Consider the following 230,686-nt stretch of genomic DNA (forward strand, 5'->3'; position numbering starts at 1 on the left):
AATTCTAACGATACCAGATCAGGCACGACTCTGGTACCCTGATCTGATTAGATTATAATATAATTCCGAGTAAATTAGTATAGTTAATTTAATTTTTTAATGAAACTTTACATTTTGTTTTAATTTATTAGGTTAAATTAACTAAAAACAGATCGATGACAAGCTCAATAAAAACTTGAAATAAGCGATTAGATCCTTGTCTTAAAAAATCATTTCATCTCATCTAGATTCTTTATCTTCTTTAACTATACTAGAATTTTCGTATATATTCAGTAACATCTGTTACATTTAATACAACGAATTATATTCCCTTCTTAATTGATACATTATTGATTCAACTAACAATATAAGGTACTATAGTATTGTACAAATAAGTAGACATCATATTGGGAGTGAATTTTTATGCTAAAATTAAACGAAAAATACATGTACGGTGTCGAAGAAATGGATACTGAGCATGCAGAATTAATCTCAAGAGCTGAAAGATTAATGGAGGCTTACCAAAAAGGGGAAGCTGACTCTGAAATTATCAAATTGCTTGAATACCTTGCCGCTTATGTCGTCATTCATTTTAGAAACGAAGAAAAGCTACTTGCTAGCTATGACTATCCTTTGATTGATGCACATAGAACACTTCATCGAGAGTTTAAAAATGATGTTATCGCACTGCAAAATGCGATTCATGCGGAAGGTATGACCCTCCAATCGCGATTAAAGCTAACACACTTAACTACAGAATGGATCGATCATCATATTGGAACAGAGGATAAGATTATTGCGGAATTTATCAAATCAAAGCGTGTTTAATATCTAAGCGTATATCAGATATATAATTATCATTATGTTTACTAGTATTGTTTATCCAAATAATAAAGCCAGAGATTTCTAGTCTCTGGCTTTTACTACGATGTAATGTAAGTGTTTCGTTTGCTCTTATCTCAATCTATAGTAACCATAATCATCATTAACATAATAAGCAATTACTTTACCACTATCATCTATAGCGGTCATGATATAACCACATTGATTTTTTTCAGAATTTAAATAAAGAATTAAATACGTTTCAAATCCGTCACCATAAGCGACATAGATCTCACTAATATCTCTATCATTTACAGCCGATCCTTCAGAAGATTCAAGTAAAAAATTGATAGAAGGAAAATCTTCAACAAATGTGTGAATGCTATAAGCTTCTACTTCTAAACCCCAATATTCACCTTCATAGTTAAATATTCCTGTTGACTCAATTACAGGAAAATCAACTTCATCGAGAGGTACAGCAGTGTAATCGTATCTTTGTAATCTAGAGAAATCTTGATTATAAACATATAGTTGATTCACATCTAAATAATACTGATAGTCTAGCATAATATCGTCAACGTAGGTCTGGAGTTCTTCTGTGAAAGTATTATATAGCGCTTCTGAAACGGTAAATCTGTCTTTATCAAGTCCGACTGAATGACCGAGTATTTCTGATCCTGATAATGAAGCAGCTTCAGGTAACGAGAAATAAGTATAGGGTTGTGTTACGTACAATGCATACTCGTAAGCTGTAATTGTTTTTTCTGAAAATCCCAGTTCTCTGATTCTTTGGTTGCCTTCTGCATTATCTGAATACAAGGCTATTGCAATCATCTGAAATACTTCACCGCGAGTAATAGATTCAACTTCATGCATTTCTCTGTTAATGCCAATTCCCATAGTATTATTTAAGTACCAATATGCGCTTTCATAGCTCATTTCGCCACCGAAATTACCAAACCCAAGACTATTTGCAATAAATGCAGCTGCTTGATTGTTTGTAATTTCTTGATTCATACCAAACTTACCATTACCTATTCCAGAAGTAATGCCTTTTGCCTTTGCGAACTCAACCTCCTTAAATGCCCAATGAGTTGTTGGAACATCTGAAAAGCTTGGTTGTGTTGGTGGAATAAAGTTTTTATAACTCTCTTGATCAGGATAAATCTTGTTGATAATTGCGACTAGTTCTTGTCTGGTTAATGTTTTTTCTTCTTCTAGTCCTTTGTTTGTCCCTGTAATAATACCAAGGTCTTTGAGTAGGTTGCCATATGTACTGTATTCTTTAAATGTAATATCTTGTGAGAAGCTTAGATTTGATACACTCAGAATTAACAACAGTAATAATATCAGTTTTCTTTTCATTTTTCCTCCTAATTTTTTATGTTTATTAAAATAAAATTATAATATCATTATACTTTTATTTTAATAATTTTATTTTATCATCTTTAAGAGAAAAAGTATTCAATAATTTACTAATATTTGTAAAAAAAAGCGCATAAGCGCTTAAACAATTACAGGTTTAAAGACTAAACCACCTGATGCGATTTTCTTTTACAAAACCCAAACCTTCAAACAAGGTAATTGAGGCTAAATTGTCCTCTTCAATATGGCAGTATATTGGTAGGTCATTTTCTTTGAGCTGTTGTATGATACTGACTACAATTGCACTTGCTAATCCTTGTCCACGATACTCTGGTAAGACGTAAACAAAACCAATTGCACCATCATCATGAGTAAGTCCCCATCCTATTAGCTCTCCATCTTTTTCTATGCCTATACCAACACCTAAGTGAATTCTCATCTTAACATAGTCAATATCTGTGTAATCACTGTATTCATGAAGTTTTTGAATTGCATATGCATCAGTTGGAATGAGATTTCTTAGTAAAGTACCCGTTTGAAAGGACTGATTCTGATTGGATAGACCTTTCTTCTTTTTTGAGTTTTCTTTAGAAAGAACATAGCGGTCACAAATAAGCTCACGTTCTCTCTGATGGTTAGGGTCAATTATTTCAACCATCCAATCCTCAACTAACGCAAAATTGCGATAATCTTTTGGAAGGCGTTCTACTAATGTGGAAAGATTTACTTTAGTTACGTTTTCAAAGTACGTCCAAGCGCGATCGCTTTTACCCACGTATACTTTAGCATTTCCTTCTCGATCTTCATACAGAGGCGGATGTTGTTTTTTAAAGTAATTAAGGTTATTCATTATACTCTTCCTTCAAAATAGATCTAACGACAAGATCACAAATGCCCAAGTTACTTGCACCACCTTGCCTTAAAATACCCTCATAAATCATGCCACATTTAGTCATTACAGCTCCTGAAGCTGGGTTTCTAACATCGTGTTTTGCGGCAATTCTATTAATCCCAACCGTTTCAAATAAATACTTGATAACTGCGTTTAATGATTCCGTCATATAGCCTTTTCCCCAAAACGCTTCACCAATGCAGTATCCTATTTCAACTGAGTTTGAACTCTCATGTATATGAACGACTGAGATGCTGCCAATGACTTCACCTAAGTCTTTAGGAACGATTGCCCATTGATAGAATTTAGGATCTGCATACTCATTGAGCCACATTTCAAGAACCTTCTGACTGGTTTCGACATCTTTGTGGGTCGGCCAAGTTAGATGCTGTGTTACCTGATCATCATTTGCCCAATTGTGATACATTGGTTCTGCGTCTCCATTTTCAAAGCGTCTTAAAATAAGTTTTTTTGATTCTAAATATTGCGTCCCTTTATGGTTCATAGCTACCTCCAATTTTATGCTTGTCCTTCTCTTTTTTGAGCAAATCTGACTCTTAGACCTTCACTTATGAGCTTGATACTTACCGTTGTCGTCATAACGATCATAATCGGATAAAACCATATCCAATAATACTCTTTAAATGTATTCACCCCTGTTAAATTGGGAATGAGATTTCCCCAAGTTGGAATTAAACCCATAGGAAAACTAACACCAATAAAAAGCAAAATGACTTCTACAATAATGACTTGAGATAAAAATTGTACTGCTGCAACTACAATTTGACTCATTAAATTCGGGAGAAGATGTTTAAAAATGATTCTAACTTTTCCTGTGCCCGACATTTCTGCAGCACGCATATATTCTTCACTATTAATTCGCATGGTTTCTGCCTTAATCACCTTATATAGTACAGGCGAACTAAACAAGCCATATGAGAATATGATGATTAAAATTTTTATAGTATGATCAACCTCAAAATGGGCTATAAAGATACTCATAATAAGTAAAATAGGAATCAAAGGAACTGCATACATAAACGTCGTCATACCTGAAATAATGGACTTTGTTTTATTGCCAAAATAGCCTTCTAAAATCCCAAATAATACACCAAAAAACACATATGGTAATGTGCCTACTATAGCAAGGAATAATGACATTCTACCACCTTGCCATATCCCTGTAAACAGATCAAATCCTTGCTCGGTTGTTCCAAAGAGATGCTCACTTGACGGTGGTCTAAATCTCGCATTACCATCTAAGGTTCCCCATGTATAACTTGATATTTCCGGAAATACGATTGTGCCAAATACTATGATGCCTAGTAGAACCAGACCAATCACTAATAGAGGATTCTTTTTCATTACAGCACCTCCTGATTGAGTCTAGCATCTGCCTTTTTAAGTAAGAAATCTGAAAAAAAGTTACTCACTAAAACAACTAATGCATATATTAGCAAAATCGCCATAACCATATCTCTTTCGCCCTTATTTATGCTATCGATCAAAAGAAGCCCCATTCCAGGCCAACTAAATACTTTTTCAACTAAAATGTTACTAATGACCAGCGTTGGCAAAAGCATCATCGTGATAGAGATCATTGGTAGTATTGCATTTCTAAATGTATGTTTAAAAAATACCGTTAATGGCTTTAATCCTTTTGACTTAGCAGTTCTTACATAATCCTGATGCAAAACATCAAGCATTGATGTTCTAATAAATGGGACCAGCGTACCTACCCAAACTAGAGCTATTGCAATAACGGGTAAAACCAAGTGCTTCATCACATCTACTATTTGAACCCATATATTGGGATACCCCTTTGCAATATAAAGGATATCTCCCATGCCACTTACTGGAAGTATGCCAGGAAAATGTCTTACAAAGGTTAAGACAAAAAGTAATCCAAAATAAAAACTTGGAACAGATGTAAAAATCATAGTAAGTATCAATATTAATGTATCTGTCTTTTTCCTAACTTTTACCGCTGCCAATACACCAAGTGGCACTGAAATACCAAGTGCTATGAAAAAAGCAACCCCATTTAGCAGTACGGTTCTCCCCATAAACTTAAATAAATAGTCGTTAACTGGTCGTGGTACGACTTTATAATCATAGTAGTCGCCAAAATCACCTTTTAAAACATTTGTTGCCCATTTTATGTATTTAGTATGTATTGGATCATAATATCCCATTTCTGTTAGCATCTCAGTAACTTCAGCCTGAGATCTGTTCTGATTTACCGCTTGCTTTTCAGCCTTAGGTAAGCCAACTTCTAAAAATGTAAATGCAATCGCTGTAATTACAAATAAAATCAAAACTGCAGATAAGCTTTTCGCCAATATTTTCCTCATAAAGTCCTCCTTTTAATTATAGTAACATAGGCAGTTCCGAAATTGTCTGAATTTTCTGTAACGAATGCCTTAAAAAAGAATTAAAAAGTGTGATTCTAGAAAAGCTTCAAGAATCACACTTTGTTTTATGACTATTTACTATTCGCCATACTTAGGCTGGTGGTAAATCATATCGTACACATTCCCCGTGAGATCAATATCATTTACAACTGAACGAACTTCTTTGCTCCCTCTTCTAGCGATCACTTCAATGAAATAAGGTTCCTTTAATCGATTGTCGTCTACGTCCATAGTCTCACCTGCCAGTGGTAGAATGTAAGTCGCTTCCCACACTGAGAATTGTTCATTACCACTTATCTTAGAAAAAGCCAATGGAAACTCTGGTTCATAGCCTATTTCGTCTCGATAATAATAGGTTTGTCCATACTTGTTGGTATAGGCCATCGCTTCAAGCTCAGGTGATAAGCGAAGCATTACACTATCCGGATTTCCAGATATTTCTGCAGTAATCTTAATCTTCTCATAGGAGAGAAAGCGATGCGGCATGTAGCTCAACCGCTTACCAAAAAGATCAATCTGTCCCCGCCAATGTTGCCAATAACCAGTTACTTCAACACTACTTATATTTAGTGCTAACACTTCTCTAGTCAAAAGATCTTTTCCAGTTTTTCCAGAGGCAGTACTTGCTGTAAACTCAAAGCTATAGTCACCCTCTGGTAAGGCATTTGGAACTGTGAACTGCAATTTCCATGAAATTTCACCTGTTACATGATCGACTTTGTCCTGTTGCATGTTCAGCGTTCTTTCATAAGGGGTCCCTTTAAAAAGAGTGACTGAAACCGTTTCAGCATATTTATTAGTAACTGCTGTTGCAGAGCTGTCGAGCCCTGTAATCATAGGTTCTAAAGATCCTTTTATGGTGATGGGGGTCACTATGTGAAATGGCAGTCTAATGGTTGAAAATAGTGCTGAGTTTGAGGTGTCTACTGCTTTTAGTTCGATGTAATACAAGCCATCTGGTAGTGTTTTAGCAAGTGTATCATTCACAATTTGCCAATTGTATAAATTGTATTGTTTGGAATTTAATGGGTTTTCGCTGTTTAAATTTAACGCTATTGGCTTTACAGGATTGCCAAATGCGTCAGCTAAAGTGATTGATAGATTATGTGGTTTATGATAGTTCGTCTCGATATCGTAAATGGTGATGCCTTCAGAAGCCGGAATGGCATGAATTGAAAACTTATCGTCCTGTGGCTTTAGTTTTGCCCAGATTTGAATCGGCGGCGCATCTGCTAAAACAAAGGTTTTCACCTTCTCATCCGACCAAGCACCTTCGATATCCTTTACGATGTACTTCAGCTCATAGATACCTGAGGTTAACCGCTCTGGGATCGCATAGTGCCAAACATTATCCCCATTCGTCTTACGATACATAATCTTTCGATCTCTAATTCCCTTGTCTGGATCTGAAAACTCGTGGTCAAGATCGTAGCTGAGATCCACCCAGTTGGTTAAGTATTGATTTGTATTTTGATCGTATGTCCATGAGAGTTCGAAGTCTGCAATGGGTTTTCTGTGGACGTAGATTTCCAGTTGTGCAATATTTGAGTTTTTTTGAAATCCTGTATAGTTAGGAATTGTATCTCTTATTTTTCTATAAACGGTATACTTTCCCGTTTTATTGAAACTTGTTTTTATGGTCTGAGCTTTGAATCCACTATCAGAAAAAGAGGTTAAAGCATTTGATTCTAAGCCCATTGAATTATCATAATAATTTGTATCTTGAACATACTGAATGCCAATATTTGTTAAAGTATCCCGCTCTTCGTCAAAGTCCATAAAATAGGTTTGGAACGTCTCACCTACAAGCAGCAATTTCTTATTGTCCAAAGCTGAATCATTTCCAATAATGTCATTCACTTGAGTCATGATATCTGATAACGGCTGATTGGCATCAACAAAAGCATAATGTGAAATCGTATTTTTCAATGATGGATTGCCCACTAGTATCACTTTTCCAGAGGCTTTTTTTAACATTGCATCTAGATCAGTTTTGTTATTTATTTTGTCTTTTGCAAAGTAAACGATGTACTTTTCAGAATCAAGGCTTAATGTAGGATCAAATGTCTGTTTAACTGACTTCGATATATTTCCTTGGTAATCACCATAGTAATCTGCCTGCCATACATAATTACTCACCCATTCATAGCTTGTTGTTGTTTGGTTTTCATAACCAATAATCCCGTAACAGTCTCCACGAATAATACAATCGAAATCTGTTGCACCTCCATATATTGGCACAGATACCGTAGTTGTAACAGTCGTGTAGTAACCATTGTCATAATAACTGCCATTATCTCTAACATTTACACGATCAAGGACTCCCGAATACCCTCCAGAAGAATAGGTCCACTTTAATGGTGGATAGGCACCACCTGTGTTTTGAGTTGGCGCTACAAATTTTGTATCAACGTAGGTATAAAGATCCCAAAGGAGAACATTTGCAGAAACACCTTTAGACTGTCCTAACGCATTAATCCAATCAACTCTTTTATTAGAAATTTCATTGTTAAGCTCACGTGTAATGCCTTGATCTGATAATACCATTACATCAATTTTAGGAATATTCACATCAATATTTGTTTCAATAGCTGTTACTGGAGCTACGTTATCAACATAAAAATAACGTTCTGCGGTTGCTTTTCTTTTGTCTGTTGTAGTAATAAATTCTGATATAGTTTCTTGTCCAAAACTTTCCTCGATGTCAAAGACGATTTTATATTTGCCTAGCTTAGTTGGTGTATAACCATCGTAACTATCCCAAAGTCCTTGCTTAACAATTTGTTCTGGAATGCCGTCACCATTTGAATCATAATAAATTGAGAATTTGTTCATGCTAATCGAATCGTCATCATATGAAGATCCATCATAATTAAAATCTAAAGTTTCTCCACGAATCATCACTCCTAACCATATGTTTGCCATAATTGCAGGCTCATAGTCTTTATCAATGCGATAATCCTGAGTATATTCTTCAGAAACAAAATATCCTGATGGAATGTCTGATCTCTCAATTAAATTAGGTGGTACAATTGTTTGAGATTTTATATTGATTAATAGCTCTGACTCATCCTTAACAAGAAATACCATTTGATTTGAATTCTTTGTTTGAAATTTTAAGCTTCCTGCGCTATCGCTTGTGGCATCAAAGCTAATGTTAGAGATACTCGCATGGCTCAGTAGATACGAGGAATTCACTGAAGTAAAGTCAGTATTAACTGTGATTTTTCGATTTTCTTTGAAAGTACCTACCGTTTTAAACTGAGCTTTAGGTTTTGTAGTATAAACTACAATGTAACTACTATAAAAAACATCCGTACCCTCTCCATCAGTATATATTACTGAATAAGTGTAAATTTTATCTTCTCCTACGAGTGGGAAAAGATGCTGACCAGCAATGAAATTTTCTGATTCTTCGGGTGATAGCTCTTGACTCTCCAGGATCACTTTTCGAGTTGCATCATCAGGAAGTTCAGTTGCATCCACAATTTTAAAAGTCTCAGTGTCTAGCATGTATCTAGGTGCAGAAATATCTAACTCTACTTTTTTTACAAAAGGCGTCTCAGGGAAAGTTTCTTGTGCACCATCTTCATTTAAGTCCTCAAGGTCTGGTGCACGTTCACTGTTTGTTGTTCCAATCGATTGTGTAAGGGTTTTCTCATTGAAAAAAGTTACTGTCACTTCTCCTGTAAAAGCGACGGTCACTTCCTTGTTTGGGTCAGAAGACAGCTGATTTTTGTAACTGTCATAAGGGATAGAAACTTTAAAAGTATTCGTACCTTTATTTCCATTTCGAGGGATGTTATCTACTGTTACTGTTTTTCCGGTTAAACTATCTGTGAGCTTCAGCGTCCATTTCTTTATATCATCCTTATTGTAAAAAACCGTTCTGGCAACTTCTACAGGCATACCCGCATAAGTTGTATAAGGCGACCAAAGTTCAGCATCTCTATAAATGCCCGTTAATTTAACTTCGTATTCTAAACCAGCTTTAGTCGTTGGATCAAAAGAATCTCCGATTTTAGTTGCTGCAATAAAAGGTTTTAATTCAAGCGGGGTTTTAGGCTGCGTGATTTTACTCAAGGAAAACGTTTGATAATACACGATATCAGATTGATGATACATTAGAACTTCACCAGGGAAACGAGTTGTAGGCGCCGTTGTAACGTGAGCATAATTATAAGCATCTTTGTTTGCATTGGTTGAACTTACAATATCAAAAGGCAAGGTGTCTTGTATCCACGCTCTCGTAGCTATCGCATACTGATCGGTCTTTTTAGCTGTATCATAATAGTCACTCGCTTTTTCTATTCTTGTAGATTTATAATACGGACTCGTTTTTTCCCAAATTTGATAGATCCATTTTTTTGTCTCTGGCTTTCTGCCTGAATCTGAGTCAGCTGGAAAATCAAGGTTGACGTACTTATTACCCGCTGCATCATACCCGTGATAGCGATATTCACCTTGAAGAGATCCTGAACGATAATATCCTTGTTTTTTATTTCCAACCGTTAAATCGCCACTATAGTTCTTCAGCGTAGCATTCTTAAAATCATTTCCTGGTACATTTTGATAATCACCATAAACCACGATTTGTTGGTCTTGCCATAATTCAATATTGAAAAACCAACCGTTCTTATTTTTATACTCAACATCACTAGGAACGCCATAGTAATTTTTATACTCAGTCCAAGTCATGTTATACATAGGTGAAGAAGTATAGTAATCACCAAAGTTGTTATAGTTCGATGAATCATAATCCATAGCGCTAACTGTTCCCCCATTAAAAAAGGGAGCAATTAACGTCATGACCAAATACAGACCAATAATTCGTTTAATATTTCGCTTCACAAAATCTTCTCCTTACTGATACTTAACTGAATAATTAATATAAATTTTGGTTGATGTATTGTTAATTGATACATTCCGTCCTGCTATTCCAAATTTGATCAAGTCTTGTTCATTAGTAATCATCGCATTGTTTATCCTGCTAATAACTGTAGCCGAGTCGCTTCCAAATGAGAATTGAATCATTTTTTCAATAAAATCACTATATATTTCATAGTTTTCTTTTTGAAGTACAATTGAATATGAATATTCGCCGTACATATAAGCTTCTGCTCCCAAAATAATTTCTGTTTTTACTGGAAATTGAACTACTTGATCTCCATATAAAACATAATCACTAAAAATTGATAAATACTGATCTTTATTCTTATATCCATAAATTGAAAAACCATTATCACCTTGATTGAAAATATAGAAAGGATTATCCCCCTCGTTTACTGTAAGTTGATTCATATACTTACCTAGTTCATACATTTCAGTAACATTTATGCCTTTATAAACTGGCATATAGAAATCTTCTTTAACAAGCTTGAATTCACCGCTCTTATAGATATTTGTTTCTGCAAATACACGTTCTCCGTTAGGATTAATCCAATACCATACATCTAGTGATGTCTTGTACTCTTTATAAGGTTTATCTCTCAACTCAGTATTAATAATCTTACTAATAAAGGTTGTAGCTTCTGCACGAGTAGAAAAGTTGGATCCTCTGAAAGTCTTATCTGAATACCCAGTCGTTATTCCCATCTTGTACGCATCTAATACACTTTGAGCACAGTAACCACATATATCCTTATAATCTTTTATTTCATTTGAGACGTATTGGTCATACTCATTTGTTGGTCTCTCTTCATTGAGATAAATCGTATTCATTGTAATAACCGCCATACTTTGACGCGTAATCTTTGCATTATAATCTGTAAATTGATTCGGCTCAATAATGTGTAGCTCAAGAGCCTTATCAATATATGGTTTCGCCCAATCGCCATTCACAGGCTCTAACCAAAACCCTTGAGTTTTCACAGCCATGGCGATATATTCATTTACCTTGACATTGTTATTGGGTCTAAAAGTCCCGTCAGGATAGCCATTAACGATATTGCTTGATTGCAAAGAGTTGATGAATTTATACGCCCAATCACTATTGTTAACATCCTTAAATGATTTGCTTAAATCTTCTGCATAACCAAACGATGATAAGGTCAATAAAACCGTCAGCAAAAATCCTAACCAACCTGTAATTTTAATGCTTTTCTTCATATCATTGATGACACGCTTAAGTAACTTTGGATCTTCATATGTAGATTTATAAAGTTCAGTCTGCTCTTTGACGAGTGATTCTTGACTATTGCATGAATAAATAGTGTTTCTTTCCTCAATATTCTCTTTGATAAATTCCCGCATTTTGTTCCCCCATTATTTTAATAATTTTAACATTTTATGTAAGTACTCGTTATTTTAGTATAACTGATTAAACTGTATATGAAAAGTAATAAATGTAATAATTTTACATTTATTTGGAAAATGAGTCCCATTTTTTCTTTATCTAAGTATGAAAATCGAACTATAATTTATACATTTGTCAACCATCAGTTGATTTTGTCCACCAAAGTTAAGTTAGAATCCATTGTATTCCACATTAAAAAGCATATAATGAGGGTATAAAAAAGGAAAACCGAGGAGGCTTTCATGAAAGAAATCAACCTTGCACGTATATTGACTCAAAAAAGGAAGGAAAAAGGACTTACACAGGACGATCTTGCTAGTTATGTTGGCGTTTCAAAGGCATCCGTCTCCAAATGGGAAACGGGCCAGAGCTTTCCAGATATCCTACTCCTACCCATATTGGCGACTTACTTTAACATTAGCATCGATGAGCTCATTGGCTATTCGCCTCAACTAGACCATAATAGCATTGAGAGACTCTATACAGAATTTACGGTGAAATTCATCACTGAACCCTTTGATAAAGTTATCTCTGATATAGAACAATCGATCCGAAAATACTACGCTTGTATGCCACTGATTCATAAAATGTCGCTACTTTTAATGAACCACTTTATGCTTGCGCCATCACCCGATCAACAAATGGCCATTCTCACGAAAATCGATGAACTTTGTGAAAGAATAAAAGTGGAATCCGATGACCTAAAGCTGGTCAACAGTGCGAACTCACTTCAAGCCGCTGTTTACCTTATACAGCAGGAGCCTCTAAAGGTCATCGAAAATCTAGAAGGCATCTTAAGTCCAACTTCTAGCGATGAGCCAATACTTGCAAGCGCCTACCAGTTACTGGGTAAGACAGATAAGGCAATTCAAGTCTTACAGGCAGGTCAATACAACTATCTGATGCAGCTCATCGGCATTTTACCGTCTTATGCTTTGGTATGCATCCATGACCCAGCGCGGTTTGATGAAGTCGTAAAAAGATCGCTAAGCCTGATGGCGGACTTTGGAATTGAAGACCTCAATGCTGGTATCGCTGTTCAGACACATCTTGCCTTTGCACAGGGCTATATGCAGATGGGCAACAAAGAGCATGCGCTTGACCAACTTGAGAAATACACTGAGCTCTGCACGCATAAGCTCTTCCCTATCAGGATTAAAGGTGATGCTTACTTTGATCAAATAGAGGAATGGTTTAAAGAAATTGAGGTCAGAACACAAGCACCTCGCTCAGAAAAAGTGATTGGGATGAGTATGATTCAAGGGCTTGAAGCAAATCCATTCTTCACAGCAATAAGTGAAGAGCCAAGGTTTAAAAGCTATCTTGAACAGCTTAAAAACTTTTATAAGACATTATAGACGCTTACCTTATTCAGTGATTTAAACATGTGGAACACATGAGCATACAAAGAGTATAATCAGCAAAACTTATAACATAAAGAGCATACAACGTGTATCGCATAAACCATTTAACACTAAAAACATTTGCATAATCTCTATTCATAAATCTTAACGCATATAATAATTCAATTTGGAGGAACCTTATGAACGAAATCAGTCAATTAAAAGAGTATTTACCATTTTTAATCCCTGTAATTATCCTTGAGCTAGCCCTTGCGATTACAGCTCTTGTACACGTCTTAAAGCATCCGAATTATAAATTCGGTAATAAAATCCTATGGATCATCGTCGTCCTTTTCATCCAAATCATCGGTCCTGTGGTGTACTTTCTATTTGGTAGAGGTGATGAATAATGCTCGCCCTCGAAATTCAACAGCTTCATAAATCATTTGGTAGCAATAAGGTCATAGACGGATTAAACCTTGTCGTTCCTGAAAACAGCATTTATGGGCTTCTTGGACAGAACGGCGCTGGAAAAACCACGACCATGAAGATGACCTTGGGTCTGCTTAAAATCGACCAAGGAACGATAAAAGTATTTGGCGAAAACGTTCATTATGGTCAGACGCCAACCAACCAGCACATCGGGTTTTTACCTGATGTCCCAGAGTTTTATGGCTATATGAAGCCACAGGAGTATCTAGAGCTGTGTGGCAGGATCACTGGCATTCCTGAACCTCTATTAAAGCCAAGGATTCAAGAGCTTCTTACTTTAGTTGGACTTGAAAATGCGAAAAAGAGAATTGGGGGCTATTCTAGAGGTATGAAGCAACGCCTTGGCATCGCTCAAGCGATGATCAACGAACCTAAGTTGCTCATCTGCGATGAACCAACTTCTGCACTCGATCCCATCGGGAGAAAGGAAATCCTAGATATCCTTCTCAAACTGAAAGGCAAGACAACGGTTATTTTTTCCACCCATATTTTATCTGATGTAGAACGCATCTGTGATCACATTGGTGTTTTAAGTGGCGGTAAGCTCGCACTAGAAGGCAACCTATCTGAAATCAAGGAAAATGGCCGAACCGATATTATCGAAATTGAGTTTGCCTCTAAGGAGCAACTCAGTCAATTCCGTGAACTCGATGCGACGAAGGCTTACTTTTCATCCGATAACACTTCAAAGCTTTCTGTAGAAGGTAGTAGTCTTTATATTGAGACTGAATCCGTGAAAAGCACACAGCTTCATGTACTGAAGATTCTCGCTGAAGCTGAGCTCGTACCCAACCGGATAGAGCTTTTGGAACCGACGCTTGAGAATCTCTTCATGGAGGTGGTGAAATGAGACCTTATATCGCATTTGTAAAAAAGGAGTGGTTAGAAGCACTTCGCACCTATAAGGTGTTCATCTTTGCAGTCGTCTTCGCACTTTTGGGAATTATGAATCCCATCACTGCTAAGGTGACCCCACAGCTACTTGAGACTTTTATGCCTGAAGGGATGCAAATCACTTTACCCGAACCCACCGCTATGGATTCTTGGGCTCAGTTTTATAAAAACGTCGGTCAGATGGGGCTCATCGTACTCGTCATCCTATTCAGTACGTTGATTTCACATGAAATTACCAAAGGAACCCTCATAAATATCCTTACTAAGGGGCTAAAGAGAAGTACTGTCATCTATGGTAAACTCACACTTTCTATCCTGCTTTGGACGGCAAGCTTTGTACTTTGCTTTGGTTTAACAGACATCTATACGCGCTATTTCTGGGATGTGAGCATTTTACATCACGCCTATTTTGCAGGGGTTTGTCTATGGCTGTTTGGCGTCTTTTTAATCAGTGTGACACTTCTTGGTGGTATCTTGTTTAGCAACAGCTACGGCAGCCTCTTGACGACTTTACTCGTCTTTATCGTCTTGATGATCTTGGGAATTTTTGAGCCAATCGCAAAGTTTAATCCCACATGGCTTGCAACACAAAACATGAGTCTGGTTCAAGGCAGTTTGTCACCAGATCGACTCATTCCTGCAGTCGTTAGTACCATTATTGTCATCGTGCTCTTAAATGTCGTTTCGGTCATTACCTTTAATCGAAAAGCGATTTAACATAACAAACAATAATTCAAACTCATCTTAAGACTAAAAAAATCCTATAAAGAATTCGTCGACAGCTAACTGTTTTAACGGGATCTTTATAGGATTTACTTTTTTAAATTTACTTTTTTAAACTTACTTTTTTAAACTTACTTTTTTAAATTTACTTTTTTAAATTTACTTTTTAGATTTACTTTTTTAGATTTTCTTATGTTGCCATTTGCCTTTTCCAAACCAGATCGCCATAATCGCCGCCTCTGCTGCAACTGAGATGCCAATTGCGAGCCAGACACCGTCAGATCCAAGAGGGATTAAGGTTGTGAGTAAGATGGCAAGTGGAATTTTTACTGCCCAGTTGCCCACAAGTGATGCCAGCATTGGCGGGAAGGTATCCCCTGCGCCTGAAAACGCCGATCCAAATACCGTGTTGATGATCGCGAAAAGGACACCTGTATAGGTGATTCTAAGGTAATTGACACCAATTCGGATGACTTCAGGATCATCGACGAAAAATCGCATGAAGCTGTGTGGAAAGATATAAAAAGGTATCGAGAACACAATCATATTAATTGTTGCCAGCAGAACCCCTTGTTTAACCAGACGTTTTGCCTTTGGAATATCTGATTGTCCTAGACTTTGCCCTACCATAACCGAAAGTGCTGTGCCTAGACCTGCAAGAAAGATAAATACAAAGTTAAAAAATCGTCCGCCGACACCAAAGGCCGCACCTGCTGCCACCCCTTGTGCTAGCACCAATCGATACATAATCAAACCAGTAAATGGACGTGTAATCATTTGCATCACAGCAAATCCACCAATTTTCACGATGCGGATGACCATGCTGATCTCGAGCTTAAGATGTGAAAATAAAACCTCTAGTCTCCCCTCAAATACATTCTTAAAAGTGAGTCGCGTCATGAGCAAGAAAGCTACAACTTCTGAAAGAACAGTTGCGGTCGCAGCGCCACCAATGCCCTGATGGAAAACGTTAATAAAAATATAGTCTAAAATGATGTTACAGATGTTCGCCGTAATAAAAATCTTTACTGGATTTTTTGTGTCTCCTGTTGCCTGTACGATGGACCTAGAAGTGGCATTGTAAAAGAAAAACGGCAATCCCAGTAATCCGATTCCGACGTAGGTTCTGGCCATGTCGAGCACTGAAGCGTCTGCATCGCCAAAGATCCAGAGGAGGCCATCTAAACCTAAAAAACTACCCACTGTGACGACCGCACCGATGAGGATCGACAGAATCAGCCCCGTTGACGCAATGGTCTGAATCATTCCCTTGTCCTCGGCCCCTGAGTATCTGGCCACCAATGCGACCACACCTGCTGCAACGACGGTTGGTAAAACTTGTATAACACCTAAAAGCGATGTCCCAGTTCCTGCTGCAGCTGCCTCTGTACTGCCCAGCCTTGCTATAAACCACATATCCGTTATCACTAATACTGTATGTAACGCTTGTCCTAACATAACCGGCCATGCCAGTTTCCAAATTAACGCTATGGTTTTAGCGTCTAGTCCTATCCCTTTTATTATCTTATGATGTTTGTCTGTAGACGCCATAGTTCCCCCAATATTGATGTTAAAAATCCAAAAAAGTCAGCTTGTATAATATTCGATACAAAACTGACTTTTCCTTTTATTATATTTAGTGTTACGAAACTTTAATTATTTATCTGTTATAGCGCATCGATTAACGAAGCCATGATAAAATCATTTCTCGATAGCCCATGAATTTTATGTGTCATCAAATAGACAACCACACGACCCCATCCCAACTCGATATCAGGATGATGCCCCTGCTCCTCTGCGATGGCACCAACTTTATCGACAAATTCCAGTGCCGATTTAAAATCTTTAAATTTATAATGCTTCTCAAGTTTCGCTTCTTCTATTACTTCCCAGCCATCTGATAGCTCGGATTTCAGTGCTTTAAGTTCTTCCCCTACGATCGGTGGCGTTCCCAGAGAACAGGGGATACATCTTTCTTGACTTAATCCAGACATAACGACCTCCTTTGTGTTACTTATACCCCTTTTTTCAGGAAAGCATTGGCATAAATTTCTGAAGATCGCGTCATCTCTTTAGCAAAGTCTGACATGTATTTTCGATTGCAAAATGCTGTAATCGTGCTATCGAAGTCATAATCAGGCTTGCCCGACTGTTTAAGGTGCATCTCTCTAAGCTCTGTCTCAGTTAATCTTCTATAGTGATTCTCATGTACAATGTATTCCGCTTCAAAGCGATTTGGCTTTTGTCTGTTCTTCTGACCTTCAGTCGGATAGCCAATTACCAGCATAGCGATAGGGACGACAAATTCATCGAGCTTAAGAAGCGCACGATGGGTTTCGACATTTTCAAGTATATCCCCGATATAGCATGAACCCAGGCCAAACGACTCTGCTGCAACCACTATATTTTGAGCTGCAATCACAGCATCCTGTATCGCTAGGAAAAGATCCCCCATTCCTGGATCTCTGGCTTCTACCCCTGCTGCATGATAAGCGTCCAGCCACCTTCTCGTATCCGCTAAAAAGATAAGAACGATCGGCGCTTTAGCGATAAAGGGTTGATGATCACAGGTTTCAGCCAATTGATCCTTTAACCCCTGATCCGTTACGTCTATGATACTATAAAGCATCTGATTGCCTGCAGTCGGTGCCTGAAAGCCCGCATTTAAGAGCGCTTGTTTAATCTCAGTGGGAACTTGTTTTTCTTCAAATTGTCTGGTTGATTTTCTAGATACTAAAGATTCATAAATGGTATTCATATACGCCTCCTGCTAATGATTATTGATTATTCGTCGAATAAAGTATGTAAAGAATCCTCTTCTCTCACAGTATAGCATACAATCAAATTTTATTTCTGACCGCTCGGACAGTTTGTTTGTTGACGTGCGCTTTCATTTATGCTAGATTATAATTATCAGGTCAAAGAAGGTGGATTATGAAGCAAGACTTAAGAGTCGTTAAAGGAACTGAAACCAAACACAAGCTTTTAGAAGCTGGACTTCAAATACTGGCATTAGAAGGGTTTGCTGGACTCAGTGCAAAGAAGGTTTCAGATGCAGCTGGCGTCAGTAAAAGTAATTTTTTTCATCACTTTACAAGTGCTGAAGAAATGACACAACAGCTATTTGATTACATGATGACCATCGCTTTTCCAGCAGCAAATACAATGATTACTTTCAAGAGTGTTAAAGAATTCCTATCGGTACTTGGTGATCTCACGCTAAACATCAACGAACGTGAACGAACTGCCTATATGGCACTTTACCACTATTACAACCTCGCACTTGTTAATCCGGAATACCAAGTGAAAATTGAGGCAGTCAAGCTTGAAATGGCCGCATTTATTAAACAGATGATTCTCCAGATTGAGCCAAATGCCACAAAACTTGCACAGAAACTTGATGAAGCGATTGAGCTATTCGTGATCCAATTTGACACCATAGGCATGCACTTTATGCTTGAGAAGGATTTAGAAAAATACAAACGCTTATGGGCATTACAAAGTCAAATGATGCTCGACTATCTTTACAGTTAAACTAAACAACCAACACTTATCATAAATCGCTCGGTTTGATCCAGCGATTTTATTCACCTCATTTAATTGACCGACCGAACAGTTATATAAAATTATCAGGAGGCATTTATGCAAAATAATATTACCATCCCAAAGTTTTTTCATGAATTATTTGGAACCGAGCAAACCGTCATCGAACTTCTACTCGTTCTTATCTTTACAGTAGGTTCTATCTTTACCGTTGGTTTTCTAACGCATTCAGAATGGTCATCGCTGTCACTTATAAGACAAATCGTATTATGGTTTTTATATCTGGATATCTCTGGTGGTATCGTCGCCAATTTAACCCACGGGACAAACTCACATTATGCCAAGTCTTCAAAAGCCAGATGGGTGTTTATCGCCATTCACATTCAGCCACTTCTACTTCTCATCGCTTACCCAGAGCGATGGACAGCTGCAATTACCATATGGGCATTTACCATACTCTCTGCGAGCCTCGTCAACCTACTCAGAAAATACGACTTCCAAAGAACCCTCGCAGGATTTTTGGTTGGTGTTTTATCGATACTACTTTTCACCTATTCACCCTTTATCACTTTGCCCAATATCTTAAAGATCATCTACAGCTTTTATGGCTTCAAGGTCATCTATAGCTTTGCTGTCGATCACGAAAGGATCTACAAATGATTGTATCAACTGCTACATTAACTGATTACGAGCGCATCCTTGCCGTTGGGCTCCTGACCTCAGCTTTTGAAAACGATCCTTGGCTACTTATGCTATCCAGTGGTCAGCGTGATAAAATAAGCGCATTCTTTGACTTCGTCATACAAAACGGAAATCATACAGGTCAACTTTTCTTAAAAATATATTTAGAGGAAGTGCCACATGTGATGGTGGGTTTTGCGGTAGTTGAACCACCGAAAAAAGATCAGAAAAAAAGTACATGGCACTATTTGATTTTCATCCTTCGCTATTTTATGACACTTGATTTCAAATCCTTTAAAAGGCTCAACGCCTACATGAGGCAGACCACAAAACACCGCCCAAGGGTGCCACATCATTATCTCGTCTGTGTAGGCATAGCGCCAGAGCATCAAGGTAAGCATCTAGGAAAAGAGGTACTCGACTATCTGCACACCCTAAGCGCAAATCATCCCCTTTCCACCGGCGTTGGACTGGATACAGAAAACGATAAAAACATCGGTTATTATGAGAAAAACGGCTATCGCTTTACAGCGACTGAGTCTCTCGAAGCACTTAGCATCTACACATTTTTCAGGGAAAATCATTAAAACTAAAAAAAGAGGCGAATCATTCGCCTCTTTCTCATTAATAACTAAATAATAAACTTAGAAATCTCTCGATCTAGCTCACCTGCAATTTGACTTAACTCTTGTGCCGCCTTTGCAACCTCTTCAACTGCATAAGTTTGTTGTTCCATAGATGCGGTTACTTCTTCCGAAGCCGCTGCGGTTTCTTCTGATACAGCCGAGATATTTTCGATGCTGCTGACGATTCTTTCCTTATCGGTATTGACTTCTTTTACAGCACCACCGATGGATTCGATGTTGCTAGAAATCGTTTGATAAGCGGTCTTAATCGTCGCAAATGCACCGATTACCTTTTGTACCGCTTCATTTTGCTTATCTGAAATCGCCTTTAGTGTCGCCATACTGTCTACTGATTTTGTACTGTCTTGTTGGATATCTCCGACAATCTTACGAACATTTTCAGTCGCTTTTGCAGATTGCTCCGCCAGCTTACGGATTTCTTCAGCAACAACTGCAAAGCCTCTACCATGCTCTCCAGCACGAGCAGCCTCTATTGAAGCATTAAGTGCGAGAAGATTGGTCTGAACTGAGATATCTGAGATACTATCAAGGATAGAACCGATTTCTTGCGTTCTAAGATTGAGTTCGTTGATAATCATTTCAATTTCATAATTTGCCTTTTGAGATTCATCGTTGCGTTTGCCTAGCTCCTGTACAGATTCTATACCTTCATTATATGCCACACCAGTGGTTTCAGCTGAGTTCACCATATCTTGAGTGTACTGATTCAGGTGACCAAACTTATCTGAAAGCGCTTGAGCGATCACTGAGCTTTGCTCTGCATCAGATGCCTGATCTTGAGCACCTTTTGCGATGTCCTCTACGGTTTTAGCGACCTCAGTAGCAGATGCACTTACTTCTTCACTTGTCGCAGCAAGATTTTGTGACGAATTGGTCAAGTGATTTGACACATTTTGGATGTTACCAACTAATTTTGCTAAATCCTCTAAGGTTTCATCAAAATACTGACTGAGTAATCCAGTTTCATCCTTTGAGTTGATATTAGAATGTTCACTTAAATCACCCGTTCTCGCTTTTTGCATAGAGGCAACTAGCTTGCGAATGCGTTCGTTAAAGGCACGTGTTAGTAAGAAAATAATTCCAACTGCAACTGCTATAGCAACCAAAGATTCAATTGCATTTACTATAATGATGGATATGATACTTCTATTAATTTCATCATAATAGAAAGTAGAAACAACTGACCAATTGACAGATCTCATTCTAGTTATTGAAGCGTACTTTTTCTTTGTCGTTCCATTTTCTTCAAATTTATATTCAACTGAATTCACATCTGTCGTTTTTAGTGCATCTACAATTTGAGTGGTCGTCAGCTCTGTACCTATTTTCTCTGGATTCACATGTGCCATGATAACATTGTTACCATCGACGATGATTGGATACCCTCTTTCGCCTATCTTAATGGATTCCGTTTGTCTATTGAGTGTTTCAAGTGAAATATCTGCTGCCAATACGCCGACAAATTTTCCTGCATTATCGTATACTGGTTCACAAGCCGTTACAACCATCTTACCTACAGTATCATCGAAATAAGGATCTGTCCAAAGGAACTCTCCTTTATCTTTTGCGGCTATGTACCAATCTCTCGTTCTTGGATCATAGTCACCTAAGTCGTCGTCTGGCTTCATAACCATTCGTTTATCCTCAGTTCCTAAGTAGATAAATAGTATGTCTGGATTCGCTTTTATAACTGTATCTAAAATTCCTAGTAATTTTGATTCAGCTGTGGCATCTGACATGATTTTTTTTGAAAATTCTTGTTGAGATATGGAACGAATTAACGTCTCATAACCCTTTAAATAGTTCTCAACCGATGTACTAATTTGTTGACCCAAATAATCAACTGAGTTTTTCTTATCCATTGTGAAAACTGATCCTACAACAATTGTAGTCCCCAAGCCTACTGCGATCTGAGTTAACACAATGATACCTACGAAGATGAGGATAAAGGTCTTCCTTATACTCCTTTTAACTTTGATTTTCTCCATAATAACCTCCCACATGGTTTCCGATAAACTATTCCCCAAACAATGCTTATCAGCGTAATATTATATTATCACAACTAATGATAGTAAGTATACTTGCTTTGTTGAAAGATGATGCTATAGACCTAATAATACCAACTGGATTTTAGCGTCTTATAATCCTCTTTAAAATAAGTAAATAGTTCCTGTGGTGGTTGATTGTTGTCAAAGTAATCATCATACCTCAAGCTAACCAGTTCAGATAATACAGGCCTTGATGTATCTTCTAAGTACAAGTGAAGTGGATAATTTACTCCTTTTGGCAACGATGTTACTTTTCCATAGTAAAGTTTTTCAATCATCAAAGTCAGTACAGCCTGATGGATAAATATCTTGTAAAGCATTGATTCAGTGATGATCGCAATAATTTCTGGAAGGCGTAGCATGTTTTCCAGTGCCATAAAGGTCTCCTGAAAGAGTGCTTTCGGCGCATTGATCCATAACATCCCAGCATTGTAGTAAGGATAGATAAGCTCTTTCGATATGATGGTCTTTGTTGGTGATTGCGTATTTAGAGAATCTAGAGGCAAACCAAGATGCTTTGATAGCAAGCACCAGAAATCAGAGCGCTCCTCTCCATATCGATCGCCTATGTTGCGTTTGTCCACTGGATTTATGGCGAGCTCAGGTAAGTTCTCACTTATACTTATATGAAGTGGGTTGATAAAGCAACTGTCCACATCCATCCAAAGATAAGCTGCTTCGCAAATCTTTTCAAAGCTTGCAGCAGCCTCAATTTTATCTATGAAAGGGACTTTACAGTCCGTTAAAACGCTGTCGTAAACCATCACATCAACCTGATTCGCCTGAAAAAAGGCATTAATTTCATCTGGTATAGCTGATGCAACCTCATTTGAAACCATCATAGTGGGTTGATATTCTCTTAATACCTCTGACTGTAATTGGTTTGATTCAAATGTTTTAATTAAAAATACTGCTTGTGGCAATTGCTGAATATGCCCTAGAAAAAAGCCCAAACGATTCATGATATCCCCTTTTAAAAGCAAAACACACCTCTACATGTATGTATGTGAGATGTGCGCCCTTGTTTATTTTAGTTTGTCGATAATCAGATAACTGATGCTAGCTGTTAACGTCGATAAAGTGGTTCCCCACACGAGATCAATGACGGTAATGATTACAGGCCATGACTTGATCGTCGCTAAGTTGGTAAGATCATAGGTTGCATAGCTGATTAAACCAAATAATGCACCCGATAGCACGACATTTCCCAAAGACGTCGCTGGTGTAATGGCAAAATACAAAATACCGATGATAAAAAGAATGTAAAATAAGATCGCCGCTGTCCAATTTACCTTCTCAGCCATTATATAGCCAAGATGCTTCGCATAGAGATTCTTTGCGATGAGTCCAAGCCAAGCTAAATCAATTACGAAGAAAACAATAAAGGTAATCACAAAATTTCTCAAATGAATCAACATATTGCCTCCTAATAAAGGTTCCTATAACATAAGAATACCCCAAAGAAGGCAGTTTAATTAAAAAATAATCAGATGCAATATGCCACGAATGATGATACCGACTACAGCAGCCAATATTGCGGACTTTGCAACCTTCGCGACTCTTGGCCCTGTCGCCACGAGTACGGCTAATCCAACAGGGTCAAGCGGATTTAAGGTGAAGCCTGCTACACGATTGAGTTCTTGAGCGGTCATAAGGCCTTGCTTCATAAGATCTAGAATAATCGCCATCATGGCAGTACCACCTGCGATAAACTTCGTCACAATAGGAAGTACAGCGACGCTAGGTATCCCAATAGCGGTGAGAACAGGCGATAAAATCGTCTCTAAAATACCAATAATACCCGCAGTTTTTAAAACATTGACTAAAAATACAGCTATGATTAAAGGTGGGATGGATTTTAGAACGATGGCAAGTCCCGATTCGCCACCTTCAAATAAAAGTGCGATGATACTCTTCTTTTTATGTGTTGCTTCAATTGCATCGAGTTTTTTTTCAGAATCGTCCTTATTTAAATGGGGCGTTTCAATGTTGTTTTTATTACTATGATTTGCTTCTTTTCCCTTTAAAAGTTTATATGCGATTAAGCTGGCAATTAATCCGCCTACTAATGAGGTTGCAATACCCACAGGAAGATTTAACCCCACTGATGTCAGAGGAAAAACAGCATTTGCTTGTGCCATAACTAAAATTGCAGCTAAGGTCGCTGCCAAAGAAGCATCACTTATGGTATCATCTTGATCGATGATTTTAAGCGTAGCCACAGGTGCCGCAAAACTGATAAAAAGAATTTGGAGGATTGCAAAAACACCTAAACCTGGTAGACCAAATAGGAGCATCAATGGCGCTACCCCTTTTGCAATCCAGCTCAATATATTTTTTTTGTCTAGCACGTTCATGATCGCCATCATTATAACCATTATCGGTAAAATGGTATAAAGAGAAAGCTCAACTCCGACCTTTCCCGACTCTAGCATCATTTGAATCACTTTTTCCATAATCAAACCTTTCTTTAATCGAGCATAATTTCAAAATATTAGTTTGATTATAAACTAATTTTGTGCAAGATGCTAGATGAAAAAAGCCCACTTGAAAGTGGACTTTTTTAGACTGTCGAATATGATTGAACTTGATTGAACTTTAAAAATTGGATGGCTACTATTCAATCATGATCATTTTAGATGTTTCTAGTTTGTTACGCTTTGGAATTTCAATCTTCAACACACCATCTTCAAGCTTTGCCTTGATGCCTTCTGCATCTGCATCTTTTAAGAAGATATTGCGCGACATAGAGCTGATACGTCTTTCTCTGTGGATGTAGTTTTTATTGGTTTCTTCTTTATTTTCTTCTTTATTAACCGAGATATTAAGTTTTCCGTCATCTAAAGATAAACTTATTTCCTCTTTTTGAACACCTGGTATTTCTGCTTCCACTAGATATGCCTGCTCGCTATCTTGGACGTCAATTTTAAAAGTATCTGCGACGAGGCTTCTTCTCATTGGCCAAGTGTCTGAAAAAAAGTCATCAATCATATTCTGAAAATCATCAAAACCAACACCCATTAAATCGTTACGTCTTTTGTTGAATGGTATTAATCCTGCCATGCTTAACAACTCCTTTCATAAAAAATAGATGTGAATTTATGTTTTGTTAGCACTCTATATTGACGAGTGCTAATCTTAATTTATATATACACCTTTTTGTTTTTACTGTCAATGCACTTCAAAATTTTTTTACAATTTTAAAAAACCGTTAAAAAAACTCAGTGACAGATGCCTGTGCATCATCACTGAGTTTTTTTGTCATTACATTTAACTATTTAGGAATTTTAATCGTTTTACCGTCTTTCTTCCATTGTTTAAACTCTGCCGCAGCAGTAAAGATAACGTCTGTTGAAGAGTTAAGTGCTGTTTCACATGAATCTTGTAAAACACCTACGATAAAGCCTACACCAACTACTTGCATTGCAATATCGTTTGAAATCCCAAATAAACTACATGCTAATGGGATTAGTAAAAGCGAACCACCTGCTACACCAGAAGCACCACAAGCGCTTACTGCAGCAAGTACACTTAAAATAAGTGCAGTAGCTATATCTACTTCGATGCCAAGTGTATGAACTGCAGCGAGCGAAAGTACTGAAATGGTAATTGCCGCTCCTGCCATATTGATCGTTGCACCCAGTGGAATCGAAACTGAATAATTGTCTTTATCAAGTCCAAGTTCTTCACAAAGCTCCATGTTCACTGGAATATTTGCTGCAGAGCTTCGTGTAAAGAATGCAGTTAAGCCAGAAACTCTGATACTCTTGAGGACTAGCGGATAAGGATTTTGCTTAATTTGTGTATACACGATGATCGGATTCACCACAAATGCAACAAATAACATACATCCAACTAATACGACAAGCAATTGACCATAGCTCATTAATGATTCAATACCACTTGTTGCAATTGAGTCAAACACAAGACCCATAATGCCAAGTGGTGCAAAGTTGATGATAAATCTAACGACGTTAGAAAGTGCATCTGCAACATTACTAATCATCAGTTTGGTTGTATCTGCAGCACTTCTAAGCATAAAGCCAAGTAAAGCTGCCCAAGCAAGTATACCGATGTAATTTGCATTAAATAACGCTTTTACGGGATTATCGACTACATTTAATAGAAGTGTTTTTAATACATCAACCACGCCTCCTGGAGGAGAAATACTATCAACGCCTGCTGCCATGGTTAAGCTTACTGGGAAGGCAAAGCTTGCAACAACCCCTATTAAGCTTGCTAAAAACGTACCAAGAAGGTATAACTTAATGATCGAGCCCATGTTCGTTTGATGTCCTGCTTTATGCTGCGCAATGGCACTCATAACTAGGAAAAATACCAACATTGGTGCTACGGCTTTAAGTGCCCCTACAAATAAAGAACCGAAAATCACGACAAAAGCTGCCTGTTTTGGAATCGCCACAGCGAGAAGTATACCGATGACCAAGCCAACGATAATACGCTTCACTATGCTAAGCGCATTCCATTTCTTAAAGATTTCTTTCACTACCTACCTCCACTTTTTCTCTCTATTTAGTGTTTAAAGTTTAACATTACAACCATTTTAACATAGGAAGTCATAAAAGCAAGGTAATTTGTTACGAAATATTAATATAGTTTATTTTATATATAAAAAGATTTTTATGTGTTCGCGACTCGCATACGCACTGCGTTATAAAGCTGATCTAACGCTTTTTCTAGTGTTGCTTTTGGACAAGTAATATTCATTCTTTGAAAGTTCTCACCACCGATGCCAAACATCGTCCCTGAATTTAACCAAAGACCTGCTTCATCGGTTATGAAGCTGTTAAGCTCTGCAGGTGTTAACCCAAGCGCACTAAAATCGAGCCATAATAGATAAGTACCCTGTGGTTTGATTAGCTTTACCTCAGGTAATTTTTCGTCTAAAAAGTCTTCAATTAAGCGGATATTTTCTACGAGATATGCCTTTAAGGCTTTAAGCCAAGGTTCTCCGTGCTCGTATGCAGCTTGACAAGCTACAAACCCCATTACATTGGGAATGCCAAGTCCCATGCGAACCAGTTCTTTTTTAAAGTCTTCTCGAATTTGCTCATTGGCAATAAATATATTGGACTGCTGAAGGCCCGCGAGGTTAAAGGTTTTGGATGGCGCTGTACAAGTGATGGTTCTGTTTAAATACTCCGGCTTTAAGTCAGAAAAAACAACGTGTTTATTTCCAAAATCCTCATACACAAAGTCTGCATGAATTTCATCAGCTACTACGATGACATCGTGCTTCACACACAAATCGCCCAGCTTCGTTAAATCCTCTTTTGACCATACCCTTCCTATTGGGTTATGTGGGTTACATAGAATAAACATTTTAACTTGATTCTCTACGATTTTGCTTTCAAAATCTTCAAAATCTATTTGGTATGTGTCGTTTGTAAAGAGCAGCTGATTGACCACAAGATTTCTTTGATTGGTAAGGATGGATTCTGCAAATGGATGATAGACCGGCTGTTGTATGATGATGCTATCGCCGACTTCAGTCAGCGTACGGATGGCAACACAGATCGCGTTAACGATACTTGGTGTCATAACGAGCCATTCCTTTTGAGGCGACCATTGATGATGTTTGATCATCCAATTTTGAACTGCATTAAAGTAATTCTCAGAAATAGCATCTGTATAGCCAAAGATACCGTGCTCTGAACGCTCTTTCATCGCATCTATGACTTCCTTTGGTGCTTTAAAGTCCATATCTGCAACCCAAAGTGGGATTAAATTTGATGGTTTCCCCATGTTTGCAGCAGCATCATATTTAATCGAATTTGTATTGTAACGGTTGATGACCTCATCAAAGTCAAAACTGCTCATCTTAGCCATAAGTCCTCCTAAATTAATCTATAGAATTTCAACGCCTGATCTTACGAAAACGACGCACTAACCTATTTCCAATTTCTATAAATCTATAGTATCATAGATAAAAGAAGTCATACAAATATTCTTTAATATAAAGGAGTCCTCCATGTTTATAAAGCAAACCCTAGAAGAAAAGGAACGTTCTATTCGAACGGATTATCCTGAAAAGTGCCGCCTTACAGGCAAAAATGCAGCGGTGATTAAAAAGATTCAAGCTGTTGTTGGCAATACCAAATCCAATCCTGAAAAGCTTGTTGGCGTGGAAGGCATTTGGGCATGTAGTCAACTGATTAAATACGATGTAAAGGTGAAAGCATTACTACTCGATCTCGATAACATCACAACCAATGATGCCTATCAAATTATGATTTCTCTTTGTGAAATGGCTGAAGAAATCCACATCGTATCAACGACGACATTTAAGAAAATTGCTGAGGTTGGTACCTCTGCAGGTATCTTTGCGCTGGCAAAATTTCCACAAACGTTCTTACACAATCTTAGCCCGAAAAAGCATGAAGTGATCGTCGTATTGGATGGTCTAGAAATCCCAGGTAACATCGGAACGATCATTAGGTCTAGCGATGGCACAGACACAAATGCCATCTTCATTTGTAACCGAAAAACGCGTGTTACACATCCAAAAATCCTTAGAAGTAGCCAAGGCTCATGCTTTAAAGTACCTATAGTAGAAGATGAAACTGCAAACATCATCGAATGGCTTACTAAAAACAATTATAAAATCATCTTAACCGATACGGACGCAGATAAGTTCTACTACGAACAAAATTACAATGGCAGAATCGCCATCGTTATGGGCAGTGAACGCTATGGTATCTCGAGGGATTGGTACGATGCAAACCTTAAGACTGATCTTGTGAAAATACCGATGTATGGTGATTGTGATTCACTTAATGTGGGAATAGCAGCAACTCTGATGTTATATGAAGCTGCTATCTACAGAAGTGGTGCGAGACGCTAATTTGGGGTATTATATATATTTATACAATCCAATTATAGGTGGTGATTCATATAGACCCTAATTCTGTCTTTCAAAATGTTTTTGACAAAGCACCTTCATTAACCGCCATTCTTTCGCCAGATGGTGAAATCTATGCCGTTAACCAGTCTTTTATTGCGCTTAGTGGCTAGACCGTGAAGTCATTATCAACCATGCTTACTGGGATTTACCTTGTTGGATTCATTCAGATGAAATGCAAAATAGAATATTATTCGCTATAGAAGAGGCAGCGATCACCTTTCAAACCGTGCGGTTTGAGGCACAATATAAAGATTATAATGGTAAAATTAACGATTTAGATTTGAAAATTAAACCTGTCTTTGATTCAAACGAACAGGTTGAATACTACATTGCTTTTGGCTACAACGTCACCGAACTCGTTAAGGTGAGAAGAGCACTCTCTAATCAACAGCGTCATCTTACTGCCTTGTTTAATCACTCAAAGGAAGGCTATTTGTTTAACATTTTGCCCGAGGGGCTTAAATTAGATGCATTTGTAGATAAAAAGGCACTCCTTAACGATAGTATCCGATATCTTAAGATCGTCGAGATTAACTCTGCACTAGAGAACATATTAGGCATTTCAAGTTTTGATAAGGTAAAAGATAGCCGCTTTTACGAGTTATTGAAAATTCCTGGTGCATTGTATCGAAAATGCGTGTCTGAAATTATCGAAAAAGGTGAATATAACTTTGAACACCATATTGAAAATGCTGTAGGTGAATTTAAAATTCTTGAAATTACACTCTCTACTATCGTGAATGAAAACACCTATTACGGATTTTTTGCTGTCATCCGCGACTTGACGATCCAAAAAATATACGAGGCCGAGCTAGAGTACTTTGCTAACAATGATCCCCTAACCGGCCTTAGAAATAGACGCTATTATTTTTCTTTTTTAGATAAAGTATTTTCAGATCCAAATCACTCTGGTTTTATTTGTATGTTCGATTTAGATCACTTTAAAAACATCAATGACTCGTATTGTCACGATATGGGCGATGAAGTTCTAAAGAAATTCTCAGAACTAGCAAGGTCTCACTTTAAGTCCTATGCAGATATTTGCAGATATGGCGGCGAAGAATTTCTAATCTATTTATCCTTAGTTGATTCGGAGTCAGTTTATCAACTCCTTGACGATTTTAGACGAAAGGCATCCGAAATTGAATTTAAACCTGAAAACCACTCATCATTTTCCATAACGGTTAGCGTCGGAATTGCATCCTGTACATTAGAGACACCCTTAAACGTCGTAATTTCAAGAGCTGACAAAGCCTTGTACCAATCAAAAAATAACGGTCGAAATCGTGTTACGATTTGTGAAGATCAATAAAAACTAAAAACTGGTTTTAATCGCTTCTGTCGACAGTTGATTGTTCCACATTTCATCTTCACAAATATAAACTGTTCGGTAACTACTACCGTCAGTTTTTACATACTCAATCAAATAAACCTGACCAAACTCCACCTTTGCAGGATAGTTGTCGTAAGGTAGCACCTCTCCCGTTTTACTATGGCCTTTAAAAATCTCGTAGGCATCCTCTAACCGCCAAAACTCCCGGTAAGAAAAATCCTTAAATCCTGTCAAATCTTGCTTCCCAAAATAACCTGCATCATAGATCTGACCTTCAACCTCTTTTTGATCGATTCTGATAGGTTGAATGGCTTTCGCCAACCAGCTTAAATCCTCTGAAACGATCTGACTGCTGTACAGTGACATGAGTTGTTTCCCCATACAATCGATTTGACCATTGTAGCTCATTGCATCCAGTCCAGTATGAGCCGCACCATAAATGCCCATAATATCTTCATTATTAACCACTGAAAGCTCTCTTAAGAAGTTCTCCACCATTTTATTTTCTCTATAATTATCGTCATTTTTCTCATAATAACACTGACCTTGTTCCATCACTTCTAAAGCAATTTTATAGGATTCACTCTCAGCCAATCCCTGTTCCTCAAGATAGCTTAAATACCGCTTTCCAATCGTTTGATATTGATGCCCGACGTCAGTGCCGTGAAAGATGGTTTCAGGAAGTTCATCTTTAATTCTCTTATAGAAATTAATATAATCCATGTTATGCGCTGCAGTTCCTCTAAAATCATCATAGATCGTCATTATGATTTCATCATCTTCTGCTTTCATCCAAAGATTAAAGTACTCCGCCGTATAATAAGGCATTTCGATAAATAAATGACGCATCCCTTGATTCTTGTAAAATCCTTTCCAAATCTCAAACTCATGATCTAAGATGCGCTGAACACTATGTTCTTCACCATACAAATATATATGACCTGAGTAATTGGGCATTATGAGCGCCCACTCAGAATCGGTCGGTTCACAAATATCATTGACATTCGTCGTTTCTTCTGAATATGTATCCGTACCACTATATCCTTCTGCACTCTGATTTTCACATCCCGTTGCCAGTGCGACGATGCACCAGATTAGGACAAAAAACAGGATTGAAAGTACTTTAGAATTTTTGCTAATCCAACGTTTCATCTTTACCTCTCTATCTCTCTTGCAATCTAATTCTTGTTAGTAAAACGTCATTAAATAGACTTGTGTTGTTAATATACTGTCACCCTTAAATCACTATAGCATCCTTTTATTGGAATTCTCTTAAAAAAAAATTAAAAAGCGGCTTTTGCCGCTTTTTCGTTTGAGTTATGGGTTAATTCTATTTGGTATCTGGATACCGCTCCTTTAAAAATCGAATGGTCTCTAAAATCAATTCTTTCAGTATGACTTGATCGATGTCTGCGAGCTTGTTCACATAGATACAGCCAACTCCCTTTTTGAACTTACCAAACTGCTCTAAGAGGGCATCGTTTTTTGGGGTCTCCATATACACATACAGTGAAATGGCTGCTTTCCTAGGTGAAAATCCCACAAGTGGCCAATCCCCTTCTTGCTTACTCCGATCTGATTTATAGTGATAGCTTCCAAATCCAATGATGGATGGGCCCCACATCTTTGGTGTATATCCCGTCACCTCTTGGAAAAAAGTAAGCAGTTCAAAGGCGTCTTTCTTTTTCTGTTCTGTCGCTGCAAAGGCTTCGATAAAAGCGTTTACATCTGCATCCGTTTGTTTGGTTTTCAGTTCTGCCATCATTTCACCTCTCAATCAAAGGATAACATGAGTATAATACTCAAATAAATCATTGCTCAAATAAATCATTGCTCATATTAATAATAACTTTTTACCTAATCACAGCTAATCGTCTAAGCATAATACTGCGCCTGAGCATTCCAAAGTGCCGCATATACGCTTTCGTTCTTAAGCAGAAGCTCGTGTGCGCCACGCTCTTTAATCGTGCCGTTTTCAAACACCAAGATGTCTTGGCAAAAGCGACAGCTGCTCATACGGTGAGAAATATAGACGCTGGTTTTATCTGCCACCATTTCGTCAAAGCGTTCGTAGATTTCAGCTTCACTGAGTGGATCCAGTGCTGCAGTTGGCTCATCGAGGATGACAAATGGCGCATCCTTGTACAAGGCTCTTGCGATGGAAATTTTTTGACCTTGTCCACCACTGAGATCGATGGCATCTTCTGTGCCATTTTCTATAACCGTTTCTATCCCTTTATCCAGTGTGGATACAAAGGAGAGAACACCTGCTTTTTCAAGACACGCTGTCACCTTTTCAGCATCATAGTCTTTTCGAACGGCTATGTTCTCTGCTATCGAAGCAGAAAAGAGATAGAAGTCTTGAAAGACCACACTAAACAGTGACAGGTACTCTTCGTAGTTGTACTTACGAATATCGATACCGTTAAGGGTAATATACCCTTCCGTTGGGTCATATAATCTTACTAAAAGCTTGATAAAGGTTGTTTTACCTGCACCATTTCGTCCGACAACCGCCAATTTATTTTTGAGCGTAATCTTCGCATTTACGTGATGAAGCGTATCTTTATCGCTTCCGGGATATCTAAAACTCACATCGTGAAACTCGATTTCATAGATGTTATCCGTTCTCTTTTCTATCGGGAGTGTGCCTGTATAACGTTTGTTAACACGTTCGAGATAGTCGGCTAGTGGTAGAAGGTTCTTGGTCAAACGATTGACCTCACTCTCAGACCAAACGAGCTTTGAACTGGCTTGATGAAACTGTAGGAATGCACCTGCATATTGCGTTAAAGCACCGATACTGATGGCACCTGTAACGACCTTCACCAGTACAAAAAGATAGGTTACGATAGAAAACAGTCCACTTTCTAACCCTTCTGATAAAATCCGTTTGCCACTGCTGATCCCCATAGACTCATAAAGTGGCATCGCCTCTTTGATGAACTTGTCCATATTTTTATCGATTAATTCCTGCATGCCATTGACGCGAATGGTTTTACCGCTCTCTGTATCGTAAAGGACCTCGCCGATCCAATAACCGATTTGATTTTCTACAATATAGTGCTTTTCAGCTATCGCATCGTCTATCGCCTTAATTTTTATGGATTGATGCTTTGACATTTGAAGTCCTAAAAGCCAAGCGGTGATTAAGTTTATCCCTGTAACAATAGGGTTTGCCATGATCGCAAGAATGCCTGTCGATGTGTTTGGTACACTCAAACAAAATATAACGGAGAAAACAACTGCAGTAACTGCGCTTAATAAATACTTAAGCAGATCTTTGTAGGTGGTGACCAAATGTCCCAAACCACCGTTAAACTTTGCTGCTTCTTCTGCATTTCTAAGTGCTTTTAATGCTTCTGAGTCACTGATGACATCGTACTCAAGCTCCATTCCCTTCTTTCTTATGAGAATTTCAAGGTTGTTTTGAAGGCCTCTTTGACTTTGTTTGGTTTTATAGAGAATGATTGCATCTAAGCCTCCGATGATCAGGAGTGTAACGATCATAATGCCCGCATAATAGCCTGCGCGGTTATAGTCAATGGTTAGGAGTCGATCGATGATTTGCGCAGTGAAAACCAAAGCGACATAGGGGAGTGCGGTGGTTAAGACCGCATCGATCAAATTAAGTGGTATCAAATCCCGGTCGATTTGCTTAACGACTTTAAGGAGTCTAAAGCCTGCTTTATGTGTGTTTTTAAAGGACTGCCAACGATTCATATGCACTCACCTCCCTATTGGATTCGAATTCTTCTTTATAGTATTGCGCTTGTATGTTAAACATTTGTGCGTAGTCACCTGAGAGTGAAATTAAGTCCTCATGAGTCCCTATTTCTGTAAGCTGTCCTGACTTCATAAAGCAGACGCGATCACAGAAACGCGTACTGCTGAGGCGATGTGAAATAAACAAACTGGTTTTGTCCAACGAAAAGGTGCTGTAGGTTTCGTACATTTCACTTTCTGCGATGGGGTCAAGTGCTGCAGTCGGCTCATCAAGTATCAATATCGGTGCGTCTTGATAAAGTGCTCTTGCAAGCATCAGCTTTTGCGTTTCACCACCAGAAAGAAGCACGCCATTTTCTGAAAGGTGGTGTGTCATATCGGCATCTATGCCACTGGAAAGTGAAGCAATTTTTTCCCATAAACCTGCTTTTTTTAGGCTTTCGACGACCTTCTCGCGATCGGGCTCCAATGAACAGGAAACGTTTTGTGCCACGGTTGCCGCATAGATTTTTAGATCTTGGAACACCACCGAAAAAGCCTTGTAGTACTGTTCACGACTGATTTGTGTCATGTCGATGCCATCAATGGTAATCCTGCCCCTCGTCGGTGCGTAAAGCCCTGAAATCAGTTTAACAAGTGTGGTTTTTCCTGCGCCATTTGCGCCGACCAATGCGACCTTTTCACCAGGGCGTATGGTTAGGTTGATGTCTGTCAGGACATCTTGTTCGGCACCATCATAACGGAAAGAGACGTTTTCAAGCTTAATCTCGTGTTGTCCCTTTTCAAGTGATAGTTGTGTGATGCTGTTTTCAGGCTCATTGCCGTATGCTAGGAAGTCACGATACTGAGAAACGGTATACGCATTGGCTGCGATTTGTTGTACCGCTACGAAAAGCTGCTGCATCCATGCGCTATAGCCTGCGACAACCCCTACCATCAAGAGCAGTTCACTGATACCGATTTGTCCGAGTGTCATTTGACGTATGAGAATAAAGTACACCGCACCGTCTCGAAGGGCATTGATGAGTAGGATGATGAGGTTCGTGCTGGTTTCCAATCTGAAGTATTTGCGGTACACATCTGCATAGGCTTTTGCAACGGCATTCAGCTTTTCACACAACCAGTCCTTCATCTGATAAAGGATAATATCGCCACGTGCATCGACGGTCATGGTCTCGTGAAAACTCTTTTTTCTGCGCATATATAAGCTGAGCATGTTTTTGTACATCTTATTCCAGTAGTTGCCTTGTATAAGACTTAGTGCACTAAAGACGATTGCAGTGACGAACATGAAGACGAAAAGCCATGGGCTGATTTTGATAACGATTAAAGAGTAAAGTAAAAAACCTAAGACGTTGAGCACGACTTTGGGGAAAGCTGAGAGAAACGCTTCGATCCCATGTTCATTGCCGTGAAAGACGCATTCGTCTGCTGCCCTTACCTTTTCTTGACCTTCTTTGCGCTCAAGGGCTTCGAAGTTCATGTCTAAAATATGACGACGCTTAGGCGCTGCCGTGGTGATTCTTCCTAAAAAGTAGTCCATCTGCTGAACGTTACCGATATATGCGGTTGCCACTGAAAGTCCCTTTAGTATGAGCACATAGCCAATGATAAAAATAAAGATCGTCTCTAGCGCTCGGTCACTTTGAAGCTGCGCCACTGCAAAGCTTGGAAATGCCATAGCGATAAATGGCGATGCCACGCCAAAGAGGATTGCGAGTAGGTCGTGAAGGTGGTATTTTTTACCCACACCCTCATGGTAAAGATGGATGGCAAATAAATAATTACTCAAAACCGAGTAGGTTTGAGGATTTGATTGCTTATTGCGATTGTGTTCATGCTTTTGTTTTGATGATTTTGAATCGGCTGCCATAGCTCACAGTTCCTTTCGATATGATTTCTGTTTTGAAGATAAAATATTATAATTGCGAAGTCTTACTTTTATGAAGTGAGTATAGCAAAAAAAGTGGTTCACCAACCACTTCTTACACGAATTGTCGAAATACTGCACGAAATGCAGATCGCTGTTAAATAATGACATTTAATAGCCATTATTTGTTTGGAATCATAATCTCTGTGGCAAAGACCCCTGGCTCTTGGTTAAGCGAAATATAGCCGTTCCACTTGTTCACCACTGCGGCGACGCGCTTAATCCCGAGACCATGGTTGCCTCTTTTAGTAGAGATAAAATGCTTTTGCTCGAAGTCCATTTCCTCTAAGGCTGCATTTTGAATCGATAGATAAAGCTGTTCTTTTTGCATCGCCAAATAGATTCTAACGAAGCGCTCTGACTTAGCCACTTTATCACAGCTTTCTATGGCATTGTCCAGTAGGTTGCCCAATATGGTACAAAGATCTACATCGCTGATGAACAGATCATCCGGTAAAAAAGCATCACAGGTAATTTGAATGTGCTTTTGCTCAGCCAATGTCAGCTTGCTGTTGATGATCGCATCTGCCATAACGTTGCCTGACTTCACATAGGTATCGACCTTTCTTAAGGCATCTTCTATCCCATCGAGATAGCCACGCGCGGTCTCCACTTGATTTTGATCCAGAGTCGCCTTAAGCACCTGTATGTGGTTGTGATAGTCATGTCGCCATCCCCTCATATTGAGATAGATGGCCTGAATCTCATGGTACTGTTGGCTGAGCATCTGTTCTCTCAGCTCCTTTGTGGTATGTAGAAAACCCTTCTCATAGCCGCGAAGTGTGGTTTCAAGCAGTGCAAAAACTAAAGTCGCTATGGCAATTAGAACAAAAGGCGACGATACGAGTATCCTTAGATCGGCATAGATCAACAGTGCGTATACCAGCGTTACTGCACCAGCATTCCACACTCTAAGGTAGTTTCTTTTATAGCTCAGCCCTAAGAAAAGGAGCTCAAGCATAAGGATAACGGCTACGGTCTCTGTGAGCCACCCCCCTGACTGTAAGGTTAAATTCATAAGTAAAAGCCAACCCCCATAGATGAATGGGCTAAGCCAGTTCTCCCCAAAAACTGTTTCTGAATAATAATATAAAAAGACCTCAGTGACGAAGAGGATGGCGAGTGTGCCCCAAATCGGCCAAGGCGTTAGTTGGCTTAGGAAGAAAAGCGTCATGTTAACCAGTATGAATACGACGTTTTTAGAGGTGCCCTTGACGAGCCTTCCGCCTGCGAATATCCCATAGAGGTAGAGGAGCAGTAGTGTGAAATGGACGATCATAGATTTCTTCCCCTTCGATAATAGTCTAGATAACACTGGTTGACCTGAGCCCATTTGCCTCTGGCAATAGGAATCTCGTGGCCACCATCCATTAAAACAGTGGTCTTTGTGATTTTTGAGATCCGTTCAATGTTCACGAGATAGGAACGATGCGGCATGCAAAATCCACTGGCTGACAGCTCTGACTCAAACTGATTGATGCCCTTATTGATGGTGATTTGAGTCTTTAGGGTTACCACCTCTGTGTCGTGTTTGTGACTTTCTAGGTAGATGACATCGGATAAATACACCTTTTCAAAGGCGTCTTTGCCTTCTAACAGCAGGACGGCTTTGCTTTTTTCACTCATGGCGCGCACGCAATCCAGTGCAGTAAAGAGCTTTGATTCACTTGCAGGCTTTAATAGGTACGTCACCGCACCGACATCGTAGCCCTCAAAGACAAAATGCTCGTATCCCGTTATAAACAAGATGGGAATATGGGCATCGTTAAGCCGGATGGCTTTTGCAAGCGCCATACCATTCATGGCACCCATCTCAATATCGAGGATTAAACCATCGGCATCCGACCAATTTTCTATGTCAAAGAGCATGGCTTCTGCACTTGGATAGGTCATAAGCTTCAGTGGCTCTTTTCTAGCCTCGCTCCAAGCGGTGACCGTCCTTTCAGCCCATTCTCTTGCTGTTTTTTCGTCATCACATATGATTAGTTTCAAGGATTACCTCTCTTAATAGCTTGATAAAATCATTCGTTTGGCTCGGACACAAAGCAAAAGACCGACTCTGTCGATCGTGATGCGTCGTATGCAAAGCCCATTACAAGGATGTCTTTTAAATCCTCTGGTGATGCTGCCTTCATCACTGCAGCCTGTCTCAAAAACTGCCCTCTCGCCATCTTTGAGAACGTTGCTACGTTGACGAGCTTGCCCTCACGTCTTTCTTTAAACTCTATTTTGATGACTTGTTTGTGTGGCTTCTGTTTGCTTTTACTATGTGAATTTCCCTCATTGAGCATTTCTAAATCCAGCAGCTGACTGTACTCCTCAGACGCTAGATCGATGATCCATTTGCAAGGATGTTTCACCATCGCTGCGGTTACTCTCTTTTTCCAGTACTGTGATAGTGACTGTTCTTCCAGAGTGATGGGATTATCAAGGTCTAAGCGATAGGGTCTAATCTGCTGCTTTGGCGTAACAAGACCATAGAGTGCTGAGCCAATGATGAGATGTGACGCTAGATATGACTTTTCACTTTCATCGAGCGTTGCATAGCTTAAATTTTTAAACACAAGCCCTTCAAACAGATCAATGGCTGCACCTGTCTCCTTAACTCTAAGTAGTTCATAAGCCGTTTGCGCCACCTTATCACTGACCTTATAAAAAGCTTTTAGTTCATCGACGCTAAGCTTTGAAAGCTGGGTCCTTAGAGTAGCTGCAGGCTGTTTTGCCAGTATAAACGGCCCCTCAGCCTCAGCCGTCATCTGTATTAATTTCATAGTTTTACTCGGACTGATATAAAATAGCATGTTGTTCCTTTCTAGTGCTTTAGGCTTGTTTCCAGCCCGTTTTGTTTATCTTTATTTTAAGAATAAATTAGCGACGCTTCTCACCACATTGACCATCACATTCTTTGATTTCAAATCCACTGCCTCCACCATACAGAGCTCATGACAGCACAAACAATCGATACAGATGCTATAATCGATTTTCTTCGTCGCTCTATCGATGGCACTTACAGGACAGCTGTCCACGCATGAGTTGCAGTTCACGCATTTTTTCGTGTTCACCACAGGGACAACCTTAAAAAAGTCAATGACCCCTTTTACGCCAGAATTGTCCTTAGTGACGTTAGTCACATAGCTTTTAGGCAGTTCGTAGTTGCGAAGCACCTCATAATCACCGACAACTTCGATCTCCTGAGGCTCCCAACGACCGATGCCCCTTTTGATGCTGGCTTTTAAGATGTCCACGCGTTCAGGCTTAATCCCCATCATCTCGATGGCGATGCGATCCAGCGCCAGCGGATCTTCAGAAATTAGCACCTTACCCGCTGGATAAGGCTTACCCGCCGTCGGCCCTTCTCCCTGCATAGAGACGATCCCATCCATGATGTGCAGCGGCATGTTGTGAATGGATTTATGAATATCCGCTAATACCTCTCCAAAAACCTCTGGATTCGGTGCATCGCGGTGATACTTCGCCTTTCTAAGACCTGGAATCGCGCCAAATAGGTTCTTTACCGCACCGGTGTAGATGCCCATAGAGTGCGTCTTCATCTTTGGCAGATTGATCACCACATCCATTTCCTCGATGGCCTTCGTGATAAAAAGCTCCTCAGTATAATTTTCATCTGACTGCTTCGACACGGGTCCAACCTCATCGAAATTGATTAAGGTGAACCCTTCCTCTTCAGCGATGCGCTCAATCCCCGCTACTGTAAAGCTCTTCTTCGTCGGTGCCATACCAGCGATTGCACCCCCTGAGCTATCCCCCACGTACACCTCTGCCCCAAGTTCCTTCACCAGCTGACCCACCGCTCTGACGAACTCAGGATGCGTCGTCGCAGCACGATCTGCCTTCTTTGGACCGATGAGGTTAATTTTAAGGAGTACCTTCGACCCTTCCTTTATATAATTGGAAAGACCGCCCAAAGGGTTTAACCCTTCTAAAATCGCCAATTTCACACGGTCGTTTTCATAATCCGAACAATTTTTTACGATTACCTTACTCATCTCGTTACCCCCAATTATCTCGAAACCTTTTTCAATATATAACTCGCCAGTTTTACAATGACCACACCACCAAAAATCAGCATGGCTAAATTCAGCATCAACCATTTAATGCCAGTAAAGATCGGCGCAAGATAAAGTGCAATCCCTAGTGGGCTCGGATACGTCGCCATGGCAGTTGAAACGGCGATGTTCTCTAGAAAGTCAAAAATCACTGCGATAAAAGGCAGAAAAATCAACCCTTTTCGCCACCCACCTTTTAAAACGATGCTCAACCCCGAAGTCAGCCAAATTCCATAGACGATGGGCCATAGGATGTCGAAGCGCACCTTAGCGATGATATACTCTTTTCTAGCCAGCTCACTGTAGTTAGAGATGAGCGCTTTTAAATCAGAAGCCGAATAGATGAACTGCGTATCCGGTGACGCTAAGCCACCTGTTGAAAGATCACTTCTCGTCGCTTCTCTCGGTAAAAAGACCAAAAGAAAGAGGATAAAGAGTGCTGTTAAGGCTAAAAATACCCATTTGCTATTCAGTCGATCGATCAGAAGGTATATCTGGCTTTTTCTTTGCTTTTCTACAGGCATCTTATTCACCTCCCATAAGCTCATGATCCATAAACTCTGCAGAAGGAATGCCCAGTGCCCTTATTAACCTCGCCCAGTAGTTAACCTGTGCGGCGGTCGTTACGATGACGATGATTTCACGTTCATCAAAGGTGGCTTTCACCTCTGACATAAAAGCATCGCTTATGACGACTGGTGTCTGCGTGATCATGCGCGTGTATCGGATGGCGAGCTTTTCCCTCTCAGAAAAAGTTGGAATCAAATCTAGGTCAAGGGTGCCTTGAAGGCCTTGAAGCTCTTCAGCAGAAATCGAGTTGTGTTCATAGCCATTGCCGTTCATATCGATGCAAAATGGACAAGCTGACAGCAGAGATACCTGTATCCGAATCAGCTGTAAGGTCCTTGTGTCTAGCTCGCCCTTGCCTTTTCCATGTGCCACTAAGCCTTCCATTACGCCGGAGCTGATGGCCGCTTTAGGGTACCAAGCCAATAATCTAGGCGGCAATAAGTCTTTTCCCGTGACCCGCCTTGCGAAAAACAAGCCAATACGGATATAAAACGGTATTTTAGAAGGTGGATCGATATACGCTTTCATAGGACACCTCGCAATCTGATTTAATTATATCACCATTCATTTAAAATCGTCTTAGAACTATAACCCATTTAAATCTTTATACTCAAGTATAGCCGCTAGAAAAGCTTTGCCATATCTATCATACTTCTTCTCACCAATCCCCTTTATGTCGAGAAATGCTTCCTTAGTGGTTGGCAGTTCACTTGCGAGATCGGTAAGTACAGAGTTGGCAAACACGACAAACAAAGGCACATTTTTTGACTGTGCGATGTCCGATCTTACTTTCGCTAAAGCGTCATATAGCTCAGGGTGTTTCGCAGCCGTATTGGCACGCTTTTTAGCCTTTTTATGTGTCTTAACCTCTAGACGTGTTTGTTTCATCACAATTTTTTCTTCACCTTTTAACACCGCTCTTGAAAGAGGACTAAGTCTCAATATAGGATACTCATCTGAAGTCATCATTATATAACCCTTTGAGATTAAGAACATGATTTGCTCTTTAACGATTTCAGTAGAGACCTCTTTCATGAGACCATAGGTAGAAAGTCTGTCGAAACCAAGCTCTCTAACCCTTTGCGATTTTGCACCTCTTAGGACGTCTACCACTAGGTTAATCCCAAAGCGTTGGTCCATGCGATAGATACACGACAGTATTTTTTGTGCATCCTCTGTACAATCGATCTCCTCTGATTCATCAAGACAATTGCTACAGCTACTACACGCTTTAATTCCTTCACGTTCGCCAAAATAGCTCTGAATTTCACCTCTTAAACAATTGTTTGTATTACAGTAATCGATCAGACTTTGTAGGTTCTCCATCTGTATGGTAAAACGCTCTCGATCGGTACTATTTTGTGTGATGAGCATCTTCTGCTTAACGATATCCGACGAATCGTACATCAGAATACAGTCGCTTTCAAGGCCATCACGCCCTGCACGACCCGCCTCTTGATAATACGCTTCCATGTTTTTCGGCATATTGTAATGGATGACAAATCTGACATCTGGTTTATCGATGCCCATACCAAATGCATTTGTGGCAACAATTATACGTTTTTTATCGAGCATAAAGGCATCTTGAACGCTATTTCGCTGTTCAGCCGGCATGCCACCGTGGTAAAAGCCTGCGTTTATCCCATCTTTTTTCAGTGCCTTCGCCACCTGCTCTACCGTCTTTCGAGTTGCACAGTAGATAATTCCCGTATAATCAGAGGGTACCTCTTTTAGCCAATCTAGCAAGTAGGCGTATTTCTTAGGTGGCTTCACCACGCGATAGATGAGGTTTTCACGATCCACACCAGAGATGTATTGACCTGGCTGACGGAGTCTTAACAAGTCGATGATGTCTCTTTTTACTGCGTGTGTGGCTGTTGCAGTAAAAGCTGTGATGACAGGTCTTTTCTTAAGATAAGTGACCCACTCAGAAATCACCTTATAGCTCGGTCTAAAATCGTGTCCCCATTGACTGATACAATGCGCCTCGTCCACGGCGATCAGGCTAATGTCCAGCCCCTTTGATAGTTCGAAAAACTGACCGGTCATCAGTCCCTCTGGCGCGACATAGATCAGTTTATAGGCACCATGTCTGATCGCCATCAGCCTTTGATTCAGCTCTGGAAGAGACAACGTACTGTTAATAAAAGTCGCTGAAATCCCATTTTGATCCAAGGATTCAACCTGATCCTTCATTAGAGCGATCAGCGGTGAGATGACGATGGTGATGCCCTCTAGCATCAATGCTGGAATTTGATAACAGATGGATTTGCCACCACCTGTGGGCATAATTACAACTGTATCTTTATATTCTAAAATCGACTGAATGATCGCTTCTTGTTGATCTCGAAAGGATTCATAGCCGTAGTATTTTTTTAAGAGCTCATGTTTTGTCATTTTTTCTCCATTTCTATTACTCTAAAGCTGACTTGATTTATAATCGTTAGTGTAAATCTATTATGACATTTATATTTCTATCTTATCCTAAATAACTGGAATATTCACTATTACTTTCAACTAAAGGTGCAGCATAACAATTTATTTCACCATATTATGGATATTTTGTCTTTGAATCAATATTATGTTATGATTAGCAGCAGCGATATGGGTATAGATAGGGATAGAAAATACTTAAGCTAGGAGGCAGACATGCAATATACAACCATCGATAAATTTGGAGCAAAACTGTCGAGAGTGGCATTTGGTGGCGTTATCGTTTCTGATGAAACGCAAGAGGATGCCAATAATTATGTGGCTGAAGCCATCGATGCTGGCGTCAACTACTTCGACGTAGCACCGACTTATTCAAATGCTGAAGAACGTCTTGGACCTGCACTGTTAGGCAAAAGAAAGGATGTTTTTCTCGCTTGTAAAACTGAAGACAGAACCAGAGCGGGGTCTCAAGCCCTACTTGAAAAATCACTAAAGCTATTAAAGACCGATTATTTTGATCTCTATCAATTACATGCTGTCTATAGCTTATCTGACGTTGAGCGCACCTTTGGTCCAAACGGCTCCTTTGAAACGTATTTAAAGGCAAAGGAAAAAGGCTACATCAAGCACATTGGATTTTCAGCACACTCCACTGAGGCCGCTCTCGCACTCATGTCTTACTATGATTTTGATAGCATTCTATTTCCATTTAATTTTGTATCCCTACTAAAAAACGATTACGGCAGCTATGTGCTTGAAAAAGCGAAAGAGAAGAATATGGCCATTCTAGGAATCAAGTCCATGGCTCAGACAGAAAAACAGCCTTCAGACGCTGTGAAGCATCCAAAGGCTTGGTATCATCCTATAGAAGACTATAATCTTGCAAATCTAGCGATGAGATACACTCTTTCTCGTGGTGTAAACATCGTTGTCCCACCAGGAGACATTGACCACTTTAGATGGGCTGTAAAAATCATCGATCAGCTGGATCAACCCCTTACCGAAGATGAGCTTACCCTTTTAAAAAATGTGGCTAAAGAAAATGTGCCTCTTTTCCCACTTAAGGCAAGATAAATCAACTCTTTGTTAAGCTTTCAAGGGCAATTCTATATTCAAAAAGATTGCCTGTCATAATGCCATTGACTATTGAAGGATCTGAATTCATTATTGCATTCGCTTCTTCCCAATCCTTCGCCTGTAATATGACGATGCCAAATCCATCCTCATATTCTCTATTGGTACGTCCGACAATTAGAGCGACCCCTTTTTCTGTTAGATCCTTTAAATGGTTAAAGTGGTCGCTCACTATTTGACGATCCGCCTCTGACCAAGCTTCATCTGAATTCAATCTTTGAACTAACTTTAATTGATATAAATATTGATTCATCCTATTCTCCCTCACCTATTCGCTTAAAATTGCCTCTATTTGATTCATCACTTGATTGAAAACTGGCTTATCATTTACATTGGATAACAGAACAAACCCCACATCTAACTTGGGATAAAATAGATTGATGCTTCTGACGCCATTACCGCCACCTGCATGGTACTGTTTATGAACTGTTCGCCCCGATTCAACTGCTTCCTCCAAAAAGATACCATAGCCAGAAAAAACACCCTCAGCTATCTTAAACTGCTTATCAAACATTTTGTAGACACAAGCGTCACTTATAATTTTACCATTTCTAAGCCCAATAGTGAACTACTCACCACTAAAACGCACTACGTTTTGAAGTGGGAGCTTCTTAGTCAATGCACCTAACGGTGCAAGTTTACCTAAGCTATTCCCGTCGTTCCGACGGTTCTGTAATTCAGTATATTTATAGATGCATTAATATCTCTATCGTGCTCTGTACCGCAGGATGGACAATTCCATTTTCTAATAGCGAGGTTTTTAACTTCGCTATTTTTATGTCCGCAAATATGACAAAGCTGGCTGGATGCATAGAACGTATCAATTTTGATGAGTTCTCGTCCATACCAGTTTGCTTTGTAAGATAGCATTTCGACAAACATCGACCATGATGCATCTGAAATGTGCTTCGCTAACTTGTGATTTTTGACCATATTTCTAACTTTTAGACTTTCCACTTTGATAACTTGGTTTTCGTTTACCAATTGTGTAGAGACTTTGTGTAAGAAATCTTTTCGAATGTTAGCAATTTTTTCATGTAGAAGCGCTATTTGTTTTTTGTTTTTATAGTAATTATTGGAACCTTTTTCTTTTCGAGCTAACGACTTTTGCAAGAATGCCAACCTTTGTTCATGTTTTATTAAGGCTTTTGGAGATAAAATCTCATCACCATTTGAAGTGACTGCGAACGTTTTAAGTCCAAGGTCTATGCCAATAGAGTTCATTCCCTTAGTCAATGGTTCGATGTTTGTCTCAACTAATATGGATGCGTAATATTTTCCACTGCTGGAGCGCTCAATAACGACCGATTTAATTACGGCATCATTTGGCGGTTGTCTATGAAGCTTTATTCTTATGGGCGTTTTCAGTTTAGGTATTTTGAGAAATATTGAATCAATTAGTCCAACGGTACCATTTTGATTGTTAGTTTTGAATTTTTGATTATAGGTTTTCTTCTTGAATTTTGGAAAACCTTGGTCATTATTACCTTTTTTGATTTCTCTAAAGAAATTTTTATAAGCTGACTCCAGGTTGAGTTGAGCGTTGGCTAATGCCAAGGAATCAACCTCTTTAAGAAATGGGAACTGAGCTTTATACTTAGCGGGAGTGCTATTTAACGTTTCGCCATTTATTTTGTAATGCTCAATCTTATCATGAAGCATCGCATTATAAATAAAACGAACACAGCCAAAGGTTTTCGCAAAGTAGATTTTTTGTTCTTCAGTTGGATAGATTCGATAGCGAAAAGCCTTCTGTTTTAACATGTACACTCCTTTCTAAGAACGTTTGTTCTTTATTTACATTATACGATATTTTTACTTTTCATACTACTTCTAAAACAAAAAAAGAAGCAATTCATCCCACCACCTACGCTTCGCTTAGAGATGGGGGAATTCTTGCTATGTTTTGTTAAATCGATTGATATCTTCTATGCTGGTGTATAGACCACCACCTGCACCCGCAATTCGCATATCGATGAACGCCGCATTTTTAAGAACCCCATCGCTGACATCGTATGGGCTAGCTCTATGCTTAACGATCTTTTGGTAGTGATCAAATCCAGAAGCCTTCATACCAAGTGGTTCAAATAAATTGGCTTGAAGATAATCTTCATAGCTCAATCCTGTCAGAAGCTCAATTATATAGCCGAGAAGTAGGAACCCCGAGACCGAATAGGCAAACTGTGTACCCGGTTTAAACTGTAGTGGTTGATCCTTAAAAATATGGATTAATGCTTTTAATACATGATTTGCTCTAAGCACCTCATAAAAATCATAATCCAGCTCACTTGGCATCCAGAGCAAAAAAAAGAGCGTTTCATACGCATTGAAACGCTACTTAAATACTGCCTCTGTTTGACTCCAAAATAAAGAATACTGATACGTATAAACTGGCTCATAGTCTTCATAACTCAGTTCAAAGATTTGAAGGATGTCATTACTAAAAAAGAATGCCGCATTCCTTTCGAAATCACCTTCAATGATGCTCTTTCTTTCAAACTCTCCAGTACTTAAATCAAACCATTCTATCCCATAAACGGTTTCCCCTTGATAGGAAGTACTGCCGATATAGAGAATCTCATTTCTAAGATCATTTCTTTGAAGCAAATGTAATTCCACATGATCTGCTACAAATGTGTGCTGCAGTTTTACCTTAAAGGTGTTTGCGTCACAAATCAAAGCCATCGTCCGATCTAGTCCACCTACATGAGGCACATCTAAGAACTTAAAAATCACCATCGCCTCATCCGAATCGACATCAGTAAATGCACCATACTGAATAGAATCAAGTACAATTAATTGACTCAACTCTTTATCCTTCATCATTTCAAGATAATCGTCTTGACTTCTATCCACTTGACTCAAAAGATTCGCCTCCAAATCGCTCAAATCATTCGTATTAGGCGTACATGCCGTTAAAACTAAACCAAGTAGAATCACACCCAAACCAAGCTTTATGTATTTCATCATCTTCGGCTCCCTTCTAAATAAACGATCACAACTTCAAACTAATATTTCGCCTCTCACAGCACAATTCATCCTCAATATCTATTCTACTCGAAAACCCAACAACTCTCCATTTAGAACTCAAAAATAAGGGTATGGATACATATGATAGATAAATTTTTATCAGTTGTCTATTCAATAAAGTGGATTTATGGAAAGGGGTTGAGTTAGGATGAAAAAAGCATTATTGGTGCTTGTAATTATTATCATTCTAGTTGTTGGCGGTATATATGTGTTTATCAGTACAGGGAAAACGGTAGATGTTACTTGGACTGAAGCCGACTATGAAACTGCTTATGAAAAGTCACAGATCACTGTAGAAAGCATTGAAGAGTTAAACCTTGTGACATTGGCAAAAGGCGATTTTACAACATCAGGGACCAATGCCATCGAGGCGGCTTTTTCAAACGAAGAGATGAGTGCGCTCATTGATACAGCAAATGCTAATGGTGGTCCAATCACCGACTTTAAAGTTTCATTTAATGGCAATAATCAAGGGGAGATGAGTTTCAATTTAACCGATGCTTTTATTGATTTTATTAAAGAACAAAATATGGTTGAGCTAGAAAGCCAACGTCTGCTTGCTAGCATTTCACCCTTTATATTAGCTTCAACGAGCTCTAGTATGTCAGATACGGTTATAAAAATCATCACAAATGTCGCTGCAAATAAGCCCGTATACGCTAAGGGAACATTGATTCGCACGAGCTCAAATTCAATCAGTATCGATATCACTTCCCTTCAAGTCGGACAGCTTCAAATGAGCGATAGCGTTATCAATAAAGTCGAGACTGAGGTCGTACGATTTGTGAACGGACTCATTACAAGCTCAAACGGATTTTCAATTGAAGAACTTCGTGTGGAAGATGGTGCGCTATATTATAAAGGTACACTCCCAGCTGAAATACAGGGTACAAAGCTAAATCAATAAGCGATAGAAATGTTGAAATTTCAGCATTTTAGCAAGGTTACTTTTTCTAAAAAATGAAACAAATTATTTTTTTCAAATAAGTGTTGACATAATTTCAAACCACTGATAATATAGTTTGCATAAGAACTGTTTTAATGCGAACTAATTTTGAACGAGGTAAATATGCAAAAAGAAAATCCATATGCGTTTCAAATCCTTCAGCAAATCCGAGAGCTCTACGGGCAAATCAACTTAAGCTTCTCACATAATGACCAGCCAGTATCTGAAGCCTCAAAGGGCATCGTCAGTCATTTGACACCTCAGCAGCTATTGGTTGTGAAGCTTATTGGACACGAAGGTCAAACGACCATCTCGTCATTATGTCAGCAAATGTCGCTTTCAAAAGGAACGGTTTCTGGCATCGTCAGTCGAATGGTCGCAATGGATATTTTAGAAAAGCATCACGACACTGAAGATCGAAGAACCATTTGGATTCGTTTTAGCCCATCAGGGAAAGAACTGGCCAAACACTTTCGATCACATATGTCAGATGTTTTAGATGCACTCGTTCAAGACTTTACAGTAGAGGAACAAGCAACACTATCAAATGATTTAAATCGATTGATCCAATCGATTAAACAGAAGAAGGAGTAATTTTATGGAACCAAAATTAATTTTAGCAATCGTTATGATCACATCAGCACTTGTATTTTACACTTGGGGCGTTTGGGCAGAGCATAGAAAAGGCCGCCTTGAGCCAAAACACCTCATTCTCTTCCTTATCGGACTTTTCTTTGATACGTCAGGTACACTTACCATGAGCTTTATCGCTAAGGGCAGCGACACCGTTATCACTGGCATCAACTGGCACGCAGTTACAGGTGGGTTAGCAATTGGTCTCATGCTCGTACATGCACTTTGGGCAGCCCTCGTACTCAAGAAAAAAGACGAAAAATCACAAGCATCCTTCCACAAGTTTAGTCTTATGGTTTGGTTAATCTGGTTAATCCCATATGTAAGTGGAGCATTTGTCGCAATGCGATAATCAAAAATAAAATTAAGCTGAAGTCTCAATAATCTTGGACTTCAGCTTTTTTTCAACTGAATTACTTATCCTCTATCTCAGAAGGATCAACGGCTCTATATACCGTTTTACCATTTTCCAAATTTGCCAAATACACCTGAGGTGTATCCTGATCCGTCGCCACTACAAACGAAAACTCAACGTTTGTCCCAACGCCCCATTCGCCCTTATTATTGGCACATACTAAAGAAATCGCACCCGCTACGCCTTTTTTACGCTTCAGTTTCTCTGAAAACGCTTGCACCGCTTGATCCGCAGCCTCTTGTGGCGTCAAGCCCTCTGACATCAGCCTTACCACTTCATACGACAGACAGCCCTTCATGATGTCCTCACCCAGACCCGTCGCAGTCGCACCACCGATTTCACTGTCTACATAAAGCCCAGAACCCGAAAGCGCAGAATCCCCTATACGCCCAGGCTTCTTCATAAAAAGACCACTGGTTGAAGTCGCCGCCACCATGGCGTTGGCACTATCTAAAACCACCATCCCCACCGTATCATGACCATCATATGGACTAAGATTCTTATCATTCACTTCCTTGAGTCGCGCTTTCCAAGTATCTCTCGCCGCTTCAGTTAACATGTTTTTTCTTTCAAACCCATTCATATGCGCATAGGCATCCGCCCCCGCACCAACTAGAAAGATATTAAAACGATCCTCACTTAGCTTTTTAGCGACAGAGACTGGATTGGCATAATCCTTAAGTCCAGCAACTGCACCTATGCCCAATGTATCACCGTTCATATAAGCCGCATCCAGCTCCACCTCACCCACATAATTCGGCAGACCACCATAGCCCACAGAACCATAACGCGGATTATCCTCCACACATCTGATCGCCTTCTCTATCGCCTCAGATGCACTACCATTCTCCTTCAGCAGCTCCGCGCCTTTGCTCACACCCTCAAGTGCCATTCGCCATGTCGCTATAATCGTCCAACTCATAGGCTTTTCTCCATTCTATTGATATATATTTTAAGTAATTGATTTTATGGGAACACGTGCTTTCGCTTTTCAGTTACAGTATACACCGCAGCTACTCCAAGCTTTCCACTATAAAATCGATAAAATAAAGCTTCAAATAATCCTTATACACAAGTAATCCTACATTGCCCTCAAACATAAGCGAAAACTGAGTTGCATTTACTGAAAACTGCTTCGTAGTCTTGTCTTCAAATTCAAAGTCTACCACAAAATAAGTTGCGACTTGAGTCACCCCGCTTCTCGTATTAAAACTCTGACCGCGAATGTCCTTTGCGATCACCTTAGCGCTTACCACAGTCGGATCCATAGAATTAATCTTGTAAGCATTGTAACCAACCGCACATATCCCAGCTAACATAATACTTGATAAAAATGACATGCTGACTCCAAATTTAAAATTACTCTCGTTCATTCTTATGTAAAATTCGTTCAAATTATAATAAACATCACCGGCATCGACATCGTATAAGTCGTATTTTTGCCCTGGATAGATAATAAAGATAAAAGTCATCATGGCTATTATTAAGATTGGAATAAAAGCGATAAAAACCGTCAGCCAAAACCGTTTGTGGTTGATCATCTTACACCTCACTCTGTCAATTGCATAAATAATTATAACCCTTTATGTATCTATATTAGCAACGTTGACGCATTGATTCAATCCTTTATAAAAATCTTCGGACATCGAGTCCTCAGATTTTACCACAAGCAAGATTTTGGCTAAATAAAAATGTTGTTTTATAAATTAAACCACCGAATGTCACAGTCTCCTGACAGTCAGTGGTTTTGGTTTAAAGTGATTCACTAGAATCTAACTCAATATAATATCATCTAATAGTAGCTTACCTGATTCACAGCTTATGGTCAGCTGGTGATACGCACCTCTAACGGTTGGGTTAAACTTAAAAGTATATGCCCCTGCTTGATCTATGACGTATCGCTCAGTATGATCCTCAACTGTCAAAAGCATCATATTTGTGGTTTTTTCATCATTCATATTAGGCAACTCTCTGCTATTTTCACACTTAAGAGTAACCTTAATTTCGACAAGTTCTGTATCCGCACAAAAACCATACGATACAGTTTCACCTTGATGTAAGACGACAAGTAAATTTTCCTCTATCGGCTGATCGGCTCCATTGTTCCTTTTATAGTCCACCTCTCCTACTTTGCCATTTTCAAAGATGATGTCAATCGGTTCAGTTCGCCTCAAATCAGCGCCAGCGCCTCGTACCCTTCCCTCTATAACCTGATAATCGTCGTAAGCTTCTGCTGGAATCACAACTGGTGCCTTTCTAATAAGGGCATTGATTACACTTTTAACTTCTCTTGGCTGTGAAATTTTTAATAGAAAATCATCGAAGATTGCTTGCGCTTCTATAGTTTCTAAAGTTTCTAAAGTTTCTAAAGTTTCTAAAGCGTCTAACGGATTACCTGCAATCTCTCCACTACCTTTTAAAAACGCGTCATTTTGCTCTGCCCACAGCTCGATCTTGCCCCAGCTATCGGGACGTTCAAAGGTGATCGGTGAATTGATACAATCCATCTTTTTATAGCTCCAAAATGACCAGCTGATTTCATTTCTTTCAAGCAATGGAAACATGGTTGCATACCACTCCAGATTATTTTCACCACTCTCACCCATAAACAAAGGAATGTTTAAGCGTTGGCTCGCCTGAATATAAGCTGTAATGCTCTCTAGATCAGGATTGCTCCAGTACTTATGAAATTCAAGTGCGATGCCATCCGTTACATCTGCTGCAGTCAGTTGATCAAAAACCGAAAAATCCGTCGCCCAGTGAAGGCCTTCTAGGATAATGAGATGCCTCGTGTCTATGGCTCTGATTTTTTGAATCAACTTCTCATATAGCGGCATTAGCATGTGATTGTACTGACTAAACCAGTTCGGTAAAGGCTCATTGAGCAAATCGTAACCCCCTATGGCAGGTTCATCTTTGTAGCGCTCTGCAAGCATTCCCCATAACTCAATGAGTGCATCTTCATATTCTTTGTTTATAAATAAGCTTGGTAGATCCTCTAAACAGTCATCGATGTTCGCACCGGTTTGTCCACCTGGCGCTCCATGCATATCTAATACCACATAAATCTCATATTGTTTGCACCATGAAATCATTTCATCTATAAGTGCGATTGTTTCTGAATTGAAAACCATTTGACCATTTTCGAAAGAATAGAGATGCCTTGCATTAATCGGTAATCTAACCGAATTAAATCCATTCTCTGCAATTAACTCGATATCCGCTTTGGTGATATAAGTCTTATAGTAGCGCTCCCAAAACTGCTTTGAATAATTGGTACCACATAACGCTTCGATCATCCTTTCCATACGTCTAGGACGGTCGCATTTATCATAAAGTCCCCACATGTAGCCTTCAGGCAATAGCCAACCACCGAGTCCAAATCCTCTCAATAAAATTGGCGATTGATCTTTATAAAATTTACCATTCTTTGCTTCTAAAAATGTCATAGGTTGTTGTCCTTTCATCAATAGTGTTTTCTTAGGTGTATTTTCTTTGTCTTTTTTTCTTTAAATTGTTTAATGAAACTCAAGCTTATCAAATGATTATATTAGAATTAGTATTATTATTTTGAGTTCATTATAGCATACATTTTTACTCAGTACCTTATTCGCTTCTTTAAAGGTCAAACTATTGACTTAAACTTAAATTCGGTCTATATTTCAATTAACAGTGATCTCACCATCACTGAAATTCAAAAGGAGGTGAGCAATTGAACAACCAAACATTAAAGAAGGAGGCAATTGCCCGTGAGCTACAAAAATGCAGCGGAGATTTTGCCAACTCACCTACTCGAGGAACTACAAAAGTATGCTGATGGGGCTGTGATTTATGTCCCAAAATCCTCCTGTAGAACAGGTTGGGGAAATCAGTCTGGTCTAAGAAAAGAGCTCGATGCCCGCAATCAAGCGATTATCAAAGCGTTTTATTCTAAACGCCAAATCGCAGAACTGGCTAAGGAACATCACCTTAGCGAAGCGGCCATAAAAAAAATCGTCTACGCTTCTCAAAAATAATGCCGTAACTGTCATCTTTTTGAGTAGAAAAAACGATTTAAAAAAGTCTTTCTCTAGACCCGTAACGTCTCACATGAGACAATGTACTTGACCGGTTAATACTTCAAAGAAAGGAGTGTGATTTTGTTGAACGATAAGAGGTGGTTTAGACGTTAACGCGTCTAAAACGTGACAAAGGGTGCTTTTGCACATCTGTTAAGATGGGCAATTGCACCCTTTTATTTTAACGCTCGATGCCATAATATAAGCAGCGATGCGTCACGCCTCTATAGCTAATTTCTTCTTCTTTACCCAGCATCTTCATGCCACACTTTTGCATCACCTTAAAGCTCGCCTCATTTTCTTCAAAAGCACCTGCAACTACCTTGCGATGCCCCTGTCGAAACAGCTCTTCTATGACTGATCTTAGCATCTCTGATGCGTAGCCATTGCTCTTATGAATAGGGTGAATCACATACCCTAGCTCGATATGATCCTCAGACCTCTCAACCTCATTTACAAAGCCTATCAGCTGATCCTTTAGATAGATCCCGCGTTCAAATTTTGTTTCAGAATGTGAGTTCAACTTCAGCCTTTCAAACATATTGATGACCTGTTCCTCCGAAGAAAAATCAGGAATCATAAAGGTCTCTTTGATTTCTTCGTTTGTTAGAAGCTCTACCATTGCCATCCGGTCTTCTGCTCCATAAGGTTTAATTTCAAGGCGATTTGTTTTAATAGATTGAATGGTGTTGGTCATATGACTGCCTCATTTCGAATAAAAATTTTCGTTACCCTTTACCTACATCCTCATATCTCATATAATGAGGTAAGGTATTTTAAGTTCTTACTTAAACCATATCACATTTCACGTTTCGATCCACCATTAAAAATTATTAAATAGGAGAATCCATTGATTAAACTCTGGGGAAAAATAGTTAAAAAGAACAACATCATACTAAATCATGTTATCGAACTCAACATAGACAAGTTAACCGATGCAAAGCCCTTACTAAAAGGCATAGAAACCCTATGCAACCATTTCGATATCTCAAACCCGATCTGGATGAACAAAAATACAGACGAAATCGATCGCATCAACAAAACCCGCTTTAAAGCACAGCACTTTATTGAAGAGATTGAATTTGATTATTTTGAGATTGAGCTGATTCATGAGAAAATTTAATTAACAAATTAAAAAGCTGCCCGTATCATTTATATTGGGCTGCTTTACTTTTCTTTTTTTAAAAGTTATTCTACTTTCGTTTCACACTAAAGGATTTAAACGCCACGCCACTATCAAATCCAAAGAATATCTTGATAATCCACGAGAAGATGATAATTACAACGATTGGAATTACACATGAGGTGACGATCAGCACTGCGATGAAATCCATGAAGGAGGACAGTGATTCTTCGCCTTTTTTAATCATGCCATTGATGCTATCGCCTACACCAGAGGTTAAATCAGAAAGATAATCTCCAATTTTGTTAAACCAGTTTTTATCCTCTGCATTTAACTCTTCCTTCTTATCTTCGATATAAGTGTTATTATCTTCTACCGTCTCTATCACCTGATTCACTGAGCTTTCATATGACTCATAGATCTTCTCACTTACACCGATGCTCGCAGGTATGGCAAGATATAAAACTACGCCAAATATGGCGAGCTTAATGGCCATACTGCGGAAAATTTCTTGATGACTGTAAATGAAAATAATCCCGAGAACACAGGCAAAGGGAATTATATAAGTGAACACCACATGACCGATCACCGTAATCAGCATCTTTTCAAGTAAGATTGCCCCTAATATAAAAATAAAATAAGTGGACAGCTGTGCGATCTCGTTTGCAATCGGCATCGCCGTATCACCAGGTATTAGCGTCAACGCTGTAGAAGCCGCCGCGGCTGATAGCGAAGCCTTTAGCACCGTATCCTTTTTCTGATCCAAAGATTCTATCGTTGCCGCATTAAACTCAGGTGATCCCGCAAGCTTCGCAATCAAAAATACAGATGCTAATGCGATGATGACTAATATCAGTGTAAAGACGATCGGTTTTGAGTATTTACTATTTCTGAACATTTCCATGTATGCCCCCTTTTTTGAATGTTGCACATAGTCGATTTCATTCACACATTATAAAATTGCTATTTCTATTAATTGAAGTGTATCTCATTTCTAAGGGGAAATCATTTTTTTTTGAAATACAGTTCAAAAACTTTAATTTCTATTTTTTATTGGTAAGTCTGCATTAAGTGCAAACCACTCCGGATTTTCTGTGTGTATCGGAATAATTTCACATGGATGAGTTTTTTTAATAATTCTCTTAATCGTATTGACATCAGCATGTCCACTGGTATGCAATGTAATAACCTCTAATTCAAGCTTTTCACACTCTTGCAAGAAGTATTTCACCTGCTCATTCTCCTTATAACCACTCCAGAAAGAGTACACTAATAATCCATTTTTAAAAGACATTTCTTTTGATAGAGCCTTTAAGTAGCCAAGCATTGAAGTTCTGACACACATAACAAAAGATAACTTTGAAATACGTTTTATTCCAACACGATTTTTGTATTTCAGTAAATCTTTGTACCGATTGGGGCTTAAAATAAATGGATAAACATCCTTAAAGGTAGGATTTGGAATATTACCACCTATAGCTGAAGTTATTTCAGCCATATATAATTCTTGCAAGAGCACTCTACCACTGCGTTTTGTTGAACGATAAACTGTGACAATTCTATCTATGTTTGTAGTCGACTGTAATACAAAAATTGGACCTTTTATTTCTCTAAATTTTTTGGTTGCAAATTCTTCCAGCTCTTTTTCTGTTACAGCTATATATTCACCACGAGTAAGTGTCGTGCCCTCACAAATCAGTTTATCTACTTTATTAGGGAGTTGTTCTAAAAATCTATTGAATGATTTTCTACCATTTGAACGAAAATCGCCAGTGTATAATACACTTTCACCCTCTCCCTCACACAATAGCATATAACTATCGAAGGCAGAATGATCACAGAGATACGGAGTTACCGAAATATCACCAATTTTTATTTGCTTTTTATTTTCAATAAAGCCTTTAGGCGAAATAGTTTTAACATGCTTATATTCATCAGAAGCTTTAACGATTTTATAGCTTGCCTCGCCGATAAATAATGGTATTTTATTGTCCATATAATATGCCAACCCCATATGATCACTATGATAATGCGAAATAAATACTGCATCAAAACCATTGCCATCATATAGACCATTGACATTTGGTAGTTCATTATTTTTTTTATAATCTAATTCAATCCCTATATCTAATAATATTTTGGTCGTCTTGGTAGATATCTCAATAATATTACCACCAATTTGATTCTGCCCACGAATAATATTAGTTTTCATAACTATTCAACCCTAATATTTGCTGAAGCAAGATATGCCTGAAACATGCTATTAAGTAGATTAATTAATTTCATAATATCTTCATCACGTAGAATCGGTTCAATTTTTACTATTATCTCATCGGACTTTGAACTTGCAGCTGCAAAACCTTTATACTGAAAATTAATAAACCCTGAAAACATTTCACCAAGCTTTGAATATGAACGCTTTAATTCATCTTCACTTTTCATAACCCCTTCAAAAAAAGTTCCTTTATTCAAGTGAAAAGTAATATCAAAGGGCTCAGTCTGAAAGTTTTCTTTTTTAATAATCGGCAATCGTACAAACCAACCTATATTCTTTGTAGTAGGGTTTGCTCTATAGAAATCTCGAATATCTGTCCTCATTGAAAAACCATATTTATGAGTCTTAACATCGTCTAGACTTTTAATAATCAAGGTTGAATTAGATTTTTCCCAATCTGAGAGTGCAGCGATTATTTTCTCCTCAAATGTCAACTTATCTTTGTGAGGAATTAAATTTCTGATTGCAATCAAAAAGACCATAACCGCAACCATTGTTCCCGCAATATCCTTTATTCCACCCAAAATAGATTCATTGGAAAAGCCATTTTCCCTAATTTCCAAAATTGCTGCAAATATCGCAATTATGCCAAAAATGCCACCTAAAGTAGTCTCTACACCAAACGTTTTGTTTTTCATCTCAATACTCCTCCAAAAACTGAACTATTGGCAACATGTTTTCAGCATATAATCCGCTCCCCATCAAGCTTGATTTTGAAATTTTTATATCTGCTTTGGTTGGAAGATTTGGGTGCTCCGTCATTGCCCTTAACAGTTCTCGCTTCATGACCATGCTGGTAGGTTTATGATTTACATAGATCATTATAAATTCTGGCTTCGCCCTTCTGTTTATAGAAATATCTCTGTTCATTTTCCCCATCAATCCTAGACAAACCTTTTGGTTATATTGGCTTTCAACCTCATCATATAATATTGAAAGCTTGCTGCTATCAATGAATTTTTCGATATCATCAAAATGCTTTGTTATGCCTGCAGAACCAGTCATTGCACCATCACCGTATTTCACCTCAAACAGCACTAATTGAGGTGCTTTAACATTCTTCCTAGCTGCCGAAGTGGACAACCACTTTATTCCTGTCATATCAAATCTGCTTTTATTTCCCGAACTTGCATATTCTACATCACATATGAAATAATCAGTATCTTCTGAAATTGATGAACGATTGTTCTCGCGAAGTACTATTTGTTGGTACTCTCTCTCAGTCTTCGGTTTTTTTGCAAACCAATTATCCATTTCTCGTTTTATTAAAGGCATACTTTCAATATAATCTTCTATAAATACCAACCGAGACATGTCAATTGTTTTCCACAAACCACCGTTATCAATACAATACTTAGCATCAAAATCGAATTTATAATTGTCTTTCATTTCTGAAACCTTTAAAAGACTTCCACCTCGGTAGTAAATATTGATGTAATTTTCCCTTATTTCTAAACAAAGTGTATCATCAGATTTTACCGCTTCAAGAAAATGAGACAATCTTCCTTTTATTAAATCATTCATAAAGGTATTACTTAATGCTCTCATATTTTATTCTCCTTTATCTTGATTACATATTTACTCTGACAAATCTATAACACTCCTCCCATTGTAATTATCAGAAATGAGGTTATCTACCAAAAGTCCACAACACTTTGTCAATTTTTCTTGGCGTCCAAAAATCAGTTTTATTAATGAGATTTAATTTATCTGCCTTTTTTTTCATGATATCGATTAAAATAACGCCATCTTTGATACTCAAACTTTCAGGTTTCATTTTGAAAATTTCTGATGATTCATTAAAATTTTCAATACTACATAAGGCTTTAACTACAAATTGATCAACTGTGGCAAACTTACTTGGATATAGCAATGCTAACAACCCAGAAGCACCAGCAACTCCAAGACCATTGATTTGTTTGGCAATGCTTAGTCCATATAATATATCATTTCGATCAAAAGTGAATAACTTAGACTGAATCTCAGCGAGCTCGGACATTCTACTCTCACTTTTGTATTTTACTAAATGCATACGAGTAGTTGCCAATCTATTAGGAGCTGTGTATTTCCAAACAAAATACTCATTAGTTAAAAAATCATAAAATGCTTCGGTATTCAACTTAGCTATTTGATGCCAATTCAATTCTTCCATTTTTTCTTCTAGCTCGCGATTGGCACGTTTTACATAACTCCAGTAGTTATCAAGAGCACAATCCCATAGCGATTGATCTCCAGAATACCATAGATTAGACAACTCATAATTAGTATCTTGACACAATGAACTCGTACCATCTTTTTTTATACTTTGTTCTCGAATCTTGATATTTTTACATTTCTTCTTTTCATTTTGAGCGTTGACAAAATCTGTTAGCTTCATTCATGTCACCTCCTAAATTATCAATAACTTTACTCCTCTTCTTATTCATTTGCTTGTAACTGTAAATTTCTCCTATGTTTTTACTCAGAAAAAAAGATGCAAAACGAATAACACACTAATAAATTCGTTCTACATCTTAAATTCAATTAATACTGAATATGGACATTATTAAATTAAACTGCTTCTATATCTCAAAGTGATATTACCCATTTTTTAAAATTCTATTCAGTTTATGATTTTACCCAATCTCCACAAATCGATTGGAGACCCGCATTAACCTAACAGGCATCTTCTCTCTCAACTTATACACAATGCTAATCGGCGCACTGCCTTGATGGTTGGTGTAATCCGCAAGCCCAAGACAAGTGTAGACCTCCGTCTTTCCGTTTTCATCACTTCGCTCCTCGCGGACAAATAACATGACCTTAGAGCCATTTGATCTCTGAGTGATGTACCTTTGACCCGTTGGACTCTCTAACGTCGTACGACTTTGCGACTGCCAGTGGAATAGCTCAGAGTCAATTCAAATACACGTTCAGAGCATGAAGGTGTACATTCCACCATTCAGTACTCACCAAAATTTGCATCCTTTAAAACTGCGCTATAGGTCTTGCAGTTCTGCTTTAGGATCCACTCTCGATGTACTAAAAACAAGAGCCTGCTCTGAGAAATTTCCCTATTTAACCGAATATAGTCGAACGTAGTGACCATGGTCTTTCCAGTTCCGGTTGCCGCCACTACCAGTTTGCGATAAAAACTGTGCACCGAACGCAAGATCTCAAGCTGTTCTAAAATCTCCTGATGATACGCAAAGGGCTCATGATCAGAATAGAGCCTCTGATAATTGTCAGGCTGTTTTTCTAAACTCAGTACTTCTATCAGATTTTCGCGATCTGCTTCAGAATCCTCATGTTAAGCCTCAAACGCAGGCATGTGCCAGTACGTCTCAAACGTGATCATAAATTTTGCAATGATCTCAGGCGACGTGTAATTAGATACCTTTATGTTCCACATAGTACCTTCACTGAGTGCCGCCTTAGTAAGATTTGAAGAGCCGATGTAAGCCGTACTATATCCCGTACTAATCTGGAAATATTAAACCTTTACATGTAGCCGTGTTCGCTTAGGATCATAAGATATGCGTACCTCTGTATTTGGAAGCTTGGAAAGCCCCTCTATGGTTTTCGCAACTGTTTCACCCATATGCAAAATTTTCTAACCATTCTTGTACTATAAAATACTTTGAATATTGACCAATTCACTATCAAGTTCATTCAGTATCTCAGGATAATCCCCATAACTATAAATGACTAGATGACTTTTAGCTCGAGTCATCGATACATAAAGGAGTCTGCGATTAATATCTTTTTCATCTTCGTCCTCAATCTCTCGCCATTTTTCAATAGCCATATCTGCAATAATAACATAATCAAACTCTAAACCTTTTGCAGAATGAAAGGTAGTAAGCTTTACACCAGGTTTGTGAGTGTTTCCTTCATTCTGTTTTATGAACTCATATAATATTCCATGATTATTTAATTGGTATTTCAAGCGATGCAAGCTCCTCCATTCCTTCGAGAGAAGACCTATAGTAATATTCTTATTTTCACTCCATACCTTTATTTGCTTACTTATAGCTAAGTCTTGAGTTTGTTGATTTGAACATTGATACCATCTAGGTACTGGTCCTTCCACTACAGGTAGTAAAGTAGTGGTAAATTCTTCATCCTTAGATATTGAATCATTAATTTGTAAACAGCTTGCCAACTGCACGATTTGCTTTGTTGATCTAAATGTTTCATCAAGGATCTTTGTTCGTCCGCCTAGAATATTCAGCCCTACGTCCTTCCAAGTAAAGGATGTTTTATAAATCTTTTGCCCTTTATCAGCTGCAACTATATAGCGTTCTCTTGTCAAACCCCTAAGAACTTTTAATTGCATCATCTGAAGATCTTGAGCTTCATCTATGAAAATAGTGTCAAAACGCATAGATTCTGGAACTAAACTCAAACAATTAAACAAATCAGGCGCACAGTCATTAAAATCTTTTTGACGTCCCAAAAGCTTTTTATACTCTTCAAGAACATCATAAACCCTATTACGATCATCTTTCGAAACACGTATTAAAGTCCCTCTGCCAGTACGATTAATTTTTAAATACTCTTCACGATTCAAGATTCCCATGCCTTTAATCCATGAAATCTCATCAATGACAAAATTTATTTTTTCTTCATCTGCAAAAAGACGATGTTTGTTTTTTTCATCAATGTTCGCTATTGCTTGCTTTAAAACATCCGTTGATTTATTGTTTATATTATATTTGCCAATTTTAGGAATCCTGTTCAAAACTTTTATTGCAAGACTATGAAATGTTAATACTTCAAGATTATTCAGATTAAATTCTTCTACTTGCTGTTCGGCAGATTTTTTGAGAGTATTATTGAATGTAATAATGGCCAATCTTTTCATAGGCTCTTCCATAGCCATTTTAACCGCTTTTCGAATAAGGACTACAGTCTTTCCACTTCCTGCAATCCCACGTATAAGCAACTCATCACCAGCAGACTCGACTATCTCAAGCTGTTTTGGGGTTAACTTGAACTCCTTCATTTATAAACCTCCATGTGCGATATGAAATTATTCAAAATTTTCTACTATGATTATAGAGAGAATTGTACAAAAATAATTTAAAACAAAGTTATTATTTAGAAATCAAGACCATCATCTTTATCCCAATCAATATTACTGTATGTCTCCAGCGATTGTTTTGATTCAATCAAATCTTTTGTCGCCTCAACTTTTAATTGCTCTAATATAGTTTCCGAAACTATCTTTTTTAACCAATTTTTAGCTAGAATTTCGAAGATGTTTGTCATTACACTCCCTCCTTCTTACAATACTCGTCGCAACGATCCATATACGGACAAAACACACAACTGGTTTTACCCGACCTATGAAAGCGTCCAGCTTTTAACAGCTCGGGAATCGATGCTTCAGCCTCAATTATGGCATCATCTGAGTAATAGTGATTGATATCCTCACTCTTTGATCCAGGAAAGATGAATCTTTGTCTAGATAATGGAATACTAATGTTTTTATAAGAAGACACCTTATCTCTTGTTAGATGCAACTTCAAACTTTTATATCCCATAGCTCGCATAGTAGTCTCATTCCATTGAGGAAAGAACCGATATGCTTCTAAAAAAGTTTGGTCTTCACTTAGTCCACAATGATACTTAATTACCCGTAGCAAGTGAGTGAACATGAAATTCTTTAGTATAAAATCATTATTGAAAGTTGAATATTTACTCAAAATGTATGAATACATAAATCGCCTTGGACAATAAGCATACTCAGCCAAATAATCTTCAAAAACAGGAAGAATCGACATATCTTTTTCTTCCAATATTTCAGAGTTACCTTTGATAAAAGTATTTTCATTTAAGTTAATAATTACTTCTTGAAAAAGTCCTTTCGCTATCTCAGTATAAAAGCTTCTTTTAAGTCCTTCTTTATCATAAAAGTTTTCTATCCATGAAAATTCAGTATCCGAACTTGTGAACTCTAAAGCAATATAGAGCAGATACCTTGAGACTTTCTTCACAGTCTGGTTACGACTGTTGAATAATGATACTGGAGAAATTCGTTTCCCAAGTACAGCCAACGTTTGTTTTCTATACGGCCAGGGTAATTCAAATTCTCCAAAAGGGAGACCAAATTCATCCATTCCAGTAATGTGAATTTGCTCAATATCAAGCCTCATTACAGCACCATCTATTTCAATAAATGGATTTATTAATCTCTCTGGTTCACTTTCCAATGGTTCACTTTCCAATGATCCACTAAGATAATACGAGAGCGCTGAACCTATGTCTTTATATAGAAAAGCATACTTCCCATCAATTTTCTCTAAAGCATCACATACTTCCTTAACAACTTTACGTTCAAGTTCATCATGAAAATTCTTGCGAGTTTCGCTCATCTGAAGGATAATTCTTGTGAGTTTTCCAAAGTGTTCTTTAAAATTTGATCTTTTTCCTTCAGAAAAAAGAATCTTTGACAAGGTGATAACCATACTAAAAAAATCTTTTAATTTCTTTAACTCTACTTCAGATAATTCTGAAATTGAGAATCTGCTGAATGGACTCTTAAAGCTTTGATAGACTCTATCTTCATTCATTTCAGATATATCAAAATAGCGTTCTATATTTGCGACAATATCTAATAAGTTATCGAATCTATTCTCCCATTGTATTGGATCAGAACATCCAATGAAATGGCTTTCAATTTGTTTCATTCTAAACAGAAAATCTCGAGCGTTCTCACCAGTCTCTTGATTAAATATCCATCCAGATGAATACAGCCGATATAGTTGGTCAAAATTAACAGAAATCTTATCGTCTTCTCCATACAAACTGTGTAAAGTGGCTATGAACTGCCCGACTGGATACTTGAGAAAATTACGTAATCCCCCTTTATGATCAGGATAATTATTCTCAAGAATATTGTTTAAAATGTCTGCATTTGTACCAAACACCATAAAACCTTGATTTCGAACATAATCTTGATTTTCATAATGATAATTCTTTGATAGAACATCGTATTGAAAATGGCTCAATGATCTATATTTCTTAAGCGGTACATTTCTTTTAGGTTTAATTCTACCTCCTCTTACGAAAGCATTAAGAAAAACATGACCATTACCCATTTCTTGATATCCTGATAAATCTTCAATCTCCCATGTATCAGGCCAACCATTGGAAGAACATATGGATTCACGTATGAACTCAAATGTTTCAGGGTAACGATTGTCATAAAGATTGAAGAAAACAATCTTACATCCTGATTTTTTCAACATTTGGAGCACTACTTGCTGTTGCGGAGTAATGTAATAGAATCCATCTAGAAAAATTTCTCTCTGAATCAATGTATTTGGATTACATTCAAGTACTTTCGCTAATGTTTCCCTAAAATACATTATTTTGTCTGAGTATTTCAATATGTCTCGTTCGATTGATTTATATGATTGACATTTACTTATATTGTACTTCCAAAACATTGTAACAATTGCTTCAGATTTATCAAGTGGCATACCATCCATATCTTCCGGATGTACTCCAATGAACCTCAAGTTTACTGCAGTGTCAATAATTTCTTTCGCATTCTTTCTAACGAAAGCTTTTTCTTCTGATTCCATCGATGATGTTTCTAATGCTTCCATAGATTCCAATAACAATTGAAGTCTCACAGCACTAGAAAATACCACTGGGAACAACGAATTCATTACCATCTGGTTATTAAAAACATCTTTTAAACCGAAGGATTTATATCTTGATTGAATCCCATTTGTCATACTTTTTGTAGCACAGATATGGATACCATCTACTATTCTTTTAAAATCTTGTCTTGAATCCCAATTATTAGGATTAACATATGTTAGTACACTCACATTCATAGCTGTTCTCCTCTAGCAATTTGTATCATTTCAGCCCATGTATTCAGTTGAATTTTTTTCGGGAGGAAATATACAATCTTTCTTTCAGCTCTTGTTAGCATAACGTATAGAATTCTGGCTTCTTCTTTCCTTCGTTCCTCAAGTTCAATCCAATTAGCCGAATCATAATTTTCACTCTTGTGGTTGAAGCCATCAGACCATTCCAAACTATAATAGCCATTCTCATCTTCAACTAATATAAAGTCCTTCCATGTTGGATTTTTATAATCAAATTGCTCATCAGTGAATGGAATAATCACTTGTCCATATTCTAAACCTTTTGATTTATGAACAGTTGAAATATAAACAGTTTCTTCATCACTAAATGGATGTGGTCCATCTTCTTGTTCGTTAGTAGAAATATTAGTCTGAAGCCATTCAAGAATAGTCACTATGTTTGTCGTCTCGGTACTAAAAGTTGTTTGAATCAATTTTAGTAAATAGTCAAAAGCAACAGCATACTCCTCAGTATTTAATGCTGCCGAAACATCATCCACACCTTCAAAAGTGTATTTAGTATACACGTTGCTTAAAAGTCCTTCAGACGATACAATTCTTTGAAGAACGCTAAGAAATGGCTCATACTTAATTTTCTCTATATATTCTAAAAATCGATTTCCATGCATACTGTCCAGTATCCTTAAAAGTTTATCACGTTGGCCCTGCGCTTTTATCAAATCAATCAATTGTATCGGTACACCAAAATATGGAGACTGATACATGTTGAAACGCGAAACAGGATCATCTAAATATAATAGTCCCTCTAAAAGACTACGGAAATCAAGTACCGGCTTAGATGTGAAAAAAGAACCTGTTAAGCTAGTCTCTGTTCGAATCCCATTTGATTCCAAAATGCTACGAACAATTTTCGCTTTATTGTTACTTCTAGTTAGTAATGCAATAGTCTCTCTTTTTCCTTTATCATTAATTCTACGATTAGCTATTGCCTCTTGAACAACTTCTAAAATCATCTTCTCATGTTGTTCCTTAGTATTATAAACTTTTGCAATTAATATATTTGTAAACGACTCATCTCTTACTCCACGAACCCAATCTTTTTCTTCATAGTTGATAAGACCTACTCTGTTCAGATTTGAGAACCAACAATTCAGTTTGTCAAGCAGAAGTGTTATGGATCGATAATTGCTTCTGAGTTCGTAACTTACTTTTTCTTGTTCTGTCCATTTATGCATTAAGTCAAACCCAGTATAGTCTGCTCCGCGAAAGCGATAGATTGACTGCTTGATATCTCCTACAAAAAACGCTTTGAAATTCATACGATTCAAAACATCTGCAAAGAATCTAATTTGTGAACGATCTGTGTCTTGAAATTCATCAACAAAAAGAAACTTTGCTCCGTGCGTTACCCCGTTCTCAGTACCGTTGATATCAATTAATCCGACTATTCTGATTAAATCACTCACTTCAACTTCACTTTTGTTTAGTTTCTCAGCTCTAAGTTTGACATCTAATCTAGGTAAAGTATATTTCATGATTTGAGCCAGTATTGGTGCATCAATACTATCTGAAATCATCATAGAACTTACACTATTGTAGGGTAAGCCAACCTTTTCGATAGTTTCATAGGCTTCAAGAAGAAGTCTAATCAATTGGTAATGATCATATGGCAATTCTTCCAAAAATCTAGTAGGATTGTCATTAAAAAAACTATCAATTAACTCCTCCAAAGTCACATTTTTAAGATGTTTCTTACTTGAAATTTTAAAGTTTCTCGACAAGCCAAGTGTACTTGCTTGAGTTCTTAAAATTCCTCGCAGAAACGAATGAATAGTACTAATCTTTAAGTCGTTCACTCGTTCTAGAAGCATGATGTATAGAGTAGACTGTGTCCTTTGAAACATATCCAAAGCCTTCTCACGAATTCTACGTTTTAAATCATCTGCAGAAGCATTTGTGAATGTAACAAATGTAATATCTGACAATTCGACATCATGTACAGTCATAAGATAAATAAGCCTTTCAACCATAAGATATGTCTTACCAGTTCCAGCACTTGCAGTAACAAATACGTGTTTATCAACTGGAGCATGTGTTGCTAAATACTGTTCTTTATTAAACTTGTTGAAGGGTAAAACAAGCTCATTGAAATGCTCCTCATTACCGACATTCCCATTAATAATTTCTATTTTGTGTGCTAATTGAGATTCTGAAATATGAATCTCAATATTTTCTAGATATGAATCTCTACCATCTCCCCTTTTAAGCGCTTGAACAGCTTGTTGCGAATCCGTTAATACAAATACTTTTGCTCCGTCTTTTGCCATATTAATAAGATTCGCACAATGACTAACTGTGAGTTCGGAGGATGTAGCCATAAAAAGCATCGAATAGATTCCCATTCGAGAAGGTTTATTAATCATTACTCCTGAAAAGGACATCATGTTAAACATATTCTCCCATGAGTCATCATCAATGGAATCATTTACGTTGTTTAATTTTGAAGCTTTGATTTTTTTTATCCATGTTCCCGAAATCAAATCATCCTTGAAGATTATTGATTTTGGAATATTGGGGGTGTTTAAGAATTTTTGCTCCCATTCTTTCCGTTCGATAAATGGAAGTGCTAAACAGATTCGTTTTTGAAACTCCTTATTACATACATCATTAAGTAGATTACCAATTGAGTCAATCTGCATTTCCATTTGTTTAAACGGCATTATCTTTTCTTCGTAAAATCCACTACAGTACCATGTGTATCCAATAATCTTCTCAATATTCTCAATCAAGAGTCCTTTCGATTCCACTACAATCAATCCAAGATTCCTATCAATGATTAGAAAATCCAATTCTCTACGATATCCACTCTTACCAAGATATACAGGATAATTTTCTAAGACAATTGATTTTTCTCTCTTGAAGTAAGGCACTAAATATTTAGCAACTGCTTCTTCACCCTTATTTTTATACATACAAGACACTCCTATAAAGATTTTCCTTTTATCTATTTAAATTGGCTAATACTCATCGATTTGCGTAAATGTCACGTAATAAAACATAGTTATTGCCTTCTTCGATTGATATCATTTTTGAAATTGACTTGATAAATATCAAATTATTCGTAACTCTATATGCAACTACAATTATTGAACAAATGCGATTGGTTATGCATTTAGTTATATGTTTATAAAATTATTTCATTAATCTCTCAAGATTCTTCTTTAACTCACACTCCAATATCAAAATAATAGACCAACCATCGTTTTCCAATCCACTTAATATCTTCAAATCACGTTTAGCATTCCTGCTATCTTTTCTTTCCAGAATTCCACATTTGAATGAGGCAACTTATTGTGTTTGCAAATCTCATGTCCATTCCCAAAACAACTGTTAACAAAAATCGCAATCTTGTATTTCTTGGTGAAAGAATAATCGTACCCTTTATAGACTTCAAGTTTTTTGATACCGTTTTCCTTTAGCTAATAACCACTTCCCGACTGGAACTTCTATATTAGTATCTTTGCCTCTAATGTGAGACATGATTTCACTACGATTTTCCTTTGTGACTCTATTAGGCATAATCTATCTAAAGAGTGTTAATTACTCATCAAGTTGCGAAAGGATATACGAATTATTTAACCAAAAACACTGCTTTGTCATTGCTCTACCATCTGGCAATGGATAAGTATCCAAAGCATTTTTAGCATGTGGCCTGACATGCGCCACCATACTTTCTTCACTCTTTGGCAAATTGTTATTGATTCTTCCTTTGACTTCAGTCAACTCTACACCGGCACATACGACTTGTTTTGTACGCTCCCAAACAAGGCGGACTTCTTCCAAATCATATGCTGACATATTCCAAAACTGAAGTTTACTTAAAAATAACTGCTCGTTCTCAGATTCTTTAAATACAACAAAAAGAAATTTGGTCTGTGTTAAATACTCGTATAAATCACTTTCCTCCCATTCTTGTTTCACAATATCCAAAAATTTAAATGTGGGAAATGACATGCTCTCGACGATATGACCATCTTTTCTTACTCTAATTGTTTTGGGAACAATATTGGCCTTTTGAAACTCTGATGTTTTTGATATTCGTCCTTTCAGCCCGAAAATTTTTGACAGAATTATTTCATTCAGGTTTTTAGGTTGATTTTTTACCCCTAGTTCGCTACATAGAGAATCAACATCTTTTCCTAGATATGGTTTAATCGTTTCCAGTATCCATTGTTCAAAAGTCAACTCTTCGAGTTGGTTTGGATACTTAAATATAGACTCAGATCTTTTATTGCCATATATATACTCGCGCAAAACATAAGTCATATACGATGATTTCAATGCGTATGCCCTTTGCATAGCCAGAGTCTCAGAAAATGGCTGTGGCCTCAAGCTCTTTGCATTTGCACCTTTCGTACAAGCACCTAAATAAAGTGTATCTGACTCAGAAATTTCATGTGCCTTGCCATTTCTAATCTTAGAGATAATTTTCTCCCAATCGTCTTTAATGATGATTAAATCTTCCAATGGGTAACTGAATAATGCCACCTCATCTATCTCAAACTCATTCTTCAATTTGCTTTCTACATGCTCATAGAGCATCAGTAAAATTGAGCTACATTTTTTCATAAAACTGCTAGTTTCAAATGTTTCCTTATATTCTGACATGTAATCGATTATATTACATACCAATCTTTCTTTCGCGCTTATCCCATTTCTTGTACGTATAAAAGGGGTTACTTTTAGCTCGACACCAAGCTCTTCAAAGTCTGCAGCCGAGTTGCTGTTTGGCTTGTAACCAAAGTAGCCTTCTTCCATAACTGTACCAATAGCCCCTTTTCCCGTTGCTAAACGATTAGAAACATCATACATTCCGATGGGATTTCCTATTGCTTTTCTTGCGTATTCCAATAACTCTTTTTTACTTTTGAATTTTAGATTTTCCATAAATACCCCTTTAAAATTTGAATTTAGGTATTGATCTTTTATGATTATTTTGTTATAATATTATAGAACGTTTGTTCTAAAGGAGATTATATGAATAAAACAGTTTGTGAATTGTTTGCTGGTGTTGGTGGATTTAGAGTCGGATTGGAAAACGCAGGCGAATGGAATACTGTGTTTGCCAATCAATGGGAGCCTAAGTTCAAAACACAATTTGCTTATAATTGCTATACAAAAAATTTTGGTGAAAATCATAATTGTTCAAACGAAGACATCGGAAAGGTTTCACCAAATGTAATACCAGATTTCAATCTGCTTGTTGGTGGATTTCCATGCCAAGACTACTCTGTCGCCACTACTGGTGCGAAAGGTATTCAAGGTAAAAAAGGGGTACTATGGTGGGAGATTTACAAAATCTTGGAAGCGAAAACACCACCTTTTGTTTTACTTGAGAACGTAGATCGTCTATTAAAATCACCAGCATCTCAAAGAGGTCGTGATTTTGGTATTATACTTGGTTGTCTCCACAACTTAGGATATGCTGCTGAATGGCGTGTAATTAATGCGGCCGATTATGGTAATGCTCAACGACGACGAAGAGTTTTCATATTTGCTTACCATATGAACACAGCCCATTTTAATCGAATGCAAAACGTCGAAAATCTCACTGATCTTATTACAAGAGAAGGTCTTTTCGCAACTCAATTCCCTGTACTGATTCCAGCTCATCAACCAGAAGAGAATATTATTCATATGATGGAAGCTGATAATACGGTAGATATTCAAGACTTATCCGATAATTTTCATCATCAATTTGAAAATAGCGGCGTTATGATTAATGCGCAGATTTTGACATTGCGACTAACTCCAAATTACAATTTGCCACCTATCACTTTAAGGAATGTTCTAGAGAATGAAGTGGATGAAGCTTTTTACTTGTCAGATACCCAATATGCAAAAGCACTCATCGAAAAAGGTGCAAAATCTAAAGAAAGAGTTAAATCTGACGGTTTTGTATATCACTTTTCTGAAGGTGCTATTCCATTTCCAGAACCTCTTGATAGCCCTTCAAGAACAATGTTAACTGCTGAAGGGAAAGTCAGTCGAACATCACATATCATACTAGATCCAAATACCAATCGATATCGTTTCATAACACCGGTTGAATGTGAACGGTTAAATGGTTTTGAAGATAATTGGACAAATACCGGAATGACAAATAGTCAAAGATATTTTTGTATGGGAAACGCATTGGTTGTTCCTGTAATTACTCAAATTGCTAGAGAGCTAAATCGAATTTTTGAAAACGAACCTAATTAGGTTCGTTTTCTAATTTATTCACATAACCAATTTTTCTATTACCATGATTTTTATGTTTAATTTCAAAGGTATCTGGGGCATCGAGTCCAATAATTATTAAAGGTGTCGTTAGTATTGTCGTAAGTGCTTTTGAGTAACTAATAAAATTTTCGTACGTTCCTATTGCCCCATCAAATCCACCATATTTTTTCATCTTCTCTGTTGCACAAATTATAACACCAATTTTGGTTTGAATATCTTTTTCAATATGGTTTAATTCGGATGCTAAAACTGGTTTTATTAGATTCCATGCTATTGATCCACCATGATTAAAGGCAACTTCAATTGAAAAATCTTTCTTTGCAAAATCTAATCTCCAATTATCGTTTTTCTTTTGTCGATACTCATTATCTTTAAATATATAACTTTGTGGCTTCCAACCACATGATGTGAATTTTTCGTCAAAAATTTTATTTATTGACTTTGAAATGCTTTTACTACCCCCATTATACATCTCAAAATGGTTAATAATTTCTTCATCACTTGTGCCACTGATTATATTTACTATTTCTAAATATAAATCATGTAAACTTTCATTGCTATTAACAATTTCAAAACCATATCTATGTGAATATACTACGAAGTTCATCATTTTCCTCTTTTCAATAATAATATATGTTCAAAAAAAACCAATAACCCTCACTCATTCATTTGAATGAAGGTCATTGGTCCTTATTAATTTGTATATGTATTGCTCCCATTGCAAATATGTGGTGCTGAGTTCATCACATATCGCCATACATGTGTGCCCCATAACTTCCCCTCTATTTCCATAGTGCTCTCTATGAACTGTTTTCCATTTTTGACAAAATTACCAGTTCTCTTTTGAACATTATAACATAGAGGGTGACATAAGTGTATCAAATTGAGCTTTATTGTTACAGAATTTAACAACAATTCCACAACTGCTATCGAATTTCATTTTGCATCAACAACTGTTTGTTTACTTGTGAATTACTATTTGAATCTATGAAGTCAACTTTTATTATTATCTTTGATTGCTTTCAAAATAAACCCACCCATAATTGCAATCGGAATAGAAACAGCAAGTGATATTGGTTCTACGAACTCCCCAATAACGCCTCCAATTAAAGTACAAATCACTGCTAATACTAACATAACTTTCCTCCTTCTTGATTGATATTTCACACAGTATTCTTATATCCATAGTAGACTTATTTGCGAGGGCTGCGTGTTACGAGAAATAGACTATTATTCATTTCAAAGAAATTTTCAGACACATATCAAAAGTCCTGTAGGCTTTGTTTGAGAAAATTACATAATTCAATATATAAAGCAACAAAAAAGACCCATAACCCTCACTCATTCATTTGAATGAAGGTCAATGGTCTTTATAAACTTGTATATGTATCGCTCCCATAGCAAATATGCGGTTCTGAGTTCATCACATATCGCCATACATATGTGCCCCATAACTTCCCCTCTATTTCCAAAGTGCTCTCTATGAACTGATTTCCATTTTTGTAAAATTTATCAGTTCACTTTCGAACATTATATCATAGCGGGTGACATATGCGGTAGGCAATTGAATCAAATATTAACAATACTACGAATCATTATCCTCTGGTCTTCTAAACTATTGCCTACAAAAAATAAAAGTTATTTTAAAGTTATGACCACAAATCCTATTTAAAGAATCAAACAATTAACTTAAAAGTTTTGAAAATCCAATAAGAATAATTACCACTGCATGTATGGTTGTACCCGCTAAAAGTGGTGGAATTGTATTCCGAATTTTGAAAAGGGAATAGGTATAATAAGAAATACCAGTTACCACAATAGTAGTATAAACATCATAGACGGTTACATTGAACTTATTCACAATCAAATAAACAATCAGTAGTGATGAAACTGACAGTAAAACTGATCCTGTGATTCGACTATACGGATTAGCTTTAACAAGTATTTTATGAAAGAACAATGTTGGTAAGCCATACATAGCTAATACGTTGCCTACACTTTTAATGATAATTTTAACAAGTAACAATAGACATGAACCGATAATAATGTAAAACGGTTGATCCAGCAATCCAGCATCCATACGAAAATCAATTCTTATCAAACTCGTATTATCTAAAGTTGGTAAGGTCAGTATGAAAGAAAATAGTATAGCTAGTAACATATACAACCTAACATCCATTACGAGCATCTTCTTATGGCAATCGTTTAACCATCTCATAGTCTTCCCTCCTCATAAAAGCATTTTCCATCTGATCAATTGTTTCATTTGAAAATTCTAGATTTTCTATCTCAAAATTAAGCTCGTCCACGTTTCTTTTTAGTGAAATGTACTGAAGCCCATAGATGATCCAATAATCACAACAAAGGAAGATTACAAATAAACCGATAACAGATAATGGACTTGTAAAGATACCAAAGTAGATAATGCACCATAAGTAATATACCGTGAAAACTAGCACGGAGTTAATCCCGACCCTAAGGTGATATCTAGGTGCTTCATCACTGGCAAGTGGTGCACACAAAGGGATAATAAACCCTGTCCAGCAAGCGACAGCAAACTGTACGAGATAGATGCCAAGTTCAGAAAGTGGTAACTTATTTGATAGTATCGGGATGAGGACACCTTTATCCAGTGAGTTCAAGATGATGATGATATGTAGTAAAAATACGCTGATCATGATGCCATTTAGCGAATGCTTAAGCTTATAGTTTTTTAATAGCTGTGGTTTTAACTGCACTTGCTCAGTAGTTCCTTTATTATGTCTTTGCTGATTCATAATTAATCCCCCTCCTTTCAAATTCCAAGATGCCTTTTAATCTTTTCCACATATCGTCTAGAGACGTATGTTTTGTCGCCATTTTTAAACTTAAGTGTGATGGTTCCTGTCAGGCTCAGATCAAGGCTTTTGACCTTTTGAAAGTTGACGATCTCTGAGTTAGAAATGCGTACGAAGTATTTACTTGGTGGATTGTTCTCAATCTCGTAAAGTCGGTTTTTAAGTATGTATGAGCCGTCATCACACAGTGCGATGATCCGACCTCCCTCTGTCCTTATGCTTAATACGGTGTGTGTCTCTAACATAAACACTTCACCCTCGTTATACCCCAGCAGCCTAGACTCTTTCTGTGTGTTCAATAGGTCTAAAAGTGCCTGTATCTCTGCCGTCATTTGGTCGGTATGTACGGTTAGGCAAGGCGACTTGTATTGTTCATCTATGATGATTTTGATTTCCAATGTTTTCTCCTATTGGCTTGTCATAGGTTTATTGTAGTGAAATTGTTTTGTTAACACAATAGTTGTGAAGCAGATGGTCGATATGGGCACCTAATTGGTGGATTATTGTAACACACTTTTATGGTCTCATTACAAAAGCCACGAGACTAAACTCATGGCTTTCAACTATTATACTCTATTTCCATTTTCAAAAAAAATAATTTGTGGTGATCTATATCTAGTAGAACGCGCATGAAAGACTATAAAGATGCCAAACTTATACTTCAAACTACCATTTGGATCAATATATGCTTTTAACTTTTCATAATCATGCTCATAATTTTGTCTATTGGTTGATTTTTTCACTTCTATCGCGATCAAATTCTTCGCATTAGTCCCTCTTCTATGAACAATTATATCCGGATAGACTTGATGTGAGTTTGTAGAGAGGTTATCTGTATAAATTACTTTCTTTAGTCTGTCCTCCACATTTTCGCAATTCTTATTATACTCACAATCAACATCATATGTTTTTCCAAAAGTTTGATCTAGATACATCGCTAGTTTATGAGAAATAGAACGCTCATTTACATCATTTACAAGTAAATAGTTATCATTGACACGAACATGTTCAATCGCAATATCTAGTCTTCTTCTCACTTGAGATAAATTCAATTCTACCTCCAATTTATTTAATTAGTCAGACCATTTAATTCTTTATAAAGTTCCTTTGCATATGAATCCGTCATACCAGATACAAAATCAGTCACCATAAGCAATCTCAAGTATAACTTCTCACTATCATTTAAATCCTTAGAGGTTTCTTTGTATACACGTTTGTGGCTTTCCGATATCAAACTAACTACTTTTTTGTGAGAATGTGATAATCTTTTTTCCTTTTCTTCGCCGGTATAATAGATGACAGCAGGCACAAAGGTATCAAGTAAGTTTGTAATGATTTTCTCTGCAGCAATTTCAAGCTTTAAGATACTAGGATGGCAGAAGATATATTTAATAGATACCATTTTAAGTGCTTCAATGAAAGATTCTGCATAAGTATTCTCAAATAAATCCGTTTCAAACTCACCGGATAATATACGCTCATAATTCTTTCCAAAAGAGAAACTTGCAGCATATATAAGTAATCCCTGAACACGTACCAACCAATTCTGAACGAGACTTAGCTCAGAAGTATTTGAATCATTCGATTTAGCTTTACTTTCCAGATCATCTAAAGCTTCTTTTAAATACTTAGTTGAGTGCTCATAGTTTTCTATACTCTGCGTATCAACAACGGTCTTTAAAGTTTCTTGTAAGGTTATAATTATTTTATCTATCGAGACAATTCCCTTTTTCACACCATCTTCAAGATCAGCTGTCAAATAAGCGATGTCGTCTGCCGCCTCTAATAACAAGGTTAAAGGATGTCGTTTATCTCCTGTCATCGTACTTGACACAACACTTTGGAATGTATTTTTATCTGCATAGAAATAGCCCATTTTTTTTGACTTTTTGGGTCCTTTCTCCTGTATCTCCATTGAATTCACGGGATATTTTATCAGTGTACTAAGAAGTGCTTTGGTTAAGTTCATACCGTTTAGATCTACCATGATATGTAGTTTCGATATGATTCTAAGACCTTGGGCATTCCCTTCAAAATTGAAAAGATCATTTAACATTTGGGGCTCTAAAATCTCTGATATCGGTCTATCATTATAGTTCATCTGTTGGATATTATCACTAAACCACTTCCTAATTATAGTTTCTCCAAAATGTCCAAATGGTGGATTGCCAATATCATGTAACAGACCTGCACACTGTAATATGTCGGTTATCGTCGTTTCAAAATTTTCAGGTAGATTTCTATTTTGATTGTATTTCAGTAAATTTCTTGCTACTGATTGTCCAAGGGATTTTGCTATAGAAGACACTTCCATTGAATGGGTCAATCGCGTTCTAATAAAATCACTTTTCTCAAGTGGAAAAACCTGTGTTTTGTCTTGTAAACGTCTGAGTGCTGCACTTGCAATAATACGATGATAATCTTTTTGATATTCGCTTCTTAAATCATTATTTGATTGACTGGTACTTTTACGTATACGTTCCTCACTTAGTAAATACTGCCACTCCATGTCATCCTCCTAATTGTCAAAAAGTATTAAAAATACTCATAAGTAAAGTAGTTTGTTAAGATCTTCCCCAAATTTATTGGCTTTAGCGTAACTTATAAGCTCCGTTTTAATCGTATCATCAATTTTATCCTTATGATCGTTCCAATATTTATATGCAACAAAGCTTTTGCCTGGTTGATCACCAATATATTTACTTAAATAGATTAATTCTTGGGCAATATATTGATAATAAACCGTTGAAATTTTTTCATTGCCAAATGCATTAAAAATCATAAAAATTATCTCTAGTTCTTTTTTATACGCAATGAAATTACCATCAATTCTTTGATCATCATGTAGCTCTTTAAATAATCTACTGAAGTAATCTATCATATCATTTATCAAGAAGGGTGACTTCCAGTCAAAAGATTTAAAAAAACATTCTATCTCCGATGAACTTGATAAATGCTCATAAATCAAGTCATCATTCGCTAATTGAGATTTGAGAAGTAGTATCTCTTTATGTTTCTCATCCTCAACTTTTTTAAATGCAATCATAAAATGATTTAGTTCTTCGAAAAAAGATTCTATACTATTAATCTCAATAATAATTACGCCATTATCGTCTTTATAGACTTCCTTTGGATCACCTTCAACATAAAGTAATTGAATGACTTCGTTTGGGCAAAAAGTCTCATTTTTCACATCAAAAACTTTATTCGACCAATCTATAGCTGAAAGAACATTTATATCACCTAGTCCATATCCCACAAATAAAGTTGTCGATTCTTTCAATAATATCGGCAATTTAATTTGTCGATACTCTGTTGGTCTAAAAAGCTCAATATAGTCTTGTTGTGTCAAAATAATAGAACTTGGATTATGCCTAATTCCATGTAAGTGATAAATTGGGATTAAATTCTTCACTCGTATAATAAGTTCATCAGAAGATAACGAGATGCTCTCCCCTGCAAATATCGCTTCGAGAACGGTATCGTAATTCGTCGTAATTATCCATTGAAAATCTAGATCTGATAGCAATTCTTTATATTTCTTAAGTACCTTTCTCTCTGGCATGAAATTAAGCAAATCCGCTACAGCTTGCTTAATCTGATAGACTGCATCGGAAAGTTGTAAATTATTCATATCTGCATATTCACGACTCATTTCAGAAGCAACCTCAGGAAGTGAAATGTTTTTCTCTAAAATTTTCTTTACGTCCATTTTTTTAATCTTCGATTGCGCGTCATTTATTTCTGTTATCATTTCACAATTTAACTTATCCGAGATCGCTAAAAGCAGCTCATCCCATTTATAAGTTTTAAAGCTTGTACTGTCCTTCATTACTGATTTCGTAAAACCAGCGCCTACAAATAAGCCTAGATTGCCATAGGACGATGACTGTACAATTTTAGTTAAAACCTCTGCCCTTGGTATTTTTATGTTCATTTAAGCACCTCATAACTTGTAGAAATTCAATTACAATTTAATTCACTTTTTCCATATTTGGGAATCTTATTTATTATATCATAATTTCATATCGATTGTTAATTGATAAGTGTCATATTATAATAATTACTCATCTTTAAAAATGCTCTGATTATTACCAGAGCATTTTTTACACAAGAATATATTCTATATTTGTAAATGACAAATTATTTTTGGATTACTTATGATAATCCACCGTCAATCCCTTTGCAATAAGGGCTTCTAGCATACCTCGGTCGATGATTTTCTTATCCAGCTCTTCATAGGCTCTGAGCTCCTCGAGGTGTGGCAACTGCATGATCGGTGCGATGTTGGAGATCTTGTTATATGAGATGTTCAGGTAGACCAGTGATGACAATGTCTCAAAAACGGAGATGTCTTCGACTTGGTTTTGATGGAGCGTCAAATCGGTGAGATGGACTTTGTCCTTTAGTGGTGTGACGTCCTTGACTGCGTTGGTGCTGAGGTCAAGGTTTTCTAGGCTCTCCCAGTCCTTTAGAAAATCTATGGATGTGATGCCATTACGGATAAAGGTCGCACTGGTTACTTCGGTCAGCTTGGATAAAAAACCGAAATCGGATACATTTGTTTCTGTAAAGTTGATTCGACTCAGCATCTCAGTGTTAAACTCAGCTGACGCTTCATCTACAGTGGAATAGCTGATGGTCATGTAGGTGATGTTTTGAAGGTCCTTGATAGGATCTAGTGACTTTAGCTCGCCATATCGATATGAAAAATCACCTAGGTAGATGGCGTATTCTAGTCCATCGATTTCACGGACTGGATACTCCTTGTAGTCGATGTTAATCGAGTAGACCATTTCCATATCTAGCGCTGTGATGTCACCCTCAGGTTTGTCGATGGCGAGGCGAATCAGCTTTTCAAGCTCTGGATCTTTAATGGTGATCACTTCGTCAGGTGAAGCCGCCATCGCAGTGGATGCTTCCATGGTTTCTGCCATCGGTTCATTTATGGCCTTTGCTTCTGTGGTCATCGTGTCCAGACTTTCGTCGTTTGATGTACCTGATGAGCAGGCGGTGATGGTCAGTAGAATTAGAGTCAGTAGTAGGCTCCACAATAATCGTTTGTAACGCATTTGAATACCCCCTTTTCTAATATAAGGTTACATACCCTTTTGAAATAGAGGTATTCATCAAGTCGGTTTTAAGCACTATGTGTCAATCTTCTTGTCCCTCTAAAAGACAGGGCTACAGACTTATATTTTCCATATTGGTTTCGGATTATGAGTGTGGTAAGATAAAAATGTTCGCAACTATAATTTAATACTAGGAGGATTTATGAAGTTAAAGGTTGGGGGAATACTTGTCCTTGTCTTGTTACTTAGCTTTAGTTTGGTCTCATTTGCTGACGTAAGCACATCAACAGACTATGATACATATGAAGCGGAAGCTTTAAAGGACTTAGGATTATTTAAAGGAACCGATAAAGGTTTCGAGCTTGAAAGAGAACCAAAGCGAGTTGAAGCTGCGGCGATGCTCGTAAAGCTCCTCGGTAAAGAAGAATTAGCTAACAAAATGAAATACGAACACCCTTTTACTGATGTTCCAGCATGGGCAGATGCCATCGTTGGTTATCTCTACCACGAAGGTTTAACAAATGGTGTTAGCGATACACTGTTCGGATCAAACAAGCTGATGACTGCAAGAGATTATACCGTATTTATCTTAAAAGCATTGGGCTATGGTTCTGATGACTTTGATTACAAGGAAACACTTCGTTTCGCACAGTCACTGGGTATTTTTACGATTCAAGAAAGTGTTCTGTATCAAGGCAGTTCATTCAAAAGAGCAGATATGGTTCATATATCGTATAATGCATTATCAACTTCTTTAAAAGATCAAGATCGCTTTCTCATTTACCGTTTATATTTAGATGGCGTCGTAAGTCAAAGTGCGATTACCGCATCGACATTTACTCCATCTTATGTAAAAATCTTTCCATATCAGGATGAGCCTGAGTGGTCGTTCAATGATCACTTTATGAATCTAGAAGCGACACCATCTGAGTATTACTTTAACAATATGGTAACTTTAGGCGAGCCAGAAACATCAGGTGTTGCGCCTTGTAGTGAGCTCTATATAGAGTTAAACGATCGCTATCGTATCTGGGATGATCAGATTTTAGTAGCTACAGTTTCATTGATGAAAGATAATGACATCGTTTATGTTGATAATGTCATTTCAGACCGCTATACACCGAAGGAAGACGGTATCTTATCTAGCCTGTATTTTAATATCCCTATACCAGAGGTTGATTATGATTACCTATATGTTTATGTTACTCCAATGATTGCATTAGACTTTGATTTTTCAATCGATGTAACACACTTTAATTCAACTGACGTAGAAGCCATCAAGAAGGCTTTAAAAGAAAGTCATGCCTTTTCAATCGTTTATGCTGATAAGGCAAGTGAATTGAAAGAGTCTGAGTATTATGATATGGGTATCATAATGATAATGACGGTAGAAGGATACTGGTCGCAGGTTATGAGCAACACTGATTACACGGACTCTTTTATTTTTACTGAGTCTTATAAACCTTCGTTCCAATTGAAATTCGTCAATAGTGAAGAAATCTCTTATACAACGACAAATTACTTTAGTTTAGATTTGCCTTATCCAGACAATGCTATCTACGATTATTACTTTGGTTTGTATGATGATGATGGTAACTTGTACAGAATCTTAATTATTGATAAGTAGTACTTCACCAAAAGCAAAATTAAAACGCCTAGAATTCTCTAGGCGTTTTTTATATGAAAATCAATATCTATTTCTTCAAACTATCCCGAATCACCAGCTGTGTCCCTATGGAGATGCGGCAGGCCACATCGCGCTCGTTCGCAATGCGATCCAATATGGTTTTTATCGCCAGTACCCCCATCTGCTCTGAGTGAATCTTCAGTGTCGAGAGTGCGGGTGTGGTGAACTTCGCCTGCGGAATATCGTTAAAGCTGATCAGCGATACCTCGTTGGGTACGTGGACGCCAAGCTCATAAAAGGCTCTTAACACACCTACTGCCATGGAGTCGTTGGCTACGACAAAGCACTCAGGTAGGTTGCCTTTGACAAAGTTTGCTTTAACGGTTTCATAGGCGGAATCCGATGAAAACTCACCGATCCAGATCCACCCTTCGTTCAAAAGTCCTCTCTTCGTCATCTCACTGATGAAGGTCAGCTCTCTTTGGTCCTGATGGTTGGTCTGTTGGTCAGGAAAATCCCTTGCACCGATGTAGCCGATGGTCTTAATCTCTTTTTCGATTAAAAATCTTATGATCTTTTTCATGCCGAGGTCGAGGTTCACTGTAACCGCATCAAAACGCTCATCGTCTGGATCACTGTCCACGAAAACGATGTGTTCATAAGTCTTCGCGATCTGATTGACCATCTCCTTTGTAAATGTACCCACTGCGATAACGCCGCTGAATTCAGATGAAGATGGGAATTCCTGTGTCAGTTCGTTATGATACATTCTTTGAATGGCTATGCCGCGTTTTTTACACTCCTCATCAATCCCATAACGAATCGCCAAGTAGTAAGGGTCTTCAATTTCGATCTGACTGGTAAAGGCGCACACCACCAAAAGCTTAAGGTCGGATTGAGCCGTACTCAGTCGGTTCGAATATTTTTGTATGAGCGGTATGTACTCGAGCTCTTCTGCTGCTTCATATATCTTAACGCGCGTCTCTTCACGAACGCTGATGTTTTTATCTCCGTTGAGAACTCTCGAAACAGTCGCCGGAGAGACGCCTGCCTTTTGAGCGATTTCTTTTATCGTAACCATAGTTCACCTTTAATTTTAGTAAATTTTTTATCATTATATCATAAGTTTGTTCTATTGTAAGAACATTTAGGCTTTTTATTAGAAAAAGACGCTACAGAACTTGGGGAGATCGGTCAACGTCTTTTTCTATCTATCTTTAAGGAGTGTCTGCTGTAATTATGACTGCATATACTGACGCCGTCCAAGCGAAGCCAGTATCTACAAGCCCCTCGCCTGTCAGCGGGTCGAAGTTTTCTGCGAAACCACCGGTTAAAACTGCCTTGATAAATTTATCTGTAATGCGTTTTGCCCAATCTGATTCGCCCGACTGCATCAGTGCATCTATGAAAAGGTACGTCGTCGGTGCCCAAATCGGTCCACGCCAGTAGCCATTGTATCTATAAAATTCACTATCGGTACGCTCTGTCGCAAAGCCATACTCGGTTTCAAAGGTCACTAGATCTGCCTTTAGCTTCTCTGCAATCGCTATCGGTAGATGCTTTGCTATCAGAAGTGGTATTATTCTTTGAAGCGTTCCCGCTCTTACGATGCGTTTTTTCTCAGGTAGCTTGATGGCTATGAACTGCTCACCATCCCAGAGTTGCTCCGTTAACGGCTTGATCAGTGCATCAAACTTTTCTTGAAACGCAGCTCTCTTTTCTGAGTCAGGTGTATGTGCGATTAAAAAGTCCAGCTGTAAGAGTAAAAACGTCGTCAAATCCGGTGTGATCACGGGCACGCCTTCACTGAAGAAGGTACCGTTGTCCCATCCCGAATCGTTCCCATGTGTATAAAACGGTAGTCCAATGTCGCTCATGCGATGTGCAAACCAGTAGTTCACCTGCTTTTCAGCCATCGCAAGGATGCGCGATAACCGATGTGCTTCTTTGAAGTAGGCATCCTTTTTCATGAGCCAGTCATAGCACCACCCCAGTAGCGGTGGCTTGTTACAGCTATACGACGCATATCGATCGTTGACGTAATCGGGAAATGCGCCTTCCTCCGACTGAAGCGACTCAAAAATCACCAGCTGCTCATACGCCAACTGAGGCGATGCACTTGCAAGCCCCATAGCGCTGAAAAAGTTATCCCAGCTCCAGATGTTCGTCATCCAATTTTTCGTCATATAAAGCGCTTCATACTTTAGGAGTCCCATCGGCTTGACGCGGTTTTGCCACAGTATATGCGCCGCTTCCCTTGTTTTCTCTGCAAGGACGTCATCGCTTTTCACAAACTTAGTCTCCCAAGCTTCAAACTGTTCACCGATTCTTTTTTCGCAGGTCTCAAAGGAATCCTTCTGTGTCGCCACCTGAGTCGCACTGACGGTATAGGTGCTGAATCGCCATTCGCTGTTGTCGCCTAGTTCTATGCAGATGTTCTTATTGCCGATACCCGTCCATTCAGAGGTGATAACACCATTGCCACTTAAGCTCTGAATGCCGAATTTCACTTCTTTGAAGTAGCTTGCAAACTCCCAAGTCTTCGGAGAGAGCTCCGCCAATGTGTCATAACGATGTGTAACGGGAATCAGTCTGACTTTAGACGCTGAGTCAAAGGTACGAATTCTAAAGGTATCCTCGTTTTCAAAGGTAATCTGGGCAAGGACTTCGCTTTCCTTTTCAACCGTTAGAAGGCTTGGCGTCGCTGCGAACTTTAGTGCGTCTATAGAGAGTTGTGAGTCATCTATCTCCTTATAAAACTCAAATCGAAAGATCAAACCAGGATCGAGATCGCCACCTCTCACATCTCTGATAAAGAGGGCACGCCCTTCTTCGTATTTCATGAGGGAAAAAACAGTGAAGGCACCTCGTGTGCTAAATGGGATTTTGATTAAATCGATCGCTTTCATAGATGCCTCCTTTATTTTTACTTCTGAACCACACGCCATGTATAGCCAAAATCAAAGTCTACAGGCTTGAGCTTGTGCTCTGGTGAAGGTTCAGGACCACAGCTGTTACTCCCTAGTCCGTTGACTTTATAGTCGAGGTGGAGGTAATAGCCATCTGATTTTAATAGGTTCATGTGTGTTGCCTTTTCAAGCATTTCATCGCTGTAAATTCTCAGACCAAAGTTACTTGGTTGATCAAAGCTGATCTCAAGTGTCAGCTCATCGTAGCTGAGTTCAAGTGCAATAACCTTTCCTCTGTTTCCATTTTCCTGTGGGAATGGATAATTGGTAAATAGGTCATCTACCGTCGCTTCGTGTCTGCCCATCCATGCAGAGAACTGACTGTCAGGATAGTTTTCATAAGGACCTAGGCCTTCATAAGTGACTTTTGTAGGTGCACTTGAAAGCTGTGTCATCGTTCCAATCTTAGGCAGTGACGCTTGATAAAAACGTTTTGCGTCCTTAAACTGTCCCTTGAAATTAAAAGCTAAGGTGCCATCGGTCTTAACCGTGATTTGAGATTGTAAGCGATAATACCAAACCTGATTGGGTGCACCAAAGATCGCATCGGTTTGAACGACCACTTCACCATTATCAGAATCCTGATACCAGGTAAAGCCCTCTGGGTATACCTTCGCAAGGTTCAGTGCATACTTATCTTGCCATTCCTTTTTCACATACATGTCGTTATCGATTGGCGCTCGCCAAAAGTTCATCTCAGGTCCATCATTGATAAATGATTTACCATGCGCTTCATAGGCGACAAGCTTGCCATCTACTTTATCAAACCTTGCCTTTACCGACTGATCTGCTGTTATTACCTCTAGCGTATCATGTGTTTCTGTAACTCGCAATCCATCGTTGGCGTCAGTTGTATCAAAGATAGGATTATTTTCACTCTCTGAAACCAAAACCTGCTGTCTCAAGACTTCTCTACCCGATAGGGTATCATTCGCGATTAATAGGCCACCCCTGATTTTAGATGCGATAATGTGATGATCAGATGTTACAAATGAAACGGTCACGCCATCAGGTGCATCTAAAACATACCAGTCTGATTCAATCTCACATTTATCAGTTACACCGCCTTGCAATGCCTCTGAGCATTCTGATTTTATACAGTTTGTGCCAGCATATTTTAACGTAATCGCTTCTCTTGGATTTAAACCCTTTATTCTAAATGAAACGCTGCCACGAGCAGTCTCCCAGACAAACTCAAGGTTATCCAAGTTCAAATGATCGTAGTCGTTAGATAGTGTAAGTTCGCTACGCGCTTCATCGAATTCGAGCCAAACTGGCGCATAGATTTGCTTGACTTCACCCAGTGCAGGGGAAGGTTGACGATTGGGGAACAAAAGTCCGTCACAGTTGAAATTACTGTTGTGCGGTGCATCGCCATAATCGCCACCATACTTGTAAAACACTTTTCCTTCTGCGTCATAGCATCGGATGCCATGATCGATCCACTCCCATATAAATCCGCCATGCAATCTCGGGTACTTGCGCATCAGCTTTTGATACTCAAGTAAGCCGCCTGGGCCATTGCCCATCGCATGAGCGTATTCACAAAGTAGGTGTGGTTTCGTGCCATCTATGGATTTACCAATTTCCTCTAATCTCTCTAATCTCGTATACATGGTGCTATACACATCTGAAACCTCTACGTCTCGATCGCCCTCGTAGTGTAACAGTCTCGTGTCATCCAGTCGTTTGATCGCTTCAGCCATTGCCACAAAGTTACGGCCAAACTCGGATTCATTTCCCAGTGACCACATTATAATCGATGGTCGGTTGATGTCTCTAAACACCAGTCGCTCAGCGCGATCCACGTAGGCTTCCGTCCACGTGGCGTCATCCGTAATCCAGTCGTATCTGCCTGCGAGCTCAAACCCATGACACTCTAAATCGGCTTCACTGATGACGTATAGGCCAATCTCATCGCAAAGCGCATAGAATTCCGGTGCATTGGGATAATGTGCCGTTCTCACCGCATTGAAGTTGTTTTGCTTCATCAGCTCAAGATCGTAGCGCATGTCCTCAAACGACACCGTTCTTCCCGTATCACAGTTAAAGTCATGACGATTCACGCCTTTAAATCTGATGGGTTTCCCATTGACCAAAAGCTGTGTGCCCTTCACTTTAATCGCTCTGATGCCCACGCGATCAACTACTGAATGTATTACCGCACCATCCTTCACTAAGGATAGGGTTAAACCATATAGATAGGGGGTTTCTGCTGTCCAAAGCGATGGTGCATTCACATAGATATCGGTCTGGTGTCTGTTCTGACTGCCCAAGCGTCTGTTTCGATTTAACACCTCACTTGCCTCTACTATGGTACGACCTTCATCGTCCACCAGCTTCACCACAAGTGCATAGTCACTGGTTTTCATCAAATCACTAGCAAACTCAGCGGTTATCGATAGCTTTGCAGCATTCAATTGATCCTCTAAAACAGAATGAGTGGATTTATCAGCTCCAGTTCCAGCTTCGTTTCCAGCTTCATCTTCCGCTTCAAGGGTGGTCACTACTTTAAAGTGCTCGATTCTTACCTTTGGTAAAACCAGCCACTCAACGCTTCTAAAAATCCCGCTGAGCCACCACATGTCTTGATCCTCTAAGAAAGTACCCACACTCCACTTGCTAACCACCACCCTGATGCGGTTCTCACCCACAAAGAGATGTTCCCCGATCTCAAACTCAGAGGTATAGCGCGATCCAGTACTGCCACCGACCTCAACACCGTTGATAAAAACGGTAAACTGACTGTCTACCCCATGAAAACGCACGCGATGATCAAACTCTGGCTTCAAATCACTTGCCAGCACTGTAAAACCACGCTCATAAACGCCAGTTGGATTTTTCGCCGGTACATAGGGGGGTAAAAGTGGAAACTGATAGTAAAGATCCGTGTAGTGCATCTGATCGTAGCCATGTAGCTGCCAACAAGATGGCACGGGGATTTCATCCCATGCCTCTATGGTTTCGGGAATACGCGCAGGGGCATCGAAATATCTAAATTGCCACACGCCATCAAGTGAGTTTACACGCTCATAGTCGCTGTTAAAATAAGCCCTTGACGGCACTCTGTTCTGCATTAATCTTAATGACTCCATTGACATACTCCTTACTTAATTCCTGTACTTGAAATACCTTCAATAATCTGTTTCTGTGCGAAGAAGAAGCCGATGAGCGGCGGAATACAGATGATTGATGTAATCGCCATGATTGCCGACATGTTCACGTCACCGACGCCTTTAAACTGTGCAAGTCCCAGTGTCAACGTGTACTTGGATTGATCGTTTAGGAAGATCAATGGCCCTAAGTAGTCGTTCCATACCGAGAGGGTATTAAAGACTGCGATGAGTACCAGCGTTGGCTTAACCAGTGGCATGTATATTTTGTAGTAAATCTGAAAATGATTGGCCCCATCCAGTAGCGCTGCTTCCTCTAGTTCTCTCGGTATGTTCAGCAGGAACTGTCTCAGGAGAAAGATATAAAAGGGCGATCCGAACCACGCGGGCACAATCAAGGGTTTCAAGGTGTTGATCCAGCCGAACATGTTAAACTCCATGTACATAGGAATCATGGTAACGTCCCAAGGGATCATCATCGTCGCAAGTAGGATAATGAAGAGCACGTCTCTCCCCTTAAAGCTAAACCTTGCAAACCCATAAGCCACCAGTGAGCACGAGATCAACTGACCGATGGTGGTGCCGATGACCACTAACGACGAGTTAAAGAAGTACTGCGTAAACGGCTGTGATAGCCATGAGTCAATGAAGTTTTTAAAGCTAAACGACGACGGAATCCAAACCGGTGGATACGCATGTAGCTCCGCTTCTGTCTTAAATGCAGAGGTCACCGTCCAAAAGAATGGAAATAAAAACAATACGGTAAATAAAATCAAAAGTGCATAGACAGGTAATTTGCGTAAAAATGATTCTTTCATATTTGTCTCTCCTTACTTCTTCACTTCTGATTCGTAATAAACCCACATGGAAGATGATTTTAAAACGAGTAAAGATAATGTCAGTATGATTAAGAACATGATCCAAGCGTTGGCAGAGGCATAGCCCATCTCAAAGTGCTTGAAGGCGTTGTTATACACATACATCGCGTAAAAATATGTTGAATTCGACGGTCCGCCCTTCGTCATAAGGAGTGCGAGGGTCAATTGTTGGAATGCCGAAATTATGGTCATGATCAGGTTAAATAAAAGTGCAGGTGTAATCAGTGGTAGCGTAATCTTAAAGAATCTGTGAATTGAGCCAGCGCCATCGATCATCGATGCTTCGTAATAGTCTTTAGGTATTTCCCTAAGAGCACCTAAAAAGATGAGCACCATCGTCCCTTGTCCCCAGAGGCTTGCGATAACCATGGCCACCAGTGACCATTTGGGGTCGCCCAGCCAGTTAGGACCTGCGATACCGATGAGTGAAAGCAAATAGTTGATAACGCCGTATTTAAAGTCAAAGATCCAAATCCAGATCATGGAAAGTGCCACGCCTGAGATAACGGAAGGTAGGTAAAAGACGGTTTTGAAAAACCCTTGACCTTTGATTTTTTGATTCAATAAAAGTGCCAAACCTAGGGCGATGCCCATGTATAAAGGTACGAATAAGACCGCGAATTTGAAGGTTACCATCAAGCTGTGAGTGAACATCTTGTCTTTGGTAAACATTCTGATATAGTTGCCAAAGCCGACAAAGCTTGGCTGTCCAACGATGGGCCAGTCGAAGAAGCTGATTGCCAGTGAAAACAGTAATGGTCCCAATGTGAAGATCATAAACCCTATGATCCAAGGCATTATAAACAGATAGGGCACAATTTCTCTTTTGATTTTGATTTTTGCGCTTGGTTTTGCCATTGTTCTCTCCCTTATATCAAGGTAGCTGCGTTGCCACAGCTACCTCGCCACCTAATTATTCAAAAAATTGTGCTGATTCTGATACCGCTTCGTCTAAAACTGCTTTAACGTCTAAAGGCTCTCCATTGACTGAATCTACAAACACTTTTTCAATCGCATAGAGCATTTTTTCTGAAATTTTGCTGTACTCAGAGTTGAGTAGGAACGCAGGTGTGTGTGCATCTGCTGTTTCTAACATGTCGTAGAAAGGCTTGTAAAATGGATCTGATGTATAATTGAGTTCTTCTGAAACGCTCTTAAGAACAGGTAAATCGATTTTCGCTCTCATCTTAACCGCTTCTGGAGAGGTATAGAATTTGATGAACTCCCATGCCAAATCCTTGTTTTTAGAATCCTTCGCCATACAGATCGCAGAAGAGTTGATGACGCTAGCCACTTCCTTCGCAACTGGTAAACCGACGATGCCTAAGTTCTCTTCACCGATGCTTTCGATGTGACGCTCAAGAGGCCAGATACCACTTTCCTGCATCGCGACGTTGCCGCCTCTAAATGCGTTGCTGATGCTGTCCTGTGCACCAAGTGCCGAACCCTCAACTACCATATCCGAGAACATTTGCATCATTTCAACTGCCTCTGGGCTGTTAAAGTAACCGTCCATCATCTTGCCATCAGCTGATAGGTAAGATGAACCGAAGCTCCAGTAGTATTGTTCAAAATCATAAGGGTCTGGACTTGTGGCAAATGCAAATCCGTAGATGTCATCGCCGAGTGCTGAAAGTGCCACTGCTTTTTCTCTTAAATCATCCCAAGTCCAACCTTCTTCTGGGTAAGCGACGCCAGCTTGGTCAAAAAGAGCTTTGTTATAGTAGATAACGTGTGAGGTGTAACCAACTGGCATCCCTAAAACGTTGTCATTCATAGTGCTGTAGTTCAAAATACCAGGATAAAGATCATCCATCAATGCTTTAAAACTCTCATCTGAATCCATATAACTGTTGAGTGGTTCGAGTGATGCTTGGTAAGTTGGGAAGTCCCACATATACATAACATCTGGTGCGTTTTTCGCGCCAAAGCCAGCAGCGATTTTTTGATCGTAACCATCGCCGTAGCCTTCTACTTGAACCGTCACACCTGGATTTAATTCTTCAAATCGCTTAGCGATTTCCTTTTGAACCTCAAGTGTATCCTCTGAATCCCATGTTGCAAAACGAATTACATTTTTGTCCTCTTTGGCGCATCCCATTAAACCAAATGCGAGGATCAACACCAATAACAAACAAAGCTTCTTCATAAAGAATCTCCCTTCCAAATTTTTATGTTTGGTTTTGATGTTTTCAGTTTACTAAATGTTTTACTAATTGTCAACGCGTTTGTTTAGTAAATATTTTAGTGATTATTTAATTGATGTGTTAATATTCTTAATCGTTTGCTTAACTACTCTTTAACGTTTGGTTCAAACTCGTCGCCAAACTATTTAAGTAGCGTCTTTACCTAGCGTAGATAAAATGATAGAATGATACCGACTTTTACCGCTAACTTATATGACAGAAGGAGTGCCTATTTTGAAGGATTTAGTATTAATCATTGTTCTACAATTGTTTTACGTCCCAATGCTTGCGCTTAGAACCATCAGCATGGTGAAACAGCTTAAGCTTTTAACCGCATTTTTCGGCATCCTTGAAAGCTTGATTTATGTATTAGGGCTCTCTCTGGTACTGACAGGTGAGCAAACCATATGGGAAATGCTCGTTTATGCCTTAGGTTTTGGTGCAGGCTTAATCGTTGGAATTCACATCGAAAATAAAATTGCCATCGGTTATACCTCAGCAGTGGTCAATATAAGAGAAAAAAATGCAGCACTCATTAACCACCTTCGAGAAAACGGCTATGGCGTAACTGTATTTGAAGGGGAAGGTAGAGAAAGTACGCGCGTACGTCTGGATATCCTTACAAAACGATCTAAAGAAAAAGAACTGATGACCGCAATCACCAGTTACGAACCTACAGCATTTGTCATCTTCTACGAACCGAAGTTCTTTAAAGGTGGCTTTATACTTGAACAAATGAAAAAGAGGCTGCAATAGCCTCTTTAGTTGTTACATATAGTATTGTGAGCTAACATAACACGCTCCGAAGGACCGGTCCTCGCTCCGCTGCGGAGCCTTCTCCGAGTGTTATGTTAGCTCACAATTAAATTATATCAAATAGAAATTCGCCTCACTAAAGGTAATCCACCAAAACATCTCGGTCGTATCTTACTGCATCGATCTTAAAACGAATGAACTCTCGTTTGAGTTTAATCTTTCCCTTGTTCACCAAAACCGTTTCGGTATTTTCATTGAGGTCCTTTAATACAAACTCTACTTCAAAATCATAGTACTTGTACTGGCGGTCCGATGAAGTCTCTGTTAAGCTGACATTTGAAAAATGCATCGATAGGTTCTTTTCACTTGCTAATTGAGGTGCAAACATCAAATAGCGATCTCCTATGAAAAAATCGGCGTATAAGAGATCTGTATAAAGACCATCGAATTCTTTCTCTATGTAACTTTTGTAAGTTGCCATCTGCTTTTCTATGCTTTCGCCAGGTGGCAATATTACCCCATAGGTTTCAGGTGTGACCTCATACATCTGGGTAAAGAACTTGGTCACATCCGCCTTAATGGTCTCTTCTTTAGATGCGGTTTGGTAGCTATAAGTAATTATGACGGCAATCAGTAGAACAGTGAAAGCAACGACAGTGATGACATTCCTTCTGTTTTTCATTTTAACCTCCTTAAATTGGCTTATGCACTTACCTTATTATACACCCTATACGGTTTTACTCAAAACAACGGAAGGACGACAATCAATTAACTCAGACTCCAAATCACATCTTTTTCTCAAGCTGCACGCGATGATATATCCCATAAAAAATAACGAACAAATAGGTACCTACCAGCAACAGCGTCGCAATAAGATCCACCTCCATCAAAGCAAATGACAGCATCAGCGCACCAAACACAAAGACCATCATATCATAAGCTTTTGCCTTTGCTGCATTACTTACAGCGATGTTGCGTTCATCGTTCTTATCGATTTCCATCTGTTTTGCAATCTCTGGATGATTCTTAATGGATCGCTTTTGAATGATCGTCCCCATGCCACTTCCAAACACACCACAGCCCACCCCCACGAGGATATATGGTAAAGTTCTCATAATACCTTCTGGCTCAACGACTGACTTAATAAAATAAAGTCCAAGCCCTAACATCACTAATCCCAGTAGGGTTATCAAATAATCTTTCATTTTATTGTTCTTTTTATTTTTCATCTGAATCCTCCTCATAAATAAAGATTTCCTCAATGCTTAAATTAAAAAACTTAGCTAGCTTAAACGCCAAAACGATCGATGGGTTATACCGTCCGTTCTCAAGCGAGCCAATGGTCTGTCTAGAAACCTCTAAAATTGCTGCCAGTTCTTCTTGCTTAATACCGCGTTCTTTACGCAACTGCTCAAGTCTATTTTTCATGCAAGCTCCCTTCTATGTAAAGTTTACTTTCCATATCCAAAGTATATCACAATTTTTAAAAATGTAAAGCTTACTTTCCATAAAAAAAAGCAAATCCACATTTGGATTTGCTTTTTAGAATTTTTCTTATTAAACCAACAGCGCCTCAACACTCTGTTTCACCGACTGATACAGATGTGATAGCGACGGCTTTGTGATCAACGCCCCTATCGGCTGGATAGGGTGGTCCTTTCGCTGATGCACCTGATCGTAGTAATCCAAGGAGAGCTGATGCACTTTTAGATGCGGGAAAATGTGCCACTGCTTTGCAGTTACTAAGCGCTTCACCTTTATCTGCGCAGCTTCCAGCGTCTCACTTACCTCAGCAGACAGCTTTTCACTGTTATAGCCATAGACATAGGCCACTAAAAAAGTATTTTCCGCCTGCTTGAAGGTATGAAAAAATTGGATTTTATCTTTTCTTCCCAAATTCGCCTTAAAATAAGTGGTTGATAGATTTCTGTCCACTGCTTCGTAGACATAGGTAACATAGGGGTTCGTATCCAGTTGCGACATCCATGCGGTGTAAAAATCATCCTCAATCACTTGATCTGGAAGCTTTGTGGTGATCAGAACTTTATCGTAAATCTGTTCCTCATAGTCAGTTTTGACACTCACATGCTCACCACGTGTTGTAATCTTTCGAACTGGCATGCCATAACGAATGTCCTTTACGCTTTCAGCGAGTTTATCGATCAGTGCGCCAGTTCCCTCCTTTACATAGAGGAGTTTATCACTTTTAATGAAGGTTTCTATGGTGTGCGTATCGAAGATTTTAAAAGCGTAGTATGCCTGAACCTCGTGGATACTACCAAATCCAAAGGATGAAAAGTGAGGGGCAATGACTTGGGCAATGGTGTTCAAATTATGTTGATCTAGATATGCACTGAGCGGCATACTAAGTGCTTTGGGAATCTGACCGTAGGTAACTTCTTTCACCATCTCTCTATAACCCATCAAATGCTCACTGAGCACAGCAAGCTCGCTCATCAATTGGCCGATTTCGTCACTTGGGACATGTTCAACCTGTTGAAAATGCTCATCTAAAAATATACGATGCGTAAACCTTTCTGTATATGCGAGTTTAAGTTCTATTAAAAGCTCCTTGATGAGCTCTGGGAATGCGAAGACAGTACCGACCTCCGTTACGTTTCCCCCATTTACCAAGGTTTTGCAATGACCACCAATTGTAGCCTCTTTTTCATATACGGTGACTTTTGCGCCGGCTTTTTCAAGTAAATACGCTGCGACCATGCCACTAAATCCTGCTCCGATTATCGCTACTATCATGTTTACCTCTTTAGTTAATTCTATAAACTTCTATAAACTTCTATAAACTTCTATAAACTTCTATAAACTTCATTAAAATTCATTAAAATCCATCTTGATAAATGGCTTTACTCAAATTGATCAATACGGTTTATCCAAGTACGTCCATAAAGGCAGAAAAATCTTTTCGCCCATCTCTTTTCTATGATACTCAATCGGTGCAAAATCGCCTGTTTCATATGAGATGAGTTCATTGATGTTATAATGCCTCACCCATCTCTGAAAGCCAAGCTTTATCGCTTCTATTGGTTTCTTATTATGAACCAATCCCTTGATGTGATGCAAGGACTTTTCTGTATAGGTGCCTCTCGCATCACTCATCTCAGAAGGTTCGATCTCAACCTTTGGCATTAAGCCCCAGTGTTGAAAGATGGATTCGACTTCTCCCTTTATCTTCTTCTTAGATTTTCCCCAAAGCTCAGGCTCATAATCGACAGTCACACTTTGCACATCAAAGTGAAGTGCCAAAGCCACTGGAATAGCCACAGCGTTTAATAGATCGTCTAAATTATCACTTCTTGTGGCTGTATAGAGTCTTGAACAAGCGATTTGACTGACGTAATCCATAATCACGTATTGATAGATCGTCCCAGCCTCACTTAGTTTTCCAAAATCTGTGATCCATATGTGCCAATGGCTACCACTTTTAAGTGTGGCATCCATTTCAATGTGTGTCGTCATACTATCCTGCTGATGACTTATTTGCAGCTTTCTATTTTGCTTATCCAAATACTTGCCATAGGCAAACTTTAAGCGCTTATCCTTTGTGGTAAGATCATGACGTTTCATGATGTTATATACTGCTGACTCACTTATGCCAAGTGACAGCTCATCCGTAAGATAATATATTGCTTTTGGACCATATGTAGGGTAATTGGTGATGAGTTCAAGTACCTTAAACGTGATCTCGGGACTGGTTTTGTTAATAGGCGTTCTGGACTTCGTATTTGGTTTCAGTCCTTGAACGCCTTGTTTTTTATATTGATGATACCATCTATAGTAAAGTGTTCTTGAAATCTTATATTTTTCACAGGTACAGCTCACACCTAACGCTTCGGCCTCTTTAATAATTGTCATTTTCTGCTGATAATCCATCGTCACCCTCAATCCGTCTGACTTTAACAAAAGTTTAACACACTCTCTGAAGTCCTTCAACTCTAATGGTTTTGGGAGATGCTAAAAACATTTTACTTTAGGAAAAAGTTGACACTTTAAATGCGTTTCTAAGCCCATAGCCCCATTCATATCCCTTGTTTTACGATTAACGATATTGTAAACACTTTGGTAAAGTAAAATCTCATTGAGTTTTCTGACAATTTCATGGATTGTGCTAATTTTTAGACATTGATATACTCTAGTCAAACAAATAACGGAGGTCTTTATGGACGAGCTAAAAATCTTTAGTATCAAAAAAGGCATACAAGAGGATAATGTAAAAATAGCCAATATCACGCGATCAGAGCTAAAGGAAAAAGAAGTTTTCATGATCAATGTCATGTCTTCTCCTGGAAGCGGTAAAACCTCAACCTTGGTAAGAACCATAGAGAAGCTAAAGGGTGAAATGGGCATCGGCGTTATAGAAGCCGATGTGGACTCTGATGTGGATGCGAGATCGGTTCAAAACGCAGGTGCAAAGGCAGTACAAATGCACACGGGTGGTCTTTGTCATCTCGATGCGACTATGGCTAAGGCCGGAATCGATGCACTTGAAGTAGATGGCCTCGATCTCGTCTTTTTAGAAAACATCGGCAATCTCATCTGTACGGCAGGCTACGACACGGGCGCAATGAAAGACATCGCCATCCTTAGTGTACCTGAGGGCGATGACAAACCTTTAAAATACCCTATGATGTTCGAACGAGTGGATGCACTCATCGTCAATAAGATCGATGTTATGCCCTACTTTGATTTTAATATGACCGTTTTAGAAGAACGCGTTAGAAAACTCAATAAAGACATTAAGATCTTTCCTATATCGGCAAAAACCGGTGAAGGTATGGATACTTGGATCAACTGGATTAAAACAGAGATGAAGGGTGGTAACTAAAATGAAAGCAACGCATAAAGTGGATTTTGCATTTAGCTGGGAGGATGTGGGGAACCGTCCTTACCGTCAGGTCATCGTGGATCTTGCAAACAAAATTGGTAGAACCAAGGCAGGTACAGGTAGAGAAGCCATTCCACTTGGACCAGAGTACTATGCCTTAGCACCTATCCTCACAGATGAGCAAGCAGAAATCGCACTGCACCTCGCTTTCAGGGAAAAGCGTTCGGCTGAGGATGTGGCAAAGTCATCTGGTCGTCCTGTAAATGAGGTTAAGGATATCCTAGATTATATCGCATGGGCAGGTGTGGCTTTTGTTAACACTGTAGATGGTGTTGATCTCTACTGGCAGGACATCTTCGTACCAGGTCATCTTGAAATGATTAACAACAACAAGGAAATCGTCGCAAATCACCCAGAAGTGGCTGAAGCGTTTTATTATTTTGGTAGTAAAAAAGGACCTATGGCAGCGGGCATCATGCCGATAGGTGGCGGTCCAATGCGCGTTATCCCTATTGAGCGTGCCATCGATGGTAACACGAAAAAGCTCTCTTATGAAGAGGTCTCAAAGCATCTCAATGAAGCAACTGTGTTTTCAGTATCAGACTGCTCTTGTAGAACTTCTCGCGAGTCTATGGGCGAGGGCTGTGGCCATCTTAAGGAAGAAATGTGTATCCAACTCGGTCACGCAGCTGAGTATTATATCAAGACAGGTCGCGGTAGAGCGATTAGTCGTGAAGAGGCGTTTGATATCATCAAGCGTGCTGAAGACAATGGTTTGATGCATTCTATTCCTAACCTCGATACCCCAGGACACACACATGCCATCTGCAACTGCTGTGGCTGTAGCTGTTATGCAATGCGTCTTGCCAATGAATTCTTAAACAATGACATCGTCAGATCGAACTATAAATCCGTAGTAGATGAAACCAAATGTGTGGCTTGTGGTGAATGTGTGGACGTGTGTCCAACCAATGCACTTAAGCTTGGTCAAAAGCTTTGCTCAACCAAGCCAGTAGATGAAGCGATCACAAAGATTAAGCCAAACAACACTGAGTGGAAGGAAGACAAGTGGAACCTGGACTATCGTGTTAATCGTAAAAATGCACTCGATTCTGGTACTGCACCTTGTATCACCAAGTGTCCAGCGCACATCCCTGTTCAAGGCTACATCAAGCTGGCATCGCAGGGCCGTTACCTCGAAGCACTTGAACTGATTAAGAAGCACAACCCACTGCCTGCTATCTGCGGTCGTATTTGTCCGAGACTTTGTGAGGAGGACTGTACTAGAGGTGAATTCGATACTGCGGTTGCAGTCGATGACATCAAGAAATTTATCGCAGAGAAAGATCTACATGCAGATACGCGCTTTGTACCTAACAAACGACATGATTATAGCGACAAGAAGATCGCGATTATCGGTGCTGGACCTTCAGGATTGACCTGTGCGTACGATCTGGCTGTGGATGGCTATGACGTTACCATATACGAAAAAGAAAACGTACCGGGAGGTATGCTGAGATTTGGTATCCCTTCTTATCGACTTGAGAAAGACGTTATCGATGCTGAAATAGAGGTTTTAAAAGAGCTTGGCGTTAAGTTTAAAACGGGCGTCACCATCGGTAAAGACGTTACGATCAAAGCACTTAGAGCAGAAGGGTTTAAAGCCTTCTTCGTGGCGATCGGCGCACAGTCAGGACGCGGTCTGGGACTCGAAAATGAGGATGCTGAGGGCGTCTTCAGCGGTGTAGACTTCCTACGAAAAGTCAACCTCGGACGTGAGACACATACGACGGGTAATGTCGTGGTAATCGGCGGTGGTAATGTTGCGATGGACGTGGCGAGAAGTGCAGTGCGATTAGAAGGCGTTAAGGCTTCTAGTGTGTTCTGTCTCGAATCGAGAGAACAAATGCCTGCACACGAGGAAGAAGTACATGAGGCACTTGACGAAGGTGTAGAAATCGAAAACAGCTGGGGACCACATCATATCCATGTTGAAAATGGTAAGGTCGTTTCAGTTGAGTTCATCAAGTGTGTATCCCTGTTTGACGCAGAGGGCAAGTTCAGTCCAAAATACGACTACAATCAAAAGAAAACCGTTCCTTGTGACACTTTGCTTTTATCAGTGGGTCAAACCTTTGATTACGGCGACCTCTTTAAAGATGAAGCGGTTACTTTTACGCAAAGAAAAACCATCGCGATCGATCCGATCACACTTCAAACTGCTGTAGCAGATATCTTCGCAGGTGGAGATGTAGCGAAGGGTCCAGGTCTTGCAATTGATGCCATCGCTGCTGGTAAAGAGGGTGCTATCTCGATCCATAGATATGTACAACCGGGTCAGTCGCTTGTATTTGGTCGTGATCGTCACGATTATAAAATGCTAGAAAAAGAGGCACTTGCTCCGATCGACTACGATGGAACTGAAAGACAACGCATTGATGCAGTTGAGGGTGCAGTAGCTAAAACGACGTTTAAGGATTTAAGAGGCGTCTTAACCGAAGAGCAAATTGCGCTTGAAACGGCACGCTGTCTAGGCTGTGGTGCGACGAAATCCGATGAATACCTCTGTGTAGGATGCGGCGCGTGTACGCTAAAATGTAAGTTCGATGCAATCCGTCTTGAACGCGTTCACGATGCTATGGGCTATGAAATAGATGATCTGCCAAAAGCAATCATTAAGAATACCGTCATCAGAAAAGCAAAAATAACGCTGAATAAAATCAATCCTTTCAGTGAAACGAGGTAATTATGCACGAACTAGGAATCGTCTATGAGGTAATCAAAATCGTCGATCAGTTCGTCGTAGAAAATCAGCTGCTGAAAGTAGAAAAAATCGTTCTTGAGATCGGCGAGCTGTCTCAAGCCATCCCGAGATTTATTGAAGAGTGCTTTCCTGCTGCAGTTGCAGATACCCCTTATGAAACTACTGCACTTGAAATCGTGTCTGTACCCGCTGTGGCAGTCTGCAAAAGCTGTCACACCGAGTATGGCCTCATCGAACACCGAAAAATTTGTCCAAGCTGTTTGAGTGAAGACTTTACACTGATTTCAGGACGAGAGTTTAGCATTAAGGAGATTGCCGCTTATTAAAGTAAGGTAGCCCCAAAATTTGGGGCTATTTTTTTTACACTTTTGATTCAATTCTTATGTGATATACTTCCATAGTTTTTCTTGCAATGGGTTGCGCAACTATTGACTCTACTAAAAAAGAAATCATAAAGTTTCTAGGCCAAATGTCTATGAATCGATGGAAGGGTTCTAAGCTAATGGTTCTGGTTCCAATCCATGTTCCTAAGACCGTTAAAACCATTGACATCATAAATACAGTGATTAGTGTATTGATAATCATATGCGCCTCAAATTCGCTGTTGGTTGTGATGATTTTTTTCACCAATAGCTCAGTTGGTTTGTGTGTAATGGCTACTAAGGCAATTACAAACCATATGAAAGGGATAATTTTTAGTGTCTCCATCCAAATCTCAAAGCTAAACCCTCTTTCTAGAAAGGTGATTAAGGGTGCAACAAAAAAGCACGAGACAAATTGTATCAAATTAATGGTGAAATTTTCCTTTCTATCGTGTAGAATGTTAAGTAATAAGTCCCATTTACTACTTAGGCTATACGCCTTACCTTTTGGAGGCAGTTTTGAAACAAACGGATGTAAGATTACGGCTTTATAAAACCGTACTAATCGCAGGAATCTCATTATCAATTATAAGCGTCATCGGTAATTTTATCGCTGGATTCGAAATAGGAATCAACGTAAAGTGGGTATTCCTGCTCACAATATGTTCAATTGCCCTCCGTTATTCGGGAGATGAAAAATACAGTCCGCCTATGATGTTTACTGTGTTCATGGCACTTATCTATATCTTCTTACCAATTGGCTTTATCAATTCTGGAGGCAGCAATAACAATGCCATAGGCTACGCACTTGCATTTTTGATCACTATAACTTTTATATTTGTTGGTATTAAAAGAATTTTTCTAGTGGGCTCTTTGACTACAGTTTTTTTAGGACTTCAAATCTTTGAGTATCTTCATCCAGAACAAATAGCTGTACATACGAGACAAACTCAGTTTATCGATCACATGATACAGGTCCCACTACTAATTATCGTCTGTTACATCGTTCTTAATGTTTTTGCAAAAGAATATGAGAAAATGAATGCAAAGCTCTTACTCTATGCCAACCATGACGAACTAACGGGACTTTATAACCGTCGTGCTTTCAATCGTGCAATGGAGGATCTTAAAGATACTTCTTCAGGAAACTCACATTTACTACTACTGGATTTGGATAATTTTAAGAAGATCAACGACAAACACGGTCACTATATTGGCGATGAAATACTCCAAAAACTGTCGGATTTCTTAAAATCCCATTTTGATCTCCAATATCACATGGTTAGCCGTTGGGGTGGTGATGAATTTGCCATCATCTATCACGGAGACAGAAGTCACATGATAGAAAAGCTAGACATCATTCAAAAAGAATTTAAAGCGTATGTCTCTCAATACGAAGAAGCTGCTGGTATCAGTATGAGTATCGTAGCCCTGACAGATTATCAAAACGGTACTGAGGGTCTTATCGCAGCAGATCATCTGCTCTATGAGGTCAAAGCCTTAAAAGGCGAGTTAAATGAATAAAACGAAAAAATAAAAGTCCAGACGTGTTCTGGACTTTTTTATATTCTGTATTAACTAGAGTGCATCAAAGCGCGCTTTTGCTAGATCGTATTCTCGAGTTAGAAACGGTGAAACCTTCCCAACCGTATTTACCTCTTTTAGAAGTGGAAAATAATCCGCCGGCTCCCCATAATGCCATTCACCATTTGATAAGAGATTTCTAGTTCTCGTCTTTGAAAGATCAGATCGTTCAACTCTCAGCTGTGGCTGCTCCTCTTTACTTAGTTTATCTTGAAGTAAGTCAAAGCCTTCTTTTATAACAGCATCGGCTGTGTTCGACCTTCTATAAGCTTTCCATCTTACAAGGAAAGTCAATCCTCTTAGCACATCATAGCTATAGAATCTTGGAAATTGAAGCATTATAAAATCAGGATCCATCATTTCACCTGAGGTTTTGTAAATCAAATGATGATCGATGACATACTTTGCTGCTTGATCTAGAAAAAGAGTTTCCTCTTCACTAAGATCGCTTTGCTCTGCACACAGCATCACAGCTTCAAAAACGGGTAGACTCGAAGCGATTGAGCTCTTCTTTGAATGGCGATATGCCTCATCCTCACAGTTAAGGCCACCATCTGGAAGCTGGTATTTTAAGAACCAAGGTCTAATCCATGGAATGTGTGTATCTATATCGCTTTTTATGGTTCTCAAAATTTGATACATATTGCCCAATTGACAGTGACAGGGAATTTTTGTATAGGGATCGATCTCAGGATCGACTTCATCCTCAAAAATCGGGAAAAATCGCAAATACTGTTCATTCATCTGATGAATCATCTTATCGATAACAGCTTCTGGAATCAAATTGGCTTGCCCCATCTCAAACAGGGTAGACATGTGCCACCAGGGTGAATCCCATTTTGGCCAATAGGCATCCCGCTCAATGCTTTGAATCGCGGCTTCGCTGTTTAAATAGTTAATGCTATTTTCTATACATTTCTCTAAATCCATCAAACTTTCATTCATAACTAATACCACCCTTTTATTAATTGTCACTGTTAAGTCTGTTTTATTTGATACTAAATAGCTTTATTTAACCAACTTAATACATTGTATTTAAGCCACTCTAACTAGAATTTCATTATGTCTGAATAATGCGGGGACAAATGGCCCATTATAGACTGCCATTTTATAACCCGAAGTAACGCTATACCCTTTTTTCTCTAGCCAATCTCTTAGTTCTTCTGCCTTTTGTTGTTCTTTACCAGACGACCAGCTACCTCTATAAGAAAGGACGCCATATTTTCCCGCGTCAAACTGAGTGATTTTCAGACTAGGATCTAGGGGTTTGGGAATTGCATCCCATTTTTCCTTAGGTACGACAAAGGCCATTTTCATCTGGTCATGTTCTGTTTCCATGATGACTGGCACAGTCATACTAATCTTTTCTCTGGACTCGTTTTCATTACTAATATAACGAAAGAGCGTCCCAAAAGCTGAGTTTCTTCCTGATTGATTCGTCTGAGCCTTTTGAGATTTTTCGTATGTCACCATGTAAAATGCTTCATAGTTTCGGATTTCAAAGTTACCTTCTGTTAGAACGATCTGGTAATCTGGAGATTCATAGTTACTCATATTACACCTCACATTATATCAAAGCTATTTAGAAGGTGTATACCCGTTTTTAACTCAATTATAGCTCTGACAATTGTGATAAAATCCAGTTTACTGATAAATCTATATCTTCATAAGTTGTCTTATAAGAACTCACACTGATTCTGATGACAAATTCACCTTTCCAGGTAGAACTCCCCATCCACATCATTCCAGATGATTGAATTCGCTCTAATAATACTCTCGTTTTTTCCTCTGTTTCCAGTTTAATCAGGACCTGATTGAACACGATATCATTAAGGATTTGAACACCACCCGTTGATAAACTTGATGCAAAGTATCTTGCTTTCATATGAAGTTCATAAACCAACTCAGCGACACCTTTTTTCCCAAGACTCATTAGCGTTGCCCAAAGTTCTATTGCCCTAGCACGTCTTGACATCTCAGGTGTGTATAACATCCCATCACGTTCTGAGCTGAGTGTGATATAGGCACCTGTCATATGCATGGCTTCGATCATTTCATTTTTATGGCGACATAAGATAACGCCGCTATCATAAGGTGTATTTAGAGTTTTGTGTCCATCCACTGACCATGAATCAGCCATAGATAACCCCTTATATAACTTTTTAAACTTATCATTTGCAGCTACCCAAAGTCCAAATGCACCATCCACATGTACATATGCACCAGCTTTATTTGCATGTGGCAATATTTTGCTAAAATCATCAAACGCACCCGTATTGACGTTACCAGCTTGTAGGATTAGAAGAGTCATATCATCCATCTCTGGAAGCTGATCGACATTGATTCTGCCTTGAGCATCCATTGGTATCTTTATGACATTCTCTGCTCCAAGACCGATAATAGACAGGGCTTTAAAAACCGTAGAATGTGCGCCTTCACTTAAGATTACTTTAATTTTAGGTGCCTTGTTAAGCCCTTGCTTGGATACGTCATAGCCTCTTTTTTTGAGTAAATAATTTCTTGCCGTTGTGAGACCGACAATAGTAGCGGTTGAGCTCCCACTCACAAATCCTGCAACGGTTTCTTCAGGTAAGCCCAATAGGTCTACAATCCATCTTTCAGAAATGCTTTCAAGCTTAGAAGCTATAGGAGACATCACATATAGAGCAGCATTCTGATCCCAAACATCACTCAGCCACTTAACACCAAGTGCTGCAGGGAGAATGCCCCCATTCACAAATCCGAAATACCTGCCCCCAGTTTGAGCAACGGTAGCTGGTGAACCATACTTATGAAGAAGTGCAAGGATGTCGTCAGGCGTTTTAGGTTGATCCTCTAATGGTTCATCAAAAAACGATAGATTTTCAATCGCTTGATCTGTTGGAAACACATTTCTATCATCAATGTTGTAGATGTAATCTATGGCATATTTTTTTGCATTTTCTAAAAGGCTTAATGTATTTTGCTTTCGAATCGAATCAAGAATCGGACTAACATAGGGTTTCATATTTTCCTCCTTGGAATATTCTAAAAAAAGTATATAATGAGAGCATATAGCCATACAATATTACGATTGTATGGCTTACAACTTGGAGGCACTATGATTGATTTTCTTGGTTATCAGTTTCACTGGATGCCCAAACTTAATTCGCAAAGCCAACTGCCATTATATATTCAAATCGCCAATCAAATAGAGTCCGATATCCAAACGGGGATATTAAAAATAGGCGATCAGCTTCCTCCACAAAGAATCGTTGCAGAATATCTGAACCTCAATCATAGTACGGTTACAAAAGCATTTAAACTTTGTGAAGAAAAAGGGATTATAAAGGGAACTATTGGCAAGGGGACCTTTGTCAGTAGTATGGTAGGGGTGCCAAGTAGTCTTATAACTTTGCCAAAACCAGCGACGGTTATTGAACTTGGCATGCTATTGCCACTTTATGAAATGAATTCTTTAATTCAAGAGCATGTCAACGCAGTTATGCCTTTACTTGATGCGTCCATTGCCTATGAATATACCCTCCCGGAAGGCAATCTTAAGCATCGTTATGTAGCAGCCAAATGGTTAATGAGTCAAAACATTATCGCGTCTACAGATACCACTATCATTACAGCTGGTACTCAAAACGCTTTGGCAGCAATCCTTTTATCGAAGTTTAATAAGGGTGATCGACTGATTGTTGATGAGTATACTTACTCAGGAATCGTCAATCTTGCACAGAGGCTAGGCATTATTCTACTACCAGTGACGAGTACGGCTTTCGGAATTAACCTAGATCACGTTAAAACAACACTAAAAAGAGAAAAGGTAAAAGGCATCTATCTCATCTCAGACTGTCACAATCCTTCGACGATTTCTTTGTCCATACAATTGCGGAAAGATATTGCTGAAGTAGTAGTTAAATACAACCTTGTCTTGATAGAGGATGGTACCTTTCGATTTTCAAATGCTTCCATGCCTCCTACGATATGTTCGTTTTGCCCTGATCATGGTTACTACATTTATGGTACATCCAAATCGATTAATCCGACCCTTCGTGTTTCATATCTCATCGCACCAAAGTCGGAGATAAAAGCTTTGTCGGATACTTTATATGACTTAACTTGGATGACTTCTCCACTTACAGCTGAAATCACCTCTCTTCTTCAAGCGACTGGTCGATTTGATCAAATTATTAATGATAAAATCACTAAGCTTGAAGAACGGAATCAACTTACCGATACACTTTTAAAAAATTATAATATCCGAACTGCACCTCACAGCATGTACAGATTGATAGAACTTGATTCAACGATTGACGATCTTTCAATAGAAAAAAAGTGTTATGATGCAGGTGTTCAAGTTTTTTCCATGAAGCGATTTTCATCTGGTAATAAAACGAGTCTTCAAGGAATTCGAATTGCTATTAGTAGCCCAAACTCAATATCTGAACTTGAGGAAGGATTAACCCTTTTAAACGGTATACTGTAACGAAACACAAAACCCCTACTCATTTCCATGAGCAGGGGTTTCTTTGTAAAATTGTTACTAAAGCCTTTTAACTGTTACCGTATTACTCTACCTTAAATCGACTCATCTCATTTGAAAGCTTAGCGATATCGCCGTTGAGTACTTCAATTGCATGACCAATTTCTGTCACTCTTGAAAGCTGTTCCTCTGTTGAAGCATTGATTTCTTCTGTAGATGCTGCCGATTCTTCACTTAATGCCGCCATAGACTCAAGTGAACTGATTAAATCATCCTTCAAAGACTCAATTCTTTGTGCTTCTGAAGCAAAGGCCTTGATTAAGCCATCTACACTGTTAACACTTGAATCCACGTTGTCGAACACTTCAATCGTCGCTTCAAGATCCTTTTGTGCTAAATTGACTGTTTGCTGTGTTTCAGTAACGGTTTGATTGGTATGTTCAACCGTTTTAACGATGCCACCGATGATCTTACTAATTTCACTTGCTGAATTGGATGACTGTTCTGCTAATTTTCTAATCTCATCTGCTACGACAGCAAATCCTCTTCCTGCCTCACCTGCTCTTGCAGCCTCGATAGAAGCATTCAGTGCAAGTAAGTTTGTCTGTTCAGAAATGCCTTGGATTGTCACGACGATATTTTCTATTTGTTGAGAGTTCGCAGTTAAAGTCGTAACATTATCCGCAACTTCATCCGTACTATTAACGGTTTTTGAAAATGCTGTTCTTAAAATTTCAATCTTATCTCTACCATTTTTATTTTCAGTAATCATCTTTTCTGATTCTGCACTTGCTTGCTCAAGCTTACTAAAGATTTGGTTAATGCTATCGCCAAGCTCTTGCCCTGTTACAAGTCTTTCATTGACGCTAGATGCCATCTCTGTGGAACCATGTGCGATTTCTTCCACAGCCTTCGTAACCTCATGAGAAGCACTGGTTAATCCATCGACGTTATCAGTAATCATCATCGATGAACCTGCAACTGAATCAATTCTCTGCTTGGTTTCATGAATAAGATGCTTAATATTGGTATTCATTTTATTAAAGTCTATGGACAAGACCCCTATCTCGTCCTTAGAGTCATACGTAATTTCTTCAGTAAAGTTACCGCTTCCCACAGCTTCCATACCATTTTGAATGAGCTTGATTGGCTTAGAAACCCATCTGCCAATCAATAATTGGATTACTAACACTAAGATGGCGATCGTCACAAGAATAATTACGATATCACTAATGATAATAGATCGCATAATCGCTAAAACAGAAGCTCTTGGATAGGTCGCTACAATTTTAACATCATTTGAGGAATACGACATAGCGTATGATGGTGTCCCATTGTCATCGATACTTACCAAGGTATTATCAGAGCTAACGACGTCACTTAACCAAGGAATCTCAGAGATATCCTTTCCAACAAACTCTGTATTTGCATGATTTCTAATAAGTCCAGTAGAATCAACGATTAATCCATAGCCACCATCGCCAATATCCAAGAGTTCAAGTGATCTTTGAATGTCTAGCTTGCTCAACAGCTCTTGAACCGCAGTTGGTTCAATTCCAATCTGAACGATCCCTGCCGCATCCAATCTGGAAACGCCGATGTATTGAAATAAAACGTTGTCGGTACCACGAGGTGAAGGCTCCTGTGCCAAAGCAGCTGTTTTGGATTTTGCAAGAGCCACAAACGGAAGCGTTTGATCTGTAGTATTAAAATCAAATCCATAAAATCCAGTAATGTTCCCGTACTGTAATACCCCAGCACCATCGGTGACGTGAATTTCATCCACCTCTAAAAAGTTCGCAAGCGCAACCATTCTGTCTGTTTCTAGAATCGTCGGATCCAGCACAATCATCTGTGCGATGGAACGAGTCAATGCGATGTTTTTTTCATTAATTGCATTCTTTGTTATGTCAACGGTATCAACCGCCTTTGACATTTCACTTTCGATATTTGTAAGTTGGTTGTTTAAAAGCATCGTAACGACTTCTTCAACTGAGCTGTTGGTTTTTAAGACGTTGAAAATACCTAAAGCCGCTACTGCGATTACAATGAGCACACCCGTTACCAATACAATTTTTCCTTTTAGTTTCATAATTACCCCTTTCGACTTATATGTTTAAGACTCAGTTACGTCTGATTGATCCATTCTGTCAAAATAAATATAAGTAAATTTAGGTACGCGATATGTATGAAATTAGGAAAAAAGTATAAAAAAATTATACCCAATTTTTGCAAATATACGCTCAAACTCGCCAGAACATGATATACTAAAACCAAACATACGTTTGGAGGTGTCAGATGAATTATCCTTGGCTCGATGCATACTGTTTGTCCCTAAAAGGCACACAAAAAGACTTTAAAGTTGAATGGGGTGCGACGCGATATTTACTATACGATAAAATGTTCGCTATGGTCGGTGGCGACAAATCCGGTAAACCGATCGTCTCTCTAAAGCTAGCACCAGAAAATGGTGAAGTTTTAAGAGCAACTTATGAAGACATCATCCCCGGCTACTATATGAACAAAGTCCATTGGAATTCTGTTTATCTTGAAGGCAGTGTCCCAGATGAAGTATTGAAAAAGATGATCACCGAATCACACGACTTGATCTTCTACGGTTTAACAAAAAAACAAAGAGCCTTACTTGAGTAGGGCTCTTAACGGTTAATTGAAAAGATCGGCAATTTTAAAATACGCCTCTTTATCTATACAAAATCTTTGAAATCTTTCTCCTGAGTTAATCTCAAGGATGTATTTACCATCCATCAGTTCAAAAAATTGATATTTAAAACGGCTTTGAAGATCAAGCGTCGCCACATCCCTTATGATAATACTTGAGTTCGTAAAAATCGCCGTTTGAAGGAGACCCTCTTTCAAGATAAAAAAGATCGGACTCAGTAGGAGGACGTGCAAAGCATCTACGATAATAATCGTAACCATCGACATCTCAAGAACATCATACACAAAGGTTAAGCAAACTAAGACAATGATCAGATAAATCAGCAAAAACACTGCATGTCCCTTTTTCTCTGTGCTGACCATTCCAAAATAATCATCTCCCTTAGCGAGTATCACATCCTCACCGTGCGCTATCAGCATGGATTCTCTTTTAAGTTGATTGGTTTTCAAACTCTTTCGAATCATAGGCGTCATTATCAAGCCTAGAAAACCGATGATACCTAAGAAAAAACCTCTTCCAATCATACTGTCTATAAACAGCACTAAAACGATGATGGTAAAAGCCGCGTTCGCAATTAGATAACGGTTAATCCGTTGATTTCTATTTAGTTTGTCTTCCATGTAGTCTTTGTATGTCATCAGATGCGCTCCTTAATGATAGAGTTCACTTGTAGATATTGATTGGCATTGACTTCTATGTTTCGTTTGACGGTCATATTATTGTATCTGTATTTTCCTTTAGCTTGGTTGGATACTCTATAGATATGCTCTATGGTTAACTTATAATGTCCTTTGTCAGTTGATAGATAATCCTTGGTCCAATAGATGCGGTCTATCGTCGTCCAAGAGACCAAGCTGTTCTTAATGACAATGCCCTCTTCCATAATCATGTATTTGGGAATACGATATTTCTCACTATGCATCAATAGCCATATACCGAGAACAAAGGCAAAAATGACTCCAAAAAAGCTAAATGGACTGCTCCCTTCACTGATGAAGATCACTGCAAAGGTCAGGATGATCGGCACAAAGAAAACTGATAAAACTAAGTATTCTAGTGGAAATCGCTTTTTATACGACCAAAGCACAAGTAAGGGTTCCTTCGAAATCTTGAGTTTTTTAACAGGGATGCCACCTATTCCATTTTGCGATTGTGATTTGATGTTGATCCAAAAAAGAACTGGAAAGTAGATCAAATAATACAGCGATAGTATTCGATCTAATCCGCCGTCGTGATGTGCGTTAGCATTTACCACTGTATCGGGCTCAGGTGTACTGCCACTGGAAACCCATATGACAAATGCTGTAACCCCTATCATAATGGCGAGAGCAAGTACTTTAAACCCAACCAAAAGTCTTCTACGTCTTTTCATCCCTTCATAATCCGTAAAGCTGTAGCCAATCTCAGCGGGATCGCCCATCTGGTAAAGTGCCTTTCGGATACTAGCTTCAATGCTGTGTCCTGCTGCGGCATAGTCTTCTGCTAAGCTTAATATGTGATCCTGAAGCTCGGCCTTAATGGTCATCCCTTCATCCTCGGTATAGATTTGATCGAGCACCTTTTGGATGAATTCATTGACGCCGGTATTCTGTTCTAATGTTTCTAGAGTGATTTTTTTTCTGTCTTCTCTCTCGATTGCTTCTACTATTTCCACTGTTGCCACCTCTTACTCTAGGATGGATTTCATTGCGACGCTAAACACGTCCCATTCTTGACGCTTTTCTTCTAAATTCTTACGACCTTTATCCGTGATACGATAGTATTTCCGCTTTCTACCTTCAGTGACCTCCCAGTAGGATTCGATGTGATCCTTCTTTTCAAGTGCGTGTAGAATGGGATAAAGTGTGCCTTCTTTTAAGGAAAATGCACCGTTTGACATGATCTCAAAGTTTTTTATCATCTCATAGCCGTAGGTCGGCTGACGATCAAGTATCTTTAAAATCATCATTTCAGTTGTGCCTTTTATCAATTCCTTGTTCATATACACCTCCAAGTTAGTGAAGCTCATATTTATGTAATTGATTCATCTAGTCAGATCGACATGATGCTGAATGCATAGTATTTCGATGCATAGCATTTCGATACATCGTATATCTATGTATAGCATACACCGATTACTTTATGTTTTCAATCTTTTTATTATTGTATTTTTCAAATATGTACAAAAAAGAGAGATGCTTAGCACCTCTCTTTTTTATATACCAAAACTTATTTATTTAACCTCAACGACTTCATATCCAATTTCTTCGATTACGTTTTTAAGTACATCATCAGAAATTTCATTTACAATATCAAAGGTAGCAGTTTTTGCACCTAAATCTACTGTTACATTGCCTACTCCTTCAACACCTTCTAATGCATTTTTTACTCTTGACGAACAATGACCACATGTCATTCCATTAATAACGATTTGCTTACTCATACTTTTCCTCCTAGAATTTATTTTGAAACCTTTTTAATCCACTCATCCGAAGTTGCAGTAACTACAAGTTCATCATTTACGTATCCGTATGCCTCTGTTTTGTAGCAACCACAATTTTCCATGCAACCCACTTGCACTTTAATTTCTCCTACAGCTTCTTGTAACTGTTCGATATTGATATTCGAGCAGTGCTCACAAACTTTAATCATTGACATCTCCTTATTTATTATATAGTTGGTTTAAATCTTTTTAATCTAAGTGCATTTAACAATACTGATATTGAACTAAATGCCATCGCACCACCAGCGATCATAGGGTTTAATTTTGGTCCACCCAATGCGAACAGTATACCTGCAGCTATTGGAATTCCAGCTGTATTGTAAGCAAACGCCCAGAAAAGATTTTGCTTAATATTTCTAATCGTATTTTTACTTAGCTGTACAGCTGTTACAACATCCATTAAATCACTTTTCATTAGTACAATGTCTGCTGATTCTATAGCAACATCAGTTCCTGAACCAATTGCAATCCCCACATCTGCTTGAGCCAATGCAGGAGCATCATTTATTCCATCGCCAACCATAGCTACAATCTTATTTTGCTTTTGAAGTTTAAGAACTTCATTGGCCTTATCTTCAGGTAAAACCTCAGCAAGAACTAAGTCTATTCCTACTTCTCTAGCGATTGCATTAGCAGTTCTTTTATTATCACCAGTAATCATTGCGACATTTATCCCTAATTCGTGTAATGCTTTAATTGCAGCATAACTGCTTTTTTTGGTGGTATCCGCAACCGCTATGATACCCTCTAACTTATTGTCAATCACAACATACATAGGGGTTTTACCATCGTTTGCCAGTAAATCAGACTTTTCCTCGAGTATGTTTTCTATCCCTTTATCTGAGAGCAATTTCTTATTGCCTAGCATCAGATGCTTGCTAATAACATCTACCTCGATCCCATGTCCAGGAATTGCTACAAAATTTGTTATTTCAGTTAAAACGAGATTTTTTTCTTCTGCCTTTATTACAATTGCTTCTCCTAGTGGATGCTCTGAACCTTTTTCAGCTGAAGCAGCTAAACGTAAAAGCTCATCTTCACTATAGTTACCTTGTGTAATTATATCTGTAACTACAGGTTTTCCCTCTGTTATCGTTCCAGTCTTATCAAAAACAATCATATCGATTTTATGTGCTGTCTCTAAAGGGGCGCCTCCTTTGATCAAAACACCATACTCTGCGCCTTTACCAGTACCAACCATTATAGCCGTTGGCGTTGCTAAACCAAGTGCACAAGGACATGCGATTACTAAAACTGCTATAAAAATTGTAAGTGAGAATACCGCTGATTGTCCTGATATCAACCAAGCCAATCCTGCTATGATTGCAATGATAATTACTATAGGAACAAAGTAACTCGAAATCACATCTGCCAGCCTCGCTATCGGTGCTTTTGATCCCTGTGCATCTTCGACAAGTTTAACGATTTGTGCGAGTGCTGTGTCTTTCCCAACTTTAGTAGCTTTAAAATGAATCAAACCATTTTTATTGATACTTGCGCCAACTACATTTGAACCAACTGATTTTTCAACAGGTAAGCTTTCACCTGTTAACATAGATTCGTCGACTGATGACGATCCTTTTACAATAATCCCATCAACGGGTATTTTCTCTCCCGGTTTTACGACGATAACGTCTCCAACCTCAACTTCATCAACAGGTAAAACTACTTCTTCACCATTTTGAATGACAATTGCAGTTTTAGGTGCCAATCCCATTAATTTTTTTATCGCTTCAGAAGTTTTACCTTTAGTAACAGATTCTAAATATTTACCTAACAGGATCAAAGTTATAATTACTCCTGCCGTTTCAAAATAGAGATCTTTCGCATAAGATACTTCTCCTTGTGCTATCATAACTGTAGCATATAATCCGTACAATACAGCAGAGGCAGTTCCAATAGCTATTAAAGAGTCCATATTCGGAGTACGTCTAATCAAAGCGCTAAACCCGATAGTATAAAACTTATAGCCCACCACTACCGAAGGAATCACGAGAAACAGCTGGATTAAAGCAAAATTTAAAGGATTCATCTTAGGGTCAATGATCATAGGTAAATGTAAGCCCAGCATATGACCCATCGCGATCACTAAAAGTGGTAACGCAAATATTGCAGATACAATAAACTTCTTCCAAAGTGTTTTCATAGTTTTTTCTTGTCTGGTCTTTTCTTCATCTGAAGAAGAAGTTATTTCGATCTCTTGCGGCTCATAGCCTGCCTTTTTTATAGCCTGTTTTATTTCAGATATTCTTACAAGGTTTGAATTATAAACAACTGTCGCCTTTTCTGTAGATAGATTTACGCCAGCTTTCTCAATTCCATTCAGCTTTTTTATTGCCTTTTCAATATTTGCAGCACAAGATGCACACGTCATGCCCATAATTGGAATTGTTATCTCACTTAATTCTTTCAGCTTACTTACGGAATAACCCGCTTTCACGACTGCTTGTTCTACATCTTCAACACTTACAGAGTCGTCGTATTCCACGTCGAGTTTTTCTGTTGCAAAGTTAACGTTTACCTTCGAAACGCCTTCAATTTTTCCAACACTTCTTTCAATTGCAAGTGCACAAGATGCACATGTCATTCCTTCAATTTTTAAAGTTTCACTATTTGATTTCATCATTACCTCCAAATCATTCGTACTCTTTAACGATACTCATAATTGAGTACATAAAAGAGGGGGTTCCCCAAAATACAAGCCTGATTTTACTATCCACTTCATCGTAAACATAGTTAAATCTACTTTTCTTATTATCCAAGCTATGCTCTGCAACTACACTCATTACTTCTTTTAATAATTCTTTTACATTCTCATTTGAAACATAGCAATCAACAATGGAACAAACTTGTAAGGAATCTTCTGAATCAAAGTACTCGCTATCCATAAAGATACAAAAATCATCCTTACTAATGTGATTTTTTCCATGTCCACTCTCACATGAATCCAAGTATACATCTAAAGATTCAGGATTGATTCGCCATGCACCACCAATCTTTTGCGCTGATATTTTACCACTGTTGATATACCGTCTTACCGTCTTCGGATGAATGCCCAATTTGTCTGATACTTGATCTATGGTTAAAAACTCTATCGCCATCGTACACCTCCATTAAACTTTGTTCGTGATCTTATCTATACAATAACACCCTATTTTGTACATGTCAATACTTTAATTGTACTTTTTTGTCCTTACTTGTCTACTATTGTCCACTTTTAGTCAAATTCTATCTCTTAACTCATTAAAGATGTTTTCAACGTGGAGCGTTTTACTCATATTAAATAATATAAGCCTGTTGAAACGCTAATAAATTAAACATTTCTACAGGCTTATATCAATATTATAACCTTACTTAATCTTTTATTATTTCACGTACGAACTTCTGCGTGATGAGCTGTGGTCTCGTTATCGCAGCACCCACTACTACGCTGTAACAGCCAAGTTCTAAAACACGCCTTGCTTTCACTGGTGTGTCGATATTGCCCTCTGCTATAACAGGAATTTTGAGTTGCTTAACAAGTGCTCTTATAAACTCAAAGTCGTTGTCTTCAACTCTTTCACCCTTAGTATGCAATGTATAACCTAGAAGAGTTGTACTTACATAGTCAAATCCAAGTCGTTCAGCTTCAAGAGCCTCTTCAACTGTCGAACAATCCGCCATAAACTTCTGATTGGGATACTTTGCTTTGACCTCAGTAAAAAAATCATGTAATGACTGCTGATTAGGTCTTGTGGAAAGAGTAGCATCCATCGCGATAATATCCACACCTTCATCCACTAATTCACCAACTTCTTTGAGGGTGGGCGTGATATAGACCTGAGAACCCGGATAATCCTTTTTAATAATCCCAATAATGGGTAATTTCACTGTATTTTTGATAGCCTTTATATCAACAATTGTATTGGCTCTAATTCCTGCTGCACCACCTTGATAAGCAGCCAGTGCCATTCGACCCATGATAAAGGGCGAATGTAGTGGTTCATCAGGCAATGCTTGACAAGATACAATTAGTTTTCCTTTGAACGCAATCATAAATGCCTCACAATCTTCAATTATGTAGAGGATACACGCTATGTTTTAACTTATATGCTAATCTTGGACTTGATCTACGCATTTTGCAAATCAATTCTAAATATATTATTGAAAATATAGCATATCGCAGTAGGCTTGTAAACCTGCTCTTAACAAACCACGGTAAATCCACTATAATGAAATCAAATCTAGAATCCAGAGATAATAGTTCAGTTACCCAAGCGGTTTATTGTATTTTGTCATTCTAATTTAAGAATAAATGGTGATTAAGAATGAAAGCTTTATAGATAGCAACATATGCATTAAAATTGAGATTCATCAAAACAAAGCGATTATAACGAATAAGGAGTCTTTATGAATGAAAAACAAAGAAGGATTTTGATGACCGTCATAGGTGTTCTCATCTCGGGATTTAGCGTGGGAATTTTTAACTTTTCTATGTTTGGCATGGATCCCTTTCAAGTGTTTGCACACGGTGTTTGGACGCACACGACACTTGGATATGGCACTTTTTATACCATTGTTAACCTCATTATGCTCGTGGCAATATTCTTGATAGATAAAACAAAAATCGGACTAGGTACCATGATTAACATCTTTTTACTCGGTTACGTGGTTGAGTTTTCCTCGTGGCTATGGGTAACGTTGATCCCAGACCCTTCTTTTATACTGAGAAGCATCGCCCTTGGGATTGGCATCCTACTGATCAGCTTTGGATCTGCACTCTATTTCACTGGTAATCTTGGCGTATCGACCTACGATGCGGTCGCTCTTCTCATGGCAGAAAAGAAAATTGCTAAGTTTCAGTACTGTAGAATTGGGACCGATCTCATCTGTACTATTACGGGATTTGTGTTAGGCGCAACCGTGGGCGTCGGTACAGTGGTAACTGCATTTTTTATGGGTCCAATCATCGCCTTCTTCAATAAAAAAGTGGCCATACCTTTCCGCTATGGGAAAAATAGACCACAATAGAGCTTATTAAAGCAAGTTGTAACGTCAACATCAGCCACCACCAACAGGTGGAAATAATGCGAGGACATCACTGTCATTTAGCGGTGTATCGTTCTGAACGCTTCTACCGTTGACCATGATGATAGCAACGGTATCGATCGGTATATCCAAAATACTACAAACATCAGTTGGTGTCGCATTTGCACCAAGTTCAAGCGGAAATATTTTTTCTCTATTTTCACGTAGAGTTGCAAATAACTTTACCGTTATGGTCATATTGCCTCCATCATCTTATTGATCATCCTGTTTATCATCTTTATTAAGTTTAAAACTGGCTTCGTTGCCTTGGTTTTTGCCATAAAACCCTAGCGCAATCCTATAGGGTCCAGGACAACCAGGCGGTAAAAAGGCAATACGATCACCTGGATGAATGATGTACTCTATTTCGTGGACGAAACCATTTACGAAGATGACTTCTATATCTTCACGTTTGATGCCCATTTGTATGGATAAATCAAGCCCACTGATGGGGCCATCTATCTCTAAAAAAATTGGCATCTTGCCGTATTTCTTTTTTATAAAGGCATCTAACTGTAAGAAACCTCTTATTTCTATGGAATGATCTGTTTTTTCCATCATTCGCTCCTTTATAATCAACCCTCATTAAAATTTATAATTGAGGAAAAGTCGAATCGAATCCGACTTTTCCTCTTTTTATTTATCTACAAACTTGCTTTTTGGTAAATTAAAACTTCATAACCTCATCGATTTCTTCAGGTGTAAAGTCCCATACCACGTTATGTGGAGCGATAGGTTCATATTCCATGAATTCTGGTAATCTATCGTGTTCATTTGTAAAGCCTGCGCGTTTATTAAAGTCTCTTTCGATTCTAAGCACGGTTTTACCAAGTTCATCCACATCGTCAGATGATAAGTTAATGCCGTATTGTGCATTAATCATGTCGATTAGCGCTTGATAGCCACCTGGATTATCAGCAACACCGAAGTAAACAAATAGACACATACCGGTACTGTCTACAGCTGCAGTACCGATTTGCATTGCTCTTGCATACTCGATTTGACCGTCTTTTTTAAGCGGATCAATATCTGCACCGATTTTGAGGATATTACCAGATACACAGTAGCCTGCAGTATGGTCAGCGCCCATAGTCGTCGTCGCATAAGTTAAGCCCATACCTTTAACCGCTCTAGGGTCATAAGCTGGTATCGCTTGATCCTTAACCGTAGGGGTTCTATAAAGACCACACACCTTACCAACGATCGCCGTACCACCTCCAATGATTCTAGCAAGTGGCGTCGGTTTTGCCATATCCTGAACGATCTCAAGAACTGCTTTACCGTCTCCCCAAGGGATCAGTCCGCCTTCCATAGCTGTTGCAACTGCAACTGAAATTTCGATACTGTCTACGCCCATATCGTCCATCGCTCTATCGATATATGCGATTGCATCAAGGTCTTCAATACCTGCATCTGCGCCGAGACCCCAGATGGTTTCGTATTCAAAGCCACTTGTAATATATTTACCTTGTTTATCAGGGTACCATTGAGAACATCTAATGATACAGCCTCTGTGACAGCCATGTGAAACTTTACCATCACCACCGCGTTCAGTAATAGTCGCATTTAATGTTTCGCCTGAAATGTTATCATTAAAATCAATTCTACCAGCAGTAAAGTTTCTTGCTGGTAAACCACCTGCTTCATTTAAGATGTTAACCAAAACGTCTGTACCATAAAGTGCCAAGCCTTGTCCAGCAACTGGATGGTCAAGTAAAGCTTTTGCAAATACCTTAGAAGCCGCATTGAATGCTTCTAGGTTTGCAATTTCAACCTTACTAGAGCCAGTTTCATCGATGACGATTGCTTTGACCTTTTTAGAGCCTAAAACCGCACCTAATCCACCTCTACCTGCACTTCTGATATTGCCTTCTGGATCTTTAAAGGAGATGTTGGCAGATGGGAATCTGTATTCACCTGCTGGGCCAATGATTGCAACGCCAACGTGAGAACCGTATTTTTCACCTAAAATTCTGATCGCTTCGTAGTTGCCACAACCACCGATGATTTCATCTGGTGCTTTATCGATGCTTACGCCGTTCATATCGAGCTTGATGACATAAAAATCATCGCCTTCAGGCATACCTTCGATGACAAATGCTTTAATACCCATTTTAGCGAGCATTTGAGAGGACGAACCACCTGTGTTCGACTCTTTAATAGTACCTGTCAATGGACTTTTAGAGCCAACAGACATACGACCAGAGTTAGGTGCAGATGTACCACTTAATAAACCTGGTGCAAAGATGATTTTGTTGTTTTTACCAAGCGCATGGCAGGTTGGGATTACTTCGTCATTTACAAAGCTTGAAGTAAGTGCACGACCACCTAGACCGACGTACTTTTCAGGAACTTCCGATACGCTTGTTTCTTTTGTTGTCATGTTGATTCTGATAAATTTTTGCATGAAAAAACCTCCCTTTAATTAGAATAGATACGACAAAAAACATTGTCATGCAGGATAACAGTGGACTCCAGTGTTAACCCTATCCTTTCCAAGTCTCGGGAGGCTGACTAGTTTCCTATTCAACCCATTGGTTAACCTTCATAGCAATCGCCTTAGAGCAGTTAACTCGGATAAGTTTGATTATTCTGACAATTTAGATTCTATCACAATCGCCTTTCTTTGTCCACGCACCACTCAAAAGTGGTCTTACTTGGTTGCACATTCTTTTGCATCGCCGATTAAGATGTCGATGCCATGTGCCAGTGGGTTCATTATCACCTCCATACACTCTCTTACAGCCTTCGGACTCCCAGGCATGTTCACGATAATCGAGTCGCCTCGAATTCCAGCGATCGCTCTGCTCAGCATAGCTTTAGGCGTCTTTTGAAAGCTGATCCAGCGCATCGCCTCTGCAATCCCTGGACACTCTCTTTCGATTACCAACCGCGTCGCCTCAGGCGTGTTGTCTCTTTTTGAAAATCCAGTGCCACCTGTGGTTAAAATCAAATGGCATCTAAGATGATCTGACTGATTTATCATTTCTGCTTTTAAGTTCTCTATATCATCAGAAACGACCACCTTGCGAATTACTTCAAAACCCAAGGCTTCCACCATTTCTTTAATGACTTCTCCACTTTCGTCTACACGTAATCCCTTCGCGCCTTGATCACTTGCAACGATGATACCGACCTTTCTCATAGACTCACCTGAAGGACAGCCTCTTCAACCCTTATTTCATCTCCCACATAGACCTTGCCGCCAACGAGCACCTTTGTAAATATGCCTTCTCTCGGCATCACACAGTCGCCAACCAGCTGTCTAATCGAACAGCCCTGATGACATTCCTTGCCGATTTGTGTCACTTCATGTACGGTTGAACCGATGTATAGTTTACTCCCTACTGGAATTTTCCAAAGGTTGATCCCTTCAGTCGTAATGTTCTCTGCAAATTTTCCTGTACAGAGGCCTTCAACCCCTTGATTCCTCATTTTATCGACACTTTCGTTTGCGAGAAGACTCACTTGTCTGTGCCATTTTCCCGCATGCGCATCGCCTTCGATTCCGAAGTCCTCTATCATTAAAGCCTCTGGGATAGACGTTTTAGGGACCCCTTTCGTTTCACTGATACTGATCGCCAACACCTTACCATTCATATTCTTACCTCCAATCGGTTATAACTTCAATTTAATCCTCAAATCGCTGATAGTGACCGCTTTTTCCGCCAATTTTTTCTCTGAGATAGATTTTTTGAATCACCATTTCCTTGTCCATCGCCTTGCACATATCATAGATGGTGAGTGCTGCTACGCTTACAGCTGTGAGGGCTTCCATCTCAACCCCTGTCTTTCCGTGAACTTTTACCTCTGAGCTGATTCGAATGGTGTTATCCGCTTCTATCAAATCAAATGATAAGTCAACCCCCAGCAGATTAAGTGGATGACACATGGGGATAATCTCACTTGTCTTCTTAGCACCCATAATGCCTGCAACCTGTGCTACGGTCAATACGTCGCCCTTCTTAATTCCACCGTGTTTTACACGTTCGAAGGTTGCTTCAGACATGCTAATTTCACCGATAGCGATGGCGATTCTCAAGGTATCGTCCTTTTCATCTACTGCAACCATCTTTGCATAGCCTTGATCGTTAATATGCGTCAGCATTTTCTAGCCTCCAATCGTGTACATGTTACGTGATATCGGTAGATGATTTTCACTGCCCAAATGATGTGACTCTGGCTTTAACCCCACAGCACCAAGTATCGTCTGTTTAAGCATTACTTCATCTGTCAATACCGTCCTTAGATTCACTTCAGAAGTATCGTGGAGACAGGTCTTCAGCATGCCATCAGACGTGACTCGAAGTCGGTTACAGCTGGCACAAAAATGTTCAGAAATCGAATTAATAATCCCAACTCGTCGCCCTGTCGTCGTCTGTCTGAAATATCGACAAGGACCGGATTTTCCATCGTTTGATTCAGCTTCATATCCTTCTCTCGTTAAAAATAAGTGACTCAAATCTATAAATTTATCCTTACTCCACGAAGCGGCTTCACCTATGGGCATCAGTTCTATAAAACGCACTTCAACCATAGGATCAAAATAGTGAATCATACGATCGATTTCATGATCATTGATCCCTTTGATGAGAACCACATTGATCTTAATCGGTGAAAAACCTAGCTTGATCGCTTCCTCGATACCACTTAGTACTTCTGAAAGCTCACCACCACGCGTCAGCTGACGATAGGTATCTGGTTCCAAAGAATCCAGACTAATATTAAGTCGATTAACCCCTGCTTTTTTTAAAGCTGCCAAATGTGGCTTTAGTAAGATGCCATTGGTTGTAAGTGTCACTTCCTTAATCCCATCGATCTGTTTGATTTCACCGATCAACTCCGGAAGACCTTTCCTTACCAGCGGCTCACCACCAGTAAATCGAACCTTAGTCACACCTAAATCAGCCATCGCTTTTACCAGTTTAATGTACTCTTCATTCCTGAGTACACTGTCATGAGGATGCTTTTCAATCCCAGTTTCTGGCATACAATATTGACACCTTAAGTTACATCGATCGGTCACAGATAGTCTTAAATAAGAAAGCACTCTTCCAAAATTATCTTTCATATTTAGCACCTCCTACAGTGATGAACTTAAGGTCATCAAATGTATAACCACCTGTTTCTAATAGCTTTTTCTTAAAGTCGTCTGATTCTAAAAGCTCTAAAAAATCTAAAACTGGCTTGAGCTGCATAAACTTAGCTGGAATTAGAAAGTCATACTCTTCTATGGCGACTTGACGATAGTTTAATCCCATAAGTCGTGCTACCGACTCGATCCCCATTCCCACATCAGCATTGCCCGCTAGTACAGCTGATGCAACTGCAGTATGTGTCAGTACCTCTGTTTGATAACCGATGATTTCGGTTTTATTGATCTGACTGGTTTTCAATAGATAATCGGTCAAGAGTCTTGTTCCTGCACCGTTTTGTCGATTGACAAACGTCAGTGCTCTATTTTTTATTTCCTCAAAATTTTCAACCATCTGATCTTCTTTTTTCATATAAAACCCTTGCCATCTCTTGATGCCCTTCACGAGCACACAGGGTTCATTTGGCAAATAGCGCTTTACAGCTTCTACGTTATAAGTTCCAGAGGCTTCATCGAGCAAGTGAATCGGAGCGATATGTGCCTCTCCTCTTTTAATTGCCATGATGCCACCTAAACTGCCCGTATGTGCCGATAGAAGATGGGTTGTTTTTTTCTTTTCTAGTAATAAGTCCGATACCCAGTCCATAATGATGTCGTGACTGCCTATGGACACCAGTCCATTTTCAGGCTTGAGATGCATTCTAGTCATTTCTACGGACACATTGCTACCTGCAGTAAAGCCTTCAGAGGTTTTGTCTATTGTCAATATGCCGTTGGCTTTCACTAAGGACATGGTCGAAGCAGCGCCTCTTTTTAGCGGTGTCGCAATTAATTTATCATCTACAAATCCCAGCTGTACTCTTACAAACTCCTTATGCTTTAACGATGACGGAACTGCCTGCGAGAGGACAGCTTCGCTTTTTTGCGTCGGCTTTTTTATCGGATCCAGCAATGGCATAACAAAGTGCTTGAACGTCATATAGGCTGAAACCGGATAACCAGGTATCCCAATGACGGGCACATCTTCTATCGCACCTAATATCGTCGGTTTGCCTGGCTTAATATCGATGCCATGCACCCATACCTCACCTAGCTCAGCGATTAGTGAAGATGTATAATCTTCACTGCCAGCAGATGAGCCAGCATTGATGATCACGATATCATTTTCTTGAACCGCTTTTTTAAGTGCTGCACGAAGCTGTTCCTTATCATCAGGGACGATCGGGTATCTTAACGGTAGCCCGCCACTCTCAAGGACGAGTCCTGAAAACATATGACTATTGGATTCTAGAATATCACCGGGCTTTAGCTCAGTGCCAATCTCTACGATCTCAGTACCAGTCGGTATCAAACCTACTTTTAACTGCTTATAGACTTTTATATGCTGAGTACCACCACTGACAAGTGCACCTAAATCGACAGCAGTGATCTTATGATTTCGAGTCAGAAGCATTTCACCTACGACGAAGTCTTCTCCAACCATGCGGACGTGTTCCCACTTATGGCTAGGATTTCTAATTTCTACACTTTGGTCCTCTAAAATGACAATATCTTCTATCATAATAACGCTGTCATATGGTGATACCATCACGTCGCCTGTATCGACAAAGATAAAATCCTCTGGAGATTTTAGACGCAATGGGTTTCTCTCATCTGCATGAGCCGTTACTTCAGAGCGCACTGCTATCCCGTCCATGGCAGCAGCGTTAAAATTGGGATTAGAGTACTTGGCGAAGATCGGTTCACTTGTGATTCTACCAAAGGCAGCTTCTACACCAATTGTTTCCTCTACTTGAGCGATCTTTCCAGATGTCTTTTCTTCAAAGCAACTTATGGCATCTTCTATGGTGACTGTTTTAAGATATATATTTCGCTTCATAGTTCCTCCCCTACAACAGATAGGCAGTAAGTCGATCACCCTTCAAAACGCCTTCATGATGCATAGGGATAACCACGTAGGCATTTGCCTCTGACATGGCACTTACCATCCCTGATTTACCATAAAGAACGGATGCAATCAACTCACCCTCTTGCATCGTTAGTTTTACTAATTGGTAGACATCTCGACCACTGGAAGCGTATATTTGAAAATCGGCGATACAGGGAACGCTTTGTATATGAGATGGGGTCTTTCCCATCAAATAATGGATAAAAGGTTCAACCAAAGCTTTCATAGTGATAAAACAAGCAGCAGGATGTCCTGGTAAACCAAAAATCGCCTTGTCCTTTACTTTCCCGACTATGGTTGGTTTCCCCGGTTTTATCGCCAACCCGTGGATAAAGACATTCGGTGCACCTTCAAAAGAATCGATTACCAATTGCGTCATATCCTTCGTTCCAGCAGAGCTACCGCCAGATAGGATTAAAAGATCCGCATCTTCAAGCGCAGTAGCAACCGCACTTTTCAGACTTTCAAAGGTATCGGGGACATGTCCTGAATAGACGACATCACAATTATTTTCCAGTAAAATTGAGGCGATAATACTGCTATTACAGTCTCTTACTTGACCATAATCAGGCGTCTGATTCACTTCTACCAGTTCATCACCTGTTGATAAAATAGCCACCTTGGGTTTTTTATTCACATTAACCACATGATAACCTAAGCTTGCAAGTAAACCAGCGTGCTGTGGTGCTAATTGGGTACCTTTGGTTAAAACTGTCTTGCCCTGTTTTACGTCCTCTCCAACTGAAACGATATGTTCACCCACTCGCGCTGATGTATAAAAGGCGATATCTTCACCTAGTGCCTCTGTATGCTCGATCATAATCATCGCCTCAGCATTTTGAGGGATTTCTCCACCAGTTGGTACATATTGCGTGGTACCTTCTATTAAAGGCAGCAAGGCTTTAGTCCCGATCGACACTTGACCTGTTTCGGCCAATAGGATCGGCGATTGTTCTGATGCGCCTAAAACATCTGCACACACGACTGCATAGCCATCCACCATCGATCGTCTAAAGTCAGGGAGATTTTCATTTGATACAATGGATTCAAAGAGGATATGTCCATAGCATTGATTCAAAGCCAATGTCTCATAGCCCTCTAATGGTTTAAATCGTTCTTTTAACTGCTCTAAAGCCTTTTCAACTCTTACGACATTCAGGTAAGCCATTTTCTACTCCTTTATACTTTAAGTAGTGCATTGTCCTTCAAAACCCACGATTCTCCAGCAATACGGCTGATTTGATGATGATCGTGACTAACAAGCAATAACGTTCTTGAAGGTATTTTTACATACTCAAGTAATATATTTTCAATTTCCCTTACTGTCTCTCTATCTATGTTCGCCGTCGGTTCATCTAGAAGTAAAATGTCTGGTTGCCAAATCATGGCACGCCCAAGAGCGACCTTTTGTTTTTCTCCTGATGAAAGTGTTGCAGCTTCTCTATGCTCAAGTCCTTGTAGACCCAGCTGTTCGATCATTTTATAAACCTTATCTTTGTCAGGTTGACTGCCATGTCGCTTCAACGTTAATGGATAAAGGATATTATCAAATACGGTGCCTCTTAGCATGTACGGGTTGCTGCCAGAATAGGTGCATTTTCCAATTTTATGAACCATACCCCGGTCTGACTTTTCAAGCCCTGCTATAATTCGAAGTAACGTCGTTTTACCAGTGCCATTTTCGCCAGTTAAGCAATTGCAAACGCCACTTTTAAACTCAGCTGTTACATCTGAAAAAAGCAGTTTATTCTTAAAGGACTTCCCCACTGAATGACATTTAATCGACATTTGACTTCCCTCCTGACATATGATGTGAAATTCCGTTGATGATCAGTGAAATCGTCAGTAAAACAATCGCCATTGCGATGGATTTTTCATAAGCACCCATACTATTGTTCATAGCGATAAAGGTGGTCATAACGCGTGTTCTCCCTTTGATATTACCGCCGACAAGCATAACCGCACCCACCTCTGATATGGCACGTCCTAAACCATACATGACCGCTAAAAGGACAGAGCTATGCAGCTCTTTGATTAAAAGCTTCAAGCTTTCCAGCTTATTTGCACCCAATGAAATGGACAGTTCATAAGCCTGCTTTCCCTTCTCCTTTGCCGTACCGTAAAGCACACCTGTTACGATAGGTAAAACCAATAAAAACTGTGCGATGACCATCGCTTCAGGTGAAAATAAAAGCTCAAAAGACCCCAGAGGTCCTTTTCTTGAAAGCATTATGGTTACCAAAAGTCCTACAACCACAGGCGGTATCCCCATGAAGCTAAAGAGGATACTGCCATATAGTTTTTTAAGTGGAAATTGTTTTATACCTGTGACGATACCAAGAGGTAACCCTACCAATGTCGCAAGCAAAGTGGCAACGCCAGATACCCATATTGATAACCATATGATGTTATAGATCTCTGAATCGCCACTTAACAGCAACCAGACCGCTTCTTTAAAGCCATCAAGTATATAGTTCATGTTTACTCCTCAGCATTCGGTACAAATAACGCCTGTCCAAACTCTTCTATACCAAATACAGCTATTTTTTCTTGAGTTTCTTTTGATAAAATCCACTGAACGAAATGATTGGCTTCATCGATGTGAACGCCAGGATTTTTATCTGGATTAACCGCGATTACACCATACTGGTTAAACAAATCTGTTGATTTTTCAACGACGACCTGTAGCTCGACATCATTTCTCATACTCAAAAATGTCCCTCTGTCTGATAATGTGTAAGCTTGCATTTCATCTGCCATTTGGATAACATCGCCCATGCCTTTACCTGCTGATACGTACCAATCGCCACTTGGCTCGATGCCTGCTGCCTTCCAAATTGCTAGCTCTTTCTTGTGCGTACCAGAATCATCTCCCCTAGAGACAAAAGTCTTTTCTTCTGATGATAAGTATTCAAATGCACCAATAATATCATTTTTTAAAGCTTCAGGTAGTGGCTCTGCACCTAATAGAACAAAGTCGTTGTACATAACGTCAAAGCGTTCGACCCCATAGCCTTCTTCAACAAACTGTACTTCAGATGCTTTCGCATGTACTAAAACAACATCGGCTTCGCCATTTTTACCCATTTCAAGTGCCTGACCAGTACCTACAGCAACAACCTTTGCTTCAATGCCCGTTTTCTCCGTAAAATCAGGTATTAGTGCGTCTAAAAGCCCCGTCTGGTCTGTAGATGTCGTCGTAGCAAGTACGATTGGAGAGACTGCTTTTTTTGTCGTCTCAGGCGTAGCTGTGGTTTGTGGCGCTTCAGTGGTTTGAACAGCTTCTGTTGTCTGTTGTGTTTCAGCAGTTGCTGCGCAGCCAACTTGAAATACCAATGCCACCAGCAGTGCGATTAAAAATAGCTCCTTTGACCATTTTTTCTTACCGATCTTCATTTTTCCCTCCTATTTCTCTGTGCTATCTATGTTTTTTCATTGATTACAAATTCATTCTTACAATGTACTCGAGTGTTTAACTCGCTTAATATTACTTAATGTTGCTTCATATTGTTTAGTGCTACTTACCTCTAATAATCTCGATTTCATTATTAAACAGATCAAAGTACATCAGCTGTTCCCTAACGAGTGAGCCTCTATTGAGCAAGACCTTTATCGCCTCAGAAACTTGATAACTGGCCATTAGCGCGGGTGTAAATGATGGATTGCCGATTTTCGTTTCGATCCCACTGGCTTGTGCTTCTCTAAGATAGTCTCTAAAAAAGGTATCCTCTGGGAAAATCGTACAGAGTTGTCCATACCATCCTGCTATGGCTCCATGGACAAATGGGATTTTCAGGGTTTGACAAGCCTTTAATACGATCCGCCTCACAGCGTTTGAATCCAGTGCATCTATGATTAAGTCATGACCTGTGATAATATCATTTACGTTATCTTCATTGACAAAAACCGACAAGACTTTTACTTCAATAGAAGGATCTATGATCTCTAATCTTTCTGCAGCTGTAAATGCCTTTGCTCTGCCAAGTGTGTTCAATGTGCATAAAATTTGTCGATTGAGATTTGAAACATTGAATACGTCACCATCCACAACCGTTATATGACCAATTCCAAATCTGGAGATCATTTCAATGATATAGCCACCTAAACCGCCGCACCCCAAGACGCAGACATTAGCGCTTTTTAAAAACTCTTGTTCTTTCTCGGTGATGATTCCATTGCGTTCATACCGTTCCACAAAACACCTCCAAACTGACTTTGCTCACTAATCCTCATATAACGCAATAAGCTTGCCAACTTTCAAAAGGGTTGATTTTAAATGGTTTGATTATTCTGACAAATGAAGCGTTCCATTTTAGAACATCAGAACCCAATAAAAAAGCGTTCCAAAACAGAACATTGTTCTATTTTGGAACGCCAAATTCATTGACTTCATTCTTTTATATCGATTTAAACCGTCAAACCATAGTGCTCAATTTTTCTATAAAGTGTATTTCGTCCGATGCCAAGTTGTTTCGCAGCAGTGGTAATATTAAATTCCGACGCTTCTAAAATCCGTTCAATATGAAGCTTTTCAAGCTCATCTAGCTTTAAAATACCACCATAATCACTTGCACTTTTCCGATCAGACAATCGGGTGACAGCGATGTCATATGGGATAACCTCAAGCTCTCTCGTCTTTCCTAGTCTTGGCATTTTTCTAGTATTTAGCATGAGCTCAATAACATTCTCAAGCTCTCTGACATTACCAGGCCACTCATACCGCATCAGCTGTTCCATGTATGCCTCAGGAATCTCCATCGGTCTTTTGTTGATCGATCTGGAAACCTTCTGATTAAAGTGATCTACCAGTAATGGGATGTCAGAACGTCGATCTCTTAAAGGCGGTAAATGGATCGGCAGTACTTTCAATCGATAGTAAAGATCCAATCTGAAGTTGCCTTTGTTGACTTCTTCGTAAAGATCTTTATTTGTCGCTGCAATAATTCTAACATCTACAGGAAATTGAGAGTTACTTCCCACTCTCGAAACCACACCCTCTTGTATGACGCGCAAGAGTCGCGTCTGCATATCCAAAGGCATTTCACCGATCTCATCTAGAAAGATGGTACCGCCATCTGCGATTTCAAACTTTCCAGGGTTTCCCCCTCTTTTAGCCCCTGTGAAGGAGCCTTCTTCATAGCCAAAAAGCTCTGATTCTATTAAGCTTCTCGGTATCGAAGCACAGTTCAAAACGATAAAGTTCTTGTTACAACGGTTGCTGTTGTTATGGATGGCATGAGCGAAAATTTCTTTGCCGGTACCACTTTCTCCAGTAATCAACACCGTTGATTTGCTATCTGAGACTTCCTCACCAAACTGTATCACTTCTTTTATTTGATTAGAACCACCAATGATTTGATCGAAGGTATAGATCGCCCTTCGTCCCATAATTTCATTGGCGAACTTATGCATTTTTTTTACATCTCGAATTACTAAGATTACCGCTTCTAACTCATCATCATCTCCAGCGATGGGATAAGCACTTACACTGACATAGCCGACGTTGGCGATGCCCATCACTGCAATCTCTTCATTTTGAAAGTCTGCGCCTGTGCGACATGCCTCTACGATCTCATCGAAACGATCGAGATACTTACTAGCTGGATGAGATTTAAACTGACTTTCAGAAACTCTAAACAGTTGAAGCGCTTGCTTGTTGACGGTTTTAATGTTGCCTGTTATATCACAGGAAATAATCGATGCCTGTATGGAGTCGAGTAGGCTTTCGATAAACTGTGCGTTTGCTCTTATCACATGTGTTTTTGCAGTGAGTTTCATGGTATTTTCTATGGCATTGACAGCCGCAACCACCATTCCAAGGGTATGTGGATGTACGTTATCGATATAACCCGTTAAATCCAGTGCACCGATGATTTCACCATTTTCACCTCTAATGACAGCTGCAGAGCACGTCCAACGATGATACGCACTGATACTGTGCTGAGCGCCTGAAACCTGAACAGGAACGCCTTCTACCAATGCAGTTCCCATAGCGTTGGTTCCTATATTGGCTTCGTCCATAAAGGCACCTGGAATCATCTTCAGCTCATCAGCGGTTTTAAGGATGACATCATCGCCAATAATCGAAAGGATACACCCCTCCGCATCCGTTAAAATGGCAAAAAATTCCGATCCACGTACAAATCCGTAAAGTTGGTTCATAAAAGGTTCAGCGGCCATAATGAGGTCTCTATTTCTTAGAATGCGGTCACTTAAACCAGTTCCATCGACGATCGTCCTACTATATACGAGTGATTCTGAAATGCCATATGACATGCTACGCGCTCGAGATCGATTAATTACCTCTACCATAGAAACCCCCTTATACTGTTCCTTTTTAGAACAGTATATCAACACATTTTTTAACATGCAACTTTATTTAACGCTCTTGACTTAAGTCAATGCGTTGTTTAATTGCGCATGGTACATTATAAAAAAAGCAATCATTCTAATGATAATAAATGTATATGGAGGAAACTTTATGACGACAATTATTTATAATAAGACAGCTGCACGCCTTACTGGCATCTCACTCATCCTCATGGCTTTGATCTCTTTTTTCGCATACGGCTATGCGCATAGTTCACTGATCGTTATGGGTGATGCCGAGGCTACCTTTGCCAATTTAAGTGCCTCTAAAGGGCTTTTTACTGGCGAGATTATCGGGTGGGGCTTCATATGGCTCACCGATCTGATCGTCACTTGGGGGCTTTGCACGTACTTCAAACCCATTAAAAAAAATCTTTTGATGATCGCTGCTGGCTTTAGACTCGTCTATACAGCGATGCTCGGTATCGGCATACTGTCACTGATCAGCGCAAGCGGAATGATCGCAGGTGGCAATAGCGCAGACATCATGGCGAAAATCGATCAATTCGATCAGATCTGGTCACTTGGATTGATCCTCTTTGGCGTCCATCTGTTTCTAACCAGTCTTTTGGCACTGAAAAGAGTTGGCCTACCTAAGCTCATCAGCTACCTCGTTCTTATCGCGGGCGTCAGCTACGCTTTGGTTCATGCGCTATATAATTTTGCACCGAGTTTGACGGATTTGACTCAAACACTCGAGATGATTTTGATGCTGCCTATGTTTGTCGGCGAGCTTAGCCTTGCAGTTTGGCTACTTATAAAAGGCGCTTCTTAATACGGCTGAGCGACTCGGGTGTCATTCCTAGATAACTGGCCAGTTGATGCTGTGGCACGCGCTGGATAAGGTCAGGACGCTTTGACATCAAGGCTTTAAACCGCTCTTCGGGTTTTTGCGATATGAAAAGTGCAAACTCGTCGTTAACGGCACCGATATTCTCTTCCATGATTTGTCGCGTCATATCCGAAAGCACTGGAAAAGCTTCATACATCTCCTGTTCTGTAGATAGATCACCCACGACTAACACCGAGTCCTCGACACAGTTTAAGCTGTATTTCGAGGACTTGTCTTTTGTATGGCGGTTATAGATGGTTACATTTTGCTCTTCTGTATAAAAGTTCGAAGTGATTTCACGTCCCTCCTCGTCGATGAGATATTGACGGACACAGCCCTTCAGTACAAAGTAGCAAAGCGTTGGCACTTCACCCTGTTCAAGCAAAATCGTACCCTTTTGAAAGGTTTGGATGTTGATTTCAGCTGCCATTTTCTCAAGTTCATCTTCGTTTAGGTCGATGAATTTTTTCATATATTCGATGAGTTTATCCTTCACATGACACCTCTTTCTATCTTTCTATCTTCTTTCATTCGTTCTATATTTCTTTATATTCATTATAGTCTAATTTCCTGATAATCCAAAATTTCGCTTTTGACCAGCGATCAGCCATTTACTTTGACAGAATAAAAACAAGTAATCCTTTTATATAAATATATTGCTGTGATGCAACTATATTGACATGGTTCGGTGGATAATTACTATCAGAATCCCCTATAAGTGTCCATCAGACTCTAATGTACTAAAATAAAAACTTTCCTATACTTAAATTATTAGAAAACTTACAATTCTTGTATAGGAGGAAATTATGAGAAAAGCTTTTATTGCACCTTCAAAATACGTTCAAGGTGAAGATGAATTACTGAATTTAGGGTATTTTGTAAAAACCTTTGGAGATTCTGCTCTTTTAATTGCGCATCCAGAGGATGTAAAAAGAGTGAAAGCAAAGCTCGATGCCACACAAGAGAAGTTCGGAATCAAATTCATAGAAAGTAATTTTGGTGGTGAATGTTCTAGACAAGAAATCAGCCGACTTGAAGAAGTTGCTAAACAAAACAACTGTGCTTGTACCATCGGTCTAGGTGGTGGCAAGGCAATCGATACAGCAAAATGCGTCGCTAAGGGTCATGCACTTATTATCTGTCCAACCATAGCTGCTACAGATGCACCAACCAGCCACTCAGCAGTACTTTATACACCTGATGGGGCTTTTGATGATTATGCTTATTTCAACCAAAACCCAAGCGTGGTTTTAATCGATACAACCGTAATAGCCAGTGCACCAACGCGATTTTTAGTTTCTGGTATGGGCGATGCTTTATCCACTTACTTTGAAGCGCGTGCAACTCGTAATTCGTTTTCAAATGTCAATGCTGGTTTACCTTGTGGCTTTAGAGAGGGCTTCAGCGCACCTGCTAAGGGCACAAATACTGCCTTTGCACTAGCGACGCTCTGTTATCAAACGTTACTTGCTGATGGTGTAAAAGCGAAGCTTGCGTGTGATGCCAACCAAGTAACCCCTGCTCTTGAGAACATCATCGAGGCAAATTCACTTCTTTCAGGTTTGGGCTTTGAAAGTGGTGGATTGGCTGCTGCACATGCGATCCATGATGGGTTAACGCTTCTTGAAGGCACACATCACTATTTCCATGGTGAAAAGGTTGCTTTTGGTACTCTGGTACAACTCGTTTTAGAAAATGCACCTACTGAAGAACTTGAAACTGTATTAGAATTCTGTCTCAGCGTAGGCTTACCAGTATGCTTAAGCGACATAGGCGTCGATACGATTTCTGACGAAGAATTAAAAGCGGTCGCTAAGAAAGCTTGTATTCCTGAGGAATCCATCCACGCGATGCCTTTCCCAATCACCGATTTAATGGTATCCGCTGCAATCATTACCGCAGATGCAATAGGCAAAGCATTTAAAGCTAATAGAGCTTAGTTCAGAAGGATGGTAAAGATGAAAAAAATAATCAATCAACCAGAGAATTTGGTTTATGAAATGTGCAAGGGAATTGAAATCGCACATCCAGAGCTTGAATTCGTCGAAAAGTATAAAATCATAAAAAAGCGTCAGATTAATCCTGACAAAGTAACGCTTATCAGCGGTGGTGGCAGTGGACACGAGCCTGCACACGCTGGTTTTGTGGGAAAAGGCCTTCTAGATGCTGCTGTTTGCGGCGATGTGTTTGCCTCCCCTTCTCAGATACAAGTTTATCAAGCGATCAGAGAGACAAGAAGTAACGAAGGTACTTTGTTAATCATAAAAAATTACAGCGGCGATATGATGAACTTTAAAAACGCAGCTGCACTGGCTTCGGATGACGGACTTACGGTTGACTACGTTAAAGTAGACGATGATATTGCGGTACAAGACTCGCTATATACGGTTGGTAGAAGAGGTGTAGCAGGTACTTTGTTTGTCCACAAGATCGCGGGTGCTTTTGCAGAGATGGGCAACACACTATCTGAAGTAAAGCGCGTGGCTGAAAAAGCGGCTCAAAACGTTAAAAGTATCGGCTTTGCCTTTAGCTCTTGTACCGTTCCTGCGAAAGGCTCACCAACATTTGAAATCGCTGAAAATGAAATGGAATACGGTGTGGGGATTCACGGTGAACCCGGAATTCAAAGAGAAACCATTATATCGGCAGATGCACTTTCAAAACGCATGACAGAGGCGTTATTAAATGAACTTAAGCTTGAGAACGAAGAAGTAGCCGTAATGATCAACGGGTTCGGGAGTACGCCTTTACAGGAACTTTATCTACTCAATCACGCCATCACAAAAGAGCTCGTCGCAGCAGGTGTGAAAATGCATCGCATCTTCGTGGGAAATTTTATGACCAGTATCGATATGCTCGGCGCTTCTGTTTCAATTATGAAGTTAGACTCGGAGCTAAAGCTTTTATTAAATCAACCCGCACAGTCTGCAGGTTTAAATGTGTATGGGCCAATTGATCCAGTTAATTATTCCCCACTCTCATATGAGCAAGCAGAAAAGGTAAAAGCGGCTTTCACTTATGAGCTTGAAACCAATCCAAAGCATGCTGTAATTATAGATGAGCGTTTAACGCTTCAAAATCTTCAGTTTATGATTGATGCCATGAGCGACGTCATTATTAAAAATGAAGTGCCGTTTTGCGAACTCGATGCTCACGCTGGAGATGGCGATTTCGGTATGAGTGTTGCGAAGGGCTTTAGAAAATTAAAAGAAGAATGGCGAAATCTTATTCAAGACACCACTACTATCAGTGCGTTTCTAGATCATTGTGCTCTGATCATCATGGAGCATTGTGGTGGCGCATCTGGTCCTATCTGGGGCTCTGCTTTCAAAGGTGCAAGTCGCTCGTCAGAAGGCTTAGAACATTTGACCTTAAATACATTTGCTGAAATGATACAAGCTGCAGTAAAATCAGTTCAAGTGACTGGTGAGCGTTCCTTTGGTAGAGGAGCAGTCGTAGGAGATAAAACGCTGATTGACGCTCTCGTTCCTTATGCGGACAGCCTTTTACGCTCAGCAAATGAAGGCAAATCGCTACTTGACGCTCTAAAATTAGCTTCTGCAGAAGCCGTTAAGGGCGCTGAGTCTACAAAGCTGATCGCAGCCCGAATGGGTCGTGCTGGAACTGTCGGCGATAGAAGTATCGGATATCCAGATGCTGGTGCACATGCACTGGGTGTGATCTTTACAGAAATTACTGCTAAACTTTCATAATTCGAATTTTGCATATAACCACCCATCTACTTAGGAGCTGTTAGGCGACAGCTCCTAAGTAAAAATGACTGGAACAAATCTATGAATGATTTGCTCCAGTCATTTTTTTTAAATAACATTAGACTCTTATAAGCCTATCGTTTTACGATATTCGTTTGGTGTTATACCCGTCGCATTTTTAAATCGTTTGATGAAGTAGCTGGTATCATCGTAACCACACATCTGAGAGACTGTGTTTATGGTAAGTTCTGGACTTACCAATAGTTTCTTAGCATGCCGAATACGGAGCTCTTCTAAATATTCTGTGATGCTCACGCCATAGACTTTAGAAAACAATCGACTAAAGTAACTTTCAGAAATGTTCGAAAGCTGTGAAAGCTGCTTTAAAGTGATTTTCTCATGAAAATTCTTTTCCATATAGTCAACTGCACTGGTAAGTAGAGATGTGTTCTTTTGATCGTTTAAAGAGGTCTTGTCGGCGTTCATCGATAAGTCTTCTAGGATCTTTTCACCTGGATTTTGAACGATGTATCGACAAATGGTTTGGATGACATTTGCCGCTGCCTCTATCTTTCTATAGGACATCTTTGGCAAACTTTGATAGGCGACTTCTAAATGCGGATGCGCTTTGAACATCACTTCAAGATCGGTCATGCTTGCGATGCGCTCAATACTGGTCATACGTTCAGAAGACTCTAATCTGATCTGCCCAGCCATGATTGCACCCAGATACATGTCATTAACGATAATAGGGACTGCAAAATCCACGATGTTGGCGTGACACAAATAGATAAATGGCGCTTTGAGACGTGCCGCCTCTAATCCGCCATGGGAGTCACATTTTTCACATTGCTTTTCGTATTCGGGAATTTGTCGAATCGAATCGCAAAATGCGTTACAGCGACTATGCGTCGTTAACGGTCGACCTTTGTAATCCACCGTAATCACGGCTAAGTCTGTGGACGCAGCTAAATTGTCTTGAATTTTTTGAAACTCTTCTGTTTTTACAGCATCAAATAATCTTAGCCATGCCTCTCTCACAAAGTAACCTCCCGCGATCTAAAAATACCTTATAAAATGATTCTATCATAATTTCACTAAAGCTTTGGTAAAATCTCGCTCCAAATCGCTCTTAAAATATCCTTGTGATTCGTCTCATTGTGCGCTGTAACTGTAATCACCGCATTATAATCCTTGAGAATGACACACATCTGTCCGTACATACCATCCGCCCTATAGGTGTTCGGTATCGTACAGTTCCAAACCTGATAGCCGTATCCCGCACGCGTTTCAGGATCGTCTTTGCCAAGTGTCGGTACAAGATCGGTATGCATCCTATGGATATAGTCACTTGGTACGATTTGATGCTCACCGTATTTTCCTTCATTTAAAAGCAAAACGCCTAGTCTAGAGAACTCCTCTGTGGTGAGATAAAGCCCCCCAGAGCCACTTGTATGTCCCATCGCACAGGTTTGCCACTGTGGGTTTAGAATTCCAAGCTTATCAAAAAGTCTTGGTTTAAGGTACTCCAGCAAGATTTGTCCCGATAACTTCTCTATGATTCTACCGAGCATATAGGTCGCTGAATTTTCATAAAAAAACTGTGCCCCCACCTGATGCACCATAGGGGTTTCAAAAAACAGCTTTGCACGGTCCGCATTGCTCTTCAGGCGATACTTCTCTTCTGCGTGACCTGTGCTCATATGCAAGAGGTCCCTAATCTGTATGCGTTCAGTCCCCTCACTCGCTACAGCCGCATATTCAGGAAAAAACGACAACACTGGGTCAGTCAGCTTGAGGTGACCTTCCGCTTCTGCAATCCCCACACCGATGGCTGTAAAGGTCTTTGACGCCGAATAAAGGTTTTCTCGATCGTCACTTCTAAAACGATGTTGGGCAAGTACGCTGCCATTTTGATGGACGTGGATGCCATAGACACCGAGGTTATTTTCAAGGACAGATAGCCTAAAATCAGTCAGTAAACTCATGTATGCCTCCTTTGACTTATTATATCTGTATAAATTATAACCCTTCTGTCATTCTAAAACAAACCCTACTCTATTTATGATTACTTTTAAGAGGCGTTCTGATGGGATATAATAAGATAGATTGGAGGTCAATATGAAAAGAGGGTATTTTTATTTAGGAACGATGCTGATCGTTCTCATCATTCTCAATGATCGCTTTGATGGTCTGCCCTTTGAAGGAGTAATGACCTTAGGCGTTATTGCACTGATTCTAGTATATCTTGGCAATCTTCAAGACAAAGTAAGAGATTGCCAAAGGCGCATCGAAGCACTTGAACAGCAATTGGCAAATGAAAAGTTTAAAGAAAAAGAGGATAACCAAGAAAATATTTAGATATAATTTATAAAAGAGGTGACCTTATGAAATATCGTGCAGCACTATTTGATTTATATGGAACTTTACTCGACATACACACAGATGAGTCAGACCCAATCCTTTGGGAGAAAATGCGTCATTATTACGCTTCTAAAGGTGCTTTTTATACCTGCGAAGAGCTTGAAGAAAGATATCATGCACTGGTTCAGGATGCCCTTGATAAGTTAACTCAAAAAGGGGTTGAAGCGCCTGAATGTGACGTCATCAAAATCTTTAAAAAACTGTTCAAAGAAAAAGGCATTGACATCAAAAAAAGAGAAGCTGAGGAAACAGCGACCCTTTTTAGAATCTCATCTTTAGCTTACGTTAAGCCCTATCCACATGTTTTTGATCTCATCGAGCACTTGAAAGCGAACGGTGTATTAGTCATACTAGTGTCCAACGCACAGCGTGCGTTTACCCTAGCGGAGCTTAAAAGTACACGACTCTACGATCATTTTGACGCGATTTATCTGTCATCTGATTATAAAATAAGTAAGCCAAATCCTGAGTTCTTAAGCATCGCGCTAAAAGAACATCACCTCACACCTGAGGAATGTCTCTTTGTTGGCAATGATCACAGAACCGATGTCTTGATCGCAAATCGACTTGGGGTGGATGCCGTTTATCTCCAAACCAATTGTTCCCCTTCTGCTGACACCGTTCCAAGTGAACTGGAATGCGTCCTTAGAATCGATGATGGGAACCTAGAAACTTTAATTAATTTTCTAGAAAAAAATAAATAAATTTTCATGGACAGTTTGCTTTAGTTCCACGTTATATAAGCAGTAATAGTGATCACATACTTTAAAAAAAATGTAGTAACTCTTGATTACAATTGTCATTTCACACGAAAGCAGGTACCACTTGAAAAAACTATTGAGAACCTATCTGCCCTTCACCAAAGCGGTGATGCAGGGCTTTATGGCATACCGAATGAACTTTTACGTCTATATCTTAGGCGAGCTCTTCCAAACTGTGGTGCTCATCTATATCTGGTTTGCCATTTTTTCCAGCGCGACTTCAGAGGTCATCCAAGGCTTTACCTTTAAACAAATGGTAGGCTATGTGGTGATGAGTACACTGACCAGTATGCTCATCGGAAACGAGGTCCACTGGGACATCAGTCAGGACGTCAAGTCTGGGCGTATCGCCACAAACTTAATCAAGCCCGTCAATTATCAGCTTTTAAAGTTCTTTAACTGTATCGGGAATATCGGGATTAACCTCACCTTTTTATTTTTACCACTTTGGAGCGGTTATACGATTTATGAGTTTATCTCAAATGGGGTAATTCCAAGCATCACCAACGGCCTACTTTACCTTGTTAGCGTATCCCTTAGCGCACTCATCCTTTTTTATATCAACTATCTTTTTGGGCTAGCGGCATTTTTCATCGAGTATGTCTTTGGATTTATTTTCGCAAAAGAGGCGATATTAAAGCTCCTATCGGGTCAACTCATTCCATTGACTTTTTTCCCAAAGGGACTTTTTAACGTCTTTAAATTTTTGCCGTTTGCAGGTTTGGTCTATACACCGACTATGATCTACCTCGGTAAATTCTCAGAAGAGGATCTTCTTTTCAACTTAGGGGTTCAAGCCGTTTGGGTTCTTCTTCTGATGGCACTGACGCAACTGGTATGGCGTAAAGCCATCAAACGACTGACCATACTTGGCGGATAGGAGGCTAACATGTTCACAAACGCAAAACGTTATATCAAGCTGTATGGTATGTTTCTAAGTCATTACTTAAAAGCCATCATGCACTCGAGAACGGATTTTATCATCGGTTTTCTCGCCTTTTTCCTGATCCAATTCGGTGGCATCGCCTTTATCGCTTTGGTCTTTAGACAAATCCCCGACCTCTTAGGATGGTCGTTTTATGACCTTCTGTTTATCTATGGCTTTGCGAACATACCAAGGGGCATCGACCATATGTTTACTGACTATCTCTGGCTACTGGCAGGAAATGTCATCGTCGAAGGTGAGTTTGATCGCTATCTTCTAAGACCGATCCATCCGCTATTTCAAATCATCGCACAGCGTTTCCAACCCGATGGTGTGGGCGAAGTGATTATCGGTATCTTATTAGTGGTCTATGCCTCAATCAAAGGCGGCATCATTTTCTCACCGACAAAGCTGCTGATTTTCATAGTGATGATTATTTTTTCGACCATCATTTATACGAGCATCAAACTGATTCTATCTTCCATCGCATTTTGGACCAAACGCAGTCAATCCATCTTGTTCATGTTCTATAGCATGAGTGAGTTTGCGAAATACCCACTTGAGATTTACCACAAATTCATACGCACTTTTATCACCTATATCGTACCCTTCGCCCTAACCGCCTACATCCCAGCTTCCTATTTCTTAGGCGCTTCATCGCTTTTCAAAAGCTTGGGCTTAACGATATTGATCAGTTTGACGGCACTATTTCTTGGACTAAAAATCTTTAACCTTGGAATTAAAAACTACGAAAGTGTAGGCAATTAAAATGAACGAAAAAAACATGATTGAGGTACACAACCTCACCAAAACATTTACAGCTTATAAAAAGGGCAAAGGACTTGCCGGTACTATAAAGTCACTTTTCAAACGCGAAGCCATTCACATAGAAGCGGTTAAGGACATCTCCTTCGACATCAAGCCAGGTGAAATCATCGGTTACATCGGTGCTAACGGTGCGGGAAAATCCACGACCATTAAAATGATGACTGGCATCCTTAATCCAACCTCTGGCTATGTCAAGGTAGGAGACTATATTCCCTATGAGAAAAGACAGGAAAACGCAAAGCACATCGGTGTCGTTTTCGGTCAAAAGACACAGCTTTGGTGGGATCTTCCTGTGGGCGAGACCTTCGCTATATTAAAAGAAATCTATCAGGTGCCAGACGACTTCTATGCGTCACAGATGGCCTACTTTGATGAAATTTTCGAGCTTTCAGAGTTTATGGGGCAAACCGTGCGTACGCTTTCACTTGGCCAAAGGATGCGCGCCGACCTTGCTGCCTCCATGCTACACAATCCTAAGGTCCTCTTCTTAGACGAACCAACCATCGGTCTGGACGTCATGGTGAAGGAGCGTATCCGCAAAGCCATAAAGGACATGAATCAGCGCTATGGTACGACCATACTGCTCACTACTCACGACATGAGTGATATAGAAGAGCTGTGCCACCGAATCATAATCATAGATAAAGGAAAACTCCTTTACGACGGTGGTATCGACACCATTCGTAAGGAGTTTGGTTATGAACGTAAGATCGTCTTCGATTTGAGATACGATGATGCCACGTTGGTCGAACAAACGCTTGAAACACTGATCCCCTCTGTGGATGGCTGTCAACCTGATAACACCACCTACCAGCTATCTGAAGGACAGCTCACAGTGAACTTTAACAGAAATCAAGTCGGCGTTTCAGGGATTATGAACTTTGTACTCAGCCATTTCAACGTTCTCGATTTCTCAGTGCAGGATATGGACATAGAAGCGATTGTCAAACGATTTTAGTATGATGAGGAGGTAAAATGCCAAAAACTGAGCTTACAAAAGAACCTCAATCTGGTCTATCACTGAAAGATATTCAAATAATTGACGCCTTTAAAGATCTTTCCCTTGAAACACAGAAGGAACTCCTAAATATTTGTACGTTAAAGACCATTGCAAAGGATGAAGTGCTCTTTGCCAATCACGATGTGATCAATGGACTATATGCAATCGTCAGTGGCAAAATTCAACTTTTAAGGTACAGTGCAAATGGCCAAAAACGAGTGTTTTTTATACTATCAGAAGGCGCACTGATTAACGAGGTGGTTTTTGATAACCTCCACGTCTCCATAGATTGTGAATGCTTTGAAGATGCAAAGCTACTTTACATTCCAAAGAACGAACTTCTCAGTATTATGAAAAAAGACTTCGACTTAACCCTGAACATCCTAAACTCAAGTGGTAGGAAACAAAGGCGACTTTACAGACAGCTCAAAAATACCGTTCAGACGCGAATGGATCGAAAGCTTGCTGCCAAGCTTTGGAAGTTAGCTAAGGATCATGGCAAGAAGGATGAATCAGGTGTTTGGACGATAATTTCGATCGATATCACCGTCACGTATCTGTCTCATTTGCTAGGTGTTCCAAGAGAAACCATTTCAAGAGCTTTAAAAGAGCTCATCGATAACGATTTGGTTTGCTGGTTCAACAAGAGCCTCGCTGTAAAAGAAGAAGAAATTTTAGAATATTATAGAACTGCGTGATAATTGTCACCGACTTTAAAAATCCAATGTGGTAAACTCTCCTCAAAGCTTGTTATTTTTTAAACAAACGGAGGTTGAAATGTTTACTGAAACATTGGATTTTTTAATTGGGGCAGCACAAAAAAAAGCAAAGTTCATTAATGAAAGTAAAGGCAGATACCTATTAGCATCTGCATATGCCGGTCTATTTGTCGGTTTGGGAATTCTATTGATCATGGTTATTGGAGGGATTGGAACTGCAGCAGGTTCACCCTTTACAAAGGTAATTATGGGGGCATCTTTTGGCATTGCATTAAGCTTAGTTATCATGGCTGGCTCTGAGCTTTTCACAGGAAACAACATGATCATGATGGCAGGTTCACTTGATAAAAAAGTATCATGGAAGGATTCGATTGCAATTTGGATTTACAGCTATATTGGTAACTTCATTGGCTCTTTCTTTATTGGTTATCTCTTCTTTATGACAAACATCTCTGGATCGGCTACAGGTGACTTTATCCTAAAAGTAGCTGGTAGTAAAATGAACGATGCCTTTATGCCACTCTTTTTCAAAGGCATTATCTGTAACATGCTCGTCTGTCTGGCTGTACTTTGTTCTCTTAAGCTCAAATCAGAATCTGGAAAACTGATAATGATTTTTTGGTGTTTATTCGCATTTATAACGATTGGCGCTGAGCATAGCATTGCCAATATGACGATTTTTGCTATGGCTTTATTCCAACCACACCCTGAAACGGTTTCTATTATGGGCATGATCAACAATTTAATTCCAGTTACTTTAGGTAACTTTGTTGGCGGTGGCGTCATTCTCGGCGCGGGTTACTACTACCTTGGTAGTTCAAAAAAATAATTCATCTTCGGAGGGTTAAATTATGGCAAATCGTAATGGTTTATTCATCGTTCATCGTGGCAGTTCTTATGCTAAAGCCTGGCAAGCACTTAACGCACTTGCAGATCAATTCGCTTCTATATTGAATCACTACGATGTGAAATTAGCACTTACCTCTACTCGTGCAGTTCAAAAGCTTCAAGCGAGAGGCTTTGATGCTAAGACGGTTGAAAATCAAATCTTTGATTCAAAGTATGATACGATTACGATTTTGCCGTTAATGTTATTTGAGGGAAATGAGTATGAGTCACTGGCAAACGATCACCTTAAATATTATCAGTCTGATCAGCTACACCTTCTTCCCCCATTGATGACCTGCGAGGAAGAAATCATCGCATTTTCAAAATCATTAGCAACAACTTTACCTGACGGACCAGTTCTTTTAGTGGGGCATGGTAGCGCAACTGAAGCCAATAATAACTATGAATATATTGAAATGTCACTAAGAAATTTGACGGAAAATCAAGCCATCTTTGTCACAACACTCTTAGAGACACCCAAGTCCGTTTTAAGTCGCCTACAGTCGGCAAATGTTCAGAATCTTACACTGATGCCCCTTATGCTAACGGCGGGCTATCATGTCACAAAGGATATATTTGGAGAGAACTCTATCGAGTCTGTTTTAAGTGATGCTCAAATAAAAGTAGATGTTATAAATGAGGGTTTAATAGAGAATGCGTTAATTCAGTCTTATATAATGACGAAGTTGAATAAGAGTTTGGAGGAAGCAAATGGGATTTAATTTGACAACGGTGCAGTTTGATACTTTTATTAGTGCACTCACTGCTAGTTATAGAGTCTTTGCCCCTACTTCGGTGAGAGGCAAAGGAAAATTTTCAGACACCAATGTGATTGGATATGGTGAAGTTCAATCGTTTTCGGAAATGGTAATCGATCAGAAAAGCTATTATTCACCAAAGGAAATCTTCTATCCAATAAGAGAAACACTGTTCTATTTTAACGGCAATGAAATCATCGAACCAAAGCTGGATGAAAAACCGATACTCATTTTTCTCCGACCTTGTGATTTAAACGGTATCAAACGATTAGATACGATTTTTCTCAAAAATGGCGATGTGGTGGATTATTACTACCTGAGAAGACGAAACTTGATACGCTTTGCGATGATTGAATGTACTACTGGCTTTGACTCATGCTTTTGTGTTTCTATGGGAACCAATGTCGCATCTGAATATGATCTTGCGGTGCGCTTTGACGCAAAGCAAATGATGCTAGAAGTCAAAGATAATGCATTTACTGCGTTTTTACCATCAGATGTTAAGACATTGGATTTTAAACCAGAGTTCATCAAAGAAAATCAGGTTGTAGTCACAGTACCTCATCCAGACGCAATTCAAGAATCCATTTTCAATCATCCGATTTGGACCGAATACACTCAACGCTGTATCTCTTGTGGTCGCTGCAACACTTCTTGTATCACATGTTCTTGTTTTACCATGCAGGACACAAAGCTATCAGATGATCAAAAGATCGGTGAAAGAAGACGCGTTTGGGCTGGGTGTCATGTAGATGGCTTTACGGATATGGCTGGGGGGCATACCTTCAGATCAAAAAAGGGCGACCGTATGCGCTTCAAAGCCATGCACAAAATAAACGACTTCCATAAGCGTTTTGGTTTTCATATGTGTGTCGGCTGTGGCAGATGTGACGATGTATGTCCAGAATATATCTCGTTTTCAAAATGTATCAATAAGATCAATCAGATTATTACGGAGGGGCAAAACAATGAATAATCCCTATTTACCGAAACCCTATGTAATTAAAAGTATCCAAAAAGAAACCGAAATTGACTGGACTTTTGAAATTGGCTATTATGGTCCACTTACTGGCGGTCAGTTCATGGAAATCTCAATTCCCGGTGTGGGCGAAGCGCCGATTTCAATAAGTAACTTTACAGATACATCTGTCTTTATGACGATTCGTAAAGTCGGCAGATTGACGGATCAGGTATTCAACTCTAAAGTTGGTGACAGCTTGTTCTTCAGAGGGCCATACGGCAATGGTTTTAATCTCGACCTCTTTAAAGGTAAGGACTTAGCGATTATAGCGGGTGGAACTGGCCTTGCACCGGTTCAAAAAACCATAGACACCTTTATCCAAAACCAAGATTTAGTAAACAACATTGAAGTTATTTGTGGTTTCAAATCTCCTTCAGATCTTCTATTTAAGGATACCTTAGCAGATTGGAAAAGCAAGGCTAAAGTGATTGTATCCGTTGATCAAGCGGATGAAAACTGGACGGGCGAAACGGGTCTCGTTACAACGCATTTAACCAAGCTCGATTTATCAGATGCTGCTAGTAAAACTGCAATCGTTGTTGGACCGCCAATTATGATGAAATTTACAACGCTAGAGCTAATCAAGCTTGGCGTCAAAGAAGAAAATATATGGGTATCCTTCGAAAGAAAAATGAGTTGCGGCATTGGAAAATGTGGACATTGTAAGATCGATGAAACTTACGTCTGTCTTGAAGGTCCTGTATTTAATTATACCAAAGCAAAGCATTTAATCGATTAGGAGGGTGACATGAGTATAAATAGAAAAACAGTTACAAAAAATGCTTACCGCATTACCAAAACTCGAGATAAAACATGCCTAAGAATTCGTGTACCCGGAGGTCATCTAGAAAGCAACTACTTAGAACTCGTCAATGAAATCGCACAAACCTACGGCAATGGTACTGTTCACCTAACTGCACGACAAGGCTTCGAAGTACCCGATATTGATTTCGATGCCATTCCAGAAATCAACAAAAAAATACGACCATTAATAGAAAGTCTTGGCCTTGCATTGGATGCAACCGATGATGGTTATCCTGCAGCTGGAACAAGAAACATCTCAGCATGTATCGGCAATAGGGTGTGTCCATTTGCAAACGACGACACAACTCGAATCGCTCAAAGTATCGAGAAAGCTGTCTATCCACATGATTTTCACTTTAAGATCGCAGTTACTGGTTGTCCTAACGATTGCATCAAGGCACATATGCAAGACTTCGGTATCATCTGTACCACTGAACCGATGTACGACGCTTCAAGATGTATCACCTGTGAAGCGTGCGTTAAGAACTGTAAGAAAAAAGTGACTGGTGCATTGTCAGTGGACGGTTTTAACATTAAAAGAGATCATGAAAAATGTATCGGCTGTGGCGAATGTATCTTAAAATGTCCAACAGGTGCTATGACGCGTTCTGATAAAAAATCCTACAGAATGGTCATCATGGGCAGAACCGGCAAGAAGAATCCACGAATTGCAATGCCTTTCATTAAGTGGGCTTCTGAAGAAGTGATCACTCAAATCATTGTGAATACTTACGCATTTGTCGATCGTTATATCGATCGTTCTTTACCAAAGGAACACATTGGTTATATCGTCGACCGCGTTGGTTACCAAGTTTTTAAGCAAGAGGTTCTTGAAGGCGTTACCATTAACCAAGAGGCTCAAATTGCTGATAATATCAATTGGGGTGGCTACTGGTACAAACAAGAAGAGAATTTCAGATAGGAGGCAATATGTCATCGTTATTCCAAATAGAAGATTTGTTTAATGTGCTGATTACACTTGAGCAGGCCGGTCAAAAGCAGTATTCTGAAATGTCAAAGCATGCGGAGGATTTTACTGTAAAAGCCCTTTTTGAAAAGCTTGCACAAGAGGAAGTTAAGCATGAACAGCTTTACAGCAAACTGAAAAACGCTAGTTTACACATCAGTACAGACAAGATTACAGTAGAGTACAAGCAATACGCACTTCAATTAATTGGAGATACGGTCACCTTTTTAAATCGTTTATCACCAGTAACCACTATAAAAGAAGGCATCGCAGTTGGCTTAAAGCTTGAAAAGGAAACCATCTTTATGCTAAATGAATTAAAGACCGTGCTTGATGAGGCGCATCATTCTCTAGTGGATGACATCATACAAAAAGAGAAGGAACACATCCAGCTTTTGTTGAGTTTATAGGCTCAAATTTGCATGTACATGATAAAAATCAAGGGACACTAGCTTAACTTTATTTCGATAAGCTAGTGTCCCTTTTTTTTTTTAATGAGTATGTCGATGATGTAAATCCGGTAAATGTTCATGTGTATGCTCTACCGCTTCATGCGTATGTTCATGAGAATGCTCGCCGACGACTTCATAATCATGCGTATGGTCGTGGTGCCCATCGTGATGGTTGTGCTTATGCTCGTGTGTCTCAACCACATGTTTGTGCACGTGACCATGCTCTTCTGTTACTGCGAAATAAGTGCCCACTAACATAACGAAAAGTGCAATCGTGAACATCGGTGTGATTGGTTCTCTAAGGATTATCCAAGAGATGAGTACGCCTATAAAAGGAGCCGCTGCATAATAAGCACTGGTTCTTGCAGCGCCAAGGGATCTCTGTGCAATGATATAAAAATAGATGCTCATGCCATAAGCTACAAAACCGAGTAATAAAGCAATTAATACGTATGTCCAATTCAACTCAATTTTTCCCACAGATAGCGCAATAATCAAAGCACCAAGTCCAGATCCAAAGCCTTTTACAACTACGATTTGAAGTGGATCCTTAAGTGAGAGCATCCGTGTACAGTTGTTTTCAAAGCCCCAAGAAATACAAGCTAGTAGAACAAATATGGATCCCACTGTAAATGATAAGCTGCTGATATCAGATACGGATAAGAGAATACTTGAAAGTGTAATGAACCCAATTGCAATCCACATTCTCTTTCCAATCGTCTCTTTAAAAATAGCCAGCGCAATGATGGAAGTCGCAACAATCTCAAAGTTATTGAGTAGCGACGCATTGGCTGCTGTGGTCATCTTAAGTCCAATCATTAAAAAGATTGGGGCAGCAATGTCTAGAAGAATCATACCGATGATAAAGGGCATTTCTTTTTTGGTCATGTTTGCTTCTACTTTTTCCTTCTTAAGCAAGACCTTAAAGAAGTTGAGACCGAGCATCCCTATCCCAGCACCTAAGTAAAGCAACGCTGCCATAAGTGTCGGCTGAAGTTTGACCAGTAAGAGCTTTGATACAGGCGAGCTAATGCCATATAGCAACGCCGCTAAAATTGCGAATCCTATTGCTTTGTAGCTTTTTGAATTTTCCATAATCCACCTTGTGTCATTTAATGTATGCCAGCATCCTTTTTAATTTGCATGCCCATGTATTTGTTAATCGCTTCAATCATATCTTCGATGACTTTATGGTCTCCGACTTTTGCTGCTTCAACCACACAATGATTGATATGGTCTTCTAAAATGATTTTACTGGTATTGTTAATCGCTGAGATAACCGCTGAGAGTTGATTTAAGAGCTCACTGCAGTCGCGACCTTCTTCAGCCATTCTCTTTACTGACTCTAAGTGTCCTATCGCTCTAGAAAGACGATTGATCACTTGTTTGCTCTGTGGATGATTGTGTTCGTCCATATGCCACCTCCATATCCCCTATAGGGGGTTATTTACATTGTAGCACTAACTCTTCATTTTGAAAATAACAATCTGCATCTTAGGATTATATGAAAAATAAAGGGCTACTTTTATTCTAAAGTAGCCCTTTTGTTAATCATTATAACGTTTCATATTCCGTAATAATATAAACTTAATTCGTCAAACCCAAGTAACGTTTGACGCCTTCCCATCCTTTGTCTCCAAGTGCTTCACTCACCTGATTTAATGTCTGAGGATCCTCTAAATCAAGTGATTCTTTATTTTTGATGTCTTTAATCGAATATCCCGTCTTAATCACAGCAAATTTTAGCTTACTAGGTGTAAGCGCTTTTTGTGGACAGCCGTAGACACATCCTAAGCAGAAGTGACAGACCTTTCCGAAGACAGGCATTTGCTCTTCTGAAAGCTCCTGGAAAGCAATGTTGCCAGCAGGGCAGTTCTTCACACACCAGCCACAGCCGTTGCACGTACTCCCCACCACAATGTTTTTACCGAAGAGGCGTCCGCCGTGCTTTTCTAAGGTGCCGACCTTTGTGATCACACGATCAATGGTTTTAACTGGTAGCACCTTGTTGGGTTGACCCGATAAAAAGGCGTCGATCCAATCGGCTACCTTTTGTGGTGCTATCGCCAGTAAGGCTCTAGAGACGATATCGGGATTGGGCGACATCCAGTTGTTTGGCATAGCCGCCATTGCTTCTGTGATAACTTTATAGCCTTTTGAGGACAGCTTCTTAATCGCTGTGACTCGGCAAGCTGTGTTGGATACCATCTCGCCACCACCTGACACCGAGATCACCATCGCCGGCTTAGCTGAAACGCTTTCAAGTCGATCTAACCACTTGTATACAGGCTCTGGTGCATTAAAGGCGTGAACGGCATATAGTAGAATCAAACCATCGTAGCTTTTTGTCAGTTCGGATAAATGATCTTTGTTTGAATGGGTTAACCTAAACGCTTCTGCCTCGATGCCTCTTTCCTTAAGGTTGTTTAAAGCATGCTCAGCGACGATGCCTGTGCTTCCAGTTCCCGTGTAGTAGACAATTAAAATACGATTCATATGCCGACCTCTCTAACGCTCAATATTAATCCTATTATAATACGCGACCGTCATCGAGTCTATCTTGTTATCTAATACATCTTATTATCTATTAAATCTAATCGTTATCTCGTCACAGCCAAACTTTATCACATTACTGCCACTTATTGACTTGATACTTTACTTATTTCTCTTGTGACCTAGCTATTGTGTCACTTTCAAAAGATAATTTACTGACGTAATGAAACTTTCAGGTGCGCCAGAGAACGTGCTGTTTTCTATTGCGAGCTTGTCTAGCACTTCCTTAATCGCAAGGGCTTCGTCAAGCTTGCCCTCCTCGATCTCGATCTTGTCTGTCAATGCTCGAATACCATCTTGGTTAAACTGAGTCATTCCCTCTTTAAGTGCGACACCACCATCAATTAATGTTGTCGATGCTGTCTGTAGGGCATCAAATCCACCACTTAGCATTTGATTGGCATTTTTTAACTCAGGAAGTTTTGATAAAAGTGTTTGCATCCCACCATCTAACTGTCTTAAGCCACCTTCAAGCTGTTGGCTACCGCTGACGAGAGCAGACATGCCTTCGGTTAATTGAAGCGTACCATTTTGAAGTACAGCTGCACCACTGACGAGCTCAGTTGCTGCTGCACTCAGCTGTTTAGAGCCTTCACTAAGCCCCTCTTGAACTGTAGAAAGGCCAGAAGCTTGTTTTGCGAACGCATCTACGCCTGCGTTAAACGTCGTCATATTACTTGAAATTTGTGTCATGCCATCGCTTAATGCCGAAGTTGCGCCATTTAATTTTTCCATTTCAGCTACGATGCTTGAATAAGCTACATATTCTTTAGAGTCCTTTGCCAAGCTGTTTTGAAAACCTTTCATCGCTACTAAAAGTGCATCACTCCCACTTGCCACAGTACTCAAGCCATCATCAGTCTTTTTTATACCTGCTGTTAGCGCATCGCTCGAGGTCGCCAAAAGCTCAGCCTTTTCAGGTAATACAGCTAGCGCACCTGAAAGCTGTTCTACTCTTTCAGCGAATGTCTTTGCACCATCTGCAAACGACTTTGTGCCTTCACTGAATTTCACATAGCCATCCACCAGTGGTGATGCACTATTTTGAAGTGCTAGGATGCCTTGGGATAAACTGCTTGCGCCTTCCACAAGCTGAGTAAGTGGCGATGCAATTTGCTTTACACCTTCAGAGAGTTTATCTATAGAGCTTAAAAACGTTTTTAATCCCACTGTCGCTTCACCGAATTTTTCAAAGTAGGTAATCTGTCCATCACTTAGATCGGTTGCACCATTTACTAGGTCATTTCCTGCTTTTTTAAACTCAGCTAAAGAGCTGTCAAGCTGATCCACTTGATCTAGTAGGCTGATATCTTCCACATCAGGAAGCTTGTTCGACATCGCAAGGTACATTGGCTGCGCTTCATAATTTGTTACAATTGCACTGATGATCAGATCATCCTCAACCTTCAAATCCATTAAGTCGCCAAAGTTTTCCGTCATACCTGGGGATAAGAAACCGACCACTAAAAAACTCGCACCATCGTTGGAGATTTTACCTTGATTGATGGCAACATCTGTAAAGTTTGAAGCATCAAATCGCATTGTTGCAAGTGTATAGAACGGTGCATACACTTTTCTCTGTGTGCCCATGATTTCAGCTTCAGTATAAACGAGGTTGTCTTGATGAATGACCATTTTCAACTCACCTGACTTGCCGATAAGCGCCTCTGGTGCAGTTTCCACACCATCAAGATAGTAGGTGATCGTCGTGTCCACTGGAAGTGCTTGCTGGCTTGTGCCTTGATAGTTGAGCTCATAGCCATCTACCTGCCATGTAAGAGACGTTTGATCCTTTTCAGGTAGCACATCACTTCTTAGATTATGAACATCTTGTAAGTTTGAAATGTCTTTAAGTGTCTCGAGTTTTTCTGCACTGTGAATATAGTCACTGACTATGAGCTTAGTGGTTTGTCCAGAAGCATCTATTAGACCATACACGGTTTCATCCTTATAAATTTCCTGTGCTGTATCTGCATGCACTGGAACTGAAGCAATCAGTAAAACACTCAGTCCAAGTGCGGTTATTTTTTTTGTTAAATTTCTCATATTTTTCTCCATTTCAGATTTTTCTCCATTTCATCGTCGTTTTTTGAATCACACCTTCGAAGATCAATAGTACAGACGGTAGGATCAGCATGATGGTTACCATACTGATTAGTGCCCCACGTCCTATCATCCCAGAGAGACTCGAAATTAAGTCGATCTTAGAGATAAATGCCACTGAAACCGTGGTGACAAAGAAGGTTAATCCACTGGTCATGATGGATTTGGATGCACTTTTAAGTGCCACAGTCATGGCTTCAAATTTGTCATTTTGTACTTCTAATTCCTCTTTGAACCGTGTCGTTAACAGGATTGCATAATCTACTGTAGAGCCAAGCTGTATCGTTCCGATGACGATGGTTGCGATAAATGGTATGGTTGCACCCGTATAATAAGGAATCCCCATGTTGATGGAAACCGCTAGCTCAATTACTGAAATGAGAAGCACTGGAATACTCAACGATTTAAACGAAATCATTATGATGACAAAAACTGCAATTATAGAAAGTATGTTGACATTCTTAAAGTCGATGTCTGAAATCTCTATTAAGTCTTGAGATAGCGCGCCTTCACCTGTAATCAATGCCTCAGGGTCATAGGTGCGAATAATCGATCTAATTGCTTCAAGTTGACGACTGGTTTCATCACTTGCGACCGCCATAGATGAATTGACGATAATTTGCTCGTAACCGTTTTTATAAAAGACGTCTGAGAGCTCAGCAGGTACCATTTCTACTGGTATCATCGGTCCAATCAGTTTGTTATAAGCGATGACCTTAGATACACCGTCTAACGCTTCAATTTTACCAACCATTTCGTCAATCTGGTAATCTGGCAGATCATCTTTAAAAATAATCATATGCGTCGTTGCCATATCATAAGTCGCTTTCATCTTATTAAGCGAGACGATGGACTCTAAATCTTGAGGCAAGGATTCATCTAGCTTATAATAAACATTTGTATTTGATGCGCCATAAATCGCTGGAATCAACAAAAGTAATCCCAAAACAAGCAACAGCACATGGCGTTTTACCACAAATCTTGAAAGCTTTTCAAAGCTTGGCATTAAAACAGGATGCTGAAAACGGTGGATCGCTCTATCAAAAATCAGAATAAGTGCTGGTGTCAGTGTCAAAGTACTGATGACACCTATTAACACACCCTTCGCCATTACGATTCCGATGTTGCTTCCGATCGTAAGCTTCATAGCACAAAGCGCAAGGAAACCTGCAATCGTGGTTAGTGCTGCACCAGATATTGAAACTGCAGTTTTGTTAACCGCTACGCCCATAGCTTCTATATGATCGGCGTAGTTGGCGCGTTCCTCCTCATATCGGTGATAAAGGAAGATGGAAAAATCCATGGTTACCCCTAACTGAAGTACCGCTGCGATGGCTTCTGTTACGTATGAGATATCCTTTAAGAAGATGTTAGTCCCTAAATTAACTGCGATGGAGAAGCCTATACTGAGTAAAAATAAAATTGGAATAATCGTCGATTTTAATGTCAATGCGAGTACGATGATTGTGAGCACCACGGCTAGTGCCATGTAGACGATTTTTTCAGTGTTTGAGATGTCAATGGTATCCTTGATCAAAGCACCCATGCCACTTAAAAAGCTATGATCACCGCTGATTTCTCTGATATCTGCGATGGCATTCTGTGTCGATTCATCCGTTGCATTTCCCTCAAAGTTAATTAAGACGAGGACACAATCGTCTCTGTAGATGATCTCAGAAAGTTCCTCTGGTAGAATCTCTTTTGGTACGCCCATATTGAGCATGTCTCTGATCCATAGAACATTTTGAACCCCTGGTACTTCTTTAATTTTAGATATTTTGTCGTCGATAATGTACTCTGGGGTGTCTTCAAAAACCAAATAGCCTTGATTTGATGATTTAAAGCTCTCAGATAATATCGCCTGTCCTTTAACAGACTCAACATCCGAAGGCAAATATGCCAGAATATCGTAATTTATTGGAACCATCAAGAATCCTATCACTGATGGAATAAATAATAAAATTGCGATAAAAACGATGAGTTTTCTTTTTTTACCGACGAGCATGCCAAACTTTTCCAAACAATCACTCCTTTTAATTAGTTTTTTAGATCATATTAAGAAGCCAAGCGCTATTATTTCACTTCTAATTATGACCATCGGTCAATCACTAGCAGATTGTACTCCTTTTTTGACCGTTGGTCAATTAATTAATTGTAAAAAAATATCGCGAATTGAGTTAATTCCGCGATATTTCATAAACTTAATATTTAACTGTTGGATGTGGATCGTCATTCCTTATACATACTCAAAATTCCCATGATGCCTCGATGCACATAGGGTTTCATCTCTTCAATTGGCGCAGGCTCGTTTAAAACGATGGCGCTGTAAGCAACGGTACTTACTAGCTCAAGTATCAAGCAAAACACGTAATCAGGACGCGTCATCTGGTAGCCACTTTCCTTAGCACCCTCTATGAAAAGATCCATGATGGTAGTGTCTGCACCCTCACGTACGGTTTTCGAAAACGTCCCCTTATAGATGCCGAAGATTAGATCACGATGCATAAAGCTTAGAAAAGCCTTATTCTCACTTAGATAATCCAAAATAAAATCGACGATGAAAAGCAATCGGTCTTCAAAGTTCTCTAGCGTTTGAATCTCTTTTTTAGATATGGATTCTTCAATTAATCGATAGGTTTTTCGAATGATAATTCGATCTCTAATATCGTATTTGTCTTTGAAATAAAGATAAAAGGTACCTTTTGCAACCCCAGCCATGTTCACGATATCACTGATTGTGGTCTGGTTAAAGCCCTTCTCTAAAAATAGTCGGTAGGCGGTGTCAAAAAGGCTCTCTTCTTTTTGTTCCTTATTTTCATCCCATTTACTTTTCACTTGGCACCTCTAATGTGTAATCTATTTTCATATTACTAGTGTCGCACAGTTCTGATTTTTTTTCAAATACTCTATCTGAAATTTTATCGTTAAGTTGTCTGAAAGAACACTAAAACCAGCACTTTCTCTTAGGTGGATTGTATCCAATCATGATTATTCAACTTATTTTGCGGGTAATAATTTTTAAAAATCCACATCTATTTTCAAGATTCCATGTATATTTTAATCATTTACGAATGTTACATCATTCCTGTATTGGAGGTATTTATGAAAGTCGGAAAAATAATCGCATGGATTGGTCTGTTCGCTATGACAGCAGGACTTTTAAATGGTTTTATCAACGGTGATTTTTTTAAGGATGGTGCACTCTTATTTGACAATCCTTGGGGAATCATGTCTCTCGTCGATCTTTATGTCGGCTTTACACTTTTTTCAATGTGGATTTTTTTCAGAGAAAAGTATCTTATAGCAAGGATTATATGGATTGTAGCGATGATGGTTCTTGGCTTTTTTACAGGTGCTCTTTATATTCTTTACGCGTTTTATACCTCAGAAAATGACTGGCTTAAATTCTTTTTAGGGGCAAAAAAAGAAATCCTTTCAAAGCACAGTTAGACTTCAAAATGTGTCTTTAAAGATGAGGTGTATACGATAAAATCTAATGATCAGATAAATACTAGTAAAAAGGTAATTAGGTGATGAAATGACTGTTAAAGAACTTGCTGAAGAACTGAAACTCGTGTCAAAAGGCAATACCTTAGACGCTATCCTTCCGCCGATGATTTATCTCATTGGTAACTCGCTTTTTAGTTTGGAGCTTGCTGCGGGTTTATCCATCAGTGCTGCGTTCCTTTTAGCCATTTTTAGAAGGATCAAAAAGCAGTCTTGGTATTATGCACTTGGTGGTTTGCTTGGCATTATCGTCGCGGTTAGTTTTGCTCTGTTTGCAGGAAGTGCTTCAAATTACTATGTGCCAAAGCTAATAACAAGTACGGGTTTGGTCATCATTACAGCCGTCAGCTTAGTCTTCAAAAAACCACTTGCAGCTTGGCTCAGCCATATTTCAAGAGGCTGGGAGTTAAACTGGTTTTGGCGTAATGATATACGTCCCGCTTATTCTGAGGTGACCACGCTTTGGCTGGTTTTGTTTGTTTTAAGAGGTGTTCTTCAGCTGATACTCATTCAAGATCAAAACTTAAGCGGTCTTTTTATAATCAACACACTTTTAGGAATGCCTTTAACCGTTATGGTGTTACTCCTCAGCTATATTTATGGCATCTGGCGGCTTAAAAAGCTAGGTGGTCCTGGGATAGAAGAATACAGAGAAAACGCGCCTAAGCCTTGGAAGGGTCAGACGCGTGGTTTTTAATGATTTCAATAATTTCTGTATTTTCAATAGCTGAATGTCAATTACAATAGTTGCATTGCATTTTCTGTATAGGACATCAACTCGACACGATTGCCATCAGGATCGGTCAACCAAAACTGGTAGGCACCTTCTGCACCTAGAGTGATCTCAGTATCAGGCTTGATACCGTTATAGATTACGGCTTTGTAAGCCGCTTCTATATCATCTACCTCAAGGCAAAGATGATTATAGCCATAACAGCGTTCGACATTCTTTGCTGCTTTCTTCACTTCGTTTGGTGAATGGAAGAGCTCGAGATATTGATGTGGTGCGATTTCTATAAAATCAATCCAAGCGCGATCACGCAAACGTTCTATGGCTTTCATCTCAGCTTGAATTGATTCAATTTGTGATGCTAACTCATTTTTTGTATCTATATTTGCCAGTTTCAGTTTATTCTCAAGATCCAAATAAAGATCATTATAAGTTAGGGTTAATGCTTTATTCAACCCAAGTCCTTTTACATAAAAATTCAACATATTAACTGGATCTTTAACTTGAAACGCCACCTGTGTGGTATGCGTCACCTTAGAACAGCTCTCGTGCGCTTTTTTAGCCGAGAGCTTTATTTTTGCATGCTCTCCTTTAGCGTATTCCGTAAACTGAATTTCGTTGCCATCTGGATCTAGGATGGTCAATTCCTTTGAGCCATCGACGACGACGTGTACGTCTTCAACCAAGGTTACCCCTTTGGCAATTAGATGTGTTTTAAACGCCTCGATGTCCTCTACTTCAAAATTGACCTTCATATAGCCATAGTGTTCACGTCTATCATTCACTGTCTCATATGTGGCACCGTTATTATATAAAAGCTCTAGATATTGATGATTTGCCAGCTTAAAGTAAGCTAGGCATGGTCGATTATCTTCATCAACTATATTGGGGTTGATCTCTTTTAAAGACAATTCAAATAGGGGCTTCATTTCAAGGACTTCGCTATAGAATTTAAGCATCTCTGATTCGTTTGCCATCCGAACTGAGATGTGCCCGATGTTGGTAATCGGTACGCATTTTCCTTCCAATGGCAGCGGCCTTGTGAAAGTCGATTCTATGGTTTGAAATGCACCCTTTTCGCCACATTTTAAGATAGCGTCAAGGACTTCAAGCACATGATAGGCCATCTCTTTAGACGCCCGATTCGGTCTTCCTTCTATGATTGCTTCTGCCATTTCAGAAGGACCGAGCCCTCTGGAATTATCTGAGAACGGTGTAAACTGCCATAGATTGACAGGTAAAACCGGTATATCTAAGACAGATTGATCGGGAACAAACTGCACACTGCCACCAAACAGGTTGGGATCGGTTAAATATAGGATGCCCTTTGTGCCATAAACCGCGAAAAAGGTTTCCTCATCTCTATTGCTTTCTGTGTTCAGATGTAGGTTCCCCGTCATTCCATTTTGTAGCTGAACGATTGCCGACACTTGGCTTTCGTTTGGCGTTTGCATGGTTTCACCGTACTCAGAGCTCTTTGGATTGATATTGATATGCGTTTTATATGGTGCTCTCACGATAGCGCCTACCTTTGCCACTGGCCCAAACAAGCTAACCAGTGCCGTCATATGATAAACCGCATAGTCAAATAAAACACCAGCTCCAGGTTGTTTTAGGAATGGGAACAAGCTGATTAGAAATGAGTTGCTTCTATTTACCGAGATGGCAAACGAGTTGACTTCTCCGATGATTCCGTCGTCTATCGCTTGTCTTGCAGACTGAAGGGCACTTCCCATAAAAGTATCTGGGGCTGAGCCAAGATAAAGTCCTTTTTCATCCGCCAAATCCAGTAGCTCTTTTGCTTGAATGGGGTCAGAGGTCAGGGTCTTTTCAGTATAGACGTGTTTCCCTGCCATTAAAGCTGATTTAATGAGGTCGTAATGTGCGCCAACCGGTGTTAAATTTACAATCATTTCTATTTCAGGATGACTGAGTAAGGCTTCAACGGTCATCGTTTCTATTCCATACGCTTTTGCTTTTTCAGCTGCACCAACACCTCTACGGTCTGCGATCGCAATCACCTCAAGGTTATCAAAAATTTCTATCATGTTTTTAAGGTAGATGCCACTAATGGCACCTGAACCGATTATACCTACTTTCATAACGTCTCCTTCTACAAGTCTATTTCTTCGTATCTGTTTCTGCGTATCTGTTTATTCACTTCTGTTTATTCTATTCCGATATTTTAGACTATTATTTGTGATCTATCATATGTTCACTATCAATGGCATAACCTTTTATAGACCTAATGATGCGCTTCGCCACTGTCGTCCCCATCACCCCAAATACCATGCACAATGCACCGATCCCCACAAAGACGATATAGGGAATTTCATCTACGATGCCACTGATGAATAGCTTCGTGATCGAAAGTGCAATTACACCGGTATAACCTGCATAGAGAACGCTACCCCAGTATGCTTTTCTTTCGTTATTTTTGATCCATAAAACTGAGACATGCGTACAGAGCGTTGTGAGTAGAATTGCAATTCCCATAAAGAGATTAACCAATGTCATCACCAGAGCAAAAACACCACCAAACTTAAGTATCGTGGTCTGTCCTTTTAGTTTTATTTGCATCACATATAAAATCGTCGCAATAACCGGCGCCATCATGACATACTTGCTTCCTGGCACTGGGAAAACCGCACTTATTGCATATATGCCAATCCCACCTCCGATGAGCATGGCGACGCTCATGGCTATCATTGCAATCTCGTAAGTTTTGTTCTTTTTTTGTTTCAAATGTTTACCATCCTTTTATTAATTCAGATAAAATTAAATCTTTATTTTGAGCCATTATCACTCTCATTATACCCATACAAGACAATTAAAAGCAAATACGGTATTTATAAAACTGCCCAGAATACATGTTACTTTTTTATATATTGGGGTATACATCTTTTGTGTTCCTTTAAAATGAAACATATTAATTTCAAGATAATTACTTTAATTAAACATTCTTTATTAATTCAACCATTATAAACTCTCTTTTTATCCAATCGCACTCAAGCCACTGAGTGTTTTTATTTTTTGTAGTGGAGGTGAATTCATGATTTTGTTGTTAAAGAAGTCAGTGGGGGTATTCTTTTCATTCTTATTAATTTGCTCACTCTTATTACCTTTCAGTACGCCAACATTCTCAGATGACCAACCTCTTGATCTAGCCTATGATGAGTTTTCTAATCCTTATGTATCAAGTCAATTGATCGTCGTTTATAACAAAAGTACACCGGCTGATTCAAAACGTTCATTAAGAGCACAAATGCAACTAGAGTTAAAAGCAGAATTAAAAAGCATCAATGCTGAAGTTTTAAAGGTAAAGCCAGAGGATTCAAAAAGCACAATAGATAATTTAAAACGAAACAAAGACGTCCTCTTTGCAGAATACGATTATATCACCCAAATAGACTTCACGCCTAACGATCCAAATTATGTTAATCAAGTTTACCTTCCACTTATGAAAGTGCCAAGTGCTTGGGATACGACGATGGGCGATGGCAGCGTCCTAGTAGCGATACTCGATACTGGACTCAATACCGCAAACGCAGATCTATCTGGTATAAACGTCACTGGATACAATGTGCTTACCAGTTCAACTAATTTCTCAGATGATAATGGACACGGAACAATGGTAACCAGTGTACTTGCTGCAAAAACCAACAATAGTTTTGGTATCGCAGGCCTTATACCTAATGCGCGATTCTTAGCGGTGAAAGTTATGAGCTCAACAGGAACTGGTACTTACTCAGATATGATTAAGGGCATTGAATACGCAAGCTCGCAGGGGGCAAAAGTCATAAACATGAGTATCGGTGGTCGTTCCGCTTCCTCTGCACTAAAGCTAGCGGTAGATACGGCAGTAGCAAATGGCATTACTATTGTCTCTGCAGCAGGAAATGAAGGAACAACCACTTTAAATTACCCTGCAGCATACGACAATGTCATTGGCGTAGGTGCTGTGGACACGCAAAATAACAAAATGTCTTATTCAAATACTGGTTCAGGTTTAACCGTTATGGCTGGTGGAACAGCTCGTGTTGCAACCTCAACTGATTATATTACCAATGCATCCGGAACTTCATTTGCTTCGCCTTACGTCGCTGGTCTTATCGGAATGATGTATGCTGCTGACCCAACGATGACCGCTTCAAAAGCAATAGAAATTCTATCACAAACCTCTGTTGATTTAGGTCCAAGCGGATATGATACTACATTTGGATATGGCTTAATAGATATGGAATCTGCTGTTCTAATGGCATCTGGAAAAACACTTGCCACTGCAGTGGATTTATTACCACCAGTTGTAACTTTAAACGGTGAAACCACTATTAAGCTACCAATTAATTCTGAATATACCGAACCTGGATATACTGCTTTAGACGAAACTGATGGCGATATCACCAACCTCGTTCAAATCAATAGCAACCTTGACGTCACAAAAGTTGGTTACTACGAGCTTGTCTATACGGCAGTAGACAAAGCTGGAAACATATCCAACATCGCAACAAGAAGTGTTGAAATCTATGATAATACAGTAGTTGAAACTACAGCAAGTACCGAAGCATCAACAGAAAGTACGACCTTTATCGAGATTACTACCGAAGCAGAAACGGTTATTCTCGAACCAGAGATCAAAATCGTAAGAGACGTTGAAGTCGTTGAGGGCACACTTAACAAAAAAGTGCCTATTGCAACTCATATCATTAACGTCTTAACACCAGGGAAACTGGACATCGCTTTAACCTATAAGAGCAAAACACCTCCAACCGTTACGATTACTGGTCTTAACTTTAGTGGTACAGGAGGTACTTATGATGTTCAACCAGGTGAATATGTTATGACCATAAGCACCGATGGCACATTAAGCTTTTCAGCTACAATCACATATCCTGAACGTGAAGTAGCAGTCGACGTACCTCTTGGAGAAGCTGAGGTTATCCAATACGGTGCTCAAAGCAATTTATTGTGGTACATCTATCTTGCAGTGACATTATTCATCTTCGCTGCATTCTGGGTAATGTACCAAAAAGGCACTATTGAAATTCACAGAAACAACTAATGATTCGCTTAATATAAAGTTAAATCGTTAGCTTCTATTTTTAGATTAACAAAGCATTTTTGACTTGTGTATGCATAGGAATGGGGCAATAAAAGTTTGCCTAAAGCAATCACGCTGCGGGCATAGCTTTTATCTATGTACAGTCAAGGAGGTGTATGTTAAATCGGTTAACCTCATTTGTCCAAAAAAATGAGGCTGAAAATAGAGTGCTCCTCCAGAAAAAGAGCCGTTAACCCCGTTTGTCGCAAAACGAGGCTGAAAACAGAGTGCCCACTCTAAAAGAAGGCAAACTATTAAGGAGGTAGTAATATGAGAAAGTACTTAAGTTTTCTCTTAGTTTTTACTATGATATTCTCTATGGCTGTCATGCCATCCTATGCTTATGTACCACTTGATATTGGTTTGGCTATGAATGCCACTGGATCAGAGGTGGGTGTTTTAACTGGTTTAAATACAAATCCATCTAGAAGCAATCCGGCTAATGCTTATGGAGAATTTGATGCTGTTCAAAATGCAGGTGAAAATTTGTTCTATTCGCTTGCAACTTACAACTATACTAAGTTTACATTTGACGATGTCTTTTATAATATCGAGGACAATGCTAATGTAACAGATATGGAATTTTCTGAGGTTACATGGGGAACCAGTTGGCATCCAGAAGCAGCACTTGTTTTCTTGACAGGTGTTAAAACTGGAACCGTTGATTCGCCTGTGGACTATGTTGCTTTAGATGGTGGCTACGGCTACTTTGCAGGGATCATTTGGAACAAAGTCGGATTACAAAATGTATCGGATGTTAATCGTAATCTCACACTTGCAGCTTATGCTGGATTATATGGCGTCGGCTTAAGAACTTTTTTACCTAATGTCTATCATATAGATGGTAACTTTGGGGTAACACAGTTTAAAATGCCTGAGGAAGTGGTCTCTGCAGATGGTGTGATTTTAGTTGACATTACAAGTGAAGTTTATGGCCTTGCAGGCACTTCTCGAGCAAGCACCTATGCTACTGGTAAAGATGGCTATGATCTTGACGCTATCCGAGTATATGGCTATGAACCTATAGTCGTTTCAGGATTGGTTGATGGTCAAAAATACGATGCATCAGGAAGCTTCCTATACGATGTGCCATTTGATTTCGAGATCTATACTTGGGTTGAAGGTCAAAAAGGTGAACTCGTTGCCAAAGCACAAAGTGAAGTAGCCAATCTAGGTGACTTCTTATTCTCACAACCAGGTGAAATCGATAATATTACCGCAAGTAACCTTGAGCTCTCAGAAGGGGAATATTATATTGAAGAAGTCAATATTCCTCTCAATTATGAATTTGTGAAATTCGTGATTGCTGATGGCCTAAATCCAGTGTCAGAATTTGGTAATGGTGCAACCTTTAGTGTCATTGGTGAAAATCAAAACATTGCAATTGAAGCTTATAACCAAAAGAAATTAAGTCACTTTGTCGCTTATAAATACAATGGCGCATCAGCTGAACCTGAAGGCTTCGTTGATTATAGCTTCGACTTCGTTTTAAAAGATGTCGATAATTTGATGGATTACGCTTATGGCCATAGTTTAACCGATGGTTCAGGATTAATTGTTTGGGATTTGGCTGACACTGAGGAGATTGAAATGTTAGAAGATCTTGAACTTCCTGAAGGCAACTTTGAAGTTATGGAAATGCAAAAACCTGGCTTCAACTTAACAGGAACAATGCTTTATATTCAAGATGTTGATGACCTCGAACCAGCAGTTACACCAGGTTCAGAAATGACTGTACCTTTCATGTCTTTAGCTGGTAGAGAAATACGAGTTGAGTATGCTAACTCTCTCATCTATAGAAATGAGACTGCTTACGCATTCTTTGATGAGAGCAGCGTCCAACTTAACACCATTAAAAAGAATAAAAACTGGGGCTGGTACATCGAAACTGCTAACCTCACTACAGGAACACCTTATACGATCTATGCAGGTGCTGGCGGAAATGATATCAGTAAAGCAATGAACATGGGAACAGTTACTTTTGATATCGTAGATAACTACTACGTATATTATATCAATTTGACACCATTCCCAGGAGAAGCACAACCTATGGTTACAGAGGAGCATTTCGGTGTATATATGAGTTCAAGTGATATACCAAATGCACCAGGTAAGTTTACGAACATAGTTCCAGCTGATATGGCAGGTGTACTTGTTCTACACATGGTAGTATCCTTCCCTAGTGTGCTGCCGGATTAAGGCTGATTAATCTCTAAATAGCCTTAGTTCTATGAATTAAGATATAATTAATCAAATATAAAAGCACCTTCTCATCAAGTTTAGACTACGAGAAGGTGCTTTTGCTTTTTTTATTTCACTCTATTACATACACCTGATTTCGCCCCAGTTCCTTCGCCTTATAAAGTGCCTTATCCGCAGCTGAAATCTGTTGATTGATCCACTCTAGGTTCCCTGACGTTTCTGTCACCAACCCAATACTAATGGTTACATAGGAACTACATTCAGAGGTTATATGTTCAATCATAAGCGCTTCAACTTCTCGTCGCATGCGTTCAGCAATTACCATCATTTCTTCCTTACTCTTTGAAACGTTGATAAACAAGAATTCTTCCCCACCAAAACGAATCACATAATCATTAAGAGAAGTAACGAACTCTTTTAGCTTGCCACTGATCTGTTTTAAGGTGTCATCCCCAGCCATGTGGGTGTAGCTGTCGTTGTACTGCTTAAAGTAGTCGATATCGATCATTAAAAAAGAAATCGTCGTTGGCTCTGTCTTATAAACGCTAACGATGTTTCGAAGGAACTTGTCCAGCCCTCGACGGTTAGGAAGACCAGTTAGAGAATCCTCTATAACCAAAGCTTCCAGTTTATAAACCACATCTTGAAGCTGCTCGTTGATCTCACTGTTCACATCAAGCTGTACCTGAAGTTGGCTTTTATTCAGATAGTTGCTGGTGAAAATATTGTAGGATAAAAATGAAGCCAACCATACAAATACAAAAAGAACCGTACTGTTAATATAGTGCCCCAATAAAATATCCATACTGGTTTGAAACTTCGATATAAATATAAAAAAGATCACTGCCTCAGAAGCAAACATAATCAAGGAATTCCTAGGTGCTATATACAGAAATGAGGCAATCGCTATCAAATTGATAAATAGCGCATTTAAATTGCTATACAGCCCTTGATCCGCAAAGCTGACCAGCATTCCCCACAGGATAAAAACATAACCAAATCCCACAGTGAGTCGATAAAACTTCCTTTGGTACGCCTCTGACGCTTCGTTTGGATTGTATCTTTTCAACAATCCATAAAAAACACTGCTCACAGCGATCAATGAAATATACATAACCATATAGAAATTATAGTTAAACGATGGGCTTACACCATTTGCTCGACTTAGTATCGCTATGATCATAAACACAACCTCAAAAATCAAAACACCTACGGCAAGCACTTTGCCATGTGCCGCATTCTTTATGTTTCTCTCCCTCATAAAATCCGAGGTCTTGAGCATAGGTTGATCTATCTTTTTAAACATTTTTATCGCCATATAGCGCTCCTTTAAAAGCATAATATTACAAAATTATAATAGCATAGTCCTAACGCTAAAGTAAATCCAAAGCCAAGATATAAAAACATTTGTATGATTCACTTAAATTTTAGTGTTATTTGACAAGTCTATGTAAAACTAATAGATTATTAGTTAAGCATTTCGATAATTGGCTATAGATATAATTATAAAAGTATGTCTTTCTTATTATTTTTAAATAGTTTTCTAAAACACTTATGTGAGTACGTTCTTTAATGTTGAGGTAATTATGGATTCAAGTAGCTTAGATCTTTACATTGACCAAGTTAAAAATCAGACAGATTTACGCAATCAGTTCATTCACGATTACACACCCTTTGTAATCAAACATGTATCTGAACTTAAGCATGCTTATGTCTGTGTTAGAAACGATGATGAATTTTCAATAGCGCTCATTGCGTTTAATGAAGCCATTGATCGTTACGAGATTGATAAAGGTCATTTTTTGTCTTTTGCTAGAATTGTAATTGAAAGTAGGTTAAAAAACTATTGGGAAAAGGAAAAGCATCATCAACACGATGATATTTCAAACGTTGAAGTCGCTGCACCCAGTGATGAGGACCTTCACCTAGAATTAATTGCATATGAAAATGAACTCAGTTACTTTGGGCTTAGCTTTGAAGATTTGTCCAATCACATGCCTAAGCATACAGACACTAAAGAGGCGGCTTTAAACATCGCGCAAGAGATTGCCCTGAACGCATTCATCATGACACAGGTCTATATAAAAAAATCCCTTCCTGTCACATTGGTTTCTAAAAGTTTAAAGATTGGTCTTAAAATGGTTAAGAACAATAAAGTCTTCATTCTTGGAACAAGTATTATTTTTTATAAAAAATTTGATAAAATTGAAAACTGGTTAAAAAAATAGGCCCTAAAAATCAAATTAATTTTGTATTGTATTATGAATGAGTAAGTTGGAGGTGTTTATGAAACAAGGTGTTGTTGTTCAAATTAAAGATGATTTTGCAGTCGTTATGACTAAGGATCATTCTTACACAAAAATTAATAAAAAGAATAATATGACCCTCCATCAAGAAATCTTTTTCTTCGAAGAAGATTTATACCACTCTAAACATAAGGAGGGCTATATGAAGAAGAAATTATTAGTGGCTGCAACTGTAGCTGCACTGTTTTTGATATCAGTGATTGGATACAACTTGATGCCGAGCTCAGCATATGCACTGATTTCAATTGATATTAATCCTAGCTTGCAAATTGAAATTGATAAAGATTATGTAGTTACAAAAATTATTACCTTAAACGATGACGGTAAATCTGTTATCAATGACGACATGGTGGGAAAAGATGTTCATGATGTCATAAAAGAAATCGTTCAAAATGCAGAGATTGAGAAGTTTTTAAATGATACAAATAACAACATCTTAATCTCATCAGCTATATTAGATGAAAAAGCAGCTCTTGACGCAGTGACATTGGCAGCCTTTGGCGAGGAGCTTGAACAATTTCTATCAAGTAGTATGAAGGTTCCAGATAATGTTCATATTATTTATATCGAAAGTGATCTTTCAACCGCTGAAAAATCTCTTTCTGATGGTGTTACACTCGGTCGCTTAGAGCTTGCTAAAATTACAAAGGATAGTAAACCACTTGTCAACTCAGTTTCAAAAACCATTGAAGCGATAGAAGACGTCGATATGTCTGTTTATGAAGTTGAAGCAGATGACGATCTTGTAGAATCTGTAAAAACATTCTTAAACAAACTCGAAACCGCTAAGAACGATTCGCAGTTTGGTACTTCGATTCAAGCTTTCTTAAACAGCGCAGAGGTGGCTAAGTTCAACTCAGGTATTGCAACTCAAGCAGAAACCTTGGCACTATTAAAATCAGCTAAGCTGCTTTGGAAACCTGTAATGTCACTTTATCAAAAAACTTGGGCTTTAGCTCAAAATGATGATTCTGATGACGATCATGACGAAGATGAGGACGATGCATTTGACTCCGAAGATTTAGATGATTTAAGAGAACGCTTACAAAAATTAACCTTTGTAACAGAACCTTCAACAGTAGCTGGGATCAGCGTTCAAGCATGGGCAACACAGACATTGGCTACTTTAGATACAATGAGTATCACTCAGCTTCAGGAAGTTAAATCCGTCGCTAAAGCGTATTTTATGCAATATAAAGATGCTTATAACAAAATCTGGTCAGACGATGATGACGATGAGGATGAAGCGGATGCAGAAACAAGTGCTAGTATAACGAACGAAGCTAATTCTTCTGAAAACAGTTCAAGCGACAGCATATCTGGTGCAAGTGTTTCTGATGCAGATAAAAAAGAAAATGATGATGACGAAGATGAGGACGATAATGATAATGATAATGATGATGTTAATGATGACGATAGAGATCAAACATCAGAAGCGATCAAAGAGATTAATAAAGCTCTAAGTAGACTTCAAGAAAGATTTGGTACAGATCCTGATGTCGTTGCTTTTGTAACTCAAATCAATGCACAGCTTCAAACTGAATCTCCAGATTATAAACAAATCGAAAAGGCCATCGAAGCAAAATACGAGGCTTTAAAAGAAGCACTAGAGGATCAAGAGGACAGTAAAGACGATGACAAGGATCAATCATCTGATGATAACAGCGATGACGATGACGACGAAGAAGATGACGGTGACGATGATTAATGAAACCATGATTTAGTATTGCATCATAAAAATAAGCTCCCTAGTATAGGGAGCTTTTATTTTATCCATCAATTTCACCAATCGACTTATGAGACGTTTGATGCATAAAAAGTACCGCTATTAAACTGAGAACTGCCGCACCCAGTACCAGCACCATCGCCGTCGTGTAAACCTCTTCAAGAGGCATACCACTGAGTTTAAGCCTTTTAATCATAAGACCCATCAGTAGACTGATGATGCCACTACCGACGAACTCACCAATATTGACCAGTGAGGTTGCAATGCCTGTATATTTTAATGGATTAATCTCTTTAACATTTGAAAATACAAGGATATGACAGATGATTAAAATTCCCATTAAAAAGTAGATGAAAGGCCACTGCTCAACTGGTGGCTTTCCCTTTTGAAGAATGAGCACATAAGACCAAATCAAGACATAGCCCGAACTCGCAAACAACAGTATCTTCTTAATTGCACCACCTAGTAGATCCGATAACTTACCTACTATAGGGGCACCGACAATAAATCCATAGGTGATAAAGGAAAGATAATAAGCAGCCTTTTCGTTTGAAATCTGATATACCGTCTTCATGTACCCATTACCCCATAACCCAAGTACAGCCGTTAATGAGCCTACGAAAAATACCATGATAAAGAAGTCTGGATAGATCGCTTTATTGGAAAGGACATACTTGACCGCTTCTTTTATATTTATTTTTTCTGACTTAGGCTCTAAGTTGTCATTCTTAGCTGCAATATTCTTAGCAGTTACTTCTTCACTAAGCTCTATATTACTAGATAAATTATTTTCAGCCCTATTACTAGAATCGTTTAGATTCTCTTCGTTTATACCATTAAACTCTGATGAAATTCTCGTTTTTGAAATTTTCTCTTTAACAAAAAAGTGAATACTTACAGAGAGAGCAATTGAAATCAGCCCCAGTATAATAAACGTGCCTCTCCATCCGAAGTTAACGGCGATAAACGAAAGTGGAATCGTTGCAAAAAAAGCACCAAAGTTACCAAACAGCGACGTTAAACCCGACAGTGTCGAGTACATATTAGATGGAAATAAAGTCGATTGGATCTTCATAACCGATACGATGATAACAGAGGTACCGATGCCCACCAAGAATCTCGCTAAGTACGCAATATAGACATGGCCTGCGATACCGAATAGAATTGACCCTACCGCAGTAACAAACATCCCAATGGTACAAATCCGCCTAACCCCTATGGTATCAACCATAATCCCCACTGGTAGCTGCATCAAAGCATATCCATAAAACGTCATGGACGCAAGGTTAGCGATTTGGATGCTGTCTAGCTTTAAGTCCACAGTTAATTGATCCGCCACCGATCCAATCGATAACCTGTGAAAAAACACCACGACAAACCCAAAGACTAGGATGCCCCATGAAAGCCATCTATTTGTATTTTTCATAATTCCCCCGTAAGTAAATTGTTTATGTAACCTCTAATAGTTTAACTAGAAAATGATTCTAGTTCAAACAAATAATTCTCATAATACGATAAAACAACATAATTTAAACACAATTAAATAGTATAACTAAGTTAGTTAAATAACATGCTCTATAATGTGCATGATTGAATTATTCAAGAATTGATTTAACTTAGTCGAACATCATAAATTTGGAGGTATATCATGAAAAAGTTTTTATCTGTATCTGCACTTAGTTTATTAATCTTAGCTGCATCAAGTTCAACATTTGCAGCAAATAACGTTTCAAATATGGCGACTCAAAAAGGTGGACAGCATGTTGCTGAATGTGCACAAACCATGGAACGTGGCGTATCAGAATGTGCTAAAATGAACATTTGTATGGAGTAACTTAAAATGAAATAACTATAACCAGTTGCAAAAAGACACTCAAAATGAGTGTCTTTTTAAATTTCAATTTATCAATACACAAGTTTTAGAGCTTCATCATCTAAATGCATCATGAAGTCGCCACTAATCACATATAACCTTTACTTTTTAAAGGACATTTCCTCCTTGGATAACCATTCTTTTAAAATTCGAATGGCTTTTGGTCCAACGCCGTGAAGCGCAAGCAATTCTACCTCTGTATAATCACATAGCTGAGCAAAAGTGTCAATTCCCTTTGCTTCTAAAGCTCTGTGTGCAGGTGCGCCTATTTTAATGGTTTTCAATTCTGGTAACATAATTTTCCCTTTCTTTGATTACGTTTATGAGTGTGATGTTTATACCCACTAATGATCTCTTCCTCTCGAAAAAAACATCTGAAGGAAAAACGAGCTAAGCGGTAATATGACATATAACATCAACGCAACCGATGGCTGATGCCATGCTAGGTAAAGGAGCAGTGCATTTAGAGCAAACAACATTATGAACTGTGCGACGATAAAAGGCACCCTAAGTATAGAATGCCTAATTAAACTACGGTTATTCGTTTGTCTGTTATATTCTCCTATTAAATTACATATTATTTTTGCATATTATTTTTACCATTTTATTAGCCTATTTCATTTGCTCTTCAATCGACTTTGTCATCTCCGATGCCACATCCCCAGTGTGCTTGGTTTCCTTTTTTTCAATCAGCATCACCCAACACTCTTCTTTTGAAGTAGGCTGATGCATGATTCCTTTTTTTACGACGTAAAAGTCGCCTTCGTTTAAAGTCACCACTTCATCATCAAGATGCATCTCGAATGACCCTTTAATCACATAAAACATTTCATCTTCGTTTTCATGATTGTGACGGACGATCTCACCTTTGAATTTTGCTAGTTTGATGTAATCTTCGTTCACTTCTGAAATTATTTTGGGCGACCAATAGTCTGATATAGAGTCGAATAGTTCGATTATGTTGCCTTTTGTGTTCATAATAGCTCTCCTATTCAATATTTATTCCCTTAATTAAAACTATAATTAATAACCTCTCAAATAAGTCATTGTCCATTTACACTGTACTTTCTTTATTTCCCTTTAATAGGTAAAGAGCAATCATAGTTTTGTACTCATTAATCAAACTCTGAGCATGTTTTGTGTTACCCCCGCTTAAGTGGGCCATGATCATGTTGTCATTGACCTGATAAATCACACTTGCTGCCAACTGCAGATCATCTACTCTTAGTAGGTCACTGTAGCGACTCATATAATCTATAAAAATCGTGATTTCTCTTTGGGTGTAGTCCTCAAGCAAGGCAGCAACCTCTTCATCACGATACCGCATGTGGTTGATTTCTAAGTGAAAAGCCAAAGGATAGCGTTCAGCCACTTCTATCTTTTGGTTGATAAAGTAGTTAATCACTTGTTCAAGGGTGTAATCCTGTCCAGGATTAGACTTATCGAAGTCACCTGAATTACCACACATACCTGCGCCTAATAAGGCCTCTTTATAAGTTTTAACAATCTCTAAAAACACTTGTTTTTTGTCTGTATAATAACCGTAAAAGCTTCCAATTGCTACCCCGGCAGCCTTGGCGATTTCCTTTGTATTTACCTTGTGAAAGCCCTTTTCAGCAAAAAGCTGAGTTGCGGCTTCAATTAAGGCCTCTTTTGTTTCTATACTTCTAGACTGTGACACCTTACGCATGCACTTTTGTGTAACATCTGTCGTCATTGATGTCCCCCCTTTTCGTACCTTATTTTAGCATGAACGGGTCATAAGGTCAAAATAAATTGAACTAAAGTTCATTTTTTTCTTGACAAAAACAGACCTTGTGGCTATGATGAGATTATAAATACTGAACTAAAGTTCATTTTTTAAATAATACTCGCTAAAGGAGCAAAATATGAATTCAACCATTAACACATTTCTCAATCATAGATCCATTCGTCAATACAAAGACAACCCCATCGAAGCAGAAAAACTCGATGCAATTATTAAGGCTATTCATCATGCCCCCACATCCATTAACGGCCAACAGGTCAGTGTGATTGTGGTCACTGACAAAGAAAAAAAGTCTAAAGTCGCCGAATACGCTGGAGGGCAAACATGGATTGACCAAGCCCCAGTTTTTCTTTTATTTGTAATGGATTATCACCGTGCTCACTTAGCAGCCAAGTTAAATGGTGAAGACCTTGTCATCACAGAAAGCATTGAATCCATCATGGTTGGCAGTGTGGATGTGGGCATAGCATTGGGTACAGCTATCGGTGCTGCTGAATCCTTAGGCTTAGGTACTGTACCCATTGGTGGTATACGTAAATCCCCTGAAGAAATGATTGCCCTGTTTGAGTTACCTGAACGTGTTTACCCCGTAGCAGGCCTAGTTTTAGGCTACCCAGAGGATATGTCAGAAATGAAGCCCCGTATTCCTCTAAGCATCTTCAAACATGATAACACCTACAACCCAGACCAGTCAGAAGCACTAAAAGCTTATGACCAACAAATGTCAGACTATATGGTGGCACGCACGGGTGGTGAATCCAATAGAAACTGGAGCCAAGGGGTTGCTGGTACCTATAAATTTGTTTACTTCCCTAAGGTTTATCCTACTCTCAAACAACAAGGATTTGAAAATGCTAAATAATCAAACCCAAACCTTAAACTGGCTTGCCGATGCAGAGGGTATCATCCGCGCCAGAAGGTCTACAAGAGGCTTCAAGGATATCCCCGTTACACAGGAAACTCAGGCCCGAATCTTGCATGCCCTTAACACCGGTCGCAACCCCTTTAAGTCAGACCATCGTTTTAATATCATCGAAAATAGCAATACGTCAGACGATAACATGAAATTAGGTACTTATGGGGTTATAAAAGGCGCCAACACATACCTCTTAAGTGCCATGACACTTGGTGATAACCACTTAGAAGCCCTTGGTTTTGATATGGAGTATGCCGTTTTACAAGCCCAATCAGAAGGTATTGGCACTTGCTGGCTAGGTGGTACATTTAATAAAAGTCAGTTCGCCGCAGCTATGCAGCTGCAAGGTAACGAAATACTTCCCATTGTCATCCCTTTGGGTGTACCCGCAGCTAAAGCTGGCCTTGTTGGCCAAATGATTCGAGGTATAGCCGGTTCCAATAATCGATTGCCCTTTGAAAGTTTGTTTTTTAAAGACACTTATGGCAGTCCCCTTACCATGTCCCAAGCAGGAAAGTATGCTCAAGCCCTTGAAATGGTTCGACTTGGACCGTCTGCATCTAATAAACAGCCTTGGCGTGCAGTGCTAGATGACAACACAGTACATTTTTACTTAAAGCCCACCAAGGGTTATGCCAAGGCCCTTAGTTATGATATTCAACGGGTGGACATGGGTATTGCCATTTGTCATTTTGATGCCATGGTTCAGGCCCAAGGTATTCCCGGTCACTTTGAAAAATTAAGGGATACTGAATTAGACAATAGTGACGATAGCGAATACATCATATCCTTTGTCGGTTAATCGAAGCCATCTTTTGATTTGGTCTCTATAATGATCTTTCTCTTTAGGAAAGTAGCTTTGAACTTATTCCATTTATATAAAAAAGCAGCTGAGAATAATTTTACTCTCAACTGCCTTTTTTTTATATTAATTTGTGCACTTCTTCAATTTTACGATTATTCCCACTCAATCGTACTTGGCGGCTTACTCGTAACATCATAAAGAATACGATTAACCCCTTGTACTTCATTCACGATACGGGATGAAATTTTGTCTAATACTTCATATGGCAGTCTCGCCCAGTCAGAAGTCATACCGTCAATCGAGGTTACTGCTCGGATGCCGATGGCATGTGAGTAGGTACGCTCGTCGCCCATAACGCCAACTGATCGGACGTTTGGAAGGACGGTGAAGTATTGCCATACTTCTCTGTCGAGGCCAGCTTTAGCGATTTCGTCTCTAAGGATGGCATCTGATTCACGCACTAGGTGTAGGGCTTCGTCAGTGATTTCGCCTAGGATACGGATGGCAAGACCTGGACCTGGGAAAGGTTGGCGCCATACGATGTGGCCTGGAACGCCGACTTCTTCGCCAACGCGTCTTACTTCGTCTTTGAAAAGGTCTCTTAGTGGCTCTATGAGTTCAAACTGCATATCGTCTGGAAGACCGCCTACGTTGTGGTGACTTTTGATGACGTCTGCAGTGTCTGTACCGCTTTCGATAACGTCTGGATACACTGTACCTTGAACGAGGTAATCGATGCCTTCAAGTTTACTAGCTTCTTCTTCGAAAACTCGGATAAACTCTTCGCCGATGATTTTACGTTTGGTTTCAGGATCAGACACGCCTTTAAGTCTACCTAAGAAACGCTCTTTTGCGTCTACTCTGATAAAGTTCATGTGGAACTCATCTGCAAATACCTTTTCTACCTCATCGCCTTCGTTCTTTCTTAAAAGTCCGTGATCGACGAAGATACAAGTGAGTTGATCGCCAACTGCTTGGTGCACCATAGTCGCTGCAACAGAAGAGTCAACGCCGCCTGAAAGACCGCAAAGTACTTTCTTATCGCCTACAGTTTCTTTGATCTTTTGGATCATGTTCACTGCAAAGTCGCCCATGTTCCAGTCGCCTTTACAGCCACAAACTTCGTAAAGGAAGTTCTTGATCATGGTTCTACCAAATGGTGTATGTTCAACCTCTGCGTGGAACTGCACTGCGTAGAGGTTTTTCTCTGGGTTTTTCATCGCCGCTACTGGACAGTTGTCTGTCGTTGCAATGACTTCAAATCCTGCTGGTGCTTCTTTAACGTAGTCAAAGTGGCTCATCCAGCATTGTGCGCCAGTGGTTACATCTTTGAATAAATCTGCATGCGACTGAATGTCGAGTTTGATTTTACCGTACTCTTGTTGTTTCGCTCTGTCTACGACACCGCCGAGCTTGTGTGCCATCAGCTGCATACCGTAGCAGATACCGAGAACTGGAATCCCTAGTTCGAATATTTCTGCATCGAGTGTGGGTGCATTTTCTAGATAAACCGAGTTAGGACCACCTGTAAAGATGATGCCCTTCGGCGATTTTTCTTTGATTTTCTCTAGTGCATGTCGCCATGAAACGACTTCACTGTAAACGCCAGATTCGCGGACACGTCTCGCGATAAGCTGGTTGTACTGACCACCGAAGTCCACGATGATCACGAGTTCATTATTCATTGGGTTCCTCCAATTTCGGGAATTTTATAGGTTTCATTTATCATAACATGACTGGAAGGCGAATGCACGCCTTCCCATAGATGCTCTTAATTACTTATCACTGCTTGAAATGCTGTAGTTTGGTGGCTCTTTTGTAATCGCGATATCATGTGGATGCGATTCTTTGAGGCCAGCGTTTGTGATGCGAATGAACTTGCCGTTGTTTTGTAAATCTTCTATCGTACCAGTACCGCAGTAACCCATACCTGATCTAAGACCGCCGATGAGCTGATAGATGATGTCTTTGAGGTAGCCTCTGTAAGGCACGCGACCTTCAACGCCCTCTGGTACGAATTTTGTGGTTTCGTTTTGGAAGTAACGGTCTTTCGAGCCCGCTTCCATAGCCGCTGTAGAGCCCATACCTCTGTATGTTTTAAAGCTTCTGCCTTGATACATAACGATCTCGCCAGGGCTTTCTTCTGTACCTGCGAAAAGTGAGCCAAGCATTACCACATCTGCGCCTGCTGCGATGGCTTTAGGGATATCGCCTGAGAACTTGATACCGCCATCTGCGATCACTGGGATGCCATATGGTTTTGCCGCCATTGCACAGTCGTAGACAGCAGTGATTTGCGGAACGCCGATACCTGCAACTACGCGTGTTGTACAGATTGAACCAGGGCCGATACCCACTTTAACACAGTCTGCACCTGCTTCGATCAGGTCAACCGTCGCTTCTGCAGTCGCTACGTTACCTGCGATAACGTCGAGCTCTGGATAAGCTTTCTTAATCGTTCTCACTGCTTCGATGATGTTCACGCTGTGTCCATGTGCTGAGTCGAGACCAACCACGTCTACGCCAGCTTTTACAAGAGCCGCTACGCGATCCATCATATCTGAGCCAATCCCTACTGCAGCGCCAGCTAAAAGTCTGCCTCTGCTGTCAGTTGCTCTGTTTGGGTATTTAACTTGTTTTTCGATGTCTTTAATGGTGATTAGACCTTTTAAAACGTTGTTTTCATCTATAAGAGGTAATTTTTCGATTTTGTGTTTTCTAAGGATACTGCCTGCGTCTTCCATAGAGATGTCCGCGTGTGCAGTGATGAGATTGTCTTTTGTCATGACATCCTTGATATCAGCTTCCATGTTTGGTTCGAAGCGGATGTCACGGTTGGTGATGATGCCCACGAGTTGGTGCTTTTCGTTTACGATAGGCACACCAGAGATACGGTAACGCGCCATAAGCTGCTCTGCGTCTTTTACCTTGTGATCGGGTGTGAGTGAGAATGGATCGACGATAACGCCGTGTTCGCAACGCTTAACTTTATCTACTTCAAGCGCTTGATGTTCGATGCTCATGTTCTTATGGATGATACCGATACCGCCCTCACGTGCGATGGCGATGGCAAGCTTAGACTCTGTAACCGTGTCCATACCTGCGCTGACGATAGGTACATTAAGTGTAATCTTCTTTGTAAGCTTCGTTTTAATGTTAACTGTGTGTGGTAATACTGCCGATTTTTGAGGAATAAGTAGTACGTCATCGTACGTTAAACCCTCTTTAACCAATTTGCCTTCCATTTGCTCCTCCCAATTTTTGACGCTAAATCATAAGTTGTAATGACTAAAAAAAAAAAGACAACCCTCAGGTTGTCCTAATAATCTTTTTATGCACATAGACCCAGCATACAAAAAATTAAAAGATCAACCCATAGTACGATATTTGGCTACCGCGTAGAGACTTCCAAGCCGTTTTTTTGGAATTATATGAGTGCATTGTCTTTTATCATAAACGTTCGTTTAATGAATGCGTATTAAGTTGAATTGCTTTAATATTAAACACTAAATTATCATTTTATAACCCCTTTGTCAACCTGTGAAGGTGTGGCTTTTTTGTTAATTTTTTTTTATATGTATAAAAACGTGCTAAGCTGTTACAAAACAAGGTGCTTAGAGGTACAAACATTTGTTCTTATTTTTTGTCAAAATCGTTTTTTCTCCTATATAATATATGTTACAATAGATACACAGTGTCCCTAAATAATTCGGAGGATTTACATGAACGATTTTAGATACGTCGCAGGCTTCATGCGAAAACACATTAAAATGTACATATTTGGGATTGGGCTATTGATGATTATCGATGCGCTCCAGCTCATGACACCACTGATCATAGGTGCCTTTACAGATCAGTTAAAGGCAGGTACGCTCACCTCTGGCCTAACGCTGAAGTACATCTTCTATATTATGTTGATCGCTGTGCTGGTGGCCATCGGTCGCTATGGCTGGCGTATGACCATCGTTACCACAGCGAAAAGACTAGAATACTGGCTGCGAAACCGAGTGTTCGAGCACTTTGAAAAAATGTCACTCAACTACTTTAATCACCACAAGACAGGCGACCTCATGGCACACTGTACCAACGACATCTCCGCGATTCGTAACGCATTCGGCGGCGGTGTTATCATGATGGTAGATGCCATCTTTATGGGGATTATGACCATCGTTTTAATGATCGTGAAGGTAGATCTTAAACTGACGTTGATCGCTTTGATCCCAATGCCATTGATTGCCTTCTTTATTATAACCATGGGAAAAAAGGTTCGAGATCGCTTTAAATCAGTTCAAGAAGCTTTCTCAGACCTATCGGATGTGGCACAGGAAAACTTTTCAGGCGTGCGCATCATCAAGTCCTTTATACAAGAGAAACCGTCACTCGGTCACTTTAATGAAAAGAACCATCAGGTCTTCCGCAAAAACGTGAAGCTCGCGAAGCTCTTCGGACTCGTGCATCCTATGGTCGGCTTTATCGCTATGATGAGTACACTGATCGGTATGATCTACGGCGGTAGCCTCGTACTGGACGGCGTTATCTCTATCGGTAGCTTTGTGGCGTTTCTCACCTATGTGGGGATGCTATCATGGCCGATGATGGCGCTGGGCTTTGTTTATAATCAGCTACAGCGTGGTCAGGTTTCACTGAGAAGAATTAATGCCATCCTTGAAACGCCTGCTGAAATCGTAGATGGCGAGGTCATCGATACTTTACTGGAAGCTTATGCGGTTAAACCTAAGCTGACCGTCAAAGACCTTACCTTCACCTATCCAGGGGCGGAAACACCAGCACTTAAGGACATCAGCTTTACAGTTGGCGAAGGCGAAACTTTAGCGGTGGTTGGGAAAACAGGCGCTGGGAAAACCACGCTGGTAAACCTCCTCCTAAAGCTATACGAAGTACCTGAGGGGAAAATCAACCTAGGCGATTACGATATCAATCAAGTGCCTATTAAGAAGATAAGAGATATGATTGGTTACGTACCTCAAGATAACTTCCTGTTCTCCAAAACCGTCTCATATAACATCGGTTTCGGTCGAGCGGACATCACACAAGAGGAAGCGAGCCACTTCGCAAAGATCGCCCACATCCACGATGAGATCATGGACTTTCCTAAGGGCTATGACACTGAGCTCGGTGAGCGTGGCGTCAATATGTCAGGTGGACAAAAGCAGCGTGTCTCTATTGCGAGAGCACTGGCTAAAAAACCTGAAATTCTAATCCTAGACGATTCGTTATCCGCAGTAGATACGAAGACTGAGGAAAGCATCTTAACGCACCTTAAGGAAACGCTGTCGCAAACCACCAGCATTCTCATCGCGCATAGAATCTCAACGATTCAACACGCAGATCAAATCATCGTCCTCGAAGACGGCGCCATCGCTGAGAGGGGCACACACGCTGAGCTATTAGCACTCAATGGCTTGTATGCAGATATGTATAGCAAACAATTACTCGAAGAAAAATTGACGGAAGCTTAGGAGGAAAAATGTCTGAAACGATCCATCACGAACAAGAGATAGAAAAGTCGTTTGACGGCAATATCATGAAGCGTCTGCTGAAATACGCTAGACCTCAAATTGCACTTTTACTCCTTAGCATCATTTTGATGCTCTTTGTCACCGTTGTGGATTTGGCGATCCCTTTCGTGACAAAGGTAGCCATCGACGACTACATCGCACCGACGCAGCAAGTGGTTTATACCGATAACAGCAACATCATCGTTCCAACGCTACTCGACCGTATAAAGGGGACTTATAATAAGGAAATGTATACGCCTGCCATCCTCTATACCGAAGAAGGCAGCACTTATATGATCGTGGGTATGAGCAAAACAAAGAGTCTAAAGGATTTTAGTTTGGACCTAAGTACAGGGACAGCTACTTTAGATGAAGCCACGTATCCTGTTTTATCACTTAACGATGGTTTTATCCAGCAGGTGAAGGCACATAATAAGGATCAAATCTTTACATTGTCCATCACGGTGGGCATCATCTTGCTACTCAGCTTTTTCTGTTCTTTTGGCCATACGTATCTTTTAAACTATGCCAGCCAGAAAATCGTCTACAGTATGCGTGAGGAGCTCTTTAACCACATTCAAAACATGAGCCTTAGCTTTTTCGATAAAAACCCAGTTGGGCGTTTGGTAACTCGTGTCAGCAACGATATGGAAAACATCAACGAGATGTTTACCAACGTGCTCGTCACCTCGATCAAGGACTTCACCTTGCTTTTCGGCATCGTGGTGGTCATGATTTCTATCGATATCAAGCTGACTTTAATCTGCTTTAGCACCATGCCATTTGTCATCATCGCAGCTTCTATCTTCAGAAAAAGGGCGAGAGAGGTACAAAGGGCGGTTAAGGTTAAGCTTGCGAGAATCAATGCAACTCTAGCCGAAAACATCAACGGTATGAAAATCATCCAAATCTTCAACAAGGAAAAAGGCATCTACGATGATTTTGATCACATCAACTCGGACTTTTTAAAGAGCTCGATCGAAGAGACACACGTCTATGCGATCTTTCGACCGACTATGAACTTGGCTTACTCCGTTTCACTTGCTTTACTCCTTTGGTTTGGTGGCGGGGATGCGATGAGCAAGACCGTAGAACTAGGGGTTCTTGTGGCATTCATCACCTATACACAGCAATTTTTTAGACCCATCATGGACTTAAGTGAAAAGTTCAACATCCTTCAGTCTTCTATGGCAAGTGCAGAGCGCATCTTCATGCTATTGGATGAAAAAACAGCTGTTCCTGATCCTCAGATGCCTCTACCTTTCCCTGTGGGAGAGTTTAAGGGTGAAATCGCATTTGAAGATGTATGGTTCAGCTATATGAAGGAACCTAAAACCGAAGAAGACTATGTCCTTAAAGGTGTCAGCTTTAAAGCGGCTAAAGGTGAATCCATCGCCCTTGTCGGTGCGACAGGCTCTGGTAAGACGACGATCATCAGTCTCCTCAATCGTTTTTACGACATTCAAAAGGGCCGCATCACAGTAGATGGTGTGGATATTAGACACATCGACAAAATGGCACTTAGAAAGCACATCGGCATCGTGCTACAGGACGTCTTCTTATTCTCAGGCGATATCAAGGGCAATATTAGACTCTACAACAACGACATCACCGATGCACAGATCAAAGAGGTGGCAACCTATGTCAATGCCGACCGCTTTATCTCAAGACTACCAAAAGGCTATGACGAGCCCGTAGTCGAGCGCGGTGCCACGCTGTCCGCTGGACAGCGCCAGCTGCTCTCGTTCGCCCGTGCCTTAGTGTTCGAGCCCGGCATCCTCATCCTAGATGAAGCAACCTCTAACATCGATACAGAGACCGAGCTGCTCATCCAAGATGCGATCAACAAAATCATACAGGGTCGCACCACCCTTATCGTGGCGCACCGCCTCTCCACCATACAACACGCCGACAAGATCATAGTGATGAGTAAAGGTGAAATCAAAGAGATGGGCAGACATCAAGAACTACTTGCACATAAGGGCATGTATTATGACCTTTATAGGCTGCAGTACAGTGAGGGGGAAGGGATTTAAACCCTTTTACCTTTGAAGATATTGATGTGGTAATTAGGATATGAATTAAAAAAGAATTTAAATCTATCCCCTTCGAATCCGGTTGGCTAGCCAAAGGATTCTACGTGGTTAGATTTACAATTCTTTTTTTATGTCATAGTATCTAAGTTTACAGATGATATGTTTTAAAGAGATAAGGGATTAAATGCGCTTCTTGGGAGGTTAAAGAGATATGAATTGAAAAAAGAGATTAAATAACCCCCCTTCGAATCCGGCCCGTAAGCCAAAGGATTCTGCGTGGATTGATTTACAACTCTTTTTTTATGTCATAGTATCTAAGTTTAGTGATGATATGTTTTAAAATGAAAAGGGAAAAGGGTTTAATGCGCTTCTTGGGAGGATAAAGAGATATGAATTAAAATAAATTAAAATGCATTTAAATCTCTCCCCTTCGAATCCGGCCTGTGAGCCAAAGGATTTACGTAGATTTATGAAGTTTTCTTTATATATTGAAAACTCACATAGTTTGTATTTCTATTTATAAATTTTACACCTATAATATTAGGGTATAATACATACATTTCTAATTCAGGGGTATTTCCACATGAGAGTACATGAGAGAGTCTTTTTTAGAAGTAAGATCGAGGTTTATCGTCTTTATGATTCAAAGGGAGAGCTGACGATATTAGAAGAGCCTTATACCTTTGAGGTTTACGATATTTCATTGGGCGGTATGGGGGTTTTAACTAAAAAAGCTGGACTTGAAGCCTCAATTTTAGAATTCACACTGTACATAGAAGATTATCCCTATCGCGTTATGACCAAGATCGTATGGCATAACACAAACGGCATTTTTCATCGATACGGATTAGAAATAATCGGTCACAACAATATGCTCTTCAGACACTTACAGCAAATTATTAGTAAAGAAAAAGAAATCACCATCCACCAAAATTTAACGCATATGTAAGATAAACTGTGGCAGATCACACTACCTTCGGAGAATCCTTTGGCCAGCCAACCGGATTAGGAGAAGGTAGTGTGATCTGCCACAGTTTCCATTCATATCTTAAATTCCCACCACTCAGAATTGATTTTTGCCTCATAATGTGCTATGCTATCCCTGTAATACAACTTAAGAAATGATTCACCTAGGGGTGCCCTCATGGCTGAGAGCGCAAAAGCGTAACCCTTTGAACCTGAACTAGTTAGAGCTAGCGGAGGAAAGTGTGGAAGAATGAAAATTTTGACCATGTTTGGATTCCCCAAGCATGGTCTTTTGTTTTTTAGATTTCATTTGACACCCAAGAATCATTTAGATCCCGCAAAACCAAGCGGACTATTTAAATGGAGGTATCTTTCATGGAAAGAAAATCAAGCATTTCAACTAAAATGCTCGTCGAAGGCGCAATGATGATCGCCATCGCAACTGTTTTAAGCTACTTGAAAATCCAAACGCCACTTTGGGTTAACGGTGGTTCTGTTACTGCAGCAAGCATGGTGCCTATCATGGTATTTGCTTACAGATGGGGCGGTGCACAAGGCTTATTTGTCGGTGCAATCTATGGCCTTTTACAGTTCATCATCGAACCGTATGCAGCTCACCCACTTTCAGTCATTCTTGACTACCCACTTGCATTTGGCTTCATCGGTCTATTTGGCTTTTTCGCTAAAAAAGGCAGCGCTTTATCAAATGTGGTTTTAGGTGCGGTAGTAGCACTTAGTATGCGTTTTATCGCTCACTTTTTATCTGGATTTATCTTCTTTGCAGCATATGCACCAGAAGGAATGAACCCAATCTACTATTCTATGATCTACAATGGTTCATATATGTTACCTGAGCTTATCATTTCACTTGCTGTGTTCTTACTTTTAAGAAAACCAGTGGATCAGCTTAAATAACTTTGTAAAACTGTATTAAATGTAATTAAAATACTTTAATGAAATAGCCAACCTAAAAAAGCAACCTCAGTGTATGAACAGCGCTGAGGTTGCTTTTTTTACCATTGATTAACATCAACCTCCATCGTCACATTTAGATCATAGTGCGTTTGAGCTGTCGCTTCAATTTGATCTGACACCTGAAAGATATAGTCTGATGTATCAGAAAGCAAGACAACATAAAGCTCAAACGTTCTAATACTCTCAGGATAAATCAATTTCACAGAAGCGTTAAAGTCATTTTTTATTTTATCCCTCAGCTTTTGAGCCACTTGTCTTCTATCCTTCAGGGAGTTAATCCAGTTTGCTGAAAGGTTTAACTTGATATAGCCGATCTGTACCACAGAATCACCCCTTTAACTTTTCATGTTGATTTTACTTTTTAGCATTTCATTTTGACGGAATATTTCCCCTCAAGTCTATCATACTCTATACCGCTACATGTACAAGTTTAAATCATCGGGCATCAAGTTCACATATTTTACCACAAGGGGGATTGTGGCTAGTAAAAACGATTGTGACATAAGGAGAATGTTCTTCAAAAAAAAACGCTTTCACCCATAGAGAATGAAAGCGTTTTGTTTTAATGTTTGTTTTAATGTTTGATTTAATATTTGATTACATCATGCCGCCCATACCGCCCATGCCACCAGCCATAGCTGCCATGTCATTTTCTGACTTAACATCTACTACTGCTGCTTCAGTGGTTAAGAACATCGCTGAAATAGAAGCTGCGTTTTGAAGTGCTGAACGTGTCACTTTAGTTGGGTCAACGATACCCGCTTTGATCATGTCTACGTACTCACCTTTTAGTGCGTCGAAGCCGATACCTGCTGTAGCGTTTTTCACTTTTTCAACGACAACTGATCCTTCAAGACCAGCGTTGATTGCGATTTGTCTAACTGGTTCTTCAAGTGCTCTTGCGATGATAAGTGCACCTGTTTTTTCGTCGCCTTCTAATGTTTCAATTAAAGCATTTACAGCTGCGATAGCGCCAATAAGAGCAGTACCACCACCAGGAACGATACCTTCTTCAACTGCTGCTCTAGTTGCGTTAAGTGCGTCTTCAATTCTAAGTTTCTTTTCTTTCATTTCAACTTCTGTCGCTGCACCAACTTGGATCACTGCAACACCGCCTGCGATTTTAGCAAGGCGTTCTTGAAGTTTTTCTTTATCAAATTCAGAAGTTGTTTCTTCCATTTGAACTTTTATTTGTCTTACACGCTCATCGATTAATGCTTTTTCACCCATACCGTCGATGATGGTCGTATTGTCTTTATTGATTTTAACTGATTTTGCTCTACCAAGCATATCAAGAGAAGCTGACTTAAGCTCGTAGCCTAGCTCTTCAGTAATTACTGTGCCACCAGTTAAGATTGCGATATCTTGAAGCATCGCTTTTCTTCTATCACCAAAGCCTGGTGCTTTAACTGCGATACACTCAAAAGTACCTCTAAGCTTATTGAGGATTAAAGTTGTAAGTGCTTCACCCTCAATGTCTTCAGCGATGATTAATAGCTTGCCACCACTTTGTACGATTTGCTCAAGTAATGGTAGAATTTCTTGAATGTTGTTGATTTTTTTATCTGTAATTAAGATATATGGGTTGTCTAAAAGCGCTTCCATTTTTTCAGCATCAGTTACCATGTAGTGAGATACGAATCCTCTATCAAACTCCATACCTTCAACCACTTCAAGCTGTGTTCCGAAAGTCTTAGATTCTTCTACTGTGATAACGCCATCTTTACCTACACGCTCCATCGCTTCAGAGATTAATTCTCCGATGTTTCTGTCAGCAGCCGAAATTGACGCTACGTCAGCGATATCCTTTTTATTAACGATTAATACGCTTTCGCTTTTAATCACTTCTACAGCAGCTGCCACAGCTTTCTCGATACCACCTTTAAGGATCATAGGGTTCGCACCCGCCGCTACGTTTTTAACGCCTTCTCTGATGATTGCTTGAGCAAGTAAAGTCGCTGTTGTAGTACCATCACCAGCCACATCGTTGGTTCTAGTTGCAACTTCTTTTACAAGCTGAGCGCCCATGTTTTCGTATGGATCTTCAAGGTCAATTTCTCTTGCAATCGTTACACCATCATTTGTAATCAGTGGTGCACCAAATTTTTTATCTAAAATAACATTTCTACCTTTAGGTCCTAAAGTTACTTTTACCGTATTCGCTAATTTGTCTACGCCAGCTTCTAATTTCTTTCTGACATCTTCGCCAAACATGATATCTTTTGCCATAATATCCTCCTGTTGATTTAATTTACTTTGAATTCAAATGCAATTACTTTTAATACTAAAAACCAAACTTTTTCTAGTAGTCAAACTACTATTTTTAACTTAAAGCTCTATAATTTAAGATAATGTTAATTTCCGAAATGCATTATTCCATAACTGCTAAAATATCTGCCAATTCACAAATTGTCACTTCTTCTCCATCTACTTTGATTTCAGTACCAACGTATTTTTTAAATACGACCGTATCGCCTACTTTTACATCCGTAACTTCACTGCTCACCGCTACAACTTCTGCCATTTGCGGTTTCTCTTTTGCTTGTGACGGTAACACGATACCGCTTGCTGTTTTTTCTTCTGCTTCTAATCTTTTAATAATCACTCTTTTTCCCAATGGTCTTAACATTCTTTACCTCCTATTGATTTGAGTATTTGGTCAGCCACAATGGGCGATTTTTTAATAATGCATTTCTAGACTTATTCTAATATAATGGGGTCAAAAAATCAACAATTTTTTAGCACTCATTTGCATAGAGTGCTAATAAATTCACAGTTCGTTTACATTTGGTTAAACAAATTGGTCGCCTCAGATACAGCTGCCAGATAGTAGTCATTTACACGCTCCGAGGACAAATGGTTTTGCTCCTCTATGTCGATAACAATGTCCCAATTGCCGAGTTCGTAATGCTTGATCAGCCTTAAAATCTCATGGAAGGTGTTGTTACCACCGATCATGGCACACTTAATATCATCATGAAGTGGCAATGGCTCAATAATATCATAAACCGGCTTTTCTAAAACGGTATCTATCAATGAGAACAGTCCAAGCAAAAACGCTTCTGTTGAACGATTGTCCATGCCAAACAGTACGGAAAGCTTCTCTGCAAACAAGGCTCTTGAAAGCGATACCTTAAGCAGTTCGTCTGGTTTATCCTCTGAAATATCCTTTAGTAATATAAGGGTCGTCCACTTTCGAATTTCGTTAAGTCCTAAAAGTGTCAGCGCATGATTAACTGAGGTAATCTCCTGAACGGTATAAAAAGCTGGCGAGTTGATCAGCCTTAGCAGTTTATAAGTTAAGCTATAATCCTGTTTGATGATTTCAGCTAAGTGATTAAAATCTGGTTCTTCACTCATGGTCTCGTTGAGCAATGACATATACCTCAACGAGCTGTGACTAATTCCCTTGCTCTTACAGATAATCGGTTTTTCAAAAAAGTAACCTTGAAAGAAGTGATAGCCCAGATCGACTGCTTCAAGATAGTCCTCGTTGGTCTCCACTTTTTCTGCGAGGAGTTTTACACCTAACGGTAAATATTTCTCCGCGATATACTGTCTACCTTCTGACTGTAATACTAAGAAATCAACCTTAATGATGTCCACATAGGGCATTAAATCATCAAAGCGATTGTCACCAGTAAAGTCATCCAGTGCGATGGTATAACCTCTTTCTTTTAAAATGCGACATTTTTCCACTAATAGCTCATCGACGTCTAAGGTTTCTAGAATTTCAACTGTTAATCGATCGGGTTCAAAGACAAATGGCAAATTCTCAACAAGTAAATTTCGAGTAAAATTCACAAAGACGCCTTTTTCACCTGCAAGCTGCCCTATACCAAAGTTGATAAGAGCATCTATTACGACAGAAGCCGTTGCCAAGTCCCCATTGATGCTAATGTCGTATGTATTTTTATTGCCACTCCTATAAAGAATCTCATATGCCACAACCTTTAAGCTCGTGTCAAATATTGGCTGCCTCGCCAAAAAAACTTCCATAATGTACCCTCTGTTAATGCGACTGCATCAACTAATCCCTTTTAAGTATTCTTTGCCTCTCTTATATAATAAAACAAGTACTGTTGTGCAATACCTGGGTGTTCATCAAAATACTGTTTTACAAATGCTTCATGCCCTTTCTCTACGCCATATAGCTGAGCGAGCACCTTTTTTACCCAAGTGTCTACTGGAAAAGCGGTATCATCTGCATAGCCAAAGAGAGCGATACAGCTTGCGACCTTAAGTCCTACACCATAAAATTGTTCCAGCCATTTAATTCGATCCTCATGCGATAATGTGTATGCAGTGCTGAGATCGATCTGTCCGTGAACAATCGTCTTTACGGTTTCATAAACTGATTTAGCTCTATAGCCTATGGCCTTTACCTTCAAATCGTCCTCAGAGGCGTTTTTTAGATCCATCACCGTTGGGAATCCATAGAGTGACTTTCCTTCAAAATCACCGAGATAACGTCCGAATTTCTCACATAATGCTTCAACCGTCATGGCGATTTTAGGGATGTTGTTGTTGCTCGATAGAATAAAGGTAATCAGCATTTCAAACTCAGGCTGCTTCATGATGCGAAGGCCTTTTCCATACGCAATTGCTGCATTTAGATGCTCATCTTTTTCAGACAAGGCGCGCAAAATGGGTGCGTAATCTCTGTTTAAGTCAAAGTAGGTTCGAATACGCTCCTCTGTTAATCGTTCACCATAGAGTTTAAATCCAAATCGTCTTCGTTTTTGCACCTCTTTTAAAGGCTCTCTATCCTTCGGTTCAGTTAAATCATCTGGATCAACCAAATCATCTGAAGCATCAAATTTACTTGAATCAGATAAAGTCTTTTCATAAGCAATCACGAAGGTTTGATCAATAAAGCCTCGATATGCGTCATCGGTCTTTTGCCATCTAAAAGCCTGTCCTGAAAATAATGTCTTCTCCAAATCAAAGTCGCTGGTTTCTATCGTAATTTCTGTTATATATGGAATTTGAAAACGACCGTCAGTTTGCATGGATAACCTCTAAATTACAAATATTCGTACATTATCATTATAGCTTAAAATCACATTAAAAACAAAAAAGCTTCACTAATCTTAGCGAAAAGTGAAGCTTTGAGTCTAGCGTCCTATAAGTCCTATTTAAGTGACTTTATGAATCCTATAAGAAGATAAATTTAAGGATGAATAATACTGCAAGAATAAGTGTAACTGGTGTAACATCCTTGAATTTTTTGCTTGCTAATTTTAATGCTACATAAGAGATAACACCAAATACGATACCGTCTGAGATTGAGTATGAAAGTGGCATCATAATGATGGTTAAGAATGCTGGGATTGCTTCAGTGAAATCGTGGAAGTTGATTTCAGTTACTGGGCTCATCATGAATAAACCTACTAAGATTAGAACTGGAGCAGTTGCAGCACCAGGAATCATAATGAATAATGGTGAGAATAATAAAGCAATACCGAAGAATACAGCAGTTGTAACAGCAGTTAAACCAGTTCTACCACCTTCAGAAACCCCAGAAGCTGATTCAACATAAGTTGTAACTGTAGAAGTACCAAGGATCGCGCCGAAAGTTGTACCGATTGCATCTGCTAAAAGAGCTTGTTTTGCTTTTGGCACTTCGCCTTTTTCGTTGATTAAGCCAGCTTTTGTACTAACGCCAACCAATGTACCAACAGTATCGAAGATATCTACGAATAAGAATGTAAATAATACGACGAACATATCAAGTGATAGAATATCGCTCCAAGCAAAATCAAAGAAATAAGGTGCAGCAGGCATAGATGCTATTTTGTCTGGGAATGTTGTGATACCCATTGGGTAACCGATGATTGTTGTTAAGATAATTGCGATGAATAGTGCACCTTTTACATTATACGCAAGTAAGATACCTGCGATAACTAAACCAATGATAGCAAGTAATGCTGTACCTGAAGTAATATCGCCAAGTGTTAAAATTGCACCACCTTGGATTACGATGCCAGCATTTACAAGACCGATGAATGCGATGAAAAGACCAATACCAACAGAAATTGCTTTTTTAATGTTTTGTGGAATTGAGTTGATGATCGCTTCACGTACGTTAAAGAATGATAATAAAATGAAGATAAGACCTTCTAAAAATACTGCTGTTAACGCGAACTCTGGAGATTTACCCATACCAAGTACGACAGTGTACGCGAAGAATGCATTAAGACCCATACCAGGAGCAAGTGCAAATGGTAAGTTAGCTAAAAGACCCATAACAAGTGTTGCAACTAAAGAAGAAACTGCAGTCGCTGTAAACACTTTGCCCATGTCAAGACCTGCTGCATTTAAAGTAAGTGGATTGACGATTAAGATATATGCCATCGTCATAAAAGTTGTAAGACCAGCTAAAACTTCTGTCTTAACATTTGTACCATGATCTTTGAGTCTAAATACTTTCTCAAAGAAACCGACGTTTTTTTCCATAATAAATATAACCTCCAATAATTTCGTTCTTACAAAATAGATTGTACCAAATCGTTCGTAAAAACACAAATATTATTTTCGATTTTTGAAGTATTTTTCGTCTTTTTGTTAATTGTACTGTATTTTAATTACAAAACAATCGGATTTTGTCCGCTTTTAGGACAACTTGTATTGTTAATATTCTCTAAACGATTTATGGGAATACGTACTTTCGTTTTAAAATCACCTGTCAAATTCATAAAATTCGCACTATTCACACACAAATCCCCCTATAAAAACATTGTTTTGTTCGTAAATATGAAAAAAAGCTTAATTATTCCGCCTTCTAAGTCATTTACTTAGAAAACAACAAACAATTAAGCTTTCACTTATTCTATTATTCGGTTTATAAAAACGTCATGACAAAAGCGTAAAGCATTGGTAAAAGCACCGCAGGAAGCATATTCCCTACTCTAACCTTGGTAGAAAGTACCATAGATAAGCCCAGACCAAGAATTAAGAGACCACCAGTTGCAGACATCTGAACGACGACTTCATCTGTAAGTATAGAGGTTAGTCCGCTTGCAAGTAATGTAATAGAACCCTGGTAGATAAACACAGTCACTGCTGAAAACGCAACGCCAATTCCCAAAGTGGATGCTAGTACGATAGAGATAATCCCATCCAGTATGGATTTTGCAAAAAGAATTTCATGATTGCCATTAAGACCACTTTCAAGAGAACCCATAATCGCCATTGCACCAACACAGTACAAAAGACTTGCGGTTACAAAGCCTTTACTAAAGGAAGAGCCACTTTTTGAAAATCTTTTCTCCAAATGGTCGCCTAACTTTTCTAGTTTTTGCTCAATGTCAATCCATGCGCCAATCAAACTGCCCGCCACGATAAACAATATAATTTTCATGAGGTAATCCGTACCCTCAAGCGCACCAGACACCCCTATTAATGCGACACATAGTCCAACGCCTTGCATAACGGTTTGGCTGATCCGCTCAGGTAATCCACCTTTAACGAGAAGTCCAATCAAACTCCCTGCTATTATCGCTATGGCATTTACAATCGTTCCCAACATAACTTCACCTTCTTACTTATTATAGTAGCATATTTTAATGTACGAAAAATGTTGAAAATATTATTACTTATGGTATCAAGTTCGGCGAGAATAAGCAAGCGGAAATTTTTGAATCTTTTTACTGGGTAGCTGGACAGATGAGCGAGATATAAGTACACCTCCGAATCCGGTTAGTGAACTAAAGGATTCTCCGGTGTTCTTATATCTCGCTCATCTATCCAGCTAATGCGAAACGGATTCATATGGTGTTCCGCTACTAGGTTGGGGGCAAAGCCTACGGTGGTAATTATGAATCAAAAGGTCTCTTCGGTGTTCTTATATCTCGCTCATCTGTCCAGCTAACGTGAAACTGATTCATATGGTGTTCCGCTACTAGTGTGGGAGGCAAAGCCTACGGTGGTAATTATGAATCAAACAGATAAATGGTTAGAATTTCGTTAGAAAGCCTTATTAGGTGTTACAACTATATAAATGTCAGGTATATGTATAGATAAGTATTATCATTTAGGTGAACATTCAAAGAAAATGGGGGGCTTATGGAGCAAAAGAAGATCGTCAAAGAAGTCGGACTATATTTTATATTAACATTTTTAATTACTTGGTTGTTGTGGTTACCTTCAGTTTTAAACGCTTTGGACTATCAAGTACCTGTTTTTCTACTTATTATTAGCATGATGGCAAGTTTTACACCGTCAATTGTTGGTTTAATATTGCTCAAAAGGTCGTTGGGCGATCAATTTAAAGCTCATTTAAAGAAACGTTTTTCACTCAGGTTTAATAAACTATGGTTATTCGCTATACCCATCTACTTTTTTGCTACTGGTGGATTATCTTACTATTTGACCTATGTATTTGATCAAGGGTTTAACCCCACAAATGTGCCTCCTGTTTGGATGGTACCTTTGGTTTTTCTTCAAATTCTATTTATTGGTGGTGCATTCGGTGAAGAACTGGGATGGCGTGGGTTTGCCTATCCGAGAATGGTCAAATTAATGTCTCCATTTAAAACAACACTTTTACTCGGTGCTTTATGGAGCTTATGGCACCTTCCTTTATTCTTCATGGAAAACACAGTGCAATCCAATCTGCCAATTTATCAATTTATGCTACAAAATACCTTGATCACTTTTGTTTATACGTGGCTTTATCAAAAATCAAAAGGGAGTTTATGGTTAATCATCTACTTACATGCAATCGCCAACACAACCGCTGCCGTTCTACCTTACTGGCAAAGCAACACTGGACGATGGATCAACTTTATCATTTTACTAATCACAGTAATCGTTCTACAGTTTGCAAACAAAAAAGAAATACCTCAGAATTAATTTTAAGGTTAGAAAAAGAGCCTAAATACGACTCGCTCCGATCCCGGTTGGCTTGGCCAAAGGGCTCTCCACGACTCGTATTTAGGCTCTTATATTTTATAAGTTAATCTTTCATTTTATACTTTGCGTATCTGTGAAAGTAAATCAAACTTAGAATAATCCCACGATTTCTCCATCTTCAAGGATATCAATTCTGTTTGCAGCTGGCACTTTTGGAAGTCCAGGCATTCTCATGATATCGCCTGCCATCGGAATAATGAAGCCTGCGCCTGCAGATACTTTTACATCGTTAATCGAGATTTTAAAGCCAGTAGGTGCGCCGTAAAGATCTGGATCATCTGAGAAAGAATATTGTGTTTTTGCCATACAGATCGGCAAGTTGCCTAAGCCGTCTTCTTCAAATTTCTTGATATTTTTAAGTGCTTTTGAGCTAAACTCAACGCCATCTGCTCTGTAGATTTCTCTAGCGATGGTTTGAATTTTCTCAACGATCGGCATGTCAAGCTCATAAAGTGGTTTGAATTTAGCAACGCCTGATTCTGCAATCTCTACTACTTTGTTTGCAAGATCAACTGCGCCTTCGCCACCTTTTGCCCAAACTTGTGTTAAGACAACTTCCACACCAATTTCAGCACATTTTGATTTTAATAATTCTACTTCTGCAGCCGTGTCTGTTGGGAATTCATTGATCGCTACAGCTGCTGGTACGCCAAACTTACGCACGTTTTCAACATGACGCTTTAAGTTTTCAAAGCCTTCAGATAATGCCGTTAAGTTTTCAACACCAAGATCGTTTTTGCCAACACCACCGTGTTTTTTAAGCGCTCTTACAGTTGCAACGACAACTGCTGCACTTGGCTCAAGACCAGCAAAACGACATTTGATATCAAAGAATTTTTCCGCTCCAAGGTCAGCGCCGAAGCCCGCTTCTGTAACGACATAATCTGCAAGTTTGAGTGCAGTCTTAGTCGCAACAACAGAGTTACAGCCATGCGCGATATTTGCAAATGGTCCACCGTGGATAAATGCTGGTGTATTTTCTAATGTTTGAACTAAATTAGGTTTTATTGCATCCTTTAATAAAAGCGCCATAGAGCCCACTGCATCTAAATCCGCTGCAGTTACTGGTTTGTTTGCATAGGTGTAACCGATGATCATCTTTGAAAGTCTTGCTTTTAAATCTGTAATATCATCTGCAAGACAAAGAATTGCCATAACTTCAGATGCAACCGAGATATCGAAACCATCTTCTCTTGTAACGCCGTTTGTTTTTCCACCTAGGCCAACGACGATATTACGAAGCGCTCTATCGTTCATGTCTACAACACGACGCCAAGTGATTCTGTTCGGATCGATGCCAAGAGGATTGCCTTGGTGTAAATGATTGTCAATTAGTGCAGATAACAAGTTATTAGCTGTTGTTACTGCGTGAATATCACCAGTAAAGTGAAGATTGATGTCCTCCATAGGAACTACTTGAGCATAACCACCGCCTGCAGCGCCACCTTTAACGCCGAAGCATGGTCCAAGTGATGGTTCTCTTAGAGCAGTAAAGGTTAGTTTGCCAATTTTGTTAAGTCCCATACTAAGACCAACGTTTACAGTTGTTTTACCTTCACCAGCTGCAGTTGGATTAATAGCGGTTACAAGGATTAACTTGCCATTTGGTGCATCTTTCTTACTTTGAAGCACCTCAAGATCAACCTTCGCCTTGTAGTTACCGTATAGCTCAAGACTGTCTTCAGAAACGCCAACTTTTTTAGCAATTTCCCTAATGTGCATCTTTTGAGCTTCTTGAGCAATTTGAACATCCGTTTTCATAAAAATCCCCTTTCAGTTATCCAATTAATGTGTTTTCTAGACTTTCTATTAACTTGATCGTTTCAGGTGTTCCCATGATATGAGCGTGTTTTTTAGCTTCAGCTAAATAATGTCGCCCTCTTGCTTCATGTCCGTTTTTTACTAATATAACCCCTAGATAGCCTTCGGCTTCACTTCTTCGCCAAAGTGTATCTACGGTTTCAAAATGTTTAAGAGCTTCTTCAAAATAATGTTTTGCCAAAGCCTCTTCTCCCATTTGGAAGGCGATAATCCCTGCATTTGTATTAAAGATAGAACCACCTCTAATAATATTCTGTAATTTGCAGAGCTCAATTGCACGTTCTACTTCAGCCAAAGCTTCCTCAAGGCGATTTTGCCTTCTAAAAGCTTCAGATATATAGTTATAAGCGGCTGCGATGTTTAGCATATATCGACCTGATTTGCCTAGCTTTTCAAATCCTACAATAGAATCAGAAAAGTAAACTCTCGCCTCTTCATATCGCCCGGACATCAAGCTACTTATACCCATCAATCTCAGTAAAACGGCATCATTTTTTAAAGATCGGTGTAACTCAGAAAGCTTTTCAATTACTTCAGGCATTTGCAGTGTGTGTTCCGTCTGAATCAAGTAATAGAACCACTGAACATATGCCTTAAATAAAAGCTCCTCATCACCACTCTCACTTGCAATCTTTATCAGTTCATCTACCAAATGCATCCCTTCTTCATAAGCACCATTTCTTATAAAGTAGCGTGCCTTCATATGAATAAACTGACCTCTTAGTGTCAGAGTTGCAGCATCTTCATCAATGCGATCAAAGATAAGCTCAAGCTCTTTAAAATAATCCTCTGGATGTCGATCCATAACCACTTGAACCTGAGAATTCACTTCAGGATAAAGCTCATGGCTAAAATCGAAATACGCTTTTAGATATTTAAGATAATACGTCAGATGCTTAACGTTATTGCCAGCACTTTCGTAATGATAAATCAGTTTTTGATAAAGTAGCAAGTCCTTAGAATCCCCAGTCAACCCTTCTTCTAAAAGGCTACCAATTCTATTGTGTAAGATCCTTTTTTTAGTGGCAGGTGTTTGACCGTAGACGTGCTCCCTTAATTTATGATGTGTAAACTTTAGCTTTAAGCTCGTTTCTCCCTCAATCTCTTTAATCAAATATCTTCTCTTAAGTGATTGAATGGTTTCAAGTAACGTATCTTCGTCTGTGATATAGAGTTTACAAAGCAATTCAAAGTCAAGTTCATCGAAAAACATCGATAGCATGCTGATGAGCTTTACTTCATGTGCTTCCAGACCGATAAAACGTGAATCGAGGATACCCTTAAATCGATGTCTGCGATCTGCTAGGTCCTGCTGAATCGCAACTGAACCTTCTACTATAAAGAAGGCATTCCCTTCAGACTCATTATAGATTTGCTTTTTCTGATCGATGCTAAGCGGGCGATCGGTCAAATAATCCATAAAGGCATATGACTCTTCTTCCGAAAAGCGATCTAAAGAAATCAACAGCATTCGATCATATTTATAAAGCTGACCCATAAAATCATCTAAGGTCTCCGAAAACTCATTCCTTACAGTTGCAACAAATACGAAGCCCTCTACATGATGTACCAAGCTAAGCAATAACCTTAAGCTCATTGGGTCCATCCACTGTAGGTCATCTACATAGACGACCAATCGCGTTTTCTTCAGGAGGCGATCAAACAATTTCATCGTCAACTTCTCTAAATAGTCTGAGTTAATGGTTTCTGGATTTTCCATTGACTGACTAGCTGACCACTCATCAAATCCCGGGAAAAATTTCGTTAGCACTTGCTTAGCGAATAGTGGCATCTCAATTCTTTGCTCTTCCAAAAGACTAGAAAGTTGCATAAAAATGTCATTCCACGCCTTGTAAGCATAACCTGATTCTGCTGGATAGCAAGTGGCCTTTAAAACTTTAAAGGTACTTTTATATCGACTTAGGCAGGATTCAAGAAGCTTTGTCTTGCCGACCCCAGCTTCTCCACTGACGATAATCGACTGTCTATTTTGACCAATAGCCGTCTGATGTAATGTTCGTTCAATGATTTCCGCTTCTTTTAATCTCCCAAAGTACGCACTTTGTTCCTTTTCATCGGTTTTTGGGCTGTATATCAAGCTATAATAATGATCCCGAGTTAACTTATCTGGCTGGATACCCATTTCTTCATCTAGCAAAGTTTTTAAATTGTTATAGACCTCGGTAATCTGTTTGTACTGTCCTAAATGATAATGAAGCGTCATCAATTGGCGACTTGAAAGCTCATCGTATTCATCAATTCTATGCATCACAGTTGCGATGACAAGCGCTTCATCATAGGCTTCATCCTGTATCAACTGGTCAATCTTACCTTGGGCAAGTTTTAGATACTTTTGATTAAGGGCATTTTCAACCTCTAATCGCCACTTTTCAAACCCTTCTGCTTCTTTTATGGCAAAGGCTTCTAAAAAACGACCTTGGTATTGCTCTAAAAAGTAACGTTCGTCACCGTCGATGTCAATCTCGATATCGACACTTTTCCCCATCTCAACCATGTGCTTGTTTGGACAGTCAAAGAGTTCGAAGTCTAAGTCTTTTTTGAGGCGGTACAAGCTGTTTCTGAGATTTTTCTTTGCTGTGGCATCCGGTACGTCACACCATATGAGCCCTACGAGCTCATCTCTTGAAACGCGCTTTTCATAAGCAATATAATAGAGTAACGCTTCACTTTTCTTAAGTGAAATCTCAATTAATTGCCCATCAATTTTTACATGTGGTTTACCGAAGAGTTTGATAGATACTTTCATACACGCCTCATTACAAATTTATATACATAGCAAATACTTAATTAAAAACCTCCATTCAAAACGAAAGTGTCTGTGAAAAGAGGTTTTTAATTCGTTAAATTCTGGCTTAATATGATGATGCCATTATAGCACACTCTTAAATTCATCTAAGCAAAGATTAAGTGATTAAAATTTATTTACCACCTGGTACATAGTGTTGGTTAACTAGTGAATTGATCAGTTCATCATCAGCAAGATAAGGTAATGTGATATGATCTCTTTCTCTCATATCATTATAAGCCATCGTTGTTTCGATCGCATGCTCATTTCTCGCCCATGCACGTCTACCAACGCCACCCATAACATCCCAAGGCATTGCATTTTTAAGAATCTCATCCACACGCTCGCTACCATCAAGCACCATACCAAAACCACCATTGATGGATTTACCGATACCGACGCCACCACCGTTATGAAGTGCGATCATGCTCATACCTCTAGCCGCATTACCTGCGAAGATATGTGTGGCCATTTCTGCCATAACATTTGAACCATCTTTGATGTTTGAGGTTTCTCTAAATGGTGAATCTGTACCACCAGTATCGTGGTGGTCACGACCTAGCATAACTGGTCCGATTTCGCCATTTCTAACCATTTCATTAAATTTAAGAGCGATTTTAAGTCTACCAAGTGCATCTTGGTATAAAATACGCGCTTTTGATCCAACAACAAGCTTGTTTTTCTTTGCATCGCGAATCCAAACCCAGTTGTCTCTGTCTTGGAAACGTCTATTTGGATCGATACAGCTCATTGCTGCTGCATCTGTTTTATCCAAATCTTCATCTTTACCACTTAAGCAAACCCATCTAAACGGACCATAGCCATAGTCAAATAAGACTGGACCCATGATGTCTTCAACATATGAAGGCCAGATAAAACCATCTAACTCATTGACGCCATTTTTACAGATTTCCTTAACACCAGCATCATAAACTGCCTTCATGAAGCTGTTGCCGTAGTCAAAGAAGTAAACGCCTTTTTGTGTTAAGCCTTGAATCGCATGATAATGTCTCACCAAAGTTTCGTCTACTAGTTTTTCAAATTGCTTTTTATCTTTCGCAAGTAAATGCGTACGTTCTTCAAATGTGATACCCGCTGGACAGTAACCGCCATCATACACGTTATGACAAGATGTTTGGTCACTTAAAAGGTCTATGTGAACATCATTTGCTACTGCATATTCAAGCAGATCCACGATGTTACCATGGAACCCGATAGCGATCGCACGTCCTTCCGCCATATATTGTTTTGCTTTTTCAAATGTTTCTTCTGGTGTTCTAGTGACTTCACTGATCCAGCCTTGTGTAAATCTCGTCTCGATTCTAGATTCATCTACCTCTGCGATGATACCGACGCCACCAGCGATTTCAACCGCCTTACCTTGAGCGCCACTCATACCACCGAGTCCAGAAGTAACGAAAAGCTTACCTTTAAGGTCGTCATTCTCAGCGATGCCAAGTTTATCACGGCCAGCATTGAGGACTGTCGAATAAGTACCATGTACAATCCCTTGAGGACCGATGTACATCCAACCACCTGCAGTCATTTGACCATATGATGCAACACCTAGAGCTGCTGCTCTGTTCCAGTTTTCTAGATCGTCGAACATACCAATCATAAGACCATTTGTGATAATCGCTCTTGGTGCGGATTTAGGTGCTTGGAACAAACCTGCTGGATGACCCGACTGCATAACGAGTGTTTGCTCATCAGTCATCACTTCGAGGTAACGTTTAATAAGGTGATATTGCATCCAGTTTTGGCATACAGCTCCTGTTTCACCGTAAGTGACAAGCTCATATGGATAAAGTGCAATGTCAAAGTCGAGGTTGTTGTCGATCATAACCTGAATTGCACGACCTTCAACTGTTTTACCAACGTACGCGTCGATGCCTTTCGCTTTTATGTTGCCTTCCGGTCTAAAACGATAGCCATAAATTCTACCCATAGTAAGTAGCTCTTCTAAGAACTCTGGCGCAAGTGTGTTATGCCATTTTTCAGGAATGTATCTGAGTGCGTTTCTAAGCGCTAATGCAACTTCATCTTTATTCAGTGTCAAGTTACGCTTTGGCGCTCTTCTGATGCCCTTTATAAACTCAGGCTGTTTCGGCAATTCAGGGAAAATATCCTCAAGTTTCACCTTCATCGCCATAGAAATATCTTGATTAGTTATCATCGAATCCCTCCAAGTTATATTCTCATCTTTAGACGAAATACTATTCTAAGGTGGAGTTTATCAGTTATGCGTCTATTTTTAGTCCACCTTTATGACAATCTTAGAATTTTATGGACTTTTAATGCCGTTTGCGCTGCGAATCGATGTTCTTCCTTTTCTAGGTTAATCTTCATTATTTCTTGAATTCTTGAGAGTCTATAAAGCACTGTATTGTAATGCGTATATAAGCTCTCTGACATCTTTTTAAGATTACCGTTACATTCAAAGTAAACTTCAAGTGTCTTCACAAGCTCCGTATCTTTGCGTTTATCATAAAGTGCAAGTGGTTCTAATATGTCTTTATAGAAGATCTCAAGTTCACTCTTGATGGCACTGTTGGATAGGATTTTATAGATGCCCATTTCCTCAAAGAAAACGATATCTTCTTCTATATAATAAGTAGCCGCTTCAAGTGCTTTTGTTGCGTCCTGCAAGCTTTTGTGCACTTGTCCAAGACCTTTATAGATTCTTCCAATACCCACTTGAGTACTGTATTTTTTCATTTTAGAACGCAAAATATCGTAGATGTATTTCACGTACTTTTTAACCGTTTGAGCGCCTTCGCCTTCTTTAAGCATTACCAAAACATAAATACGGTCGCTTTTATTTAAGATCATATAAGCGCGACCCATGTCTTTGCAAATCATTTCTATTAAATAGGCGGCTTTTAATGCTTTTTCGCCATCGTCACCACTTGGCTTACCAGATACATTGACATCGAGAATCACAAAGCTCGCATTTTCAGAAAACCTAAAGTTAGCTGCACGCTCAATTGCCTTCGATCGTCTTTGTTCATCAAAAGAAATCAAGTCATCAAAGAACTCGAGTTTGTATTTGTTCTCAACTTCCTGTACAGAAATTTTCTTTAAAAACTCAAGCGCGATAATATTGGATGCCGCTTCAAGGCCAAGTTTGTCATAATTGGAAATCGCTCTATCTTTTCCATAGGTAACAATGTGCCCATACACTTGATTTTTCACAAAAATAGGAATGATTAGGCGTTCGATTTCTCTTTCTTTGAAAGTAATCGTATCCCAAATCATTTTAGAATTTTTACCATCTAGCTGAACGCTCTCTATGTTCTCGTAAAGGAGTGCATAGTCGTCTTCGAAAGTTTTTTTAATGAAATAAGTGTCTTCAAAGTAATAATCTCTGATGAATACTGGGGAAGTAATGGTCTTGTGAATGCTACGCAAAATATCATCTAAATTACCACCATTTACGACGACGTTCATCGTGTCTTTGTGTAAGTTTTCAACGCGCTCAAGTACAGCCGATTGTCTCGCGAACATTTGGCTATAAACGGTAGAAAAAATCTCTGTAAAAGAGACTTCATATTCTAGGTCGAGGATCGCTAGATTAAGTTCAGAACACACCTTGATTACTTCAGGATCTAAAGCTTCTAAATAAGGGGTTACTTTTAAAAACACTGCAGTAACATTTTTCTCTGCAATCTCTTTGAAAAGCTCAATTTGTTCAGAGGCTGATACCTTTAGAAATATTTGACCAGTCGTTAATATGATTTGTCCATCTTGTCCGATCCATTCAATAATTTGAGTATCTAACATAACGTTAACCGATGAAACCGGCATACTGAGATTCTCATGTTCAGTTAATAATTTTGAGGTTTGAAACAAAGGAAGTTCTAGCACTTCTTTTAATGTTACATTCGATTCATTGACCAATTTTTACCTCCCATTTATTACTTTTTCATAATTTTATTATAGCAAAACTGGGAAGTTATACAAGAATGTCTTTTTTCATTGTATGCTTTTGACAATTAAGTGTTTTCACTACTGGTGGACTGCTAATAAAAATAATGCTCTCCGGAGGACCGGTCCTCGCTTTGCTGTGGAGCCTCCTCTGAGCATTATTTTTATTAGCAGTCTAATGTATGTGACATAATCTATTGTCAACGCTTGTAGAGGGGTGACTTTATGTTTGAAGATAGATTTAACATATAATGAAACGTTACAAATAAAAAAGGAGATATTGCAAATGTTTGCAATATCTCCGTATTGATTATTTGAAAGCTAAATTCTAGTAGTCGCCTTGAGCTAACATAGCGTCTGCAACTTTTTTGAAACCAGCGATATTAGCGCCAGCTACTAAGTTGTAACCGAAGCCATATTCTTCTGCAGCTTTTCTTGAGTTTTCATGAATGTTGATCATGATTTGCTCAAGTTTAGCATCTACTTCTTCTGCAGTCCAGTTGTATCTCATTGAGTTTTGGCTCATTTCAAGAGCTGAAGTAGCAACGCCACCAGCGTTAGCTGCTTTAGCAGGACCAACGATTACGCCATGCTCTAAGAAGTAATCAATTGCTTCGTTTGTACAAGGCATGTTAGAAGCTTCGCAAAGGAATTTAGTACCGTTAGCAACGATTGTTTTAGCGTCTTCGATTCTAATTTCATTTTGAGTCGCACATGGGATAACGATATCAGCTTTAACTTCCCAAGGTTTAGTGCTTGCAACGAATTTAGATCCAGGGAATTTATCAGCATATGGAGCTGCTATATCTTTACCACTTGCTCTAAGTTCAAGTAAGTACTCGATTTTTTCACCAGAGATACCAGCTTCATCATAGATGTAGCCATCTGGACCTGAGATTGTAATAACTTTACCACCTAATTGAGTAACTTTTGTAGCAGTACCCCAAGTTACGTTACCAAATCCTGATAAAGCAACTGTTTTACCTTCAAAAGACTCACCGTGAGCTTTAAGCATTTCTCTTGTAAAGTAAGTTACACCGAAACCTGTCGCTTCTGGTCTGATTAAAGAACCACCGTAAGGTAAACCTTTACCAGTTAAAACGCCATTTTCGAATGCGCCTCTAATGCGTCTATATTGTCCATATAAGTAGCCAATTTCTCTACCGCCAACACCGATGTCGCCAGCTGGAACGTCTACGTCTGGTCCGATATGTCTATATAACTCTGTCATGAAGCTTTGGCAGAATCTCATTACTTCAGCATCTGATTTGCCAGTTGGGTCGAAGTCAGAACCACCTTTACCGCCACCGATTGGAAGGCCAGTTAAAGAGTTTTTGAAGATTTGCTCAAATCCTAAGAATTTGATGATCCCGATGTATACAGATTTGTGGAAACGAAGACCACCTTTGTAAGGTCCGATTGCGCCATTGAATTGAACTCTGAAACCTCTGTTTACATTAAGGTTACCAGCGTCATCAACCCAAGGTACTCTGAAAGTGATTTGTCTTTCTGGTTCAGCAATTCTAGCTAAAAGATTAGCTTTAACGTACTCAGGATGTCTTTCGATAACTGGTTCTAAAGATTTGAATACCTCTTCAACTGTTTGCAAGAATTCTGGTTCATTAATGTTTCTTGCTTTAACTTGCTCAAATACTTCTTGAATGTACTTCATTTCAAACATCTCCTTTAAAATGATATGAGGTTACCCCAAGGCAATACGCCCTTTATGCTTCGCGATTAGAGTTTGTTAAAAAAATATTAATCTCTCTAACGCTTTCATCTTAACACATTACACCTACAGTGTAAACTATCTTGAACAGTAAATCTATAAACTTTTTGCAACAGTTATTGCATTTTTTGATGCCCATAGGGTTTTTGTTTGTCCCTCATATTTTTGAGTTTTCTGACTATTGCAAGTTACCGAAATGTACAATTCAATCAATAATGATTATCATTGTATTTGGTCTATTTTCAATTTTTTTCTTATTTTTATCGTTGTGAGAGACCAGTGATGGGTATTATAATGAGGTGACAAAAGGTTGAACATCGATTCAACCGATGAATATAAGGAGGTTTATTATGTACGTAATTAACGATTCATGTATTTCATGTGGCGCTTGTGAACCAGAATGCCCAGTAAACGCTATTTCTGCTGGCGATAGCATCTACGTAGTTAGCTCTGATTGTATCGATTGTGGCGCATGTGCAAATGTTTGCCCAGTTGACGCTCCACAACCAGAATAATTTTATTCAAGTAAAAAAGACCCTATTATAGGGTCTTTTTTTATTATGAAGTATCGAGTTGATATAAAATCTGAAGGTTCAGTGCTCAAATATTTTTACAATCATTATATTGTATACATGCATCTTCTTATACAAAAAATTTCATTGCGTTTTAGATTAATTGTACGCAACTCATTTTTCCGTGCAATAAAAATTTCATAAAAAATATTGTATACATTCCGTAAAAATATTCTTTTATACCCTACTTATACGAATGATTCCGAGAGTATGGTTTTTGTTTCCAATTCTCTAATATTTATAGTACTAATTTCACTTCACATCTAGCTTTAAAAATTTTGCAAGTAATCCTGCGGTACTTGCTTGGAAGGTGAGTGTCACCATAATAGTTGCAAATGTCACTGCAGAAATCACATCCGAATGAGCAACGCCTGAAGTAACAAGCATTCCAGCCAGCGCCGCTGGTATAACGCCTGTCTCACGCACCCACATCAAATAAATAATCTGCTTTCTCGTCCACTCCGCTTTCTTATCAAATAAGATGCACGCAAGCACAGATACAGGTCGAGCAATGAAAATCAAAACACCTACGACGATTAACGTTTGAACAAGGTTGTCCAATAACACACTAAAGCTTAAATGTGTTCCTAATAAGACAAAGATCATCATTCTAAGAATAATCGTCAATACTTCTTTAAATCTTAAATGGGATTGGAATGACTCTTCAGGAATCCAAAACTTAAAGATTTTTTTATTGCCACAAAACATCCCCATAATAAATACTGCCATAAAGCCACTAAAGTCAAAATGGTTGGCGATGAGATAAGAACCTACAACAGAAACCAGTACAAGCTCTGTTGCATACTCTTTGAAAAGGCCTAGCTTATTTCTTTCATCGGTTAAAAGATGTGTCATATAACCGATTACAGCACCTATGGCAAAGCCACCACCTATGGATTTTACCAAATCAAAGAAGCTGTCTAGTGGTGAAAAAGTACCACCTAATATAATAGAAAGCAATGAATAAGTAATCACCGCTCCAGCAGCATCATTGAATGCAGATTCAGAGATAATAGACTGCTTTAATTTGTTGCTGATATTCATTTTCTTAAATAGAGGCACCAGTACTGAGGGATCTGTCGATGCGACAACTGAACCCATGAGGAGTGCATAAGTAAGTGGAATATCAAATACGCGACTTGCTACAAATCCAACGATTGTAGTTGAAATGAGTACACCGACAGTGGCTAGCATTCCAACCGATAGTTTTACTTGATTGAGTACCTTCAAATCTATTTCTCTACCACCATCGTATAAAATATAGGCAGCGCCGAAAGACAAAATGAGTTGATTTTCAACTGGGAACTTTTCAATGTTAATCCAATTTAAGAGTTGGGGTCCAAGGATTATACCAGCTAAAATATATAAAACGACATCAGGGAGCTTCACGAGGTTACTTATTTTTGTAAAAACAAGTCCGACTAAAATAACGAGGCCAACTAGCTCCATCAGTTGGTCCGCAGATTGGATAATTGCGTTTTCCATAATTCCTCCTAGACAAACAAACTTGATTTTACGCCTATTTTTAACAAACTTCAAGTAAAATTTTATGTAATTGTATTACATTTTTAAAGGCTTTTCATGAAAGGACTTTCGGTCACTTGCCTTATTTTGCAATGCTTTTAGCTTGTATCTTCGAAAATAAAAAGACTACTTAGCCCAATGGACTAAGTAGTCTCTAGTTTATACCTATAAAAAGGTACTAATTCCCCTCGTGTTTATGCGTTTCATTTGGTTTAATTTCATACTTATCTGTATGATATTGTACCATCTTACTGATAAACTTTAGTATGGTCTTCTCTTCATTAATCGTTATGTCACTGAGAATAAATTCTAACTCCTTGCGCTGTTCTTCAAGTAACGCTTGATACAGCTCCACTCCTTGGGGCAAAAGATAGCAAATTTGACTTCTACCATCCAATTGATCGGTTTTCTTTTGAATCAGCTTTAAACCAGATAGACGCTTTAGAGTCGTTGTCATCAGGTTTCGATCGATTTCCAAGGTTTTGATTAGGTCATTCATTTTAACTTCACCCTGTTCACCCAGTTGCTTGATTAACAGAAGTTCAACTAAATTGAGCTTTACCTTAAGCTTTTTCTTGAAATAGCCACTTTTGTCCTGCATCAGGATTTTCGTGTTCATACGATCGAGCATATGCGCGATTTCTTTAGTATAATTCGCCATTTTGCCTCCGTCACGCTTAACGACTCATTCGATTAAACGGATGTCATTAAGCTCTTTTTATGATCAATGCTTCACCCATACCGCCACCGATACAAAGTGTTGCAAGGCCATATGTGCCTTCACGTTTCATAAGTTCGTGGATCAGTGTAACTAATATTCTGTTACCTGATGCACCAATTGGATGACCAAGTGCAATAGCACCACCGTTTACATTTACTTTTTCTTTGTCAAAGCCAAGCTCTTTTGTTACTGCTAATGCTTGAGCTGCAAATGCTTCATTTGCTTCAATAAGATCTAGGTCAGCCACGGTTAAGCCAGCTTTAGCTAATGCCTTTTTAGTAGCTGGTACTGGTCCGATACCCATTATTTTAGGATCAACGCCTGCAGAAGCATGAGATACAATTGTACAAAGTGGTTTTAAACCAAGTTCATCTGCTTTTTCTTTGCTCATAACAATTACACAAGAAGCACCATCGTTGATACCAGAAGCATTTCCTGCAGTAACACTACCACCGTCTCTTTTGAACGCCGGTTTAAGTGCTGCTAATTTTTCTACTGAAGTTTCTTTTATATATTCATCTTGATCAAAACGAATTGGATCCCCTTTTCTATTTGGTAAGAAAACAGGAACGATTTCGTCTGCAAATCTACCATTTGCTCTTGCAAGTGCTGCTTTTCTTTGTGAGTTAAATGCCAACTCATCTTGTTCTTCACGAGTTAAGCCCCACTGAGCAACGATGTTTTCAGCCGTCATACCCATATGGTAGTTGTTAAATGCTTCCCATAAGCCGTCCATTACCATAGTATCATATAACTCGCCATTGCCCATTCTTTGACCCCATCTACCACTTTTGATAACATATGGTGCCATGCTCATGTTTTCTGTACCGCCTGCAATCACCACATCATTAGCACCTGAAACGATTGACTGGTATGCCATAGACACAGCCTTAAGTCCAGAACCACAAATCATGTTAATCGTCGTACATGGTACTTCTACTGGATAACCGTTGTTAATCCATGCTTGGCGTGCAACGCCTTGACCGTATCCCGCTTGGATAACAGAGCCTAAGATAACCTCATCTACGCTCTCAGGTGCTACACCTGCTTTTTCAAGTGCTGCTTTAATGACAGTTGCGCCAAGATCAGCTGGTTTGATGTCCTTTAAAGAGCCACCAAAAGAACCGATCGCAGTTCTCATTGCACTTACAATTACTACCTCTTTCATTTGTTGTTACCTCCCTGATTTTTTATCCCTATAATTTTGTGACAATCCCTATCTTACATTTTATCAAAAAAAAAGAATTAGGTCATCCCTAATCCTTTTGTTTCACTTTAATATTCTGTTAAATTATTTATATTGCTTCATTTGATTCTTTTAAGAAGTAAGATACAGTTAGTAAATTGTCAATCAAATGAATGTTTTCTACTATAATATTACTCTTAAGTTTTAAATCTACTGGCGCAAAGTTCCAAATTGCTTTGGCACTTGTTCTTTGAATTTTATCAGCTACGTCTTGTGCACCATCTCTACTTGTACAAATGTAAACAATTTCAACATTATGTTCATTTACAAATGACTCAAACTTATCCATATCAAGTACTTCTACATTGTTGATTTTTAGTCCAATCACCTTTGGGTTAACATCAAACATCGCTTGAAGCTTAAAGCCAAGGCGATCAAAGCTTGAATAGTTTGCTAATGCTTGTCCCAAGTTACCTGCGCCAACGATAACAACATTATATGGTCTTGTTAAGCCCAATATTTTTCCAATTTCATTATACAAATCTTCAACGTTATAGCCATAGCCTTGTTGTCCGAATCCACCGAAATTATTGAGATCTTGTCTAATTTGAGATGCAGTGAAGCCGATCATTTTGCTCAACTCTTTAGAAGAGATTCTCTTTATGTCATTATCAAGTAATTCCTTTAAGTATCTATGGTACTTCGGTAATCTTCTAATTACCGCAACTGAGATATTTTTATCCTTCATACATCCACCTCATCACCAATTTATGTTATTAAAATTATAGCACTTTCGCAGAAAGAATGTCAAATATATAACAAGGCGTTTAGCCTCTCGAATCTCTTTTTATTTTATATGATTTACGTTATAATATCTAGTGACTTAGTAATAATTTTTTCACAAGTTAAAAATTTACTCGTATCTAGTATCACGAACACAAATGAAATGAGGATAACATGATCGCACTTTCTTGTAACAACTTATATAAATCATATGGCATCGACAGTATTTTGGAAGACATTCAATTTACAGTTAATGTTCAAGATAAAGTCGGTTTGATTGGTGTTAATGGTGCCGGTAAAACGACACTTATGAAAATATTAATGGGTATTGAAACCAAAGATGAAGGCGATTTATTTGTCGGTAAGGATTTGGTCGTTGGCTATCTTGAGCAAAATACAAGCTTGGACATATCTGAGTCCATCTTTGATTATTGCGAAGCTGTTTTTGAGGATATCTATAAAATAGAGCACGAAATGCGTGCTCTCGAGCTTCTTATGGCTACCGATCATTCTGAGTCAGTCTTAAACGAATACAGCCATCTTCAATCCGAGTTTGACCGACTGGAAGGATACTCAATTAGTAGTCGCATACGTGGTGTACTCGTGGGACTTGGTTTTGAAGAAAGTGAGTTCCAAAAGTCCATTAACCTTCTCAGTGGTGGTCAAAAATCTCGAGTTGGTATCGCTCGATTGTTACTGAGACAACCCGATATTTTACTTTTGGACGAACCAACGAATCACTTGGATATTGCAGCAATTAATTGGCTGGAAGGTTTTTTAAGAGATTATCCTGGTACTGTCATCATGATTTCACATGACCGTTACTTCTTAGATCAAGTAGCAACAAAGATATTTGAAATAGAGGATGGGGAACTTTCTGAATACAACGGTAATTACTCTCAATTTATCATCCAGAAAAAAGCATTTTTTGAAGCGGAACTCAAACGCTATGAAAATCAAAAAAGGGAAATAGATAAGCAAGAAGCCTTAATTAGAAAATACAAAGGCCATGGTACTGAGAAACTCGCTAAAAGGGCTAAATCGAGAGAAAAACGTTTGGCACATATGGAAATCATCGAGCAACCTAGAATTTTTAAGGCGGTTTTCCATATGGCACTTAAAGCAAGTGAGCCTAGTGGTAAAGAAGTACTAAAGGCTGAGGGTCTTTCAAAAGCATATCCAGGCAAGGACGTCTTTAAAGATGTTTCTTTTGAAATGTATCGCGGTGAACGCATCGGTTTAATCGGTCCTAATGGCGTGGGTAAAACGACACTTTTCAAAATCCTTCTTGGCGAACTCTCTCAGGATGAAGGTAGATTTAATTTTGGTCATCACGTCTTACCTGGTTATTACGATCAAGAAATGAACAATCTCGTTATGGAAAATACAGTTTTGTCTGAAATTCACGACGAACATCCGAACATGAGCCTAACAGAGGTTCGGAATTTACTCGGTGCATTTCTTTTCCATGGTGAAGATGTCGATAAAGTTGTTTCAAAGCTCAGTGGTGGTGAGCGAGGCAGATTGTCCCTGCTCAAACTCATGCTTTCGCCTTCGAACCTTTTATTCCTAGATGAGCCTACGAATCACTTGGATCTTTATTCAAAGGAAACCCTTGAGGAAGCACTTACCAATTACGATGGCACTATGATCACCATTTCACATGACCGATATTTCTTAAATAAGCTATGTACTAAGATTTATGAAATGACGCCTGAAGGTATAATCGTCTATTGGGGCAACTACGATTACTATTTACAAAAGCTTGCTGAACAGAAACAACTTGAAACGCAACCAGAGGAAGAAATAACACTGACAAAAACCAAGCAAAAAGAACTGATGCGAAAAGAAAAAGAAAAACAGCAGGAGAATAAAAAAACAAAACTTGCAGTTAAAACCTTAGAAAAACAAATTGAGCTTTCTGAAAATGAGCTTCACGACCTTGAAGAATCACTTTATCTTCCAGAGGTTTATGGTGATCATATAAAAGCCGCTGAGGTACAAAAAAAGATCAATGGACTTAAGGAAGAGATTGAAAGACTTTATTCTGAACTTTACGAATTGTTAGAAATATTATAATTTGTTCAGAAGTCCTAGTTCGTTATCACTAAAAACGTTCTAGACAAATGGAATAATTTCATTATAATAAAAAATAAGAATAGCGTGAGAGCAATTTGGATTTACAGAATTTTAGGAGGTACCTATGTTTAAAAAGATAAAAGCGATTATCGTCGAGCAATTAAGTGTTATCGATCCAAGTGAAATCAAACAAGATACGACTTTTGACAGCATGGATATTGATTCAATAGATGCAGTTGAAATCATTATGGCAATTGAAGATGAATTTGAAATCGAGATCCCAGATGAAGTTGCCGAAGAGTTTGCTTCTATATCTGATATCATGAACTATTTAAACGGTCTTGGCATCGAAAGCTAATTAAAATCTTAATGAGTCTGGCAACAGACTCATTTTTTTATGCACTTAACCTGGATTATGCAAGTATCAAAAGTAATCTAAGTCTATCTAATTTCATACTTTCAAACTTTAGGTCTAGGTTAATTCGGGATTATAATGATTTTTGATGCATTGTGGTTAACCTCGTAATTATTATGTTACCCTTCTTTTTTGTTTATTTTTATACATTCATTCGTTTCAAAATGAATAATATACAAATTGTCCACATAAGAACCTAGTTATCCACTCTTTTTCACACATTTATCCACAGTTTGCCAAGATAGTTGTCCCCTAAAAATCAATTGTTCCACACTATCCACAGCGTTGTCCACAAATGTTTTAAAATTAGTACATGCATTTTACATAAAGTTGGCGGTTGACATAATGTCATTTTCGATAGCCAATTAGTTTTTTTGCCACAAAAAAGTAAATGGGATTTTAGTCCCATTTTCGTCTTGTTTTTTCTTAAGCTTTCTGAATTTTAGAATTTTTGTTCTCCGATTTTTAAGTTTGGTACCGCGTTAGTTGTGAGCGACCCCACTCTACCTGCTCTTGCTGTATAATACCCCGCACTACCAATCATTGCTGCGTTATCTGTGCAAAGATTTAGCGGTGGATAATAAAGAGTAATCCCCTCAATTTGTGATAGTGATTCTCTCAGTTCACTATTTGCTGCAACTCCGCCAGCTAATACCAATTTTTTATATTCTGTAGCAGCGAGCGCTTGAGTTGCTTTATGCTTTAAAACCTCGACGACTGCCGCTTGGAAGCTGGCACAAACATCGGGTACATTTATTTCAATATTTTTCATCTTACAGCTATTTAAATAGTTCAACACAGCGGATTTTAACCCACTAAAACTAAAATCCATGTGGTCTTGATCCATCATTGCCCTTGGGAAATCTATAGCATTTGGGTTGCCCTCTTTCGAGAGTTTATCGATCAACGGACCACCTGGATAGCCAAGACCTAAAGTACGTGCTATTTTATCAAAAGCTTCACCAGCTGCATCGTCTCGTGTTCTTCCTATTATTTCAAAGGTATTATAATCTTTTACATCGACAAGATGCGTATGCCCCCCTGATACGATCAGGCATGCAAATGGCGGTTCTAAGTCTTTGTGTGCAATATAATTCGCTGCAATATGGCCTTCAATATGATTGACTGGAATCAAAGGTTTGTTTAAAGCGTACGCAAGTCCTTTCGCCGTAGACAATCCTACAAGAAGCGCGCCAACAAGTCCTGGTCCATAAGTTACGGCAATCTCATCTACCTGTTCTAGAGTGACACCAGCATCACCTACTGCTTTACGAATCACCTCAGAGATTTTTTCAAGGTGATTACGGGATGCGATTTCAGGAACAACACCACCAAACGTTTGATGGATTTCAATCTGTGTATAGACCTCGTTCGACAAAATTTCTCTACCATTTTTAAGGACGGCACATGCCGTTTCATCGCAAGAGGTTTCTATCGCCAATGTTAATATATCTTTGTTTTGCATCATAATTATTTTCCTTTTTTTAGATGTTTAGACCGTCTGTGCATCGCCAAGGGACTTCCACATAACCAAGGCGTCCTCGCCTGTGTCGACGTAGTATTTCGGTCTTTTACCTACACTGAAAAACCCAAGCTTTTCGTATAAGTTGATTGCGGTTTGGTTGCTCACTCTGACTTCTAAAGTCATGTGTTTAAAACCCGAAGTAACTGCATATTCAATCAAAGCATGCATCAAATCTTTACTATAGCCTTTTCCTCTATAGGGTACATCGATGGCCACATTGGTGATATGCACCTCATCCATGATTTGCCACATTCCGCCATATCCGATAATCACGTCTTCTAGTTCGAGTACGATATAGGTTGCTAATGTGTTCTCAACGATCTCGCTCCGAAACGCATCCATTGACCAAGGGGTCTTAAACGATGCAACTTCGATCTCATAGACGCGCTGAATATCATTGACATCCATTTTTCTTGATTTAAGCATATTATCGATCCCTCTCAGCCTGAGATTTTCTCATGTAATTTGCTTTCGCTGTATAGGCGGTCTCCGCGGATTTTTCAAGAACTGTGGATAAGTTTAAATTACCCGCTCTTTGAATAGAGAGCGATTGTTCTCCCAGAACTCCTCGCCACTGATCGGCTATCTCAGGGTAATTAATGGTCGCATCACCTATTAAAAGTGCATGCTCATAGCCTTTGACAGCGTTTAATCTTTCGATTAAGGCTTCAAATCCATCTACATTTTCTTCAATTATTATGAGTTTTTCGCCTTCCCAGTGATAAATGCCATAATAGACATCACTTCTCTTTGCATCAATCACAGCAATAATATGGTGCGGAAACGCTTTGACGCCACTTGCTAAGAGCATCATACTCGAGTAAGTGTAAATCGGTTTATCCGTTGGTAATGCAAATCCCTTTACAGCAGCCAAACCAATTCTTACGCCTGTAAATGAACCAGGTCCTTCACATACTGCAAATGCTTCAACCTCATTTAACGAGAGCTCGGTTTGCTTTAGCACAGCATCTACGACAGGCATAAGCTTTTGCGAATGCGTTAAGGCTGTGTGTACGGTCACCTCTCCCAGCAATTGATTGGATTCGAATATTGCAGCACTTGCTGAGGTTGATGATGTATCTATTATTAGTGTTTTCATGATTTCCTGCTTTCTTTTTTATACTGAACTAATCTATTGATACCCCTTGTAGTGTCATAATACGCTCACCCTTGTCGTTAAAATGAAGGTCAATCCAGATTCTTTGATCCGGTAACAGTGAGGGTACTTGATTCGCCCATTCGACGATGCTGATCCCCTTTCCGAATAAAAACTCATCAAATCCAATTTCTATCAGCTCATCTTCATCAAATATACGGTAAACATCAAAATGGTAAATCTCAACCGGTGCATTATTTAATTGACCCGTATAGGTGTTCATCAGGTTAAAGGTTGGGCTGGTCACATATTCAATGACACCTAGGGCTTCACATAAGTACTGAGTGAAGGTGGTCTTCCCAGCACCGAGATCACCTACCAAACAAATGACTGTTCCTGGCTGTAGAACCTTCGCTATTTTAACAGCAATTTGCTGGGTATCCTCAAGTGCTATTAGCTTAATTTGCATAAATACTCCTTTATTTCAACAGACAAAATTCTCATGTCTGAATGTACACAAAATCTCACTATATTTTATAACAAATTGGATGGGAAAGCAATTTTATGGGTGGTGTTGATCATCAACTCACTCTCAAAATTATAGTTAAACTTCTGCTATATAAAAAATGTGGTATTAGCTCACAAATATTCGCTTTAACAAAAGGTTGTAAAGATTATTTAAATCGATACAATGTATATTAGGACACTTAAGGTTAAATTTTTATCAAACCTATGCGCGAGGTATGTATGGATTATAATCAACTCAGGTTAGTGGTAGAGGTTGTAGAAACCGGTAGTATTTCAAAAGCTGCCAATAATCTCTTTATCTCCCAACCCAATTTAAGTAGCCAAATAGCTAGCTTAGAAAAAGAAATAGGAAAGAAGCTTTTTACGAGAAGCAATCGCGGTATGACGCTCACTGCCTATGGTGTAGAAGTATATAACCAAGCGAAATCTGTCGTCAAACAATTTGAAATCGTTGAGAAAAAACTACTAACCAAATCCAACGATAACAAAATTAAAATAGCTTCATTTGGTTCAGAAATTATCAATGAAGAATTTTTTGATGTTTGTAGTAAGTACAGCACTAATTGTTTGTTTGAACTTCGTGATTGTAGCGTAGAGGAGTCGATCCAAAACGTCATCAATAGAGATTGTGATATCGCTTTGATTTTATATAGCGATCTTCAGCAAAAGAAATTAACTCAATTTTTATCTGCAGAAAAACTAGAGTTAAGATGTCTATTTGAAGGTAGTCTTCGAATTCACGTTAGTAAGAATTCTAAACTCAGCGTCAAAGAAAGCATCTCAAAATCTGATATACAAAATTTGTTCCACGTTCAAAAATCTTTATTGTTTGATGGTATGTTTGGTTTTCATTTAGAACTTGAACATCTAGACCTTCCAGACAATGAAAAGGTTTTATTAACCAATGACATAAAAACCTATCACGACGCATTACACCGGTTGCCTTCATTTGGAATAGAAGTTGATTGGAAATGTAATAAATACCTTCCAAGTGATTTTACTCGAATTCCATATGAAGATAAGAAACTTAAAATATACTGTGGCGTCGTTAAGAGAGAAAATGAGCTTTTAAAAGAAGAACTAGATTATTTCATCGATAAGTTAATTAAGGCTTATCGATAATTTCAAGAGTTCACAGATACTCATATTTCAGTGGTTTTATGTCCATAAAATAAAAATCATAACTGTGAGGAAATCTATGAAAAATAAATTTTTATTCGTAATACTTGCTTTTTCCATGCTTCTTGTTGCATGTGATAGTGAGTCTGCAACTCCAACTACAACAGAAGTTACAAGTGAATCTACTACAGAAATAGTAACTGAAGCTACAACTGAAAATGCGACTGAAGCCACAAGTGACGCTGTCTCATCTCCGAGCACAGATGCAAAAACATCTGCTTCCATAATGCCCGAGGAACTTATTGCATCTTATACGCCAAACGGCTTTAGTGATGGCGATGCAAAAAAAGCGCTTTTCGTAGTCGCAGATCCTCGTAAATATAGTGTTAACTATGACCTTATCAACACTGCAATGGCCTATTTTGAAGCAGAGGGGGTTGAAGTTGAAGTTAGAGATCTTTATGATCTAAACTTTAATCCAGTCGTTGCAGCAGAAGAGTTTTACTATGCAAAAGACGGTAACGGTACACCGAGCCCAGAAATTCAAATTGAACAAGAGTTTGTCACTAAATCAGATTATATCATTTTCTGTTATCCGAACTGGCATGACACGCCAACTGCTATCGTTAAAGGCTACATGGAGCGTGTATTCGCGAAACAATTCGCTTACCATGACACAGCTAATGGCTTAGAAGGTTTGCTCAGTGGTAAATCACTCTACACCATTATGAACGCTGGTTTCTTAGGTGGCGGTAGAGGTTATATCGGAGATGGCGTCGGTATAGATGACGCTGCTTGGGACAAATATATGAATGCATTTAAAGTCATGGACGATGATACTGCCGGGTTCTGGGGTGCAGAAAACAAAGGTAGATTTGTTAATGATAGAACGCCTAAAAACGGCTCAGAGACTTATTCTGAGGATTTAGAGAAACTGAGAGAAGCATTAAGAGCTGAATTAAGCGAAGTTTTTTTTAATAACTAAAATCCAGCAAAATAAGTTTATTCCACTGCTAATTTCTACCCAATATATATAATCCAAGTAATAAAGAAAGCCCTCTCAGTTTTGATGAGAGGGCTTTACATATCTACTATTCTACTATGCTCTTTGATAAACGACTTTACCATTTACAATCGTATAGGTTACTTTTGCTTGCAAATCAAATGGATGAGCATTCCAAATGACCAAATCCGCATCTTTGCCTAGCTCAATGCTACCAAGACGATCTTCAACGCCTAAAATTTCAGCAGCGTTAATCGTGATGCATTTTAATGCTTCAAACTCATCAAGACCTGCTTTATGTGCTAAAGCAGCAGCCATTGGTAAATACTCAAGTGGAATAACCGGGCTATCTGTCATAATAGCTACTTTAACGCCTGCTTTATGAAGGACACCTGGTGTATCAAACGTCTTTTGGTTGAGCTCAAACTTCGACTTGTTGCCAAAAGATGGCCCAACGATTGCAGGATAGCCTTCTTTAGCAAGATGCTCTGCAATTAGATGTCCTTCTGTACAGTGTTCAAGTGTTAATTTAACTCCAAACTCCTTAGCGATTCTAATCGAAGTAAAAATATCATCGGCTCTATGTGCATGTGCCTTTAATGGAATCTCACCATTAACGACAGGCAGCATCGCTTCAAGTTTCATGTCATAAGCAGGAAGCTTAGTTGCATCATCACCTGCAGCAGCTTTTTTATCGCGGTATTCTACTGCTTTTGCAAGCGTTTCTCTCAACTTAGCAGCAGTACCCATACGAGTCATCGGCATCATTTTTTTATCGTTATAAACACGCTTAGGATTTTCACCAAATGCACATTTCATCGCGAGTGTTTCTTTGACGATCATATCGTCGATCCGATCACCATGTAGCTTAATTACAGAAAAAGTACCGCCGATTACATTGGCACTACCCGGTCCTGTTGCAGCAGTCGTAACGCCACCTTTAAGTGCGTTTTCAAAAGCTTCATCTCTAGGATTAATGGCGTCAATCGCTCTAAGGTGCGGCGTTATAGGATCTGTCATTTCGTTCCCATCAGCACCTTCAAAGCCGATGCCTTCCTCCCACATACCGATGTGACAATGTGCATCGATAAAGCCTGGATAGACAAATTGTCCAGCTGCGTCGATTACTTCAGCGTCTAGTGGCGCAACACAGTCAACCCCTACTTCTTTAATCTTGCCATCTTCAATAAAAATACAGCCATTTTCAATGGTTTCACCAGTCATGGTGACAATCTTAGCATTTTTGATAAACAACATGGTGGTCCTCCTCATAATATTTCGACTATCTAATTAATTATATCACGACTATAGTAGCCTGTATTAATTTTTTATATAATCTACGAAATATTTTATTAGTCATTTTGTGCTTATTTTATGAGTTTTCTTAGTGACAATATTGATTCAGTGATCCATTTAAATCATAAATTATTAATCTAGTAAATGATTCGCTTAATAATTGGTCACTATTCTTTTATCCCCTTCATCGTAAGTCCGATCTTACCACGTTTGTGATCGAGAGATAATATTTGAACTTTCACATTATCCCCTACAGAAAGCACTTGCATCGGATGCTTGATAAAGCGGTTGCTGATTTCAGAAATATGCACAAGACCATCTTGTTTCACGCCGATGTCCACGAACGCACCAAAATCCACGACGTTTCTAACGGTGCCTTGCATGATCATCCCCACTTCAAGGTCTTCCATTTTTAGGACGTCGCTTCTAAAAATAGGCTTTGGCATGTCTTCACGTGGGTCACGACCTGGTTTTTTAATCTCTTCAACGATATCTCTGAGTGTTGGCACACCGATTTCGAGCTGTTCAGACAGTTTTTCTAAGCCTTTTTGGTACTTCACAGACTCATCCCCTGCACCCATCATACCAGAATGGATCAATACCTTTGATGATATATCCTTTACCGCTCCTGTTTTAACATCATTTGCAGTATAGCCCAAAGTTTCAAGTAGACGCATCGCAGACTCATAAGATTCAGGATGCACCGCAGTATTATCCAGCGGATTCACTGCTTCAGGAATTCTCAAGAAACCGACCGCCTGTTGATAGACCTTGTCACCCAAACGTTTCACTTTTAAAAGTTGTTGACGCTTTGTAAACTTGCCGTTTTCATCTCTGAATTGTACGATGTTTTTTGCAATCGTCGATGAGATTCCTGACACATAGCTTAAAAGTGATGGTGTCGCTGTATTCAGGTCAACCCCAACGCTGTTTACACAGTCTTCAACGACATTTTTAAGCTGCTCTTCCAAACGCTTTTGGTTAACGTCGTGTTGGTACTGACCTACACCAATGCTCTTTGGATCGATCTTAACCAGCTCAGCCAGTGGATCTTGCAGTCTTCGACCGATGGATATCGCCCCTCGAATCGATACGTCGATGTCTGGATACTCCTCAGTCGCCAGCTTAGATGCCGAATAAACAGAAGCGCCTGCCTCACTGACGATGGTATAATAAACTTCCTCTTCCAAATGGTTGATCAAATCTGCCACAAGCTGTTCCGTCTCACGTGAAGCCGTTCCATTGCCGATTGGGATGATGTCTATTTTATGTTTTTTAATTAACTCAGTTAATTTCGCCTTAGATGCCTCTACTTGATTTTGAGGTTGGTTTGGATAGATCGTCGCATACTCAAGCAACTTGCCAGTTTCATCTAAAACCGCAAGTTTACAGCCAGTACGGTAGCTTGGATCCACCGCAAGAACGCGTACATTCTTAACTGGTGCTACTAATAACAGAGACTTCGTATTTTTACCAAAGACCTTAATCGCCTCTTCCTCAGCCACTTCAGTAAGACCATTTCTCACTTCACGTTCAATAGAAGGCGAGATCAAACGCTTATATGCATCCTCAATCGCTGCTTCAAGATAAGTGTTTGTAACTGCTTCCACTCTTCTTTTCGTCTTAGGGTCGTTCATCATTTGGTCTTTCAGCCAAGCGACCACCTCTTCATCAGGCGTTTGCACCTTTACGCGGAGAACTTTCTCACTTTCCCCTCTGTTCAGCGCAAGCACACGATGGTTGGCAATCTTTGAAACTGGCTCAGTATAATCGTAGTACATATCAAATACAGTCGATTCCTCTGGGTTAATCGCCACAGAGGTCACAACGCCAGCCGCTACACTACGGTTTCTAATATAGGTTCTAAACTCAGGCGTATCCGATACACGCTCTGCAATAATATCCATCGCCCCTGCAATGGCTTCTTCCACAGACATGACACCCTTTTCTTCATCTACGTAAGGACGTGCTGTCGCTTCAAAGTCACCTGAAGTAAACGTTTGAGATAAGATCACCTCAGCCAGTGGCTCAAGTCCACGTTCGATTGCCTTAGACGCACGCGTACTTTTTTTCTGTTTGAATGGTCGATACAAATCTTCAACCGTCTGTAAAACCGTCGCAGAATCGATGGCCTTTTTAAGCTCATCGGTCAACTTACCTTGCTCATCTATGTTTCTGATGACTTCAACTTTTCTAGTCTCTAGATTTCTGAGATATTTAAGACGGTCGTCAAAATTTCTTAAAACCTCATCGCTGATACCACCTGTCATTTCCTTACGGTATCTTGCGATAAAAGGAATGGTATTGCCTTCATCAATAAGGGCGATGGTCGCATCCACTTGAGATGCCTTTAAAGAAAGCTCATGTGATAAAGTCGCTATAATCAGTTTCTTCACACGCTCATCTTCCAGTGGATTTTTAGTAGTTTCCTCTGATAAAACTGATTGATCCGCCATCATCCCATTCACCGTGTCTTTATCCGTTGATTTTAAGCTCATTTGTGCTTGCCTCCTTTAAATATGCATCTATAAATAAATCGAGATCACCATCCATAACCGCTTGGATGTTTCCCATTTCAGCGCCTGTGCGATGATCTTTTACGAGATTATATGGGTGGAACACATACGATCTGATCTGGCTTCCCCAGGTGATCTGCGAATAATCGCCTGCAAGGTCTTCAATTTTATCTTTGTGCTCACGCTCTTTTAACTCGATGAGTTTTGCCATTAACATCTTCATCGCAGTGGTTCGGTTTGCAATTTGTGAACGCTCATTTTGACACTGAACGACCACACCTGTTGGAAGATGTGTAATTCTGACTGCAGAATCCGTGGTATTAACGTGCTGACCGCCCGATCCAGATGATCGGTAAGTGTCTATCTTAAGATCTACTGGATTAATATCGATGGCAACAGAGTCGTCGAGCTCTGGCATAACGTCTACAGAAGAAAATGAGGTATGTCTTTTACCAGATGCGTCAAAAGGTGATATCCTAACGATACGATGCACACCCTTTTCTGATTTTAAAAAGCCATAAGCATTGATCCCTTCAAAAAGCAGTGACACACTTTTGATTCCAGCTTCTGTATCATCCTGTAAGTCAAGCGTCTTAACCGCATAACCGTGCTGCTCTCCCCATCTTTTATACATTCTTAGAAGCATAGAAGCCCAGTCCTGAGCATCTGTTCCACCAGAACCCGCGTGAATGGACAAAATTGCATTATTGGCATCATAGTCACCTTTAAGAAGGGTTTCCAAAAGCAGTTTCTGATAGCTGGCATCAAGCTCATTATAGCTCGCTTCCACCTCAGGCTCAAGCGAGTCATCCTCATCCATCAACGCCATTTCTATCAAGCCCTCAAGATCCTCAGCTTTGTTCATTAAGGTTTCGTATTTTTCAATTTTCGTCTTTAGTGCCTTTTGAAATTTCAGTTTTGTTTGCGCCGCTTCATTGTCATTCCAAAAATCTGGCGCAGTCATATCCATCTCAATTTCTTCCACTCTATAGCGTACATTCGCTAAGTCAAAGTGACACCTCAAGCTCAGCGATAGACGCCTTTAGTCGTTTCGTTTCTTTACCCAATTTCTCCAATAAAATCATACTTACTTCTCCTCTACAAAAGTGAGACCTGAATGAACGCTCATCTCAGGTCTCTCTAACACGTTTATACTGTTTATTATACGCTTGTTCCATCGAAAAGTCATTTCCTCAGAAACAGAACTGAAATTCCGATTCATTTGATTGAATCAATTTATTCTCGCTTATTCCTGATCAAGTGAAGCGCCATGGCATTTTTTATATTTTTTACCACTGCCACAAGGACACGGATCATTTCTGCCTACTTTTTTATCTGCTTTTACAGGTTTCTTGGTCGTTGTTCCATCACTGCTACCAGAAGTATTTGTAATTTTAGCAACCACCTTACGTTCTGTTTCCGTTTGAATCGTCGCATGGAATAACGCTTTTACCGTTTCTTCTTGTATGCTTGAAATCATCTCGTCAAACATATCAAAGCCTTCCATTTTATAAGCCATAACTGGATCCTGCTGACCGATTGCACGAAGACCAATCCCTTGTTTCAAATCGTCCATAGCATCGATGTGATCGATCCAGTGCATGTCAACCACTCTGAGTAAGATGGCACGTTCTACTTCACGCATACGCTCAACGCCAATTTCCTCTTCTTTCACGCTGTAAAGGTCTTTAGCTTTATCCAAAATTAGCTCTTTTAGTGATTCAACTGTTAATTTTTCCACATCATCAATCACCACAGCACCTTGTGGTAAGAAAATCGGATGTAGGTGATTAAATAAACCTTCCAAATCCCACTCTTCAGGGTATTTATAGCCTTCAGTAAACATTGGAATGGTTCGGTCAATCACACGCTCTGCCATACTTATGACATTTTCTCTTAAATCCTCACCGTGAAGTACTTTATTTCTTTGACCGTAAATGATTTCACGTTGCTTATTCATAACGTCATCGTATTGAAGTACGTGCTTTCTAATGCCAAAGTTACGCCCCTCAACTTTTTTCTGTGCATTTTCAATAGATTTAGTCAACAGCTTGTTTTCAAGCTGCATATCCTCTTCAAAACCTAAGCTTTCTACCATTGATTTTGCTCGTTCGCTTACGAACAGACGCATCAAATCATCTTCAAAAGAGATATAAAACTGAGTAGAACCAGGGTCACCTTGACGACCTGCACGACCTCTTAACTGGTTATCAATACGTCTTGACTCATGTCTTTCAGTACCAATAATATGAAGACCACCGGCTGCTTTTACTTTCTCGCCTTCTTCGTCTGTTACTTTTTTATGTGCTGCTAAGAGTTCGTCATATACTTGCTTTGCTTCGAGAATTTCAGGCTCATCTTTTACTATAGGACTTGAAGCGGCATTAATAAGATGCTCTTCATAGCCTTTTTTTACCATTTCACGTTTTGCTAAAAATTCTGGATTACCACCGAGTACGATATCCGTACCACGACCTGCCATATTTGTAGCGATGGTTACAGCACCCAAGCGACCTGCCTGTGCAACGATTTCCGCTTCTCTCTCATGTTGCTTCGCATTTAAAACTTCATGTTTGATGCCACGTTTTTTTAGTAGGGTACTTAAGTACTCTGAGGTTTCAATGCTAATGGTACCCACCAATATCGGTTGTCCAGTTGCATAACGCGTTTCAATATCTGTGAGAACAGCATTGAATTTTCCTTGAAGGTTTTTATAGATGGCGTCATCCATATCCTTTCTTGCGATCGGTTTATTGGTTGGAACCATCACAACATCCATGTTATAGATGTGTCTAAATTCTTCTTCTTCCGTTTTAGCAGTACCTGTCATACCAGACAGTTTTTTGTACATTCTAAAGTAGTTTTGAAGGGTAATGGTTGCAAGGGTTTGCGACTCTTTACGCACTTCGATATTTTCTTTCGCTTCTATCGCTTGATGAAGGCCATTTGAATAACGTCTACCATACATTAAACGACCTGTAAACTCGTCGACGATAATAACTTCGCCATCTTTTACGATATAATCGACGTCACGTTTCATAAGGTAGTTTGCACGAATCGCTTGATTGATATGATGTAAATATTCTAAGTTTTGTGGATCAGAAAGGTTTTCAAGCCCAAAATAGGTTTCGGCTTTCTTAACCCCATTTCGGCCCTCGCTGCCTTCTTCAACTATACCAAATTTATCTTGAACAACGCCATCGGTTAATGCGATGGTTTTTGCTTTTTCATCTATTTTAAAATCATCTTGTGGATTTAATGTTTTTGCAAACATGTTGGCAACGCGATAAAGATCGGTTGATTTTGCACTTTCACCAGATATGATGAGTGGTGTTCTCGCTTCATCGACCAAGATACTATCAACCTCATCCACGATTGCAAAGTTAAGCGGTCTTTGAACCAGACGTTCTTGACGCATTACCATGTTGTCTCTTAAGTAATCGAAACCAAACTCATTGTTTGTACCATAGGTAATATCAGCAAGATAAGCATTTCTTCTATCTTCACCTTCAACACCATGAATCACGCAGCCAACTGAAAGTCCAAGGAATTCATGGATTTTTCCCATCCACTCCTTATCACGGGATGCGAGGTAGTCATTGACAGTTACAACGTGAACGCCTTCTCCTGACAGTGCATTTAAGTATGATGGTAATGTCGCTACCAAGGTTTTACCTTCACCTGTTTTCATCTCTGCGATACGGCCTTGGTGTAAGACGATACCACCCATTAATTGTACTCTAAAAGCTCTTAATCCAAGAACACGTTTACCCGCTTCTCTAACGACAGCAAATGCTTCAGGAAGAATGTCATCTAGTGTTTCACCATTTTGTAATCTTCCTTTAAGCTTTGGCGTCATAGCCTTAAGTTCGTCATCAGAGAGTGCCATTATTTTAGGCTCTAGTGCTTCAATCTGATCTACGATTTTATCAAGTTTTTTTACTTCTTTTTCATTAATGTCGCCAAAGATCATCTTAATTAGACTCATAATACTGTCCTCTATCTTTTATATTTTTTAAACTAGTAACTAAATATATACTTTAAAATCATCTATTTATGCTCAACTACCATTCGCGATAGCCTAATAAATTTATCTAATCTTAGAATTATAACTAAATTGTACCATTGAGCCCCTGCTTTTTAGTGATGACAATAGCATCTCATATTGAATCAATACAATGATACCAATACTGATGAGAATGTCGCCAATGCTGAGCACTTTTGCCAATGGATATGCTTTAGGTAGCTCGATTACTTTACCAAGATACGCACTTAAGCTATGTGCACCTTCAAGTGCTGTATAATTAACCACTTCACCATTTCCAAGTGACTCTACGAATGAATGGAAGCCTAGATCAGTCATTTTAAGTGTATCAATAGGCATTTGGAAGCCATTTAAGCCCATAATCACTAGATTTAGAGCCAGTCCTAAAAAGATGATTTTCATACCTGTCTTTTCAAAATTTAGAAGTGTAATAATGCCGATTACCACCATCGCTGCAAATGGAAAAACTTCAACATTTTCAAAGTCCATACCAAATGCTTTTATCCCATAAGGCACTAAAAATATTAAAAATGCTAAAATACTTAATCCCCAGCCTTTGAAGCGTACTTCAAAAAAGTTGCTTATTCTACCGTTTCGAGCCATTCCTATGATGACACCTAATATAATTGCTTCAATATACATAGCACACTCCTTATACGGTTATAAATACTAGTATCGTTACATACAGTTTATTTTATCACAAATTACAGTTAATTCAAATAATGCTATATTAGGCGATTCCTATTATAGCATCCTAGGTTTAATGATTCGCGACAATTGTATGAACATTTTATAAACTTCCGTTTATGTGAACTTTCGTAGCTCTATTTCACGTTTTGTGTACTTCTCTTTTTTCCACATCCTTCTATGATAAAATTTCTTTAATCGTTATGTTGAGGTAAATTTTATGATTGGTGAAAAACTAAAATCTATTCGTGAAGCTTATAACTTAAGTCAAAAAGAGGTGGCTAACAAACTTAATGTTTCAAATACCACATTAAGCAATTATGAGAATAATTTGAGAGATCCTGATATAAATTTTGTCAAAGCATATGCCAATCTCATTGGTTTACCTCCTGACTATCTGATAAGCTATGTTTATAATGAGTCCGTTAGCGAGAGCTATGAGCAGTATCAATATCATACGAATATGCACCAAGACATAGACTTTGCATTTTTACCTCAAGAAAAAATCAATGAACTGCCATTAAGTGAACTACTAAAGATACGAGAATTTGCAGATTACATTTACAATCGATATAAATACAAAACAAAATAAAATTATTTTTTTATAATTTTCTGTCAATGCGGTTGCGTCATCTATTTATGAATGTTATACTTTTAAAGTGAAATGTTAATATTTGTAAATAGAAGGGGGAAATGTAAAATGAAAGTGAATAACAATCCTACAAAGGCAATCACTAGCTATTGTAAAATCTGCAGAGAAGAACATGATGTCATTACATTTAAGGAGCATTATATCTGCGAGACCTGCATTACCTACATAAAGAATAATCTATAAAATCTTAGAAGATCAGAAAACCAAAGTGTCGCACAACATACTTTGGTTTTTTGGCTTTTCAAACAGCTTAGCGACTCACAAAAAATTTAAAAGCCGAGTAATATCTTAACGATACAACTCGGCTATAATTATTTAGTTATAATGTCTATTAATTATAAATAGGGTTCGATTAATCCAAAATCGCCATCTTTACGTTTGTAAACTACGTTTATTTCTTCAGTATCACCATTTAAGAATACGAAAAAGTCATGACCTAGAAGCTCCATTTGTAAAACGGCTTCTTCTGGTCCCATTGGCTTAACACCAAATCTTTTGGTTTTAACGATTGAAGACTCAACTATAGGTTCAACTGCATCTGGGATCTCTTCAAAACGAATAGAATCATTTGCATGGAATCTTTTTTCTAGTTTTGTCTTATGTTTTTTCATTTGCTTAGAAATGCGATCTATCGCTTCATCAATTGACATATACATATCATCTGAAATTGCTTCTGCTCTAAATAAAGCCCCATTCTTAAGGGGAATAGTCACCTCCACAATGTGTTTATTCTTTTGTACACTAAATGTAGCGCTCGCTTCGATGTCACTGTTAAACATCTTATCAAATTTTGATAATTTCTTTTCTACTTGTTCTCTAATAGCATCAGTAATAACTAGGTTTCTTCCTGTCACGTTTACTTTCATAAGCTCAACCCCTTTACTTTTGATATTAGCATTATACCCACCATAGGTTTCACTAACCAAGTAAAAGATATTTTTTTATAATTTATTTATGTTTTTATAAGCAGCTGATACTTTTTGTTTTTGTCTATTTTCACCTTTGGTCCGTTTAAGAGAAATCTCGGTCTCAGCCCAAAGTTCTTTCAAAGAATTGATTTGATCCTGAAGCGAATTGACCTTTGCTACTAACTGTTGGATGAGTGAAAATGACTTTTGCTGTGCTTGATCTAATTCATCGAGTGATTTAATGTTCATTGCTCTTTTAAACTGATCAAAGTAGTTGGAAAACATCAAATCTAATTCAATCATTTTATCAGAACTGCTATCTATTTCGCCAAAATATTGACTCATTTGAATTGATTCATCAGAAGAACTTGCCTTAGTCAGCTGTTCAATTTCTCGGTATCTAATGATGATTTGCTTTTGCAAAACAATTTTTTCCATTAAAACATCTTCAATACTTTGAATAATCTTCATTGTTTTCCCCCACTATCTTTTGGAGTATACTTGAGCTACTCTTATATCCAAATAGTAAAATACACACTTACTTTTCTAATATTATAAATCAAATTGACTCTCATTACTTACTTTTCTTATCCAAAAATGCAAATAAGGTTAAGCAAGCGCTTAACCTTATTAATTATAGCTTAATGTCTAAATTTTGTCCTAAATGTGGTGATACGGATTGTTCCATGGCTTTTACTATATTGTCTACTGATTGGGCATCCTGGTTCATTACTTTTTTTAGCATTGAAACATTTAACGCTTGCTTAACACTAGTAAGCATTTGAGCCTGATATCCAGAAGGTTGTATATTCATTCGCATCCTTCCTTTCAATTAAGTAATCTTATACTCAAATTATACCTTAAAACAGACTACTTAAATAAAAACTCTTTGTAAACTTTACTTGATGTTGAAAGCTTCTTTCCAAGTATCTTTGAAATTCTCTGCAATTTCAAGTGCCTCATTGAAATGAGATTCGCTTTTATCAACATTTGCCAGCAACAATTTATAATTTAAATATTCATACAAAGTATCTAAACTCGCACTCAGAGGAACATCCATATTAAGGGTACTTCTTAACTCATCAACAATGGCTTGAGCTCTTTGTGTATTGTAATTCACCTGTTCATGATTACCACTTTCCAAGAAAAGTAGCGCCTTTTTAATGAACTTGACCATTCCTTCATAGAGCATATAGGTCAACTCCTCAGGCTTCGCTGCTATGATTTTACTCTCGAGATACTGATCCATTTTGTCAGTAACTGAACTGACTTTTCTTTCACTCGACAATAACCCAGTCTCTTGTTTAGATTGAGGTTCCACCCTTATATAATTTTTAGGTTTTGAATAATTATATGGGTTCATGACTGCCATATTATGCCTCCTACTTTCTATTATCAATCTTGGAACCAAATTCACTTAAAGCGTTATTACTATACCTATCATGTGCAATTCGATTCTTATGAGTTTGGTGTTTTAAACTTCTGTTCTTATAAAATGCTGCTTCTGTTTCATTCTTTAAATCTGCAATCAAAGTTTTGCATTCTTTATCAATTGCTTCATATTCTGGATAAATTTCTTTGATAGTATTGGCTCTTTCAGGAACATTTAACTGTTCTAGCAAACTAATGAGTTGATCTCTTTCATTCAGTGCTTCAAGAGCAACCTCAAGATCACCAGCTCTTAGAGCATTTTGCATTATTTTAGTTTCCTTCATTAATTGATCAATTAAAGATTTTATTGTATCCATTAGCTGCTACCCATCATATTAACCAAAGAATCTGCTTGCGATTGTAATCTCGACATCGCAGTTTCCATCGCTGAAAACATATTGTAATAGTAGGTTTCCTTATCTGCAAGATAATCCTCTAATGTAGAAATTCTAGTATCATAATCCAACATTCTTTTGGTTAATTCATTTGTTAGAACACTTGCATCATTTAGAACACCCGCTTTATTAACTAAAATACCTTTATTACCATTATCATCACGTGTTGTTCTAGCATAATCGTTCATAATATCATTTAATCTTGATCCTATGCCACTTTCTTTATATCTTTCAGTAGAATTCCCAGTCAAATAAGGTTGATCTGATTGTTGAGAGAATAAATTGACAATATCATCAAAATTCGTCTCTAGTTTCTCTGATAATTTTGTTTCATCAATGGATAACTTCCCTTTATCAAGATAACTATTACTTGTAATACCAATCGAACTTAAACTAACTCCAACACCATCAACAGGTTCAACAAGCGCATTTCTCAATCTAGATATAAAAGTATCTAACTCAGAGGATCCTCTTATGACACCAGATTTTGCCTTTTCTTCCCATTTTGTTATTTCATCATCAGAAAGTGCATCTCTTTCATCATCCGTTAAAGGCTCATAATCATAATATCTCTTTTCACCGTATTTGGTGCTAACATCGTCGATAAGCTTATTAAACTCTGTCACAAACTCTTTTATATTGTCAATAATAGAAGTTTTATCGACAGAAATTGCTATATCAACTGGATCTGTTGAGGTTTCTTTAAGATTATATGTCAAGCCATCAATACTAAACGTATTGCTACTTTGAACTACAGATACACCATTAATGCTTAACAGAGCATTTTTTCCTTCTTCTCTAACATAATCTGGAGAAGTGAAGTCAGATACACCAAAAATCTTGGAGAAAAAAGCTTCAGTGGTAGAACCACTTTCGATTTCAATGTTGTTTAAACTGCCTTCAGTATTCGAAGTCAAACTAAACTTGTCTTTCATACTATCATATGTGAGAGTTGCACCAATTCCTGCTTTATTCAATTTACTCATCATAGTAGAGTAAGTATCATCAGCGGAAAGTGAAAATGTAGTGCCATTGACACTCAGATTGGTTAAGTCAGTATCTGTTAATCCAAAAAGTTCACCAACTGTTTTAGTTGAAAAATCATAATTTGATTGTCCACTTGTAAATCCTAATGCTGTTAAACTTGTTGTTCCAGTATAATTAAATACTTTTACATTCGATCCAGCAAGGTCAAACTTTAATTCTCCATTTACATTTGAAACAACATTGGTATAGTCAGCTCCAAATTCTGTTGAAATCTTTGTATTCAAGAGATCTTTAAACTGTTCTGTAGTCAATCCTGTGTATTCACTTTGTGCAACCGAAATCACTTTTGTTTTTCCTGCAATGCTGAGAGACATGCTGAAATCTTCCATGTTCATGTCCGTCTCAAATGTCGCCATATCAAATCCACTCGTAGTTACACCACGCATCCCAGACGCCACACCTGACATGGTATCTTTAGTAGCCAACTGTGTGATACTATCGATGGTATAATTTTTTGATGTAATATCAGCATTTGCAGTTACATCAACCGCTGTAGAAGCAACGCCATTACTAGTGACTTTATAACTAAACATACCAAATGCTGAAGAGGAACTAATGTTTTTCTTTGGGTTTAGTGTATCAAAGTATTTAGACTGCAATGCTCTTACTTTGGTAATAATATCTCTATAAGCTTCCTGTTGCCAAGAAACGTAAGTTTGCTCTTTCTTAACCTTATCAAGCCTTGCGCTTTCAGCTTTCATTAGATCTTTGACCATTTGGTCTGTATCTATACCAGAGGTTAATCCAGTTAATCTTGTTACTGCCATATCATCACTTCCTTACTCATCTATGCACGTTCATCTACGAACAAACCTGCCAACTCCCACATCTTTGCAATCATATCTTGAATTTTTCTTGAAGGAAATTCTTGAATAACTTCTCCAGTTACTTTGTCTTTTACTGTGTATATGACCGCATGTGTTTTATCATGTACAGCTCTTTCGATGACTCTATTGTATTGTTCTAGTGACTTATTAGCTTGTTCAACTGACTTTTGAAGAATTTCTTCATCTACTTGAGCGGATTCTCCGTTTTTTCCGTTCTTCTTTGAGGCATTTGAACTCTGTGATCTTTCAGTCGGTTTTAGAGATTGAGTTTGTAATTTTTGATCACCATTTTTGATGCTGGCTTCCATGCCTACATTACTAGTCTGATTAACACCTATTGTGACTTGATTTATCTTCATAATGCGTTCTCCTCTCCATGGAACATTATATTCTGTTGATAATATCGGCATTTATATCAAAAATCTTTAATTTTTGAGTACTAAAATTCAAACTTGCCACAAATATCGTCACTCATATAGATGATTACAATTTATGACTCCTTTAAAATATATTATTCAGTAATCTCGTAAGCCTTTTTAATGATTGCAAGTGCTCTTATACCATCATTTCCATCAATATAGGGTTTTCGATTTTGTACGATCGCTTCATAAAAATCTTTGTAAAGAGGTGTATGACCTATACCATATACCGAGTCAACGTTTACATCAGTATCTATGTGATCGTAATCTCGTTCATCCTCGAACTGCCATACTTTTATTTCATTTACAGCCAGCCCCCCAATTACTACCGTCCCCTTTTCACCAAAAATACTCAATGTCTCCTCTAAATTTTTCGGATAGACACAAGCACTTCCTTCAACGATCCCTATTGCGCCTGATTCAAATCGTAGTAAAAGTGCGCCGAAATCTTCCATTTCTATAGGTCGTAAAAAGGTGTCTCTTTCAGCATGAACGCGTTTAATATCAGAATTCATCATCCATTGAAGCAAATCGATATTATGAATGCATTGATTCATCAAAGTACCGCCATCAAGTTCTTTCGTACCGCGCCAAGATGCTTGTTTGTAATAGCCATCATCTCTTGTCCATAATATTCTTGCAGTTCCATTAATAATCCTACCAAATCTATCCTCTTCAATTGCACGTCGTAACTTTTGAATAGGTGCATTAAATCTATTTTGATGTGAAACGGCGAGTTTAACACCATTTTTTTCGGCGGATTCAATCATTTGTCGCGCATCTTCAACAGACATCGCCATAGGTTTCTCTACTAGGATATGCTTTTTTAAATCTAAACAATAAAATGCATGTTCCGCATGATAACCACTTTCAGTTGCAATTGCGATCGCATCGATAGCCTCATTTTTTAGCATCAATTTATAATCTGTATAGACAGCAACATTTGAATCACTTATTGTCTGTTCATATTGATTTTTTCTATCAATTGCTCGACTTTCTACAAGATCACAAACTGCCACCAACTCGATCTCCTCTTTGTTTTGAACGATTGCTTCAATATGTTTATATGATATCCTGCCACAACCTAAAATGGCCATTCTTAATTTTTGCATGAAATACCCCACTGAATTTATAGTTTTTCAATATTATCTCTAATCACTACATTTTTCATCGCATTCTTCGTATCAAAAATATAATTCGCATTCTCTTGAACCCATTTATAATCAACGTTTGTATGTGCGGTTGTAACTACTATTAAATCTTTGCCTTGTATTATTTCAGAGTTCAACTCTCTAAGACCGACAAACGATTCACCCTTGTAACGATATTCTCTTATATATGGGTCAAAAAATTCTACTTCAGCGCCAAAGGATATAAAATTTTCAATGACTTTTAAGGCAGGACTTTCTCTATAATCATCTATATCTTGTTTATAGGCAACACCGAGGATTAGTATTTTCGAACCATTAAGTGGCTTCTTAAATCGATTTAATATGTGACTACATCTTTCAATTACATAGCCTGGCATAGCATCATTTATAATACCTGAAGTTTCAATTAATTGTGTATGATAGTCATATTCTCTGGCTTTCCAACTCAAGTAATATGGATCAAGAGGAATGCAATGCCCCCCTAATCCAGGACCTGGATAAAACGCTTGAAATCCGTAGGGTTTTGTTTTGGCTGCTTCTATAACTTCCCAAATGTCTATACCCATTTTGTTACAAATTATGGCCATTTCGTTTGCAAGTCCTATATTAATGTTTCTATAAGTATTTTCTAGAATTTTTTCCATTTCAGCAACTCTAGGAGAAGAGGCTTCAAAAATTTCACCTTCAAGAACACTTCGATACATTGCTGCAGCAATCTCTGTGGCGTCTTTACCAACACCACCGACTACTTTTGGTGTATTTTTAGTTTTGTATAAAAGGTTTCCTGGATCTACTCTTTCGGGTGAAAATGCAAGATAGAAATCAACACCACATTTCAGACCACTTCCCGACTCTAAAATGGGTAATAATAGCTCTTCTGTAGTTCCAGGGTAAGTTGTGCTCTCCAAAACAACAATGGTACCTGGCTGAAGATATTTAGAAATCTCTACAGTAGAATTTTTGACATAACTTATATCCGGCTGTTTGTAATCATCAAGTGGTGTTGGTACACAAATAGCAATGAAGTCTGCTCCTGATACGATAGAAAAGTCACTTGTTGCACTCAGCATTCCAGCCTTAACAATTTCTTCTAAATCACTATCAACTACGTCACCAATATAGTTTTTTCCTTTGTTCACCATATCAACTTTTTCTTTTTGAACATCAAAGCCTATCGTTCGATAACCTGCTTTTGCTTTCTCTACAGCAAGAGGTAAACCAACATACCCTAGTCCAATAACTGCGACAACTGCTGTTTTATTTTCAATTCTATCTAAAAGTAATTGCTTCATCTCATTCATACAGACTCCTTATACGATAGCTTACCATCACTCATCTCATATTTTTTCCCGCAAGAATCACAGATAATTGGATTGGCTTTAGATGTATCTAGCCTGTCGCCACACATACAAACATAACCAATCACCTTTGAAGGATTTCCTACGACAAGCGCAAAATCTGGAATATCTTTTGTAACAACAGCACCTGCACCTACAAAAGCATACTTTCCTATGTTATGACCACAAACGATAGTTGCATTTGCACCAATAGACGCACCTTTTCCTACAATTGTTTTTCTATATTCATCTTTTCGTTCGATAAAACTTCTTGGATTAATAACATTGGTAAAAACGCAAGAAGGCCCTAGAAATACATCATCCTCGCATATGACACCTGTGTAAACAGATACATTATTCTGTATCTTTACATTGTTGCCTAAAATGACTTCAGGTGATATTACCACGTTTTGGCCTATGTTACACTTCTCTCCAATAACGCAATTTTTCATAATATGAGAAAAATGCCATATCTTAGTTTCTTTTCCGATAATACAAGGCTCATCTATATAGCTTGATTCATGAACAAAATATGTTTTTTCTGACATTGTCTCCTCCAAAGTATTCAATTAAATAGACTACTGTATGATAGAACTTTTTGGCTAAATGTTATTGGCGTAGTTATGAATCGTACTTACGATATATGCCTGTTGTTCATCCGTTAATTCTGCATACATCGGTATCGCAAAAGTCCTTTTTGATAGATACTCCGCAACAGGAAAGTCACCCACTTCATAACCAAGATTTTCAAAAGCTTTTTGTAGATGTAAAGGAACTGGATAATAAATACCCGTCGATATGCCTTTTGAAGCCAAATAATCCGTTAGCGCCTCCTTATTTTCAGCTTTTAAAATATACATATGATAAACGTGTTTCACATCATTCGAAGCATAAGGCACCTTAAATTGCCCTTTATTCTGAACACTTGAAAGTTGATCCGAATAATTCTTTGCAATTTCAAGTCTTCGCTCATTCCATTTTTCTAAATAGTCTAATTTGACATTTAATACTGCTGCCTGTAACTCATCCAATCTAGAATTATGACCAACAATGTAATTATAATATTTTGAGGCATTATAAACTGTGTTATCTGAGTTTACACTTTCAGTTGTATCACGATTTAATGCTTCTAAGCTGCCCTCGTTTCTATAGGTATAGGCTGCCTTACCATTTTCTCCGCTCCCGTGCACTCTTAACGCCTTTAAGGTTGTAGCAATTTTATCGTTAGAAGTTACGATCATGCCACCATCACCTGCTGCGCCTAAATTTTTTGTAGGAAAGAATGAAAAGCAAGCCACATCGCCAAACGTGCCCAGTCTTTGTCCTTTATAGGTGCCACCAACCGCTTGGCAAGCATCTTCAATCACATATAAATTATGCTTACTTGCAATTGCCATAATCTCGTCCATTTCACAAGCTTGTCCGAAGAGATGTACTGGCATGATGGCTTTTGTTTTTGGCGTAATTGATTTTTCAATTAGAGCAGCATCCATATTAAAAGTTTCTGGATCAACATCAACAAAAACCGGTTTTGCACCAACATATGCTATACTTTCAGCAGTGGCAAAAAAAGTATAAGTCGTCGTGATGACTTCATCGCCACTTCCTATACCAAGGGCTTCTAATGCAAGTACAAGGGCATCAGTTCCATTTCCACATGAAATCGCATGCTTTGTTCCGATAAATTTTGCAAAATTTTCCTCAAAAGTTTTAACTTCATTGCCCATTATATATTGCGCAGATAATATTACGTTCTTTATGCGACTTAATAACTCATCTCCTAATCTTGCACTTTGTTCTTTTAAATCTATTAAAGGAATTTTATATTCTGACATAAGCATTTCCATCCTTCTCTCTCATTTTCACTTAGTTTAATTATCGGCAAATCTATGATAAACTTAAGTAAATATTGGTAAAAGGAGCGATTTATGAACGGGTCTATTGAACAAGAGCTAATCCAGTTAATAAATACTGGCGATTATGAGTCTGCCATTCAGTTGGTTGAAACTCACGATCATCTTATTTCCTCTCCTACTCCTGGAGAAGCTTCTATAATGACAACGCTTTTAATTCTTATAGGTGAGACAGATGAATGTATCAAATATGGTGAATTTCATATTAAGAATATAGTTCATGTTGATTTGTTCTATAATTTGGCATATGCCTATGAAATAAGTGGAAATCGCATCTTAGCATTAAAAAACTATCAGTGTGCAAAGCTAGTCTGTATGGAATCTGACGCCCGAGATGAAATCAATGAAAAAATCTTACAACTTAGATACAACAACGTTCATGAAGAAGAGTTTCAATTGATTAAACAGTATTTAGCAGAAGAGAAGCTATATATAAAAGATCAACTCCTCAATCCAAATACTGATGTTGATCCCTCAGAATATATCACAATTGAAAAACCTAATACTCTTAAAGAAATCGATGCGGACAACAAGCTTAAAATACTCTATGCGCCTATTGAAATTGCAAACCATATGGCACAATACCTAGATTATTTCCGTAAAAAGGAGTATGAAGTTTTTGGTATCAATTATTATCCAAGCTATCTTGGATATACTTGTGACTTGTCGATTGATATTTCAAAATTAAATGATCAAGATCGCCAGACTTATCTTTTATTAAATACCATTGACTTAATTAGTGATTATGATGTTTTTCATTTCATCTTTAATAGAACTTTAATGCCTCAAAGCACCGATGTAATTCCATTAAAGAAGTTAGGTAAGCGCGTATTTATGCATAATTTAGGCTCTGAAATCAGAGTTCCTGAAATCGCAAGAGTTCACCACAAATACTGGTCCTACGCGGAAGATTATTTATCTTCCTTAAATGGCGATCAGATTCTGCATAATATTAAAGCTTATTCAACTTGGATTGATCATTGTATCGTAAATGATTATGAAATGCGATCTTACGTAGAACCCTATTACAAGCAAATTCATATGTTAGGATTGCCTATTGATACTGAGAAATACAGCTATAAACCGCAAGTCCATCACGATCCAATCCGGATTGTTCACGCACCAACCAATCGCTCAGTTAAAGGTTCCGTATATTTCGAGAAAGCGATTGAAAACTTACA

213 protein-coding genes and 3 riboswitches (1 of these 216 only partly in view) are annotated in these 230,686 nt (G+C 38.9%); of the genes, 62 read left to right on the forward strand and 151 right to left on the reverse strand.

Annotated features, from left to right (window positions below; translation table 11 throughout):
- Nucleotides 1-402: 402 nt before the first annotated feature.
- A complete protein-coding gene (locus AC4PID_RS06195) occupies nucleotides 403-807 on the forward strand; it encodes a bacteriohemerythrin (RefSeq protein WP_492134695.1) in 405 nt (134 codons plus the stop codon).
- Nucleotides 808-933: 126 nt separating this feature from the next.
- Here AC4PID_RS06195 and AC4PID_RS06200 read toward each other — a convergent pair whose 3' ends face one another.
- From AC4PID_RS06200 to AC4PID_RS06230, 7 genes are all read right to left on the reverse strand, one after another.
- Nucleotides 934-2,166: an S-layer homology domain-containing protein gene (locus tag AC4PID_RS06200; protein WP_492134696.1), complete on the reverse strand. Its 1,233-nt coding sequence runs from the start codon at nucleotides 2,164-2,166 to the stop codon at nucleotides 934-936.
- A 157-nt stretch (nucleotides 2,167-2,323) separates the two neighbouring features.
- Nucleotides 2,324-3,016 (reverse strand): GNAT family N-acetyltransferase, encoded by a 693-nt coding sequence (locus AC4PID_RS06205; RefSeq protein WP_492134697.1) that lies wholly within the window; start codon nucleotides 3,014-3,016, stop codon nucleotides 2,324-2,326.
- Nucleotides 3,009-3,563, reverse strand: coding sequence for a GNAT family N-acetyltransferase (locus tag AC4PID_RS06210; RefSeq protein ID WP_492134698.1), 555 nt, complete (start codon nucleotides 3,561-3,563; stop codon nucleotides 3,009-3,011). The genes AC4PID_RS06205 and AC4PID_RS06210 overlap by 8 nt, the downstream gene beginning before the upstream one ends.
- Before the next feature lie 14 nt (nucleotides 3,564-3,577).
- Nucleotides 3,578-4,423: an ABC transporter permease gene (locus AC4PID_RS06215; RefSeq protein ID WP_492134699.1), complete on the reverse strand. Its 846-nt coding sequence runs from the start codon at nucleotides 4,421-4,423 to the stop codon at nucleotides 3,578-3,580.
- A complete protein-coding gene (locus AC4PID_RS06220; RefSeq protein ID WP_492134700.1) occupies nucleotides 4,423-5,412 on the reverse strand; it encodes an ABC transporter permease in 990 nt (329 codons plus the stop codon). The genes AC4PID_RS06215 and AC4PID_RS06220 overlap by 1 nt, the downstream gene beginning before the upstream one ends.
- 138 nt (nucleotides 5,413-5,550) lie before the next feature.
- Nucleotides 5,551-10,323, reverse strand: a complete 4,773-nt coding sequence (locus tag AC4PID_RS06225; RefSeq protein WP_492134701.1) for an Athe_2463 domain-containing protein — start codon at nucleotides 10,321-10,323, stop codon at nucleotides 5,551-5,553.
- Between the two features lie 12 nt (nucleotides 10,324-10,335).
- Nucleotides 10,336-11,724, reverse strand: a complete 1,389-nt coding sequence (locus tag AC4PID_RS06230) for an S-layer homology domain-containing protein (RefSeq protein ID WP_492134702.1) — start codon at nucleotides 11,722-11,724, stop codon at nucleotides 10,336-10,338.
- A gap of 285 nt (nucleotides 11,725-12,009) precedes the next feature.
- Here AC4PID_RS06230 and AC4PID_RS06235 point away from each other — a divergent pair, with 285 nt between their 5' ends.
- The 4 genes from AC4PID_RS06235 to AC4PID_RS06250 all read left to right on the forward strand — a co-directional run bounded on the left by AC4PID_RS06235 (nucleotide 12,010) and on the right by AC4PID_RS06250 (nucleotide 15,213).
- Entirely contained in the window at nucleotides 12,010-13,125 is a 1,116-nt protein-coding gene (locus tag AC4PID_RS06235) for a helix-turn-helix domain-containing protein (protein ID WP_492134703.1), read from the forward strand.
- Between the two features lie 185 nt (nucleotides 13,126-13,310).
- Nucleotides 13,311-13,520: a PLDc N-terminal domain-containing protein gene (locus AC4PID_RS06240; protein ID WP_492134704.1), complete on the forward strand. Its 210-nt coding sequence runs from the start codon at nucleotides 13,311-13,313 to the stop codon at nucleotides 13,518-13,520.
- Entirely contained in the window at nucleotides 13,520-14,452 is a 933-nt protein-coding gene (locus tag AC4PID_RS06245) for an ABC transporter ATP-binding protein (protein ID WP_492134705.1), read from the forward strand. Before AC4PID_RS06240 ends, AC4PID_RS06245 begins: the two co-directional genes overlap by 1 nt.
- Nucleotides 14,449-15,213, forward strand: a complete 765-nt coding sequence (locus tag AC4PID_RS06250) for an ABC transporter permease (protein ID WP_492134706.1) — start codon at nucleotides 14,449-14,451, stop codon at nucleotides 15,211-15,213. Before AC4PID_RS06245 ends, AC4PID_RS06250 begins: the two co-directional genes overlap by 4 nt.
- Before the next feature lie 186 nt (nucleotides 15,214-15,399).
- Here AC4PID_RS06250 and AC4PID_RS06255 read toward each other — a convergent pair whose 3' ends face one another.
- From AC4PID_RS06255 to AC4PID_RS06265, 3 genes are all read right to left on the reverse strand, one after another.
- Nucleotides 15,400-16,770, reverse strand: a complete 1,371-nt coding sequence (locus tag AC4PID_RS06255; RefSeq protein WP_492134707.1) for an MATE family efflux transporter — start codon at nucleotides 16,768-16,770, stop codon at nucleotides 15,400-15,402.
- 116 nt (nucleotides 16,771-16,886) lie between these two features.
- Nucleotides 16,887-17,213, reverse strand: coding sequence for a 4a-hydroxytetrahydrobiopterin dehydratase (locus AC4PID_RS06260; protein WP_492134708.1), 327 nt, complete (start codon nucleotides 17,211-17,213; stop codon nucleotides 16,887-16,889).
- 20 nt (nucleotides 17,214-17,233) lie between these two features.
- Nucleotides 17,234-17,977: a nitroreductase family protein gene (locus AC4PID_RS06265; protein WP_492134709.1), complete on the reverse strand. Its 744-nt coding sequence runs from the start codon at nucleotides 17,975-17,977 to the stop codon at nucleotides 17,234-17,236.
- 176 nt (nucleotides 17,978-18,153) lie between these two features.
- Between AC4PID_RS06265 and AC4PID_RS06270 the strand changes: the two genes are divergently transcribed.
- From AC4PID_RS06270 to AC4PID_RS06280, 3 genes are all read left to right on the forward strand, one after another.
- On the forward strand, nucleotides 18,154-18,753 hold the full coding sequence (locus AC4PID_RS06270; protein WP_492134710.1) for a TetR/AcrR family transcriptional regulator: 600 nt from the start codon (nucleotides 18,154-18,156) through the stop codon (nucleotides 18,751-18,753).
- 108 nt (nucleotides 18,754-18,861) lie between these two features.
- Nucleotides 18,862-19,422 carry a hypothetical protein gene (locus AC4PID_RS06275; RefSeq protein WP_492134711.1) on the forward strand — a complete coding sequence of 187 codons (561 nt, stop codon included), beginning with the start codon at nucleotides 18,862-18,864 and terminating at the stop codon, nucleotides 19,420-19,422.
- The gene (locus AC4PID_RS06280; RefSeq protein WP_492134712.1) at nucleotides 19,419-20,030 is read left to right on the forward strand and encodes a GNAT family N-acetyltransferase; all 612 of its coding nucleotides are present in this window, start codon (nucleotides 19,419-19,421) and stop codon (nucleotides 20,028-20,030) included. The genes AC4PID_RS06275 and AC4PID_RS06280 overlap by 4 nt, the downstream gene beginning before the upstream one ends.
- 44 nt (nucleotides 20,031-20,074) lie before the next feature.
- On the opposite strand, the gene AC4PID_RS06285 is transcribed toward AC4PID_RS06280, so the two are convergent.
- From AC4PID_RS06285 to AC4PID_RS06315, 7 genes are all read right to left on the reverse strand, one after another.
- Nucleotides 20,075-22,078 (reverse strand): methyl-accepting chemotaxis protein, encoded by a 2,004-nt coding sequence (locus AC4PID_RS06285; protein WP_492134713.1) that lies wholly within the window; start codon nucleotides 22,076-22,078, stop codon nucleotides 20,075-20,077.
- 122 nt (nucleotides 22,079-22,200) lie between these two features.
- On the reverse strand, nucleotides 22,201-23,100 hold the full coding sequence (locus AC4PID_RS06290; RefSeq protein ID WP_492134714.1) for a GT-B fold glycosyltransferase domain-containing protein: 900 nt from the start codon (nucleotides 23,098-23,100) through the stop codon (nucleotides 22,201-22,203).
- Nucleotides 23,101-23,163: 63 nt separating this feature from the next.
- Nucleotides 23,164-23,556 carry a DUF2177 family protein gene (locus AC4PID_RS06295; RefSeq protein WP_492134715.1) on the reverse strand — a complete coding sequence of 131 codons (393 nt, stop codon included), beginning with the start codon at nucleotides 23,554-23,556 and terminating at the stop codon, nucleotides 23,164-23,166.
- 57 nt (nucleotides 23,557-23,613) lie between these two features.
- The gene (locus tag AC4PID_RS06300) at nucleotides 23,614-24,594 is read right to left on the reverse strand and encodes a nucleoside recognition domain-containing protein (RefSeq protein ID WP_492134716.1); all 981 of its coding nucleotides are present in this window, start codon (nucleotides 24,592-24,594) and stop codon (nucleotides 23,614-23,616) included.
- A gap of 160 nt (nucleotides 24,595-24,754) precedes the next feature.
- A complete protein-coding gene (locus tag AC4PID_RS06305) occupies nucleotides 24,755-25,201 on the reverse strand; it encodes an Hsp20/alpha crystallin family protein (RefSeq protein WP_492134717.1) in 447 nt (148 codons plus the stop codon).
- A gap of 211 nt (nucleotides 25,202-25,412) precedes the next feature.
- Nucleotides 25,413-26,645: a serine/threonine transporter SstT gene (sstT, locus tag AC4PID_RS06310; RefSeq protein ID WP_492134718.1), complete on the reverse strand. Its 1,233-nt coding sequence runs from the start codon at nucleotides 26,643-26,645 to the stop codon at nucleotides 25,413-25,415.
- Nucleotides 26,646-26,779: 134 nt separating this feature from the next.
- Nucleotides 26,780-27,988 (reverse strand): MalY/PatB family protein, encoded by a 1,209-nt coding sequence (locus AC4PID_RS06315; RefSeq protein ID WP_492134719.1) that lies wholly within the window; start codon nucleotides 27,986-27,988, stop codon nucleotides 26,780-26,782.
- Nucleotides 27,989-28,130: 142 nt separating this feature from the next.
- On the opposite strand from AC4PID_RS06315, the gene AC4PID_RS06320 reads away from it, so the two are divergent.
- Together AC4PID_RS06320 and AC4PID_RS06325 are read left to right on the forward strand one after the other, a co-directional pair.
- A complete protein-coding gene (locus AC4PID_RS06320; protein WP_492134720.1) occupies nucleotides 28,131-29,003 on the forward strand; it encodes a TrmH family RNA methyltransferase in 873 nt (290 codons plus the stop codon).
- Nucleotides 29,004-29,235: 232 nt separating this feature from the next.
- Nucleotides 29,236-30,375 carry a sensor domain-containing diguanylate cyclase gene (locus tag AC4PID_RS06325; RefSeq protein ID WP_492134721.1) on the forward strand — a complete coding sequence of 380 codons (1,140 nt, stop codon included), beginning with the start codon at nucleotides 29,236-29,238 and terminating at the stop codon, nucleotides 30,373-30,375.
- 3 nt (nucleotides 30,376-30,378) lie between these two features.
- On the opposite strand, the gene AC4PID_RS06330 is transcribed toward AC4PID_RS06325, so the two are convergent.
- From AC4PID_RS06330 to recQ, 11 genes are all read right to left on the reverse strand, one after another.
- Nucleotides 30,379-31,548, reverse strand: a complete 1,170-nt coding sequence (locus AC4PID_RS06330) for a hypothetical protein (protein WP_492134722.1) — start codon at nucleotides 31,546-31,548, stop codon at nucleotides 30,379-30,381.
- A 178-nt stretch (nucleotides 31,549-31,726) separates the two neighbouring features.
- Entirely contained in the window at nucleotides 31,727-32,158 is a 432-nt protein-coding gene (locus AC4PID_RS06335; protein ID WP_492134723.1) for a DUF1801 domain-containing protein, read from the reverse strand.
- Nucleotides 32,159-32,271: 113 nt separating this feature from the next.
- Nucleotides 32,272-34,119 (reverse strand): ABC transporter ATP-binding protein, encoded by a 1,848-nt coding sequence (locus tag AC4PID_RS06340; protein WP_492134724.1) that lies wholly within the window; start codon nucleotides 34,117-34,119, stop codon nucleotides 32,272-32,274.
- On the reverse strand, nucleotides 34,097-35,995 hold the full coding sequence (locus AC4PID_RS06345; protein WP_492134725.1) for an ABC transporter ATP-binding protein: 1,899 nt from the start codon (nucleotides 35,993-35,995) through the stop codon (nucleotides 34,097-34,099). The genes AC4PID_RS06340 and AC4PID_RS06345 overlap by 23 nt, the downstream gene beginning before the upstream one ends.
- 178 nt (nucleotides 35,996-36,173) lie before the next feature.
- Complete coding sequence (locus tag AC4PID_RS06350) at nucleotides 36,174-37,331, reverse strand: sensor histidine kinase (RefSeq protein ID WP_492134726.1); 1,158 nt, start codon at nucleotides 37,329-37,331, stop codon at nucleotides 36,174-36,176.
- Nucleotides 37,328-38,044, reverse strand: coding sequence for a LytR/AlgR family response regulator transcription factor (locus AC4PID_RS06355; protein WP_492134727.1), 717 nt, complete (start codon nucleotides 38,042-38,044; stop codon nucleotides 37,328-37,330). The genes AC4PID_RS06350 and AC4PID_RS06355 overlap by 4 nt, the downstream gene beginning before the upstream one ends.
- Nucleotides 38,045-38,073: 29 nt before the next feature.
- Nucleotides 38,074-38,823 (reverse strand): YaaA family protein, encoded by a 750-nt coding sequence (locus AC4PID_RS06360; RefSeq protein ID WP_492134728.1) that lies wholly within the window; start codon nucleotides 38,821-38,823, stop codon nucleotides 38,074-38,076.
- Between the two features lie 81 nt (nucleotides 38,824-38,904).
- Nucleotides 38,905-40,059, reverse strand: a complete 1,155-nt coding sequence (locus AC4PID_RS06365; RefSeq protein WP_492134729.1) for a DUF362 domain-containing protein — start codon at nucleotides 40,057-40,059, stop codon at nucleotides 38,905-38,907.
- 14 nt (nucleotides 40,060-40,073) lie between these two features.
- Entirely contained in the window at nucleotides 40,074-40,643 is a 570-nt protein-coding gene (locus AC4PID_RS06370; RefSeq protein WP_492134730.1) for a hypothetical protein, read from the reverse strand.
- A gap of 1 nt (nucleotide 40,644) precedes the next feature.
- Nucleotides 40,645-41,217: a carboxymuconolactone decarboxylase family protein gene (locus AC4PID_RS06375; protein ID WP_492134731.1), complete on the reverse strand. Its 573-nt coding sequence runs from the start codon at nucleotides 41,215-41,217 to the stop codon at nucleotides 40,645-40,647.
- Nucleotides 41,218-41,274: 57 nt separating this feature from the next.
- Complete coding sequence (gene recQ / locus AC4PID_RS06380; RefSeq protein WP_492134732.1) at nucleotides 41,275-43,086, reverse strand: DNA helicase RecQ; 1,812 nt, start codon at nucleotides 43,084-43,086, stop codon at nucleotides 41,275-41,277.
- A 252-nt stretch (nucleotides 43,087-43,338) separates the two neighbouring features.
- Here recQ and AC4PID_RS06385 point away from each other — a divergent pair, with 252 nt between their 5' ends.
- Nucleotides 43,339-44,196, forward strand: coding sequence for an aldo/keto reductase (locus tag AC4PID_RS06385; protein WP_492134733.1), 858 nt, complete (start codon nucleotides 43,339-43,341; stop codon nucleotides 44,194-44,196).
- Between the two features lies 1 nt (nucleotide 44,197).
- On the opposite strand, the gene AC4PID_RS06390 is transcribed toward AC4PID_RS06385, so the two are convergent.
- The 5 genes from AC4PID_RS06390 to AC4PID_RS06410 all read right to left on the reverse strand — a co-directional run bounded on the left by AC4PID_RS06390 (nucleotide 44,198) and on the right by AC4PID_RS06410 (nucleotide 47,226).
- Complete coding sequence (locus AC4PID_RS06390; RefSeq protein WP_492134734.1) at nucleotides 44,198-44,509, reverse strand: YciI family protein; 312 nt, start codon at nucleotides 44,507-44,509, stop codon at nucleotides 44,198-44,200.
- A gap of 15 nt (nucleotides 44,510-44,524) precedes the next feature.
- Nucleotides 44,525-44,770, reverse strand: a complete 246-nt coding sequence (locus AC4PID_RS06395) for a hypothetical protein (protein ID WP_492134735.1) — start codon at nucleotides 44,768-44,770, stop codon at nucleotides 44,525-44,527.
- 128 nt (nucleotides 44,771-44,898) lie between these two features.
- Nucleotides 44,899-46,020, reverse strand: coding sequence for an IS200/IS605 family element RNA-guided endonuclease TnpB (gene tnpB / locus AC4PID_RS06400; protein ID WP_492134736.1), 1,122 nt, complete (start codon nucleotides 46,018-46,020; stop codon nucleotides 44,899-44,901).
- Nucleotides 46,021-46,155: 135 nt separating this feature from the next.
- A complete protein-coding gene (locus AC4PID_RS06405) occupies nucleotides 46,156-46,551 on the reverse strand; it encodes a serine hydrolase domain-containing protein (protein WP_492134737.1) in 396 nt (131 codons plus the stop codon).
- Nucleotides 46,552-46,590: 39 nt separating this feature from the next.
- On the reverse strand, nucleotides 46,591-47,226 hold the full coding sequence (locus AC4PID_RS06410; protein ID WP_492134738.1) for a hypothetical protein: 636 nt from the start codon (nucleotides 47,224-47,226) through the stop codon (nucleotides 46,591-46,593).
- Between the two features lie 208 nt (nucleotides 47,227-47,434).
- Between AC4PID_RS06410 and AC4PID_RS06415 the strand changes: the two genes are divergently transcribed.
- From AC4PID_RS06415 to AC4PID_RS06425, 3 genes are all read left to right on the forward strand, one after another.
- Nucleotides 47,435-48,193 (forward strand): hypothetical protein, encoded by a 759-nt coding sequence (locus AC4PID_RS06415; RefSeq protein ID WP_492134739.1) that lies wholly within the window; start codon nucleotides 47,435-47,437, stop codon nucleotides 48,191-48,193.
- A 162-nt stretch (nucleotides 48,194-48,355) separates the two neighbouring features.
- Nucleotides 48,356-48,826 (forward strand): MarR family winged helix-turn-helix transcriptional regulator, encoded by a 471-nt coding sequence (locus AC4PID_RS06420; RefSeq protein ID WP_492134740.1) that lies wholly within the window; start codon nucleotides 48,356-48,358, stop codon nucleotides 48,824-48,826.
- A gap of 4 nt (nucleotides 48,827-48,830) precedes the next feature.
- Entirely contained in the window at nucleotides 48,831-49,217 is a 387-nt protein-coding gene (locus AC4PID_RS06425) for an HsmA family protein (protein WP_492134741.1), read from the forward strand.
- Between the two features lie 61 nt (nucleotides 49,218-49,278).
- Here AC4PID_RS06425 and AC4PID_RS06430 read toward each other — a convergent pair whose 3' ends face one another.
- From AC4PID_RS06430 to AC4PID_RS06440, 3 genes are all read right to left on the reverse strand, one after another.
- Nucleotides 49,279-50,202: a glycosylasparaginase gene (locus AC4PID_RS06430; RefSeq protein WP_492134742.1), complete on the reverse strand. Its 924-nt coding sequence runs from the start codon at nucleotides 50,200-50,202 to the stop codon at nucleotides 49,279-49,281.
- Nucleotides 50,203-50,293: 91 nt separating this feature from the next.
- The gene (locus tag AC4PID_RS06435) at nucleotides 50,294-50,821 is read right to left on the reverse strand and encodes a DUF2500 domain-containing protein (protein ID WP_492134743.1); all 528 of its coding nucleotides are present in this window, start codon (nucleotides 50,819-50,821) and stop codon (nucleotides 50,294-50,296) included.
- A gap of 231 nt (nucleotides 50,822-51,052) precedes the next feature.
- Complete coding sequence (locus tag AC4PID_RS06440; RefSeq protein ID WP_492134744.1) at nucleotides 51,053-52,747, reverse strand: glycoside hydrolase family 5 protein; 1,695 nt, start codon at nucleotides 52,745-52,747, stop codon at nucleotides 51,053-51,055.
- 282 nt (nucleotides 52,748-53,029) lie between these two features.
- Between AC4PID_RS06440 and AC4PID_RS06445 the strand changes: the two genes are divergently transcribed.
- On the forward strand, nucleotides 53,030-53,296 hold the full coding sequence (locus AC4PID_RS06445) for a CD3324 family protein (RefSeq protein ID WP_492134745.1): 267 nt from the start codon (nucleotides 53,030-53,032) through the stop codon (nucleotides 53,294-53,296).
- 223 nt (nucleotides 53,297-53,519) lie between these two features.
- On the opposite strand, the gene AC4PID_RS06450 is transcribed toward AC4PID_RS06445, so the two are convergent.
- Entirely contained in the window at nucleotides 53,520-54,035 is a 516-nt protein-coding gene (locus AC4PID_RS06450) for a GNAT family N-acetyltransferase (protein WP_492134746.1), read from the reverse strand.
- Nucleotides 54,036-54,188: 153 nt separating this feature from the next.
- Between AC4PID_RS06450 and AC4PID_RS06455 the strand changes: the two genes are divergently transcribed.
- The gene (locus AC4PID_RS06455; protein ID WP_492134747.1) at nucleotides 54,189-54,461 is read left to right on the forward strand and encodes a hypothetical protein; all 273 of its coding nucleotides are present in this window, start codon (nucleotides 54,189-54,191) and stop codon (nucleotides 54,459-54,461) included.
- Between the two features lie 70 nt (nucleotides 54,462-54,531).
- On the opposite strand, the gene AC4PID_RS06460 is transcribed toward AC4PID_RS06455, so the two are convergent.
- The 13 genes from AC4PID_RS06460 to AC4PID_RS06520 form a co-directional block, all read right to left on the reverse strand.
- A complete protein-coding gene (locus AC4PID_RS06460) occupies nucleotides 54,532-55,365 on the reverse strand; it encodes a hypothetical protein (protein WP_492134748.1) in 834 nt (277 codons plus the stop codon).
- Nucleotides 55,366-55,497: 132 nt separating this feature from the next.
- Complete coding sequence (locus tag AC4PID_RS06465; protein ID WP_492134749.1) at nucleotides 55,498-56,673, reverse strand: MBL fold metallo-hydrolase; 1,176 nt, start codon at nucleotides 56,671-56,673, stop codon at nucleotides 55,498-55,500.
- Nucleotides 56,674-56,675: 2 nt separating this feature from the next.
- A complete protein-coding gene (locus tag AC4PID_RS06470) occupies nucleotides 56,676-57,374 on the reverse strand; it encodes a hypothetical protein (protein ID WP_492134750.1) in 699 nt (232 codons plus the stop codon).
- Between the two features lies 1 nt (nucleotide 57,375).
- Nucleotides 57,376-58,284: a hypothetical protein gene (locus tag AC4PID_RS06475; protein WP_492134751.1), complete on the reverse strand. Its 909-nt coding sequence runs from the start codon at nucleotides 58,282-58,284 to the stop codon at nucleotides 57,376-57,378.
- Between the two features lie 82 nt (nucleotides 58,285-58,366).
- Nucleotides 58,367-59,113 carry a hypothetical protein gene (locus AC4PID_RS06480; protein WP_492134752.1) on the reverse strand — a complete coding sequence of 249 codons (747 nt, stop codon included), beginning with the start codon at nucleotides 59,111-59,113 and terminating at the stop codon, nucleotides 58,367-58,369.
- A gap of 238 nt (nucleotides 59,114-59,351) precedes the next feature.
- The gene (locus tag AC4PID_RS06485; protein WP_492135366.1) at nucleotides 59,352-59,636 is read right to left on the reverse strand and encodes a DUF3427 domain-containing protein; all 285 of its coding nucleotides are present in this window, start codon (nucleotides 59,634-59,636) and stop codon (nucleotides 59,352-59,354) included.
- 41 nt (nucleotides 59,637-59,677) lie between these two features.
- Entirely contained in the window at nucleotides 59,678-59,878 is a 201-nt protein-coding gene (locus AC4PID_RS06490) for a DEAD/DEAH box helicase family protein (RefSeq protein ID WP_492134753.1), read from the reverse strand.
- A gap of 465 nt (nucleotides 59,879-60,343) precedes the next feature.
- Nucleotides 60,344-61,723 carry a UvrD-helicase domain-containing protein gene (locus AC4PID_RS06495; protein WP_492134754.1) on the reverse strand — a complete coding sequence of 460 codons (1,380 nt, stop codon included), beginning with the start codon at nucleotides 61,721-61,723 and terminating at the stop codon, nucleotides 60,344-60,346.
- A gap of 95 nt (nucleotides 61,724-61,818) precedes the next feature.
- On the reverse strand, nucleotides 61,819-61,989 hold the full coding sequence (locus AC4PID_RS06500; protein ID WP_492134755.1) for a hypothetical protein: 171 nt from the start codon (nucleotides 61,987-61,989) through the stop codon (nucleotides 61,819-61,821).
- A complete protein-coding gene (locus AC4PID_RS06505; RefSeq protein ID WP_492134756.1) occupies nucleotides 61,989-64,568 on the reverse strand; it encodes a hypothetical protein in 2,580 nt (859 codons plus the stop codon). The genes AC4PID_RS06500 and AC4PID_RS06505 overlap by 1 nt, the downstream gene beginning before the upstream one ends.
- Complete coding sequence (locus AC4PID_RS06510; RefSeq protein WP_492134757.1) at nucleotides 64,565-67,537, reverse strand: UvrD-helicase domain-containing protein; 2,973 nt, start codon at nucleotides 67,535-67,537, stop codon at nucleotides 64,565-64,567. The genes AC4PID_RS06505 and AC4PID_RS06510 overlap by 4 nt, the downstream gene beginning before the upstream one ends.
- Before the next feature lie 478 nt (nucleotides 67,538-68,015).
- Nucleotides 68,016-68,144, reverse strand: a complete 129-nt coding sequence (locus tag AC4PID_RS06515) for a hypothetical protein (RefSeq protein WP_492134758.1) — start codon at nucleotides 68,142-68,144, stop codon at nucleotides 68,016-68,018.
- A 21-nt stretch (nucleotides 68,145-68,165) separates the two neighbouring features.
- Nucleotides 68,166-69,512, reverse strand: a complete 1,347-nt coding sequence (locus AC4PID_RS06520; RefSeq protein ID WP_492134759.1) for a Sau3AI family type II restriction endonuclease — start codon at nucleotides 69,510-69,512, stop codon at nucleotides 68,166-68,168.
- A 90-nt stretch (nucleotides 69,513-69,602) separates the two neighbouring features.
- Between AC4PID_RS06520 and dcm the strand changes: the two genes are divergently transcribed.
- A complete protein-coding gene (dcm, locus tag AC4PID_RS06525) occupies nucleotides 69,603-70,829 on the forward strand; it encodes a DNA (cytosine-5-)-methyltransferase (protein WP_492134760.1) in 1,227 nt (408 codons plus the stop codon).
- Here the strand turns inward: dcm and AC4PID_RS06530 are convergent.
- The 9 genes from AC4PID_RS06530 to AC4PID_RS06570 form a co-directional block, all read right to left on the reverse strand.
- Nucleotides 70,822-71,457 (reverse strand): BglII/BstYI family type II restriction endonuclease, encoded by a 636-nt coding sequence (locus AC4PID_RS06530; RefSeq protein WP_492134761.1) that lies wholly within the window; start codon nucleotides 71,455-71,457, stop codon nucleotides 70,822-70,824. The genes dcm and AC4PID_RS06530 overlap by 8 nt on opposite strands.
- 386 nt (nucleotides 71,458-71,843) lie before the next feature.
- Complete coding sequence (locus AC4PID_RS06535) at nucleotides 71,844-71,987, reverse strand: hypothetical protein (RefSeq protein WP_492134762.1); 144 nt, start codon at nucleotides 71,985-71,987, stop codon at nucleotides 71,844-71,846.
- A gap of 547 nt (nucleotides 71,988-72,534) precedes the next feature.
- Nucleotides 72,535-73,068 carry a hypothetical protein gene (locus tag AC4PID_RS06540; RefSeq protein WP_492134763.1) on the reverse strand — a complete coding sequence of 178 codons (534 nt, stop codon included), beginning with the start codon at nucleotides 73,066-73,068 and terminating at the stop codon, nucleotides 72,535-72,537.
- The gene (locus tag AC4PID_RS06545) at nucleotides 73,043-73,627 is read right to left on the reverse strand and encodes a hypothetical protein (protein WP_492134764.1); all 585 of its coding nucleotides are present in this window, start codon (nucleotides 73,625-73,627) and stop codon (nucleotides 73,043-73,045) included. The genes AC4PID_RS06540 and AC4PID_RS06545 overlap by 26 nt, the downstream gene beginning before the upstream one ends.
- Before the next feature lie 17 nt (nucleotides 73,628-73,644).
- Nucleotides 73,645-74,085 (reverse strand): LytTR family DNA-binding domain-containing protein, encoded by a 441-nt coding sequence (locus AC4PID_RS06550; protein WP_492134765.1) that lies wholly within the window; start codon nucleotides 74,083-74,085, stop codon nucleotides 73,645-73,647.
- Between the two features lie 168 nt (nucleotides 74,086-74,253).
- Nucleotides 74,254-74,739 carry a hypothetical protein gene (locus AC4PID_RS06555; protein ID WP_492134766.1) on the reverse strand — a complete coding sequence of 162 codons (486 nt, stop codon included), beginning with the start codon at nucleotides 74,737-74,739 and terminating at the stop codon, nucleotides 74,254-74,256.
- A 17-nt stretch (nucleotides 74,740-74,756) separates the two neighbouring features.
- Nucleotides 74,757-76,196: a deoxyguanosinetriphosphate triphosphohydrolase gene (locus tag AC4PID_RS06560; protein WP_492134767.1), complete on the reverse strand. Its 1,440-nt coding sequence runs from the start codon at nucleotides 76,194-76,196 to the stop codon at nucleotides 74,757-74,759.
- Nucleotides 76,197-76,232: 36 nt separating this feature from the next.
- Nucleotides 76,233-77,624 (reverse strand): SIR2 family NAD-dependent protein deacylase, encoded by a 1,392-nt coding sequence (locus AC4PID_RS06565; protein ID WP_492134768.1) that lies wholly within the window; start codon nucleotides 77,622-77,624, stop codon nucleotides 76,233-76,235.
- Between the two features lie 217 nt (nucleotides 77,625-77,841).
- Nucleotides 77,842-78,759, reverse strand: coding sequence for a leucine-rich repeat domain-containing protein (locus tag AC4PID_RS06570; protein WP_492134769.1), 918 nt, complete (start codon nucleotides 78,757-78,759; stop codon nucleotides 77,842-77,844).
- A 202-nt stretch (nucleotides 78,760-78,961) separates the two neighbouring features.
- Between AC4PID_RS06570 and AC4PID_RS06575 the strand changes: the two genes are divergently transcribed.
- Nucleotides 78,962-80,386, forward strand: a complete 1,425-nt coding sequence (locus AC4PID_RS06575) for an S-layer homology domain-containing protein (RefSeq protein ID WP_492134770.1) — start codon at nucleotides 78,962-78,964, stop codon at nucleotides 80,384-80,386.
- A 67-nt stretch (nucleotides 80,387-80,453) separates the two neighbouring features.
- Here the strand turns inward: AC4PID_RS06575 and AC4PID_RS06580 are convergent, their stop codons facing one another.
- The 6 genes from AC4PID_RS06580 to AC4PID_RS06605 all read right to left on the reverse strand — a co-directional run bounded on the left by AC4PID_RS06580 (nucleotide 80,454) and on the right by AC4PID_RS06605 (nucleotide 89,495).
- Nucleotides 80,454-81,467 (reverse strand): LacI family DNA-binding transcriptional regulator, encoded by a 1,014-nt coding sequence (locus tag AC4PID_RS06580; protein ID WP_492134771.1) that lies wholly within the window; start codon nucleotides 81,465-81,467, stop codon nucleotides 80,454-80,456.
- Between the two features lie 136 nt (nucleotides 81,468-81,603).
- Entirely contained in the window at nucleotides 81,604-83,295 is a 1,692-nt protein-coding gene (locus AC4PID_RS06585; protein WP_492134772.1) for an amylo-alpha-1,6-glucosidase, read from the reverse strand.
- A 17-nt stretch (nucleotides 83,296-83,312) separates the two neighbouring features.
- Nucleotides 83,313-86,450, reverse strand: a complete 3,138-nt coding sequence (locus AC4PID_RS06590; RefSeq protein WP_492134773.1) for a glycoside hydrolase family 2 TIM barrel-domain containing protein — start codon at nucleotides 86,448-86,450, stop codon at nucleotides 83,313-83,315.
- 11 nt (nucleotides 86,451-86,461) lie between these two features.
- A complete protein-coding gene (locus AC4PID_RS06595; RefSeq protein ID WP_492134774.1) occupies nucleotides 86,462-87,286 on the reverse strand; it encodes a carbohydrate ABC transporter permease in 825 nt (274 codons plus the stop codon).
- Nucleotides 87,287-87,298: 12 nt separating this feature from the next.
- Nucleotides 87,299-88,204 (reverse strand): carbohydrate ABC transporter permease, encoded by a 906-nt coding sequence (locus tag AC4PID_RS06600; protein ID WP_492134775.1) that lies wholly within the window; start codon nucleotides 88,202-88,204, stop codon nucleotides 87,299-87,301.
- 55 nt (nucleotides 88,205-88,259) lie between these two features.
- Entirely contained in the window at nucleotides 88,260-89,495 is a 1,236-nt protein-coding gene (locus AC4PID_RS06605; RefSeq protein WP_492134776.1) for an ABC transporter substrate-binding protein, read from the reverse strand.
- Between the two features lie 271 nt (nucleotides 89,496-89,766).
- On the opposite strand from AC4PID_RS06605, the gene AC4PID_RS06610 reads away from it, so the two are divergent.
- Nucleotides 89,767-90,288 (forward strand): DUF2179 domain-containing protein, encoded by a 522-nt coding sequence (locus AC4PID_RS06610; protein WP_492134777.1) that lies wholly within the window; start codon nucleotides 89,767-89,769, stop codon nucleotides 90,286-90,288.
- A 136-nt stretch (nucleotides 90,289-90,424) separates the two neighbouring features.
- Here the strand turns inward: AC4PID_RS06610 and AC4PID_RS06615 are convergent, their stop codons facing one another.
- From AC4PID_RS06615 to AC4PID_RS06635, 5 genes are all read right to left on the reverse strand, one after another.
- Nucleotides 90,425-90,970 carry a hypothetical protein gene (locus AC4PID_RS06615; protein WP_492134778.1) on the reverse strand — a complete coding sequence of 182 codons (546 nt, stop codon included), beginning with the start codon at nucleotides 90,968-90,970 and terminating at the stop codon, nucleotides 90,425-90,427.
- 103 nt (nucleotides 90,971-91,073) lie between these two features.
- Nucleotides 91,074-91,517 carry a hypothetical protein gene (locus tag AC4PID_RS06620; RefSeq protein WP_492134779.1) on the reverse strand — a complete coding sequence of 148 codons (444 nt, stop codon included), beginning with the start codon at nucleotides 91,515-91,517 and terminating at the stop codon, nucleotides 91,074-91,076.
- Complete coding sequence (locus AC4PID_RS06625; RefSeq protein WP_492134780.1) at nucleotides 91,507-91,716, reverse strand: helix-turn-helix transcriptional regulator; 210 nt, start codon at nucleotides 91,714-91,716, stop codon at nucleotides 91,507-91,509. Before AC4PID_RS06625 ends, AC4PID_RS06620 begins: the two co-directional genes overlap by 11 nt.
- A gap of 129 nt (nucleotides 91,717-91,845) precedes the next feature.
- Nucleotides 91,846-93,045, reverse strand: a complete 1,200-nt coding sequence (locus AC4PID_RS06630; protein WP_492134781.1) for a flavin monoamine oxidase family protein — start codon at nucleotides 93,043-93,045, stop codon at nucleotides 91,846-91,848.
- Between the two features lie 120 nt (nucleotides 93,046-93,165).
- Nucleotides 93,166-94,179, reverse strand: coding sequence for a helix-turn-helix domain-containing protein (locus AC4PID_RS06635; RefSeq protein WP_492134782.1), 1,014 nt, complete (start codon nucleotides 94,177-94,179; stop codon nucleotides 93,166-93,168).
- A gap of 286 nt (nucleotides 94,180-94,465) precedes the next feature.
- On the opposite strand from AC4PID_RS06635, the gene hypB reads away from it, so the two are divergent.
- From hypB to AC4PID_RS06650, 3 genes are read left to right on the forward strand one after another with little or no spacing between them, the layout of a single operon-like run.
- A complete protein-coding gene (gene hypB / locus AC4PID_RS06640; protein WP_492134783.1) occupies nucleotides 94,466-95,131 on the forward strand; it encodes a hydrogenase nickel incorporation protein HypB in 666 nt (221 codons plus the stop codon).
- A 1-nt stretch (nucleotide 95,132) separates the two neighbouring features.
- On the forward strand, nucleotides 95,133-97,877 hold the full coding sequence (locus tag AC4PID_RS06645; protein WP_492134784.1) for an FAD-dependent oxidoreductase: 2,745 nt from the start codon (nucleotides 95,133-95,135) through the stop codon (nucleotides 97,875-97,877).
- A 2-nt stretch (nucleotides 97,878-97,879) separates the two neighbouring features.
- Nucleotides 97,880-98,221, forward strand: coding sequence for a hydrogenase maturation nickel metallochaperone HypA/HybF (locus tag AC4PID_RS06650; RefSeq protein ID WP_492134785.1), 342 nt, complete (start codon nucleotides 97,880-97,882; stop codon nucleotides 98,219-98,221).
- Between the two features lie 34 nt (nucleotides 98,222-98,255).
- Here the strand turns inward: AC4PID_RS06650 and AC4PID_RS06655 are convergent, their stop codons facing one another.
- A complete protein-coding gene (locus AC4PID_RS06655) occupies nucleotides 98,256-98,603 on the reverse strand; it encodes a DUF2798 domain-containing protein (RefSeq protein ID WP_492134786.1) in 348 nt (115 codons plus the stop codon).
- Nucleotides 98,604-98,776: 173 nt separating this feature from the next.
- On the opposite strand from AC4PID_RS06655, the gene AC4PID_RS06660 reads away from it, so the two are divergent.
- On the forward strand, nucleotides 98,777-99,781 hold the full coding sequence (locus AC4PID_RS06660) for a GGDEF domain-containing protein (protein ID WP_492134787.1): 1,005 nt from the start codon (nucleotides 98,777-98,779) through the stop codon (nucleotides 99,779-99,781).
- A 54-nt stretch (nucleotides 99,782-99,835) separates the two neighbouring features.
- Here the strand turns inward: AC4PID_RS06660 and AC4PID_RS06665 are convergent, their stop codons facing one another.
- The 3 genes from AC4PID_RS06665 to AC4PID_RS06675 all read right to left on the reverse strand — a co-directional run bounded on the left by AC4PID_RS06665 (nucleotide 99,836) and on the right by AC4PID_RS06675 (nucleotide 102,848).
- The gene (locus AC4PID_RS06665) at nucleotides 99,836-100,786 is read right to left on the reverse strand and encodes a hypothetical protein (RefSeq protein ID WP_492134788.1); all 951 of its coding nucleotides are present in this window, start codon (nucleotides 100,784-100,786) and stop codon (nucleotides 99,836-99,838) included.
- A 90-nt stretch (nucleotides 100,787-100,876) separates the two neighbouring features.
- Nucleotides 100,877-101,395: an SOUL family heme-binding protein gene (locus AC4PID_RS06670; protein WP_492134789.1), complete on the reverse strand. Its 519-nt coding sequence runs from the start codon at nucleotides 101,393-101,395 to the stop codon at nucleotides 100,877-100,879.
- Between the two features lie 58 nt (nucleotides 101,396-101,453).
- Nucleotides 101,454-102,848: a pyridoxal phosphate-dependent decarboxylase family protein gene (locus tag AC4PID_RS06675; protein WP_492134790.1), complete on the reverse strand. Its 1,395-nt coding sequence runs from the start codon at nucleotides 102,846-102,848 to the stop codon at nucleotides 101,454-101,456.
- A gap of 93 nt (nucleotides 102,849-102,941) precedes the next feature.
- On the opposite strand from AC4PID_RS06675, the gene AC4PID_RS06680 reads away from it, so the two are divergent.
- The gene (locus AC4PID_RS06680; protein WP_492134791.1) at nucleotides 102,942-104,315 is read left to right on the forward strand and encodes an aminotransferase-like domain-containing protein; all 1,374 of its coding nucleotides are present in this window, start codon (nucleotides 102,942-102,944) and stop codon (nucleotides 104,313-104,315) included.
- A gap of 82 nt (nucleotides 104,316-104,397) precedes the next feature.
- Here the strand turns inward: AC4PID_RS06680 and AC4PID_RS06685 are convergent, their stop codons facing one another.
- Nucleotides 104,398-106,404: a methyl-accepting chemotaxis protein gene (locus AC4PID_RS06685; protein ID WP_492134792.1), complete on the reverse strand. Its 2,007-nt coding sequence runs from the start codon at nucleotides 106,402-106,404 to the stop codon at nucleotides 104,398-104,400.
- A 206-nt stretch (nucleotides 106,405-106,610) separates the two neighbouring features.
- Here AC4PID_RS06685 and AC4PID_RS06690 point away from each other — a divergent pair, with 206 nt between their 5' ends.
- Entirely contained in the window at nucleotides 106,611-106,964 is a 354-nt protein-coding gene (locus tag AC4PID_RS06690) for an MmcQ/YjbR family DNA-binding protein (RefSeq protein WP_492134793.1), read from the forward strand.
- 12 nt (nucleotides 106,965-106,976) lie between these two features.
- On the opposite strand, the gene AC4PID_RS06695 is transcribed toward AC4PID_RS06690, so the two are convergent.
- The 8 genes from AC4PID_RS06695 to AC4PID_RS06730 form a co-directional block, all read right to left on the reverse strand.
- Nucleotides 106,977-107,630, reverse strand: coding sequence for a hypothetical protein (locus tag AC4PID_RS06695; RefSeq protein ID WP_492134794.1), 654 nt, complete (start codon nucleotides 107,628-107,630; stop codon nucleotides 106,977-106,979).
- Complete coding sequence (locus AC4PID_RS06700; protein WP_492134795.1) at nucleotides 107,630-108,646, reverse strand: permease prefix domain 1-containing protein; 1,017 nt, start codon at nucleotides 108,644-108,646, stop codon at nucleotides 107,630-107,632. Before AC4PID_RS06700 ends, AC4PID_RS06695 begins: the two co-directional genes overlap by 1 nt.
- A 12-nt stretch (nucleotides 108,647-108,658) precedes the next feature.
- A complete protein-coding gene (locus tag AC4PID_RS06705) occupies nucleotides 108,659-108,973 on the reverse strand; it encodes a PadR family transcriptional regulator (protein WP_492134796.1) in 315 nt (104 codons plus the stop codon).
- A gap of 231 nt (nucleotides 108,974-109,204) precedes the next feature.
- A complete protein-coding gene (locus AC4PID_RS06710) occupies nucleotides 109,205-109,414 on the reverse strand; it encodes a heavy-metal-associated domain-containing protein (protein ID WP_492134797.1) in 210 nt (69 codons plus the stop codon).
- 17 nt (nucleotides 109,415-109,431) lie between these two features.
- Nucleotides 109,432-109,623 carry a YuzB family protein gene (locus AC4PID_RS06715; protein ID WP_492134798.1) on the reverse strand — a complete coding sequence of 64 codons (192 nt, stop codon included), beginning with the start codon at nucleotides 109,621-109,623 and terminating at the stop codon, nucleotides 109,432-109,434.
- 17 nt (nucleotides 109,624-109,640) lie between these two features.
- Entirely contained in the window at nucleotides 109,641-112,097 is a 2,457-nt protein-coding gene (locus AC4PID_RS06720) for a heavy metal translocating P-type ATPase (RefSeq protein WP_492134799.1), read from the reverse strand.
- 13 nt (nucleotides 112,098-112,110) lie between these two features.
- Entirely contained in the window at nucleotides 112,111-112,575 is a 465-nt protein-coding gene (locus AC4PID_RS06725) for a helix-turn-helix domain-containing protein (RefSeq protein ID WP_492134800.1), read from the reverse strand.
- 253 nt (nucleotides 112,576-112,828) lie between these two features.
- Nucleotides 112,829-113,509 (reverse strand): N-acetylmannosamine-6-phosphate 2-epimerase, encoded by a 681-nt coding sequence (locus AC4PID_RS06730; protein WP_492134801.1) that lies wholly within the window; start codon nucleotides 113,507-113,509, stop codon nucleotides 112,829-112,831.
- Between the two features lie 354 nt (nucleotides 113,510-113,863).
- Here AC4PID_RS06730 and AC4PID_RS06735 point away from each other — a divergent pair, with 354 nt between their 5' ends.
- On the forward strand, nucleotides 113,864-114,484 hold the full coding sequence (locus tag AC4PID_RS06735; RefSeq protein ID WP_492134802.1) for a YczE/YyaS/YitT family protein: 621 nt from the start codon (nucleotides 113,864-113,866) through the stop codon (nucleotides 114,482-114,484).
- Nucleotides 114,485-114,514: 30 nt separating this feature from the next.
- Here the strand turns inward: AC4PID_RS06735 and AC4PID_RS06740 are convergent, their stop codons facing one another.
- The 14 genes from AC4PID_RS06740 to AC4PID_RS06805 form a co-directional block, all read right to left on the reverse strand.
- Entirely contained in the window at nucleotides 114,515-114,739 is a 225-nt protein-coding gene (locus AC4PID_RS06740; RefSeq protein WP_492134803.1) for a MoaD/ThiS family protein, read from the reverse strand.
- A 15-nt stretch (nucleotides 114,740-114,754) separates the two neighbouring features.
- A complete protein-coding gene (locus AC4PID_RS06745; protein WP_492134804.1) occupies nucleotides 114,755-115,099 on the reverse strand; it encodes a MoaD/ThiS family protein in 345 nt (114 codons plus the stop codon).
- Nucleotides 115,100-115,208: 109 nt separating this feature from the next.
- Nucleotides 115,209-116,948 (reverse strand): aldehyde ferredoxin oxidoreductase C-terminal domain-containing protein, encoded by a 1,740-nt coding sequence (locus tag AC4PID_RS06750; protein ID WP_492134805.1) that lies wholly within the window; start codon nucleotides 116,946-116,948, stop codon nucleotides 115,209-115,211.
- A 69-nt stretch (nucleotides 116,949-117,017) separates the two neighbouring features.
- A riboswitch (molybdenum cofactor riboswitch) is annotated at nucleotides 117,018-117,132 on the reverse strand.
- A 62-nt stretch (nucleotides 117,133-117,194) separates the two neighbouring features.
- The gene (locus AC4PID_RS06755) at nucleotides 117,195-117,686 is read right to left on the reverse strand and encodes a MogA/MoaB family molybdenum cofactor biosynthesis protein (RefSeq protein ID WP_492134806.1); all 492 of its coding nucleotides are present in this window, start codon (nucleotides 117,684-117,686) and stop codon (nucleotides 117,195-117,197) included.
- Complete coding sequence (locus AC4PID_RS06760) at nucleotides 117,683-118,141, reverse strand: MOSC domain-containing protein (RefSeq protein WP_492134807.1); 459 nt, start codon at nucleotides 118,139-118,141, stop codon at nucleotides 117,683-117,685. Before AC4PID_RS06760 ends, AC4PID_RS06755 begins: the two co-directional genes overlap by 4 nt.
- A gap of 31 nt (nucleotides 118,142-118,172) precedes the next feature.
- The gene (gene moaC, locus AC4PID_RS06765) at nucleotides 118,173-118,649 is read right to left on the reverse strand and encodes a cyclic pyranopterin monophosphate synthase MoaC (RefSeq protein ID WP_492134808.1); all 477 of its coding nucleotides are present in this window, start codon (nucleotides 118,647-118,649) and stop codon (nucleotides 118,173-118,175) included.
- A 3-nt stretch (nucleotides 118,650-118,652) separates the two neighbouring features.
- Complete coding sequence (gene moaA, locus AC4PID_RS06770; protein ID WP_492134809.1) at nucleotides 118,653-119,612, reverse strand: GTP 3',8-cyclase MoaA; 960 nt, start codon at nucleotides 119,610-119,612, stop codon at nucleotides 118,653-118,655.
- Nucleotides 119,602-121,515 (reverse strand): molybdopterin biosynthesis protein, encoded by a 1,914-nt coding sequence (locus tag AC4PID_RS06775; RefSeq protein ID WP_492134810.1) that lies wholly within the window; start codon nucleotides 121,513-121,515, stop codon nucleotides 119,602-119,604. Before AC4PID_RS06775 ends, moaA begins: the two co-directional genes overlap by 11 nt.
- A 10-nt stretch (nucleotides 121,516-121,525) precedes the next feature.
- Nucleotides 121,526-122,752 (reverse strand): molybdopterin molybdotransferase MoeA, encoded by a 1,227-nt coding sequence (locus tag AC4PID_RS06780; protein WP_492134811.1) that lies wholly within the window; start codon nucleotides 122,750-122,752, stop codon nucleotides 121,526-121,528.
- An 11-nt stretch (nucleotides 122,753-122,763) separates the two neighbouring features.
- On the reverse strand, nucleotides 122,764-123,372 hold the full coding sequence (locus AC4PID_RS06785; protein ID WP_492134812.1) for an ABC transporter ATP-binding protein: 609 nt from the start codon (nucleotides 123,370-123,372) through the stop codon (nucleotides 122,764-122,766).
- Nucleotides 123,362-124,063 (reverse strand): ABC transporter permease, encoded by a 702-nt coding sequence (locus AC4PID_RS06790; protein ID WP_492134813.1) that lies wholly within the window; start codon nucleotides 124,061-124,063, stop codon nucleotides 123,362-123,364. Before AC4PID_RS06790 ends, AC4PID_RS06785 begins: the two co-directional genes overlap by 11 nt.
- 2 nt (nucleotides 124,064-124,065) lie before the next feature.
- Nucleotides 124,066-124,980 (reverse strand): ABC transporter substrate-binding protein, encoded by a 915-nt coding sequence (locus tag AC4PID_RS06795; RefSeq protein ID WP_492134814.1) that lies wholly within the window; start codon nucleotides 124,978-124,980, stop codon nucleotides 124,066-124,068.
- 121 nt (nucleotides 124,981-125,101) lie between these two features.
- The gene (locus tag AC4PID_RS06800) at nucleotides 125,102-125,779 is read right to left on the reverse strand and encodes a HesA/MoeB/ThiF family protein (protein ID WP_492134815.1); all 678 of its coding nucleotides are present in this window, start codon (nucleotides 125,777-125,779) and stop codon (nucleotides 125,102-125,104) included.
- Between the two features lie 212 nt (nucleotides 125,780-125,991).
- Nucleotides 125,992-127,896 (reverse strand): sigma-54-dependent Fis family transcriptional regulator, encoded by a 1,905-nt coding sequence (locus tag AC4PID_RS06805; RefSeq protein ID WP_492134816.1) that lies wholly within the window; start codon nucleotides 127,894-127,896, stop codon nucleotides 125,992-125,994.
- A 169-nt stretch (nucleotides 127,897-128,065) separates the two neighbouring features.
- Here AC4PID_RS06805 and AC4PID_RS06810 point away from each other — a divergent pair, with 169 nt between their 5' ends.
- Nucleotides 128,066-128,728: a DUF4386 domain-containing protein gene (locus tag AC4PID_RS06810; RefSeq protein WP_492134817.1), complete on the forward strand. Its 663-nt coding sequence runs from the start codon at nucleotides 128,066-128,068 to the stop codon at nucleotides 128,726-128,728.
- Here AC4PID_RS06810 and AC4PID_RS06815 read toward each other — a convergent pair.
- Complete coding sequence (locus tag AC4PID_RS06815) at nucleotides 128,709-129,281, reverse strand: Crp/Fnr family transcriptional regulator (protein ID WP_492134818.1); 573 nt, start codon at nucleotides 129,279-129,281, stop codon at nucleotides 128,709-128,711. The two genes, AC4PID_RS06810 and AC4PID_RS06815, sit on opposite strands and share 20 nt — an antisense overlap.
- Before the next feature lie 310 nt (nucleotides 129,282-129,591).
- On the opposite strand from AC4PID_RS06815, the gene AC4PID_RS06820 reads away from it, so the two are divergent.
- Nucleotides 129,592-130,725, forward strand: a complete 1,134-nt coding sequence (locus AC4PID_RS06820) for a glycerol dehydrogenase (RefSeq protein WP_492134819.1) — start codon at nucleotides 129,592-129,594, stop codon at nucleotides 130,723-130,725.
- A gap of 18 nt (nucleotides 130,726-130,743) precedes the next feature.
- Entirely contained in the window at nucleotides 130,744-132,498 is a 1,755-nt protein-coding gene (dhaK, locus tag AC4PID_RS06825) for a dihydroxyacetone kinase subunit DhaK (RefSeq protein WP_492134820.1), read from the forward strand.
- A 126-nt stretch (nucleotides 132,499-132,624) separates the two neighbouring features.
- Here dhaK and AC4PID_RS06830 read toward each other — a convergent pair whose 3' ends face one another.
- Both AC4PID_RS06830 and AC4PID_RS06835 read right to left on the reverse strand, forming a co-directional pair.
- A complete protein-coding gene (locus AC4PID_RS06830; protein ID WP_492134821.1) occupies nucleotides 132,625-133,539 on the reverse strand; it encodes a PocR ligand-binding domain-containing protein in 915 nt (304 codons plus the stop codon).
- A 56-nt stretch (nucleotides 133,540-133,595) separates the two neighbouring features.
- Nucleotides 133,596-134,486 (reverse strand): serine hydrolase domain-containing protein, encoded by an 891-nt coding sequence (locus tag AC4PID_RS06835; RefSeq protein ID WP_492134822.1) that lies wholly within the window; start codon nucleotides 134,484-134,486, stop codon nucleotides 133,596-133,598.
- A 133-nt stretch (nucleotides 134,487-134,619) separates the two neighbouring features.
- Between AC4PID_RS06835 and AC4PID_RS06840 the strand changes: the two genes are divergently transcribed.
- The 12 genes from AC4PID_RS06840 to AC4PID_RS06895 all read left to right on the forward strand — a co-directional run bounded on the left by AC4PID_RS06840 (nucleotide 134,620) and on the right by AC4PID_RS06895 (nucleotide 144,003).
- Nucleotides 134,620-134,859, forward strand: a complete 240-nt coding sequence (locus AC4PID_RS06840; protein WP_492134823.1) for a hypothetical protein — start codon at nucleotides 134,620-134,622, stop codon at nucleotides 134,857-134,859.
- A 26-nt stretch (nucleotides 134,860-134,885) separates the two neighbouring features.
- Nucleotides 134,886-135,626, forward strand: coding sequence for an HAD family hydrolase (locus AC4PID_RS06845; RefSeq protein WP_492134824.1), 741 nt, complete (start codon nucleotides 134,886-134,888; stop codon nucleotides 135,624-135,626).
- A gap of 121 nt (nucleotides 135,627-135,747) precedes the next feature.
- Entirely contained in the window at nucleotides 135,748-136,563 is an 816-nt protein-coding gene (locus tag AC4PID_RS06850; RefSeq protein ID WP_492134825.1) for an ABC transporter permease, read from the forward strand.
- 9 nt (nucleotides 136,564-136,572) lie between these two features.
- A complete protein-coding gene (locus AC4PID_RS06855) occupies nucleotides 136,573-137,376 on the forward strand; it encodes an ABC transporter permease (RefSeq protein WP_492134826.1) in 804 nt (267 codons plus the stop codon).
- Nucleotides 137,377-137,392: 16 nt separating this feature from the next.
- The gene (locus AC4PID_RS06860) at nucleotides 137,393-138,394 is read left to right on the forward strand and encodes an ABC transporter ATP-binding protein (RefSeq protein WP_492135367.1); all 1,002 of its coding nucleotides are present in this window, start codon (nucleotides 137,393-137,395) and stop codon (nucleotides 138,392-138,394) included.
- Nucleotides 138,395-138,411: 17 nt separating this feature from the next.
- Nucleotides 138,412-139,134 carry a Crp/Fnr family transcriptional regulator gene (locus AC4PID_RS06865; protein ID WP_492134827.1) on the forward strand — a complete coding sequence of 241 codons (723 nt, stop codon included), beginning with the start codon at nucleotides 138,412-138,414 and terminating at the stop codon, nucleotides 139,132-139,134.
- A gap of 79 nt (nucleotides 139,135-139,213) precedes the next feature.
- The gene (locus AC4PID_RS06870; RefSeq protein ID WP_492134828.1) at nucleotides 139,214-139,984 is read left to right on the forward strand and encodes a formate/nitrite transporter family protein; all 771 of its coding nucleotides are present in this window, start codon (nucleotides 139,214-139,216) and stop codon (nucleotides 139,982-139,984) included.
- Nucleotides 139,985-140,006: 22 nt separating this feature from the next.
- Nucleotides 140,007-140,765 carry a sirohydrochlorin cobaltochelatase gene (locus AC4PID_RS06875; RefSeq protein WP_492134829.1) on the forward strand — a complete coding sequence of 253 codons (759 nt, stop codon included), beginning with the start codon at nucleotides 140,007-140,009 and terminating at the stop codon, nucleotides 140,763-140,765.
- A complete protein-coding gene (asrA, locus tag AC4PID_RS06880; RefSeq protein WP_492134830.1) occupies nucleotides 140,755-141,777 on the forward strand; it encodes an anaerobic sulfite reductase subunit AsrA in 1,023 nt (340 codons plus the stop codon). Before AC4PID_RS06875 ends, asrA begins: the two co-directional genes overlap by 11 nt.
- Nucleotides 141,770-142,561: an anaerobic sulfite reductase subunit AsrB gene (asrB, locus tag AC4PID_RS06885; RefSeq protein WP_492134831.1), complete on the forward strand. Its 792-nt coding sequence runs from the start codon at nucleotides 141,770-141,772 to the stop codon at nucleotides 142,559-142,561. Before asrA ends, asrB begins: the two co-directional genes overlap by 8 nt.
- Nucleotides 142,562-142,570: 9 nt before the next feature.
- Nucleotides 142,571-143,548 (forward strand): sulfite reductase subunit C, encoded by a 978-nt coding sequence (gene asrC, locus AC4PID_RS06890; protein WP_492134832.1) that lies wholly within the window; start codon nucleotides 142,571-142,573, stop codon nucleotides 143,546-143,548.
- A gap of 8 nt (nucleotides 143,549-143,556) precedes the next feature.
- Nucleotides 143,557-144,003 carry a ferritin family protein gene (locus tag AC4PID_RS06895; protein WP_492134833.1) on the forward strand — a complete coding sequence of 149 codons (447 nt, stop codon included), beginning with the start codon at nucleotides 143,557-143,559 and terminating at the stop codon, nucleotides 144,001-144,003.
- Between the two features lie 81 nt (nucleotides 144,004-144,084).
- On the opposite strand, the gene AC4PID_RS06900 is transcribed toward AC4PID_RS06895, so the two are convergent.
- The 6 genes from AC4PID_RS06900 to AC4PID_RS06925 all read right to left on the reverse strand — a co-directional run bounded on the left by AC4PID_RS06900 (nucleotide 144,085) and on the right by AC4PID_RS06925 (nucleotide 151,536).
- Nucleotides 144,085-145,140 carry a DMT family transporter gene (locus tag AC4PID_RS06900; protein ID WP_492134834.1) on the reverse strand — a complete coding sequence of 352 codons (1,056 nt, stop codon included), beginning with the start codon at nucleotides 145,138-145,140 and terminating at the stop codon, nucleotides 144,085-144,087.
- A gap of 17 nt (nucleotides 145,141-145,157) precedes the next feature.
- Entirely contained in the window at nucleotides 145,158-145,460 is a 303-nt protein-coding gene (locus tag AC4PID_RS06905; RefSeq protein ID WP_492134835.1) for a metal-sensing transcriptional repressor, read from the reverse strand.
- 172 nt (nucleotides 145,461-145,632) lie between these two features.
- Nucleotides 145,633-146,541: an EFR1 family ferrodoxin gene (locus tag AC4PID_RS06910; protein WP_492134836.1), complete on the reverse strand. Its 909-nt coding sequence runs from the start codon at nucleotides 146,539-146,541 to the stop codon at nucleotides 145,633-145,635.
- Nucleotides 146,542-146,724: 183 nt separating this feature from the next.
- Entirely contained in the window at nucleotides 146,725-148,644 is a 1,920-nt protein-coding gene (locus tag AC4PID_RS06915) for a hypothetical protein (RefSeq protein WP_492134837.1), read from the reverse strand.
- A gap of 13 nt (nucleotides 148,645-148,657) precedes the next feature.
- Nucleotides 148,658-150,721, reverse strand: a complete 2,064-nt coding sequence (locus tag AC4PID_RS06920; protein ID WP_492134838.1) for an efflux RND transporter permease subunit — start codon at nucleotides 150,719-150,721, stop codon at nucleotides 148,658-148,660.
- Nucleotides 150,722-150,930: 209 nt separating this feature from the next.
- Entirely contained in the window at nucleotides 150,931-151,536 is a 606-nt protein-coding gene (locus tag AC4PID_RS06925) for a TetR/AcrR family transcriptional regulator (RefSeq protein ID WP_492134839.1), read from the reverse strand.
- 213 nt (nucleotides 151,537-151,749) lie between these two features.
- On the opposite strand from AC4PID_RS06925, the gene AC4PID_RS06930 reads away from it, so the two are divergent.
- Together AC4PID_RS06930 and AC4PID_RS06935 are read left to right on the forward strand one after the other, a co-directional pair.
- Nucleotides 151,750-152,151 (forward strand): DUF1475 family protein, encoded by a 402-nt coding sequence (locus AC4PID_RS06930; RefSeq protein ID WP_492134840.1) that lies wholly within the window; start codon nucleotides 151,750-151,752, stop codon nucleotides 152,149-152,151.
- 88 nt (nucleotides 152,152-152,239) lie between these two features.
- Nucleotides 152,240-152,905, forward strand: coding sequence for a DUF3159 domain-containing protein (locus tag AC4PID_RS06935; protein ID WP_492134841.1), 666 nt, complete (start codon nucleotides 152,240-152,242; stop codon nucleotides 152,903-152,905).
- Nucleotides 152,906-152,946: 41 nt separating this feature from the next.
- Here AC4PID_RS06935 and AC4PID_RS06940 read toward each other — a convergent pair whose 3' ends face one another.
- Both AC4PID_RS06940 and AC4PID_RS06945 read right to left on the reverse strand, forming a co-directional pair.
- On the reverse strand, nucleotides 152,947-155,040 hold the full coding sequence (locus AC4PID_RS06940) for a VOC family protein (protein WP_492134842.1): 2,094 nt from the start codon (nucleotides 155,038-155,040) through the stop codon (nucleotides 152,947-152,949).
- A gap of 91 nt (nucleotides 155,041-155,131) precedes the next feature.
- Nucleotides 155,132-155,683, reverse strand: coding sequence for a hypothetical protein (locus AC4PID_RS06945; RefSeq protein ID WP_492134843.1), 552 nt, complete (start codon nucleotides 155,681-155,683; stop codon nucleotides 155,132-155,134).
- A gap of 307 nt (nucleotides 155,684-155,990) precedes the next feature.
- Here AC4PID_RS06945 and AC4PID_RS06950 point away from each other — a divergent pair, with 307 nt between their 5' ends.
- On the forward strand, nucleotides 155,991-158,000 hold the full coding sequence (locus AC4PID_RS06950; protein WP_492134844.1) for a S8 family peptidase: 2,010 nt from the start codon (nucleotides 155,991-155,993) through the stop codon (nucleotides 157,998-158,000).
- 309 nt (nucleotides 158,001-158,309) lie between these two features.
- Nucleotides 158,310-160,238, forward strand: a complete 1,929-nt coding sequence (locus AC4PID_RS06955; protein ID WP_492134845.1) for a hypothetical protein — start codon at nucleotides 158,310-158,312, stop codon at nucleotides 160,236-160,238.
- Nucleotides 160,239-160,353: 115 nt separating this feature from the next.
- On the opposite strand, the gene AC4PID_RS06960 is transcribed toward AC4PID_RS06955, so the two are convergent.
- A complete protein-coding gene (locus tag AC4PID_RS06960) occupies nucleotides 160,354-161,559 on the reverse strand; it encodes a GGDEF domain-containing protein (RefSeq protein ID WP_492134846.1) in 1,206 nt (401 codons plus the stop codon).
- A gap of 268 nt (nucleotides 161,560-161,827) precedes the next feature.
- On the opposite strand from AC4PID_RS06960, the gene AC4PID_RS06965 reads away from it, so the two are divergent.
- Together AC4PID_RS06965 and AC4PID_RS06970 are read left to right on the forward strand one after the other, a co-directional pair.
- Nucleotides 161,828-162,469 (forward strand): hypothetical protein, encoded by a 642-nt coding sequence (locus tag AC4PID_RS06965; RefSeq protein ID WP_492134847.1) that lies wholly within the window; start codon nucleotides 161,828-161,830, stop codon nucleotides 162,467-162,469.
- A gap of 58 nt (nucleotides 162,470-162,527) precedes the next feature.
- Complete coding sequence (locus AC4PID_RS06970) at nucleotides 162,528-164,255, forward strand: anti-sigma factor domain-containing protein (protein ID WP_492134848.1); 1,728 nt, start codon at nucleotides 162,528-162,530, stop codon at nucleotides 164,253-164,255.
- A 61-nt stretch (nucleotides 164,256-164,316) separates the two neighbouring features.
- Here the strand turns inward: AC4PID_RS06970 and AC4PID_RS06975 are convergent, their stop codons facing one another.
- On the reverse strand, nucleotides 164,317-165,699 hold the full coding sequence (locus tag AC4PID_RS06975; protein ID WP_492134849.1) for an MFS transporter: 1,383 nt from the start codon (nucleotides 165,697-165,699) through the stop codon (nucleotides 164,317-164,319).
- 222 nt (nucleotides 165,700-165,921) lie between these two features.
- Between AC4PID_RS06975 and AC4PID_RS06980 the strand changes: the two genes are divergently transcribed.
- Entirely contained in the window at nucleotides 165,922-166,107 is a 186-nt protein-coding gene (locus AC4PID_RS06980) for a hypothetical protein (RefSeq protein ID WP_492134850.1), read from the forward strand.
- Nucleotides 166,108-166,247: 140 nt separating this feature from the next.
- Here the strand turns inward: AC4PID_RS06980 and AC4PID_RS06985 are convergent, their stop codons facing one another.
- From AC4PID_RS06985 to AC4PID_RS06995, 3 genes are all read right to left on the reverse strand, one after another.
- Complete coding sequence (locus AC4PID_RS06985) at nucleotides 166,248-166,442, reverse strand: helix-hairpin-helix domain-containing protein (protein ID WP_492134851.1); 195 nt, start codon at nucleotides 166,440-166,442, stop codon at nucleotides 166,248-166,250.
- 316 nt (nucleotides 166,443-166,758) lie between these two features.
- On the reverse strand, nucleotides 166,759-167,124 hold the full coding sequence (locus AC4PID_RS06990) for a cupin domain-containing protein (RefSeq protein WP_492134852.1): 366 nt from the start codon (nucleotides 167,122-167,124) through the stop codon (nucleotides 166,759-166,761).
- Nucleotides 167,125-167,200: 76 nt separating this feature from the next.
- A complete protein-coding gene (locus tag AC4PID_RS06995) occupies nucleotides 167,201-167,863 on the reverse strand; it encodes a TetR/AcrR family transcriptional regulator (RefSeq protein WP_492134853.1) in 663 nt (220 codons plus the stop codon).
- Between the two features lie 172 nt (nucleotides 167,864-168,035).
- On the opposite strand from AC4PID_RS06995, the gene AC4PID_RS07000 reads away from it, so the two are divergent.
- Together AC4PID_RS07000 and AC4PID_RS07005 are read left to right on the forward strand one after the other, a co-directional pair.
- Nucleotides 168,036-168,776, forward strand: a complete 741-nt coding sequence (locus tag AC4PID_RS07000) for an NADPH-dependent oxidoreductase (protein WP_492134854.1) — start codon at nucleotides 168,036-168,038, stop codon at nucleotides 168,774-168,776.
- The gene (locus AC4PID_RS07005; protein ID WP_492134855.1) at nucleotides 168,766-169,632 is read left to right on the forward strand and encodes a nitroreductase family protein; all 867 of its coding nucleotides are present in this window, start codon (nucleotides 168,766-168,768) and stop codon (nucleotides 169,630-169,632) included. Before AC4PID_RS07000 ends, AC4PID_RS07005 begins: the two co-directional genes overlap by 11 nt.
- A gap of 155 nt (nucleotides 169,633-169,787) precedes the next feature.
- Here AC4PID_RS07005 and guaA read toward each other — a convergent pair whose 3' ends face one another.
- Nucleotides 169,788-171,320: a glutamine-hydrolyzing GMP synthase gene (gene guaA / locus AC4PID_RS07010; protein WP_492134856.1), complete on the reverse strand. Its 1,533-nt coding sequence runs from the start codon at nucleotides 171,318-171,320 to the stop codon at nucleotides 169,788-169,790.
- Between the two features lie 90 nt (nucleotides 171,321-171,410).
- Nucleotides 171,411-172,880, reverse strand: coding sequence for an IMP dehydrogenase (gene guaB, locus AC4PID_RS07015; protein WP_492134857.1), 1,470 nt, complete (start codon nucleotides 172,878-172,880; stop codon nucleotides 171,411-171,413).
- Nucleotides 172,881-172,991: 111 nt separating this feature from the next.
- A riboswitch (purine riboswitch) is annotated at nucleotides 172,992-173,090 on the reverse strand.
- Nucleotides 173,091-173,357: 267 nt separating this feature from the next.
- Here guaB and AC4PID_RS07020 point away from each other — a divergent pair.
- The 4 genes from AC4PID_RS07020 to thiT all read left to right on the forward strand — a co-directional run bounded on the left by AC4PID_RS07020 (nucleotide 173,358) and on the right by thiT (nucleotide 179,071).
- Nucleotides 173,358-175,115 (forward strand): ABC transporter ATP-binding protein, encoded by a 1,758-nt coding sequence (locus AC4PID_RS07020; RefSeq protein WP_492134858.1) that lies wholly within the window; start codon nucleotides 173,358-173,360, stop codon nucleotides 175,113-175,115.
- Nucleotides 175,116-175,123: 8 nt separating this feature from the next.
- The gene (locus tag AC4PID_RS07025) at nucleotides 175,124-177,190 is read left to right on the forward strand and encodes an ABC transporter ATP-binding protein (RefSeq protein ID WP_492134859.1); all 2,067 of its coding nucleotides are present in this window, start codon (nucleotides 175,124-175,126) and stop codon (nucleotides 177,188-177,190) included.
- A 583-nt stretch (nucleotides 177,191-177,773) separates the two neighbouring features.
- Nucleotides 177,774-178,139 (forward strand): PilZ domain-containing protein, encoded by a 366-nt coding sequence (locus tag AC4PID_RS07030; protein ID WP_492134860.1) that lies wholly within the window; start codon nucleotides 177,774-177,776, stop codon nucleotides 178,137-178,139.
- A 173-nt stretch (nucleotides 178,140-178,312) separates the two neighbouring features.
- Nucleotides 178,313-178,413: riboswitch (TPP riboswitch) on the forward strand.
- 118 nt (nucleotides 178,414-178,531) lie between these two features.
- The gene (gene thiT, locus AC4PID_RS07035) at nucleotides 178,532-179,071 is read left to right on the forward strand and encodes an energy-coupled thiamine transporter ThiT (RefSeq protein ID WP_492134861.1); all 540 of its coding nucleotides are present in this window, start codon (nucleotides 178,532-178,534) and stop codon (nucleotides 179,069-179,071) included.
- A 98-nt stretch (nucleotides 179,072-179,169) separates the two neighbouring features.
- On the opposite strand, the gene AC4PID_RS07040 is transcribed toward thiT, so the two are convergent.
- From AC4PID_RS07040 to AC4PID_RS07070, 7 genes are all read right to left on the reverse strand, one after another.
- Nucleotides 179,170-179,454, reverse strand: coding sequence for a DUF503 family protein (locus AC4PID_RS07040; protein ID WP_492134862.1), 285 nt, complete (start codon nucleotides 179,452-179,454; stop codon nucleotides 179,170-179,172).
- Nucleotides 179,455-179,728: 274 nt separating this feature from the next.
- Nucleotides 179,729-181,360 carry a chaperonin GroEL gene (gene groL / locus AC4PID_RS07045; RefSeq protein WP_492134863.1) on the reverse strand — a complete coding sequence of 544 codons (1,632 nt, stop codon included), beginning with the start codon at nucleotides 181,358-181,360 and terminating at the stop codon, nucleotides 179,729-179,731.
- A 142-nt stretch (nucleotides 181,361-181,502) separates the two neighbouring features.
- Nucleotides 181,503-181,760 carry a co-chaperone GroES gene (locus tag AC4PID_RS07050; protein ID WP_492134864.1) on the reverse strand — a complete coding sequence of 86 codons (258 nt, stop codon included), beginning with the start codon at nucleotides 181,758-181,760 and terminating at the stop codon, nucleotides 181,503-181,505.
- A 152-nt stretch (nucleotides 181,761-181,912) separates the two neighbouring features.
- Nucleotides 181,913-183,130, reverse strand: a complete 1,218-nt coding sequence (locus AC4PID_RS07055) for an EAL and HDOD domain-containing protein (RefSeq protein ID WP_492134865.1) — start codon at nucleotides 183,128-183,130, stop codon at nucleotides 181,913-181,915.
- Nucleotides 183,131-183,171: 41 nt separating this feature from the next.
- Complete coding sequence (locus tag AC4PID_RS07060; protein WP_492134866.1) at nucleotides 183,172-184,143, reverse strand: DNA glycosylase; 972 nt, start codon at nucleotides 184,141-184,143, stop codon at nucleotides 183,172-183,174.
- A 145-nt stretch (nucleotides 184,144-184,288) separates the two neighbouring features.
- Entirely contained in the window at nucleotides 184,289-185,590 is a 1,302-nt protein-coding gene (locus AC4PID_RS07065; protein WP_492134867.1) for an NCS2 family permease, read from the reverse strand.
- A 385-nt stretch (nucleotides 185,591-185,975) separates the two neighbouring features.
- Nucleotides 185,976-186,662, reverse strand: a complete 687-nt coding sequence (locus AC4PID_RS07070) for a DUF554 domain-containing protein (protein WP_492134868.1) — start codon at nucleotides 186,660-186,662, stop codon at nucleotides 185,976-185,978.
- 536 nt (nucleotides 186,663-187,198) lie between these two features.
- Between AC4PID_RS07070 and AC4PID_RS07075 the strand changes: the two genes are divergently transcribed.
- Nucleotides 187,199-187,987: a CPBP family glutamic-type intramembrane protease gene (locus AC4PID_RS07075; RefSeq protein WP_492134869.1), complete on the forward strand. Its 789-nt coding sequence runs from the start codon at nucleotides 187,199-187,201 to the stop codon at nucleotides 187,985-187,987.
- Between the two features lie 150 nt (nucleotides 187,988-188,137).
- Here the strand turns inward: AC4PID_RS07075 and AC4PID_RS07080 are convergent, their stop codons facing one another.
- From AC4PID_RS07080 to gdhA, 5 genes are all read right to left on the reverse strand, one after another.
- Nucleotides 188,138-189,808: a formate--tetrahydrofolate ligase gene (locus AC4PID_RS07080; protein WP_492134870.1), complete on the reverse strand. Its 1,671-nt coding sequence runs from the start codon at nucleotides 189,806-189,808 to the stop codon at nucleotides 188,138-188,140.
- Between the two features lie 16 nt (nucleotides 189,809-189,824).
- Nucleotides 189,825-192,635, reverse strand: coding sequence for an ATP-binding protein (locus AC4PID_RS07085; protein ID WP_492134871.1), 2,811 nt, complete (start codon nucleotides 192,633-192,635; stop codon nucleotides 189,825-189,827).
- A 172-nt stretch (nucleotides 192,636-192,807) separates the two neighbouring features.
- Nucleotides 192,808-194,850: a urocanate hydratase gene (gene hutU, locus AC4PID_RS07090; RefSeq protein WP_492134872.1), complete on the reverse strand. Its 2,043-nt coding sequence runs from the start codon at nucleotides 194,848-194,850 to the stop codon at nucleotides 192,808-192,810.
- Between the two features lie 89 nt (nucleotides 194,851-194,939).
- The gene (locus AC4PID_RS07095; RefSeq protein ID WP_492134873.1) at nucleotides 194,940-196,574 is read right to left on the reverse strand and encodes a PucR family transcriptional regulator; all 1,635 of its coding nucleotides are present in this window, start codon (nucleotides 196,572-196,574) and stop codon (nucleotides 194,940-194,942) included.
- 355 nt (nucleotides 196,575-196,929) lie between these two features.
- Nucleotides 196,930-198,273, reverse strand: coding sequence for an NADP-specific glutamate dehydrogenase (gene gdhA, locus AC4PID_RS07100; protein WP_492134874.1), 1,344 nt, complete (start codon nucleotides 198,271-198,273; stop codon nucleotides 196,930-196,932).
- A gap of 404 nt (nucleotides 198,274-198,677) precedes the next feature.
- On the opposite strand from gdhA, the gene fdxA reads away from it, so the two are divergent.
- Nucleotides 198,678-198,845: a 4Fe-4S ferredoxin gene (gene fdxA, locus AC4PID_RS07105; RefSeq protein ID WP_492135368.1), complete on the forward strand. Its 168-nt coding sequence runs from the start codon at nucleotides 198,678-198,680 to the stop codon at nucleotides 198,843-198,845.
- Nucleotides 198,846-199,154: 309 nt separating this feature from the next.
- Here the strand turns inward: fdxA and AC4PID_RS07110 are convergent, their stop codons facing one another.
- The 4 genes from AC4PID_RS07110 to AC4PID_RS07125 form a co-directional block, all read right to left on the reverse strand.
- On the reverse strand, nucleotides 199,155-200,387 hold the full coding sequence (locus AC4PID_RS07110) for a cation:proton antiporter (protein ID WP_492134875.1): 1,233 nt from the start codon (nucleotides 200,385-200,387) through the stop codon (nucleotides 199,155-199,157).
- A gap of 217 nt (nucleotides 200,388-200,604) precedes the next feature.
- Nucleotides 200,605-201,087, reverse strand: coding sequence for a MarR family winged helix-turn-helix transcriptional regulator (locus tag AC4PID_RS07115; protein ID WP_492134876.1), 483 nt, complete (start codon nucleotides 201,085-201,087; stop codon nucleotides 200,605-200,607).
- A gap of 46 nt (nucleotides 201,088-201,133) precedes the next feature.
- Entirely contained in the window at nucleotides 201,134-202,315 is a 1,182-nt protein-coding gene (locus AC4PID_RS07120; protein WP_492134877.1) for an acetyl-CoA C-acetyltransferase, read from the reverse strand.
- A gap of 127 nt (nucleotides 202,316-202,442) precedes the next feature.
- Nucleotides 202,443-203,081 (reverse strand): redox-sensing transcriptional repressor Rex, encoded by a 639-nt coding sequence (locus tag AC4PID_RS07125; RefSeq protein ID WP_492134878.1) that lies wholly within the window; start codon nucleotides 203,079-203,081, stop codon nucleotides 202,443-202,445.
- A gap of 209 nt (nucleotides 203,082-203,290) precedes the next feature.
- Between AC4PID_RS07125 and abc-f the strand changes: the two genes are divergently transcribed.
- Together abc-f and acpP are read left to right on the forward strand one after the other, a co-directional pair.
- Nucleotides 203,291-205,195, forward strand: a complete 1,905-nt coding sequence (gene abc-f, locus AC4PID_RS07130) for a ribosomal protection-like ABC-F family protein (RefSeq protein WP_492134879.1) — start codon at nucleotides 203,291-203,293, stop codon at nucleotides 205,193-205,195.
- A gap of 124 nt (nucleotides 205,196-205,319) precedes the next feature.
- Entirely contained in the window at nucleotides 205,320-205,553 is a 234-nt protein-coding gene (acpP, locus tag AC4PID_RS07135) for an acyl carrier protein (RefSeq protein ID WP_492134880.1), read from the forward strand.
- A gap of 499 nt (nucleotides 205,554-206,052) precedes the next feature.
- Here the strand turns inward: acpP and tsaD are convergent, their stop codons facing one another.
- The 4 genes from tsaD to tsaE are packed head-to-tail and all read right to left on the reverse strand — an operon-like array spanning nucleotide 206,053 to nucleotide 208,700.
- Complete coding sequence (gene tsaD / locus AC4PID_RS07140; RefSeq protein WP_492135369.1) at nucleotides 206,053-207,075, reverse strand: tRNA (adenosine(37)-N6)-threonylcarbamoyltransferase complex transferase subunit TsaD; 1,023 nt, start codon at nucleotides 207,073-207,075, stop codon at nucleotides 206,053-206,055.
- Nucleotides 207,076-207,102: 27 nt separating this feature from the next.
- Nucleotides 207,103-207,561 carry a ribosomal protein S18-alanine N-acetyltransferase gene (rimI, locus tag AC4PID_RS07145; RefSeq protein WP_492134881.1) on the reverse strand — a complete coding sequence of 153 codons (459 nt, stop codon included), beginning with the start codon at nucleotides 207,559-207,561 and terminating at the stop codon, nucleotides 207,103-207,105.
- 1 nt (nucleotide 207,562) lies between these two features.
- Nucleotides 207,563-208,234, reverse strand: coding sequence for a tRNA (adenosine(37)-N6)-threonylcarbamoyltransferase complex dimerization subunit type 1 TsaB (gene tsaB / locus AC4PID_RS07150; RefSeq protein WP_492134882.1), 672 nt, complete (start codon nucleotides 208,232-208,234; stop codon nucleotides 207,563-207,565).
- Between the two features lie 28 nt (nucleotides 208,235-208,262).
- The gene (gene tsaE, locus AC4PID_RS07155) at nucleotides 208,263-208,700 is read right to left on the reverse strand and encodes a tRNA (adenosine(37)-N6)-threonylcarbamoyltransferase complex ATPase subunit type 1 TsaE (RefSeq protein WP_492134883.1); all 438 of its coding nucleotides are present in this window, start codon (nucleotides 208,698-208,700) and stop codon (nucleotides 208,263-208,265) included.
- Nucleotides 208,701-208,978: 278 nt separating this feature from the next.
- Between tsaE and AC4PID_RS07160 the strand changes: the two genes are divergently transcribed.
- Together AC4PID_RS07160 and AC4PID_RS07165 are read left to right on the forward strand one after the other, a co-directional pair.
- Entirely contained in the window at nucleotides 208,979-209,881 is a 903-nt protein-coding gene (locus AC4PID_RS07160) for a LysR family transcriptional regulator (protein ID WP_492134884.1), read from the forward strand.
- Between the two features lie 76 nt (nucleotides 209,882-209,957).
- Nucleotides 209,958-210,863, forward strand: coding sequence for an NAD(P)H-dependent oxidoreductase (locus tag AC4PID_RS07165; RefSeq protein ID WP_492134885.1), 906 nt, complete (start codon nucleotides 209,958-209,960; stop codon nucleotides 210,861-210,863).
- Between the two features lie 114 nt (nucleotides 210,864-210,977).
- Here the strand turns inward: AC4PID_RS07165 and AC4PID_RS07170 are convergent, their stop codons facing one another.
- From AC4PID_RS07170 to AC4PID_RS07190, 5 genes are all read right to left on the reverse strand, one after another.
- Nucleotides 210,978-212,138, reverse strand: coding sequence for an amidohydrolase (locus tag AC4PID_RS07170; protein ID WP_492134886.1), 1,161 nt, complete (start codon nucleotides 212,136-212,138; stop codon nucleotides 210,978-210,980).
- Nucleotides 212,139-212,344: 206 nt separating this feature from the next.
- Nucleotides 212,345-214,675, reverse strand: coding sequence for a Tex family protein (locus AC4PID_RS07175; RefSeq protein ID WP_492134887.1), 2,331 nt, complete (start codon nucleotides 214,673-214,675; stop codon nucleotides 212,345-212,347).
- Nucleotides 214,653-215,778 (reverse strand): peptide chain release factor 2 gene (gene prfB, locus AC4PID_RS07180; protein ID WP_492134888.1). Its coding sequence is split into 2 segments (ribosomal slippage): nucleotides 214,653-215,702 and nucleotides 215,704-215,778, totalling 1,125 coding nucleotides; the frame shifts between segments, so codons are not numbered across the junction. Before prfB ends, AC4PID_RS07175 begins: the two co-directional genes overlap by 23 nt.
- Before the next feature lie 161 nt (nucleotides 215,779-215,939).
- Complete coding sequence (gene secA / locus AC4PID_RS07185) at nucleotides 215,940-218,681, reverse strand: preprotein translocase subunit SecA (protein ID WP_492134889.1); 2,742 nt, start codon at nucleotides 218,679-218,681, stop codon at nucleotides 215,940-215,942.
- 102 nt (nucleotides 218,682-218,783) lie between these two features.
- Nucleotides 218,784-219,380 (reverse strand): DUF5317 family protein, encoded by a 597-nt coding sequence (locus AC4PID_RS07190; protein WP_492134890.1) that lies wholly within the window; start codon nucleotides 219,378-219,380, stop codon nucleotides 218,784-218,786.
- Between the two features lie 265 nt (nucleotides 219,381-219,645).
- Between AC4PID_RS07190 and AC4PID_RS07195 the strand changes: the two genes are divergently transcribed.
- Nucleotides 219,646-220,017 carry a helix-turn-helix domain-containing protein gene (locus tag AC4PID_RS07195; protein WP_492134891.1) on the forward strand — a complete coding sequence of 124 codons (372 nt, stop codon included), beginning with the start codon at nucleotides 219,646-219,648 and terminating at the stop codon, nucleotides 220,015-220,017.
- Nucleotides 220,018-220,412: 395 nt separating this feature from the next.
- Here AC4PID_RS07195 and hpf read toward each other — a convergent pair whose 3' ends face one another.
- From hpf to AC4PID_RS07250, 11 genes are all read right to left on the reverse strand, one after another.
- Nucleotides 220,413-220,943 (reverse strand): ribosome hibernation-promoting factor, HPF/YfiA family, encoded by a 531-nt coding sequence (hpf, locus tag AC4PID_RS07200; RefSeq protein WP_492134892.1) that lies wholly within the window; start codon nucleotides 220,941-220,943, stop codon nucleotides 220,413-220,415.
- A gap of 75 nt (nucleotides 220,944-221,018) precedes the next feature.
- On the reverse strand, nucleotides 221,019-221,456 hold the full coding sequence (locus AC4PID_RS07205; RefSeq protein ID WP_492134893.1) for a hypothetical protein: 438 nt from the start codon (nucleotides 221,454-221,456) through the stop codon (nucleotides 221,019-221,021).
- Between the two features lie 163 nt (nucleotides 221,457-221,619).
- Complete coding sequence (locus AC4PID_RS07210) at nucleotides 221,620-221,799, reverse strand: YjfB family protein (RefSeq protein WP_492134894.1); 180 nt, start codon at nucleotides 221,797-221,799, stop codon at nucleotides 221,620-221,622.
- An 84-nt stretch (nucleotides 221,800-221,883) separates the two neighbouring features.
- A complete protein-coding gene (fliS, locus tag AC4PID_RS07215; RefSeq protein ID WP_492134895.1) occupies nucleotides 221,884-222,357 on the reverse strand; it encodes a flagellar export chaperone FliS in 474 nt (157 codons plus the stop codon).
- A 10-nt stretch (nucleotides 222,358-222,367) separates the two neighbouring features.
- Nucleotides 222,368-222,733, reverse strand: a complete 366-nt coding sequence (locus AC4PID_RS07220; RefSeq protein ID WP_492134896.1) for a hypothetical protein — start codon at nucleotides 222,731-222,733, stop codon at nucleotides 222,368-222,370.
- The gene (gene fliD, locus AC4PID_RS07225) at nucleotides 222,733-224,625 is read right to left on the reverse strand and encodes a flagellar filament capping protein FliD (RefSeq protein WP_492134897.1); all 1,893 of its coding nucleotides are present in this window, start codon (nucleotides 224,623-224,625) and stop codon (nucleotides 222,733-222,735) included. Before fliD ends, AC4PID_RS07220 begins: the two co-directional genes overlap by 1 nt.
- A 20-nt stretch (nucleotides 224,626-224,645) precedes the next feature.
- Nucleotides 224,646-225,044 (reverse strand): flagellar protein FlaG, encoded by a 399-nt coding sequence (locus tag AC4PID_RS07230; RefSeq protein WP_492134898.1) that lies wholly within the window; start codon nucleotides 225,042-225,044, stop codon nucleotides 224,646-224,648.
- Nucleotides 225,045-225,196: 152 nt separating this feature from the next.
- Complete coding sequence (locus AC4PID_RS07235) at nucleotides 225,197-226,216, reverse strand: Gfo/Idh/MocA family protein (protein ID WP_492134899.1); 1,020 nt, start codon at nucleotides 226,214-226,216, stop codon at nucleotides 225,197-225,199.
- A gap of 17 nt (nucleotides 226,217-226,233) precedes the next feature.
- The gene (locus tag AC4PID_RS07240; RefSeq protein WP_492134900.1) at nucleotides 226,234-227,556 is read right to left on the reverse strand and encodes a nucleotide sugar dehydrogenase; all 1,323 of its coding nucleotides are present in this window, start codon (nucleotides 227,554-227,556) and stop codon (nucleotides 226,234-226,236) included.
- Nucleotides 227,553-228,140, reverse strand: coding sequence for an acyltransferase (locus AC4PID_RS07245; RefSeq protein WP_492134901.1), 588 nt, complete (start codon nucleotides 228,138-228,140; stop codon nucleotides 227,553-227,555). The genes AC4PID_RS07240 and AC4PID_RS07245 overlap by 4 nt, the downstream gene beginning before the upstream one ends.
- A 54-nt stretch (nucleotides 228,141-228,194) precedes the next feature.
- A complete protein-coding gene (locus AC4PID_RS07250) occupies nucleotides 228,195-229,427 on the reverse strand; it encodes a DegT/DnrJ/EryC1/StrS family aminotransferase (RefSeq protein ID WP_492134902.1) in 1,233 nt (410 codons plus the stop codon).
- A gap of 93 nt (nucleotides 229,428-229,520) precedes the next feature.
- Between AC4PID_RS07250 and AC4PID_RS07255 the strand changes: the two genes are divergently transcribed.
- Nucleotides 229,521-230,686: the 5' portion of a glycosyltransferase gene (locus tag AC4PID_RS07255; RefSeq protein ID WP_492134903.1), read on the forward strand. Its footprint extends 370 nt past the window's final position; 1,166 of the gene's 1,536 nt are visible here — the first part of the coding sequence; it begins with the start codon at nucleotides 229,521-229,523; its stop codon lies beyond the right edge, outside the window.

It is taken from the genome of Fusibacter sp. QWL-12 (assembly GCF_058683495.1).

What these genes read in the sequence shown, in the direction of transcription:
- AC4PID_RS06195 (WP_492134695.1), top strand. Translation starts at nt 403, where the DNA reads ATGCTAAAATTAAACGAAAAATACATGTACGGTGTCGAAGAAATGGAT.
- AC4PID_RS06200 (WP_492134696.1), bottom strand. Translation starts at nt 2,166, where the DNA reads ATGAAAAGAAAACTGATATTATTACTGTTGTTAATTCTGAGTGTATCA.
- AC4PID_RS06205 (WP_492134697.1), bottom strand. Translation starts at nt 3,016, where the DNA reads ATGAATAACCTTAATTACTTTAAAAAACAACATCCGCCTCTGTATGAA.
- AC4PID_RS06210 (WP_492134698.1), bottom strand. Translation starts at nt 3,563, where the DNA reads ATGAACCATAAAGGGACGCAATATTTAGAATCAAAAAAACTTATTTTA.
- AC4PID_RS06215 (WP_492134699.1), bottom strand. Translation starts at nt 4,423, where the DNA reads ATGAAAAAGAATCCTCTATTAGTGATTGGTCTGGTTCTACTAGGCATC.
- AC4PID_RS06220 (WP_492134700.1), bottom strand. Translation starts at nt 5,412, where the DNA reads ATGAGGAAAATATTGGCGAAAAGCTTATCTGCAGTTTTGATTTTATTT.
- AC4PID_RS06230 (WP_492134702.1), bottom strand. Translation starts at nt 11,724, where the DNA reads ATGCGGGAATTTATCAAAGAGAATATTGAGGAAAGAAACACTATTTAT.
- AC4PID_RS06235 (WP_492134703.1), top strand. Translation starts at nt 12,010, where the DNA reads ATGAAAGAAATCAACCTTGCACGTATATTGACTCAAAAAAGGAAGGAA.
- AC4PID_RS06240 (WP_492134704.1), top strand. Translation starts at nt 13,311, where the DNA reads ATGAACGAAATCAGTCAATTAAAAGAGTATTTACCATTTTTAATCCCT.
- AC4PID_RS06245 (WP_492134705.1), top strand. Translation starts at nt 13,520, where the DNA reads ATGCTCGCCCTCGAAATTCAACAGCTTCATAAATCATTTGGTAGCAAT.
- AC4PID_RS06250 (WP_492134706.1), top strand. Translation starts at nt 14,449, where the DNA reads ATGAGACCTTATATCGCATTTGTAAAAAAGGAGTGGTTAGAAGCACTT.
- AC4PID_RS06255 (WP_492134707.1), bottom strand. Translation starts at nt 16,770, where the DNA reads ATGGCGTCTACAGACAAACATCATAAGATAATAAAAGGGATAGGACTA.
- AC4PID_RS06260 (WP_492134708.1), bottom strand. Translation starts at nt 17,213, where the DNA reads ATGTCTGGATTAAGTCAAGAAAGATGTATCCCCTGTTCTCTGGGAACG.
- AC4PID_RS06265 (WP_492134709.1), bottom strand. Translation starts at nt 17,977, where the DNA reads ATGAATACCATTTATGAATCTTTAGTATCTAGAAAATCAACCAGACAA.
- AC4PID_RS06270 (WP_492134710.1), top strand. Translation starts at nt 18,154, where the DNA reads ATGAAGCAAGACTTAAGAGTCGTTAAAGGAACTGAAACCAAACACAAG.
- AC4PID_RS06275 (WP_492134711.1), top strand. Translation starts at nt 18,862, where the DNA reads ATGCAAAATAATATTACCATCCCAAAGTTTTTTCATGAATTATTTGGA.
- AC4PID_RS06280 (WP_492134712.1), top strand. Translation starts at nt 19,419, where the DNA reads ATGATTGTATCAACTGCTACATTAACTGATTACGAGCGCATCCTTGCC.
- AC4PID_RS06285 (WP_492134713.1), bottom strand. Translation starts at nt 22,078, where the DNA reads ATGGAGAAAATCAAAGTTAAAAGGAGTATAAGGAAGACCTTTATCCTC.
- AC4PID_RS06290 (WP_492134714.1), bottom strand. Translation starts at nt 23,100, where the DNA reads ATGAATCGTTTGGGCTTTTTTCTAGGGCATATTCAGCAATTGCCACAA.
- AC4PID_RS06295 (WP_492134715.1), bottom strand. Translation starts at nt 23,556, where the DNA reads ATGTTGATTCATTTGAGAAATTTTGTGATTACCTTTATTGTTTTCTTC.
- AC4PID_RS06300 (WP_492134716.1), bottom strand. Translation starts at nt 24,594, where the DNA reads ATGGAAAAAGTGATTCAAATGATGCTAGAGTCGGGAAAGGTCGGAGTT.
- AC4PID_RS06305 (WP_492134717.1), bottom strand. Translation starts at nt 25,201, where the DNA reads ATGGCAGGATTAATACCATTCAACAAAAGACGTAACGATTTAATGGGT.
- AC4PID_RS06315 (WP_492134719.1), bottom strand. Translation starts at nt 27,988, where the DNA reads ATGGCTAAGATGAGCAGTTTTGACTTTGATGAGGTCATCAACCGTTAC.
- AC4PID_RS06320 (WP_492134720.1), top strand. Translation starts at nt 28,131, where the DNA reads ATGTTTATAAAGCAAACCCTAGAAGAAAAGGAACGTTCTATTCGAACG.
- AC4PID_RS06325 (WP_492134721.1), top strand. Translation starts at nt 29,236, where the DNA reads ATGCAAAATAGAATATTATTCGCTATAGAAGAGGCAGCGATCACCTTT.
- AC4PID_RS06330 (WP_492134722.1), bottom strand. Translation starts at nt 31,548, where the DNA reads ATGAAACGTTGGATTAGCAAAAATTCTAAAGTACTTTCAATCCTGTTT.
- AC4PID_RS06335 (WP_492134723.1), bottom strand. Translation starts at nt 32,158, where the DNA reads ATGGCAGAACTGAAAACCAAACAAACGGATGCAGATGTAAACGCTTTT.
- AC4PID_RS06340 (WP_492134724.1), bottom strand. Translation starts at nt 34,119, where the DNA reads ATGAATCGTTGGCAGTCCTTTAAAAACACACATAAAGCAGGCTTTAGA.
- AC4PID_RS06345 (WP_492134725.1), bottom strand. Translation starts at nt 35,995, where the DNA reads ATGGCAGCCGATTCAAAATCATCAAAACAAAAGCATGAACACAATCGC.
- AC4PID_RS06350 (WP_492134726.1), bottom strand. Translation starts at nt 37,331, where the DNA reads ATGATCGTCCATTTCACACTACTGCTCCTCTACCTCTATGGGATATTC.
- AC4PID_RS06360 (WP_492134728.1), bottom strand. Translation starts at nt 38,823, where the DNA reads ATGAAATTAATACAGATGACGGCTGAGGCTGAGGGGCCGTTTATACTG.
- AC4PID_RS06365 (WP_492134729.1), bottom strand. Translation starts at nt 40,059, where the DNA reads ATGAGTAAGGTAATCGTAAAAAATTGTTCGGATTATGAAAACGACCGT.
- AC4PID_RS06370 (WP_492134730.1), bottom strand. Translation starts at nt 40,643, where the DNA reads ATGCCTGTAGAAAAGCAAAGAAAAAGCCAGATATACCTTCTGATCGAT.
- AC4PID_RS06375 (WP_492134731.1), bottom strand. Translation starts at nt 41,217, where the DNA reads ATGAAAGCGTATATCGATCCACCTTCTAAAATACCGTTTTATATCCGT.
- recQ (WP_492134732.1), bottom strand. Translation starts at nt 43,086, where the DNA reads ATGACAAAACATGAGCTCTTAAAAAAATACTACGGCTATGAATCCTTT.
- AC4PID_RS06385 (WP_492134733.1), top strand. Translation starts at nt 43,339, where the DNA reads ATGCAATATACAACCATCGATAAATTTGGAGCAAAACTGTCGAGAGTG.
- AC4PID_RS06390 (WP_492134734.1), bottom strand. Translation starts at nt 44,509, where the DNA reads ATGAATCAATATTTATATCAATTAAAGTTAGTTCAAAGATTGAATTCA.
- AC4PID_RS06395 (WP_492134735.1), bottom strand. Translation starts at nt 44,770, where the DNA reads ATGTTTGATAAGCAGTTTAAGATAGCTGAGGGTGTTTTTTCTGGCTAT.
- tnpB (WP_492134736.1), bottom strand. Translation starts at nt 46,020, where the DNA reads ATGTTAAAACAGAAGGCTTTTCGCTATCGAATCTATCCAACTGAAGAA.
- AC4PID_RS06405 (WP_492134737.1), bottom strand. Translation starts at nt 46,551, where the DNA reads ATGCCAAGTGAGCTGGATTATGATTTTTATGAGGTGCTTAGAGCAAAT.
- AC4PID_RS06410 (WP_492134738.1), bottom strand. Translation starts at nt 47,226, where the DNA reads ATGATGAAATACATAAAGCTTGGTTTGGGTGTGATTCTACTTGGTTTA.
- AC4PID_RS06415 (WP_492134739.1), top strand. Translation starts at nt 47,435, where the DNA reads ATGAAAAAAGCATTATTGGTGCTTGTAATTATTATCATTCTAGTTGTT.
- AC4PID_RS06420 (WP_492134740.1), top strand. Translation starts at nt 48,356, where the DNA reads ATGCAAAAAGAAAATCCATATGCGTTTCAAATCCTTCAGCAAATCCGA.
- AC4PID_RS06425 (WP_492134741.1), top strand. Translation starts at nt 48,831, where the DNA reads ATGGAACCAAAATTAATTTTAGCAATCGTTATGATCACATCAGCACTT.
- AC4PID_RS06430 (WP_492134742.1), bottom strand. Translation starts at nt 50,202, where the DNA reads ATGAGTTGGACGATTATAGCGACATGGCGAATGGCACTTGAGGGTGTG.
- AC4PID_RS06435 (WP_492134743.1), bottom strand. Translation starts at nt 50,821, where the DNA reads ATGATCAACCACAAACGGTTTTGGCTGACGGTTTTTATCGCTTTTATT.
- AC4PID_RS06440 (WP_492134744.1), bottom strand. Translation starts at nt 52,747, where the DNA reads ATGAAAGGACAACAACCTATGACATTTTTAGAAGCAAAGAATGGTAAA.
- AC4PID_RS06450 (WP_492134746.1), bottom strand. Translation starts at nt 54,035, where the DNA reads ATGACCAACACCATTCAATCTATTAAAACAAATCGCCTTGAAATTAAA.
- AC4PID_RS06460 (WP_492134748.1), bottom strand. Translation starts at nt 55,365, where the DNA reads ATGGAAATGTTCAGAAATAGTAAATACTCAAAACCGATCGTCTTTACA.
- AC4PID_RS06465 (WP_492134749.1), bottom strand. Translation starts at nt 56,673, where the DNA reads ATGAAAACTAATATTATTCGTGGGCAGAATCAAATTGGTGGTAATATT.
- AC4PID_RS06470 (WP_492134750.1), bottom strand. Translation starts at nt 57,374, where the DNA reads ATGAAAAACAAAACGTTTGGTGTAGAGACTACTTTAGGTGGCATTTTT.
- AC4PID_RS06475 (WP_492134751.1), bottom strand. Translation starts at nt 58,284, where the DNA reads ATGAGAGCATTAAGTAATACCTTTATGAATGATTTAATAAAAGGAAGA.
- AC4PID_RS06480 (WP_492134752.1), bottom strand. Translation starts at nt 59,113, where the DNA reads ATGAAGCTAACAGATTTTGTCAACGCTCAAAATGAAAAGAAGAAATGT.
- AC4PID_RS06495 (WP_492134754.1), bottom strand. Translation starts at nt 61,723, where the DNA reads ATGAAGGAGTTCAAGTTAACCCCAAAACAGCTTGAGATAGTCGAGTCT.
- AC4PID_RS06500 (WP_492134755.1), bottom strand. Translation starts at nt 61,989, where the DNA reads ATGACAAACATCTTCGAAATTCTAGCTAAAAATTGGTTAAAAAAGATA.
- AC4PID_RS06505 (WP_492134756.1), bottom strand. Translation starts at nt 64,568, where the DNA reads ATGAATGTGAGTGTACTAACATATGTTAATCCTAATAATTGGGATTCA.
- AC4PID_RS06510 (WP_492134757.1), bottom strand. Translation starts at nt 67,537, where the DNA reads ATGTATAAAAATAAGGGTGAAGAAGCAGTTGCTAAATATTTAGTGCCT.
- AC4PID_RS06515 (WP_492134758.1), bottom strand. Translation starts at nt 68,144, where the DNA reads ATGCCTAATAGAGTCACAAAGGAAAATCGTAGTGAAATCATGTCTCAC.
- AC4PID_RS06520 (WP_492134759.1), bottom strand. Translation starts at nt 69,512, where the DNA reads ATGGAAAATCTAAAATTCAAAAGTAAAAAAGAGTTATTGGAATACGCA.
- dcm (WP_492134760.1), top strand. Translation starts at nt 69,603, where the DNA reads ATGAATAAAACAGTTTGTGAATTGTTTGCTGGTGTTGGTGGATTTAGA.
- AC4PID_RS06530 (WP_492134761.1), bottom strand. Translation starts at nt 71,457, where the DNA reads ATGAACTTCGTAGTATATTCACATAGATATGGTTTTGAAATTGTTAAT.
- AC4PID_RS06535 (WP_492134762.1), bottom strand. Translation starts at nt 71,987, where the DNA reads ATGTTAGTATTAGCAGTGATTTGTACTTTAATTGGAGGCGTTATTGGG.
- AC4PID_RS06540 (WP_492134763.1), bottom strand. Translation starts at nt 73,068, where the DNA reads ATGAGATGGTTAAACGATTGCCATAAGAAGATGCTCGTAATGGATGTT.
- AC4PID_RS06545 (WP_492134764.1), bottom strand. Translation starts at nt 73,627, where the DNA reads ATGAATCAGCAAAGACATAATAAAGGAACTACTGAGCAAGTGCAGTTA.
- AC4PID_RS06560 (WP_492134767.1), bottom strand. Translation starts at nt 76,196, where the DNA reads ATGGAGTGGCAGTATTTACTAAGTGAGGAACGTATACGTAAAAGTACC.
- AC4PID_RS06565 (WP_492134768.1), bottom strand. Translation starts at nt 77,624, where the DNA reads ATGAACATAAAAATACCAAGGGCAGAGGTTTTAACTAAAATTGTACAG.
- AC4PID_RS06570 (WP_492134769.1), bottom strand. Translation starts at nt 78,759, where the DNA reads ATGCGTTACAAACGATTATTGTGGAGCCTACTACTGACTCTAATTCTA.
- AC4PID_RS06575 (WP_492134770.1), top strand. Translation starts at nt 78,962, where the DNA reads ATGAAGTTAAAGGTTGGGGGAATACTTGTCCTTGTCTTGTTACTTAGC.
- AC4PID_RS06580 (WP_492134771.1), bottom strand. Translation starts at nt 81,467, where the DNA reads ATGGTTACGATAAAAGAAATCGCTCAAAAGGCAGGCGTCTCTCCGGCG.
- AC4PID_RS06585 (WP_492134772.1), bottom strand. Translation starts at nt 83,295, where the DNA reads ATGAAAGCGATCGATTTAATCAAAATCCCATTTAGCACACGAGGTGCC.
- AC4PID_RS06590 (WP_492134773.1), bottom strand. Translation starts at nt 86,450, where the DNA reads ATGGAGTCATTAAGATTAATGCAGAACAGAGTGCCGTCAAGGGCTTAT.
- AC4PID_RS06595 (WP_492134774.1), bottom strand. Translation starts at nt 87,286, where the DNA reads ATGAAAGAATCATTTTTACGCAAATTACCTGTCTATGCACTTTTGATT.
- AC4PID_RS06600 (WP_492134775.1), bottom strand. Translation starts at nt 88,204, where the DNA reads ATGGCAAAACCAAGCGCAAAAATCAAAATCAAAAGAGAAATTGTGCCC.
- AC4PID_RS06605 (WP_492134776.1), bottom strand. Translation starts at nt 89,495, where the DNA reads ATGAAGAAGCTTTGTTTGTTATTGGTGTTGATCCTCGCATTTGGTTTA.
- AC4PID_RS06615 (WP_492134778.1), bottom strand. Translation starts at nt 90,970, where the DNA reads ATGAAAAACAGAAGGAATGTCATCACTGTCGTTGCTTTCACTGTTCTA.
- AC4PID_RS06620 (WP_492134779.1), bottom strand. Translation starts at nt 91,517, where the DNA reads ATGAAAAATAAAAAGAACAATAAAATGAAAGATTATTTGATAACCCTA.
- AC4PID_RS06625 (WP_492134780.1), bottom strand. Translation starts at nt 91,716, where the DNA reads ATGAAAAATAGACTTGAGCAGTTGCGTAAAGAACGCGGTATTAAGCAA.
- AC4PID_RS06630 (WP_492134781.1), bottom strand. Translation starts at nt 93,045, where the DNA reads ATGATAGTAGCGATAATCGGAGCAGGATTTAGTGGCATGGTCGCAGCG.
- AC4PID_RS06635 (WP_492134782.1), bottom strand. Translation starts at nt 94,179, where the DNA reads ATGGATTATCAGCAGAAAATGACAATTATTAAAGAGGCCGAAGCGTTA.
- hypB (WP_492134783.1), top strand. Translation starts at nt 94,466, where the DNA reads ATGGACGAGCTAAAAATCTTTAGTATCAAAAAAGGCATACAAGAGGAT.
- AC4PID_RS06645 (WP_492134784.1), top strand. Translation starts at nt 95,133, where the DNA reads ATGAAAGCAACGCATAAAGTGGATTTTGCATTTAGCTGGGAGGATGTG.
- AC4PID_RS06650 (WP_492134785.1), top strand. Translation starts at nt 97,880, where the DNA reads ATGCACGAACTAGGAATCGTCTATGAGGTAATCAAAATCGTCGATCAG.
- AC4PID_RS06655 (WP_492134786.1), bottom strand. Translation starts at nt 98,603, where the DNA reads ATGGAGACACTAAAAATTATCCCTTTCATATGGTTTGTAATTGCCTTA.
- AC4PID_RS06665 (WP_492134788.1), bottom strand. Translation starts at nt 100,786, where the DNA reads ATGAATGAAAGTTTGATGGATTTAGAGAAATGTATAGAAAATAGCATT.
- AC4PID_RS06670 (WP_492134789.1), bottom strand. Translation starts at nt 101,395, where the DNA reads ATGAGTAACTATGAATCTCCAGATTACCAGATCGTTCTAACAGAAGGT.
- AC4PID_RS06675 (WP_492134790.1), bottom strand. Translation starts at nt 102,848, where the DNA reads ATGAAACCCTATGTTAGTCCGATTCTTGATTCGATTCGAAAGCAAAAT.
- AC4PID_RS06680 (WP_492134791.1), top strand. Translation starts at nt 102,942, where the DNA reads ATGATTGATTTTCTTGGTTATCAGTTTCACTGGATGCCCAAACTTAAT.
- AC4PID_RS06685 (WP_492134792.1), bottom strand. Translation starts at nt 106,404, where the DNA reads ATGAAACTAAAAGGAAAAATTGTATTGGTAACGGGTGTGCTCATTGTA.
- AC4PID_RS06690 (WP_492134793.1), top strand. Translation starts at nt 106,611, where the DNA reads ATGAATTATCCTTGGCTCGATGCATACTGTTTGTCCCTAAAAGGCACA.
- AC4PID_RS06695 (WP_492134794.1), bottom strand. Translation starts at nt 107,630, where the DNA reads ATGACATACAAAGACTACATGGAAGACAAACTAAATAGAAATCAACGG.
- AC4PID_RS06705 (WP_492134796.1), bottom strand. Translation starts at nt 108,973, where the DNA reads ATGAACAAGGAATTGATAAAAGGCACAACTGAAATGATGATTTTAAAG.
- AC4PID_RS06710 (WP_492134797.1), bottom strand. Translation starts at nt 109,414, where the DNA reads ATGAGTAAGCAAATCGTTATTAATGGAATGACATGTGGTCATTGTTCG.
- AC4PID_RS06715 (WP_492134798.1), bottom strand. Translation starts at nt 109,623, where the DNA reads ATGATTAAAGTTTGTGAGCACTGCTCGAATATCAATATCGAACAGTTA.
- AC4PID_RS06720 (WP_492134799.1), bottom strand. Translation starts at nt 112,097, where the DNA reads ATGAAATCAAATAGTGAAACTTTAAAAATTGAAGGAATGACATGTGCA.
- AC4PID_RS06725 (WP_492134800.1), bottom strand. Translation starts at nt 112,575, where the DNA reads ATGGCGATAGAGTTTTTAACCATAGATCAAGTATCAGACAAATTGGGC.
- AC4PID_RS06730 (WP_492134801.1), bottom strand. Translation starts at nt 113,509, where the DNA reads ATGATTGCGTTCAAAGGAAAACTAATTGTATCTTGTCAAGCATTGCCT.
- AC4PID_RS06735 (WP_492134802.1), top strand. Translation starts at nt 113,864, where the DNA reads ATGAATGAAAAACAAAGAAGGATTTTGATGACCGTCATAGGTGTTCTC.
- AC4PID_RS06740 (WP_492134803.1), bottom strand. Translation starts at nt 114,739, where the DNA reads ATGACCATAACGGTAAAGTTATTTGCAACTCTACGTGAAAATAGAGAA.
- AC4PID_RS06745 (WP_492134804.1), bottom strand. Translation starts at nt 115,099, where the DNA reads ATGGAAAAAACAGATCATTCCATAGAAATAAGAGGTTTCTTACAGTTA.
- AC4PID_RS06750 (WP_492134805.1), bottom strand. Translation starts at nt 116,948, where the DNA reads ATGCAAAAATTTATCAGAATCAACATGACAACAAAAGAAACAAGCGTA.
- AC4PID_RS06755 (WP_492134806.1), bottom strand. Translation starts at nt 117,686, where the DNA reads ATGAGAAAGGTCGGTATCATCGTTGCAAGTGATCAAGGCGCGAAGGGA.
- AC4PID_RS06760 (WP_492134807.1), bottom strand. Translation starts at nt 118,141, where the DNA reads ATGAATGGTAAGGTGTTGGCGATCAGTATCAGTGAAACGAAAGGGGTC.
- moaC (WP_492134808.1), bottom strand. Translation starts at nt 118,649, where the DNA reads ATGCTGACGCATATTAACGATCAAGGCTATGCAAAGATGGTTGCAGTA.
- moaA (WP_492134809.1), bottom strand. Translation starts at nt 119,612, where the DNA reads ATGAAAGATAATTTTGGAAGAGTGCTTTCTTATTTAAGACTATCTGTG.
- AC4PID_RS06775 (WP_492134810.1), bottom strand. Translation starts at nt 121,515, where the DNA reads ATGAAGCGAAATATATATCTTAAAACAGTCACCATAGAAGATGCCATA.
- AC4PID_RS06780 (WP_492134811.1), bottom strand. Translation starts at nt 122,752, where the DNA reads ATGGCTTACCTGAATGTCGTAAGAGTTGAAAAGGCTTTAGAGCAGTTA.
- AC4PID_RS06785 (WP_492134812.1), bottom strand. Translation starts at nt 123,372, where the DNA reads ATGTCGATTAAATGTCATTCAGTGGGGAAGTCCTTTAAGAATAAACTG.
- AC4PID_RS06790 (WP_492134813.1), bottom strand. Translation starts at nt 124,063, where the DNA reads ATGAACTATATACTTGATGGCTTTAAAGAAGCGGTCTGGTTGCTGTTA.
- AC4PID_RS06795 (WP_492134814.1), bottom strand. Translation starts at nt 124,980, where the DNA reads ATGAAGATCGGTAAGAAAAAATGGTCAAAGGAGCTATTTTTAATCGCA.
- AC4PID_RS06805 (WP_492134816.1), bottom strand. Translation starts at nt 127,896, where the DNA reads ATGGTAGAGGTAATTAATCGATCTCGAGCGCGTAGCATGTCATATGGC.
- AC4PID_RS06810 (WP_492134817.1), top strand. Translation starts at nt 128,066, where the DNA reads ATGACGACAATTATTTATAATAAGACAGCTGCACGCCTTACTGGCATC.
- AC4PID_RS06820 (WP_492134819.1), top strand. Translation starts at nt 129,592, where the DNA reads ATGAGAAAAGCTTTTATTGCACCTTCAAAATACGTTCAAGGTGAAGAT.
- dhaK (WP_492134820.1), top strand. Translation starts at nt 130,744, where the DNA reads ATGAAAAAAATAATCAATCAACCAGAGAATTTGGTTTATGAAATGTGC.
- AC4PID_RS06835 (WP_492134822.1), bottom strand. Translation starts at nt 134,486, where the DNA reads ATGAGTTTACTGACTGATTTTAGGCTATCTGTCCTTGAAAATAACCTC.
- AC4PID_RS06840 (WP_492134823.1), top strand. Translation starts at nt 134,620, where the DNA reads ATGAAAAGAGGGTATTTTTATTTAGGAACGATGCTGATCGTTCTCATC.
- AC4PID_RS06845 (WP_492134824.1), top strand. Translation starts at nt 134,886, where the DNA reads ATGAAATATCGTGCAGCACTATTTGATTTATATGGAACTTTACTCGAC.
- AC4PID_RS06855 (WP_492134826.1), top strand. Translation starts at nt 136,573, where the DNA reads ATGTTCACAAACGCAAAACGTTATATCAAGCTGTATGGTATGTTTCTA.
- AC4PID_RS06860 (WP_492135367.1), top strand. Translation starts at nt 137,393, where the DNA reads ATGATTGAGGTACACAACCTCACCAAAACATTTACAGCTTATAAAAAG.
- AC4PID_RS06865 (WP_492134827.1), top strand. Translation starts at nt 138,412, where the DNA reads ATGCCAAAAACTGAGCTTACAAAAGAACCTCAATCTGGTCTATCACTG.
- AC4PID_RS06870 (WP_492134828.1), top strand. Translation starts at nt 139,214, where the DNA reads ATGTTTACTGAAACATTGGATTTTTTAATTGGGGCAGCACAAAAAAAA.
- AC4PID_RS06875 (WP_492134829.1), top strand. Translation starts at nt 140,007, where the DNA reads ATGGCAAATCGTAATGGTTTATTCATCGTTCATCGTGGCAGTTCTTAT.
- asrA (WP_492134830.1), top strand. Translation starts at nt 140,755, where the DNA reads ATGGGATTTAATTTGACAACGGTGCAGTTTGATACTTTTATTAGTGCA.
- asrB (WP_492134831.1), top strand. Translation starts at nt 141,770, where the DNA reads ATGAATAATCCCTATTTACCGAAACCCTATGTAATTAAAAGTATCCAA.
- asrC (WP_492134832.1), top strand. Translation starts at nt 142,571, where the DNA reads ATGAGTATAAATAGAAAAACAGTTACAAAAAATGCTTACCGCATTACC.
- AC4PID_RS06895 (WP_492134833.1), top strand. Translation starts at nt 143,557, where the DNA reads ATGTCATCGTTATTCCAAATAGAAGATTTGTTTAATGTGCTGATTACA.
- AC4PID_RS06900 (WP_492134834.1), bottom strand. Translation starts at nt 145,140, where the DNA reads ATGGAAAATTCAAAAAGCTACAAAGCAATAGGATTCGCAATTTTAGCG.
- AC4PID_RS06905 (WP_492134835.1), bottom strand. Translation starts at nt 145,460, where the DNA reads ATGGACGAACACAATCATCCACAGAGCAAACAAGTGATCAATCGTCTT.
- AC4PID_RS06910 (WP_492134836.1), bottom strand. Translation starts at nt 146,541, where the DNA reads ATGAATCGTATTTTAATTGTCTACTACACGGGAACTGGAAGCACAGGC.
- AC4PID_RS06915 (WP_492134837.1), bottom strand. Translation starts at nt 148,644, where the DNA reads ATGAGAAATTTAACAAAAAAAATAACCGCACTTGGACTGAGTGTTTTA.
- AC4PID_RS06930 (WP_492134840.1), top strand. Translation starts at nt 151,750, where the DNA reads ATGTATATTTTAATCATTTACGAATGTTACATCATTCCTGTATTGGAG.
- AC4PID_RS06935 (WP_492134841.1), top strand. Translation starts at nt 152,240, where the DNA reads ATGACTGTTAAAGAACTTGCTGAAGAACTGAAACTCGTGTCAAAAGGC.
- AC4PID_RS06940 (WP_492134842.1), bottom strand. Translation starts at nt 155,040, where the DNA reads ATGAAAGTAGGTATAATCGGTTCAGGTGCCATTAGTGGCATCTACCTT.
- AC4PID_RS06950 (WP_492134844.1), top strand. Translation starts at nt 155,991, where the DNA reads ATGATTTTGTTGTTAAAGAAGTCAGTGGGGGTATTCTTTTCATTCTTA.
- AC4PID_RS06955 (WP_492134845.1), top strand. Translation starts at nt 158,310, where the DNA reads ATGAGAAAGTACTTAAGTTTTCTCTTAGTTTTTACTATGATATTCTCT.
- AC4PID_RS06960 (WP_492134846.1), bottom strand. Translation starts at nt 161,559, where the DNA reads ATGGCGATAAAAATGTTTAAAAAGATAGATCAACCTATGCTCAAGACC.
- AC4PID_RS06965 (WP_492134847.1), top strand. Translation starts at nt 161,828, where the DNA reads ATGGATTCAAGTAGCTTAGATCTTTACATTGACCAAGTTAAAAATCAG.
- AC4PID_RS06970 (WP_492134848.1), top strand. Translation starts at nt 162,528, where the DNA reads ATGAAACAAGGTGTTGTTGTTCAAATTAAAGATGATTTTGCAGTCGTT.
- AC4PID_RS06975 (WP_492134849.1), bottom strand. Translation starts at nt 165,699, where the DNA reads ATGAAAAATACAAATAGATGGCTTTCATGGGGCATCCTAGTCTTTGGG.
- AC4PID_RS06980 (WP_492134850.1), top strand. Translation starts at nt 165,922, where the DNA reads ATGAAAAAGTTTTTATCTGTATCTGCACTTAGTTTATTAATCTTAGCT.
- AC4PID_RS06985 (WP_492134851.1), bottom strand. Translation starts at nt 166,442, where the DNA reads ATGTTACCAGAATTGAAAACCATTAAAATAGGCGCACCTGCACACAGA.
- AC4PID_RS06990 (WP_492134852.1), bottom strand. Translation starts at nt 167,124, where the DNA reads ATGAACACAAAAGGCAACATAATCGAACTATTCGACTCTATATCAGAC.
- AC4PID_RS06995 (WP_492134853.1), bottom strand. Translation starts at nt 167,863, where the DNA reads ATGACGACAGATGTTACACAAAAGTGCATGCGTAAGGTGTCACAGTCT.
- AC4PID_RS07000 (WP_492134854.1), top strand. Translation starts at nt 168,036, where the DNA reads ATGAATTCAACCATTAACACATTTCTCAATCATAGATCCATTCGTCAA.
- AC4PID_RS07005 (WP_492134855.1), top strand. Translation starts at nt 168,766, where the DNA reads ATGCTAAATAATCAAACCCAAACCTTAAACTGGCTTGCCGATGCAGAG.
- guaA (WP_492134856.1), bottom strand. Translation starts at nt 171,320, where the DNA reads ATGAATAATGAACTCGTGATCATCGTGGACTTCGGTGGTCAGTACAAC.
- guaB (WP_492134857.1), bottom strand. Translation starts at nt 172,880, where the DNA reads ATGGAAGGCAAATTGGTTAAAGAGGGTTTAACGTACGATGACGTACTA.
- AC4PID_RS07020 (WP_492134858.1), top strand. Translation starts at nt 173,358, where the DNA reads ATGAACGATTTTAGATACGTCGCAGGCTTCATGCGAAAACACATTAAA.
- AC4PID_RS07025 (WP_492134859.1), top strand. Translation starts at nt 175,124, where the DNA reads ATGTCTGAAACGATCCATCACGAACAAGAGATAGAAAAGTCGTTTGAC.
- AC4PID_RS07030 (WP_492134860.1), top strand. Translation starts at nt 177,774, where the DNA reads ATGAGAGTACATGAGAGAGTCTTTTTTAGAAGTAAGATCGAGGTTTAT.
- thiT (WP_492134861.1), top strand. Translation starts at nt 178,532, where the DNA reads ATGGAAAGAAAATCAAGCATTTCAACTAAAATGCTCGTCGAAGGCGCA.
- groL (WP_492134863.1), bottom strand. Translation starts at nt 181,360, where the DNA reads ATGGCAAAAGATATCATGTTTGGCGAAGATGTCAGAAAGAAATTAGAA.
- AC4PID_RS07050 (WP_492134864.1), bottom strand. Translation starts at nt 181,760, where the DNA reads ATGTTAAGACCATTGGGAAAAAGAGTGATTATTAAAAGATTAGAAGCA.
- AC4PID_RS07055 (WP_492134865.1), bottom strand. Translation starts at nt 183,130, where the DNA reads ATGGAAGTTTTTTTGGCGAGGCAGCCAATATTTGACACGAGCTTAAAG.
- AC4PID_RS07060 (WP_492134866.1), bottom strand. Translation starts at nt 184,143, where the DNA reads ATGCAAACTGACGGTCGTTTTCAAATTCCATATATAACAGAAATTACG.
- AC4PID_RS07065 (WP_492134867.1), bottom strand. Translation starts at nt 185,590, where the DNA reads ATGGAAAAAAACGTCGGTTTCTTTGAGAAAGTATTTAGACTCAAAGAT.
- AC4PID_RS07070 (WP_492134868.1), bottom strand. Translation starts at nt 186,662, where the DNA reads ATGTTGGGAACGATTGTAAATGCCATAGCGATAATAGCAGGGAGTTTG.
- AC4PID_RS07075 (WP_492134869.1), top strand. Translation starts at nt 187,199, where the DNA reads ATGGAGCAAAAGAAGATCGTCAAAGAAGTCGGACTATATTTTATATTA.
- AC4PID_RS07080 (WP_492134870.1), bottom strand. Translation starts at nt 189,808, where the DNA reads ATGAAAACGGATGTTCAAATTGCTCAAGAAGCTCAAAAGATGCACATT.
- AC4PID_RS07085 (WP_492134871.1), bottom strand. Translation starts at nt 192,635, where the DNA reads ATGAAAGTATCTATCAAACTCTTCGGTAAACCACATGTAAAAATTGAT.
- hutU (WP_492134872.1), bottom strand. Translation starts at nt 194,850, where the DNA reads ATGATAACTAATCAAGATATTTCTATGGCGATGAAGGTGAAACTTGAG.
- gdhA (WP_492134874.1), bottom strand. Translation starts at nt 198,273, where the DNA reads ATGAAGTACATTCAAGAAGTATTTGAGCAAGTTAAAGCAAGAAACATT.
- AC4PID_RS07110 (WP_492134875.1), bottom strand. Translation starts at nt 200,387, where the DNA reads ATGGAAAACGCAATTATCCAATCTGCGGACCAACTGATGGAGCTAGTT.
- AC4PID_RS07115 (WP_492134876.1), bottom strand. Translation starts at nt 201,087, where the DNA reads ATGGCGAATTATACTAAAGAAATCGCGCATATGCTCGATCGTATGAAC.
- AC4PID_RS07120 (WP_492134877.1), bottom strand. Translation starts at nt 202,315, where the DNA reads ATGAAAGAGGTAGTAATTGTAAGTGCAATGAGAACTGCGATCGGTTCT.
- AC4PID_RS07125 (WP_492134878.1), bottom strand. Translation starts at nt 203,081, where the DNA reads ATGAAGGATAAAAATATCTCAGTTGCGGTAATTAGAAGATTACCGAAG.
- abc-f (WP_492134879.1), top strand. Translation starts at nt 203,291, where the DNA reads ATGATCGCACTTTCTTGTAACAACTTATATAAATCATATGGCATCGAC.
- acpP (WP_492134880.1), top strand. Translation starts at nt 205,320, where the DNA reads ATGTTTAAAAAGATAAAAGCGATTATCGTCGAGCAATTAAGTGTTATC.
- tsaD (WP_492135369.1), bottom strand. Translation starts at nt 207,075, where the DNA reads ATGCAAAACAAAGATATATTAACATTGGCGATAGAAACCTCTTGCGAT.
- rimI (WP_492134881.1), bottom strand. Translation starts at nt 207,561, where the DNA reads ATGCTTAAATCAAGAAAAATGGATGTCAATGATATTCAGCGCGTCTAT.
- tsaB (WP_492134882.1), bottom strand. Translation starts at nt 208,234, where the DNA reads ATGAAAACACTAATAATAGATACATCATCAACCTCAGCAAGTGCTGCA.
- tsaE (WP_492134883.1), bottom strand. Translation starts at nt 208,700, where the DNA reads ATGCAAATTAAGCTAATAGCACTTGAGGATACCCAGCAAATTGCTGTT.
- AC4PID_RS07160 (WP_492134884.1), top strand. Translation starts at nt 208,979, where the DNA reads ATGGATTATAATCAACTCAGGTTAGTGGTAGAGGTTGTAGAAACCGGT.
- AC4PID_RS07165 (WP_492134885.1), top strand. Translation starts at nt 209,958, where the DNA reads ATGAAAAATAAATTTTTATTCGTAATACTTGCTTTTTCCATGCTTCTT.
- AC4PID_RS07170 (WP_492134886.1), bottom strand. Translation starts at nt 212,138, where the DNA reads ATGTTGTTTATCAAAAATGCTAAGATTGTCACCATGACTGGTGAAACC.
- AC4PID_RS07175 (WP_492134887.1), bottom strand. Translation starts at nt 214,675, where the DNA reads ATGAGCTTAAAATCAACGGATAAAGACACGGTGAATGGGATGATGGCG.
- secA (WP_492134889.1), bottom strand. Translation starts at nt 218,681, where the DNA reads ATGAGTCTAATTAAGATGATCTTTGGCGACATTAATGAAAAAGAAGTA.
- AC4PID_RS07190 (WP_492134890.1), bottom strand. Translation starts at nt 219,380, where the DNA reads ATGTATATTGAAGCAATTATATTAGGTGTCATCATAGGAATGGCTCGA.
- AC4PID_RS07195 (WP_492134891.1), top strand. Translation starts at nt 219,646, where the DNA reads ATGATTGGTGAAAAACTAAAATCTATTCGTGAAGCTTATAACTTAAGT.
- hpf (WP_492134892.1), bottom strand. Translation starts at nt 220,943, where the DNA reads ATGAAAGTAAACGTGACAGGAAGAAACCTAGTTATTACTGATGCTATT.
- AC4PID_RS07205 (WP_492134893.1), bottom strand. Translation starts at nt 221,456, where the DNA reads ATGAAGATTATTCAAAGTATTGAAGATGTTTTAATGGAAAAAATTGTT.
- AC4PID_RS07210 (WP_492134894.1), bottom strand. Translation starts at nt 221,799, where the DNA reads ATGAATATACAACCTTCTGGATATCAGGCTCAAATGCTTACTAGTGTT.
- fliS (WP_492134895.1), bottom strand. Translation starts at nt 222,357, where the DNA reads ATGGCAGTCATGAACCCATATAATTATTCAAAACCTAAAAATTATATA.
- AC4PID_RS07220 (WP_492134896.1), bottom strand. Translation starts at nt 222,733, where the DNA reads ATGGATACAATAAAATCTTTAATTGATCAATTAATGAAGGAAACTAAA.
- fliD (WP_492134897.1), bottom strand. Translation starts at nt 224,625, where the DNA reads ATGGCAGTAACAAGATTAACTGGATTAACCTCTGGTATAGATACAGAC.
- AC4PID_RS07230 (WP_492134898.1), bottom strand. Translation starts at nt 225,044, where the DNA reads ATGAAGATAAATCAAGTCACAATAGGTGTTAATCAGACTAGTAATGTA.
- AC4PID_RS07235 (WP_492134899.1), bottom strand. Translation starts at nt 226,216, where the DNA reads ATGCAAAAATTAAGAATGGCCATTTTAGGTTGTGGCAGGATATCATAT.
- AC4PID_RS07240 (WP_492134900.1), bottom strand. Translation starts at nt 227,556, where the DNA reads ATGAATGAGATGAAGCAATTACTTTTAGATAGAATTGAAAATAAAACA.
- AC4PID_RS07245 (WP_492134901.1), bottom strand. Translation starts at nt 228,140, where the DNA reads ATGTCAGAAAAAACATATTTTGTTCATGAATCAAGCTATATAGATGAG.
- AC4PID_RS07250 (WP_492134902.1), bottom strand. Translation starts at nt 229,427, where the DNA reads ATGTCAGAATATAAAATTCCTTTAATAGATTTAAAAGAACAAAGTGCA.